Source organism: Sediminibacillus halophilus (assembly GCF_900103695.1).
In the GTDB taxonomy this organism is placed as follows: Bacteria; Bacillota; Bacilli; order Bacillales; family Amphibacillaceae; genus Sediminibacillus; species Sediminibacillus halophilus.
The window spans coordinates 403,244-633,929 of sequence record NZ_FNHF01000001.1 but is presented as its reverse complement, the minus strand read 5'-3'; the positions used below and the strand labels follow the sequence as shown (position 1 = coordinate 633,929).

General features: G+C 42.1%; 239 protein-coding genes, 1 pseudogene and 1 other annotated feature (1 of these 241 only partly in view). Of the genes and pseudogenes, 199 read left to right on the top strand and 41 right to left on the bottom strand.

Translation table 11 applies throughout. The annotated features are described in order from the left end of the window. Window positions 1-65 precede the first annotated feature (65 nt). Window positions 66-1,493, top strand: a complete 1,428-nt coding sequence (locus BLR82_RS03265) for a hypothetical protein (RefSeq protein WP_074597558.1) — start codon at window positions 66-68, stop codon at window positions 1,491-1,493. Between the two features lie 142 nt (window positions 1,494-1,635). Further along, window positions 1,636-2,616 (top strand): zinc-binding dehydrogenase, encoded by a 981-nt coding sequence (locus BLR82_RS03260; protein ID WP_074597557.1) that lies wholly within the window; start codon window positions 1,636-1,638, stop codon window positions 2,614-2,616. A 97-nt stretch (window positions 2,617-2,713) separates the two neighbouring features. Here BLR82_RS03260 and spoVAE read toward each other — a convergent pair whose 3' ends face one another. From spoVAE to BLR82_RS03235, 5 genes are all read right to left on the bottom strand, one after another. Beyond that, window positions 2,714-3,064, bottom strand: coding sequence for a stage V sporulation protein AE (gene spoVAE / locus BLR82_RS03255; protein ID WP_074597556.1), 351 nt, complete (start codon window positions 3,062-3,064; stop codon window positions 2,714-2,716). Beyond that, complete coding sequence (gene spoVAD / locus BLR82_RS03250) at window positions 3,061-4,080, bottom strand: stage V sporulation protein AD (protein WP_074597555.1); 1,020 nt, start codon at window positions 4,078-4,080, stop codon at window positions 3,061-3,063. The genes spoVAE and spoVAD overlap by 4 nt, the downstream gene beginning before the upstream one ends. Further along, entirely contained in the window at window positions 4,080-4,544 is a 465-nt protein-coding gene (spoVAC, locus tag BLR82_RS03245) for a stage V sporulation protein AC (protein WP_175486740.1), read from the bottom strand. Before spoVAC ends, spoVAD begins: the two co-directional genes overlap by 1 nt. Window positions 4,545-4,560: 16 nt before the next feature. After that, window positions 4,561-5,034 carry a YhcN/YlaJ family sporulation lipoprotein gene (locus tag BLR82_RS03240; RefSeq protein WP_074597553.1) on the bottom strand — a complete coding sequence of 158 codons (474 nt, stop codon included), beginning with the start codon at window positions 5,032-5,034 and terminating at the stop codon, window positions 4,561-4,563. A gap of 244 nt (window positions 5,035-5,278) precedes the next feature. Continuing rightward, window positions 5,279-6,283, bottom strand: coding sequence for an aldo/keto reductase (locus BLR82_RS03235; RefSeq protein ID WP_074597552.1), 1,005 nt, complete (start codon window positions 6,281-6,283; stop codon window positions 5,279-5,281). A 173-nt stretch (window positions 6,284-6,456) separates the two neighbouring features. On the opposite strand from BLR82_RS03235, the gene BLR82_RS03230 reads away from it, so the two are divergent. Continuing rightward, complete coding sequence (locus BLR82_RS03230) at window positions 6,457-6,903, top strand: hypothetical protein (protein WP_074597551.1); 447 nt, start codon at window positions 6,457-6,459, stop codon at window positions 6,901-6,903. A 24-nt stretch (window positions 6,904-6,927) separates the two neighbouring features. Here the strand turns inward: BLR82_RS03230 and BLR82_RS03225 are convergent, their stop codons facing one another. After that, window positions 6,928-7,683 (bottom strand): hypothetical protein, encoded by a 756-nt coding sequence (locus tag BLR82_RS03225; protein WP_074597550.1) that lies wholly within the window; start codon window positions 7,681-7,683, stop codon window positions 6,928-6,930. A 270-nt stretch (window positions 7,684-7,953) separates the two neighbouring features. Here BLR82_RS03225 and BLR82_RS03220 point away from each other — a divergent pair, with 270 nt between their 5' ends. Next, window positions 7,954-8,313, top strand: a complete 360-nt coding sequence (locus tag BLR82_RS03220) for a hypothetical protein (protein ID WP_074597549.1) — start codon at window positions 7,954-7,956, stop codon at window positions 8,311-8,313. Between the two features lie 44 nt (window positions 8,314-8,357). Here the strand turns inward: BLR82_RS03220 and BLR82_RS03215 are convergent, their stop codons facing one another. After that, window positions 8,358-8,540 carry a hypothetical protein gene (locus BLR82_RS03215; RefSeq protein ID WP_074597548.1) on the bottom strand — a complete coding sequence of 61 codons (183 nt, stop codon included), beginning with the start codon at window positions 8,538-8,540 and terminating at the stop codon, window positions 8,358-8,360. A gap of 167 nt (window positions 8,541-8,707) precedes the next feature. Here BLR82_RS03215 and BLR82_RS03210 point away from each other — a divergent pair, with 167 nt between their 5' ends. From BLR82_RS03210 to BLR82_RS03195, 4 genes are all read left to right on the top strand, one after another. Then, window positions 8,708-9,286, top strand: a complete 579-nt coding sequence (locus tag BLR82_RS03210; protein WP_074597547.1) for a class I SAM-dependent methyltransferase — start codon at window positions 8,708-8,710, stop codon at window positions 9,284-9,286. Window positions 9,287-9,930: 644 nt separating this feature from the next. Then, window positions 9,931-10,470 carry a TRAP transporter small permease gene (locus BLR82_RS03205; RefSeq protein ID WP_074597546.1) on the top strand — a complete coding sequence of 180 codons (540 nt, stop codon included), beginning with the start codon at window positions 9,931-9,933 and terminating at the stop codon, window positions 10,468-10,470. Beyond that, complete coding sequence (locus BLR82_RS03200; protein ID WP_074597545.1) at window positions 10,467-11,747, top strand: TRAP transporter large permease; 1,281 nt, start codon at window positions 10,467-10,469, stop codon at window positions 11,745-11,747. The genes BLR82_RS03205 and BLR82_RS03200 overlap by 4 nt, the downstream gene beginning before the upstream one ends. Window positions 11,748-11,762: 15 nt before the next feature. Further along, entirely contained in the window at window positions 11,763-12,812 is a 1,050-nt protein-coding gene (locus BLR82_RS03195) for a DctP family TRAP transporter solute-binding subunit (RefSeq protein WP_074597544.1), read from the top strand. Between the two features lie 160 nt (window positions 12,813-12,972). On the opposite strand, the gene BLR82_RS03190 is transcribed toward BLR82_RS03195, so the two are convergent. Further along, entirely contained in the window at window positions 12,973-13,302 is a 330-nt protein-coding gene (locus tag BLR82_RS03190) for a hypothetical protein (RefSeq protein WP_139186877.1), read from the bottom strand. Window positions 13,303-13,608: 306 nt separating this feature from the next. On the opposite strand from BLR82_RS03190, the gene BLR82_RS03185 reads away from it, so the two are divergent. Together BLR82_RS03185 and BLR82_RS03175 are read left to right on the top strand one after the other, a co-directional pair. Then, window positions 13,609-14,019, top strand: coding sequence for a YwpF-like family protein (locus tag BLR82_RS03185; protein ID WP_074597542.1), 411 nt, complete (start codon window positions 13,609-13,611; stop codon window positions 14,017-14,019). Between the two features lie 236 nt (window positions 14,020-14,255). Next, window positions 14,256-15,551, top strand: a complete 1,296-nt coding sequence (locus BLR82_RS03175; protein ID WP_074597540.1) for a putative bifunctional diguanylate cyclase/phosphodiesterase — start codon at window positions 14,256-14,258, stop codon at window positions 15,549-15,551. A 70-nt stretch (window positions 15,552-15,621) separates the two neighbouring features. Here BLR82_RS03175 and BLR82_RS21585 read toward each other — a convergent pair. From BLR82_RS21585 to BLR82_RS03155, 4 genes and pseudogenes are all read right to left on the bottom strand, one after another. After that, a pseudogene (locus BLR82_RS21585) lies at window positions 15,622-15,702 on the bottom strand (YjcZ family sporulation protein); the annotation flags it as partial. A 370-nt stretch (window positions 15,703-16,072) separates the two neighbouring features. Continuing rightward, entirely contained in the window at window positions 16,073-17,242 is a 1,170-nt protein-coding gene (locus BLR82_RS03165; protein ID WP_074597538.1) for a S1C family serine protease, read from the bottom strand. 27 nt (window positions 17,243-17,269) lie between these two features. Continuing rightward, window positions 17,270-18,427 carry a zinc-ribbon domain-containing protein gene (locus BLR82_RS03160; RefSeq protein WP_074597537.1) on the bottom strand — a complete coding sequence of 386 codons (1,158 nt, stop codon included), beginning with the start codon at window positions 18,425-18,427 and terminating at the stop codon, window positions 17,270-17,272. A 361-nt stretch (window positions 18,428-18,788) separates the two neighbouring features. Beyond that, a complete protein-coding gene (locus BLR82_RS03155; RefSeq protein ID WP_074597536.1) occupies window positions 18,789-19,145 on the bottom strand; it encodes a PilZ domain-containing protein in 357 nt (118 codons plus the stop codon). Between the two features lie 201 nt (window positions 19,146-19,346). On the opposite strand from BLR82_RS03155, the gene BLR82_RS21230 reads away from it, so the two are divergent. Together BLR82_RS21230 and BLR82_RS03145 are read left to right on the top strand one after the other, a co-directional pair. Next, a complete protein-coding gene (locus BLR82_RS21230) occupies window positions 19,347-19,538 on the top strand; it encodes an aspartyl-phosphate phosphatase Spo0E family protein (RefSeq protein WP_074597535.1) in 192 nt (63 codons plus the stop codon). A gap of 90 nt (window positions 19,539-19,628) precedes the next feature. Beyond that, window positions 19,629-19,856 carry an aspartyl-phosphate phosphatase Spo0E family protein gene (locus tag BLR82_RS03145; protein ID WP_074597534.1) on the top strand — a complete coding sequence of 76 codons (228 nt, stop codon included), beginning with the start codon at window positions 19,629-19,631 and terminating at the stop codon, window positions 19,854-19,856. Window positions 19,857-20,420: 564 nt separating this feature from the next. On the opposite strand, the gene BLR82_RS03140 is transcribed toward BLR82_RS03145, so the two are convergent. After that, window positions 20,421-21,578 (bottom strand): aminotransferase A, encoded by a 1,158-nt coding sequence (locus BLR82_RS03140; protein WP_074597533.1) that lies wholly within the window; start codon window positions 21,576-21,578, stop codon window positions 20,421-20,423. Between the two features lie 104 nt (window positions 21,579-21,682). Between BLR82_RS03140 and BLR82_RS20700 the strand changes: the two genes are divergently transcribed. From BLR82_RS20700 to BLR82_RS03120, 4 genes are all read left to right on the top strand, one after another. Further along, window positions 21,683-21,820, top strand: a complete 138-nt coding sequence (locus BLR82_RS20700; protein ID WP_281242154.1) for an FbpB family small basic protein — start codon at window positions 21,683-21,685, stop codon at window positions 21,818-21,820. A gap of 478 nt (window positions 21,821-22,298) precedes the next feature. Then, complete coding sequence (locus tag BLR82_RS03130; protein WP_342721068.1) at window positions 22,299-23,183, top strand: patatin-like phospholipase family protein; 885 nt, start codon at window positions 22,299-22,301, stop codon at window positions 23,181-23,183. Between the two features lie 53 nt (window positions 23,184-23,236). After that, entirely contained in the window at window positions 23,237-23,614 is a 378-nt protein-coding gene (locus BLR82_RS03125) for a hypothetical protein (RefSeq protein WP_074597532.1), read from the top strand. A gap of 119 nt (window positions 23,615-23,733) precedes the next feature. After that, window positions 23,734-23,925 carry a hypothetical protein gene (locus BLR82_RS03120; protein ID WP_074597531.1) on the top strand — a complete coding sequence of 64 codons (192 nt, stop codon included), beginning with the start codon at window positions 23,734-23,736 and terminating at the stop codon, window positions 23,923-23,925. Between the two features lie 8 nt (window positions 23,926-23,933). On the opposite strand, the gene BLR82_RS03115 is transcribed toward BLR82_RS03120, so the two are convergent. The 4 genes from BLR82_RS03115 to BLR82_RS03100 all read right to left on the bottom strand — a co-directional run bounded on the left by BLR82_RS03115 (window position 23,934) and on the right by BLR82_RS03100 (window position 26,486). Next, window positions 23,934-24,146 carry a hypothetical protein gene (locus BLR82_RS03115; RefSeq protein WP_074597530.1) on the bottom strand — a complete coding sequence of 71 codons (213 nt, stop codon included), beginning with the start codon at window positions 24,144-24,146 and terminating at the stop codon, window positions 23,934-23,936. Window positions 24,147-24,386: 240 nt separating this feature from the next. Next, window positions 24,387-24,860 (bottom strand): YkyB family protein, encoded by a 474-nt coding sequence (locus BLR82_RS03110; RefSeq protein WP_074597529.1) that lies wholly within the window; start codon window positions 24,858-24,860, stop codon window positions 24,387-24,389. A gap of 97 nt (window positions 24,861-24,957) precedes the next feature. Continuing rightward, window positions 24,958-25,536, bottom strand: a complete 579-nt coding sequence (locus tag BLR82_RS03105; RefSeq protein ID WP_074597528.1) for an SCO family protein — start codon at window positions 25,534-25,536, stop codon at window positions 24,958-24,960. An 89-nt stretch (window positions 25,537-25,625) separates the two neighbouring features. After that, entirely contained in the window at window positions 25,626-26,486 is an 861-nt protein-coding gene (locus BLR82_RS03100; RefSeq protein WP_074597527.1) for a metallophosphoesterase, read from the bottom strand. Between the two features lie 142 nt (window positions 26,487-26,628). Between BLR82_RS03100 and fadH the strand changes: the two genes are divergently transcribed. Beyond that, complete coding sequence (gene fadH, locus BLR82_RS03095; RefSeq protein WP_074597526.1) at window positions 26,629-27,396, top strand: 2,4-dienoyl-CoA reductase; 768 nt, start codon at window positions 26,629-26,631, stop codon at window positions 27,394-27,396. Window positions 27,397-27,452: 56 nt separating this feature from the next. Here fadH and trhA read toward each other — a convergent pair whose 3' ends face one another. After that, window positions 27,453-28,091, bottom strand: a complete 639-nt coding sequence (gene trhA, locus BLR82_RS03090) for a PAQR family membrane homeostasis protein TrhA (protein WP_074597525.1) — start codon at window positions 28,089-28,091, stop codon at window positions 27,453-27,455. 263 nt (window positions 28,092-28,354) lie between these two features. Here trhA and cbpB point away from each other — a divergent pair, with 263 nt between their 5' ends. The 4 genes from cbpB to BLR82_RS03070 all read left to right on the top strand — a co-directional run bounded on the left by cbpB (window position 28,355) and on the right by BLR82_RS03070 (window position 31,471). Further along, window positions 28,355-28,831 (top strand): cyclic-di-AMP-binding protein CbpB, encoded by a 477-nt coding sequence (gene cbpB / locus BLR82_RS03085; RefSeq protein ID WP_074597524.1) that lies wholly within the window; start codon window positions 28,355-28,357, stop codon window positions 28,829-28,831. A gap of 186 nt (window positions 28,832-29,017) precedes the next feature. Next, window positions 29,018-29,737, top strand: coding sequence for a 2,3,4,5-tetrahydropyridine-2,6-dicarboxylate N-acetyltransferase (gene dapD, locus BLR82_RS03080; RefSeq protein ID WP_074597523.1), 720 nt, complete (start codon window positions 29,018-29,020; stop codon window positions 29,735-29,737). A 145-nt stretch (window positions 29,738-29,882) separates the two neighbouring features. Then, window positions 29,883-30,998: an N-acetyldiaminopimelate deacetylase gene (locus tag BLR82_RS03075; RefSeq protein WP_083334681.1), complete on the top strand. Its 1,116-nt coding sequence runs from the start codon at window positions 29,883-29,885 to the stop codon at window positions 30,996-30,998. Between the two features lie 230 nt (window positions 30,999-31,228). Next, entirely contained in the window at window positions 31,229-31,471 is a 243-nt protein-coding gene (locus BLR82_RS03070; protein ID WP_074597521.1) for a YkuS family protein, read from the top strand. Between the two features lie 52 nt (window positions 31,472-31,523). Here the strand turns inward: BLR82_RS03070 and BLR82_RS03065 are convergent, their stop codons facing one another. Continuing rightward, window positions 31,524-32,369: a mechanosensitive ion channel family protein gene (locus tag BLR82_RS03065; RefSeq protein WP_074597520.1), complete on the bottom strand. Its 846-nt coding sequence runs from the start codon at window positions 32,367-32,369 to the stop codon at window positions 31,524-31,526. A 228-nt stretch (window positions 32,370-32,597) separates the two neighbouring features. Between BLR82_RS03065 and BLR82_RS03060 the strand changes: the two genes are divergently transcribed. The 7 genes from BLR82_RS03060 (at window position 32,598) to BLR82_RS03030 (ending at window position 41,130) form a co-directional block, all read left to right on the top strand. Further along, on the top strand, window positions 32,598-33,140 hold the full coding sequence (locus BLR82_RS03060) for a peroxiredoxin (protein ID WP_074597519.1): 543 nt from the start codon (window positions 32,598-32,600) through the stop codon (window positions 33,138-33,140). A 94-nt stretch (window positions 33,141-33,234) separates the two neighbouring features. Continuing rightward, window positions 33,235-33,687 (top strand): redoxin domain-containing protein, encoded by a 453-nt coding sequence (locus BLR82_RS03055; RefSeq protein WP_074597518.1) that lies wholly within the window; start codon window positions 33,235-33,237, stop codon window positions 33,685-33,687. Between the two features lie 514 nt (window positions 33,688-34,201). Beyond that, window positions 34,202-35,953: an ABC transporter ATP-binding protein gene (locus BLR82_RS03050; protein ID WP_074597517.1), complete on the top strand. Its 1,752-nt coding sequence runs from the start codon at window positions 34,202-34,204 to the stop codon at window positions 35,951-35,953. Between the two features lie 14 nt (window positions 35,954-35,967). After that, window positions 35,968-37,812: an ABC transporter ATP-binding protein gene (locus BLR82_RS03045; RefSeq protein WP_074597516.1), complete on the top strand. Its 1,845-nt coding sequence runs from the start codon at window positions 35,968-35,970 to the stop codon at window positions 37,810-37,812. Window positions 37,813-38,048: 236 nt separating this feature from the next. After that, window positions 38,049-39,380 carry a cytochrome ubiquinol oxidase subunit I gene (locus BLR82_RS03040; RefSeq protein ID WP_074598250.1) on the top strand — a complete coding sequence of 444 codons (1,332 nt, stop codon included), beginning with the start codon at window positions 38,049-38,051 and terminating at the stop codon, window positions 39,378-39,380. Beyond that, the gene (locus BLR82_RS03035; protein ID WP_074597515.1) at window positions 39,377-40,390 is read left to right on the top strand and encodes a cytochrome d ubiquinol oxidase subunit II; all 1,014 of its coding nucleotides are present in this window, start codon (window positions 39,377-39,379) and stop codon (window positions 40,388-40,390) included. The genes BLR82_RS03040 and BLR82_RS03035 overlap by 4 nt, the downstream gene beginning before the upstream one ends. Before the next feature lie 71 nt (window positions 40,391-40,461). After that, on the top strand, window positions 40,462-41,130 hold the full coding sequence (locus tag BLR82_RS03030; RefSeq protein WP_074597514.1) for a potassium channel family protein: 669 nt from the start codon (window positions 40,462-40,464) through the stop codon (window positions 41,128-41,130). A gap of 240 nt (window positions 41,131-41,370) precedes the next feature. Here BLR82_RS03030 and rnjA read toward each other — a convergent pair whose 3' ends face one another. Together rnjA and BLR82_RS03020 are read right to left on the bottom strand one after the other, a co-directional pair. Further along, window positions 41,371-43,038, bottom strand: coding sequence for a ribonuclease J1 (gene rnjA, locus BLR82_RS03025; protein ID WP_074597513.1), 1,668 nt, complete (start codon window positions 43,036-43,038; stop codon window positions 41,371-41,373). Between the two features lie 3 nt (window positions 43,039-43,041). Further along, complete coding sequence (locus BLR82_RS03020) at window positions 43,042-43,251, bottom strand: DNA-dependent RNA polymerase subunit epsilon (RefSeq protein WP_074597512.1); 210 nt, start codon at window positions 43,249-43,251, stop codon at window positions 43,042-43,044. Between the two features lie 514 nt (window positions 43,252-43,765). Here BLR82_RS03020 and BLR82_RS03015 point away from each other — a divergent pair. Beyond that, window positions 43,766-44,539: a Cof-type HAD-IIB family hydrolase gene (locus BLR82_RS03015; RefSeq protein WP_074597511.1), complete on the top strand. Its 774-nt coding sequence runs from the start codon at window positions 43,766-43,768 to the stop codon at window positions 44,537-44,539. Window positions 44,540-44,690: 151 nt separating this feature from the next. Here the strand turns inward: BLR82_RS03015 and def are convergent, their stop codons facing one another. Beyond that, window positions 44,691-45,242 (bottom strand): peptide deformylase, encoded by a 552-nt coding sequence (gene def, locus BLR82_RS03010; RefSeq protein WP_074597510.1) that lies wholly within the window; start codon window positions 45,240-45,242, stop codon window positions 44,691-44,693. A gap of 239 nt (window positions 45,243-45,481) precedes the next feature. Between def and BLR82_RS03005 the strand changes: the two genes are divergently transcribed. The 5 genes from BLR82_RS03005 to lpdA all read left to right on the top strand — a co-directional run bounded on the left by BLR82_RS03005 (window position 45,482) and on the right by lpdA (window position 51,803). Next, window positions 45,482-46,225, top strand: a complete 744-nt coding sequence (locus tag BLR82_RS03005) for a YkyA family protein (protein WP_245693632.1) — start codon at window positions 45,482-45,484, stop codon at window positions 46,223-46,225. A gap of 777 nt (window positions 46,226-47,002) precedes the next feature. Next, a complete protein-coding gene (pdhA, locus tag BLR82_RS02995; RefSeq protein WP_074597508.1) occupies window positions 47,003-48,085 on the top strand; it encodes a pyruvate dehydrogenase (acetyl-transferring) E1 component subunit alpha in 1,083 nt (360 codons plus the stop codon). Between the two features lie 3 nt (window positions 48,086-48,088). Beyond that, window positions 48,089-49,066, top strand: coding sequence for an alpha-ketoacid dehydrogenase subunit beta (locus tag BLR82_RS02990; protein WP_074597507.1), 978 nt, complete (start codon window positions 48,089-48,091; stop codon window positions 49,064-49,066). 28 nt (window positions 49,067-49,094) lie between these two features. Then, window positions 49,095-50,390 (top strand): dihydrolipoamide acetyltransferase family protein, encoded by a 1,296-nt coding sequence (locus tag BLR82_RS02985; protein WP_074597506.1) that lies wholly within the window; start codon window positions 49,095-49,097, stop codon window positions 50,388-50,390. Between the two features lie 3 nt (window positions 50,391-50,393). Beyond that, complete coding sequence (lpdA, locus tag BLR82_RS02980; RefSeq protein ID WP_074597505.1) at window positions 50,394-51,803, top strand: dihydrolipoyl dehydrogenase; 1,410 nt, start codon at window positions 50,394-50,396, stop codon at window positions 51,801-51,803. A 687-nt stretch (window positions 51,804-52,490) separates the two neighbouring features. Here lpdA and BLR82_RS02975 read toward each other — a convergent pair. Next, window positions 52,491-52,871 (bottom strand): hypothetical protein, encoded by a 381-nt coding sequence (locus BLR82_RS02975; protein WP_074597504.1) that lies wholly within the window; start codon window positions 52,869-52,871, stop codon window positions 52,491-52,493. 368 nt (window positions 52,872-53,239) lie between these two features. Next, window positions 53,240-54,781 carry a glycine betaine uptake BCCT transporter gene (locus tag BLR82_RS02970; RefSeq protein ID WP_074597503.1) on the bottom strand — a complete coding sequence of 514 codons (1,542 nt, stop codon included), beginning with the start codon at window positions 54,779-54,781 and terminating at the stop codon, window positions 53,240-53,242. Window positions 54,782-55,156: 375 nt separating this feature from the next. On the opposite strand from BLR82_RS02970, the gene BLR82_RS02965 reads away from it, so the two are divergent. After that, window positions 55,157-56,041, top strand: coding sequence for a polysaccharide deacetylase family protein (locus BLR82_RS02965; protein ID WP_074597502.1), 885 nt, complete (start codon window positions 55,157-55,159; stop codon window positions 56,039-56,041). Between the two features lie 87 nt (window positions 56,042-56,128). Here the strand turns inward: BLR82_RS02965 and BLR82_RS02960 are convergent, their stop codons facing one another. Further along, window positions 56,129-57,601, bottom strand: coding sequence for an aminotransferase class I/II-fold pyridoxal phosphate-dependent enzyme (locus BLR82_RS02960; protein WP_139186906.1), 1,473 nt, complete (start codon window positions 57,599-57,601; stop codon window positions 56,129-56,131). Between the two features lie 184 nt (window positions 57,602-57,785). Between BLR82_RS02960 and BLR82_RS02955 the strand changes: the two genes are divergently transcribed. Both BLR82_RS02955 and BLR82_RS02950 read left to right on the top strand, forming a co-directional pair. Further along, entirely contained in the window at window positions 57,786-58,763 is a 978-nt protein-coding gene (locus BLR82_RS02955; protein WP_074597500.1) for an NAD(P)H-dependent flavin oxidoreductase, read from the top strand. Then, window positions 58,760-59,029, top strand: a complete 270-nt coding sequence (locus BLR82_RS02950) for a UPF0223 family protein (protein WP_074597499.1) — start codon at window positions 58,760-58,762, stop codon at window positions 59,027-59,029. Before BLR82_RS02955 ends, BLR82_RS02950 begins: the two co-directional genes overlap by 4 nt. Before the next feature lie 447 nt (window positions 59,030-59,476). Here the strand turns inward: BLR82_RS02950 and BLR82_RS02940 are convergent, their stop codons facing one another. After that, window positions 59,477-60,103, bottom strand: coding sequence for a YktB family protein (locus BLR82_RS02940; protein ID WP_074597497.1), 627 nt, complete (start codon window positions 60,101-60,103; stop codon window positions 59,477-59,479). A 178-nt stretch (window positions 60,104-60,281) separates the two neighbouring features. Here BLR82_RS02940 and BLR82_RS02935 point away from each other — a divergent pair, with 178 nt between their 5' ends. Both BLR82_RS02935 and BLR82_RS02930 read left to right on the top strand, forming a co-directional pair. Next, window positions 60,282-60,467, top strand: a complete 186-nt coding sequence (locus BLR82_RS02935) for a hypothetical protein (protein WP_074597496.1) — start codon at window positions 60,282-60,284, stop codon at window positions 60,465-60,467. A gap of 380 nt (window positions 60,468-60,847) precedes the next feature. Next, window positions 60,848-61,651, top strand: a complete 804-nt coding sequence (locus BLR82_RS02930; RefSeq protein ID WP_074597495.1) for an inositol monophosphatase family protein — start codon at window positions 60,848-60,850, stop codon at window positions 61,649-61,651. A 333-nt stretch (window positions 61,652-61,984) separates the two neighbouring features. Here the strand turns inward: BLR82_RS02930 and BLR82_RS02925 are convergent, their stop codons facing one another. Further along, the gene (locus BLR82_RS02925; RefSeq protein WP_074597494.1) at window positions 61,985-62,164 is read right to left on the bottom strand and encodes a DUF5325 family protein; all 180 of its coding nucleotides are present in this window, start codon (window positions 62,162-62,164) and stop codon (window positions 61,985-61,987) included. A 139-nt stretch (window positions 62,165-62,303) separates the two neighbouring features. On the opposite strand from BLR82_RS02925, the gene BLR82_RS02920 reads away from it, so the two are divergent. Further along, window positions 62,304-62,654, top strand: coding sequence for a YlaH-like family protein (locus tag BLR82_RS02920; RefSeq protein ID WP_245693631.1), 351 nt, complete (start codon window positions 62,304-62,306; stop codon window positions 62,652-62,654). 55 nt (window positions 62,655-62,709) lie between these two features. Here the strand turns inward: BLR82_RS02920 and BLR82_RS02915 are convergent, their stop codons facing one another. The 3 genes from BLR82_RS02915 to BLR82_RS02905 all read right to left on the bottom strand — a co-directional run bounded on the left by BLR82_RS02915 (window position 62,710) and on the right by BLR82_RS02905 (window position 64,597). After that, entirely contained in the window at window positions 62,710-62,913 is a 204-nt protein-coding gene (locus BLR82_RS02915; protein WP_074597493.1) for a YlaI family protein, read from the bottom strand. A gap of 162 nt (window positions 62,914-63,075) precedes the next feature. Further along, complete coding sequence (locus BLR82_RS02910; RefSeq protein ID WP_074597492.1) at window positions 63,076-63,681, bottom strand: YhcN/YlaJ family sporulation lipoprotein; 606 nt, start codon at window positions 63,679-63,681, stop codon at window positions 63,076-63,078. Between the two features lie 421 nt (window positions 63,682-64,102). Further along, complete coding sequence (locus tag BLR82_RS02905) at window positions 64,103-64,597, bottom strand: hypothetical protein (protein WP_074598247.1); 495 nt, start codon at window positions 64,595-64,597, stop codon at window positions 64,103-64,105. A gap of 200 nt (window positions 64,598-64,797) precedes the next feature. Here BLR82_RS02905 and BLR82_RS02900 point away from each other — a divergent pair, with 200 nt between their 5' ends. Both BLR82_RS02900 and ftsW read left to right on the top strand, forming a co-directional pair. Next, a complete protein-coding gene (locus BLR82_RS02900; RefSeq protein ID WP_074597491.1) occupies window positions 64,798-65,079 on the top strand; it encodes an Fpa/YlaN family protein in 282 nt (93 codons plus the stop codon). Between the two features lie 189 nt (window positions 65,080-65,268). Next, window positions 65,269-66,471 (top strand): putative lipid II flippase FtsW, encoded by a 1,203-nt coding sequence (gene ftsW, locus BLR82_RS02895; RefSeq protein ID WP_074597490.1) that lies wholly within the window; start codon window positions 65,269-65,271, stop codon window positions 66,469-66,471. 97 nt (window positions 66,472-66,568) lie between these two features. Here the strand turns inward: ftsW and BLR82_RS02890 are convergent, their stop codons facing one another. Next, the gene (locus BLR82_RS02890) at window positions 66,569-67,465 is read right to left on the bottom strand and encodes a COX15/CtaA family protein (protein ID WP_139186874.1); all 897 of its coding nucleotides are present in this window, start codon (window positions 67,463-67,465) and stop codon (window positions 66,569-66,571) included. Between the two features lie 518 nt (window positions 67,466-67,983). Between BLR82_RS02890 and cyoE the strand changes: the two genes are divergently transcribed. The 8 genes from cyoE to BLR82_RS02850 all read left to right on the top strand — a co-directional run bounded on the left by cyoE (window position 67,984) and on the right by BLR82_RS02850 (window position 75,610). Continuing rightward, window positions 67,984-68,919 (top strand): heme o synthase, encoded by a 936-nt coding sequence (gene cyoE / locus BLR82_RS02885; protein WP_074597489.1) that lies wholly within the window; start codon window positions 67,984-67,986, stop codon window positions 68,917-68,919. Window positions 68,920-69,099: 180 nt separating this feature from the next. Then, entirely contained in the window at window positions 69,100-70,158 is a 1,059-nt protein-coding gene (gene coxB, locus BLR82_RS02880) for a cytochrome c oxidase subunit II (RefSeq protein ID WP_074597488.1), read from the top strand. Between the two features lie 37 nt (window positions 70,159-70,195). Continuing rightward, entirely contained in the window at window positions 70,196-72,055 is a 1,860-nt protein-coding gene (gene ctaD, locus BLR82_RS02875; protein ID WP_074597487.1) for a cytochrome c oxidase subunit I, read from the top strand. Next, the gene (locus tag BLR82_RS02870; protein WP_074597486.1) at window positions 72,055-72,672 is read left to right on the top strand and encodes a cytochrome (ubi)quinol oxidase subunit III; all 618 of its coding nucleotides are present in this window, start codon (window positions 72,055-72,057) and stop codon (window positions 72,670-72,672) included. The genes ctaD and BLR82_RS02870 overlap by 1 nt, the downstream gene beginning before the upstream one ends. Before the next feature lie 3 nt (window positions 72,673-72,675). Next, complete coding sequence (gene ctaF, locus BLR82_RS02865) at window positions 72,676-72,990, top strand: cytochrome c oxidase subunit IVB (RefSeq protein ID WP_074597485.1); 315 nt, start codon at window positions 72,676-72,678, stop codon at window positions 72,988-72,990. Between the two features lie 483 nt (window positions 72,991-73,473). Then, window positions 73,474-74,376: a cytochrome c oxidase assembly factor CtaG gene (gene ctaG / locus BLR82_RS02860; RefSeq protein WP_074597484.1), complete on the top strand. Its 903-nt coding sequence runs from the start codon at window positions 73,474-73,476 to the stop codon at window positions 74,374-74,376. A 37-nt stretch (window positions 74,377-74,413) separates the two neighbouring features. Next, window positions 74,414-74,869: a DUF420 domain-containing protein gene (locus tag BLR82_RS02855; RefSeq protein WP_074597483.1), complete on the top strand. Its 456-nt coding sequence runs from the start codon at window positions 74,414-74,416 to the stop codon at window positions 74,867-74,869. Between the two features lie 204 nt (window positions 74,870-75,073). Continuing rightward, window positions 75,074-75,610 carry a GNAT family N-acetyltransferase gene (locus BLR82_RS02850; protein ID WP_074597482.1) on the top strand — a complete coding sequence of 179 codons (537 nt, stop codon included), beginning with the start codon at window positions 75,074-75,076 and terminating at the stop codon, window positions 75,608-75,610. Between the two features lie 52 nt (window positions 75,611-75,662). On the opposite strand, the gene ytvI is transcribed toward BLR82_RS02850, so the two are convergent. Together ytvI and BLR82_RS02840 are read right to left on the bottom strand one after the other, a co-directional pair. Further along, entirely contained in the window at window positions 75,663-76,721 is a 1,059-nt protein-coding gene (gene ytvI, locus BLR82_RS02845) for a sporulation integral membrane protein YtvI (protein WP_074597481.1), read from the bottom strand. Between the two features lie 281 nt (window positions 76,722-77,002). Next, the gene (locus BLR82_RS02840; protein ID WP_074597480.1) at window positions 77,003-77,368 is read right to left on the bottom strand and encodes a YugN family protein; all 366 of its coding nucleotides are present in this window, start codon (window positions 77,366-77,368) and stop codon (window positions 77,003-77,005) included. 212 nt (window positions 77,369-77,580) lie between these two features. Here BLR82_RS02840 and BLR82_RS02835 point away from each other — a divergent pair, with 212 nt between their 5' ends. The 6 genes from BLR82_RS02835 (at window position 77,581) to BLR82_RS02810 (ending at window position 81,821) form a co-directional block, all read left to right on the top strand. After that, window positions 77,581-78,009, top strand: coding sequence for a CBS domain-containing protein (locus BLR82_RS02835; RefSeq protein WP_074597479.1), 429 nt, complete (start codon window positions 77,581-77,583; stop codon window positions 78,007-78,009). A gap of 275 nt (window positions 78,010-78,284) precedes the next feature. Then, on the top strand, window positions 78,285-79,352 hold the full coding sequence (locus tag BLR82_RS02830) for a CAP domain-containing protein (RefSeq protein ID WP_074597478.1): 1,068 nt from the start codon (window positions 78,285-78,287) through the stop codon (window positions 79,350-79,352). A gap of 269 nt (window positions 79,353-79,621) precedes the next feature. Beyond that, window positions 79,622-80,035, top strand: coding sequence for a spore coat protein YlbD (gene ylbD, locus BLR82_RS02825; protein ID WP_074597477.1), 414 nt, complete (start codon window positions 79,622-79,624; stop codon window positions 80,033-80,035). 12 nt (window positions 80,036-80,047) lie between these two features. Continuing rightward, window positions 80,048-80,281, top strand: coding sequence for a YlbE-like family protein (locus BLR82_RS02820; RefSeq protein WP_074597476.1), 234 nt, complete (start codon window positions 80,048-80,050; stop codon window positions 80,279-80,281). Between the two features lie 690 nt (window positions 80,282-80,971). Beyond that, window positions 80,972-81,412 (top strand): YlbF/YmcA family competence regulator, encoded by a 441-nt coding sequence (locus BLR82_RS02815; RefSeq protein ID WP_074597475.1) that lies wholly within the window; start codon window positions 80,972-80,974, stop codon window positions 81,410-81,412. Window positions 81,413-81,545: 133 nt separating this feature from the next. Continuing rightward, window positions 81,546-81,821, top strand: coding sequence for a YlbG family protein (locus BLR82_RS02810; protein WP_074597474.1), 276 nt, complete (start codon window positions 81,546-81,548; stop codon window positions 81,819-81,821). 69 nt (window positions 81,822-81,890) lie between these two features. Here BLR82_RS02810 and BLR82_RS02805 read toward each other — a convergent pair whose 3' ends face one another. Next, window positions 81,891-82,277, bottom strand: coding sequence for a DUF7147 family protein (locus BLR82_RS02805; RefSeq protein ID WP_074597473.1), 387 nt, complete (start codon window positions 82,275-82,277; stop codon window positions 81,891-81,893). Between the two features lie 361 nt (window positions 82,278-82,638). On the opposite strand from BLR82_RS02805, the gene rsmD reads away from it, so the two are divergent. Further along, complete coding sequence (rsmD, locus tag BLR82_RS02800) at window positions 82,639-83,199, top strand: 16S rRNA (guanine(966)-N(2))-methyltransferase RsmD (RefSeq protein WP_074597472.1); 561 nt, start codon at window positions 82,639-82,641, stop codon at window positions 83,197-83,199. A gap of 2 nt (window positions 83,200-83,201) precedes the next feature. Then, a complete protein-coding gene (coaD, locus tag BLR82_RS02795; protein ID WP_074597471.1) occupies window positions 83,202-83,681 on the top strand; it encodes a pantetheine-phosphate adenylyltransferase in 480 nt (159 codons plus the stop codon). Window positions 83,682-83,762: 81 nt separating this feature from the next. Here coaD and ylbJ read toward each other — a convergent pair whose 3' ends face one another. Continuing rightward, complete coding sequence (gene ylbJ / locus BLR82_RS02790; RefSeq protein WP_074597470.1) at window positions 83,763-84,968, bottom strand: sporulation integral membrane protein YlbJ; 1,206 nt, start codon at window positions 84,966-84,968, stop codon at window positions 83,763-83,765. Window positions 84,969-85,144: 176 nt separating this feature from the next. On the opposite strand from ylbJ, the gene BLR82_RS02785 reads away from it, so the two are divergent. Further along, entirely contained in the window at window positions 85,145-85,930 is a 786-nt protein-coding gene (locus BLR82_RS02785) for a patatin-like phospholipase family protein (protein ID WP_074597469.1), read from the top strand. Beyond that, complete coding sequence (locus tag BLR82_RS02780; RefSeq protein ID WP_074597468.1) at window positions 85,927-86,943, top strand: SepM family pheromone-processing serine protease; 1,017 nt, start codon at window positions 85,927-85,929, stop codon at window positions 86,941-86,943. Before BLR82_RS02785 ends, BLR82_RS02780 begins: the two co-directional genes overlap by 4 nt. Window positions 86,944-87,154: 211 nt before the next feature. Here BLR82_RS02780 and BLR82_RS02775 read toward each other — a convergent pair whose 3' ends face one another. Continuing rightward, window positions 87,155-88,366, bottom strand: a complete 1,212-nt coding sequence (locus BLR82_RS02775; RefSeq protein ID WP_074597467.1) for a nucleotidyltransferase — start codon at window positions 88,364-88,366, stop codon at window positions 87,155-87,157. A 216-nt stretch (window positions 88,367-88,582) separates the two neighbouring features. On the opposite strand from BLR82_RS02775, the gene BLR82_RS02770 reads away from it, so the two are divergent. The 3 genes from BLR82_RS02770 (at window position 88,583) to BLR82_RS02760 (ending at window position 90,396) form a co-directional block, all read left to right on the top strand. After that, window positions 88,583-89,113 carry a YceD family protein gene (locus BLR82_RS02770; protein ID WP_074597466.1) on the top strand — a complete coding sequence of 177 codons (531 nt, stop codon included), beginning with the start codon at window positions 88,583-88,585 and terminating at the stop codon, window positions 89,111-89,113. 114 nt (window positions 89,114-89,227) lie between these two features. Next, a complete protein-coding gene (rpmF, locus tag BLR82_RS02765; RefSeq protein WP_026570466.1) occupies window positions 89,228-89,401 on the top strand; it encodes a 50S ribosomal protein L32 in 174 nt (57 codons plus the stop codon). 509 nt (window positions 89,402-89,910) lie between these two features. Beyond that, the gene (locus BLR82_RS02760; protein ID WP_074597465.1) at window positions 89,911-90,396 is read left to right on the top strand and encodes an RsfA family transcriptional regulator; all 486 of its coding nucleotides are present in this window, start codon (window positions 89,911-89,913) and stop codon (window positions 90,394-90,396) included. 102 nt (window positions 90,397-90,498) lie between these two features. Here the strand turns inward: BLR82_RS02760 and BLR82_RS02755 are convergent, their stop codons facing one another. Then, window positions 90,499-90,978, bottom strand: a complete 480-nt coding sequence (locus BLR82_RS02755; protein WP_074597464.1) for an N-acetyltransferase — start codon at window positions 90,976-90,978, stop codon at window positions 90,499-90,501. Between the two features lie 232 nt (window positions 90,979-91,210). Between BLR82_RS02755 and BLR82_RS02750 the strand changes: the two genes are divergently transcribed. The 43 genes from BLR82_RS02750 (at window position 91,211) to BLR82_RS02540 (ending at window position 137,606) form a co-directional block, all read left to right on the top strand. Continuing rightward, window positions 91,211-92,101 (top strand): 2-dehydropantoate 2-reductase, encoded by an 891-nt coding sequence (locus BLR82_RS02750; RefSeq protein WP_074597463.1) that lies wholly within the window; start codon window positions 91,211-91,213, stop codon window positions 92,099-92,101. Beyond that, complete coding sequence (locus tag BLR82_RS02745) at window positions 92,094-92,477, top strand: DUF3397 family protein (RefSeq protein ID WP_074597462.1); 384 nt, start codon at window positions 92,094-92,096, stop codon at window positions 92,475-92,477. The genes BLR82_RS02750 and BLR82_RS02745 overlap by 8 nt, the downstream gene beginning before the upstream one ends. Before the next feature lie 74 nt (window positions 92,478-92,551). Beyond that, window positions 92,552-94,183, top strand: coding sequence for a bacillithiol biosynthesis cysteine-adding enzyme BshC (gene bshC, locus BLR82_RS02740; protein WP_074597461.1), 1,632 nt, complete (start codon window positions 92,552-92,554; stop codon window positions 94,181-94,183). 307 nt (window positions 94,184-94,490) lie between these two features. Next, the gene (gene mraZ / locus BLR82_RS02735; RefSeq protein ID WP_074597460.1) at window positions 94,491-94,922 is read left to right on the top strand and encodes a division/cell wall cluster transcriptional repressor MraZ; all 432 of its coding nucleotides are present in this window, start codon (window positions 94,491-94,493) and stop codon (window positions 94,920-94,922) included. Between the two features lie 34 nt (window positions 94,923-94,956). Continuing rightward, window positions 94,957-95,937 carry a 16S rRNA (cytosine(1402)-N(4))-methyltransferase RsmH gene (gene rsmH / locus BLR82_RS02730; protein WP_074597459.1) on the top strand — a complete coding sequence of 327 codons (981 nt, stop codon included), beginning with the start codon at window positions 94,957-94,959 and terminating at the stop codon, window positions 95,935-95,937. Further along, on the top strand, window positions 95,934-96,320 hold the full coding sequence (ftsL, locus tag BLR82_RS02725; protein ID WP_083334677.1) for a cell division protein FtsL: 387 nt from the start codon (window positions 95,934-95,936) through the stop codon (window positions 96,318-96,320). Before rsmH ends, ftsL begins: the two co-directional genes overlap by 4 nt. A gap of 19 nt (window positions 96,321-96,339) precedes the next feature. Then, window positions 96,340-98,553 (top strand): penicillin-binding protein, encoded by a 2,214-nt coding sequence (locus BLR82_RS02720; RefSeq protein WP_074597458.1) that lies wholly within the window; start codon window positions 96,340-96,342, stop codon window positions 98,551-98,553. Window positions 98,554-98,632: 79 nt separating this feature from the next. Further along, window positions 98,633-100,573 carry a stage V sporulation protein D gene (locus tag BLR82_RS02715; RefSeq protein ID WP_074597457.1) on the top strand — a complete coding sequence of 647 codons (1,941 nt, stop codon included), beginning with the start codon at window positions 98,633-98,635 and terminating at the stop codon, window positions 100,571-100,573. A 199-nt stretch (window positions 100,574-100,772) separates the two neighbouring features. Beyond that, complete coding sequence (locus tag BLR82_RS02710; protein ID WP_074597456.1) at window positions 100,773-102,251, top strand: UDP-N-acetylmuramoyl-L-alanyl-D-glutamate--2,6-diaminopimelate ligase; 1,479 nt, start codon at window positions 100,773-100,775, stop codon at window positions 102,249-102,251. Between the two features lie 3 nt (window positions 102,252-102,254). Then, complete coding sequence (locus BLR82_RS02705) at window positions 102,255-103,613, top strand: UDP-N-acetylmuramoyl-tripeptide--D-alanyl-D-alanine ligase (protein WP_074597455.1); 1,359 nt, start codon at window positions 102,255-102,257, stop codon at window positions 103,611-103,613. A gap of 70 nt (window positions 103,614-103,683) precedes the next feature. Beyond that, a complete protein-coding gene (gene mraY / locus BLR82_RS02700) occupies window positions 103,684-104,649 on the top strand; it encodes a phospho-N-acetylmuramoyl-pentapeptide-transferase (RefSeq protein ID WP_425440889.1) in 966 nt (321 codons plus the stop codon). Further along, on the top strand, window positions 104,646-105,995 hold the full coding sequence (gene murD / locus BLR82_RS02695) for a UDP-N-acetylmuramoyl-L-alanine--D-glutamate ligase (RefSeq protein WP_074597453.1): 1,350 nt from the start codon (window positions 104,646-104,648) through the stop codon (window positions 105,993-105,995). Before mraY ends, murD begins: the two co-directional genes overlap by 4 nt. A 73-nt stretch (window positions 105,996-106,068) precedes the next feature. After that, window positions 106,069-107,169, top strand: a complete 1,101-nt coding sequence (gene spoVE, locus BLR82_RS02690; protein ID WP_074598244.1) for a stage V sporulation protein E — start codon at window positions 106,069-106,071, stop codon at window positions 107,167-107,169. Between the two features lie 709 nt (window positions 107,170-107,878). Then, complete coding sequence (locus tag BLR82_RS02685; RefSeq protein ID WP_074597452.1) at window positions 107,879-108,685, top strand: cell division protein FtsQ/DivIB; 807 nt, start codon at window positions 107,879-107,881, stop codon at window positions 108,683-108,685. Beyond that, on the top strand, window positions 108,669-109,373 hold the full coding sequence (locus BLR82_RS02680; RefSeq protein ID WP_074597451.1) for a DUF881 domain-containing protein: 705 nt from the start codon (window positions 108,669-108,671) through the stop codon (window positions 109,371-109,373). The genes BLR82_RS02685 and BLR82_RS02680 overlap by 17 nt, the downstream gene beginning before the upstream one ends. 2 nt (window positions 109,374-109,375) lie before the next feature. Then, complete coding sequence (locus BLR82_RS02675; protein WP_083334676.1) at window positions 109,376-110,089, top strand: DUF881 domain-containing protein; 714 nt, start codon at window positions 109,376-109,378, stop codon at window positions 110,087-110,089. Further along, window positions 110,089-110,457, top strand: a complete 369-nt coding sequence (locus tag BLR82_RS02670; RefSeq protein WP_074597450.1) for a small basic family protein — start codon at window positions 110,089-110,091, stop codon at window positions 110,455-110,457. Before BLR82_RS02675 ends, BLR82_RS02670 begins: the two co-directional genes overlap by 1 nt. Before the next feature lie 298 nt (window positions 110,458-110,755). Next, the gene (gene ftsA, locus BLR82_RS02665; RefSeq protein ID WP_074597449.1) at window positions 110,756-112,039 is read left to right on the top strand and encodes a cell division protein FtsA; all 1,284 of its coding nucleotides are present in this window, start codon (window positions 110,756-110,758) and stop codon (window positions 112,037-112,039) included. A gap of 69 nt (window positions 112,040-112,108) precedes the next feature. Then, window positions 112,109-113,245: a cell division protein FtsZ gene (ftsZ, locus tag BLR82_RS02660; RefSeq protein ID WP_074597448.1), complete on the top strand. Its 1,137-nt coding sequence runs from the start codon at window positions 112,109-112,111 to the stop codon at window positions 113,243-113,245. A gap of 224 nt (window positions 113,246-113,469) precedes the next feature. Then, a complete protein-coding gene (gene spoIIGA, locus BLR82_RS02655; RefSeq protein ID WP_074597447.1) occupies window positions 113,470-114,390 on the top strand; it encodes a sigma-E processing peptidase SpoIIGA in 921 nt (306 codons plus the stop codon). A 25-nt stretch (window positions 114,391-114,415) separates the two neighbouring features. Next, window positions 114,416-115,135, top strand: coding sequence for an RNA polymerase sporulation sigma factor SigE (sigE, locus tag BLR82_RS02650; protein ID WP_074597446.1), 720 nt, complete (start codon window positions 114,416-114,418; stop codon window positions 115,133-115,135). Window positions 115,136-115,259: 124 nt separating this feature from the next. Then, complete coding sequence (gene sigG, locus BLR82_RS02645; RefSeq protein WP_026771388.1) at window positions 115,260-116,039, top strand: RNA polymerase sporulation sigma factor SigG; 780 nt, start codon at window positions 115,260-115,262, stop codon at window positions 116,037-116,039. Window positions 116,040-116,356: 317 nt separating this feature from the next. Further along, window positions 116,357-116,623, top strand: a complete 267-nt coding sequence (locus BLR82_RS02640; RefSeq protein ID WP_074597445.1) for a YlmC/YmxH family sporulation protein — start codon at window positions 116,357-116,359, stop codon at window positions 116,621-116,623. A 65-nt stretch (window positions 116,624-116,688) separates the two neighbouring features. Then, the gene (pgeF, locus tag BLR82_RS02635) at window positions 116,689-117,495 is read left to right on the top strand and encodes a peptidoglycan editing factor PgeF (RefSeq protein WP_074597444.1); all 807 of its coding nucleotides are present in this window, start codon (window positions 116,689-116,691) and stop codon (window positions 117,493-117,495) included. A 20-nt stretch (window positions 117,496-117,515) separates the two neighbouring features. After that, on the top strand, window positions 117,516-118,190 hold the full coding sequence (locus BLR82_RS02630; RefSeq protein ID WP_074597443.1) for a YggS family pyridoxal phosphate-dependent enzyme: 675 nt from the start codon (window positions 117,516-117,518) through the stop codon (window positions 118,188-118,190). A 16-nt stretch (window positions 118,191-118,206) separates the two neighbouring features. Further along, on the top strand, window positions 118,207-118,632 hold the full coding sequence (locus tag BLR82_RS02625; protein WP_026570438.1) for a cell division protein SepF: 426 nt from the start codon (window positions 118,207-118,209) through the stop codon (window positions 118,630-118,632). A gap of 5 nt (window positions 118,633-118,637) precedes the next feature. Beyond that, window positions 118,638-118,904 carry a YggT family protein gene (locus tag BLR82_RS02620; protein WP_074597442.1) on the top strand — a complete coding sequence of 89 codons (267 nt, stop codon included), beginning with the start codon at window positions 118,638-118,640 and terminating at the stop codon, window positions 118,902-118,904. Window positions 118,905-118,942: 38 nt separating this feature from the next. Next, complete coding sequence (locus tag BLR82_RS02615) at window positions 118,943-119,716, top strand: YlmH family RNA-binding protein (RefSeq protein ID WP_074597441.1); 774 nt, start codon at window positions 118,943-118,945, stop codon at window positions 119,714-119,716. A gap of 106 nt (window positions 119,717-119,822) precedes the next feature. After that, the gene (locus BLR82_RS02610; RefSeq protein ID WP_074597440.1) at window positions 119,823-120,338 is read left to right on the top strand and encodes a DivIVA domain-containing protein; all 516 of its coding nucleotides are present in this window, start codon (window positions 119,823-119,825) and stop codon (window positions 120,336-120,338) included. Between the two features lie 73 nt (window positions 120,339-120,411). Continuing rightward, window positions 120,412-120,631: a binding site (T-box leader), on the top strand. 92 nt (window positions 120,632-120,723) lie between these two features. Continuing rightward, on the top strand, window positions 120,724-123,483 hold the full coding sequence (gene ileS, locus BLR82_RS02605) for an isoleucine--tRNA ligase (protein WP_074597439.1): 2,760 nt from the start codon (window positions 120,724-120,726) through the stop codon (window positions 123,481-123,483). Window positions 123,484-123,801: 318 nt separating this feature from the next. Next, window positions 123,802-124,269: a signal peptidase II gene (gene lspA, locus BLR82_RS02600; RefSeq protein WP_074597438.1), complete on the top strand. Its 468-nt coding sequence runs from the start codon at window positions 123,802-123,804 to the stop codon at window positions 124,267-124,269. Next, window positions 124,266-125,171, top strand: a complete 906-nt coding sequence (locus tag BLR82_RS02595; protein ID WP_074597437.1) for an RluA family pseudouridine synthase — start codon at window positions 124,266-124,268, stop codon at window positions 125,169-125,171. The genes lspA and BLR82_RS02595 overlap by 4 nt, the downstream gene beginning before the upstream one ends. Before the next feature lie 221 nt (window positions 125,172-125,392). Further along, window positions 125,393-125,935: a bifunctional pyr operon transcriptional regulator/uracil phosphoribosyltransferase PyrR gene (pyrR, locus tag BLR82_RS02590; RefSeq protein WP_074598242.1), complete on the top strand. Its 543-nt coding sequence runs from the start codon at window positions 125,393-125,395 to the stop codon at window positions 125,933-125,935. A 168-nt stretch (window positions 125,936-126,103) separates the two neighbouring features. After that, window positions 126,104-127,492, top strand: a complete 1,389-nt coding sequence (locus tag BLR82_RS02585) for a solute carrier family 23 protein (protein WP_074597436.1) — start codon at window positions 126,104-126,106, stop codon at window positions 127,490-127,492. Between the two features lie 81 nt (window positions 127,493-127,573). Continuing rightward, on the top strand, window positions 127,574-128,506 hold the full coding sequence (locus BLR82_RS02580; protein WP_074597435.1) for an aspartate carbamoyltransferase catalytic subunit: 933 nt from the start codon (window positions 127,574-127,576) through the stop codon (window positions 128,504-128,506). Next, a complete protein-coding gene (locus BLR82_RS02575; RefSeq protein ID WP_074597434.1) occupies window positions 128,463-129,767 on the top strand; it encodes a dihydroorotase in 1,305 nt (434 codons plus the stop codon). Before BLR82_RS02580 ends, BLR82_RS02575 begins: the two co-directional genes overlap by 44 nt. Beyond that, on the top strand, window positions 129,742-130,860 hold the full coding sequence (locus BLR82_RS02570; RefSeq protein WP_074597433.1) for a carbamoyl phosphate synthase small subunit: 1,119 nt from the start codon (window positions 129,742-129,744) through the stop codon (window positions 130,858-130,860). Before BLR82_RS02575 ends, BLR82_RS02570 begins: the two co-directional genes overlap by 26 nt. Continuing rightward, a complete protein-coding gene (carB, locus tag BLR82_RS02565; protein WP_074597432.1) occupies window positions 130,839-134,042 on the top strand; it encodes a carbamoyl-phosphate synthase large subunit in 3,204 nt (1,067 codons plus the stop codon). Before BLR82_RS02570 ends, carB begins: the two co-directional genes overlap by 22 nt. Then, window positions 134,039-134,815, top strand: a complete 777-nt coding sequence (locus BLR82_RS02560) for a dihydroorotate dehydrogenase electron transfer subunit (RefSeq protein ID WP_074597431.1) — start codon at window positions 134,039-134,041, stop codon at window positions 134,813-134,815. Before carB ends, BLR82_RS02560 begins: the two co-directional genes overlap by 4 nt. Continuing rightward, window positions 134,815-135,747: a dihydroorotate dehydrogenase gene (locus BLR82_RS02555; RefSeq protein WP_281242161.1), complete on the top strand. Its 933-nt coding sequence runs from the start codon at window positions 134,815-134,817 to the stop codon at window positions 135,745-135,747. The genes BLR82_RS02560 and BLR82_RS02555 overlap by 1 nt, the downstream gene beginning before the upstream one ends. Beyond that, a complete protein-coding gene (pyrF, locus tag BLR82_RS02550; protein WP_074597429.1) occupies window positions 135,722-136,432 on the top strand; it encodes an orotidine-5'-phosphate decarboxylase in 711 nt (236 codons plus the stop codon). Before BLR82_RS02555 ends, pyrF begins: the two co-directional genes overlap by 26 nt. Next, window positions 136,416-137,051, top strand: coding sequence for an orotate phosphoribosyltransferase (gene pyrE / locus BLR82_RS02545; RefSeq protein ID WP_083334675.1), 636 nt, complete (start codon window positions 136,416-136,418; stop codon window positions 137,049-137,051). The genes pyrF and pyrE overlap by 17 nt, the downstream gene beginning before the upstream one ends. A 132-nt stretch (window positions 137,052-137,183) precedes the next feature. Continuing rightward, on the top strand, window positions 137,184-137,606 hold the full coding sequence (locus BLR82_RS02540; protein ID WP_074597427.1) for a hypothetical protein: 423 nt from the start codon (window positions 137,184-137,186) through the stop codon (window positions 137,604-137,606). 149 nt (window positions 137,607-137,755) lie between these two features. Here BLR82_RS02540 and BLR82_RS02535 read toward each other — a convergent pair whose 3' ends face one another. Both BLR82_RS02535 and BLR82_RS02530 read right to left on the bottom strand, forming a co-directional pair. After that, the gene (locus tag BLR82_RS02535; RefSeq protein ID WP_074597426.1) at window positions 137,756-139,468 is read right to left on the bottom strand and encodes a DNA-binding protein; all 1,713 of its coding nucleotides are present in this window, start codon (window positions 139,466-139,468) and stop codon (window positions 137,756-137,758) included. Between the two features lie 506 nt (window positions 139,469-139,974). Next, window positions 139,975-141,690, bottom strand: coding sequence for an Rqc2 family fibronectin-binding protein (locus tag BLR82_RS02530; RefSeq protein WP_074597425.1), 1,716 nt, complete (start codon window positions 141,688-141,690; stop codon window positions 139,975-139,977). A gap of 88 nt (window positions 141,691-141,778) precedes the next feature. Here BLR82_RS02530 and BLR82_RS02525 point away from each other — a divergent pair, with 88 nt between their 5' ends. The 15 genes from BLR82_RS02525 to spoVM all read left to right on the top strand — a co-directional run bounded on the left by BLR82_RS02525 (window position 141,779) and on the right by spoVM (window position 158,514). After that, window positions 141,779-144,424 (top strand): cation-translocating P-type ATPase, encoded by a 2,646-nt coding sequence (locus BLR82_RS02525; RefSeq protein WP_074597424.1) that lies wholly within the window; start codon window positions 141,779-141,781, stop codon window positions 144,422-144,424. A gap of 370 nt (window positions 144,425-144,794) precedes the next feature. Continuing rightward, entirely contained in the window at window positions 144,795-145,673 is an 879-nt protein-coding gene (locus tag BLR82_RS02520; protein ID WP_074597423.1) for a YicC/YloC family endoribonuclease, read from the top strand. Between the two features lie 83 nt (window positions 145,674-145,756). Then, the gene (gene remA, locus BLR82_RS02515) at window positions 145,757-146,017 is read left to right on the top strand and encodes an extracellular matrix/biofilm regulator RemA (RefSeq protein ID WP_026570417.1); all 261 of its coding nucleotides are present in this window, start codon (window positions 145,757-145,759) and stop codon (window positions 146,015-146,017) included. Window positions 146,018-146,032: 15 nt separating this feature from the next. After that, window positions 146,033-146,653, top strand: a complete 621-nt coding sequence (gene gmk / locus BLR82_RS02510) for a guanylate kinase (RefSeq protein WP_074597422.1) — start codon at window positions 146,033-146,035, stop codon at window positions 146,651-146,653. After that, window positions 146,650-146,853, top strand: coding sequence for a DNA-directed RNA polymerase subunit omega (gene rpoZ / locus BLR82_RS02505; RefSeq protein ID WP_074597421.1), 204 nt, complete (start codon window positions 146,650-146,652; stop codon window positions 146,851-146,853). Before gmk ends, rpoZ begins: the two co-directional genes overlap by 4 nt. A 271-nt stretch (window positions 146,854-147,124) precedes the next feature. Then, complete coding sequence (gene coaBC / locus BLR82_RS02500; RefSeq protein ID WP_074597420.1) at window positions 147,125-148,339, top strand: bifunctional phosphopantothenoylcysteine decarboxylase/phosphopantothenate--cysteine ligase CoaBC; 1,215 nt, start codon at window positions 147,125-147,127, stop codon at window positions 148,337-148,339. After that, complete coding sequence (gene priA / locus BLR82_RS02495; RefSeq protein ID WP_074597419.1) at window positions 148,336-150,744, top strand: primosomal protein N'; 2,409 nt, start codon at window positions 148,336-148,338, stop codon at window positions 150,742-150,744. Before coaBC ends, priA begins: the two co-directional genes overlap by 4 nt. A gap of 13 nt (window positions 150,745-150,757) precedes the next feature. Beyond that, a complete protein-coding gene (fmt, locus tag BLR82_RS02490) occupies window positions 150,758-151,705 on the top strand; it encodes a methionyl-tRNA formyltransferase (protein WP_074597418.1) in 948 nt (315 codons plus the stop codon). Beyond that, window positions 151,698-153,044 carry a 16S rRNA (cytosine(967)-C(5))-methyltransferase RsmB gene (gene rsmB / locus BLR82_RS02485; RefSeq protein ID WP_074597417.1) on the top strand — a complete coding sequence of 449 codons (1,347 nt, stop codon included), beginning with the start codon at window positions 151,698-151,700 and terminating at the stop codon, window positions 153,042-153,044. Before fmt ends, rsmB begins: the two co-directional genes overlap by 8 nt. Window positions 153,045-153,113: 69 nt before the next feature. Beyond that, window positions 153,114-153,866, top strand: a complete 753-nt coding sequence (locus tag BLR82_RS02480) for a Stp1/IreP family PP2C-type Ser/Thr phosphatase (RefSeq protein WP_074597416.1) — start codon at window positions 153,114-153,116, stop codon at window positions 153,864-153,866. Next, complete coding sequence (gene pknB, locus BLR82_RS02475) at window positions 153,866-155,860, top strand: Stk1 family PASTA domain-containing Ser/Thr kinase (protein WP_074597415.1); 1,995 nt, start codon at window positions 153,866-153,868, stop codon at window positions 155,858-155,860. Before BLR82_RS02480 ends, pknB begins: the two co-directional genes overlap by 1 nt. Further along, on the top strand, window positions 155,861-156,745 hold the full coding sequence (rsgA, locus tag BLR82_RS02470; protein WP_074597414.1) for a ribosome small subunit-dependent GTPase A: 885 nt from the start codon (window positions 155,861-155,863) through the stop codon (window positions 156,743-156,745). A gap of 3 nt (window positions 156,746-156,748) precedes the next feature. Further along, entirely contained in the window at window positions 156,749-157,402 is a 654-nt protein-coding gene (gene rpe, locus BLR82_RS02465; protein WP_074597413.1) for a ribulose-phosphate 3-epimerase, read from the top strand. A 320-nt stretch (window positions 157,403-157,722) separates the two neighbouring features. Next, window positions 157,723-158,376, top strand: coding sequence for a thiamine diphosphokinase (locus BLR82_RS02460; RefSeq protein WP_074597412.1), 654 nt, complete (start codon window positions 157,723-157,725; stop codon window positions 158,374-158,376). Between the two features lie 57 nt (window positions 158,377-158,433). Then, a complete protein-coding gene (gene spoVM, locus BLR82_RS02455) occupies window positions 158,434-158,514 on the top strand; it encodes a stage V sporulation protein SpoVM (protein WP_035426727.1) in 81 nt (26 codons plus the stop codon). A gap of 137 nt (window positions 158,515-158,651) precedes the next feature. Here spoVM and rpmB read toward each other — a convergent pair whose 3' ends face one another. Beyond that, window positions 158,652-158,840 carry a 50S ribosomal protein L28 gene (gene rpmB, locus BLR82_RS02450; protein ID WP_026570405.1) on the bottom strand — a complete coding sequence of 63 codons (189 nt, stop codon included), beginning with the start codon at window positions 158,838-158,840 and terminating at the stop codon, window positions 158,652-158,654. 228 nt (window positions 158,841-159,068) lie between these two features. On the opposite strand from rpmB, the gene BLR82_RS02445 reads away from it, so the two are divergent. From BLR82_RS02445 to rnc, 11 genes are all read left to right on the top strand, one after another. Then, on the top strand, window positions 159,069-159,431 hold the full coding sequence (locus tag BLR82_RS02445; RefSeq protein WP_074597411.1) for an Asp23/Gls24 family envelope stress response protein: 363 nt from the start codon (window positions 159,069-159,071) through the stop codon (window positions 159,429-159,431). A gap of 115 nt (window positions 159,432-159,546) precedes the next feature. Further along, window positions 159,547-161,211, top strand: a complete 1,665-nt coding sequence (locus BLR82_RS02440) for a DAK2 domain-containing protein (protein ID WP_074597410.1) — start codon at window positions 159,547-159,549, stop codon at window positions 161,209-161,211. A 163-nt stretch (window positions 161,212-161,374) separates the two neighbouring features. Beyond that, entirely contained in the window at window positions 161,375-162,037 is a 663-nt protein-coding gene (sdaAB, locus tag BLR82_RS02435) for an L-serine ammonia-lyase, iron-sulfur-dependent subunit beta (protein WP_074597409.1), read from the top strand. A gap of 64 nt (window positions 162,038-162,101) precedes the next feature. Continuing rightward, window positions 162,102-162,986, top strand: coding sequence for an L-serine ammonia-lyase, iron-sulfur-dependent, subunit alpha (gene sdaAA / locus BLR82_RS02430; protein WP_026570401.1), 885 nt, complete (start codon window positions 162,102-162,104; stop codon window positions 162,984-162,986). Between the two features lie 5 nt (window positions 162,987-162,991). Then, entirely contained in the window at window positions 162,992-165,028 is a 2,037-nt protein-coding gene (gene recG / locus BLR82_RS02425; protein WP_074597408.1) for an ATP-dependent DNA helicase RecG, read from the top strand. Window positions 165,029-165,118: 90 nt separating this feature from the next. Continuing rightward, a complete protein-coding gene (fapR, locus tag BLR82_RS02420) occupies window positions 165,119-165,712 on the top strand; it encodes a transcription factor FapR (protein WP_074597407.1) in 594 nt (197 codons plus the stop codon). Next, window positions 165,696-166,697, top strand: a complete 1,002-nt coding sequence (gene plsX, locus BLR82_RS02415) for a phosphate acyltransferase PlsX (RefSeq protein ID WP_074597406.1) — start codon at window positions 165,696-165,698, stop codon at window positions 166,695-166,697. Before fapR ends, plsX begins: the two co-directional genes overlap by 17 nt. A 1-nt stretch (window position 166,698) precedes the next feature. Further along, complete coding sequence (fabD, locus tag BLR82_RS02410) at window positions 166,699-167,646, top strand: ACP S-malonyltransferase (RefSeq protein WP_074597405.1); 948 nt, start codon at window positions 166,699-166,701, stop codon at window positions 167,644-167,646. A gap of 2 nt (window positions 167,647-167,648) precedes the next feature. Then, window positions 167,649-168,389 (top strand): 3-oxoacyl-[acyl-carrier-protein] reductase, encoded by a 741-nt coding sequence (gene fabG, locus BLR82_RS02405; protein WP_074597404.1) that lies wholly within the window; start codon window positions 167,649-167,651, stop codon window positions 168,387-168,389. Window positions 168,390-168,424: 35 nt separating this feature from the next. Continuing rightward, on the top strand, window positions 168,425-168,658 hold the full coding sequence (gene acpP / locus BLR82_RS02400) for an acyl carrier protein (protein WP_074597403.1): 234 nt from the start codon (window positions 168,425-168,427) through the stop codon (window positions 168,656-168,658). Between the two features lie 119 nt (window positions 168,659-168,777). Next, the gene (gene rnc / locus BLR82_RS02395; protein ID WP_074597402.1) at window positions 168,778-169,464 is read left to right on the top strand and encodes a ribonuclease III; all 687 of its coding nucleotides are present in this window, start codon (window positions 168,778-168,780) and stop codon (window positions 169,462-169,464) included. A 57-nt stretch (window positions 169,465-169,521) separates the two neighbouring features. Here rnc and BLR82_RS02390 read toward each other — a convergent pair whose 3' ends face one another. Further along, the gene (locus BLR82_RS02390) at window positions 169,522-169,743 is read right to left on the bottom strand and encodes a DUF1128 domain-containing protein (protein WP_074597401.1); all 222 of its coding nucleotides are present in this window, start codon (window positions 169,741-169,743) and stop codon (window positions 169,522-169,524) included. A 171-nt stretch (window positions 169,744-169,914) separates the two neighbouring features. Between BLR82_RS02390 and smc the strand changes: the two genes are divergently transcribed. The 67 genes from smc to BLR82_RS02055 form a co-directional block, all read left to right on the top strand. Next, on the top strand, window positions 169,915-173,481 hold the full coding sequence (gene smc / locus BLR82_RS02385; RefSeq protein WP_074597400.1) for a chromosome segregation protein SMC: 3,567 nt from the start codon (window positions 169,915-169,917) through the stop codon (window positions 173,479-173,481). A 22-nt stretch (window positions 173,482-173,503) separates the two neighbouring features. Beyond that, window positions 173,504-174,508: a signal recognition particle-docking protein FtsY gene (gene ftsY / locus BLR82_RS02380; protein WP_074597399.1), complete on the top strand. Its 1,005-nt coding sequence runs from the start codon at window positions 173,504-173,506 to the stop codon at window positions 174,506-174,508. Window positions 174,509-174,574: 66 nt separating this feature from the next. Continuing rightward, window positions 174,575-174,901: a putative DNA-binding protein gene (locus BLR82_RS02375; RefSeq protein WP_074597398.1), complete on the top strand. Its 327-nt coding sequence runs from the start codon at window positions 174,575-174,577 to the stop codon at window positions 174,899-174,901. A gap of 13 nt (window positions 174,902-174,914) precedes the next feature. Beyond that, on the top strand, window positions 174,915-176,258 hold the full coding sequence (gene ffh, locus BLR82_RS02370; RefSeq protein WP_074597397.1) for a signal recognition particle protein: 1,344 nt from the start codon (window positions 174,915-174,917) through the stop codon (window positions 176,256-176,258). Window positions 176,259-176,340: 82 nt separating this feature from the next. Continuing rightward, a complete protein-coding gene (gene rpsP, locus BLR82_RS02365; protein ID WP_074597396.1) occupies window positions 176,341-176,613 on the top strand; it encodes a 30S ribosomal protein S16 in 273 nt (90 codons plus the stop codon). A gap of 14 nt (window positions 176,614-176,627) precedes the next feature. Further along, window positions 176,628-176,855 (top strand): KH domain-containing protein, encoded by a 228-nt coding sequence (locus BLR82_RS02360; RefSeq protein WP_074597395.1) that lies wholly within the window; start codon window positions 176,628-176,630, stop codon window positions 176,853-176,855. A 188-nt stretch (window positions 176,856-177,043) separates the two neighbouring features. After that, complete coding sequence (locus tag BLR82_RS02355; RefSeq protein ID WP_074598241.1) at window positions 177,044-177,430, top strand: YlqD family protein; 387 nt, start codon at window positions 177,044-177,046, stop codon at window positions 177,428-177,430. 11 nt (window positions 177,431-177,441) lie between these two features. Beyond that, window positions 177,442-177,960 (top strand): ribosome maturation factor RimM, encoded by a 519-nt coding sequence (gene rimM, locus BLR82_RS02350; protein ID WP_074597394.1) that lies wholly within the window; start codon window positions 177,442-177,444, stop codon window positions 177,958-177,960. Further along, entirely contained in the window at window positions 177,957-178,697 is a 741-nt protein-coding gene (gene trmD / locus BLR82_RS02345; RefSeq protein WP_074597393.1) for a tRNA (guanosine(37)-N1)-methyltransferase TrmD, read from the top strand. The genes rimM and trmD overlap by 4 nt, the downstream gene beginning before the upstream one ends. Before the next feature lie 189 nt (window positions 178,698-178,886). Next, entirely contained in the window at window positions 178,887-179,231 is a 345-nt protein-coding gene (rplS, locus tag BLR82_RS02340; protein ID WP_074597392.1) for a 50S ribosomal protein L19, read from the top strand. Between the two features lie 196 nt (window positions 179,232-179,427). After that, complete coding sequence (gene lepB / locus BLR82_RS02335; protein WP_074597391.1) at window positions 179,428-179,985, top strand: signal peptidase I; 558 nt, start codon at window positions 179,428-179,430, stop codon at window positions 179,983-179,985. 78 nt (window positions 179,986-180,063) lie between these two features. Continuing rightward, window positions 180,064-180,906 (top strand): ribosome biogenesis GTPase YlqF, encoded by an 843-nt coding sequence (gene ylqF / locus BLR82_RS02330; protein ID WP_074597390.1) that lies wholly within the window; start codon window positions 180,064-180,066, stop codon window positions 180,904-180,906. 128 nt (window positions 180,907-181,034) lie between these two features. Next, window positions 181,035-181,808: a ribonuclease HII gene (locus BLR82_RS02325; protein WP_245693630.1), complete on the top strand. Its 774-nt coding sequence runs from the start codon at window positions 181,035-181,037 to the stop codon at window positions 181,806-181,808. Window positions 181,809-181,820: 12 nt separating this feature from the next. Next, window positions 181,821-183,662, top strand: a complete 1,842-nt coding sequence (locus BLR82_RS02320) for a hypothetical protein (RefSeq protein WP_074597389.1) — start codon at window positions 181,821-181,823, stop codon at window positions 183,660-183,662. Continuing rightward, window positions 183,659-183,928, top strand: a complete 270-nt coding sequence (locus tag BLR82_RS02315) for an EscU/YscU/HrcU family type III secretion system export apparatus switch protein (protein WP_074597388.1) — start codon at window positions 183,659-183,661, stop codon at window positions 183,926-183,928. Before BLR82_RS02320 ends, BLR82_RS02315 begins: the two co-directional genes overlap by 4 nt. Before the next feature lie 107 nt (window positions 183,929-184,035). Then, the gene (sucC, locus tag BLR82_RS02310) at window positions 184,036-185,196 is read left to right on the top strand and encodes an ADP-forming succinate--CoA ligase subunit beta (RefSeq protein WP_074597387.1); all 1,161 of its coding nucleotides are present in this window, start codon (window positions 184,036-184,038) and stop codon (window positions 185,194-185,196) included. 93 nt (window positions 185,197-185,289) lie between these two features. Further along, window positions 185,290-186,192 (top strand): succinate--CoA ligase subunit alpha, encoded by a 903-nt coding sequence (gene sucD / locus BLR82_RS02305; RefSeq protein ID WP_074597386.1) that lies wholly within the window; start codon window positions 185,290-185,292, stop codon window positions 186,190-186,192. Between the two features lie 58 nt (window positions 186,193-186,250). Then, window positions 186,251-187,120, top strand: coding sequence for a DNA-processing protein DprA (gene dprA / locus BLR82_RS02300; protein ID WP_074597385.1), 870 nt, complete (start codon window positions 186,251-186,253; stop codon window positions 187,118-187,120). 226 nt (window positions 187,121-187,346) lie between these two features. Next, window positions 187,347-189,422 carry a type I DNA topoisomerase gene (topA, locus tag BLR82_RS02295; protein ID WP_074597384.1) on the top strand — a complete coding sequence of 692 codons (2,076 nt, stop codon included), beginning with the start codon at window positions 187,347-187,349 and terminating at the stop codon, window positions 189,420-189,422. A gap of 166 nt (window positions 189,423-189,588) precedes the next feature. Next, a complete protein-coding gene (locus BLR82_RS02290) occupies window positions 189,589-189,957 on the top strand; it encodes a hypothetical protein (RefSeq protein ID WP_074597383.1) in 369 nt (122 codons plus the stop codon). Window positions 189,958-190,200: 243 nt separating this feature from the next. Next, window positions 190,201-191,118, top strand: coding sequence for a tyrosine recombinase XerC (gene xerC / locus BLR82_RS02285; protein ID WP_074597382.1), 918 nt, complete (start codon window positions 190,201-190,203; stop codon window positions 191,116-191,118). Between the two features lie 18 nt (window positions 191,119-191,136). Then, the gene (gene hslV / locus BLR82_RS02280) at window positions 191,137-191,685 is read left to right on the top strand and encodes an ATP-dependent protease subunit HslV (protein WP_074597381.1); all 549 of its coding nucleotides are present in this window, start codon (window positions 191,137-191,139) and stop codon (window positions 191,683-191,685) included. Window positions 191,686-191,704: 19 nt separating this feature from the next. Further along, complete coding sequence (hslU, locus tag BLR82_RS02275) at window positions 191,705-193,099, top strand: ATP-dependent protease ATPase subunit HslU (RefSeq protein ID WP_074597380.1); 1,395 nt, start codon at window positions 191,705-191,707, stop codon at window positions 193,097-193,099. A gap of 21 nt (window positions 193,100-193,120) precedes the next feature. Continuing rightward, window positions 193,121-193,900, top strand: coding sequence for a GTP-sensing pleiotropic transcriptional regulator CodY (gene codY, locus BLR82_RS02270; protein ID WP_074597379.1), 780 nt, complete (start codon window positions 193,121-193,123; stop codon window positions 193,898-193,900). Window positions 193,901-194,806: 906 nt separating this feature from the next. After that, window positions 194,807-195,205 carry a flagellar basal body rod protein FlgB gene (gene flgB / locus BLR82_RS02265; RefSeq protein ID WP_074597378.1) on the top strand — a complete coding sequence of 133 codons (399 nt, stop codon included), beginning with the start codon at window positions 194,807-194,809 and terminating at the stop codon, window positions 195,203-195,205. Window positions 195,206-195,208: 3 nt separating this feature from the next. After that, window positions 195,209-195,664 (top strand): flagellar basal body rod protein FlgC, encoded by a 456-nt coding sequence (flgC, locus tag BLR82_RS02260; RefSeq protein ID WP_074597377.1) that lies wholly within the window; start codon window positions 195,209-195,211, stop codon window positions 195,662-195,664. 27 nt (window positions 195,665-195,691) lie between these two features. Continuing rightward, window positions 195,692-196,006, top strand: a complete 315-nt coding sequence (gene fliE / locus BLR82_RS02255) for a flagellar hook-basal body complex protein FliE (RefSeq protein WP_425440884.1) — start codon at window positions 195,692-195,694, stop codon at window positions 196,004-196,006. Between the two features lie 85 nt (window positions 196,007-196,091). Then, entirely contained in the window at window positions 196,092-197,699 is a 1,608-nt protein-coding gene (gene fliF / locus BLR82_RS02250) for a flagellar basal-body MS-ring/collar protein FliF (RefSeq protein WP_074597375.1), read from the top strand. Window positions 197,700-197,711: 12 nt separating this feature from the next. After that, on the top strand, window positions 197,712-198,722 hold the full coding sequence (fliG, locus tag BLR82_RS02245) for a flagellar motor switch protein FliG (protein WP_026570365.1): 1,011 nt from the start codon (window positions 197,712-197,714) through the stop codon (window positions 198,720-198,722). Beyond that, on the top strand, window positions 198,715-199,473 hold the full coding sequence (gene fliH / locus BLR82_RS02240; RefSeq protein ID WP_074597374.1) for a flagellar assembly protein FliH: 759 nt from the start codon (window positions 198,715-198,717) through the stop codon (window positions 199,471-199,473). Before fliG ends, fliH begins: the two co-directional genes overlap by 8 nt. Further along, window positions 199,463-200,782 (top strand): flagellar protein export ATPase FliI, encoded by a 1,320-nt coding sequence (fliI, locus tag BLR82_RS02235; RefSeq protein ID WP_074597373.1) that lies wholly within the window; start codon window positions 199,463-199,465, stop codon window positions 200,780-200,782. Before fliH ends, fliI begins: the two co-directional genes overlap by 11 nt. Then, entirely contained in the window at window positions 200,782-201,231 is a 450-nt protein-coding gene (gene fliJ / locus BLR82_RS02230) for a flagellar export protein FliJ (protein WP_074597372.1), read from the top strand. Before fliI ends, fliJ begins: the two co-directional genes overlap by 1 nt. A 3-nt stretch (window positions 201,232-201,234) precedes the next feature. Further along, complete coding sequence (locus tag BLR82_RS02225) at window positions 201,235-201,819, top strand: MotE family protein (RefSeq protein ID WP_074597371.1); 585 nt, start codon at window positions 201,235-201,237, stop codon at window positions 201,817-201,819. A 20-nt stretch (window positions 201,820-201,839) separates the two neighbouring features. After that, window positions 201,840-203,243 (top strand): flagellar hook-length control protein FliK, encoded by a 1,404-nt coding sequence (locus tag BLR82_RS02220; RefSeq protein WP_074597370.1) that lies wholly within the window; start codon window positions 201,840-201,842, stop codon window positions 203,241-203,243. Continuing rightward, the gene (gene flgD, locus BLR82_RS02215) at window positions 203,244-203,693 is read left to right on the top strand and encodes a flagellar hook assembly protein FlgD (RefSeq protein WP_425440883.1); all 450 of its coding nucleotides are present in this window, start codon (window positions 203,244-203,246) and stop codon (window positions 203,691-203,693) included. Window positions 203,694-203,705: 12 nt separating this feature from the next. Next, complete coding sequence (locus tag BLR82_RS02210) at window positions 203,706-204,074, top strand: TIGR02530 family flagellar biosynthesis protein (protein WP_074597369.1); 369 nt, start codon at window positions 203,706-203,708, stop codon at window positions 204,072-204,074. 83 nt (window positions 204,075-204,157) lie between these two features. After that, a complete protein-coding gene (gene flgG / locus BLR82_RS02205) occupies window positions 204,158-205,039 on the top strand; it encodes a flagellar basal body rod protein FlgG (RefSeq protein ID WP_074597368.1) in 882 nt (293 codons plus the stop codon). A 43-nt stretch (window positions 205,040-205,082) separates the two neighbouring features. Further along, window positions 205,083-205,304, top strand: a complete 222-nt coding sequence (locus BLR82_RS02200) for a flagellar FlbD family protein (protein WP_074597367.1) — start codon at window positions 205,083-205,085, stop codon at window positions 205,302-205,304. After that, entirely contained in the window at window positions 205,294-205,716 is a 423-nt protein-coding gene (fliL, locus tag BLR82_RS02195) for a flagellar basal body-associated protein FliL (RefSeq protein WP_074597366.1), read from the top strand. The genes BLR82_RS02200 and fliL overlap by 11 nt, the downstream gene beginning before the upstream one ends. 32 nt (window positions 205,717-205,748) lie before the next feature. Next, window positions 205,749-206,747, top strand: coding sequence for a flagellar motor switch protein FliM (gene fliM, locus BLR82_RS02190; RefSeq protein ID WP_074597365.1), 999 nt, complete (start codon window positions 205,749-205,751; stop codon window positions 206,745-206,747). Beyond that, window positions 206,737-207,945, top strand: coding sequence for a flagellar motor switch phosphatase FliY (fliY, locus tag BLR82_RS02185; protein WP_074597364.1), 1,209 nt, complete (start codon window positions 206,737-206,739; stop codon window positions 207,943-207,945). The genes fliM and fliY overlap by 11 nt, the downstream gene beginning before the upstream one ends. 21 nt (window positions 207,946-207,966) lie before the next feature. Then, window positions 207,967-208,329: a response regulator gene (locus tag BLR82_RS02180; protein ID WP_074597363.1), complete on the top strand. Its 363-nt coding sequence runs from the start codon at window positions 207,967-207,969 to the stop codon at window positions 208,327-208,329. A 16-nt stretch (window positions 208,330-208,345) separates the two neighbouring features. After that, on the top strand, window positions 208,346-209,023 hold the full coding sequence (locus BLR82_RS02175; protein WP_074597362.1) for a flagellar biosynthetic protein FliO: 678 nt from the start codon (window positions 208,346-208,348) through the stop codon (window positions 209,021-209,023). Beyond that, entirely contained in the window at window positions 209,016-209,681 is a 666-nt protein-coding gene (fliP, locus tag BLR82_RS02170) for a flagellar type III secretion system pore protein FliP (protein ID WP_074597361.1), read from the top strand. The genes BLR82_RS02175 and fliP overlap by 8 nt, the downstream gene beginning before the upstream one ends. 21 nt (window positions 209,682-209,702) lie before the next feature. Then, window positions 209,703-209,972: a flagellar biosynthesis protein FliQ gene (gene fliQ / locus BLR82_RS02165; protein ID WP_026570352.1), complete on the top strand. Its 270-nt coding sequence runs from the start codon at window positions 209,703-209,705 to the stop codon at window positions 209,970-209,972. 5 nt (window positions 209,973-209,977) lie between these two features. Continuing rightward, entirely contained in the window at window positions 209,978-210,757 is a 780-nt protein-coding gene (gene fliR, locus BLR82_RS02160) for a flagellar biosynthetic protein FliR (protein WP_074597360.1), read from the top strand. Between the two features lies 1 nt (window position 210,758). Next, complete coding sequence (gene flhB / locus BLR82_RS02155; RefSeq protein WP_074598238.1) at window positions 210,759-211,847, top strand: flagellar biosynthesis protein FlhB; 1,089 nt, start codon at window positions 210,759-210,761, stop codon at window positions 211,845-211,847. 17 nt (window positions 211,848-211,864) lie between these two features. Next, on the top strand, window positions 211,865-213,898 hold the full coding sequence (flhA, locus tag BLR82_RS02150; protein WP_074597359.1) for a flagellar biosynthesis protein FlhA: 2,034 nt from the start codon (window positions 211,865-211,867) through the stop codon (window positions 213,896-213,898). Then, window positions 213,895-215,022 (top strand): flagellar biosynthesis GTPase FlhF, encoded by a 1,128-nt coding sequence (gene flhF, locus BLR82_RS02145; RefSeq protein WP_074597358.1) that lies wholly within the window; start codon window positions 213,895-213,897, stop codon window positions 215,020-215,022. The genes flhA and flhF overlap by 4 nt, the downstream gene beginning before the upstream one ends. Continuing rightward, complete coding sequence (locus tag BLR82_RS02140) at window positions 215,003-215,878, top strand: MinD/ParA family protein (RefSeq protein ID WP_245693629.1); 876 nt, start codon at window positions 215,003-215,005, stop codon at window positions 215,876-215,878. The genes flhF and BLR82_RS02140 overlap by 20 nt, the downstream gene beginning before the upstream one ends. Before the next feature lie 5 nt (window positions 215,879-215,883). Continuing rightward, a complete protein-coding gene (locus tag BLR82_RS02135; protein WP_074597356.1) occupies window positions 215,884-216,936 on the top strand; it encodes a protein-glutamate methylesterase/protein-glutamine glutaminase in 1,053 nt (350 codons plus the stop codon). A gap of 18 nt (window positions 216,937-216,954) precedes the next feature. Continuing rightward, on the top strand, window positions 216,955-218,997 hold the full coding sequence (locus BLR82_RS02130) for a chemotaxis protein CheA (protein ID WP_074597355.1): 2,043 nt from the start codon (window positions 216,955-216,957) through the stop codon (window positions 218,995-218,997). Between the two features lie 65 nt (window positions 218,998-219,062). After that, window positions 219,063-219,533: a chemotaxis protein CheW gene (locus BLR82_RS02125; protein ID WP_074597354.1), complete on the top strand. Its 471-nt coding sequence runs from the start codon at window positions 219,063-219,065 to the stop codon at window positions 219,531-219,533. A 6-nt stretch (window positions 219,534-219,539) separates the two neighbouring features. After that, on the top strand, window positions 219,540-220,175 hold the full coding sequence (locus BLR82_RS02120; RefSeq protein ID WP_074597353.1) for a chemotaxis protein CheC: 636 nt from the start codon (window positions 219,540-219,542) through the stop codon (window positions 220,173-220,175). Next, on the top strand, window positions 220,172-220,669 hold the full coding sequence (locus BLR82_RS02115) for a chemotaxis protein CheD (RefSeq protein WP_074597352.1): 498 nt from the start codon (window positions 220,172-220,174) through the stop codon (window positions 220,667-220,669). The genes BLR82_RS02120 and BLR82_RS02115 overlap by 4 nt, the downstream gene beginning before the upstream one ends. A 55-nt stretch (window positions 220,670-220,724) precedes the next feature. After that, entirely contained in the window at window positions 220,725-221,498 is a 774-nt protein-coding gene (locus tag BLR82_RS02110) for a FliA/WhiG family RNA polymerase sigma factor (protein ID WP_074597351.1), read from the top strand. Between the two features lie 212 nt (window positions 221,499-221,710). Next, complete coding sequence (locus BLR82_RS02105; RefSeq protein WP_074597350.1) at window positions 221,711-222,016, top strand: hypothetical protein; 306 nt, start codon at window positions 221,711-221,713, stop codon at window positions 222,014-222,016. 9 nt (window positions 222,017-222,025) lie between these two features. Further along, window positions 222,026-222,538 carry a DUF6115 domain-containing protein gene (locus BLR82_RS02100; protein WP_074597349.1) on the top strand — a complete coding sequence of 171 codons (513 nt, stop codon included), beginning with the start codon at window positions 222,026-222,028 and terminating at the stop codon, window positions 222,536-222,538. Window positions 222,539-222,695: 157 nt separating this feature from the next. Next, entirely contained in the window at window positions 222,696-223,442 is a 747-nt protein-coding gene (gene rpsB / locus BLR82_RS02095; RefSeq protein ID WP_074597348.1) for a 30S ribosomal protein S2, read from the top strand. Between the two features lie 111 nt (window positions 223,443-223,553). After that, window positions 223,554-224,438, top strand: coding sequence for a translation elongation factor Ts (gene tsf, locus BLR82_RS02090; protein ID WP_074597347.1), 885 nt, complete (start codon window positions 223,554-223,556; stop codon window positions 224,436-224,438). A gap of 146 nt (window positions 224,439-224,584) precedes the next feature. Beyond that, a complete protein-coding gene (pyrH, locus tag BLR82_RS02085) occupies window positions 224,585-225,307 on the top strand; it encodes a UMP kinase (RefSeq protein ID WP_074597346.1) in 723 nt (240 codons plus the stop codon). Window position 225,308: 1 nt separating this feature from the next. Continuing rightward, a complete protein-coding gene (gene frr, locus BLR82_RS02080) occupies window positions 225,309-225,866 on the top strand; it encodes a ribosome recycling factor (protein WP_074597345.1) in 558 nt (185 codons plus the stop codon). Window positions 225,867-226,014: 148 nt separating this feature from the next. Continuing rightward, the gene (locus BLR82_RS02075; protein WP_074597344.1) at window positions 226,015-226,785 is read left to right on the top strand and encodes an undecaprenyl pyrophosphate synthase; all 771 of its coding nucleotides are present in this window, start codon (window positions 226,015-226,017) and stop codon (window positions 226,783-226,785) included. Window positions 226,786-226,800: 15 nt separating this feature from the next. Then, window positions 226,801-227,592 (top strand): phosphatidate cytidylyltransferase, encoded by a 792-nt coding sequence (locus tag BLR82_RS20695; RefSeq protein ID WP_074597343.1) that lies wholly within the window; start codon window positions 226,801-226,803, stop codon window positions 227,590-227,592. Between the two features lie 27 nt (window positions 227,593-227,619). Continuing rightward, window positions 227,620-228,765 carry a 1-deoxy-D-xylulose-5-phosphate reductoisomerase gene (gene dxr, locus BLR82_RS20690; protein WP_074597342.1) on the top strand — a complete coding sequence of 382 codons (1,146 nt, stop codon included), beginning with the start codon at window positions 227,620-227,622 and terminating at the stop codon, window positions 228,763-228,765. Between the two features lie 15 nt (window positions 228,766-228,780). Next, window positions 228,781-230,037, top strand: coding sequence for an RIP metalloprotease RseP (rseP, locus tag BLR82_RS02060; RefSeq protein ID WP_074597341.1), 1,257 nt, complete (start codon window positions 228,781-228,783; stop codon window positions 230,035-230,037). 448 nt (window positions 230,038-230,485) lie between these two features. Continuing rightward, a protein-coding gene (locus tag BLR82_RS02055; protein ID WP_074597340.1) for a proline--tRNA ligase crosses the window boundary here: on the top strand, window positions 230,486-230,686 show its start. 1,497 nt of this gene lie beyond the right edge of the window; 201 of the gene's 1,698 nt are visible here — the first part of the coding sequence; the start codon lies at window positions 230,486-230,488; its stop codon lies beyond the right edge, outside the window.

Below are 230,686 nucleotides of genomic sequence, written 5' to 3'. Positions count from 1 at the left end.
CAAGATCTTCGATTGCATAGGCTATAGCACACATAAGCAGTACCAATCGAAGGGGGCTCCTTGCTATGGAATTGACTATTTCCCATTGGTTATATGGTTTTTTTACGTTTCTCATTATCCTAACCATGATTTTTCGTAAAGGCGTGGTATTGCCAACGCTTCTGGGTACCTTTCTGGTCGCCTGGGTTTTCAAAGGCAGCGTCATCGGTGGATTTACAGCCATTTTTAACGCCAATCTTGTAGCTGCTAAAGAACTGTTTAACATCTTTTTGATTATCACGTTTATGGTTGCGCTGCTTCATTCCTTAAAGGACTTGGATGCAGATAGACGAATGATTCAGCCGATCCAAAGGGTTATGGTCAATGGGCATTTAGCTTTTTTTGTATTAGTTGGTGTTACTTATGTTATTTCTCTGTTCTTTTGGCCCACCCCAGCTGTACCGCTTATTTGCGCTCTTCTCGTTCCAGCCGCCATACGGGCGGGGCTGCCTGCAGCTGTGGCAGCGGTTGCTGTAGCTCTAGCCGGGCAAGGCATGGCTTTGTCATCTGATTATGTCATTCAAGTGGCGCCCGGCCTATCTGCAGCATCTGCCGGAGTGGAAACGGCAGCCGTATTGGAGAAAGGACTTGTATTATCAGTAATAACTGGTGTAATCGCTATTTCCGTTGCTTACTTTTTCAACCGCCGGCATATTCGTTCGCAAAATGATCCCAGAAATGACGATGAATTAAGCAAGATGCGGGGGATAGACAATCAAGATCAACCGTTAAATGATAAGCAGAATGTCCCGCTTTGGGGTAAATTTTTTGCTGTAGTTGTCCCATTATCTATGTTGGGCGTCATGATATACATGGTATCAACAAAGCTTACATCCGGAAGAATGGGAGGATTCGAGGGAGGGGACGGTGCTGCCTTTATCGGTGGTGTCGCAGTGGTATTGCTTTTATTATCGACCGTGGCATTTGGCAAGCATCGAGCATTGGATTATATCAGCGAACATATTACCAATGGGTTTGTCTTTGCTTTTAAAGCGATGGGCCCTGTGATTCCGATTGCTGGATTTTTCTTTCTCGGAAGCGCTGACTTTGCCGGTTCCATTCTTTCCGTCGAGGCAGACAAGACCCCTGGGCTGCTGTTTGATTTAGTGCAGTCTTTACAAGCATATCTTCCAGAGAGCTCAGTATTGGCAGCGTTTAGCATTTTGATTATTGGGATGGTTACAGGACTTGATGGCTCTGGATTTTCTGGCTTGCCGTTGACGGGAGCATTGTCTGGTGCTCTTGCGGACGGAACAATTGATCCGTCCGTACTTGCAGCCATCGGTCAAATGGGATCGATTTGGACTGGGGGAGGAACAATTATCGCCTGGTCTTCATTGGTTGCCATTGCAGGATTTTGCGGTGTACCGGTCATGGAACTGGTACGAAAAAACTTTCTGCCTGTAATGAGCGGATTATTTATATCAACCGTACTGGCACTATTTATATTCTGACACCAACTAACAGAGGGGCAGTCCCGGTAAAGGGGAGGGACTGTCCCTCTGTTTACCAGTGAACGAAATGTTTCGAGTTGGGGGAAGACGTATGGTACCATAAAAAAAACTCTACATAATTTTATTAAGAAAGGATGATTGGATGAAAGCTTTTGTCCATCAAGGTGATACACTTGCTTATGAAGAAATAAAGGAACCTGTGGCTGGCAAAGGAATGGTCAAAATCAAGCTGAAAACGGCTGGTCTGAATCATCGGGACCTAAATATACCAAAACGAAGAGGCAGCCAGCCTGAACCATTAGTGTTGGGATCAGATGGCGCAGGGACGGTTGTCGAAACCGGAGAAGGTGTTACCCGAATAAAGGAAGGGGACGAAGTGATTCTCAATCCGGGCTTGGGTTGGTACCATAACAGTGATGCACCACCGTCAGGTTTTGAAATCCTGGGAATGCCGGATAATGGCACGTTTGCTGAATATATCGTGATAGCAGCTGAGCATGTTGAAAAAAAGCCGCCTTTTTTGACATGGGAGGAAGCAGGAGTACTCGCTTTGTCTGGTTTGACAGGTTACCGGGCCTTGTTTACTAAAGGAAGCATCCAATCAGGGCAAACCTTATTCATTCCCGGGGCAGGCAGTGGGGTTGCAACTTTTTTGATCCAATTTGCGAAAGCTAAGGGCGTCCGTGTTATTGTTTCTTCCAGAAGTGAAAAAAAGCGGGAAAAAGCACGCGATTTAGGTGCTGACAGGGCAATCGATACTAACGGCGATTGGCAGGAAGCTTTAGCAGAAGAAAAAATCGACCTCGTGATTGACAGTGTCGGACGGGCTACTTTCAACCGGTCACTGGATGTTTTAAAAAAAGGCGGCAGACTAGTCAGTTTTGGAGCAACAACCGAAGACGATATTACGATAAATATCCGAAAATTTTTTTATGGACAATATCAATTGCTTGGCTCCACAATGGGGAGCAGAGAAGAATTGCGTGATATGCTTCGCTTCATGGAGGAACATAAGATCCGTCCAGTAGTAGGAGCAACCTTCGATTTAAAAGAAGCAAAAGCAGCGTTTGATTATTTGCAGGAGGCAAAGCAGTTTGGCAAGGTGGCGATCCGGATAAACTGATTACGAGTTTATTGTACAAAACGAGATCCCGTTCCTTAAAAGGTTATCTTTTTAGGAATGGGATCTTTCTATTTTACCAACCATCATTTTTGCTGAATCACCCTTTTGGCTTAAATAAAATAGCGCCGATCATGCCAAAAATTATTGCTGCAGTGATACCCGAACTTGTCATTTCGAACATACCAGTGACAACTCCGATTAAACCATGCTGTTCAGCTTCCTGCATGGCACCATGAACCAATGAGTTGCCAAAACTGGTAATAGGAACGGTAGCACCAGCACCCGCAAAGTCGATAAGTGGTTCGTAAAGACCAAAACCGTCAAGCAAAGCTCCAACTACTACCAGAATACTGAGTGTGTGGCCGGGAGTCAGCTTGAGAATGTCGAACATCAACTGTCCGATTACGCAAATAAGTCCCCCCACTACGAATGCCCAAAAAAACATCATTTCGTTGTTTCACCTCCGGATTCGATTGCTACAGCATGGGCAATACAGGGTATCGACTCTTTCTGCTGGGTAGTAAGCGGTGACAATAAGGCTCCGGTGGCGACAACCAATATACGGTTCAATTCCCCTCTGTTCATGCGATTAAGGAAGTGGCCGTAAGTAACGACAGCGGAACATCCGGCCCCGCTTGCCCCTGCGTTGACATGCTGATCTTTGCTGTAAATAGTCAAGCCGCAATCTACATAGTTTTCATCGTGAATATTCGTTCCATTCTTTTTAAAAAGATCCAAAGAGATTTGGCGTCCAATATTCCCTAAATCACCAGTAATTATTAAGTCATAGTGGGAAGGCTCAAGGTTTAAATCGTTAAGGTGTGCTTCAATGGTATCCACTGCAGCGGGCGCCATAGCTCCACCCATATTAAATGGATCATTCAAGCCCATATCGATTACTTTGCCGATAGTAGCGGAAGTGACAACAGGTCCTTGTCCAGAATTGCTTAGCAAGGCGGTTCCTGCCCCTGTCACTGTCCATTGGGCAGTTGGAGGTTTTTGTCCGCCGTACTCGGTGGGATATCGGAATTGTTTTTCAACGGCTGCATTGTGACTGGAAGCCCCGGTTAATACATAGTTCGCGCCACTGGCATTTACTAAGAACGCACTAAGTGCAAGTCCTGCCATCGAAGTGGAACATGCTCCAAAAAGTCCCAAATAAGGTGTCCCCAATGTTTTGGCCGAAAAGCTTGTCGGGGTAATTTGGTTGATTAAATCGCCGGCGAGAAAAAATTGAATTTGATCTTTTGTTATCCCTGCTTTGTCAATTGCTTGTTGAGCTGCTTTTTCGAGCAATACTTTATGTGCCTTTTCAAAAGAATCCTGTTCCATATACAGGTCGGGATGGAGCAAGTCAAAGTCTTCTGCTATGTTCCCTTCAGCCTCGAAGGGTCCGCCAACAGTGCCTGTCGAAATGATTACCGGCTTATTGGCGAATGTCCAAGTTCGTTGGCCAGTTAGCATCATATTACCCCCCACTGAATAAGTAGTGTTTTTATCAATGCAATGACAAATGCAGAAAACACGCCAAAGAGAATGACAGAACCAGCTAGCTTAAACATGTTGCCGCCAACACCGAGGACGAATCCTTCCGTTCGATGTTCAATTGCTGCCGCTATAACTGCATTGCCGAATCCAGTTACCGGCACAGCAGAGCCAGCTCCCGCAAATTGTGCAAGTTTATCATAGGCGCCGAACCCTGTTAGCAACATGGTAATAAATATAAGTGTAGCCACAGTGGGATTGCCTACATTTTGCTCGGTGAAATGGAAAAAATGAATATAGAAAGTAGATATCAATTGACCAAAAGCACATATCAGGCCACCGATAAGAAACGCTCGAATACAATTTTTAAATACCGGCCGCTTTGTTTCCCGTTGCTTGGCGAATTGTTGATAATCTTGGTTCGTTTGTTTGTTGGAAGTCATTGTCATCCCTCGTTCTTTATGCTTGATCTGAAATCAATTTCTTAATCCTGTTGGTTTCCTGGTCTAACTTTTTCTTCGATAAATCCTCTGTTTGCAATTGACTTTCAAGCTCGTCCAGCTCTAAGTAAATTTTTTTATCGGTAGACACAGTCACTTTTTTTTCCTTAAACTTATTTTCCAAGTCGGAAGTGATTCTTTTTTCTAATTTTTTCAGGTTAAAGCGATCCATCTGTCGGACTTCTATTGCGACAAGAATTTGTTCAGAAGTGTTGACTCCGCGTGCTCCAATAACTTCTTCATTTTTCAAAACGCTTCTTTTGGCTTGGTTAGCTATTTCCTGGCTGACTTCTGCTTTGTTGCTGACTTGCGTTAAGTCGTAGTCCGGTTCACTGCTTGCACTGCGTCCGTCCTCGTTATCTGTACAGCCTGCCACTGAAAGGAAAAACACTAGCAAAGCTGGCAGAGAAGCTTTTTTCCATATTCGTTTCATTTGCATCACCTGTATTAGTAAGTATGAAAAGCCACAGCAGGAACTGGCAGTAAATTTCCTGCTGTCTTAGCATGAACCTGTTGCAGGTAAATATACTTTCTATTAATTACCTTTGATAATTAGTTCAGCAGTATGCCAATCAGGAGAAAAGGGAGGGGATGGGATTGGTTAAAGTAGGCGCACATAAAAAATTGCAGAGAAGCCAGAGGCCTCTCTACAAGCTGTTAAGTCAATATTTTGTCCCTTATAATTGTTGTTTATTAGGTGGAGCCATAAATTCGACGCCTATAGGGGATTTCACTGTCCGCATCAGGATTTCGTCTATATCCCTCATCGTTTCGTCATCGATAGAGAAATCCCAAAGATCATCTAATGGTGCCAATTGATCGGGATGCCGGGCGCCCCATAACGATAAAGTAGAACCGGGTTGTTGTAAGTTCCAACGCAAAGCTAACTCCAGCACATTTTTTTGAAATCTGTCCTGGGCTAGTTCATCTAATTCTTTGACTGCCCTCAAATATTGCTCAAATCGAGGGGATTGAAATTTTGGATCCGTATCACGACGGATATCTCCTTCAGGAAAACGGCTTTCTTTGGTCATCTTTCCCGATAAGAGCCCTCTGGCCAGCGAACTGTAAAGAAACGCTGTCAATTCTTTTTCCTCCGCATAGGGAAGGAGTTCATTCTCACTATTTCTTTCGAACAAATTATGTGGTACCTGGATTGCATGGATGGGTGCTGCTTCCCGAAAAATATCCATTTGCTCGGTAGTGAAATTACTAAGACCGATTGCTCGTATTTTTCCTTCTTTATAAAGATAATTCAATGCTTCCGCTGTTTCATAAAAAGGAGTCAGTGTATCTGGCCAATGGATATGGTACACATCGATATAGTCGGTTTGAAGGTGGTGCAGGGTTCGTTCGATATCCTTGTGAATAAAGGATTTGCTGGAATCCCGGAACACTCCGTCCTTTTCGTTCCAATTAAGCCCTGTTTTAGATGAAAGGATAACTTCGGAACGATCGAGGGAGGAGGTTTGCAGCGCCTTGCCAATTAATTTTTCTGCTTTTCCAAGTCCGTAACCAGGAGCTGTATCAAGCAGTCTTATCCCTTTGTCAAAGGCAGCATGTATGGTTCTTTCCGCTTCCTGTTCATCCGTGCCTCCCCACTGGAAGCCTCCGATTGCCCATGTTCCCAGTCCAATTTTACTCGTTTCTATATTAGTTTGTTTCATTGTCATATTTTCCATGATTTCCACCTCCATAAATAATGGGCACTGATAAAGCAATTCCCGATATTACTGTCATTCAATCTTAAAAAAATTGTCGGCAATATGAAACTTTTTCCATAGGTCCATCGTCTATAATATAGGATGATGGTAATACATAGAAGGTGGTTAAAGTAAAACAGAGGGGGAGAAAGATGGTAAAGAAATTGCTGATGATTTGTACTGCATTAGCTGTTATTGGGGGAGCGGCAGCATATTGGTTTGTAGAAACATCCAGTGCAAAGCTGGCGGAACCTGTACAGGTTAGCGAGCAAATGGAGGATTTTATTATGCATGTTCAAGTTGAAAAAAACGAAGAGGGATTTCAAGTTTTAAGATCACTTGAATATATAGGAGATGAGCCGATTGTTTTATCTCATCGTACTCCATTGATATCTCTCCGTGTCAATCACGACACGAAGAACTTCACAGGCAGTCCGGTCACCAAGGAACTGAACCCCGGAGATGTCTATCATCCCCAGGAAGCAAAAGTATTCAACCCCTTAAAAAAGGGTAGTCACACTTTGTATATGGATTGTGAATTTTATATTGACGGAGAGCGCAAAAACATTAAAGCACATAAGGAAATGGTTTTTCAATGATAACAAAAAAGTCCGAATTTTCAATCATTCCACAGTCAATTCTATCGTTTTTGTCGGTTGGTCGGATTGATACCAGGTTTTAAGCGATTCTTCGGTATCCGATATGGCTGGTACCGTCACGGTTAAAACCTGGTTGTTTTTCCAGGATGCGGACAGAATCGGCCAATGATATTCATTTTTGAACGGTTCTCCGTTATCCATCAGCGTCCTTTGCCTGCTCATTTGTTCCAAGTCGATAATCACCATCTTGTCCTTGGAAATTTCTGGTTTCAAGCCAGTATCTTTTCTGTTGAACAATAATAATAAAAGGTCGTTTTCAGGTGAAATAGAGGCGGATTTAAACATCGCTAAATCTGCTGCAAGGTAAGAACCGCCTTCTTCCTGCTGATTCAGAAGTAGGTAAGAGCAACTATCCTCCCTACAGGAAAACTCCAAAAGGTAAATTGTATCCTTATCTGGTATATCAACTCTTGTTAATGCCATATCCTCAATTTCCGCGTCTCTGTCTGCAACCGCAGATAAGTAATGCTTCAAAATCGTGACTTGATTTAAATCAATGACAACCTGTTCGTTCGGTAAGGTGAATTCAAGCAGCATCTCTTCTTGCCCTGAATCCTCATCCTTTTCTTCCGTCTCTTTTTCTACTAAGACAGGTTTTTTTTCTGTTGCATCCGCTTGTTCTTCTGATTTGACCATCACTGGCTGTGTATCATCATCTGAACAGGCAGCAACCACCATAACGAATAATAACCCGATCAAAAGCAGCAAACCTGCACGCATCCGTGTCAACTCCCGCACCTCATTTTATTTGCTTTGTTATCATTATACAGAAAAATTCATGAAAAGATTAGAAATACGTTCTCCGGTTATTCAGGATAAGTTCGGCAACCCTTTCGATGTAACCTTTACATGTGATAAGAGAGTGTAGCCTGTCATCTATACCTGTCTGAAAGGAAAGAGTTTCTAATTTTTCAAAAGTGGTAAAAGTATTTTAGAGTGATTATTGATAGAATGAATAAAACATCTTTAATGGCAGGGAAGGTGCTGACAATGGGGAACTTAATTGATTTTGACCAAAAAAGAACGAAGAAAAGAATGAAAGAACTTGCGCAATCGAAAGGCATCGTTTATGAAATTTATTTAATTGTGGTAAAGTATGTTTATAAATATGCTGATAAAGAACGAGTTGACGCCAGTGATTTCTTGACTACAGAAGCAAGTTTATCCTACTTGTTTGCTGGAGACAGGAACAAATTCAGACAGGCTTATGATGAGTTAATGCGCTATTGGGACTTGACCAACGTTTATAATCGGGATGTCATGGAAGGAAAAGAATTCCAGCAGTTTAATACGATTGGAGATTTATGTTTTTATATTGAAGAAAAAGTAAACAAACAAAAAGGGTTGTAGCAACCACCAATGAGGGGCACCAAAGGGTGCCCCTCATTTTGTCTTCAAAGTTTTTCCGCCTCATCCGTCTCGTGTTCGGCGCCACGTTTGATGTAATCTTCATTAAATGCTTCCAGTTCTTCTGTAGTCATATCTGTATCGCTGTTTTTCCTTTTTCCAGTTGTTTTAAAATACACAATGACACCGATAACAAAGGCAAGAATGATAAGAATAAAAATCCAAGTCATACAGTATTCCCTCCTCTTGACTGGTCTTTACTATATTTTCCCTATATTGCTGTTTCCTAATCGACAGGTTTCAGAGTTTTTCAAGAACCTTCTAAAAAGTGGAGGGAGTTTGAAGGATGAAATAAAAGGCTACATATCAGTATACTTATCAGGGAAAGGGGATAAACATGGCAGGAGAATTATTTTCCTATCAAAAAGCAGATCAATTATTGAATCCCGAAAGAGAGGAATTAGTTCCGATTGATCAAGTTATCGACCTGTTGAATTTGCAGGGAAATGAAAAAGTGATTGATCTAGGGGCGGGTAATGGTTATTTGACTATACCTATAGCCAAAAAAACCGATGACCGAGTGGTCGCTGTGGATATCCAACAGGAAATGCTCGAAGAGCTTGCCGATCGAGCTGTCGAGCAAGGACTCGAGAATATAGACAGAATGCCAAGTGGAATCGATTATTTGAATTTTCCCGATAATTCATTCCAGAGAGGCGTTGCTGCATTTGTCTTTTATGAAGTGAATGAGCTGGAGCAAGCCTTGCAGGAAATCCATCGGGTAATCAGTGAAGAGGGGAGGCTGCTTATCATAGAATGGGAAAAGTCAAACCATGAAGAAGGGCCCCCGTTGGACGTACGGCTTCCCAAAGAAGCATTGCAGGAAAAACTGGAGTCTGTTGGTTTTTCCGTGTCCAATGGTAATTTAAACAGCAATATTTATTACATGGTAGTGGAAAAAGTAAAACACTTATAAAAAAGATGTGGACTTGTTCTGAAAGACGGAGACGCGTTCGGCCAAAAGTCTGAGAATTAATCCATCCGAATAGCGTTTTGAAAAAATCCCCGGCTTTTTATAATGAAGTTACCTTATAAGAAGCGGGGGAACAAATGTGAATATTTATGAAATGGAAGTCGAATTGGAACGACGAAAACCAAAACAATTTAATAATGGATAAAGATGGCGGAACAAAAGCATGGTCGTCAAACCAAAAACCGAACGAATAGTAAATACTAACTGAATTCGTTCGGTTTATTTGTGTGTCCTTTTTTTATTCTGTTATTTTTGTATGCAGAGTATCGCTACAGCAAGATATTCCGCGTTTGCCAAGTTAGCTGATGGCATGCCCGCGGAAAGCGAATTGCCTTATCGGAGTGGAACGTAAAAGGGAAAAAATACAAGTTAGAGGTTCTCTTAAGTTTTTAGGGGAAGCAAGGCACCCGGGGCTCTTTTTTTGCGAGATAGAGAAAGGTGCCAACATTTCTTTTTTAACCTTCAAAACGGTCAGCGAGCAAGCGAGCGTGACCATTTTCCCGCTTTCCTGGTAAATCGGAAGTTTACTTATTTCCTCCAACAGGTATTTATTAGTACCGGGCCTAAAGAATGAAAGGATGATCAGGATGAATGTATTTAGAAGAATAGATAAAATTCAGGCTGGGATTGAAAAATGGACGATCATAACAGCAATATTCGGGATGACCATTATATTGTTGGCCAATGTCTTTGCTCGAACATTAGGCAACAGCCTGACCTTCGCTGAAGAGGTTGGACAATTTTTCATCATCATTGTGACCTTTATCGGGCTTAGTTATTGCGCCAGAAGGGGCAGGCATTTGAAAATGACCGCTATAGTAGAATTTCTGCCTTTTAAAGTCCGCAAAATACTTGTGCTGATCATTACATTCACAACTTCCCTATTGCTCTTTTATTTATGTTACATCTCTTTGGACTATACCATTACATTATATCAATTGGGAAGAGTGACGGCGGCACTACGTTTTCCGGTATATTTGATTACATTGTTTATTCCTATCGGATTTCTGTTCAGTGGACTCCAGTATTTAAGGGAGTGCTGGCTAAATTACAAGTATAAGGACGAAATGATTGACGGTACGGAAGACCCTGACTGGAAGAGAGAGGAGGCAGATGAGACGACATGATATGGATATTATTAGGAATTATGTTTTTACTTTTGTTCCTTGGTTACCCGATAATGGTTCCACTAATTGTGGCTCCGCTGGCAGTAGCCTTGCTATTTTTCCCTGAATTAAATCCGATGGTTCTGATTCAGCAGTTTTCCATTGGAATCCAGACGTTTGTCCTCCTGGCGGTTCCCATGTTCATCTTTGCGGCGGACATTATGTCTTCAGGCAAAACGTCTACAAGGCTTCTTGATCTAGTAGGAAGTTTTATCGGACATATCCGTGGAGGCTATGCAATCACGACTGCTGCTGCCTGTGCCTTGTTCGGTTCGATCTCTGGTTCCACCCAGGCAACAGTCGTTGCGGTCGGCAAACCGACAAGGGAAAGACTGAAAGAAATCGGTTATAAAGATAAACAAGCAATCCCGCTGATTATCAATGCGAGTGATCTTGCTCTCATGATACCGCCAAGTATAGCCATGATTGTCTACGGAGTGGTTACCGGAACTTCTGTCGGTGAACTATTTATTGCAGGCATTGTACCAGGGTTAATAATTTTTCTGTTCTTTGCTCTTTACAGTTATTTTTTAGCGACAGCTAAAAAACTGGGGAATGAAAAAAAGGCGACTTGGAAAGAGCGAGGAAGAGCTTTTAAAAAAGCAATATTACCGTTGGGCTTTCCGATCGTCATTATTGGGGGAATTTACTTAGGGGTCTTTAGTCCCACTGAAGCTGCGGCTGTATCTGTGTTATATGCTTTCTTATTGGAAGTGGTTATCTATCGCGATGTTAAACTAAGCGACTTGCCTAAAATAGCTGAATCTACTGCCATCGTTACTGCTGCAGTATTCATTTTGGTGGCGGCAGGAACTGCGTTAAGTTGGATTTTGTCCTATGCAAAACTGCCCCAGGAAATAACGGAGGCTGTACTGGGAAGTGATCCTTCCGCGACATATGTGCTGTTTATTGTTGCGATTTTCTTCTTTGTCGGCTGTATGTTTGTCGATCCACTGGTCGTCATCTTGATTTTGACCCCGATTTTCTATCCTGTAGCGATGGATGCCGGAGTTGATCCAATAGCTCTTGGGATTATCGTTACCTTGCAAGCCGCCATCGGATCGGCTACGCCACCGTTCGGAGTTGACATCTTTACAGCTATAGCAGTATTTCAGCAGCCATATAAAGAGATAATTAAAGGAATCTGGCCATATATACTAATTTTAATGGCGGCTTCTGCTTTATTTATATTATTTCCGGAAATCATTACATCTTACCAATACTTTTATTCGGATTAGGGAGAAGGTGATAGGATGAAAAAATCAGTATTAATATTGTTTAGCATGTTACTTCTCTTGACTGCATGTGGATCAGGAGGGACAGAAACGACAAGGGGAAAAAATACTCCAGAGTATGTGTTCCGTTTCGCCCATGAAGAATCACCGGATTCTGTTCAGAATACCTATGCAGAGGAGTTCAAAAAAATTATCGAAGAAAAATCAGACGGAAATATAAAAATAGAAATTTATCCGGTAGGACAGCTCGGTAATGCTACCACCCAAGCTGAACTGCTGCAAATAGGTGCAATTGATTTTGCCATTATTTCACCAGGTAACATCGGTACAATTGTTCCTGAATCACAGGTGTTGCTATTGCACTTTCTATTCTCGGATGATATGGAAATAAACAAACAAATCATGAACAATAGTGAAGCGCTATATGGTCCATTGGCAGAAAAATTCGCTGAAAAGAAAATAAAAGTTTTATCCTACTGGACAGAAGGATTCAATCATTGGACGACTCAGTCTAAAATTGAACAGCCGGAGGACTTTTCAGGAGTAAAGTTTCGAACTATGCCATCTCCGTTAATTGTTTCTTCTTATGAGCAATACGGGGCGAATCCGACTCCTGTACCTTATGAGCAGGTGTACAGTGGGTTACAGTTAAATATGATAGAAGGGCAGACCAACCCGATGTTTGCCATAGAACAAATGAAATTTTATGAAGTACAAAAGTATTTGACCCTGTCTAAACATTCTTTATATACGACTACCACAGCGGTTAATCCGGATTTATACGAAAAAGTACCAGAGGAAGTAAGACAGATGATTGATGAAACGATTAATGAGATGAAGGAGAAGGCCTTTGCAATTCAAGAAGAAACCAATCAGCAGGCTTTAGAACAAATTAAGAAGAATAGTAACATAGAAATCACCGAATTGAGCGATGAGCAAAGGCAAGCTTTTCGTGATGCGAGTGAGCCGGTCAGACAGCAGTATATCGATCAAGTAGGTGGAGCTGCTGAGGAAATTGTTAAAAAGTTGGAAGAAGAGATAGAGGAAGCAGAGAAAAACAGCAATTAACAGATGACCAGACTGGAGCCGAAAAAGGCATCGCCGGTCTGGTTTTTCTAACCCATTAAAAAAGACAAAATCCGCTTCATGCGGATTTTGTCGAGTAAAGATGGAGAAAAGGATGATTATATATGATAAACTTCTTAATAAGAAGTTACCAGCGAATTATTTAAATGACAAAAGAGATGTCATTATCTACTTCTACTTTATGTCGGTTTCTGATCTTAGCCTGTTTTACGTTTTTATTTAACAGTTGTTTGATATGTCGATAACCTTCGTCCGGTTTTTCACCATCAATGACAATCACCAATGGCTTTTTGCTTGTAGCTATAAGAAAAAAAGAAAGCATTTTTGGAAAATTTCCTGCGTCGGCCACCTGCCCGTTTTGGTATAAATATACATCGTACTCACTTTTTGAAACATAATGGTACAGCTTCATCATTTCATGCGTAGTTAATTGATAAGTTAAATCTACTTGATAGGATGTTATTTCTTTCAAGGTCATCACCTCTCCAATTTTTGTTGTCTAATCTGTCTATCTAATTGCGCAGAACTTATAAGTAATAAAGTAAACCAGCTAGCCGATCAATAAGTTTTTCATGTTGGTATATAGATACCCCTTGGTTGCAAGGATAAAACACGAAGATCAATAAATATTCAGGCATGTAAACAACTGTTACAGTAGTTACTTAGGTAGAGAATCATGATGGATTTTTGGTACAATTGAATTAGTAATAGACGGACAGAAAGAAACACCCTGCTTCCGATTTCATTGCAGGTCGGTAAATATTGTTAGGAGGAAATCATGAAAACATTTAAATTAATTTCTCTTGACGTGTTGGAAGATCAGAATGAGGAAATCCGTCCTCGTAGTATCCCCTTGCTTGATGGATTGATCATCAACAGGGAAGATGACCAAAATCGCTGGCTGCTAGAAGCCTATTTGGACAAGTCTTATGAGACGTATTTTCAAGCATTAAAGGAAGAAAATGAACAAGTCATGTTACAGGGGAAGATTACTAAAGAGAGTAATCAGCCTGCCACTTTCATGGCTTCTATCACGAATATCAATACAATTGGAGACCATATCAATGTTCTTTTTTTAAGCACTCTAGTCGATCGGAAAAAAGGAGAGATAGAGCGTACGCTAAAAAATTTAATTGAAGAGGGCTACCAAGGAGACGAATTGCTTGATGAGTTTAAAGACAGAGTGTGAAACTAATCAGGAAGTGCCGGCTGTTGATTGGAATGGCCGGTGCACTTTATATCGCTTCTTTCGGAAGAGAGACACTAGCATTTTTCGGAATTTTTTAAATTTTTATTGGATGGCTGTCTTCCATAGGATTATCAGTCCAAAAGCGTTCTTGTTACTAGCGATACACAGTAAAGCATTTCTTTTGTGGAGACAGAAGTAAACCGGAATGAATCATGGACTTGAGGAGGCCAGTGAATATGGCAAACAAACCAAACAATATAGAGAAATTAAGTAAACATCAAAAATTTCCTTCCAAACACCGATTTTTGCACCAGGTTGCCAAGGGGTTGGAGGAATGTAAAACCGCTAAAAGGTCACTAACTGTTCTATTTATTGGTTTGGATTCTTTAAGACAGATTTTTCATACATATAATGTAAAGGATGAAAAGGCTTTTCTCAGGCAATGCGCAGACAGGATTCAGATTTCTTATTCAGAAATCGGGGTGGCAGAAGGAGGCGAAGGCCTGCTACTCCTTATTGATGGTCTCTATAATATGGAGGTGACTGAACGGGCAGCCTGCGATGTTATCGAAGCATTTTCGGAACCGCTTGTGATGAATGGAACAGAAATATTCTTGTCTGTAAGTTTGGGTATTTGCCAGGATTTCGATCGAACAAAATCTCCGAATGAGTTAATCAGAGGAGCAGAAATGGCATCGACGTTAATAAGAGAAAAACCGGGAAGTAATTTTCACTTTTTTAGTCCAGATATTCTCACCACCTGGAAAAATACATTCAACATGGAATTTTCTTTGAGAAAAGCATTAAAAGGAAACCAATTCGAACTTCATTATCAACCACAGAAAGATATAAAATCGGGAAATATCGTTGGATGTGAAGCTTTATTAAGATGGAAGCATCCGGATAAAGGCTATATACCACCAGACCGCTTCATTCCATTGGCTGAAAAAAATGGGATGATGATTGAATTAGGGGAGTGGGTCTTACGGGAAGCCTGCAGACAGAATAAAAAATGGCATAGTACGGGAACATACCGTGGACTTATAGGCGTCAATTTATCAGCAAGGCAGTTACATCAACCGGAGTTGGCGGAAAAAATAAAAAATATATTAGAGGAAACAGGACTTTCTGCTGAGTACTTGGAGTTGGAAATCACAGAGAGTGCAGCAATTTCCCAAAATAATGAGGTGCTGAACAGTCTAAAACAGCTAAGGGAGCTAGGTGTTCACGTTTCCATCGACGACTTTGGGACAGGTTATTCCTCCTTGAAATATTTGAGTATATTTCCAATCAGTAAATTAAAAATTGATAAATTGTTCATGAAACAAGAAGTACAGAACAATCAGGCGATTGTAAAATCAATTATTACTATGTCACATTCTATGGAGATGAAAGTAATAGCAGAAGGGGTGGAAACCGAGGAACAGCTTGTTTTTTTAGAAAAAGAAAATTGTGATGAGGTGCAAGGATATTATTTTTATAAACCACTTCCGCTCCAAGAAGCAAGCGAGTTATTTTTGCAAGCACAATAAAGTAAATAAAAATCAACAAACCCCCGTGGTTGGGGGTTTGTTTTAAGTTTGATGGTTGAATGAGGTTCTATTAGCAGTAGAAAGCAGCACCAACGATGATGAGTAAAATGAAGAGAACCACGATCAAAGCGAAGGAGTTACCGTAACCGCCGCCATAATAGCCGCCGACGTTACCTCCGCCGCAGTAACCTCCACCATAAGGATAACCAAAGGACATACATACTCACCTCCTGAATGTTTACAATTTACTATATGGAAAGTGCGGAAGGTTTGTATGGACGTATGCCTATGCGAATAAAAGTTAAGCAAGAATTGGGCAAGGTATTCAGCTGAGAGAAGGGAGAGGATCTTAAAGGAATAAATATATCCCTCTCTAACATCATACATTAGTTACCTTTATCCTCTAACATATAAAGCCTCCCAGGGGACTTTCCCATACACTTTTAATCGCTATGGAAGCAGCCCTTATCAACCGGACATAAACTTATAACTAGTCTTACCATTGCAAGTGAATTGTCTTTTCATGACTCCTTGCTCTTTTCTTTCTCACTGATTAGCTCGCGCTTTCCTTTCAGCAGCCGGACTTGATCATTTTCATAGCCTACATCAAAGCGATAGCGATAAACTCTTTTATAAACTTTTTCGGGGCTGCTGCGCTCTTCATGTTCAACTTCCATTGTAACTTTTGCAAGGTTGTTTTCTTCGTCGAATTGAACATTCATTTCTGCTGTGTTCGTATCAACGATATAGATATAATCCTCTCGAAATTGCTGGTAGCTCGTTTCTGTCTGCCAGTCACTCCCAAGGAGGGTATAAGCATTGATAAAGTCACGGATGGAAATACTTTCAAAAAAGTAATTGATCATGTATTTAGCGTCTTCTTTTAACTTATCCGGGTCTGATTCTTGAGCATTGGCAATAGCGCTTTCGTAATCCAAGTTCTCATCATCTGCTTGGTCTGACCATTGTTCCGCTTTATCGATCACCTGCTGCATCGGAATACTGAAGCCCATACTTCCATCATCTATTCCTGCAGAGTTGACCGCTATAACTTTTCCGGAAGCCCGGTTTATAAGGGGACCTCCGCTATTCCCATGATTGATTTGTGCAGAGATTTGATAGGCATCCTCATAATCGAAATCATCTATTTCAAAGGATCGATTTAGCCCGGAAATTATCCCCAAAGTTACGGAATTTTGAAATCCTAACGGACTACCGACAGCAAGGATTTCATCTCCCAGCTCGGCCTCATAGCTAGTGTCCAGAAGCGCTGGAGATTGATTTGCGAGTTGGGGGACCCGAATGACAGCAATGTCCAATTTGTCACCTTTACCAACCAATGCGGCTGTATATGTTTGGGCATTTGCTGTTTTCACATAAATCGTTTCTGCATTCTCCACTACATGCGCATTGGTGATGATATCACCTTTGTCATTATATAAAAATCCTGAACCGATTGTTTCATTCCATTTATCCAACGCTTCTACCTGTACAACGTTTTTCTGCGATTGATGAATAATTGATTTTAAGTTCACTTTGTCCTGCTGTTCTTCAACTTGATGAGCCAGCGTATTTTTCAGTTCCAGTGAATGATCATCCCAGTTTTGATAGATAAGGAACACAGCTGTTGCGCCAACTGATAGAAACAAAACGGTTAAGAGAACCGGAAATATAAATTGTTTGTTTTTCATTATCTCACTCCGTCTTCCTGTAAGTCATTAGTCGAGGAACCATTTTATTTTTTCAATTTCAACCTTGGATGTATCCTGGGCTTCGGTATCAAAGTGAGTGAACTCAAACTTGCCTTCCTCTCCTGGATAGAGGGTATCAGGATATACATATACCTCATTTGTCAACAATTCATCGTTCTCAGGGTCAAGTATCTTATAATCGACAGATATCGAGTAAACCGGAACCGTGGCGATGCTCTTCAGTTTACCACTGACCACTGCTTTTCCCTGATCATCCTTGGAAATGGACACATCAATCATTTCCACTGCATCATTCTTGTTTTGGTTCTGTTCTTTTTCTGCAGCAGTAACTGCTTGCTCTATTCTGTTTTGTTGTTCTGTTTCAAAGGCAGTTTTTTCTTTTTCAATAGTTGTTTGCAAACTTTGCAATTTATCTGAATCCGGAATATAATTCAGCCCTTCTTCCACAACATCACGTGCATCAGTAAATTGTTTTTGGGATAGCTGTTCGTTAGCCGTTGAGAAAATATAAGAAATGATTTGCTCCTCAATGGTCCCGGTGATGGTTTCCGCTTTTTCACTGTTTATCGCCTTTGCCTGCCATAGTAGAGTTTTTAACTTTTCTATCGAGGGGTCGTTTTCCATTGCTTCTTTTAATTGACTCAGCTGCACTTCACTTCGTTTGGTAACTACTTCGTCTATAATGACATCGACTGCTTCCCCATCGTAAACTTTTAGATTGTTTTCCGCTTCATCTATTTTTTCCAACGATTTTTGATAGTTTTCTTCTCCTGCGTAATCCTCCGCTTGTTTTAAGTCTAACTTAGAACGAAGGGCAACCTCCATAAATGATTTATTTTCGCGGGCAGCAGGAAAATTATCTTTTTCTTGAAGAGCAGTTTTGAACTGGACGAGCGCCTCATCATAAGCACCATCCAGGGCTTTTGCTTCACCGGCCTGAAATGCTTCCTTTGCCTGTTGAGTCTGATGCTGTAAATAAAAGTAAGCAGAACCAATAGCTAATATACTGATAATGAAGGAGGCAGCTGGTAAATACCAAATCCGCTTACTGACCGTCGGTTCTGCAACTCGGTCGTAGCGATCCTCCGGTAATTTTTTTCCGCATTGAATACAAAACACTTCGTCATCATTTGTTTTGCTTCCACAATATGGGCAATAAAGCATGAATACACCCGCTTTCTTTTCTGTGAAACTAGTTTGCTGTTTAGAGTCTCAAAGAATAGTTTACCACAATCCTGCTTCCATCCGTACCCATTATTTGTTAATAAACTTTTTGGCATATGTGGAGAATCTAAAACCGAAAGAAGGGGAAAACAGTTAATTTATTTGGAGATGTTGCTGGAATAGGATCAATTGATTACAATGGAAATGGAGGTGTAGAGAATGATAAATACCGCTTTAGCAGTCGTTTCAGTAGGAATTATTATTTTGAATATCGGATACTGCATATTTGATAACAGTTAAATGAAGCGATAACCGATAACGGCGAAAACCTCCCGGGTTTATGAACGGGAGGTTTTACATGTCAATCATGTGCCACTGCAGATTTGACCATCTCTTTCAGTAAACCTGTAATATGCCTCTGGTACGCTTCTTCAGCATTTAGTTTTATACCGAAAATATGATAATTGTAATGGCGCTTTCCCCATACGACGGTTCCCACAGCCTGACAATCTGTTTTCATTAACTGGTAAGTAACTTGTACAATATCTCCTGTTTTTAATGAATAGGCTGCATCCTGTTTAATCCTGATCCCATTCAGGCTGACATCGAGAATGGAAGTAGAATAGATAGTTTCTTCGTCTTCATTTACGAGTTTTATCTTCCCGTCTATAGGAGTGGCAAAAGTATACCGATAGGCCTCGTTTCGTTTATAGTGCATCTGTATTCCTCCCAGGGTAATAGTACCTAAAATCCCTTTCCTGCGATGATGTATCTAAGATAATGTTGTCGAAATATCTGCCTATTTTTTTATTTTATCACAAATTGTTATAAAATTTTGTCTAATTTTGCGATTCCCTTTACTTATCCTAGTTCCTCTGACATAATCATGAAGGTTAAAAAAAAGAAAAAGTGAAAGGTCTTGGGTAAGTTGAAGGGGAATATAGCAGGAAGAGAGATTAATTATTTGCAGGAATCGATTGCCGAAAAACGAAGACAAATGATCCAGGCGGCAAACCAAAATGGCCTGTCCAGTATTATTACTTTGAAAATCAGTCAAGAACTCGATGGATTGCTTAATCAGTACACACAAATTCGACAGGCGATCAAATGAGAAATCGGAGAACAAGAAGCTAGATACATCCAGAAAAGCAAATCAAGGGAAAAAAATCAGTAAGCTGTTAGGAGGGTAACCAGGCATAAGATGGAAGATTCCCAGTCGCTTTTGGAAAAAATTGAATACCTACGCAACAAAATGACCAAAGTAGCCCTCCGAAAAGGCTTCACAAGTAGTGAATCAATTTCACTAAGCCAGGAATTGGATCACCTACTAAACACTTACGAAAAAAGTAAACCTACCAAAAATAGATTACAGAAAAATGAGAGAGCCTTATCTAGTAACAAAAAAAGCGGAATTCGCCGGAGAAGATAAAAGGAACAGGATGTGCCTAGAGGAACGATGTCAACATTGGCGAAGGCTTTAATAGCAACCAGGACTCTGGTTTTATCAGTCGACAAGTATCCTTTTATGTACGGAAGGAGAGAAGGGAGGTTACAAGTTTTCTATGGTTAGCTAATTACATAAAGAACGTGTCGATTTTTTGTTACCACCTATAGAAAACAGGAAGTGATGGAAAAAAGATGCTCCTCCTTTTAGGCAAACGTCAGTCCTTCTTCAAGAGAGTTGTTCAATCGTCGTTCTCCAGTATATTTGCTTTCCATGGGTTGTGCCTCAGCCTTCCCTAAAAAAGTAAATTGATTTACTTCAAGATATTGTTCACTGCCGAAACTTCCATGACCTGCGGGATTGCACGTGACCGAAGAGCCGGAAGAGGTTTACACTCGTTGTGGGCGGGCTGTACCCCCTGGAAAGCGTATTGTGTACCGTAATCTAAAAGAGACGGGATAGGACTTATCGTCATACACCTTTCCCTGTTTTTCGGGATGTGAATATCACGCGAAAAGGAAAATCAGGGCTGATCATTCCCGGTTTTTATTACTTGTTATTCGCCAGAAACTTCTCGAGCCTGTTAAGTCCTTCCTCCAATGTGTTCAAATCATAGGCATAAGAAAGACGCAGAAACCCCTGACCCCCTTCTGAAAAAGCATCTCCTGGAACAAGGGCCAATTTTGCCTCCTCAACTAATCTTAGTGCTAAATCAAACGAAGATATCCCATTTAGTTCGATATCGAAGAAGAAATAGAATGCTCCGTCAGGCTTGATGACGTTCAAACCCATCTTCAAAAGCCGTTCATAGACATAATCTCGCCGTTTCTGATACTGATGTCGCATTTCTATCGGATCCTGACCACCGTCTTTCAATGCAGCTACCGCTGCATGCTGACTGATGGAAGTTGCGCAGGATACATTATATTGATGAACTTTCAGTATATGTTGACAAAGCCATTCGGGACACAGCAAGTAACCGATACGCCAACCGGTCATGGAATGCGATTTTGACACGCCGTTGATGACGATGGTTTTCTCTCTTATTTGAGGGAATGTACCAAGTGATACATGGTTATGCTCGTACACCAGTTCACTGTAAATTTCATCCGCCAGTATAAAAATATCTTTATCAGCCAACAGATCGGCAATCTCCTGAAGTTCTTGCCTGTTAAATGTCATTCCTGTGGGATTGGAGGGATACGGAAGAATGATGCACTTTGTTTTAGTTGTGATATGTGACTCGATCAAATCCTTTGTTAATTTAAAATGGTTTTTTCGGGTATCTACATGGACGGGCGTTCCACCAGCCAGGCGAATTAAAGGTTCATAACCTGGGTAAACAGGGGAGGGGAGGATTACTTCATCCCCGGTTTGGATAATTGTCCTCAAGGTAATATCAATTGCCTGAGAAGCCCCTACTGTAACGATTACTTCATTGACCGGATTGTAGGTTAAATGGTATTTATCCTTTGCGAACTCAGTGATTGCTTGACGTAAAGGGAGTAAACCAGCATTATGCGTGTATGTTGTCTGATTCTGATCGATCGCTTGTTTACCAGCGTTTTTCACATGCTCAGGAGTAGGAAAATCAGGCTGTCCGATTGTCAGCGAGATGATGTCCTGTTTATCACTTACCATGTTGAAAAACTTTCTGATTCCTGATATTTGCAATGCTTTTACTTGATCATTAAGAAGATGTTCCACATTTCCGACCTCCTGAAAAGTTCTCTAATTGTTCACACAATTAAGATAAATAAAGGGTTTAATTTTAGTATAATGAGATAGAGAATCAATCAAGTATATAAGGGGTGATCGTTTTGCGAAATCGTCCTTCCACTTTTACTGAACTGGTGCAGAGAAATAAAGAGGAGTTGCTCAAAAATCCTCAAGAGATGGCTAAAATGGAAAAGAAACTCGATGCAAAACAAATACTAAGAACCAAATAACCTGACTGGTAAACTGATGATATCATACTACAGATCATTCTAAAACCAGAAGGATCAAGGCAAATGGCGTTGGCTGGGACAAAAGTATAGTGCCCAAAGCGATAACCGAACGACGATTCGAATTTTCTACTATTCGAACACGTTCGGTTTTTCTTTGTTCTTTGAGAAGGTAGCACCTTAGAGGCTTCTTTTATTCTGTTGTTTGATGTTGGTCCACCCAAATGCTAAACCAAGGCTTTCAATGGATTTTTCAGTTCGTATTTTTCCTCCGGCGGAACACCACTTCTTGCCTATGCTAAGTTACATTATTTAGTTTTTAGAAAGGCTTGTATTTCTTAAGGTGAAATTGTTCGGTCTTAATAACTTGATTCCACTTCTTTTGTTTTTTATTTGCTTGATAGCTCTATGTTCGATATAATATTCCTATTTTGAACCTAGTAATTTCCAATTTAGCAAATCTATCAAAGGATGTGTCTATATGATGCAGGATGTCGGTTTGGTTCTTGAAGGAGGCGGCATGAGAGGTGCCTATACAGCTGGAGTGCTGGATGCTTTCCATGACAGTGGGATTACTTTCCCTTTTGTGACAGGTGCTTCAGCTGGCGCTTGTAATGCCACTTCTTATGTTGCGGGACAACGTGGAAGGAACTATAAAGTGTTGGTTGAATATGGAAGCCATCCAGAGTACATCTCACTGAAAAGAGCTGTTATGAAGAAAGAGCTTTTTGGAATGGATTTTATTTTTGATGTTCTGCCGAATCAGCTTGTTCCCTTTGATTTTGCTTCTTTTTTCAACAGTAATATTCGCTTTGTAGTGAGCACTACTGATATCGATACAGGAGAACCAGTGTACCATGATACATTTCGTTCGAATCAAGAATTACTTACTATCATTCGTGCTTCCAGCTCTCTTCCCTTTGTAGCACCAAGTATCTCGGTAGATGGCAGAAATTTAATGGATGGGGGCATAGTGGATCCGATTCCTTTGCAGCCATCGATTGATGCGGGGAATCGTAAGCATGTAGTGGTACTTACTCGAAACAAGGACTATATGAAAAAACCTATGAGACTCGCTTGGTTGCTGAAACGTTCTTTGAAATCACATCCGGCGCTTGTCTCTGCCATGCAAAATCGACATCGACGATACAATGATATGGTCAAGCGCCTGGAGAGGATGGAAAGAAATAATCAAGTATTTATTATTCGACCGAAACAGCCATTGGAAGTAGGTAGAATCGAACGTAACAGATCAAAACTAGATGCACTTTATCAGCAAGGGTACCAGGAGGCGAAACAGCAAAAAGAAGCAGTTGTTCACTTTACCAGTCCTGTGGAAGAGCCTGTCCTGTCCGGCGAAGTATAAACTCTATTACAGGTGGTTAGGCTGAAGTTAAAAGGGACTTTTGAGGTGAGCCTATGAACGCTTGGAATGATAGACTGGTTTTCGATTTAACTTCCATTGTGAATAAAAACCAATTGCATACGCTAGGTATATCAGATAATTATTTGTATATTTTGTTGGGCTTCATTAGTATTTTGATCTGTTTTTGGCTAATCAGGCCACTGGTAAGGTTTTTGGTTCTTTTGAATTGGGAAGATTTATTAACCTACCTGATTGGTGGGATATTGCTGTTCTCCTCTTTATTACTAATTGTTCACCCAGATAGAGATGGAGGGATAGGTCAAGGAAGTCAACTTTCGTATCTTGTGCTTGGCTTTGTGTTGTTTGGAGGGTGTTTGTGCACGCTGAAAGTCATTAAAACAATGGCTGAGAATATGAAAAAAAACATGTGATGTAAACGATAAAATAAAGCAAAAATCCCTTCTTCGATTGATTTGGAATGAAGGGATTTTTTGGCTTGATGAATCTATTTCCCTTTGTAAAACGTATAGTTATTACAGGAGGGAAAAACATGGGAGCTATGTTGCTTATATTTTTGTTTGCAGCAGGTTTGTTGTTCTTGAATATTTTCACTAGTATTTGGGCCTACAAAGATGCTGTTGCTAAGGGAAGGACCAGTGTTTTTGCAGTGATCGTTTTATTCGGTACGCTATTCTTTCCAATTTTAGGGTTAATCGTATATGTGTTTATACGGAATGAATAAACGTCAGCTTATTCATCTCCCGTAATGCCCATTTCTTTTTGCATGGCGTCTAGCCATTTAGTCGCGTTTTCTGCTAATTCATCAGGTGGAGTCTGGGTTGGAGATTGTGATAAAACTAATTGCTTTTCAGTGTCTGTCAGTCTATTATAGGCGTCTTTAAGAATGGATGACTGATCCATATATTTATTCAGCTCATATAAAAAATCCTGCAATTCGAGCATACAATAACCTCCTTTTACAAAACCATTTCCGATTATGAACCGATATAAACCAATACATCACTATCAGTTAAAATGAAACGAATAAACAATTGTAAGAAACAGCTGAGGGCTGATCATTTCCTGTTTGAAGAAAATGTCTATATCATGTGGGAGGACGGGAATGAGGTAATAGAAAAAGTGAAGAGGATTGCAGAGAAACCACTGGCTTCTCTGCAATCCTCTTGAGTTGAGGTATCAGAATTAGTACTTTTTTTGTTTTCTTCGCGGCTTTCTTTCCCACTGGCCGAGAGAAGAGGGGGTATAATAAGAAGAAGGTTGTTTACGGTCGGTTTCTTTTTTTTCGGGAAAGGACCATCCCAGATAACTGGATAGTATTTTTTTTGCCTGCGTCAGACTCATTTGCGGTTTAGGATTTCTAAAATTTTTGTCAGTCGCACCCAAGTGTTTCACTTCTTGGAAATCTTGTTTGGCAGGTGGAATATGAAAGTAAAAGTCGCTCACTTTGACAAGTAACGTGGAGTGTTGGCGGCTTAGTTTCGGGCGGTCAGAAAAATGCAAACCGACTTTTTCAGCATGGTTTTCCCGAAGCAATTTGTTAATGGCCTGCTTCTTCATGTCATATAATGGTCGGGGATTTGGGGCAGTCTTTGCATGTCGATTCACAATGAAAAGTGCTTTGGCTATATCATTCAAATTGTTTGTTTTGTTACTCATGTACCTGTCCTCCTTTTCGAACGAGCTAGAGGTGAAATGAGAATCACATATTCTGGGCCAGGTAGGAAAATCCCGGCCCCTGATGGAAGGTGATCGTTTAGTTGCTCATCTTTTTAATATCTTCTACTATTTTGTCCATTTGTGCAGCTTTCGTACCATCGTAAGCTTTAATAGCATTTCCTTCAGGGGAAACCAAATAGAAGCTTGTGGCATGTAAGTATTGGTCGGAATCATCCAATTCTTCGACTAATGCTTTAAAGGAATTAATGGAAAACTCCTTTATTTCGGAAAATTCATATCCCGTAAGTAAGTCCCAATTATCAAATTCGCCCCCGCGTTCTTCACTATACTTTTTTAAATCTTCAGGAGAATCATGTTCCGGATCGATACTGAAAGAAATAAGATGCACATCCAGGTTTTCTTGTTTCAATTTATCCTGGAGACGAGCCATGTTAGCTGTCATTGGAGGGCATACTGTTTCACAGTTGGTGAATATCATATCAGCCACCCAAAACTTACCATCCAATTCTTCCTTCGAAACTGTTTCGCCATCTTGATTTTTATAGGAAAAAGGCTCGACCTTATAAGAAAAGTCCCCTTCATATTTTGGTCCGCAGGCTGCTAAGAAAAGCAGGGAAACTAACCCTGCGGCCAGTGTTATCCTTTTTATACTCATGCAAGAACCTCCGTGAATCCTTATCTGTTTGTCCATCATTTTAGCATGACCGGTTAAAAAATACTATGTCCGTTCTGTGACGTATTTTCCTAAGCATTGTGCTCCTGTTCCGAATGTAATTGGAAAAGAGTAATTTCAGGAGCGCATAAAAAGCGATAGGGTAGCCGGGTCGTTCCTATTCCTCTGCTGACAAATAACTGCAAATCTCCGATTAGGTAGTTACCTTCTACATATTTTTCTGCATAGGCAGGGGTGTATATATGGCCGACCAACGGAATTTGCACTTGTCCTCCATGGCTGTGACCGGAAAACTGAACATCTATCGGATACTGCTTCGCTTTGTCAGCATAGTCTGGTTCGTGTATCATGACCATCGTGTACGCACTTGGATCGATTCCTTCCAGTGCCTTATCCAAGTCAGGTTGACCGAGCATCACGTCGTCAATTCCGGCCAAGGTAATGAAATCATTTCCTTTCTTAAGGGTGGTGTGATTATTTTGTAAAAGTTTGAAACCGCCGGCATCCATGGCCTCTTTGACTGTTTCCGTACCATATCCTCCATGATCGTGGTTTCCATAAATCCAGAACTTCCCCTCCGGACCGTGAATGTTTTTCAAAATATCTGAAATCCTGTGATCCCACATAAACTGATTCGGCTCGTCCACTAAATCTCCTGTGAATAGGACGATGTCCGGGTTATGGCTGTTTATTTCCGTTGATAGTTGGTCCAATTGCTCTAAGGTGTATTGAAAACCGACATGTGTATCTGAAAATTGTAGTATTTTTAAACCATCAAACGATTTCGGGATTTTTGTGGAAGTAAGTGTTTCTTTATGAATTTTCAACATGCCAGGTTCTATTTCTCTGGCATAATAGTAGGTTCCGCCTCCTACACCAAATAGTGCAAGGACAGAAGCTGCCAATTTTTTCAGGAATGATCTGCGGTTCATCTATGTCCAAACCCTTCTTCTGCTAGTTTAATCTAGTAGCATTATAGCACGGAATGAAAACTTTGCGGGCTCATAAAAAAAATGCCCAGGATGGAAGGGTTTCCATCGTTTATATGGAAATGTTAGGGGAGGGGGGATACGAATGGAAAATGAAACAGTCATCATCACAGGCGGCTCGAGCGGGATGGGAAAGCAAATGGCCAAACGTCTGGTCGAAGGCGGAGCAAACGTAATGATTACAGGGAGAACGGAAGAAACTTTAGCTAAAACAGTTAGAGAATTAGAGCATCAAGGCAATGGCAAACCTGCCTATACAGTAATGGATGTCAGAGAGCCTGACGAGATAACAGCTTTGCTGGATAAAACGCTCAATAAATTTGGAGGGGTAGATCATTTAATTAATAATGCTGCTGGAAACTTCGTCTGTCCAGCTGAAAAATTGTCCATTAACGGATGGAATGCAGTGGTGGATATCGTTCTCAATGGAAGCTTTTATTGCAGCCGAGAAATCGGTAACTACTGGATCGATAAGAAGCAGAAAGGAAATATCATCAACATGGTGGCCACTTATGCCTGGAATGCGGGAGCAGGTGTCATCCATTCAGCAGCTGCAAAGGCAGGAGTGCTTTCTATGACTCGAACCCTAGCAGTGGAATGGGGAAGTAAATATGGAATCAGAGTGAATGCGATCGCTCCCGGCCCTATTGAGCGGACAGGAGGAGTCGAGAAATTGTTCGAATCAGAGAGTGCAGCACAAAGAACGGTGGAATCCGTGCCGCTTCAACGGCTGGGTAAACCGGAAGAGATAGCGGAGCTCGCCTACTTCCTCTGTTCAAAGCATGCGGCCTATATCAATGGAGAAGTAATAACCATGGATGGGGGTCAGTGGTTGAATAAACATCCTTTTTGAAGCAGCATAAACAAAAGAACAAGGCAGCAGTCGTAAACTGCTGCCTTGTTCTTTTGTTAAATTAAATAAAGAATAACCGAGAAAAAATGGAGAGCTGTTCCGGCTAAAACAAATAAATGCCAGATTGCATGGTGGAATTTAAATCCTCTCCACACATAAAAAATCGAACCGATCGTATACAGGATACCGCCGATTACAAGTAAGAGAAGTCCGTTAAACTGCATGTTCTCTACAAGGGTTTTCCAAGCGAAAACAATTTGCCAGCCGACAACGATATAACCGATTGTAGAGACAAACAAAAAACGTTTGACAAAAAAACATTTAAAAATCGTGCCGGCGATTGCAATCCCCCATACTACTCCAAATAAAGTCCAGCCTAACCAACCTTGCACTGCCACAAATAAAAAAGGAGTATAGGAGCCGGCGATAAAAAAGTATATCGAAGCATGATCCAGTATTTCAAAGACATCTTTTCCCCGTCCTTTTGGCAAAGCATGCACAAAAGTCGACGAAATATATAGCAGAACCATCGTAGCGCCAAAGAGAGTGAAGCTTACTACATGCCAAACTGTTCCGTGTTGAGTTGCATAAACGATTAAGGTCACCAAAGCAGCGATGCTGAAAATAGCACCGACAGCATGGGTAATTGCGTTGGCAATTTCCTCGTTTTTAGAAAAAGTGTGAGTGTTAGCCAAATTGACCGTCCTTCCGAGGGGAATAAGTCCCCAACTTCATTTTTATATTCTTATTATACACGGATTGACTGATATTATAAAGAACGTAGGTTTTAAAAGGTGAACAGATGTGGAATGTTTTAGATGGTAGTTGTCGATTCCAGTCGTAATTTCCTGGTGATCAATCGGTGTTATGGAATGGTTTTCATAACCCGGATATGGTACAATTACAACGGATAGGAAGCGTGAGAACTCCTTCAACTGCTAAAAAGGAGTGTCAGCAAATGAGCAGTACGAAAAGCAAAGAAATTACAGAAATGGTAGTAGAAGATTTAATGATCCCTGCAGAGAAAGTAGCACATGTTCAAGTGGGAAATCCATTGGAACACGCATTGTTGGTTCTGGTGAAATCGGGTTATTCCGCAGTGCCCGTGCTTGATGCTTCGTTCAAATTGCAGGGAACAATCGGCAAAACAATAATTTTAAATGATATCCTCGGACTCGAACGATTTGAAATGGAAAAACTATCGGATACGACAGTTCGAGAAGTGATGAATACCGATATACCGTGTCTATCGAAAGAGGATGATTTTTTGAAGGCATTAAAAGCGGTGATTGATTATCCTTTCATTTGTGTCGCTGATTCACAAGGTTATTTCGACGGGATTGTGACTAGAAGGGCAATGTTAAAGCAGTTGAACAAAAATCTTCACGCAAACAAATATTCGCCGGTCACAGAGATGGTCACCGGAAAAAATTAAAAATTCTTGCCAGAGTGGGTTCTTGGTCCGCCAAGATCCCTTTTTCTATGCAAAGATGCTGCATACTATCCTGAAGAAACGGAAAAAGTGAACAGGAAACATTTTATGACAGGATAAAATTCTTGTACCATTGTTAGAAATTTTGATAAAGTGTAATACAGAGTATGAAAAATGGAGGGAACAGTTATGAAAATGATGGATGCAAATGAAATAATTTCTTTCATTTCTAATAGCAAAAAATCGACCCCTGTCAAAGTATACTTAAAAGGCTCTGAATTGAATACAATCGATTTTGGTGAGCTGATTCAAGATTTTGTCGGTGAAAAGACAGGCGTTTTATTTGGTGAATGGAAAGATATAGCAGCCGTACTGGATACATACAAAGCTCAAATTGAAGATTATGCGATCGAAAATGATCGGAGAAACTCTGCTATTCCGTTACTGGATTTAAAAGAAGTGAATGCCCGGATTGAACCTGGGGCTATCATTCGTGACCAGGTTGTAATCGGAGATGGTTGCGTCATTATGATGGGGGCTATGATAAATATCGGATCTGTTGTGGGAGAAGGCACAATGATCGATATGAACGTCACACTGGGAGGAAGAGCTACCGTCGGTAAAAATTGCCATATAGGAGCCGGCGCTGTACTTGCCGGTGTAATCGAGCCACCTTCGGCCAAACCTGTTGTTATTGAAGATGGGGTAGTTGTCGGTGCAAATGCTGTTATTCTGGAAGGAGTCACAGTTGGTGAGGGCGCAGTGGTTGCGGCTGGAGCAATTGTAACTAAAGATGTACCAGCCAACACTCTCGTTGCTGGTACTCCTGCAAGGGTATTAAAGGAAATAGACGACCAGACGAAGTCTAAAACCGAAATAAAAGCAGAACTTAGAAAATTGGACCAATAATAATCAAGTCACTTTTCATTAGCAAATAAAAGCAGGAGATTTTTCTCCTGCTTTTTGCAATTCACGCTTAGATTGCATGCTTCCATAGTACTTAATACAAGGCTAGCATCTAACAGGCAGAAGGGACGTAAAGGAGGATTTGCTATTGAATCACCAGGAATTAGTGAAAATAAGAAGAGATTTGCACCAAATACCGGAATTAGGTTTCCAAGAATTTAAGACCCAGAGATACCTACAGGGAGTAATTGCCCGCTTACCGCAAAAACATCTTACTATTAAACAATGGAGAACCGGATTGCTGGTAAAAGTATCTGGATCTAACCCTTCACGGTTAATAGGTTACCGCACAGACATTGATGGATTACCTATAACAGAAGAAACGGACTATTCATTTTCTTCTAAGCATGAAGGGAACATGCACGCCTGCGGACATGATTTTCATATGACCATAGCTTTAGGTGCACTGCAGCGTTTGGCGGAACAACCAATGGACGATGATGTACTGTTTATCTTCCAACCGGCGGAGGAGGGACCTGGCGGTGCTTTGCCAATGCTGCAGACAGCATTGTTAGGCGAATGGAGACCAGATGTCGTATTTGCCCTTCATGTAGCTCCTGAGCTTCCTGCCGGCATGGTTTCGACCAGGGAGGGTTTATTGTTTGCCAATACAAGCGAATTGTTTATCGACTTCAAGGGTAAGGGAGGGCATGCCGCTTATCCACATCTGACACATGACATGGTGGCCGCTGCCAGCAGTTTCGTTACCCAGTTGCAACAAATTGTGGCCAGGCGAATTGATCCATTGCAAAGCGCTGTGGTAACCATAGGAAAAATCACTGGAGGTTCCGTACAAAATGTTATCGCAGAAAGGGCCCGACTGGAAGGTACAATTCGGACTCTTGATCCTGAAGCAATCGGCTATGTGAAACAGCACATTGAACAAATCGCTAAAGGTCATGAAATAAGTTTTGACTGTACAATAGACATTGATTATGGAGCTAATTACTATCAAGTTTATAACTCAACAGCGTACATTGACCGTTTTAAGCGGATTGTTTCTCAGGAACAGCTAACGTGGCAAGAAGCGAAAGCTGCTATGACAGGTGAAGATTTTGGATACATGTTGAAAGAGATTCCTGGTTTTATGTTTTGGCTCGGGGTTGATTCCCCTTATGGATTGCACCACGGCAAATTACGTCCTTCGGAAGATGCTCTTTCGACTGGTGTCCATATTGTAGAGAAGACGATAAGGAATTTGTAAGATGCGATAAAGAAAGGATATTAACGGAGGCTGTCATGATTTAGTGACCGTCTCCGTTCTTTTTTGGCAAAAGGAAAGCCGAACCAATAGCGAAGAAAATACCATTCATTAAGATGACGCTGCAGACACAGCCTTAAAGTTCCCGGCTGCTGTCGATTCTGTATATGCTCTACGTTTTAGGGAAGTCTATTAGGGATTATTTAATCCATTTGTACAGAGGAGGTATTTGGATGCCGCGTATAGGTATAGAAGGAACACTTTCAGACGTAAAAGGAGCACTGCAGGAACGAGGGTATGAATTGGTGGATTTAAGACAGGAATCAGATGTGCAAAACTGTGATTGTTGTGTCATCTCTGGGCAAGACAAAAACGTGATGGGGATGGCAACAGCGAGTACACAGGCCCCTGTTATCAATGCTAACGGAATGACCGCTGACGAGGTTTGCCATCAGGTTGACAGTCGCTTTCAATAACGGGAAAGAGGCTGGCTTCTTTCTAAACAGAAGCCAGCCTCTTATCGTTTCCTCATTTAGGTTGTTTGTCTACGTTAACCTGGTGGGGATATGGAATATCAATGCCAGCTGCATCGAATTCTTCTTTAATCCGTTTTCTTAAATCGCGTTCTACTTCCCATTGCATCATGTTTTCCGTTTGGCCGAGAACCCGGAGAACGATATCAGAGGATCCAATGCTTTGCACACCTAAAACGTCCGGCCCTTCTGCAAAACGGGCATCATTCTCCCGGAAATCATCACAAATCCGTTGAAGTACACCCATAGCTTCGTCAATACTGTCTTCGTAACTGATTCCAATATCAACTAGTGCTCGCATGGTGCCGCGGGAATGGTTGCTGACACTGGAGATTTCCCTATTGGGAACGAAGTTCAACGTCCCATCGAAGCTGCGTATTTTGGTTGTCCTTAATCCGATTTCCTCGACGATTCCATCGAAACCGCCCAAGGTAACATACTCATCCACTTCCACCTGCTTTTCCAGCAACAGAAAAAATCCTGTTACGACATCGCTGACAAGTCCTTGCGCACCAAAACCGATTGCAAGACCCAGAACACCAGCGCCAGCAAGCAAAGGGCCGATCGGGATTTCGAAAACACCGAACAGCATAACGATGAATAAAAAGATAAGCACATACGAGTAAACATTGATCAGAAGCTTTTCCAATGTTTTTATCCGGCCTTCAGAAACTTTTTCCCTTCTTCCCGCTCCGGAAAGAGTTTTCGTAATGATTTTTTTTCCGAGTGGTGCGGCAATCATGAACCCGATGATCAACAGGATGATTTGTAATCCGTAGCCGATAATCAGTTCGAGGAGTTTTCCGAAATCCAATGATAAGCCTTCTTCAAAAATGTCCATATTATGTCTCCTTCCTATGTAAGATAGATTAAAAGAAAAAATGGCTGTTTGCAACTGAACAAGCAGCCTTCTCCCTTATTTTTAATATCTTCGGGCTTTTTAAGGATTTTTTGACAATAAAAACGAAATGAATAAATTTTTGACTGAAAAACGTTCCTCCTTTATAATGTTTTTTGTGAATCAACACGTAACGTTGAAATATAGAAAAGCAATGTGGAGGGATTACATATGGCAGAACGTATGGTTGGAAAACAGGCTCCTAGGTTTGAGATGGATGCCGTACTATCTAATAAGGAATTTGGAAAGGTATCTTTAGAAGAAAACATGAAAAACGATAAGTGGACAGTGCTTTTCTTCTATCCAATGGATTTTACTTTTGTTTGTCCGACAGAAATCACCGCGGTTTCGGACCGTTTCGACGAATTTGAGGATTTGGATGCAGAAGTTGTCGGTGTTTCCACTGATACGATCCATACGCATTTAGCTTGGATCAATACCCCGAGAGAGGATAACGGTCTTGGTGACCTGGAATACGCGTTAGCCGCTGATACCAATCATCAGGTTGCTCGTGAATACGGCGTACTGATCGAAGAAGAAGGGGTAGCGCTTCGCGGATTGTTCATCATCAGCCCTGAAGGGGAATTGCAGTATCAAGTAGTTAATCACAATAACATTGGCCGCGACGTCGATGAAACACTTCGTGTCTTGCAGGCCTTGCAAACTGGCGGTCTTTGCCCGGCAAACTGGAAACCTGGTCAAGAAACATTGTAATTTGGTTCCGTGAAGACTTAGCGGGTCTAACACTTCGTGTTAGACCTTTTTCACGACATAATCGCTTTTTGGGCAGAAGAAGGAGGAAGATGGAATGAAACTGAGAACACCGATGCCTGAATTAGAAGGCGCTACGGAATGGCTTAATGGAGAAGTAACGAAACAGGACTTGGTTGGGGAAAAGCCGACTTTAATCCATTTTTGGTCTGTAAGCTGTGGTCTATGTAAAGAGGCTATGCCGAATGTTAACGAGTTTCGTGATGAATACAAGGACGATTTAAACGTCATTGCTGTTCACATGCCACGTTCCGAGAAAGATTTGGATTTGGAACAGATAAAAGAGGTGGCCGAAGAACACGGAATTTCCCAACCAATTTTTGTTGATAACAAACATGCCTTGACCGATGCTTTTGAAAATCAATATGTTCCTGCATATTATGTATTCGATGCAGAAGGGAACCTGAGGCATTTTCAAGCCGGTGGTGGCGGTATGAAAATGTTGCGCAAGCGTGTCAATCGTGTTTTGGGTCAAAATGAGAAGAAATAATACGGAATGTCTAACAGCAGGAGGATGGGAGCAATAGCTCTATTCTCCTGCTTTCTTTGTTTTCTGCACTTAAGCAATGCTGATACGGATATGGGATGCTTTTGAATTTTTCTTAAGAGACTTATCCTCTATTAAAGCTTTGTGTCTAAATAGTAAACACTCTTCTTCCCAACTTACACGGAAACAATCGCTAGTCCTTCTTATAGGTAAAGCAAAAAGGCATGAAAGCATGCAGGTAACGGTTGAAAATGCAAGTCCCTTTTCCAGAGAAGCCCTGCTTCTTTTGCAACTTAATTGTTTATGGATCTTTCAGCTCTAACAGAGTGATCGTATATATTTTACGATGTTAAAACAGTGATAAAATGGCTCTGCTTCATTGAGAGGAGGAGAAGAATTTCGGCAATTAGCAGCCGATTAAAAATTTTAAAAAAATTGAGTCAAATGGGTGGAAAAATATTTCGTTACCCGATATATTTATACATACGTGAAAAAATCATCAGGAGGAGGGATAGTCTTGGATACTTTTAAAAAGTTAAAACAATATTATTGGCCATTTAAAAGATTGTTTTTTGCTTCCTTGTTTTTCGTCATGCTGGTTACGGCAATAACAGTCATTTACCCGGTGGTATTGCAATTGACCATCGACAATGTCGTATTACAGGGCCAATACTCGTTGATTCCGTATTTATCAGTGGGATTTATACTGATAATGGCCGTAAAAGGAGTAGCAAATTTTTCTCAGCAGTACTTAGGAGAATTGTTCGGTGTTAAATCTGTTTACACATTAAGGGATAGTTTATATCAAAAATTGCAAAGGCTTTCGTTTACTTATTATGACAACGCTAGAACAGGGGATCTAATGTCCCGTTTGACAATGGACGTGGAAGGTTTCAAATTTTTCCTTGCTGCTGGTTGTAAGGAATTGATCAAAGTAGTTTTGTTGATGGTTCTGAGTCTGAGTGTCATGTTTTACTACTCCGTTCCTTTGGCTCTTGTAACAATGGCTGCTATGCCGTTTCTGGCAATTGTTGTTTATAAATTTGATCGGCGTGTTCATCCTTCCTTCCGGAAAATCAGAAAATCGATGGGAAGGCTTAATACAAGAATCCAGGAAAATGTCAGCGGAATGAATACGGTCAAGTCGCTTTCGAAAGAGGATTTTGAAATTTATCGTTTTACCGATAAGAATGATAATTACAAAGATAATTATATTGCCACCTCTCATATTTGGGCTCGTTACTTCCCGCTCATGGAATTTATCGGGAATATCTGCATGGTTGCATTGCTCGCTTACGGTGGTTATTTGGTCATCAGCGGGTCCCTTAGTATGGGCGCTCTCGTGGCTTTTTTCAGCCTTGTCAATTATATACTGGGCCCATTGATGCAGCTTGGATTTATCGTTAATATGTTCTCGCAGGCGAAAGCTTCCGGGGAACGGTTATTGGAAATCCTTGAGGCCGAAGAAGACATTCAGAACATCGAAAATCCCGCAGAAGTTCAGCGATTGCAAGGCCATGTTACGTTTAACCATGTGACACTTACCTATTCAGAGGATGATGACTCTGCTCTAAAAAATATATCTTTCGACGCACCTCCAGGAACCGTGGTTGGTTTAATCGGAGCGACAGGTGCAGGTAAAACGAGTATTACTCAGTTGATTACACGCTTCTATGAACCGGAAGCGGGGGAAGTACTGGTGGACGGAAGAAAAGTGGAGGAATATGATTTTAAATCACTGCGCCGCAATATCGGTTTTGTCTTGCAGGAGTCTTTTTTATTTTCCACTTCTATAAAAGAAAACATTGCATACGGCAATCCTAATGCCAGCATGGATGAAATTGTGGATGCGGCCAAGCGTGCACAGGCACACGATTTTATCATGGAAATGCCTGCTGGCTATGAAACCATGCTTGGCGAAAGAGGAATGGGACTCTCCGGAGGACAGAAGCAACGGATTGCAATTGCCAGGGCCATCTTGATTGACCCGAGCATTCTAGTATTAGATGATGCCACCTCGGCAGTCGATATGGAAACAGAGTTTAAAATCCAGAAGGCGTTGAAAGAAGTGATGAAAGATCGAACTACTTTCATCATCGCCCATCGAATTTCTTCTTTAAAACATGCAGACGAGGTGTTGGTCCTAGAGGATGGGGAAATTGTTGAACGCGGCCGACATGAAGAACTGTTGACGAACGGAGGACCGTATCAGCGGATCTACGATATTCAATACCAAGATAAACAAGAAATCATGAGTGCTACAAAATAAAAGGGGGGAATAGTATGGCAAAAACAATGGCTAATCAGCCCAAGCAAAGCAGGCACCTTAACCGTTTCTATTATCCGTTGGACCAGGCAGTGGAGAAACCTTTTAACTGGAAACAAATGCTTCGCCTATTGGGATATGTAAAACCATACACCGGAAAACTGGTTCCAGGCGCGATTATCGCCATGTTTATTTCCACGCTGATCAGAATGGCCGTGCCTGTTCTGATAGGGAAAGTGGCGATTGATATAGCGATAAAAGATAAGGATACCGGCTTCTTGACTTACCTTGTCATTGGTATATCGATTTTGTATTTAGTGAGTTATCTTGCAAACACTTTTCGGATAAAATGGGTTAACATACTTGGGCAGAATGTGATTTACGATTTGCGAAGGAATCTCTTCTCTCATGTTCAGCATTTGTCCCATAATTTTTTCGATAAACGTTCTGCCGGTTCGATTCTTGTCCGGATTTTGAACGATGTAAACTCGCTACAAGAGTTATTTACAAATGGAATCATCAACCTGTTGATGGATGTCGTCATGCTAATCGGTATCGTAGTCATCTTATTTGTGCTCAGCCCTCCGCTTGCGTTGGCAGTCATGGTCGTATTACCAATCATGTTTTACATCTCAACAAAGCTGCGGCGTAATATTCGACGTGCGTGGCAGGATGTCCGGATTCAGAAATCGAGGCTGAATTCCCATTTGAATGAAAGCATGCAGGGAATCCGGATTACGCAGTCTTTCTCGCAGGAAGAAGAAAATACCGAGTTTTTTAATGGTGTAAATACGGATAACTTTGAAAGTGAACGACTGGCTACGAAAAAAAGTGCTTACTTCGGTCCATTTGTCGAAATGAGTAACGCGATTGGTACCGTTATTCTCATCTCCTATGGATCGCATTTATTATTGCTGGGGGAAGCAAACGGCGGAATCGAAATCGGTACGTTTGTTTCGTTTGCCTTTTTCCTCGGTATGTTTTGGGAGCCGATTTCACGTCTTGGACAGATTTATAATCAATTACTGGTTGCAATGGCATCTTCGGAAAGAATCTTTGAATTTCTCGACGAACAACCGAACGTTGAAGAGAAACCGGATGCGAAGACGATTGACAAGATGAAAGGTCATATCGAATTTGATAAAGTACAGTTTTCTTACGATGAAGACCGGATTGCTTTACACGAAATTTCTTTAGAAATGAAACCCGGCCAGACCGTTGCACTAGTAGGGCATACCGGATCCGGGAAATCGACGATAGCAAACCTGATCAGTAGATTTTACGATCCTACCAAAGGTGCTGTGAAAATAGATGGAAACGACTTGCGTGATTTAAAACTTGATAGTCTGCGAAAGAATATCAGTGTCGTGCTTCAGGATACCTTTATATTTTCAGGTACCATCATGGAGAATATCCGGTTCGGTAGACCGGATGCTTCAGACGAAGAGGTATTTGAAGCGGCAAAAGTAGTCGGTGCGGATGAGTTTATCCGCCGGCTGGCCGATGGATATCAAACGGAGGTCGAAGAAAGAGGAAACATTTTATCAGCTGGTGAACGACAATTACTGTCTTTTGCTCGGGCATTGTTGGCGGATCCGCGAATACTGATTTTGGATGAAGCGACGGCAAGCATTGATACGGAGACAGAAATGAAAATTCAACAGGCTTTACGCAAGTTGTTGAAAGGACGTACGGCCATCATGATTGCGCACCGTCTCTCCACAATAAGAGAAGCGGACCAGATCATTGTCTTGCAACACGGGAAGATCTTAGAAAAAGGCAACCATCAGGAATTAATGCAACGACGCGGAGAATACTTCGACTTGGTTAAATCACAATTTCAAATGTTGAATACACTATGATACAAAAGCTGCCCACGAACGAGTGGGCAGCTTTTGTATTATTGGCAAAGCAGATGCATATAGTGGGAAAAGTCGTCTGATTTCATATTCACAAATCGTTCAGCATGGAAACGGGTGTGATTTTCCTGTTTATCCCTGTCCTGTAAAGGAAAATAAAATTAGATAGAGTTATATCTGTCAGGAATTATGGAAGAAACAGAAAGGGAGGATGCGGTTTGTTTGCTGATAGTGTAGCGATGAGCAGAGCGTTGACATCGATGACGCTGGGCTTTCATATAATATTTGCTACCATAGGGGTCGGGGTCCCGTTGATGGTATCGATTGCAGAATTTATCGGGATAAAAAAGGGGGATGCGCATTACATCCTGCTGGCTAGAAGGTGGACACGAGGTTTTGTAATCACCGTCGCAATCGGAGTGGTGACAGGTACTGCAATCGGCCTTCAGTTGTCTTTATTATGGCCAAGCTTTATGCAAATAGCCGGCAACGTCATCAGTCTTCCGCTATTCATGGAAACTTTTGCATTCTTTTTTGAAGCTATATTTCTGGGGGCATACTTATATACTTGGGATCGTTTCAAAAACCCATTTTATCATTGGATATTATCCATACCTGTCATCATCGGTTCGACTATGTCAGCCGTATTTATTACGACGGTAAATGCGTTTATGAACGCACCGCAAGGTTTTGAATTAAACGGACGAACCATTACGTCCATTGATCCAATTGCTGCTATTTTGAATCCGGCGACACCTGCCAAAGTTTTTCATGTGGTAACCTCCGCTTATTTGGCATCTGCCGCTATACTGGCTGCCATTACTGCGTTTAACATATTGAAGAAAAGAACCAATCCGTACTATAAAAAAGCGTTGAAGCTTACGATGATATCCACTTTGGTTTTTGCACTCGCCACTGCTATTGCAGGGGATGTATCCGCCAAATATTTAGCAGAACACCAGCCAGAAAAACTTGCGACTTATGAATGGCATTTCGATACGGAAAGAGGTGCCGATTTATTATTGTTTGGAACGCTAAATGAGGAAAATGAAGTAGAGCATGCCATTCGTCTGCCAAACTTTTTAAGCTTTCTTTCTTTTGGTGATTTCAATAGTGAAGTGACAGGATTGGAGGAATTCGATGAAGAATTGGTACCTCCATTATGGATCCATTATTTGTTTGACGGAATGGTAACGCTCGGCATGTTTGCCTTGGGAATCGCCATGCTTTATTTGATTTCACTGCGAATCCGCCGCTGGAACGAAGAGCATCCGCTGCTTTTATGGCTGATTATTATTAATGGTCCGCTCGCCATGCTTGCAATTGAATTTGGCTGGATTCTTGCTGAAGTGGGTCGCCAGCCATGGATTTTGAGAGGTTATATGAAGGTGGCAGAGGCCGCGACGACCTCTCCACACGTTGGCTGGATGTTTTTACTGTTTTTAGGATTATATATCATTTTGGGGGTCATCGGTGTCCGAGTTTTGAGAAAGCTTTTCAAAAACAACCCGGTGGAATTAGAACTTGAGCAGCGATTTCCTCACATTGCAAAAAAGGATGATGGCCAATGAGTTATGAAATGATAGGAATTATCGTCCTGTGGCTGTTTCTTTATGGCTATTTGATTGTGGCATCGGTTGATTTTGGTGCAGGATTCTATGCGTTTTATGCGAAACTGACCAACAAAGACCATATTATCAACCAGTTGATATCCAGATACCTTTCACCCGTATGGGAAGTGACCAACGTTTTCTTTGTCTTTTTCTTCGTTGGTCTTGTCGGATTTTTTCCTGATACTGCTTATTATTACGGTCAGACCTTGCTGATACCTGGCAGCATTGCTATTGTATTACTGGCTGTAAGGGGCTCCTTTTATGCATTTGAGAATTATGGGTCGAAGAAAAGCAATCTCTATATGTTTCTGTATGGCGCCACCGGACTTCTTATTCCTGCATCTTTGTCGACAGCGATGACTATCTCGGAAGGTGGTTTCATACAAGAAACGGGAGAAGGGGTTGTTTTGCTTACCAGAGAATTAATTACAAGTCCCTATTCCTGGAGTGTTGTGTTCTTGGCGATTGTTTCTGTGCTTTATATCAGTTCGGCGTTTCTTAGTTTTTATGCAAACCGGGCGAATGACCGAAAGGCATTGGAACTTGTCAGGAAATATGCTCTGTTTTGGAGCTTTCCAACCATTATCGCTTCTTTGACTACATTTATCGCACTCAGCCAGCATAACATCGAACACTATCAAAATATGATTGATTTATGGTGGATGTTCGGATTGTCACTCGCTTTCTTTTCTGCTGCAATGTGGTTCATATACCGGGGCATTTACTATGGATGCGCATTTATTTGCGTGATGCTGCAATTTTTCTTTGCCTTCTTTGGATACGGAGCAGGTCACCTTCCATATTTGTTATATCCATATGTGACCGTGGAGCAGGGGGCCACCCATGAGGCGATGGGGCTTGCACTGGTGATTGCATTTATATTAGGCTTGCTATTATTGATCCCTTCCCTGTATATGCTGATGCGCATGTTTTTATTTGATGCAGATTATGTAAAAGGGAAAAAGTAGCTTTCCCCTGCCTCTTCGTCAGGAAATATGGTAAAATGATGAAAGCAGTGATTAGATATGGAGGAAGAGTCATGGGTAGAGAATTCGCAGTCATCGGACTTGGCCGCTTTGGAGGAAGTATTTGTCGCGAACTTAGTAAAGAAGGAATGCATGTATTGGCAATCGATTTGGCTGAAGATAAGGTCAATGAGTTTAAAAATATTGCTTCACATGCAGTTATTGCTGATACGACAGATGAAAAGGTGTTAAAAGAATTGGGAATAAGGAATTTTGATCACGTGATTGTCGCAATTGGTGACAATATTCAATCCAGTATTTTGACGACCTTGATGCTGAAGGAATTAGGAATTAGTAAAATAACGGTCAAGGCCCAAAACGATTACCATGAAAAAGTATTAAATAAGATTGGTGCAGACCATGTTGTCCATCCAGAAAGGGATATGGGGAAAAGGATAGCCCACAGCATGATTTCCAACAATATTCTTGACCACTTGGAATTATCAGATGAATATAGCATAGCGGAAGTGAAGGCTGGCAGGAAGATGAGTGGAAAAACGTTGATTGATTTGGATATTCGTGCAAATTATGGCTGCAACGTCGTAGCCATTAAACAGGCTAAAGATATTAATGTATCACCAATGCCGGACGAAGTGATTGATCATGATGATGTATTGATTGTCATTGGAGCAGATAAGGATATAAGCAGGTTTGAAAAACACTTGGTTGTAGATGAGGACTAAAAAGGAAAACGCCATTAAGTTAATAGTGCCAAAGTAAACAACAACGAACGGTGATTCGAAGTTTAAGCATTCGAATCCGTTCGTTGTTTTACTTATATAGAATCTGTTAACTTCGGCTTTCTGTCTAATGTCGTGGTATGAGCAGGATGTAGTGTAACATAATGCTTTTCTAAATTCATATAAGTAAAAACGGAGACTGACCAGCAGTTGAAATAAATGCGGTCAGTCTCCGTTTTCTAATTAAACTTCCATAATGATTGGTAAGACCATAGGCTTCCGTTTCGTTTTTTCGTATAGGAAAGGGGCAATTGTATCGGTAATCTCATTTTTGATTTCCGACCATTGTGTTGTCCGTCTCTCCATTACTTTGTTTAAATGTGCTGAAACGAGTTTTTGGGCCTCTTTGATAAGATCTTCTGATTCCCTCATGTACACGAAACCACGGGAAATAATGTCAGGACCTGAGGCGATTTTGAACTCTTTCATATTGATACTAACGACTACCATGACTAAGCCTTCTTCTGAAAGAATACGACGGTCACGGAGAACAATATTTCCGATATCCCCGATACCACTGCCGTCAACATATACGGATCCGGAAGGGATTTTACCGGCTACCGCAGCATTATCTTTGCCAAGCGCCAGTACATCACCATTATCCATGACAAAACAATTTCCTGGATCAATATCACATGCGTTGGCCAGTTTTGTATGTTCTTTCAGCATTCTGTATTCTCCGTGTATCGCCATAAAATACTTAGGCCTGATAAGGCGCAGCATCAGCATTTGTTCCTGTTGGCTGCCGTGTCCCGAAGTATGAATGTCATTTAATGGTCCGTGGATGACATCCGCACCGGCCCGATAGAGCATGTTGATCGTTCTGCTGACGCTTACGGTGTTTCCAGGGATTGGAGAGGAAGAAAATACAACCGTATCGCCAGGGATGATTTGAATTTGCCGGTGCGTTCCATTGGCTACTCGGGAAAGGGCGGCCATTGGTTCGCCTTGGGATCCTGTGCAAAGAATCGTCACTTCATTTGCCGGAAGTCTGTTAAGCTGATGAGCATCGATAAAGGTATCCTTAGGAGCTTTAATATATCCAAGCTCCTGACCAATATTGATGGACGCTTCCATGCTTCTGCCGAAAACAGCCACTTTGCGGTTGTGCCGCACGGCTGATTCGACTACCTGCTGGAGCCGGTGGATGTTGGAAGCAAAGGTGGCGAAAATCAATCTGCCGCTAGTTCTTGCGAAAATATCGCTGATGCTTTCCCCTACTACGCGCTCGGACTTGGTAAAACCAGGTACCTCACTGTTTGTACTGTCTGATAATAAACAGAGAACACCTTCTTTGCCGATTTCGGCCATCTTTGCCAGGTTTGCTGGTTCTCCTACCGGTGTGAAATCAAATTTGAAGTCTCCGGTATGAACGATGTTTCCTGGGGGTGTCTTGATTACGATTCCATAGGAATCAGGGATGCTATGAGTGGTTCTGAAAAAGGTAACTGATGTTTTACGAAATTTAATGACGTCGTCTTCTTGAAATGCATTTAACTTCGCATTTCGCAAAAGACCATGCTCGTCCAGTTTGTTTTTGATTAATCCAATCGCAAGTTTTCCAGCATATATTGGGACATTGATTTGCTTCAGCAGATATGGAATCCCGCCGATATGGTCCTCGTGTCCGTGGGTAATGAATACCCCTTTGATTTTATCTTGGTTTTGCACTAGGTAGGTATAGTCAGGAATGACATAATCAATGCCCAGCAATTCATCTTCGGGAAATTTTATACCCGAATCCACGATGATAATCTCATCCTGGAATTGAATTCCATACATATTTTTGCCGATTTCTCCAAGCCCGCCAAGTGCAAATACGGCTGTCTGATCATTCTTTACGAACTTCATTGACTAAACCGACTCCACTTTGTAATCAGGGGATTGTTTTTCATATTCCAAATGTGTTTCATCAAGTTGCTGGATAAACTCGATATTAATGTTGCGACTGGCTAGTTCTTTTCTAACTTGTCTTTCTGATTCAGCTTCAAAGTATAAGCTTTTCGTGCGCTCCCGCACTGGTACTTCTTCCGGTAACTCCTGGTAAAGTACTTTATATACCATAAAATATATCTCTCCTTAATGATGTATTACCAGTTATATCCTTTTTCATAGCGTGTTTATTTTCAGTAACAAAAAGTAATCAAACGCAGCAGGGTTTTCACTTAGCGGCAATCATTTTCAAATGTACTAGGTACGCCTTTGCGACCGCGTCCTAACAGACCTTTCCATTGTTTTTTCAACTTTTCCCTCAAACGTTTTAACATTATTACATACAGCTCCTTTCCTTATACACAAAGAAAAGCAACAGAAAAACGTTTACCGATCCAATCCCTATTAATTTATAGTATAGTATGAAATGGCAAATATTGAAATAGAAACGCGCTTCTAAATTTATTTTTTTCTGTTTCAGCCGAATTTTCTTGAGTTTTTTGCTGCCTCGTGTAATGATATTTTTTACTGAACGAGTCAACTTATACTAGCTTAAAGCAGAAATGCTTATTTATTGTGAATCCAATGATAAGCGGAGCGCCGCATCAATCGGCAGCTGTTCAATATGGATCTAGGGGGAAGAAAAATGGTTGATAAAATTGTGTTTCTCGATATAGACGGAACCATCGTAGATCATGAAAAAAAGATACCGGCAGAAACCAAACAAGCAGTGAAGTCGCTAAAGGAACAAGGGGTTTATGTTGCAATTGCGACAGGAAGAGCTCCTTTTATGATTGAAGATATTCGCAGAGAATTGGATATCCATTCATACGTCTGCTTTAACGGCCAATACGTCGTTTTCGAAGGCGAAACTGTTTACGAGCATACGTTGACGGTAGAGCAGTTGAACGCTCTCTCTAAAAAAGCAGAACAGTCTGGACATGCCATGGTGTTCATGAACCATGAAGGGATGCGGGCATCCGTTAAGGAGGACCGATTCATTGCGGATAGTCTGTCCAGCTTAAAGTATGCATACCCGGAAGTGGATCCGGACTACTTTTATAAAAAGCAAATATATCAGGCATTGTTGTTTTGTGAAGATCAAGAAGAAAAATTGTATCTGGACAACGATGATTCTTTTACACTCATCCGATGGCATGACTACTCCTGTGATATTTTGCCTGGAGGAGGATCTAAGGCTGTCGGTGTGGAAAAGCTGATCGAGGCGAGTGGACTTAGTCGTGCAGAAGCATATGCATTTGGTGACGGTCTCAACGATATTGAAATGATAAAACACGTTGGAACAGGGGTTGCAATGGGGAACGCAGTACCAGAATTGAAAGCTGTGGCAGACCATGTTATCGGAAATGTTGATGAGGCAGGTCTCGCAAAAGGGCTGATGCAAATCGGCTTGTTGTAGCTTTTTAAAGAGTGATCTGATCTTCTATTTGTGCTGCATCACCGTTGCTATGCGTATGGTAAGAGCTTTCCAAAAGTGTAAAGAGCCGTCGAATGTAAAAGGCTGTCCTACAGGTCATATCAACCTGCCGGACAGCCTTTTTTGTTTATGTTTATTCTATTGGTTTGGAATTTTCCGGTGCTTCGAATGGATTAACTGGATTAATATAATCGTAAAACATAATGCCGTTTAAATGATCGATTTCGTGTTGGAAAACAATGGCTGCATATCCCTTTAGTCGAAGTTTAACTGGATTTCCTTCCAGGTCAGTTGCCTTTACAGTAATTCTTGCATATCGAGGGACATAACCTGGGACTTCTCGGTCAACGGACAAACAACCTTCTCCTGTGGAAAGATACGCTTTCTCAACAGAATGACTGACTATTCGCGGATTGAATAGCCCATAGCTGTATTGTTTGCCATCGAAATCCTCTAAATGGACAGCGATCATTCGCTTTGAAATTCCTATTTGTGGAGCAGCGAGCCCTACCCCTGCACGCAAATTATATTGTTCGGCAATTTTTTCATCCTGACTGTTTTTTAGAAATTGCAACATTTCCTTAAGTGTCTCTGTTTCCTCTTCTGTTGCAGGCAGAGAAACTTCTTCAGCAGTTTTTGTTAAAATCGGATTGCCTTCCCGGACAATATCATCCATTGTTATCATATCTTTCACTCCTAAGCTGCAAACTATGGTGATTTTTAGTTTAACACATTACCGAGAAAAGCGGGAATTGAAATACTTTTCCGGACAAACAAGAATGTTTGAAGGCTGTGCTCATAAACTAAAACTAGGGACATTGCGGTAGGAAAAACCGCTTTATAAACCGTGGAATTTATTATATGATTGAAAACGTAATTGAAACTACATAAAAGATATTCAACTGGAAGATAGGAGGAGAATCATTGCCAAGGAATCGTATTATAATCCTTTTAGGGATGTTATTAGTAGTGCTGGCTGCCTGTAATAGTCAGTCCACGGAAGAAAAAATGTACGAGCATTTAGAGGAGGCAGTTTCACAGGAAGATGGGTTTGCGGAACAACAGCAACCTTTAGTGGAACTCGAGCAGCAGGAAAAAGAGTTATATAATGAAATCATCTCCTTAGGGATGGAAGAATTCGATCAAGTGAAAGAATTGTCAGAGGAAGCTTTGGGGCTGATAGATAAACGGGAAGAGCGACTGAACGCGGAAAAAGAAAGCATTGAATCTGCAAAAAAAGAATTCGATAACGTTAAACCCTTGGTAGATGAATTGGAAGATGACAACGTTCAAACTACTGCCAAAGAGATGATCAGTGTCATGGATGAAAGGGAGCAGGCATACCAAGCATTGAATGAGGCTTACCATTCAGCCTTGGAGCAGGATCGAAAGTTGTATCAAATGTTGCAGCAGGAAGATTTGAAAGAGGATGATCTAAGGTCGCAAATCGATAGGATCAATGAAAATTATGACAACGTAATTGCTGCTAATGAAACATTCAATGAAAAAACGGAAGCCTATAATCAATTGAAGCAAGATTTTTATGAACAGGCAGAACTCAATGTCGAATATGAGAAGCAATCGGAAAGTGAATCGAACAAACAAAGCGAATCGGAAAACGATACTCAAGAAGCCGATCAGGATCAAGAAAGCACAAAGGATGAATAATTAGTTGAACCCTCCACACTGAAACTGGGGGGTTTTTGATTGTCTAAGACTGTTGGTTACCTGAAAATTGTAACAAACGAAACTTCTATTAGTACCTTCATTTCTATCAGGATTCCTAGCACAAATCCCTATATTGATATAGCGATCAATTATCTAACGAAAAAACAAGCAAATTATGTACTAATCTTTAAAAGCAACAAAGGAGAGAAGAAGTCCCATTTAAATATATAGAAAGACCGTGCATGCATGCTTTTTGATCGGCAATCTTTCTTTATCGGGAGGAGGAATTATGTCGGGTGTGTCTCCACTCCATTATGAATTTGCTAAAACCTATTGATACAGTAAGCTAAAAAACTTGAAACAGCTTTAAGATATAATGGAAGGCTGTCGTATTGGCTGATATCACGCCAGGAATTTGCTCTTAGAAAAAAATACAATCCACAAAGGTAAAGTGTTTGACCATCCCATACGAATGAGCTAAAATTAAACCAGAGTGAAAATTGTACCAGTCAATTTAAAGATAAACTATGTAACAGTTTGTTGATTGCTTTTTCAAACGATTAAGTAATTGTAATAAAGGGTATTGTATTTTTATCATAATTGGTACAGATTTTTTAAACTTTGGGGAAGGCTAGAACCATAAAGGAATATTGCCTTTGTGCGTGCTTTCTGTTCAAGTTGCCGAAAAAAGTTGTTTCGGCCCACTCAGTAGTATTACTTACCCCGTATGGGCGGGGACAAATCTAATGGATAAGAGAAAGGAAGAGGTGAGTCGATTTGAAACGTACTCTTGAAAACATCGAAAGCCAATTTGAAACGTTTCGAATTCTGAATGAAGATGGCGAGATCATCAATGAAGATGCCATGCCTGATCTTTCGGATGATGAATTGAAAGAACTTATGCACAGAATGGTCTATACCCGTATCCTGGATCAACGCTCTATTGCGCTGAATAGACAGGGGCGACTAGGATTCTACGCTCCGACTGCCGGGCAGGAAGCTTCTCAATTGGGAACACATTATGCGTTGGAGAAGGAAGACTTTATTCTTCCGGCTTACCGTGATGTACCACAATTGATCTGGCATGGTCTGCCGTTGTATCAAGCATTCTTGTTCTCTCGTGGTCACTTCCATGGCAACCAAATGCCTGAAGGCGTAAATGCACTAAGTCCTCAAATCATTATCGGGGCTCAATACACCCAAGCTGCCGGCGTAGCACTTGGAATGAAGCGCCGCGGTAAAAAATCCGTTGCGATTACTTATACTGGTGACGGCGGTACTTCACAAGGTGACTTCTACGAAGGAATCAACTTTGCGGGTGCTTATCAAGCTCCGGCAATTTTTGTGGTGCAAAACAACCAATTTGCTATTTCTGTACCTGTTGAGCAGCAAACTGCAGCTACGACATTGGCTCAAAAAGCGGTTGCTGCAGGAATTGAAGGAATCCAAGTAGATGGTATGGATGTTTTGGCTGTATATGCAGCAACGAAAGAAGCGCGTGAACGTGCCATTAACGGGGAAGGTCCTACTTTGATTGAAACATTGACTTATCGTTATGGACCACACACGATGGCAGGTGACGACCCGACTCGTTATCGTACAGAAAACATGGATAACGAATGGGAAAAACGTGATCCGCTTGTACGTTTCCGAAGCTTCCTTGAGAAGAAAGGCCTATGGTCGGAAGAGGAAGAAAATAAAGTAATTGAACAGGCAAAAGAAGAAATTAAAGCGGCAATTAAAAAAGCCGACGAACAGCCAAAACAAAAGGTAACAGACCTTATCAAGAATATGTATGAAGAACTTCCTTCCCATCTGGAAGAACAGTTGGAAGAATACACAGAAAAGGAGTCGAAGTAAATCATGGCTCAAATGACAATGATCCAAGCAATTACAGATGCCTTGCGCACAGAGTTGAAAAATGATGAAAATGTGCTGGTTTACGGGGAAGACGTCGGTAAAAACGGTGGTGTTTTCCGTGCCACTGAAGGGCTGCAAGATGAATTCGGAGAAGACCGCGTATTCGACACCCCGCTTGCTGAATCAGGCATCGGCGGTATTTCCATCGGTCTTGCTTTGCAAGGATTCCGTCCAGTACCTGAAATTCAATTCTTTGGCTTCGTTTATGAAGCGATGGATGCTATCAATGGTCAAATGGCCCGTATGCGTTATCGTTCCGGCGGTACAAAGGCGCAGCCTGTTACAATCCGTTCACCATTCGGCGGTGGCGTTCACACTCCAGAATTGCATGCCGATTCTTTGGAAGGATTAATTGCCCAACAGCCTGGTATGAAAGTTGTCATTCCTTCTTCTCCTTATGATGCAAAAGGTTTGTTGATTTCATCCATCCGCGACAATGATCCGGTCGTTTTTCTTGAGCACATGAAGCTTTACCGTTCTTTCCGAGAGGAAGTGCCGGAAGAAGAATATACGATTGATCTTGGAAAAGCCGAGGTGAAACGTGAAGGTGCGGATGTTACTCTTGTAGCTTATGGTGCAATGGTCCATTCTTCTTTGAAAGCTGCTGAAGAGCTTGAAAAGAACGGTGTAAGCGCGGAAGTAATCGACTTAAGAACCGTAATGCCAATCGATATGGATACAATCTTGGAATCTGTGAAGAAAACCAATCGTGTAGTAGTGGTTCAGGAAGCACAACGCCAGGCTGGTATGGCAGCGCATATTATTGCTGAAATTCAAGAACGTGCGATTCTTCATCTGGAAGCACCTGTATTGCGAGTTACTGCTCCTGATACAGTATATGCGTTCTCTCAAGCAGAAGAAGTTTGGCTTCCAAACTATAACGACATAATTGAAAGAGTCAACCAAGTAGTTAATTTCTAAAGAGAACCTGAGATAGGAGGCAATATAAATGGCTTTTGAATTCAAGCTTCCGGATATCGGTGAAGGTATCCATGAAGGTGAAATAGTAAAATGGTTCGTAAAAGAAGGCGACCAGGTCAATGAAGATGACGTGCTTTGCGAAGTGCAAAACGACAAGGCCGTTGTTGAAATCCCATCTCCAGTAGAGGGGACAGTCAAAGATGTGAAGGTGGAAGAAGGAACGGTTGCCGTTGTAGGTGACGTCATTATCACTCTTGACGCAGAAGGTTATGAATCAGAAGACAGTGGAGAAGAAGAAGCTCCTGCAAAAGAAGAAGCGTCTGAGTCAGAAGAAAAACCTGCTGCTGACCAAGAACAGCCTGCTGCAAGTGCAGAGGACAGTGATGAAGATTCTGACAAACGTGTCATTGCTATGCCTTCTGTGCGCAAATATGCTCGTGACAACAATGTAAAAATCGCGAAGGTACAGGGCACAGGCAAAAACGGTCGAGTCACCAAAGAAGATGTGGACAGTTACTTGAACGGAGGACAGAAGCCAGCTGCCGATCAAGCAGAAGAACAACAGCCGGCTGAGGACAAATCTGCTGCTCCAGCTGCTTCTCAAACAGTACCAGAAGGCGAATTCCCTGAAACTCGCGAGAAGATGAGCGGCATCCGTAAATCTATTGCTAAAGCGATGGTTAATTCGAAAACAAAAGCTCCTCACGTAACACTTCATGATGAAGTGGATGTTACTGAGCTGGTAGCACACAGAAAGAAATTCAAAGCAGTTGCTGCCGAACAAGAAATCAAGCTGACCTATCTACCATACGTAGTAAAAGCTTTGGTTTCATCCCTGAGAAAATATCCGATTTTAAATGCATCGATTGATGAAAACACCGACGAAATCGTTCAAAAACATTATTACAATATCGGTATTGCTGCTGATACAGATAAAGGATTGCTAGTACCAGTTGTGAAAAATGCTGATGCTAAATCCATCTTTGCCATTTCTCAAGAAATCAATGAATTGGCAGTCAAGGCAAGAGATGGTAAACTAAGTCCGAATGAAATGAAAGGTGCTTCAAGCACTATTTCTAATATCGGTTCTGCAGGCGGACAGTGGTTCACACCTGTGCTTAACTACCCAGAAGCAGCTATCCTAGGAATTGGACGTATTGCCGAAAAACCTGTTGTACGCGACGGTGAAATTGTGGTAGCTCCAGTATTGACACTATCCCTAAGCTTTGATCACCGTATCGTAGACGGCGCTACAGCCCAATTGGCACTAAATCAAATCAAGCGTCTGTTGAACGATCCACAATTAATTATGATGGAGGCGTAAATTATGGTAGTAGGAGATTTCCCAATCGAATTAGATACACTAGTAGTTGGCGCTGGACCAGGCGGCTATGTAGCCGCCATCCGGGCTGCCCAAACCGGTCAGAAGGTCACCATTGTCGATAAAGGCAATTTGGGAGGCGTTTGCTTAAATGTCGGTTGTATTCCTTCCAAGGCTTTGATTCAAGCTGGTCATCGTGTCGAACAGGCACATGGCGAAGATGAACTTGGAATTAAAGCGGAAAACGTTAGTGTTGATTTCTCAAAAGTTCAAGAATGGAAAGGTACTGTGGTCAATAAATTGACCAGCGGCGTGGAAGGACTTTTAAAAGCGAATAAAGTGGACATTGTTAAAGGGGAAGTTTACTTCGTCGATAAAAATACAGTGAAAGTAATGGACGATAAAAATTCTCAAACGTACACATTTAACAACTGTATTATTGCAACGGGCTCAAGTCCGATTGAACTTCCGACTTTCAAATTCTCCGATCGGGTTCTGGATTCCACTGGAGCGCTTAACCTAGAGGAAATTCCTGAGAAATTGGTAGTGATCGGCGGAGGTTATGTCGGCACAGAGTTAGGAACTGCTTATGCTAACTTCGGAACCCAAGTGACGATTTTAGAAGGAACAAAAGATATCCTTGGCGGTTTCGAAAAGCAAATGACTTCTCTTGTGAAACGCCGTCTGAAGTCTAAAGGTGTAGAAATTGTAACCAACGCAATGGCTAAAGGCGTCGAAGAGACGGATAATGGCGTTAAAGTAACTTATGAGGTAAAAGATAATCAAGAGGTTATCGAAGCTGATTATGTTCTTGTAACAGTCGGCCGTCGTCCGAACACTGCAGAGATTGGTCTTGAACAGGTCGGTATCGAGTTGGACGACAGAGGATTGATTAAAATAGACAAGCAGTGCCGCACAAACGTAGATAATATCTTTGCCATTGGTGATATTGTTTCAGGCCCACCGCTTGCTCATAAAGCGTCCTATGAAGGAAAAGTAGCTGCCGAAGTAATCGGTGGAGAAAAATCCGAGATTGATTACAATGGTATCCCTGCTGTTGTATTCTCCGAGCCAGAATTGGCTACAGTTGGATATGATGAGCAAAGTGCCAAGGATGATGGGTATGAAGTAAAAGCTTCCAAATTCCCATTTGCAGCGAACGGCCGTGCATTATCTCTTAATGATAGTGATGGCTTTGTAAAACTTATCACTAGAAAAGATGATGGGTTGGTCATCGGAGCACAGATTGCCGGTCCAAATGCCAGCGACATGATTGCTGAACTTGGCTTGGCGATTGAAGCAGGAATGACTGCTGAAGATCTTGCACTTACTATTCATGCTCATCCGACACTTGGTGAAATTACCATGGAGGCAGCAGAAGTTGCTCTTGGTTCACCGATTCATATTGCTAAATAATTTTAAATGAAAAAAACTCCAGAAGATCAATCTTCTGGAGTTTTTTTAATGATAAAAGTGTGAGTGCCTCCGGCCCAATATTGGATTTTGGGAGTCCTCTCTGAGGGGCTCGAGCAGTTTAGGGAGCATAAATAAACAAGTAGATCTACCAATCGATTACTCCAAATATTTTTGTTATCAACTGCTAAAAACAAGGCAGATTCTTCTCTATCTTAATTGGAAGCCTGCTTCAAACATTAGAGGAATATCGTCGTATTTAAAATACAATCGAGAGATCTTACAGTCGCTTATATGTCGATTTTACAGGAATTTATCGAGGGAATAACAGTAAGATAAAGGATTTCTTCGGTGTTAAAAATGTTGAGTGTTGAAGGCATGATAATTCATGGCAGCAAGCGGTTAGAGAGACTCTCCAGAGGCGAAACAGCCTAGCAGAGGAATATGAGGAGAGCCCTGCGGAAAAACGGTTGGCTAAGATCCCGCAGTGCGCTTTGCGAGGATGCCCGGGCAGGGAAAGTGAATATATTTCCTTGCGGCATAGGTAAGCTTACTATTTATATTAGGATAAGTCAGTAATAAAGAGAAGGGAGAGTGACAATCACACCACCACATATAAATAGAACCAAAAAAACCACCACCGACTAAAGATTTTAACTTGTCGGAGGCGGGGAAAGACGAGCGTTATTCTTAATTAATTGTTTTTAGCAAATGCTGTAATACTTCTGATTTTTTAGTATCTCCACTTAAAGTTGAAATTGTTTCTCCATTTTTAACAATAACAAGTGATGGATATTCTCCAATTTCTTTTCTTTTAGCGGCTTCTTTTGTTGTTTCTTTCCGCTCTATATTATCCATTTGTTCAGGATATTTGTGTTTTAAATCCAAAATAGCTGTTAAATATTCGTTTTCTATTTTTGGATATGAATTGGTTGAATAAAAAAAGACCTGGTAATCACTCGGTGCGAAACTTATTTCTTCGATTGGATGCTTCGCGTTACAACTAGTTGAAATTAAAATTAAGCCCACAAAAATAAAGGTAAGCCATCTTTGCTTAGTGATATGCCGCACCTTCCTTTTGTTTGATGTCGTATAGCTACATCATAACAAAAAAATCGTCAGTATTAGCTTCTATAACCTAATTGTTAACAAAATGAAACAGGAGTACGGTTTGTGTAACAATATGAAATAAAAACAGCTGTATTGTTGAGAGTGCCATGTTCTTCTGATACAGTGTAGTTTATTTGGCAAGTACATTCACGGGTTATATGAAAAGCGAGAGCAGAAAAAATTGCCGATGGATCAGCTTTCATGCTATGACAGGGAGATATAATTACACTAGAATAAAAACAAAAACCGAACGTTGATTCGAAATAAAGACTCGAACTCGTTCGGTTTTTTTGTTGGCCGAGATCTTTTGGATCCAGCTACTTAACGCTTTATCTATTTTCTTTTTTAGGTCGGCGTAAATCCACTGACGCTGCTTCCTCACGGAAGGACTTGACCAATGAAAACACGACCAGAATCATAATGATTGCAAACGGAAAAGCAGCAATGATAGAAGCCGTTTGCAATGTTTCCAAACCACCTCGCCACAAAAGAATAGCTGCTGCAGCAGACTGGATAATCCCCCAAACAAACTTAACACGGTTTTGCGGATTCAACCCACCGCCTGTTGTCTGCATTCCTAACACAAATGTGGCTGAGTCAGCTGATGTGATAAAGAATGTACTGATTAGCAATACAGCTAGAATCGACATGATTAAACCGAGTGGATAGGACTCCAAAACTGCAAATAAGGCAATTTCTGATCCCATATCATTGACGTAATGAATGATGTCCTGGCCGCCATAGAATTCAAGGTTTATTGCAGAACCGCCGAATACAGAGAACCATAATGCACCAAAAATAGTAGGTACCAGAAGGACGCCTAACACGAATTCTCTGATTGTTCTTCCTTTTGATACTCTGGCTATAAACGTACCGACAAACGGAGCCCATGCGATCCACCAAGCCCAGTAGAATATCGTCCAGCCTTGAATCCAAGTATTATCCTGATCAAAAGGTGTAAGCCGGAAGCTCATATTGACAATATTGGCTGCATAATTCCCGAGAGAAGTCGTGAATAAGTCCATGATGAAATTAGTCGGTCCGGCAAATAGTAAAAACAGCATAAGCAGAATGGCCAATACGATATTTGTATTACTTAAATACTTTATGCCTTTGTTAAGTCCTGTCATTGCCGACAATAAATATAACACTGTTACAATGGCAATTATGATTAATTGCACCGTAATTGTACGGTCTATGCCTGGAAAGATGAAAGCAAGTCCACCGCTTATTTGGATAGCTCCGAGACCGAGTGAAGTGGCCACACCGAAGATGGTCGCAAACACTACGATAAAATCGACAAGGGTGCCCCAGCCGCCTCTTACTTTTTCGCCGAATAATGGCTCAAGAATGGAACTTACCAATCCAGGAGCACCTTTCCTGAACTTAAAGTAGGCAAGGGCCAGTGCGATGACGGCATAGATCCCCCATGGATGCAATCCCCAATGGAAGAAGCTGTAACGCATTGCTGTCCGGGCTGCTTCCGCAGAACCCTCATCAATATTTCCATCTGGCGGTGTATGAAAGTGGGATAGCGGTTCCGCAGCTCCCCAAAACACTAAACCGATGCCCATGCCGGCGCTGAATAGCATAGCAAACCAGGTCAGGTAGTTATATTCTGGGCGATCCTCTGGCTTTCCAAGACGAATATTTCCGTATTTAGAAAAAATCAAGAAAATCGCAAAAACCAGGAATCCGGTTGCTGATAATAAGTAAAACCAGCCGAACTTTTCAACAATGAATCCTTGTACAATACTGGTCACGTTGTCCAGGTTGCCATTAGGCATGGCACTTTCCGGTATGAGACCCCAGACGATAAAAATGATAGCCACAGCAAGAGAAATATAAAAAACTCTAGTTATTTTATTCATTTTCCCTCGTTCCTTTCCTTTATTATTTTGTTAACGTACACCTAGTTGTTAATAAAACCACAATTATGTATTAAAACATAAAATGACCATCTTTCAAAATGGTTTGCAGTTTACCTGGTGATCAGGGAACGGTCTTAATATGTCCATGTTTTTGGAGGAAATTCTTTCATGAATAGGGAAGGGAGGAATGAATTGCTTCGCCAAAACTCGACAGAAATTAACACATAGAATATGATTACCCCTCCTTGGAAGCCACTAAACACTTTAAAAATCCTTCTTTCTCACTAGAAAAATATTGCTTCTAATGGTTCCCAACTTTTAGTGGATTAATTATAATGAGGAGACAGGAAACGACAAACAGCAGGAGGTAATTTTTTGAAGAAGCACAAGATTTTATGGATTGGGATCATCGGCATACTCTTTCTAGCCGGCTGTAGCCACTTATCTACTTCGGCAGGTCCTGACAACAAAGAAAATCAACAAACTGAAAACAAAGAGGATACTCAGGAAAAAACAGATGAGGATAACATAACTGAAGAACAAGAAGAACAGAAGGACCCAGGCAACAGTGAAGAACATGATAAAGAAACAGCATCTCCTGAAAGCGGACCGGATGATAGAGCGATAGAGCCCCAATATGAGCTGACAGATAATTGGTCAATCAAACCGATTAAGGACGAAGCGGAAGAGAATGTGGTCCTCTTGACTATTGACGATGCTCCGGACAAGCACGCTCTCGAAATGGCCAAAACATTGAAAGATTTAGATGCCAAGGCAATTTTTTTCGTCAATGGACACTTTTTAGAAAATGAAGAAAAGAAGAAGGTATTAAAAAAAATACATGAGATGGGATTTTTAATCGGGAACCATACTTACCATCATCAGGCTTTAGTCGATGCCACGGAAGAAGAACAAAAAAATGAAATTGTCCGTTTAAATGATTTGATTGAGGACATCATCGGTGAAAGACCGAAATTTTTCCGCGCTCCAAATGGCCAGAACACCGATTATTCAAAGCAGGTTGCGAAAGAGGAAGGGATGCTTCTCATGAATTGGTCGTACGGTTATGATTGGAATGAGGAATACATGGATGAAGAAGCCCTCGCTGATATAATGGTCAATACGGAATTATTGGGAAATGGAGCCAACCTGCTGATGCATGACCGGGAATGGACTGCTGATGCGCTAGAAGAAATTGTATCTGGTTTACGGGAAAAAGGATATGAAATTGTGGATCCGGGCTTGATAAAAACGAAATAAATAGCAAAGCATCCATCATGTCATTCCTGACCAAATAAAAACCTCACGGGCAGTTATTAAAATCTCCGTGAGGTTTTTTGTGTATCGTTACCTGAATGCTTTATGTTCTTTTATCACTCGGATGGATTGTAACGTTTCGTCCTCCAGTCCTTGAACGGGCAGACCAGTTTTTAAGTTTTCCTGGATATATTGGATGTTTTCTGCGGTAATAATTTCACCAGGAATAAAAATTGGAATACCCGGCGGATAAACCATGATCGATTCAGCGCTAATCCGCCCGGATGCTTCCTGGAACGGAATAACTTCAGTATCTGCGTAAAAAGCGTCTCTGGGCGACATGGATAAAAGAGGTATTTCGGGTATCTTGACGGGTACACTTTTCTGGATGGCATAACTGCTGCGTTCCCATGCCAGTTTATCCAATGCTTCGACAAGAATATCTGTTTCTTCTTCCTTGTCTCCCGGAGTAATAATACAGAGAATGTTATACATATCTGATAATTCCACTTCGATACGATAATGCTTTCTCAACCACAATTCAACATCGTAACCAGTAAGACCGAGGTTTTTAACAGAGATGATCAATTTGGTCGGATCGTAATCAAATGTCGCTTCACTGCCAATTATTTCACTGCCGACACAGTAAAGGTTCGGAATTCGGTTAATGGCGTCTCTTGTTTTGTTTGCTAGATGAATGGTCTCATCGATGAATCCTTGTCCGTTTACTGCCAAGTGCTTCCGGGCAGCGTCAATTGAAGCTAGAAGCAGATAGGAAGTAGATGTGGTCGTAAGCATCGACAGGACGCTCTGAACCCTTTCATGGGAGACCAAGCCTTCTCTCAGGTTGAGTACCGAGCTTTGGGTGAGCGATCCCCCTAGTTTATGAACACTGGTGGCAGCCAAGTCTGCGCCTGCTTCCATTGCAGACACAGGAAGAGCTTTATGAAAATGAATGTGGACGCCATGTGCTTCATCAACTAAGACGGGCACCTCAAAGGAGTGTGCTATCTTGACTATTCTTTTCAAATCGGCAGCAATTCCAAAATAGGTTGGATTGATTACCAGCACTCCTTTGGCGTCCGGATTTGCGCTTAATGCCTTTTCTACTGCTTCAGGCGTAATACCGTGGGAAATACCGAGTTCATTGTCCACTTCCGGATGTATAAATACCGGGGTTGCACCGGAAAAAATAATCGCGGTCGTCACCGATTTATGGATGTTTCGCGGGACGATAATTTTGTCGCCAGGTCCACAAACGCTTAAAACCATAGTCATAATAGCGCCGCTGGTCCCTTGGACTGAAAAAAAAGTATAGTCAGCAGAAAAAGCTTCGGCAGCAAGCTCTTGGGCTTGCTTGATCATACCTTGCGGGTGATGAAGATCGTCAAGGGGTTCAATGTTGATTAAATCGATGCCGAGTGCGTTATCTCCAATAAATGCCCGGAAATCGGGATTCATTCCTGCGCCTTTTTTATGACCGGGAATATGGAACTGAATTGGTTTTCTGTTCATATGATTCACCAATCCAGTAAATAACGGAGTTTGTTCCTGTGAAGTCATCATTCAAAACACACCTCTTTATAGCACATTAATAAGTAGCTAAAATCTATTTTAATCGAAAGTTTTCCATACACTCCACAGAGTGCGCAGTGTATGAGAAATTATAGCAAAACAAACGAAGAATCGCTACTTTTAGAAAAAGAGGGAACGACATGATAGGATAAAGAGAAAGAGGGGGGATAGAATGAAATGGAATACCCGGGTAACGGAGTTATTAGGAATTGATTATCCGATCATTCAGGGAGGGCTTGCCTATTTGGCCTATGCAGACCTGGCCGTGGCTGTATCCGAGGCAGGTGGCCTAGGGCAAATAACGGCAATGAGCCTAACAACTGAAAAACAATTGCAGCAGGAAATAGTAAAAGTGAGGGAAAAGACAGGCAAACCATTTGGTGTCAATTTTTCCATTGGACAGCAGCGCCGTCCCTTTCAAGGGATGGTACAAACAGCAATCAATGAGAAGGTTCCTGTTATAACAGTAACAGGAGGGAATCCTGAACCAGTCCTAATGATGACAAGGGGAACAGGGATTAAAACAGTGGTGCTTGTAGCCGCCAAACGGCAAGCACAAAAAGCAGAGCAGTTAGGAGCCGATGCTGTCATTGTGGTAGGGCAGGAAGGTGGAGGACATATCGGAAGGCAAGACACAGGTACGTTTGTTTTGACGCCCCAAGTAGTAGAAGCTGTATCCATTCCAGTAATTGCTTCTGGCGGTATCGGTGACGGAAAAGGGATGATGGCTGCTCTGGCTTTGGGCGCAGAAGCGGTGGAAATGGGGACAAGATTTATCGCCACCAAGGAATGTATTCATGCCCATCCCGCGTATAAACAGGCCCTTTTAGACGCAGAAGATCGTGATACTTTGGTAATCAAGCGATCACTTGGTGCTCCCGCTAGAGCACTGCGCAATAAATGGACCGAAAAAATAATAGAATTGGAGCAAGATGGACCCGGGTATGAAGTTTTACAGCCTTATATAAGCGGGGAAGCAAACAAACGCTTCATTTACGAAGGAGAGATTTCAAACGGATTTGGATGGGGTGGCCAAATTTCGGCAAGAATAAGCGATATTCCCAGCGTGGAAGAATTAATCAATAGAACGATCAGTGAGGCGGCCGATATCCGAAGAGCTTGGAGTGCAGGAAAGGAGGAAAGTCTGTGAACTATAGCTACCCGATTGAAGAGACCTGGACAAAGCAGGAAATCATCGATGTGGTGAATTTTTATTCCTTGGTGGAGCAGGCTTATGAGAGCGGTGTGAAACGTGATGATTTGATGTTGGCATATACTCGGTTTAAACAAATTGTTCCTTCGAAAAGCGAAGAAAAACAGCTTTGCGGAAAATTCGAAAAGGAATCTGGTTACTCTTGCTACCGGACCGTTAAAAAAGCGAAAGAAGTCAGCACTGGAGAAAAGATAAAAATGTAAATTACATAAATGTATAAACAAAGTGGCCGGGACAAAAGTTTGGCCACCAAACTAAAAATCGTACGAATTCAAAATGCCAATCCAATTCGCTTTGTTCTTATGATTTGTAAATTCCATTTCTTTAGCATGTGGAAATCAGACCTTGAAAATGTAGCGAAGGCAAGATACGGAGACTTATACAGATGTAAACTCCGCAAGAAAGTGGTTGGTACTTTCTGAGGAAGTCGAAGCCGTGCCGGGGGAAAACGAAGTTTCTTGCAGGAGTAGAACGTCGCATGATTCAAATAAGAAGGGTAGAACGGTTTACTTTTGTCTAATCAAAAAAACCGAACGAATTGGAATCGTTCGGTTTTTATCTTGGTTACGATGCTTTTGTCGTCCCAGTTTCTTTGTTTTCTCTTTTGTAACTCACCATAGATAACTATCATTACGTAAAACGCCCTTTGCTCACTCTATTTCGGATGATGAAATAGCAACCCTATAAAAAGGCAAGAGGGTTTCGCAGGTCTGTTTTACTTCATTCATGAATTCATCCCCATCTTTAGCTGTTGAACTGGCAGGATTTATATGTTTCCCAACTAGAAATTCAGCCTTTTTCACATCCCTGAATCTAATGAGATTTTCCTCACTTAGATCGGAAATCGGCATTGCCGACTTCTTGGTGTGGTCAAGAGAGACTACAAAATCTTCTGGGAGCTGTTTCAAAGCATCGTAGTTGCTCAGGAGTCTTTTGGCTATCGCCTGTTTTTCTGGAAGCTCATAAATAAGTGCCAACCATATAAACACATGATCATCAAACAACCCAACTTGAAAATGCGGGTGTTTCTTATATCCTCTTTTGTTAGCGGCTACAGCCAGCCAGGTATCTGCTGGTGGATTGACAGATCTTCGGGCATGTTGCGCTATATGTAAGAACATTTCGTTCCCTAGTTGTGCGGCGAGATGCTCAGTCAACTCATTTCCGATAAGTTGAAACTTTGGTTGGATGCGTTCTCTTATCGCTTCCATTCTGGCATCCAATCCTTCGATATCAAAAGTAGCAAAATCCTCATTCGTAAAACCGTTAAAATCCATGTTTAGCTCTTCCTTCCATTATATTGCTATATTTATTTTACCATAGGAATCAGGCAGAACAAACGGAACAGCCTGTGTTTAACGGGATGGTCAGAGGGGTAATAAAAAATTAACAAAACGTAAAAGATGAATAGCAGGATAAAAAACGACCATAAATAATCAAAGGGAAGGGGATAAAATGAAATACGTAATGGAAGCAATTAAAAAGCGAGAGGCTGAAGAAAAGCTCCCGGTAATAAAATTGGAAATCGATTATGAACTAATTACCTTGTACGACGCGATGAAAGATAATGACCAGAGAGCAATGGAAATTTCCAAACAACGATTGAATGAATTACGCCGGGAAATGCTGGCGCTGTCTTAAAAGGAATGAGCTTATGCTCGTTCTTTTTTATAGGGATTTTTTAGATTGTTTTTTGTCCATCAAGATACCCTGAGATAAATTTTTGCTTTTCAAGCAGGAAATCAGTTTGGTTTTCCTCTTGTTTTATTCCGGTAAAAGATAAAGGAACGGATGCTTAGGAGGTGTGGTAGACTTTTATCTTTTAGAATAAATGGTGGGAAGCTATACCCTTAGGAAAGCGTAAAATAGATTGAAGCATTCGCTTGTTTGGAGGTCGAGAAAGACAGTGGATTACTCTGGCAATTCGGTGTTTTTTTCTTTAGAATAAAGGAATATATACGGTGTGGACATCCCCGGCCCTTAGGCAGCATAGGGTAAATATGAAAAAAGGTGTGTTAGTTATGAAGCAAGAAGATAGACAAAAGTTATTTGACACGGCAAAACAGTGGGTACTTGAAGCAGGAGAAAAGATACGGACAGCGATAGATGAACCGTTAAGGATTGATACGAAATCCAATTCAAATGATTTAGTAACACATATGGACCAGGAGACGGAGCGTTTTTTCACAGAGAAAATCAGAAGGGAATTCCCTGGTCATTCTATACTTAGCGAGGAAGGTTTTGGAGACAATCTAGATAGTGATAAAGGGGTCATCTGGATAATCGATCCTATTGATGGAACAATGAATTTTGTCCATCAAAAAAGGAATTTTGCCATTTCCATTGGAATTTACCAAGACGGGATTGGAGAAATCGGCTTGATTTACAATGTAATGGATGATGTGCTTTATGCCGCACAGCGAGGAGAAGGGGCATACAGGAATGAAAAAAAACTTCCACAGTTAAAGCGTGAACTTCCACTAGAAGAAGCGATTATAATTCTTAATAATTTTTGGACATGCCCTAATCATAAAATAGAAGAAACCAAAATACAGTCGCTCGTTAAAAAAGTCAGAGGAACGAGGTCTTATGGTTCCGCAGCACTGGAACTTGCCTATGTGGCCGAAGGGATAGCTGACTGTTACTTGACCATGAAACTAGCGCCATGGGATATTGCCGGTGGAATGGTTTTAGTCAATGAAGTTGGCGGGCTGACAACAAGAGCTGATGGTAGTCCAATCAATATACTGGAACAAAACACCCTTCTATCCTGCAATACGGACATCCAACAGAAATTAGTGGAGGAATATATCGAGCTAAAATGACCTCGTGGGCTGCTCCTACGTGAATAAGCTTAAGCTGTCCTTAGATTAAGGAGACGAAGAATATTTTCATTACGCATACTCTACTCACTCTACAGGAGCATCCGCTTTACCACTTATGCAGAAGTTCTACTGCATTAAGAACCGGGACCCTGTTAATCAAGGAAATCGAACGACATATTATTACTCCTTTGCTCTTGAAAATTTTTGTAAGGTAAGTTTTTTCTATGAAACGTTCCCAAAAGCATAAAAAATCATCAGCAATCTACCATATGCTGATGATTTCTTTTTATCCGTTCCTAACGGAATTTTCCTCTTTGAGTATGGTTACTTGAGTCAGGAAAACGTCTGCCTGCTCCGTTTTCTCGCCAGCCCGAGTCCCATCAACAGAAAGCCTGCCAGAATAAACAAAACCATCCACAAATAGTTTCGGAACCCGATAGCAACCCCCGCTGCTACGAAACTTGCTATAACCAACACAGCCAACAGCAGCATCGGTAACTGTATCTTTTTCATGACTTTCACCCCTAATCTTCTACTATTCAGTATAACGGAATTTCCTGTAATTGAAAATAATCTTTTCTTGTGCTAGCACAGCGAATGATGTTCTAGTATGATAGATAACGAATTGATTCGGAAAGAAGGAGTGAAAAAGGTGGAGGAAACAAATGAAGCAATCGATATAGGAAATAACTTGCCTATTGTCGATTTTCTGTTTAACACAGCGGCAAATGGCGATCTCCTTGTTGGTTTTCTTTTGTTGTATTTGACGATTGGCATCCTGCTGGCGATATGTTATAAATTGGGATTTGCAAGAAAACTTCCATTGCTCAAATCCTTGATTGTCTATATCTTTTTATTTATCGGAGCTTTTATCATTGCGATGCTCGGTCTTAAACTTCCGATGGCAGAGTGTCTGGTCATTATAGCATTGGTACTTGGGATTTATCGTTTCCGGCTGGCTCAAGACCGAAAACGAAGGAATAATCAAATGGAAAACAATTAAAAAAAGAAGGGACGAACCTGCTGCCATTGGAGCGGTTCTTCCCTTCTTTTTTGTATTATATCAGGCTGTTTTTTTTCTTCTTCTCTTTGTATAACTTGAAATTTCCCGTGGCATGTCGCTTATTTGTGTTCTTTTCCACTCTGTCGTAGCAAGTTTTACAAATATACATATGAATTCGGCGGTTGCGCAACCTTTTTGCCTGCAAACAGTTGCTGTCTATATTTTCAATGATGTCACATAAGACACATTTTACTTTCATACTATTATCACCTCACGGTAATTCTTTCTCCCATTGTAACATAGGCGAGGGACATACATCTAATCCTTTTTCCGAATAAACTGGCTAAACAGAAAAAGACGTGCGCGTAAAAAAGAGGTTTATCCTCCAGATGCTAGATGATAAACCTCGTTTCGATAATCATTATTGATTTTTTTGTTGATTAGACTGGTCATTCTCGATATCGTCTAATTCCTGCTGGTCATTTTCTGGTATTACTTCTTTGTTTTGATCAGGTTCTTCAGGCTGATCATCATTGATAGGGATTTCTGGCATATACCTGCCGACTACTGCGGAGAGCTCATCGACAAAACCTTGGACAGGATGGCCCTGTTGAATTTTGTCAGCCATGTGCCTGATTCGTTCCATTCCATCGGCATCTGCTATGACAACTGCTGTTTTTCCGTATGGATCGTGATGGAGCGCTTCTGCCACGGAGTATTTAATGGTACTAACACGCGAACGATCTAAATCCTTGTCTACATCTATTCCGACTACTGCATAGGGACCAGCTACTACTGAGGATGCATCATTTACGTTTGGGACATCAGCAGCCAATCTTGCTAAGTGATCTGCTATTTCTTGATTCGTGTAGTTTTTTTGCTGTCCGTCTCCGGGATCAGAGTTTTCCACTTGAATGGTCGGATCCTGGTTCTGTTGATCAGGCAAGCTTTCTTCCTGTTGACAGCCAATCAAAAACAGTCCCAACGATAAAACACTTGCACACAGGAAAATAACTCGTGTAAACATAAGGGCACTCCTCCTTTTACTCCTATCATTTCAATTCTTGCTCAGTTTATGCACGGGAAGGAGGAAAAGCGGCATGATTTGGAACCTTATAAGGTTCAACTGTTTTCTGAAAAATAAGGGAGTTCATTCCAGATACTTTATCAAAGCTTAAGAGGAATTGCAGAAGTAAACCGGTTGAAGACAAAAAAAGTTAGTAAGGAAGAATACAAGCGCAAGAGAATCCCCCGTGAGGAAGGAGTAGGGAGACTTTTCAGAACAAGATTCCGTTAAGGCTCACCTACCGTCCGCGGAAGGAGTGCTACATCATCCATGGTGGATAAGCTCTCGTCATTTTAACGAAGGTTGTTGCGAGGCAATTCTTACAACTGATCGATATAAAAAGCCAGCGTGAAACGAAATTCTTTTGTTTCATTTCGATCGCTCATTCGATAATTATCTTGGTTACTCCTTTAATTGGTTCATCACGATTAGAGCCATCACCAAAATAAACATGAACCGGACCATTCTCTTTAACCGGTTTTCCGTTTTCGGCAAATAAAAATAATGAATCTTTTAAAAGCGGTAAAGAAATAATTTCCTCCTTGCTGTCTAAAACGAGTCTAGCCTGGCTTGCATCTGATTCTATTTCTGCCGTTTTGAGAAAATCTTTGATGGGCATGAGATACGTTCCCTTCAAAATTTGTTCTTTCTCGAATCGATTGATGCTTCTATTTACTGGCGGCTTACTGCTTTGCTGGGTGACTTCGCGCTCCCAGCGAGTTGAAGCCCGCTTCAATGCCTCTTCTGAGTCTTCCTCAAGTAAGCCCGTCGAATCGATAAAGGCATTTTCCATTTCTATTTTTCGATCGTCAAAAATCCACACAGTGGGATCCAAAGTGATTTGATAATGTACTTTTCCCGTAAGCTGGACAATCATTTGTACCAGTCCCTTTCTATCTCTAAAATAGTATTCGTTTACAAGAATAGCAGACTTGGTGTTGAATTTCATCTATTCCGGAGGTTGTACCCCTAGTTAAATTAATTTCGAAAAAGAAGATATTTCTGTTCTTACCTTGCATTTTTTTCGGACAACAGCTAATATAAATAGAAGAGAGTCTGTTAAACGGAGGGGATTTTGTGATACCTGAAGTGGCTGTTAGCAATCGTGATAAAGCCTATGCCCTTCTAGAGGCTGATGCAAATAAAATATTGAAATTGATTAAAGTACAAATGGATAACCTGACGATGCCTCAGTGTCCTTTATATGAAGAGGTTTTAGATACGCAAATGTTTGGTTTGTCGCGTGAAATTGATTTTGCAGTCCGGTTGAAACTGGTCAGCGAGGAAGACGGCAAAGCATTGCTGGAAAATCTCGAAAGACAATTGAACGTGTTGCATGAAGCAGCTCAAAAATCGTAGAGAAGGACAGCCGAATTCTGTCCCTTTGAGAAAACCTTTGCCAAAATCCGGCAGGGTTTTTTTGTTACTCGTACAAAACTATGCAGCTGTACCTATATATAATCATTCTACCCTATGGTATATTTTATATAACTGTGAAACTAGGATATAAGGGATTTGATTATCAATACATAGTTAGGAGTCATCACATTGAAACAGAAATGGAAAGATTTAGATTTCACGCTTTTTATAACCCCGTTGCTATTGACTGCATTCGGTATTGTGATGATTTACAGTGCCAGTATGGTAATTGCAGTTATTAAAAATGACGTACCAAGCAATTATTTCATGGTTCGGCAGCTGATGTGGTTCGGACTTGGCTTTGTTTTTTATCTGTTTTGCAGCATGTTTGCATACCGGCATTACCAAAAGCTTATCAAGCCGATGATTATTATGATATTTCTGTTGTTGGTGGCTGTGCTTTTTTTTGGTGATGAAGTAAACAATGCTAAGTCATGGCTGGTTTTGGGGCCGTTCAGACTTCAGCCTGCTGAATTGGCAAAGCTTGGACTAATCATTTACCTGGCGTCGGCATATTCTAAAAAACAGCAGTATATAGACGATTTTTTCAAAGCAGTACTACCGCCTCTAGTCATGACAGGAATGATATTGGTGTTGATTATCAAACAGCCGGATATTGGTACTGCGGCAATTATTCTAATGATAGCTGCCACAGTAATATTCAGCTCGGGTATAAAATTCCGCCATCTTTTCCTTTTGGGTGGCGCTGTTATCGTCATTGTCGGATTGGCAGCAACCAAAATGGTTACTCCTGAACGAATTTCCCGATTTACTGGAGCTTATCAGCCGTTTGATGATCCTGATTTGAATGGCTTCCATCTTATTCAGTCCTATTTAGCGATTGGAACAGGGGGAATAACGGGGCAGGGGCTTGGGCAAGGTATCCAAAAGCTCGGGTATCTTCCCGAACCCCACACGGATTTCATCATGGCAGTGATTGCTGAGGAATTAGGCTTCCTTGGCGTGATTGTTGTCCTTGGAATGCTTGCAGCAATTGTCCTTCGCGGATTGTACATCGCGAATCAATGCAGGGATAGTTTTGGTTCTCTATTGGCTATCGGTATTTCTTCCATGATTGGTATCCAGGCATTTATTAATCTCGGTGCTATTAGCGGGCTCTTACCGATAACCGGAGTGACATTGCCGTTTGTCAGTTACGGAGGTTCCTCCTTGCTGATCCTGTTGATTTCCACAGGAATACTCAACAATATCGCAAAATCTGTTCGGGCAAATGAACAACGGATGACAAAAGAAACGATACCGGATGAAATAGAATCCGAAAAAAACAAAAGAGCACTAAGACAGCGCAGGTCTTGGTCTCAATTGCAGTAAGCAGTATCCTATACATGTTGTAAACATACATGACTAATCGAAAAAGCACCCTTTTCTATTCAAGAAAGGGTGCTTTTCGTGTTTTGCCATATTGCGTTCAACTTTCGAATTTAGCGCTCCGGGAAGAGAGCAGGATAAAATAGCTGAGAACGCCAAAATAAATAGAAATGATTAATGCGTGAAATAGTGCAGCAGTCAAATTGACCATACTGAAAATCACGATTGCTCCCAGTGCAACCTGGGTGATCATCAGGAGAGATGCTGTAACCCATCCCCAGAGCATAACTCGATTATGTTTATAACGGCGGTAAATCTTAACCATTAAGTATAATGTCCAAACAAATGCCAAACCTGCAGCCAATCTGTGCCCCATTTGAATCCATTGGGTAAAGTGAAATTCAAGGGCGAGAGGTGTACGATTATCACAAAATGGCCAGCTCGGGCATGCCAGGCTTGCATGAGCGTGCCGCACCAGTGCTCCCGTATAAACCACTAACAAAATATAAATGAATAATCCGTAGAAGTGTCGGCGAATTCCTTTTTCGATGATCAGAGAACGTGCATCGAACTTCTGATCAATTTCAAAAATCAGCAAAGTAAGTAAAAACACTGCCGCAAAGGAAATCAACGAAATCCCGAAATGCATGGCAAGGACGAAATCGGACTGGGACCACAATACAGCAGCCGCACCGATCAAACCTTGTAGTACTAAAAAGAAAATGGAAACAAAAGATAGAAACTTCACTTCTCTGATATGGCCGACAAATTTCCAGGAGAGAACCGATAACAGCAGTACTATGATTCCGGCTGCTCCAGAGACAAGACGATGACTTAATTCAATGATCAATTCTGCGGAAAGCTCGCCTTCGCAAATGGGCCAGTTTGCTCCACAGCCCATCCCTGAACCAGTTTTGGTTACCAGTGCACCTCCAAGCAGAACAAGTATCATGGTAATCGTAGCTATGATAGATAAACTTTTAAGGAACTTAACCAAGGTTCCACCTCACAATCTTAGTGGAAAAGTTTTTTTAGGCTGTCAATCAGCCGAACAGATAACACGTCCAAACATACAAAGGTTATACTACCATGTTTGACGGCTATTTTCACTATAAAAAAATCAAAAAAAGCCTTGCATTGTTGATATTTGTTTGCTAGAAATAAATATGAGGATTTGATGGTCTTATTTATCGACGCCGTAAGAGTTGATTCGACCGCAGTTTCGGCTCTTCCATATTAATTAAAGGCTTCTGTGCCTTTAATTTTATTTTGTCCTTTCGTTCACAAAATTGTCATTCTTTCTTTTGGCAAAAAGCCGGTTTTACGGCGTTTAGTTAAATAGATGGAAAATCAAATCCGTGATACAATATGGATATAACCTGCGTAGTTGTTAAAAATAGGTTATACTAACAACATTGACGATCAACCACATTTTTAAAGAGATGAAAGCTTCTGAAAGCTTTTTATCCAGGCGTTTGATTGTAAAGGGAGCTGGAAGGAGGGTTGTAGGCTAGAATGAATAAAGTAGAAGCAACTTCTTCTCATGTAATAGGGAAGACAGACAGCGAAGATAAGTCTGCTCTCTGGGCGGATATAATGGCTCTCATTAAAGTAGGTATCATAAATTCCAATTTGATCACTGCTTTTGCCGGATTCTGGCTGGCGCTGTATTTTACTGGAGGTATTCTGTCGGATTATTGGGGTAAATTGATATTAATGGTGGCTGGGACGGCTTTGTTGATTGCCGGAGGCTGCATACTAAATAATTATTACGACCGAGATATCGATCCAATCATGAAACGGACGAAAAATCGTCCAACTGTTACTGGAAGCATCCCTTTGAAAGTAATTCTTGCAATGGGGATTTTAACTTCATTGGCCGGCGCTGTGCTCTTGTCGTTCACGACTATGGAAGCTGCCTTGATTGGAGCATTTGGGTGGTTTGCCTATGTTGTTCTGTACACGATGTGGACAAAAAGAAGGTACACAATCAACACCGCTGTCGGCAGTTTGTCAGGTGCGGTGCCGCCGGTGATCGGGTGGGCAGCAGTTGATCCAAGCCCGCATGCTGCGGCTTTTATTTTGTTTTTGATCATGTTTCTATGGCAGACGCCGCATTTTCTGGCGTTGGCCATAAAAAAATGTAAAGAATATAAAGCGGCAGGCATACCGATGCTTCCGGCCGTTCACGGGTTTGCCATTACCAGAAGACAAATGGTTATCTACGTAGCTTGTTTATTACCATTGCCTTTTTACTTATTCTCATTGGGCAAGGTATTTCTGATCATTGCCGGGTTGTTGAATGCAGGCTGGCTGATTTTGGGCATAAGCGGCTTTTTTATGAAGAATAGCAGGAAATGGGCAAACCTCATGTTTGTTTATTCTTTGAATTATTTGATGATACTATTTGTAACCATGGTATTAGTAACGCTTCCGGGTGTTGTTAATTAATTTAGAATACGTTTGAAAAGTTCAGATAAATGGCAGGTTGATTCGGCTTGTTCGTACCTTGGCTTCAAATGTGTTACGGTAGATTTAACAAGCCGTCCTGCTTACATACTAACGAACTTATACCTGTGTATTCTAATTATTTAAATAAAAGGACACAAGAGAAAGAGAGGTATCATTCGAATGAAAGGTTGGATGGGAAAGTTCCGGGCACTCGGTATATTCGGTTTCTTGATGCTTGTACTTACAGGCTGTGGAAAAGAAAATCTAAGTGCCTTAACACCTAAAGGTTATGGATCCAAAGCTGCCTTGAACCTTATCAATATTTCTTTAGGCGTCATGATATTTGTGTTTATCGTCGTAATGGTGATTTATGCAATTGTCATTGTTCGATTTAGAAAGAAAAAAGGAAGAGAGGATTACATTCCACCGCAAACAGAGGGGAACAAAGCGTTGGAAGTGATTTGGACCGTTATCCCTATTATTTTACTTGTCATCATTGCGATTCCTACTGTTGCTATTACGTTTGACTTGGCAGACGAAAGCGCTGCAGATGAATCTTTGAACGTAAATGTAACTGGTAACCAGTTCTGGTGGCATTTTAATTATGAAGGGCAAGAAATTCAAACAAGCCAGGACTTATATATCCCTACTGGTGAAAAAGTGTATTTGAATATGAAAACCAGTGATGTACTTCACTCTTTCTGGGTGCCAGCACTCTCCGGTAAAATGGATTTGCATCCGGAAAACGAAAACACCATGTATATTCAGGCAGATGAAGAAGGAGTATACGATGGAAAATGTGCGGAGTTTTGTGGTACATCCCATTCATTGATGGACTTTAAAGTAATCGCTGTAAGTCCTGAAGAATTCGACCAATGGGTGGAAGATATGCAAAATGTGGATCCGGAAGCACAACCGGAAACAGCTGACGCTCAAGAAGGTCAACAATTGTTCCAGGATAACAGCTGTATCGGCTGTCATGCGATTGGCGCATCTCCAGCTGCCACTGGGCCGAACCTGACGAACTTTGGTGACCGTACAACCTTGGCGGGTGTGAATGAACACACCAAAGATAACATTGTTGATTGGATCATGGATCCAGAAAGCATGAAACCAGGCAACAAAATGGCAGATGCCAATTATGATGTCAGCCGGGAAGAAGCAGAAAAAATCGCTGACTATTTACTACAATTACAACCATCGGATATTACTCCTGAAAGTGCAGAGACAAACGAGTAAAAAAAGGGATGGAAGAGGTTAAGGGAGGTTTAAAAGCGTGAGTACTGCAGTTGCGCAAAAAAAAGGCTTCGGCGCATTTATCTGGGATTACTTAACCACTGTCGACCATAAAAAAATTGCCCATTTATATTTAGTGGCTGGTGGTTTGTTTTTCCTGGTAGGTGGACTGGAAGCATTAATGATCCGTATTCAGCTAATAAAACCAGATAATGATTTTGTTAGCGCTGGCTTTTATAATGAGTTATTGACAATGCACGGAACGACCATGATATTTCTGGCAGCAATGCCGTTAATATTCGCTATCTTGAATGCTGTTGTTCCATTACAAATAGGAGCCAGGGACGTGGCATTCCCGTTTTTGAATTCATTGGGTTTTTGGCTGTTTTTGTTTGGCGGCCTTATTCTTAACTGCGGCTGGTTCCTCGGAGGAGCTCCCGACGCAGGATGGACTGCCTATGCACCACTGTCAGCTGTGTCGCCAGGGCACGGTGTGGACTTTTACGTATTAGGCTTGCAAATATCCGGTGCAGGGACATTGATTGGCGGCATTAACTTCCTTGTCACCATCATCAATATGCGTGCACCAGGAATGACTTACATGCGGATGCCGCTATTCACTTGGACAGCACTTGTAACAAGCACATTGATTTTGTTTGCATTTCCGGCATTGACAGTCGGCTTGTTTCTGTTAATGTTCGATCGTTTATTCGGTGCAGGATTCTTCAATGCTTCGATGGGCGGTAACTCGGTCATTTGGGAGCACTTATTCTGGATATTCGGACATCCGGAAGTGTACATTTTGATACTCCCTGCATTCGGGGTATTTAGTGATGTACTATCGACGTTCTCGAAAAAACGATTGTTCGGTTATACAGCAATGGTGTTTGCGACCACACTGATTGGTTTTCTAGGATTCATGGTTTGGGCGCATCATATGTTTGCAACCGGTCTAGGACCTGCTGCCAACTCTATTTTTGCGATTGCAACAATGGCTATTGCCGTTCCAACAGGTATCAAAATCTTTAACTGGTTGTTCACCTTATGGGGGGGAACCATAACCATCAATTCTGCCATGTTATGGGCGTTAGGGTTTATTCCTTCGTTTACCATTGGCGGGACGACAGGTGTCATGTTGGCGGCCGCAGCAGCAGACTATCAGTACCATGATACGTATTTCGTTGTTGCCCACTTCCATTATGTCATTGTCGGCGGGGTAGTGTTTGGCCTGTTCGCTGCCATGCATTACTGGTGGCCGAAAATGTTTGGTAAAATTCTTAATGAAACATTGGGACAAATTACATTCTGGACATTCTTTGCCGGTTTCCATTTAACATTCTTTATTCAGCACTTCCTCGGTCTGATGGGAATGCCTCGTCGTTACTGGACATTCTTGCCGGGGCAGCACTTAGATACAGGAAACCTGGTGAGCAGTATCGGTGCGTTTTTTATGGCGTTCGGTGCTATCGTGTTTGTCATCAATGTCATTTATACGTCTGTGAAAGCACCGAAAGTAAGTGGGGATCCATGGGACGGACGAACGCTGGAATGGTCGATTCCATCGCCACCGCCTCATTACAACTTTAAACAGACCCCATTGGTACGTGGACTTGATCCTTTATGGATTGAAAAAATGGAGGGACGAAAAGGCATCACTCCAGCAGAGCCGCTGGATGACATTCATATGCCGAATCCATCTATTCTGCCATTTATTATGTCGCTTGGATTGTTCATCGCCGGATTTGGATTTATTTATCAAGTCGACAATTTGTCCTACCTATGGTTAGTCATTCTTGGCATGGGTATTACACTTGGATGCATGTTGACCAGATCGGTGAAAGACGACCTTGGACACCATATCCATAAAGAAGATTTAGAAGAAGAGGGGGCTGAACAATAATGAGTGATCAAACATTGAATCCGGAAACTATGCCGGAACAGCCCGAAAGAGCTACCCTGGAAGGAAAGAACAAATTTCTAGGGTTCTGGTTTTTCCTAGGTGGAGAAACTGTTTTGTTCGCAAGTTTGTTTGGTACTTACTTAGCATTGAGAAATTCGACTAATGATGGACCAGGTTCCGAGGAACTATTTGGTCTGGAATTAGTATTTGTTATGACCATGCTACTTCTAACCAGCTCACTTACCAGTGTTTATGCAATGTACCATATGAAAAATAACAGTTTCGGCAAGATGCAATTATGGCTTGGAGTCACTGTTCTTCTGGGACTTGGTTTCCTGGGCTGTGAGCTTTTCGAGTTTTATCACTACATCCATGGTGAAGGTTTTACTCTTCGTTCCTCTGCATTCGGTTCGGCTTTCTACACACTGGTCGGATTCCATGGAGGACACGTGACGTTCGGTTTATTATGGATCATAGCCTTGATGGTCCGGAATGCAAAACGAGGACTGAACTTATACAATGCACCAAAATTCTATATTGCCAGCCTGTATTGGCACTTTATCGATGTTGTATGGGTGTTTATCTTCACAGTTGTTTATCTGATGGGGGTGATCTAAGCCATGGCCGAGAACACCAATATTCATGAAAATTACAAACGGAAAAAAAACAAGGAAGAAATGAAACAACAGGTTATCACCTTTGCATTGATGATCGTATTTACGCTCATCGCATTCGGAATGGTGAAGGCGGATCTGAGCAAGTTGTTTGTGATACCGATTTTGTTGGTACTGGCTGCAGTTCAAGTGGGATTCCAGCTATACTATTTCATGCATATGAGCCACAAGGGTCACGAAATGCCTGCTCTTATGATATATGCAGGAGCGTTTGTTGCATTTATGACTGTCTTGACACTATCTGTATTGATATGGTGGTAAAATATAAAGGGTCCGGGGAACTTATTCCCGGACCCTTTTTTGGCTCGATTCAAAACCCATTCAAACATGCGATATAGCTTGAATGCGTCTTCCATCCCTCTATATCGTTGTGTATTAGTTCGACGCTGCGGAAACACTCTCCGCTTTTCACGGGCGGCTGGCGAGCTTCCTCGAGCCAGCCTCTGCAGGGCTGAGGCGGTAGCCATGGAAAGCGCATTGTTATACTGCAGCGACGTTTTGCATTTATTTATCAACAGAATAAAAGATGTTTTTTCCTATATTATATCTATCGGAAACTTATCGTTAAATAAGCCTAAGTGTTTATGGAAAGTTGTTCGGTTGATTTCAAAAAACAGGTTAAACGCGATATAATATAGGAATGTAATGGTCAATCTGTTTTTAAATTGTCACAATACATGCTCAATAAGGTTACGGGATGCGTTATAATAGAAGAAGCAATTTTTTAGATGGAGTGAGGTTGTTATGTGGCTGGAACTACAAATTTTTGGTTTTCGCGCTCTATGGAGTCCTTACTATCTGCTGTTTGTTATCGCCCTTGGCTTGTTATATTATTTGATCACTATTACTTTCAGGGAGAGGTTCACTGATAAGGCCAGGCCAACTTCAAAGCAGCTGATTTATTTTTACACTGGATTAGTAATTCTTTATCTTATTAAAGGTTCACCAATCGATTTACTTTCCCATATCATGTTTACTTCACACATGGTACAAATGTCACTGTATTATTTAGTTTTTCCGATTTTGATTATCAAAGGCATTCCAGAGTGGATATGGAGAAGCGTTTTTTCGGTGCCGGGCTTAAAACAGGTGCTACACCTTTTGACAAAACCATTGATCGCTTTACTATTGTTCAACGGGCTATTTTCTATGTATCATATGCCAGTCATATTCGATTTCGCCAAAGCAAATGTAATTGCCCATGCTGTCATTACCACTGTGATACTGGCAGCGGCATTTTTGGTTTGGTGGCCGATATTTACGCCTATCAAAGAAATGGACAAACTATCGCCCCTTATGAAAATCGGTTATATATTTGCTAATGGGGTATTGATTACACCTGCTTGCGGTTTAATCATTTTTTCCGGGCATTCGCTATATGCCACTTACAGTGAAACAAGTGGTTGGATTCAAGCAATGTCGCTTTGCGTTCCTCAATCCGTTTTAAACGGGCTGCCATTGACAGGACCGGAAATGTTTTCTCCAATACCCGTTTTAGAGGATCAGCAGCTAGGCGGAATTTTGATGAAAATCATGCAGGAAATTGTTTATGGGTTCGTTTTAGCCCGGATTTTCTTTGGCTGGTTCAATAAAAGTGTAGACAAGGTCGATCCAATGCCATCAACAAACACAACTACAGAAGCATAAATAGAACTATTCAAAACAGGGAGAGGTTAAAAGTCTTATGCCTATATTGCCAACGATCAGCACGTTTTTTATCGTATTGAGTGCAGTACTTATTGCCATCGGCTGGTATCTAGTTGCAAATAATAAGTTCGCTGCTCATAAACGTACGATGATAGCGGCTGCGATTAGCGCTTTGCTGTTTTTTATCATTTATATGTCGCGGACCATTTTTATTGGTAATACCAGTTTCGGTGGTCCTGATAATATTAAACTTTACTACACGATTTTCTTGATTTTTCACATTATCCTTGCAACAGTAGGGGCTGTTTTTGGAATTGTGACTCTGACATTGGCTTTTAAAAGAAAAATCAGAAAACACCGTAAGATCGGTCCGGTTACGAGCATTATTTGGTTTTTTACTGCTATAACTGGTGTAGCAGTTTATCTGCTGTTGTATATCTTTTTTGAAGGCGGGGAAACTACAAGTATGATCAAAGCAATTCTCGGCCTATAAATGGAGTCACCTGATAAGGCTGTCCCAATTGTCATAATAGATGATTGGGACAGCCCTTTTTAAATAAAAGTTTTTTTCTTCACCAGGGGTTACCATTGTGAATATATCAATTTCTTTTCCCACTTTTAAAGAGCTCGTACGTTTATTTCTTCGAATCCAATGGTATATAGGCTATATAAACATGTACGAAAGGATCGGTTTATAATGGATATAGAAAGCGCAAGGTTGGTTATAGAACCTATAACATTAAAAGAAGGCCAAATGCTTATCAAAAATCCGATGGAGTATTATTTTGAGAAACATATCCCATATGATGTAGAATGGCCCCATTATTCATTAAAAGCTTTGCTTCCATATTATTTGGAGGACTTGGAGAAGAAAAAAGTATCGCTTGGCATGGGACCGTGGATTATCCGTGGAAAACGAAAGGGCTGGATAATTGGTGAAGCGGGATTCAGAGCTTATGACGAACAGAAAAAGACGGCTGAAATCGGGTATCGAATTCTGCAAAAGAAGCAAAATCAAGGTTATGCAACGGAGGCAGTAAGTTCCTTGTGCCAATGGGCTTTTTACCAGCAAATAAAAAAGATCAGAGCTTGTTGTGATAAGGAAAACCTTGCTTCTCAACGTGTACTTAAGAAGAATGGTTTTAAAAAAGTTGCCAACGAAAAAGGTATATTGGTATATGAAAAAAGAAGAGCGGTCCAAAAAAAGAGCATCCAGGGAACCAATTCCTTGTAAAAAAACAGCCTATCCACGGAAATGGATAGGCTGTTTTTGCCGACCTATACAACTAAACTTTAAAGTTCCATTTAATAATACCAGCTTCTTTCGCTGAATTAAAAGCTATAACCAGCAAAGGACCCAGGATAAAGCCGATAATTCCTATCAACTGGAGACCAAGGTACATGGCAATTAGTGTTGCTAAAGGCGAAAGCCCAATATGTCGACCCATTACTTTCGGTTCCACAGTTCTTCTAATTGCCAACAGGATAATAGCCAATACAGCAAGCTGAATACCCATAACTGTATCACCGGCTAAAAGCATGTACAAGGCCCATGGACCTAGTATGACAATGGAGCCGATAATTGGGATGAAATCGACCAGCCATATGATAATCGACATAATAATGGCGACTTCCGGTGTGATATAAAGAAGTCCGATGAGCGATACGACAAATATAATGATGCTTACCAGAAACTGTGCTTTCAAAAATCCAAGGACGACATAGGACAGGCGGGCATTCATAAACTTTACTTTTTCAGCTGTTTCCTCTGTGAGGTGATTGTAAGACATTGCTTTCAGTCGGGGCAACTCAAGCATGAATAAAAATAATGCGATTAAGTAAACGAGCAGGCTGACAAGGTATTCGGGTACTTTAGCCGCTGCCGAAGCAATCTTATCTAATTCAAAGTATTGTTTGACTTTTGTATTCAGTAATTCAATATTACGCTTAAAGCCGTCTTTTACCTCTGCTACAAAATCGGCAGGGAGATTTTCGGTGAAACGATCCATATCAGTTTCCCATTCCGTAAATTTGGTATTAAGCTGGTTCACATAAGACGGCGCGTTTTCGGCAAAGTTAACGACATGGGTAATGGCTCTTGTTACAAAATAAGTTCCGACAAGACTAATAATGAGCAAAAAAATCAAAAATATGACCGTTACCGATATTTTACGGTTCAATTTAAAACGGTATTGGAGCCATCGAATGGCCGGGTTCAAAAACATGGCGGTCAGAAGAGCCAAGATTAAGGGTACGGACACCGGCAAAATGAAATATCCAGCAATAAGAATAAGAATCGCTGCAATAATTAATATCCATTGGCGTTTTGACAAGTAACGGAACAATTGGGTATGTATCTCCTTTCCTGTATGTGAACAAAATAGATATACGGCTGCGTCGAACTTATTTACGTAGTGGTGTATACAAAGAAAACTGCCCCTGGGCAGTAGTTCTGAGAGTAACGTGCTTTAAGCAGGCGAACAACAGCATTCTCTAAGATTAATGATAACATGTTTTTTTGAAAGTTTGTTGAAAAAACAATTAACTTCTTGTGAACAATCTCAGTGCCATTCAGCTATACGACAGGAGAAAAAACTGCCGGCGCGTAGCCGGCAGCAGTAAAACATTATTTCGCGAAATTGTCTAATTCGTTCTTTGCCTTTGCCAACAAACTTTTCGTTCGGTCGACGACACTTTCCGGGAAATCTTCCCCTTCTCCATACTCGACTCCGTGCGGATAATAATGTTTCCCCAATAATGGAGTTGTAAGTTTGATGACTGCGTCTCCCCGGTCTACTTCACCCTCAACAGCGTAGCCCTGGATTCTTATGTAATAAGTAATATTTTTCTCTGCAGACCCGATTTTATAATCGTATGTGACCCTTTCATAGTCCCACTGTCCGGCACGAACAAAAGCGATTTCATCCATTAGATGGTCCAACGGTTTTAAATCCATGATCATTCCTTCGATTCTTGTTCCTTCTATTCTCATTACTTCCACCTCGCAAAAATTGTGTATCTAATCTAATAATAGTATTTATTGCAATAAGTTGCAATTATTATTGTACGGATCATTTCACTAACGAAACCATCATCATTGATGAGAAGTTTTTATATAGGAAGTGCGATTTATATGATGGTTTTAGGGGAAGAATACCTACAGAGTGGGGAGTACCATTCATAATACAACTAGGAGGTACTGCAATGAAAAAATTAAGAGAGGTTATGACAACTGATCTTTCTGTTTGCTCAGCAGACGACACGTTGACTGAAGCGGCAAAAATCATGACAGACCACAATGTCGGTGCTGTCCCAGTTTGCGGATCCAATCGAGAATTACTTGGGATGATTACGGACAGAGACTTGGTTGTACGCGGTCTGGCGAGGGAAAAAAGTCCTTCATCAAAAGTTAGTGATGTAATGAGTGGGAAACTTTACTCTGTAGCTCCCGATACTTCCGTTCAAGAAGCTAGCAGCTTAATGGCTGAAAAGCAAATTCGACGTCTGCCGGTTGTAGAAAATGGTAAGTTGGCGGGAATTGTTTCGCTTGGAGACTTGGCGTTGGAGGAAAAATCGAATTTAGCTGCAGGTCATGCTTTAGAGGAAATTTCCGAACGACCAGAACTTCACTAAGTTTGTAACAGTTTAACGGAACAGACTGTCCCCGATATATAATGGGGACGGTCTTTTTTAGAACTTGTTATACGAAGAGATAAAAAGTGGTCGTTAAGCATTATTTTTATCCTTTGTTCTTATCAAAGAAATGCCATGCAGCGATTGTTTTAGTTTGACGGAACAGAGCACTTTTTTTACATGGTGTAATGTATGGATTACTTCAATTTCTTTTCATAAAGTTGGTTTTCGATTATTATAATTACTTAACAGGTGAAAAAGGAGTTTAAAGGGCTATGAGAGGAATCGGAAGGTTGATCGTGCTGCTACTGATTGGGGCGGGGGTTTTTTATTTAGTTAAAATAGGGGATTTTAACCCGGATGAAGCGGTACAGAAAGTAGAACAAAAATTAAAGACAAAAGAAACAGAGATGGAAAGCAAACCAACCCCGGATCATTTTACTTCTAATATTGACTTGGAAGGAAATTTGTACAGCAGAATCGGGGAAACATCGGATGAATTGCTAAAAGAGCTGGGAAAACCAGTCCGCAAAGATAAAAGTTCATATGGGTACGACTGGTGGGTCTACACAAATGAAGAAAATCAATATATGCAATTCGGTGTGGAGGATGGACAAGTTGTCACTATCTTCGCAACAGGTGAAGACTTATCAATTGATCCTGTGAGCATCGGACAATCTTACGATGAAGCAGCTGCACATTTTGAGTTTGCCAAAGAAGTATCTATATCGGAAGGGATTACTTCTTACAGGTTCCAATTGACAGACGATGAATTAAAAGTACGCCCATTAGTAAAGCTGGACAAGCAAACTTATATGCAGTTATATTTTGATACATTCACGGATAAATTATCCTCTGTCCGGGTAGTTACCAAAGATATTTTATTGAAGCAACGTCCATATGAAATATACTACCGCGGTAAACTTCCTGAGAAACCGGAGTTAACCGATGCAGAATGGGAAGAAGTACAAAAGGGTATGGAGCAGCAAATATTTGACATCACCAATGTCATAAGAAAACGGCACGACAAAGGCTCGCTCAGTTGGGATGATCCAATAGCGGAGGTCGCCTTTTCACACAGTAAGGATATGTCGGACAATAATTACTTTTCCCATTATTCTCAGAATGGCGAAGGGTTAAAGGAACGACTTAGTGAACATGACATTTATTACTTGTCTGCTGGTGAAAATATAGCGGCTCAATATACGGATGGACCTGCTGCTGTGGAAGGATGGCTGAATAGCGAGGGGCATCGTGAGGCACTTTTAAAGGATGGTTATACTCATTTAGGTGTCGGTGTTTATCGGTATTACTATACGCAAAATTTTATGCAAAAACCTTAGAATCACAAAAGTGACAGGGAAAAAAGTATAATGGAAAAAGCAAAAACTGAACGATGATTCGAATTCGTTCGGTTTTTGCTTTTTTGTGCTATCAGACTATAATAACTTCAGCTGTTATGATGTCCAGCTACAGCGACTACCCCCTCGGGGTCCATTGAAATGCCGTTGGTTATCTTATTCACAGTTACTTGTCTTTGGAAGTTATTTCACACCTTCTCTAAGCGTTCATATAATAAATGAAAAAGGATACGGGGAGCAGGTGATTGTCAATGAGCGATTTACACCCTTCTGTAAAAGAATTTAAGGCGTTCGTCAAAAAGCATCCTGGGCTGGTAAAGGAAGTTAATCAAAAGGGAAACTCCTGGCAGGATTTCTATGAAATGTGGGTGCTGCTTGGGGAAGAAGATGAAAAATGGAAGGAATACCAACCGGGAAACCTCAAGGGAGCACAGAATGGAGAGAAGTCGGCATCAGAAGATTCTCAAGGTAAGCAGCAACAACTTGCAAGTCAATTCATGCAAATGATTGAGAAAGTAGATTTAAATAAAGTGCAGGGGCATATGCATCAATTAAACGGAGCGATAAACAATATCCAGACGTTAATTGGCCAATTTCAAGAGTTTAAAAAGCATTCTCCGGCAAAACAATCTAAAATGCATCAGACGCCTTGGAGTAAAGATTAGGGGGAATACAGATTGCAGCCTGCCATTTATCAGCAACTGACGAACCGGCCAGACTTGAAGCACTTTATCAGGATGAACCCTGAATGGTACCGGAAATTGACTCGAAATCCAGAAGAATTTTCAGAAATGGAAAAAGCAGCAAAAGTTTTTTATGGCAAAACAATTCCGCAGCGGATTGAGCGTTTGAGTGGTCAAATGCAAATGATTTCGATGCTTATCCAGATGGCCGGATCCATGAAGGATTAAAAAGGAAAACTTTATTTTGATGGGCTCTTTTCATTTGCCTATTCAAAAAGTGTGTTAACCACCGCTTTGATAGCATACTTGCTTTTCGCGGGCACGGCTTCAGCTAACTTGGTAAAGAAAACCGCTTCCCAAGTGGTTCTTCAGCTCGCGCTTTTCCCGGAGGAGTCCGCGTTTGCTCCCTGCGCTAAGCAGCATGTTGATTAGCGCTAGCGTAGAACCTTTTTTCCTTGATCCCTATAAGACCTTTTAAAAACGGGTTTCAGGAAACGCGTGCTTTTCTTTTTAGAAACAGTTAGGATTCCGTCTTTTCTCCTTCCCTTGGACTTTTTGCTCGTTTTTCTCGCTACATGCAGTCCCAAGTAATTCCAAAAAAAGTTTAGTACAGTTTATAAACAGGGATCTGTTCCTAGCGGAGGAAATACCTGTAGACTCCTGCGGAAAGCTTAAGGTATTTCCGTAGCGCTGGACTACACCACTACTATAAAAGGCCCAAGGACTACAAAGGATATTTTATTTTATAATAATCCGTCTTGTAACCCATCAAAAACTTGTGACATCCTATAATTGTTGGACCTTTATCCTTGCAAGTCATATTAATGGTCCCTAATCCGGTTCTACATTACAAATACGTGATTCCACTTTTCATTTCAGTCCATTGTTGGTATTATATAGGATATGGAGGTGGATACAGTGTTTGCCACTTTAGAGTTAGTAGATATTTTAGATAAGTCTGAAGCACTTGGTCAAATGATTCTTCAATCCGAAGTCATGGAAGAATATCATCAACAGAAAAGACAGCTGGAAGAGGATGATGAAGCGCAAAAACTGATTGCTTCCTTCAATCGGATGAAAGAACAGTACGAGGATGTTCAGCGATTCGGCAGGTATCATCCGGATTATAATCAAATTATGAAGGATGTCCGTGCTTCGAAAAGGGAAATGGACATGAACGAAAAAGTTGCTTCGTTTAAAATAGCTGAACGCAATTTGCAGCAATTTCTTGATGAAATCAGTGATTTGGTTGCCCATAGCGCCAGCGAGCAGGTGAAAGTGCCTAAGGATGGAGCAGCACTTCAGGACAGCGGATGTGGCTGTGGAAGTGGAGGAAGCTGCGGCTGCCAGGCTTCATAATCACTATATATACATGAGCGGCTGGACCTCATATTGAATGATTGGTCCAGCCTTTCTGTTTTTTCAGGTTATTGATGGGGACGAAATATTCTGATAAAATGGACAAAAATCAGTGAATAAGCGAGGATCCTAAATGAGAACAAAACGTCAGGGATTAATAGTTTGGTTCCAACACATGAAAAATATAAAACAAATCAAACGATTCGGTCATTTAATATATGTATCAAAGCAGCGGAAATACGCGGTGGTCTATGTAGATCAAGTTGAAGCCGATGAAACGGCGGATAAATTGAACCATTTACCGTTTATATCTAAAGTGGATTTTTCATACAAACCTTTCGTTAACACAGAATTTGAAAACGCAAAAATGGATAAGGCGAAAGAATATGATTATAAAATGGGTATTTAAAAACATCCTTGCCGGCTCTCGGCAGGATGTTTTTTGTTGTTACTGTCCAGGAGGATTTGTCATTACTGGTTAATGAATTTTTATCAAGCGGTTCATTTGAAAAATTCCGATTAGATATTGAAAATATAACGTCTTTTCATGAAATTCGGCAGACGATTTGACTATTAACGACTTGATCTCATGCTCCTGTTCGGAAGCTATCTTCTTAAACAACTCATATCTCTTGCTTTCACCCGATTCCGGGTCTGGTACACCTTCCATACAAATATAAATTGGCTGAAAATTGCCTTGTGTGGAAGGACTCATGATAATAGCCGGCGAAGTTACCTTTCTGCCATTTTTCTCAGTCCGGAGTGATACAAAGTGAATAACCCTTTCAGGCATTTTTTTTGCAAGTTCACAGAGTTCATATATATCGGCATATCCATCGCCGAGTTCAATTAATCGCTGAATCATTTGCTCACCTCTCTCCCCCTAATACTTTAGCATGGGATTAAGCCATTGCAAATATCAGGGAGGGAGAAATCCATAAAAAAAAGCCTGCAGATAAATCTGCAGGCCCTTTTTGTTCTCTGATTAGAAAACAAAAAGGCAAAGGGAGAGGAGAAACCGGAAGAAGAACTTATGGGGAAACGTAAGCCTTCTCCGTGTTCTGAAGCAGCCGTCAGGATAGCCAGCTGCTTCACTACGTTAGTATGGACGGATTGAGAAAATATATACCCTACCAAGGAACAATAATTTAAAGAATGGAATATTTCCGCTAAAAACCGTTTTATGGTAGGATGAAGGTCGAATATAAAGCGAGAGGTGGACACTGATGAGAGTTATTTCCGGCAAATATAAAGGAAGACAATTAGATCCAGTGCCAAACCGGCTGACTAGGCCAACCACAGATAAGGTAAAAGAAGCGTTGTTTCAAATTATCGGGCCGTTTTTCAAGGGAGGAAGTTGTTTAGATTTGTTTGCTGGTTCAGGTGGACTCGGAATTGAAGCATTAAGCCGGGGAATGGAAAAAGCAGTGTTTGTCGATAAACAACCAAAAGCTATCCGTACTATTCATGATAATCTTCGCACCCTGGAACTTGAAGACTCCGCAGAAGTATTTCGTACTGATGCTTTTATGGCCATAAAGGCAGCGGGCAAACGCGGTCTGCATTTTGATGTCATATTTTTAGATCCACCATATGGCAAAGTTTCCTATGAGAAATTATTGGAAGCAATCGATACATATCACTTGTCGACAGACAAAGGGCTGATAGTATGCGAACATGAAAACAGAGAAAGACTGGTCGATGAATATGCCGGTTTTTCACGAAGGCAGACAGAAGTTTACGGAGGTACTACCAGTATTACTATTTACGAGCGAAAGGAGCAATAAGAATGGAAAGACTTGCTATATGTCCAGGAAGTTTTGATCCGGTAACCTATGGCCATTTGGACATTATTCAGCGGGGAGCAAAAGTGTTTGATAGGATTATTGTAACTGTTTTTAACAATCAATCGAAGTCTCCGCTATTTTCTGTTGACGAAAGAATCGAATTATTAGAGAACGTTACTAGTGATATGGAAAATGTAGAAGTAGATTCGAGTAGTCAGCTGTTGATGGAATATGCCAAACAGAAGAAAGCTTCGGCAATCATAAGAGGACTGCGTGCAGTCAGCGACTTCGAGTACGAAATGCAAATAACATCAATGAATCGCAAGTTGAATGAGAACATAGAAACGTTTTTTATGATGACAAACAACGATTATTCTTTTTTAAGTTCAAGTATGGTAAAGGAAGTTGCCAAATATCAGGCTAATGTAGCTGATTTAGTTCCGAAAGCAGTTGAACTGGCCCTCCAGCAAAAATTCAACTAATCGAAGAGGCTGCGCCACATCTAAACAGTTAGTATGAACAGTTTAGATGAATGGTTCAGCCTATAATCCTCCACTCCATTGTCAACGACGTAATCGTCGAAGCAAAATCAGGGCTCCACAGGCAAGGGAAAACAGCGTGATCAACGGTCCGAACCGCTGAAGCATTTCAAAGGAATGGAGCCAGTCTTGACCACCTGTAGGTGCGAATACAGGAATGTTGGTTCCCGTCGTGGAGGAGCCTAGTTTGTCTTGGTAAAGTGGCTTAAATAATAAAATGGCTAGAGTACTGGCAAATATGCCGTGCAGAATTCTTGCAAAGAAATATGGAGTGAAGCGTATGTCACTTTCTGCAAGGATGCTAGCCACTTGTGCCTGAACTGAAAACCCGTTGAATGCAAGAATAAAACTAACTACAATGACTTCTGGCAGCATGTTTGGCAAATTTGTACCTGAAATCATTTGAGCACCCAGTGTGATTTCGAACAGTCCTGAAAAAAAGGGTAGCGCCAATTCTCCCGGAATGCCAGCCATTGTGAAAAGCAAAGAAATACCGGCAGCTAGAATTTTGGATATGCCGATCAGAAAAATCAGTTTATTGAACACGGAAAACATGATGATAAAGCCGCCTATCATCAATAGTGTTTGAATGGATTGGATGACGGCATCGCCAAATATTTTCCCGAATGGGCGAGAGTCTTGAAGTCTTGTCCGGTGAAGTGCCTGTAAAGCATGATATAGTGAAACGCGTTGTTTTTCTTCTCCGCGTTCTTTTCTGTCTCTGCCGTAAAAACGCATGCAGAGTCCGACAAGTGTGTTCCCCCCGTAATGACAAACTGCAAGCAAAATCCCCAACTGTGCATCATGAAAAAAACCGACAGAGACCGCGCCAAAGATAAACAAAGGATTTGAAGCATTTGTAAAGGAGACGAGGCGCTCTGCTTCGGTCTTTGTCAATTGTTTTTCCTGGCGGAGTCGTGTGGTAAGTTTAGCTCCCGACGGATAACCGCTCGCCATTCCCATTGCCCAGACAAAGCTTCCGGCTCCTGGTACGTTGAATAGCGGGCGCATGATGGGCTCACATAAAACACCTATGAACCGGACCACCCCAAACCCGATTAATAACTCTGCAGTGATAAAGAACGGTAGCAGAGATGGAAATACAATTTCCCACCACATATTCAAGCCACGTATACTTGCTTCTAGTGTTTGATCTGGAAATGTAATCAGTGCAGCTGCCAGAAATAACGCTGTTCCGGCAAACAAAATCGACTTTATTTTAGATTTCAATACTCCGGCCTCCCAGTTGGTGAGCTTAACACATTTCTGTACTTCTATAAGGGGAAATAGTAGAATATGAATAGCTCCTATAGTACAAGCAATCCTTTAACAATATACGCTCATAGTTCTTGGTTTTATGCCATAATATAGGTAAAAAAACATTGAGGCTAAAGGGGCGTTCCAGGGTGAATCCATCTATAGGATTGGCATTAGGTTCAGGAGGGGCGAGGGGGTTTGCCCACTTAGGCGTTTTAAAAGCATTAACCGATAAAGGGATAGTCATTGATTGTATAGCAGGAAGCAGTATGGGGGCACTGGTCGGTGCATTGTATGCATCTGGTCAGGGACTGGACAGCTTGTATCAACTTGCCCGAACGTTCAAGCGAAAGTATTTTTTGGATTTCACCCTTCCAAATATGGGGTTTCTTCAAGGAGAGCGAATTAAGGAATATATCCGCTTGTTTACCTTTAATAAAAATCTGGAACAATTTGATATACCAATCGGTGTAACAGCAACCAATTTATTTGATGGAAGTAAAAAAGTTTTTACAGAAGGAAATGCAGCAGATGCTGTCCGGGCGAGTATATCGATACCGGGTATATTTATTCCGGTAAGTATCGATGGACAGTTATTTGTTGACGGGGGAGTAGTTGATCGTGTTCCGGTCTCGGTTGCCAAAGAACTGGGGGCGGATTTCGTGATTGGCGTTGATTGTGCCCATTTTACGATTAATACCGATGTCGATTCCATCTATGATGTGATTATTCAAAGTATCGATATCATGCAGGATGAGCTGGTCAACGCAACGGGACCACAAGCAGATATTCTATTGAAACCTAACGTATCTGCGTTTAGTTCCCGTGCATTCAAGGACATAGAAGCGATAGTCGATGAAGGAGAGCGGGAGACATTGCGCAAAATGCCGGAGATTTTTCGCAGCATCGAGGATTGGAAGGAGAAAAAGAGATGAAATTTAATAAAAAAACGCTCATTCCCGCAATCATTGTAATTGTCATTGCGGCTTTTTTGGTTAGCTATCGGTTACCGTATTATATTTACAAACCAGGCGGTGCCGATGCATTGAACCCAATCGTAGAAGTAACTGATGGGTTTGAAAGTGAAGGAGATATGCACTTGGTAACCATCCGGGGTGGACAAGCAACCCCGTTACAGTACTTATGGGCATCCATGCGCCCCCATCAAGATATCGAGCCAATCGAAGAAGTGTTTCCGGAAGGGATTTCTCAGGATGAGTACTTTCAGGCTCAGTTACAGATGATGGAAAGCTCACAGGAAGCTTCTACAGTCGTAGCTTATCAGGCGGCTGGTAAACAAATAGACATTGAATACGAGGGTGTCTATGTCGTAACAGTGATTGAAGGAATGCCAGCAGAAGGAAAGCTAAAGGCTGGAGATAAAATTGTTGAAATAGACGGGCGCGAACTTGACACATCAGATGATTTGATTAACTATGTATCGAGTAAAGAAGCGGGTGACCAAATAGAGGTAACCGTGGAAAGAGAAGAAGAAACCGTCAATAAAACAATTGAATTGGAGGAGTTTCCTGGACAGGATAAAATAGGAATAGGCATCCAATTAGTTACCAACCGCAATGTAGAAGTAGAACCGGAGCTAAAGTTCGCAAGCGGCAATATTGGTGGTCCAAGTGCCGGTCTGATGTTCAGTTTGGAAATTTACGACCAACTAACAGAAACGGATTTGACGAAGGGTCATCAAATTGCAGGTACAGGGGAAATTAATTACGAAGGGGAAGTAGGCCGTATTGGCGGCATCGATAAAAAAGTCATAGCTGCAGACAAGGAAGGCTGTGAAGTGTTTTTTGCTCCAAACGAAGGGGGAGCAGACGACTCCAATTATAAAGTAGCTGTAAAAACGGCAGAGGAGATTGGAACGGACATGGAGATTGTGCCTGTCGATACGTTTGATGATGCGTTGACCTACCTTCAGGAAATGGATAACTAAGAGGTTCGGGAAAGTCATCTAAGGACTCTCAAGGTAATTGATACGGAAATAACAGACCAAACCGCTATACAAAGCGATTTGGTCTGTTTAATAATGGGAAGCATTTATAAGAAGAAGCGTAATCCGTAACAGTCATCGCTTTATAAATCCCGGTTTCCAGTGGTTGTTTTCCCAGACAAACAATTAACATAGATTCGATATTGGACTTTTTTCAGCCCATATAAGGGAAGGTCAACTCTTGGCGGCGCAGCTTACTTCTTTTATCATGATTAGTGACACTATAGTAAGCGTTTGAAGCTTTTTCATCTATCAAAGCAAGTGGGCTTTTTTGCTTTTTTAACTGCGAAACCAATGGAACCCCGATTACTTTTCGTTTATGGTTTACGTAAGCTCGCCCAGTTTTATTCATTGCTAAAATTCTCAGATGAGGCATGTGGTCTTTGTTTAATAAAGGCTGAATGGTTTGTTTTTGGTTATTAAGCAATAGGTGAACAAAGATTCGCTGCAATCTTGTCCAAGTGTACCGTTTCGTTTTTAGTGCTGTCATCCAATTGATAAAGCTGTCTGCTTTGGCGGCAGTTTCTTTCAATCGATATTCCAAACCCTCCTCAACACCATGGATTTCTCGTATTTCTTCAACCTGCATGGTAAGTATTCGGTATTGAAGAAGGTCAAAATAGTCCTGCCAATTATGCCACAAACCGGCTTCCTGTTTATATTCCATCAATATTTGCTGAACAGGATCTGGAAGAGTTTCTTTGGCGATATCCGTGATGTGTTCATGCTTATGCAGTTCGTTGCGTATGCTGGTTGCACTTGCAATAGAATGGTTGATCTCTGGCTCATGATAATCGTTATGCACTCGTTTAATCGACAGTGCTTTCATGGATAAACCGTATTCTTTGATTGCTTTCACATAACTGTAACCAAGTATATTGTTCGGTTTGGATAAGTCAACCGACCCTGAATTCAAACCGATTGCTTGGTAAGCAGACCTGCTTGCTTCAGGAAAGGAATAGCCCTCTGTTAATGATCGTTTCAGTATCTGATCATATTTCTCGCGGTGTTGGGTGAAACGATTATATGCCTGTAAAAAAGTATCAATTTCACCGTGTTCACTTCCAAAGCAAACGGAATCAACCTTCAATTCCTCCAAAGTAAGCAAGGCTCCTTTTGCAAATAAATCACTGTTTTGAACGGCGAACACTGAAGGTAGCTCGATGACAAGGTCGACGCCGCATAGTATAGCTGCTTTTGCCCTTTGAAATTTATCAATAATCGCCGGTTCACCACGCTGCAAAAAGTTACCACTCATAACTGCTACCACACAGTCGGCTGCAGATTTTTTTCGTGATTGTTGCAAATGATAGAGATGCCCAAAGTGAAATGGATTGTATTCCACTATTAGTCCACAAGCGTTCATGCGATCCAACTCCTGTTTATGGTTTGATTTTATTTTACCAAATCAATTGGCTATCTGCATTTTAATTTGGTTGTCAAAGAAGAATGTGTTAGTATACGAGAATATGTATTTCATGCATGTAATTGAAAAGGAATAAAAAGAAGCCTGTAAAGAAAAAATATTGACAAATGCCGGAAAACCTTTTAAAATATTTTTTGTTGCCTTGAGGTGATATTAATGAAATTTGCTCTTCAAAAGTTAAAGATGGCCGGAACGGAAGGCTATTCATTTGAGGACCATGTAGATATTTCTGAAATAGAAGAAATGAACAATGATATTCGGAAAATTGATCCTGTTTTGGTCAAGGGTCGAGCAACCACACAAGGGAATGAAATTACCTTTCATTTTTCGATTGATGGAGAAATGATTCTTCCTTGTGCCAGGACATTAGTGGATGTTCCTTATCCATTTCACATTGATGCTTTGGAAGTTTTTTCTGCATCACCATATTACCAAGAAGAGGATGAATCAGAAATTCATCCGGTTGATGGAGAAATGCTTGACTTAACCCCTTATATAAAGGAAAATGTTTTATTGGAAGTACCGTTTCGGGTATTTTCTGATGATCCGAAGGTGCAGGAAAATGCTCTGACAGAAGGGGAAGGCTGGGAATTGCAAACCGAAGGTAAAACGGAGGAAAAGGTCGACCCTCGTCTGGAAAAACTGCAATCATTGCTGAACAAAAAAGATCAAGAAGAAAATCGCTGAGGATAGCTTTTCAGCTTCATCTTTACCTTATTACAACGAGTGGAATTATAGTTTTTCTATTTTTTCTTCTAGATAAGGTATGATTTTCGTTATTAGTTGAAGGAGGTGTAAGACATGGCAGTACCTAAAAGAAGAACTTCTAAAAAAGTCAAAAACCAACGCCGTACGCATAAAAAGCTACACGTACCAGGTATGATTGAGTGCTCTAACTGTGGTGAGTACACAAAACCGCACCATGTTTGCAAAAATTGCGGGCATTATGACGGAAAACAAGTGGTTGAGCAATAATATCATCAATAGGCGTCATTATAAGGAAATCACCTTTTGAACTTGCTATACGAGCGGTTTGAAAGGTGATTTTTTTAGTGTTTTCTGATAGATCGATGCTTTTGCGTAAAAGAATAGACTGGAACCTAATTTGTGGATGAATTTTAATCATTCTTCATATGAGGAGTGCTGGTACTTGCTTCGAGATGCTTTTCACGGACTGCTGGTGATTCTTCTTGGGCTCTAGTTTAATACCTTTCCTTCTGTAGGTAACACAAGGAAGTGAAGGACATAAAGAAGGATGCTGGACTAGGCATTTATCGATTATAGGATAGTGGACAACCAATATTCGATTGTTCGGTTGAAACTGAACGAGAGGTTAACGGTTGAGCTTCTTTGTGGGATTCCGCCAAGCATGTTGATGTAATAAAAGCGTTTTACAATCAATGAAAAAATAGAACAGATAATTTTATTCTATCATTCCTATCTTTTGCATACATTGATAGCAAACCGTATACAGGAGGGATGATATGAACAATACGAGGCAGGACGCTTGGAGCCAGGATGAAGATGTCCTGCTTGCTGAGACTGTTCTTCGTTATATTAGAGAAGGGAAAACCCAACTCGAAGCTTTCAAGGAAGTCGCCAATCGCTTATCCAGAACCCCGGCTGCTTGCGGATTCCGCTGGAATGCTTCCATAAGAAAACAGTATCAGCAGGCCATTCAGCTTGCAAAACAGGAGAGAAAGCAGGCGGACCATTATCCTGTCTATCATGCAGAAGTGAAAAACAACGGGAAAGATGCTGGGTTTGAAGCAGCCATTTCCATGCTGGAAAAGCTTCGTCATAATTATGAATCAGCAAACAAGCAATCAGTAGATGCAGAAATACAGAGGCTGAAAACAGAAAATGATCAATTGAAAGAGCGATTGAAAAGATACCGGGATGCCTGGAACGAAATTGGGGATGTGTGGAAGCGGGCGGAAAGCCCGGAGGAAGAACGTCAGTCCAAATAGATATAACCATTCCTTGTAGTGGAAAAGGGCCGTCTTCAAGAGCCTGCCATCAAAGGCAGAACTCATGCAGGACGGCTTTGACGTTGAAGCCTCAGATGTGCATTAGGATACACTTTGTTCGGCTACACCCTCTGGAGTCCAAATTAAAGGATTTTCTCCTAAATCTCTTTCCATATTATATTTTGCTTTCTTGAAGCCCATCTTTTCCCAAAAACCATGAGAGTTGATTCGCGGATTCGTTTTGATCGGCAAATTATATTCTTTGGCGAATTCAACGAGTCGGCTGCCATAACCCCTTCCTTGATAATCGGGCAATACTTCCAGCTTCCATAATTCGAGATAATCCTGTGGAGGAGTGAAGTATTGATCATATTTTGCATCTACTCTATAAAGACTCATCCTGGCAACTAAAGCGTTTCCATAATAAATGCCGAAAAAAGGAGACTCACTGTCATTTTCAATAATGTTGCTCTCTAAATCCTCCAGCATGGAAAGTTCCTGGTTTCCATACTCTTTAAATCGCTTAAATTTCTCGAGTGTTTTGTAGTTGACCAACAGCCTTTCTACCTTCACTTGCTGCATAATCATTTCCCCTTTCCTGCTATCGAACTGGCTGCCGCCAGTTCCTTAATCGAAGCTTTCCGATAAGTAAGGAAGCTTTTTTGGTTTCAAACGCTTTCCAATTTCATTATAGTATAAAAATTTTCAGAATGAAATGAATTGCAGTTATTTACTGGCTAACGAAAAAGTTTTGCAGATATTTTCAGCATTCTTTGCTACAATCCTAATAGTTGCATTTATTGGGGGTAAAAAAATGAAGGTTGGTATTATTGGCGGCGGCGCAGTCGGGCTCCTGACTGCTGTCAATTTAACAAAAGGAGGCCACCAGGTCACCGTATATGTAAGAAGGGAAGAGCAAAAACACGAGATCAATAAAGGTGGCGTTTCTTTGGTTCCGGATTACAAGAACTTTCCGGTTAGGGCTCTGCTGTTAGAAGAGTTAAGAAAAGAGGATATAATAATGATTGCAGTTAAACAATATCACCTTTCTGATATCCTGCCCCGACTACAATCCTATCTCAACATTCCGTTGATTTTTTTGCAAAACGGAATGGGGCATCTTGAACTGCTTAGCCCGTTGAAGGATAGTCATCAGATGCTGCTAGGGGTGCTGGAGTATGGCGCTTTGAAGCATGACGATTATACCGTTGAACAAACCGGGAAAGGAATTTGTAGAATAGCTTCATTAAGCGAATTGTCTGCAACAAGCAATCAAACCATCCATAAGCTGGCGACCTCCTCTTATCCGATAAACCTGGAAGAAGACTGGTACCATATGTTAGCTCAAAAACTGGTAGTGAATGCAGTCATCAATCCGCTTACCGCATTATTTCAAGTCAAGAATGAAAGCCTGCTTGAAAACGAGCATCTTTTATGGCTAGCTGAAAAACTGTGCCAGGAAGCTTGCGAAGTCCTCGGATTAAGCAGCGGTAAGTCGTGGGAAATAGTGAAGAGGATAGTTTATCAAACGAAGGAGAATTATTCATCCATGTGCAAGGATATAGAAGCAGGAAGAAGGACCGAGATAGAAGCAATATCTGGTTACATACTCAAAAAGACGCAGTGTGACCTTGTTTATACGTCTTTTGCCTATCGCAGCATAAAAGCTTTGGAGATGAATGCGGGAGGCTTGAAGGATGATTGATTTAATGGTCTGGTTGCTCGCTTTTTGTTTGACGATGCCAATAGTAATTTCCTGGTTGGTGTATATCATTGCAAAAAAAGTAAGCAACAATCGCTTGAAGGCACTGCATGTTTCTGTTAATTACACAACGCTATTATATATTCTATCAGTGGGAGCAATCTTCCATCAATTATATGGAACTACTTATTATGGGTACATTTTCATTTTCCTGATCGTGCTTTTGAGTTTTTTTATCATTATGCAGTATAAAGTTAAGGGAGAAGTATTGTTTTTAACTGCTTGGAGGCGGTTTTGGAGACTTAGCTTCCTTCTGTTCATCCTGCTTTATTTTCTGCTCGTCATATATGGTATAACTGCAGGGATTCTTGCCGTGTAAACATAATAAGTGAATTTGCCAATTGTTTTATGTAAAATACGAATAGGCAAATTCAAATAAAGGAGCAGGTAATAGTGCGGATTGATCCAATTGAAACAAACATACAAACGAAGCTGATCGCTGGATACAGATCTGGAGACGAAGCGATTCAGAATAAATTCGATTATCAGCCTTTTCAACAGGAAACATATGTGCAAAGAGCTCGGGATATCAGCGACAAGCAATTCAACCGTGAGGGACTGTCCGCTGTCTTAACTGAATTAAATGCAGGATGGGGCGGAACCCAGGCAACCATGCATAATATAGAACGGCTGAAAGACGAAAACAGTATGGTGATTGTCGGTGGCCAGCAGGCTGGACTGTTAACCGGCCCTCTATATACAATACATAAAATCATCTCGATTATTAATTTTGCCAAAGAACAGGAGCATCAATTGGAAAAACCAGTGATACCCGTTTTTTGGATTGCCGGTGAGGACCATGATTTCGATGAAATCGATCATATTATGATGCCGCAGGGTGATCGGATGAAAAAGAACAAAGTCGGACAGCGACCGGATCAAAAATGTTCCGTCTCCGACTTGCCAATAAACCATGCGGAAGCGGAAAAGTGGTTGAAAAAGATTTTTTCTCAGATTCAAGAAACGGACAATACAAGGAACCTATATTCATGCTGTCAAGATTTACTGCAAAGCTCAGGTACTTATGTAGATTTCTTTGCCAAAATTATATTGCGCCTATTTGGAGAAGATGGGATAGTTTTGGTAGATTCAGGGAATCCGTTGGTAAGGAAGTTGGAGAGTGATAACTTCTTGGCGATGATAGAAAATCAGTCTGCAATCAGCCGGGGTGTGTACCAGGAAATCCAAAAAAACAGAAATGAAGGATATCCAATCGAGCTTGATGCCGAACCGGAGAGCGGACACCTTTTTTATCATCTGGAAGGAGAAAGAGAAAGAGTTCTGCTGTTTAAGCAAGAAGGTGATAAATGGGCTGGAAAGCAAAACGAATGTAGCTTTACGACAGCAGAGCTTCGGCAAATCGCATTGGAGCACCCTGAAAAATTAAGCAATAACGTAGTTACCCGTCCATTGATGCAGGAATTGTTATTTCCTACACTTGCCTTTTTTGGCGGGCCTGGAGAGGTTGCTTACTGGTCGGTTTTAAAGCCTGCTTTTCATGCGCTGCAAATCAAGATGCCGCCTGTACTTCCGCGATTGTCTTTTACATTAGTAGATAAGAACACGGAAAAAATAGTCCGCAATCTTTCTTTAACCGTGGAAGAAGTGTTAGAGCGCGGAGTGAATGCTGAAAAAACAAATTGGCTTGCCGCCCAAACCAACCCACCGATAGAAATGTTGGCTGCACAGGTGAAAAAGTCTATCGAGGAAGCTCATCGGCCATTACGTAAAGCTGCCGGTTCAATCCGAACGGATCTGAAAGATATTGCGGATAAAAACTTGGAGTATTTATACAGAGATATCGATTTTATAGAAGAAAGAATCAACAAGACCTTGCAAGATATGCACCGTAAGACGTTGGAAGATTATGATTCGGTGAATCTTTGCTTATACCCGGAAAGGGGATTACAAGAGAGAGCCTGGAATGCGCTCCCTTGGATCAATCATCATGGTAAAGATTTTATCAGGCAGCTTACGGCATCATCCTTTGATTACAGTAAGGCACACTATATCGTTTATTTGTGAAGATGGTCAAGAACTCCTCCACTTTCCACCACTAGAAAATAAAAATCGTTAAATGGGATAATAAAAATCATATGGAGTAATAGAGCGTCCTGCATTTTGCAGGGCGCTTTCTTTTTGCTTATCAATGAATTCGGAATTTCTGATGAAAATCCTCATTTGCTTATTAAAAGCCTATAACCATGAAGAACCCTAGGTTAGAAGAGGGATTATTACAGGTTGTTTACTTGTAAATAAGTTTTAATAAAAAATAAGTGGTGAATAGTGGGGGAATGTGGTACCATTAATTTAGAAAGTGGGGGCGGTCTCTATGTTCATGGGTGAGTTTCAACATAATATTGACACAAAAGGCCGGATAATCGTCCCTGCAAAATTCAGGGAAGGACTAGGGGAAACCTTTGTCCTTACCCGTGGTCTAGATCAATGTTTATTTGCTTATCCAATGGATGAATGGTCGCTTTTAGAAGAAAAACTAAAAAAACTGCCACTCACCAAAAAAGACGCCAGGGCGTTCACCAGGTTTTTCTTTTCTGGCGCCGTGGAATGTGAAGTGGATAAACAGGGGAGAATAAATATACCAGCACCTTTGCGGAAGTACGCAGGGCTGGAAAAAGGATGTGTGGTTATCGGTGTCTCGAACAGAATAGAATTCTGGTCTGACAGTGAATGGGAAACCTATTTTGAAGCATCCGAGGATTCTTTTGCAGAAATTGCAGAAAACATGATGGATTTTGATATTTGATTTACCAATAGACAAAGCGTAAGCGGGTGAAGGTATGTTTGAACATTTTAGTGTGCTGAAACAAGAGGCAGTGGAAGGGTTGAATGTAAAACCAAATGGTACATACATAGATTGTACGCTCGGTGGAGGCGGTCATTCCGAGATGATAGCAAGCAAGCTTGGTATGGGCGGGATGCTGATCGCTTTCGACCAGGACGAACAGGCACTTCAAGCCGCTCGAGAACGACTTGCGCCTTATCAAGGGAAAGTGCTGTTCATCCATTCGAATTTCCGGAATTTGAAGACGGAATTAGAAAATAACGGAGTAGATGAAGTCGACGGAGTGTTATTTGATTTAGGAGTTTCCTCCCCTCAGCTTGACGATGCAGAGAGAGGATTCAGCTATCAACATGATGCAAGCCTGGATATGCGGATGGATCAGACCCAGGACTTTACTGCTTATCAGGTTATTAATCAATGGCCATATGAGCAACTCGTGAAAATATTTTTCCGGTATGGGGAAGAGAAATTCTCCAAACAAATTGCCCGGAAAATTGAAGATCGTAGAAAAGAAAAGTCTATCGATACCACATTTGAACTAGTCGATATTATTAAGGATGCGATACCTGCTCCAGCCAGAAGAAAGGGAGGGCATCCGGCAAAAAGAATCTTTCAGGCTGTCAGGATAGCTGTAAATGATGAACTAAATGCCTTTGATGAAGCGTTGCACCAGGCAGCAGAGGTTATTGCTGTTAACGGGCGGCTATCTGTCATCACTTTCCACTCATTGGAAGACAGGCTCTGTAAGCAGGCTTTTAAAAAGTGGAGCACAACACCGCAGCTTCCAAGAAATATTCCGGTGATTCCGGAAGAAAGCAAGCCGCCGTTCAAACAAATCAACCGTAAACCAATTCTTCCAGAAGATGAAGAACTGGATGCCAACCGACGCTCACGCTCAGCGAAGCTGAGAATATTAGAGAAAGTAAAACCTTGGAACGACGAATTCAGTTATCAAGAAGGGTGGAATAAACGATGAGCACATCTCCATTAAAGAATTGGCAGGATTCCTGGCAAGAAACTGGCCGGCATACGATACCAGATACAAAAAAACAGGTCAAAGTAAAAGTTCAAAAGAAAAAATGGATTACAACCGGAGAGAAATTCATTTATACTGTATTCAGTGCTGTGCTAGTGGGGGCGTTGTATTTTTCTGTCTCATTAAGTAATTCTACGGATGCATTGAACAGAGAGGTACAGCAACTGGAACAGCAAGTAGAAAGTCAGCAGGAACTAAATCAGAATTTGGAATACAAAGCAAAAGAATTAAGTAATCCAGATCGTATTTTGAGAATCGCCAAGGAAAACGGTTTGAAGATCCAAAATACGCAAGTAAAGCAGGCAACCCAAATATCTGAATAAGTAAGGATGGAGATATGGCGTGCGAAAGAATAAAACGACTCATGTCATGTCATCGGTGTTTATGTTGTTGTTTATCGTCTTATTCCTCGTTTTATCTGGACGCTTTTTATACATACAGGGAACAGGAGAAGTAGATGGAGTATCCTTGCAGGAGTGGGCCGATAAAAAACGGACCAACTCTTACGTGATTGAAGCAGAAAGAGGGCAGATATTGGACCGTAACGGGATGCCTCTTGCATATGACCGTGCAGTTTATCAAATTTCTGCTATTGTCGATGAAAGCTATTCCGAAGGATTGGAAGAGCCGAAGCACGTCGACAATATCGATAAGGCGGCTGACCAATTGGCACCACTGCTAAATATGGATGCAGCAAAAATAGCCGAAATCATGAAAAAGGGGCAGGAAGAAGGCAGATTCCAAGTAGAGTTCGGTGTCCATGGGAAAAATATTACCCAGGAGACAAAGGAAAAAATAGAAGACTTGGATATCCCGGGGATCAACTTCGAAAAAGATTCCATCCGCTATTACCCAAATGGCACTTTTGCTTCCCAAGTGATTGGCATTGCGCAACAGCAGGAAGATAAGTTGATTGGCAGAAATGGGATAGAAGCAGAAATGGATGATGTGCTAAGCGGGAAGAATGGATCTATTTCCTATAAAAGGGACAACTTTAACACAAAACTGCTTGATCCGGATGAAGTGATCAAACAGGCCGATGACGGAGAAGACGTCTACCTGACTATTGATCAAAAAATCCAGACACTATTAGAGGATGCAATGAGCCAGGTTGAGAAGGACTACAAACCAGAGCGGATGACAGCAGTGGTAATGAACCCTAAGACAGGAGAAGTCGTGGCCATGAGCAACAGGCCAAGTTATAATCCGAATGAACTTGGGGAAGTGAGCAACTGGTATAACGACGTTGTATCCAATCCGTTTGAACCAGGCTCCACAATGAAAATTTTCACGCTTGCTGCAGCAATAGAAGAAGGTGTTTTTAATCCGGATGAGTACTATGAATCAGGCTCTTATCAAAATGACAAAATGAACACCCCGATACATGATTGGCGAGGGAACTGGGGAACCATTACTTATAAAGAAGGTATACAGCGATCTTCCAACGTGGCAGCTGCCAAGCTCGTATGGGAAAAGCTGGGGCCCGATAAATTTCTTGATTATTTAAAGGCTTTTCACTTTGATCAAAAAACAGGCATCGATTTGCCGAATGAACAACCAGGCCATATTCTTTATGACTGGCCAATCGAAAAAGTGACTACGTCTTACGGACAGGGGACGACTGTCACGCCTATACAGTTGATGATGGCTGCATCTGCCATTGCCAATGACGGGAAAATGATGAAACCCTATGTCATTTCCAAGATTGTCAATTCAGAAACTGGACAGGTGATGAAAGAGAATGAGCCAAAGCAATCGGGCCAGCCGGTTTCCGGCCAAACGGCAGAGGAAGTGAAAGATATCCTGGAGACGGTTATCACTTCTGAGCATGGTACGGGTCATAATATATACAACTTAAATGATTACTCCGTCGCAGGTAAAACAGGTACGGCTCAGATTCCGGACTCAGAGACTGGGCGTTATATGACAGGAGAGGAGAATTACTTGTTTTCGTTTCTTGGAATGGCGCCTAAAGAAGATCCTGAGCTAATGATGTATGTATCGGTAAAACAACCGGACTTAGAAGAAAATGAATCCGGCTCTGCACCAGTATCATATATATTTAAAAATGTAATGGAAAACAGTCTGCATTATTTAAATATTGAACCTGATCAGAAAAACGAGCAGAAGGTGAAAACCGTCAGCATGCCGGATATAGACGGATTGTCCATTAATAAAGCAAAAGAGAAGCTAGAATCAAAAGGTTTGAAGCCTGTAATAATTGGGAGCGGAAAAAAAGTGGAGGCTTTCAGCAGTCGGTCTGGAGAACAACTTTTGGCGAATGAAAAGGTCTTTATTCTGACTGAAAAACCGGAAATGCCTGACGTAAACGGATGGTCGATGCGTGATGTGCTCAAATTCGGTGATCTGACAGGTATCGAGATAGAAACCATGGGTAACGGATTTGCAGTTAAACAAAGCATTAAGAAGGGAACTGCACTAAAAAAAGACGATTACTTGGTAGTTGAGTTCTCCCCACCGAATCACGATGAAGATAGCAAAGTTAAAGAGGAAGAAAACCCGGAAGCTTCCGATGAGGGCTCGGGGGAACAATGACAAGGAAAACAGCAGTGTTCTATTCGTTTTCAGCCATTCATATATTGGATACAAGCATACCTTTGTAAGGAGATGTCCTATGAAACGAGTATCCAATGTAACAATGCGAAAACGTTTAGTCACTGTTTTTCTTTTGGGAATTTTAGTTTTTGGAATCATCGATATCCGGCTTGGCTACGTACAGTTTGTCCTTGGAGACTGGCTTACAGGGGAAGCAAAAGAACTTTGGAGCCGTGATATCATTTTTGAACCGGAGCGCGGCGAGATTTTGGACAAGAATGGCGAGGTTTTGGCCGAAAATGTGTCTGCGCCCACTGTCATGCTGGTTCCTCGTCAGATCAAAGATCCGGAAGATACCGCAGACTCCCTGGCTAAAATTCTTAACATGGACAAGGAAAAGGCTTACCAAGAGGTAACGAAAAACGAAAATATTGTGAGAGTTCATCCGGAAGGGCGAAAAATTTCGGAAGAAAAGGCTGATGCAATCCGGGCATTGGGAATGGAAGGAGTTTATATAGCGGAGGATTCCAAACGCCACTATCCAAAGGGCTCTTATTTATCTCATGTGCTTGGGTTCAGCGGAATCGACAACCAGGGGTTAATGGGACTGGAACAGTATTATAATGAACAGTTGAGTGGTGAAAAAGGCAGTCTCTCCTATTTTTCCGATGCCAAAGGACAACGAATGGCTGACTTGGCAGATGTATATAATCCACCTGTAGATGGGAATTCCTTGAAACTAACAATCGATTCCAGGGTACAGACAATAATGGAGCGTGAACTGGACCTTGCTGTCTCCAAATATAATCCTGATGGGGCTATTGCGATTGCTGTGGATCCAAATACAGGTGGTGTGCTTGGCATGTCTTCCAGACCAACCTTCGATCCAGAACATTACCAGGATTATGATTCAAGTGTATATAACAAAAACCTTCCGATTTGGAGTACGTATGAACCAGGATCCACCTTTAAAATAATCACGCTTGCAGCTGCACTGGAGGAAAATGCTGTAGATTTATATGAAGAAGAATTCCATGATGACGGATCAATCGAGGTAGGTGGAGCCACTTTGCATTGTTGGAAGAGCGGCGGGCATGGTCATCAGACATTTCTGGAAGTCGTACAAAATTCCTGCAACCCGGGATTTGTGACGCTCGGTGAACGTTTGGGAAAGGAGAAGCTGTTTTCCTATATTGATGACTTCGGATTTGGAAAGAAGACCGGTATCGACCTACAAGGAGAAGGAACGGGAATACTGTTCAAACCGGAAAATATCGGGCCAGTCGAATTAGCGACTACCGCTTTTGGTCAGGGCGTTTCGGTTACCCCGATCCAGCAAGTAATGGCTGTTGCAGCTGCTGTAAATGGTGGATATTTGTATGAACCATATATCGCCCAAGAATGGCTTGACCCAAAAACAAATAAAGTTATTGAAAAAACGGAGCCCACCCTTCGAAACAGAGTGATTTCCAACGAAACTTCTAAAGAAATCAGGGACGCATTAGAAAGCGTCGTGGCCAAAGGTACTGGAAGAGGTGCTTATGTCGAAGGGTATCGAGTAGGAGGGAAAACAGGAACTGCTCAAAAGGTAGGAAAAGATGGAAAATATATGAGCAATAACCATATCGTTTCCTTTATGGGTTTTGCCCCGGCTGACGACCCTGAAATTGTCGTCTATGTTGCTATCGATAATCCAAAAGATACGGTCCAATTCGGAGGTGTCGTAGCAGCTCCGATCGTCGGGAGCATTATCGGAGACAGTTTGAGAGCCCTTGGTGTTAAAAAGCGCGCCGATGGGCTGGATAAGGAATATCAGTGGCCAGATCAGCCGTTAGTAGAGGTTCCAGACTTGATTGGTTTAAGTAAAAGTGAATTGATGGAGTACATGGTAAACCTATCTGTCGAAACAAGTGGTACAGGCGAATATATCATTGATCAGGCACCTAAGCCTGGCACCAAGCTAGAACAGGGAAAAGAAGTAAGAATATACCTTTCCGAAAAAAAACCGGATGAAAATTAACAACCCATCCGGCCAAGAGGGAAAACTTCTGTTATAATAAAGTGATGTAAATAATTAAAATGATAATCGTTCAATCGTCTACAGGAGTCTTGTGCTTGTGGCGATTGGGCGATTAACAGTGAGCTAAAAAGGGAATTCAGTCAAAATGTGCATGGAAGATTTTAAGAAACTGGTTTTTAGAAGGTTAGGATGTGGAATGATGAAACTTACGGAGATTGTAGATGTTTTGCATTTTTATCGACAGTCGAAAGATATAGAAAACTTATCAATTAAAGGATTAGAAATAGATTCTAGAAATGTCGAACAAGGTGACTTGTTTATTTGTATCAAAGGGTTCACAGTCGATGGTCACCTGTATGCCCAGCAAGCCGAGAAACAAGGTGCTGTGGCTGTTATCGCCGAGAAACCTGTGGATGTTTCCATCCCCGTCATTCTCGTGAATGACACAACAAAAGCAGTGGCCCTTTTAGCTAACAAATTTTATGACTATCCGACCGAGAAGCTCAACGTAATCGGTGTTACAGGAACGAATGGCAAGACATCTGTTACCTATTTGCTTGAAGCAATATTCAAGGAGCAACGGAAAAAGACCGGTTTAATCGGGACCATACAGATGAAAATGGAAGACGACTGTTTTGATGTCAAGAATACAACACCGGATTCTTTGTTCTTGCAAAGAAGTTTTCAACAAATGGTAAATAGAAAAATCGATACTGTCTTTATGGAGGTATCATCCCATGCGCTGGACTTAGGAAGGGTTTATGGTTGTGATTTTGATATTGCTGTATTTACCAACCTTTCTCAAGATCACTTGGATTATCATGAGAGCATGGAAGATTATTTGCATGCGAAAAGCTTGTTGTTTTCTCAACTGGGGAACAGGTATGATGAAAAAAAACCAAAGTTTGCAGTCGTCAACAAAGATGACCCTCATTCCAAAATGCTGATAAAAAGTACTTCTCAACCTGTCATCACATATGGAATAGAAAAGCAGGCAGACATTCAAGCTATTGACGTCAAGCTTGATGCCAATGGGTCCACTTTCTTGTTAAAAACGTTTGATGAAGAAGTACGCATCACTAGTAAGTTGATGGGGAACTTCAGCGTATATAACATGCTTGCGGCGGCTTCTGCTGCTCTTTGTACCGGGATTCCGTTACATACGATAAAAAGGGCACTGGAATCTACTACAGGTGTTAGTGGACGGTTCGAACCTGTGAATCTTGGTCAACCGTTCGGAGTGATTGTGGATTACGCCCACACCCCTGATTCTCTTGAAAACGTCTTGGAAACAATCCGCTCTTTTGTGAAGAGGAAAGTATATGTCGTTGTTGGTTGCGGTGGAGACAGAGACAAATCGAAACGGCCGTTGATGGCCGGTGCAGCTGTTAAGTATGCAGATTTGGCTATTTTCACCTCCGACAACCCGCGTACAGAAGATCCACAGGCTATCTTAAACGATATGGTGGCTGGTCTCCAAGGGAATAATTTTCAGGTAATCGAGAATCGCCAGCAGGCAATTGATGAAGCAATACGGCTGGCAGAAAAAGATGACATTGTACTGATTGCCGGAAAAGGCCATGAAACCTATCAGCTGGTTAAGGGAGAGGTTCATGATTTTGATGATAGACTGGTAGCAGCAAATGCCATCAAGTTTAACTGGAATAAGGAGAATTGAATCATGTTGTTTACCACAGAATTTTTGGCGGATGTGTTTGATGATTGCAAAGGTGCTGTTCAGGATGGCATCGAAATAAATGAGGTAATCACAGACAGCCGCAGACAAAGCCATAAATCGTTATTCATCCCCTTGGTCGGGGAGTCCTTCGATGGACATGATTTTTTAAAGGGAGCCTTTGATAATGGGGCTGTTGCAATTTTATGGGCAAAAGACAGAGAACTACCTGAATTCCTGCCTGCCGGTTTCCCGGTATTTTATGTGGATGATACGCTGGAAGGACTGCAACTGCTTGCCCGCGAATATCGTAAACGAATCAATCCGACCGTTATCGGAATTACCGGTTCTAACGGAAAAACGACAACCAAGGATCTTGTTGGAACAGTAACAGGCTCCTACTATCGGACACATCGGACAAAGGGAAACCTTAATAACCATATAGGTGTACCATTAACGATATTGTCGATGCCGCCACAAACAGAGGTGCTCGTTTTGGAGATGGGCATGAGCGGATTTGGCGAAATTGAATTGTTGTCTAAAATAGCGGAACCGGATTATGCGGTGATTACCAATATCGGAGAATCCCATATTGAATATTTAGGTTCAAGGGAAGGAATCGCTCAGGCTAAATCGGAAATTTTAGCCGGATTAAAATCGGATGGCCGCCTATTTATTGACGGAGATGAAGCGCTGCTGTCTCCTTTGAAACAAAGGGAGGATGTCATCGGGTGTGGTTTTCAACCACACAACCAGATAACAGCCGACCACATTCGAATGTATTCGGATAAAACCACTTTTCAGTTTAATGGGCAAATCGCATATGAATTAAATATGCTTGGAGAACATAATGTTAAGAATGCATTATTCGCGATAGCAATCGCTAATCAATTAGGTATACCGGAACAATACATCAAGTCTTCGTTGTCGGATCTGGAATTGACTGGTATGCGATTTGAATTTATGAGCGGAAGGAACCATTCGACGATCATCAATGATGCATATAATGCTTCTCCTACCTCAATGAAAGCTTCAATCAATGTCGTTCAGCAATTAGCTGGCTATCAAAGGAAAGTGCTTGTACTAGGAGATATCTTTGAGCTGGGAGAGCAGGCTTCTGCTCTCCACCGGCAAGTTGCTGCAGCCATTAATCAGGAAATCGATGTATTGTTTACAGTAGGCAGCAATGCGCGTGAAATTTCGGATGCGAAACAGAATGAACTTCGTCTGGTTCAGCACTTCGATTCGCTTGATGATTTGACAACTGCTCTCCTGCCACTACTAGAGGATGGCACCCTTGTCCTACTAAAAGCATCCAGAGGAATGAAGCTGGAAACGATGCTTAAAGACATTGCTAAGCAATAACTAGAAAGAACAAAATGGGCGGGTTTTTGCAATAAAGGAGGAAATACCTGTGAATGAATATGTTTTACTAATGACCATGGCAATATCTTTTCTGATAACCGTCCTGATTTCTCCAGTATTTATCCCATTCTTACGTAGATTAAAGTTTGGACAAAGTATTAGAGAAGAAGGTCCGAAATCCCATATGAAAAAGACTGGAACACCGACAATGGGGGGGCTTATGATTCTCCTCAGTGTAGCAATCACGACACTGGTGATGATTGGGAAATTTAATCCGCACCCATTCGGCTTCCAAATTGTATTACTGTTAATCGTTTTACTAGGTTTTGGCCTGCTCGGTTTTCTGGATGATTTTATCAAGGTAGCAATGAAAAGGAATCTTGGATTGACTTCCAAGCAGAAGATGGCTGGACAGATTGTTATTTCTTTGGTTTTCTACTTTATTTTAAAAGCGAACGATTTCCCTACCTATATTCAAATTCCAGGTACAAATATTCAATGGGAATTGGGCTGGGCTTATGCAATCTTAATTATTGTCATACTGGTTGGATCTTCCAACGCCGTAAATTTAACTGACGGGCTCGACGGCTTGCTGGCGGGAACAGCGGCTATAGCTTTCGGTGCTTTTGGCATTCTTGCATGGTATGGGTTTACGCAATTCGAAGTAACCATATTTTCTTTGGCAGTAGTCGGAGCCTTACTCGGTTTTTTGGTCTTCAATGCACATCCTGCGAAAGTGTTCATGGGCGATACCGGTTCGCTAGCTCTCGGGGGAGCTATTGGAGCGATAGCCATTCTTACAAAGATGGAAATTCTGCTGATAGTCATTGGCGGTGTTTTTGTCATCGAAACACTCTCTGTCATTATTCAAGTTATATCTTTTAAAACAACAGGCAAACGGGTGTTCAAAATGAGCCCTTTACACCATCATTATGAGTTGATGGGATGGTCTGAGTGGCGTGTAGTAACGACGTTTTGGCTGGTGGGACTTGTATTTGCAGCACTCGGGATTTATATCGAGGTGTGGTCATTTTGAAAACATTGATTGACTTTCCATATGAAAAAGTCCTTGTACTCGGACTTGCGAAAAGCGGCACTGCTGCAGCTAAATTGCTCCATGACAGTGGGAAGGAAGTACGGGTAAATGATTTGAAAGCTGATCAGGACAGTGATCAGGTGCAAGAATTAACGGGTTTAGGAATCGAAGTAGTAACTGGAGGACATCCGCTTTCTGTATTGGAAGGTGTTGAGTTGTTAGTGAAAAATCCGGGAATTCCTTACGAAAATCCCGTGGTCCGGGAAGCGGAAAACAGGAAGATTCCGATTATTACGGAAGTGGAATTGGCAGGAAGACTCGTAAATGATTCCATTATAGGGATCACTGGTTCCAATGGAAAAACAACAACAACAACACTGATTTATGAAATGCTCAACCAAAGTGGCTGTAAAACTCAACTTGCTGGGAACATCGGTAATGTTTCTTGTGAAGTTGCCCGGAACATGGCCGAGGATGAATGGATGGTTATTGAATTATCATCTTTTCAATTACTGGGGATAGATCAGTTCAAACCGAAGATTTCGGTGTTGCTCAATCTGTTTGAAGCCCACTTGGATTACCATAAGTCGTTCGAGAATTACAAGCAAGCGAAAGCTGGCATTATGAAGAATCAAACCGAAGATGATTTTATCGTATATAATGCAGATGATAACGAAATTTCGGATATCGCAGCTCAATCCGCTGCAGTGAAAGTACCTTTTTCCAAAACTCAAAGAATACCGGGTGGCGCCTGGTGTGATGACAAGTATTTGTATTTTAAACAAGAACCGGTCATCTCTTTGGGGGATATCGTACTTGTCGGCAGCCACAATTTGGAAAATATCATGGCTGCTGTCAGTGCGGCCAAATTAAGCGGAGCTGATAATGATGGAATCAGGCAAGTACTGAATACTTTTACTGGCGTTAAACACCGTCTTCAGTTTGTCAGCAATGTAAATGGACGTTTATTTTACAATGATTCCAAGGCTACCAATATACTGGCAACCAGCAAAGCGTTGTCTTCCTTCAGTCAGCCAACTATCTTATTGGCAGGCGGCCTGGACCGGGGCGGTTCTTTTGCTGACTTAATCCCTTCATTGGAATGTGTCAAGGCGGTCATCGTTTTTGGAGAGACTGCAGATAAAATAGCAGAAACAGCGAGCAATGCAGGAATCAAAACAATTGAATATGCAAAAAACGTAGAAGAAGCTGCCCGCAAAGCTTATCAGCTTTCCTTGGAGGAAGATGTGATTTTGTTATCACCCGCTTGTGCAAGCTGGGATCAATACCGCACTTTCGAGGAAAGAGGAGACATGTTTATGAAAGCTGTGCATACATTAGAGTAGGGGGCTTGGACTACTCACCCCCAATACCGATTTACGAAAGGGAATTGGGGGTGTTTTTTTGGCAAAGAAATGGGTGAATGATGCAAAAGATTCTCCAGACTATCTGCTGGTAATAACAATTTTAACCCTACTCACAATTGGCGTGGTCATGGTTTACAGCGCTTCTGCAATCTGGGGAGAATATAAATTTGATGATGGATTTTTCTTTGTGAAACGGCAGCTGTTATTTGCTGGAGCAGGTATTGCAGCTATGTTGGTAGTCATGAACGTACCTTATTCTGCTTGGCAGAAATATGCCAAACCATTGCTTTTTATCTGTTTTATTTTGTTGTTGGCTGTGTTGATTCCTGGTGTTGGTTTAGTTAGGGGAGGAGCTAGAAGCTGGATCGGGGTTGGAGCCTTCAGCATTCAGCCTTCAGAATTTATGAAACTTGGGTTAATTATATTCTTGTCGACTTATTTGGCAAGCAATCAAAAATACATCACTTCTTTCAAAAAAGGCTTTCTCCCTGCATTATTGCTGATATTTACTGCTTTCGGGCTCATCATGTTGCAGCCAGACTTAGGGACTGGTGTTGTCCTTGTACTGACCTGCTTTGTCATGTTGTTTGTAGCAGGAGCGAAAATCACGCATTTTTTAGGGCTGGGAATACTCGGAATTGCAGGGTTTCTCGGTTTGATTTTGTCGGCTCCCTATCGGATTAACCGGATTACAGCTTTTTTAAATCCGTGGGAGGATCCTTTAGGGAATGGCTTTCAAATCATTCAATCTTTATATGCGATTGGTCCTGGCGGGTTGATGGGGTTAGGGCTTGGGCAAAGTCTGCAAAAGTTTTTTTATCTACCCGAACCACATAACGATTTTATTTTTGCCATTCTCGCAGAAGAACTTGGTTTTATCGGTGGGACATTTCTAATCATGCTTTTCGGCTTGTTTTTATGGCGGGGAATCCGCGTTTCGTTGGCAGCGCCTGACACATTTGGGAGTTTGCTTGGGTTAGGAATTGTCGGGATGGTTACCCTGCAAATTATGATAAATGTCAGTGTTGTAATCGGCCTGATTCCAGTCACAGGTATTACGCTTCCTTTCCTGAGTTACGGAGGTTCCTCTCTCACGTTGACGTTATGTTCTATGGGGATTTTATTAAATATCAGCCGGTATGCAAAGTATTGATTTTTTCGTCAGGTCAACTTGCAAGGCAAGAGGTCGAATCCTATGTGATTTGGCCTCTTATTATTTTATGAAAATACCGCCCAGCAAACAGTGTCCTTGTTTATTTTTACCAGTTAATTGTAACGGAAAGTTCTATTGCCTATTCAAAAAGAGTGTTAATCACCGCTTCGGCAGCTTACTCTAGAAGCTGGCCCAGTGGAGGAAAAACCCGGAGACTCCTCGAAAATACAAAAAGCTTTTCTTCGTGCGATGGATCGCTGCCACAGTCTTCCTTGGGACCGCGGTTACTCGCCCCGCCCGAGATACCTGCACTGCGGGAGGAAAGGCCCCGGTGAAATCCCGCAGAGCGTTAGCTCGAAGAAAGCTCACCAGCTGCCTGCGGAAAGCGCAGGGTATTTCCGCAGCGCCAACCCCCATCTCAATAAATGCAGGTAGTTAGGAAGACGCCTTCAAACTATGTCGCAGTTTTTTATCAACTTCTTTCCTTAAACTGCAAATTGAATTGAGATTAAGCGTGTATTGGGTGAAGTAGCAGATTTGTGACGAAAGTATCACCTTAAAACATAACGAAGCATTCGGAAAATATGATATAATTTTAGCAGAAACAACCATCACGGCATCCTAAATGTCGTTTGTTTATGTTTCAGTTTTAAAACCCCATTTATGTTGTTTCGTCAACGCATCTTTAATTTGTAAAGGAAGATAAAAAATGAGTCGAAAAAAAGTAGTGTCCATAGAAGACCGAATACCGAAGCTGAAACAAGCACGTAAGAAAAAAGCGAACCGCCGATTGATTTTTTATCTTTCTATTTTCTTTGTTTTAATTTCCATCGTAGTCTATTTGCAATCACCATTAAGCCAAGTTCGTCATGTTCTCATAAATGGAAACCAGTACATAGACAGCCAAGAAGTAAAAACGTTGAGTGGGTTGTCGACCAAAGACAACTTTTGGAATGTGGACAAACAAGCTGTAAGCGACAAGATTCAAGAACATCCGGTCATTAGAAAAGCGGAAGTGGAAAGGAGATTTCCGACAACTATCCAAATAGAAATAAAGGAATATAATAGGGTAGGATACGTAATGGAAGACGGTGCCTATTATCCGGTTTTGGAGAATGGAAAAAGTCTCAAGCAGGAAAAAATGAAAATAGCAAAAGGAGATGCTCCTCTACTGTCCGGCTTCACGAAGGAAACGTATTTGCAGGAAATGACGAAAGAACTCCAGCGTCTGCCCACGAGCATTGTTAGGCTGATTTCGGAAATCAATTGGGAACCGACAGAGGAAAATCCTTATAAAATCACTCTTTTTATGAATGACGGCTATGAAGTCGAAGGAACGATTCGTAACTTTTCTGCGAAAATGAAAGCTTATCCTTCCATCGTGGCACAATTGGAGCCTGGAAGTGAAGGAATCATCCATATAGGAGTGGGAGCTTACTTTGAATCCTATCAACAAGAGGAAGATCAAGAAGATCAGGTAACAGAAGAAGGTGATCAGGATGAAGCTGAGGGGTAGGCATGTCATTCTGTCGTTGGTTCTACTCGTTTCCGGTTTCTTAGTAGCCATTAGTTACGAACATACCAAGCAGGATTCGAAAGTAGTACAGCTCAATGATCAGGAGTGGGAAAAGGATTATTACTATCGACAACAGCTGATTAATCTGGAAGAAAAAAATCGGGAATTGAAACAGGATTTGGAAAACAAACGAAAAGAGATACAAAATCTTGAAGAAGAGTTGGGTGGGCAAACCGAAACAATCGACAATTATGTCGATCGTAAATTGGAATTGCAAATGATTACCGGAGAGTTACCTGTTACCGGAAGAGGAGTCCGGATAACCTTAAGTGATTCCGACTATGTACCTTCGGAAGAAAACGCCAATCAATATATTGTTCATGAACGCCACATTCATCGGGTAGTAAACGAATTACTTAGTGCGGGGGCAGAAGCGGTTTCTATAAATGGCCAACGCGTATTTCGGGACAGTTTTATAAATTGTGTTGGTCCGGTTATTTCTGTAGATGGGGTTACCCATCCTGCTCCTTTTACCATTTCGGCAATTGGGGACCAGGAAGTCATGTACTCAAGCATTAATTTAACCGATGGCCTTGTAGATGAATTGATCAGTGACAATATTGAAGTGGAAATGGAAAAAATGGAAAACATCCAGATGAGTGCAAGAGTCGACCAGGAAAGGGGATAACAGTGAGATTCAAACACAAATTAATTATTTCCCTTGTTTTTGGCCTGATCGGCCTAATGGTTGCCATTCAATTCCAAACAAATCGGGAACCCGACGAGCGGGATACAAGAGATTTATGGGAAGTTAGGTCGCAGCTGCAAGAAGAGCAGAAGTTTCAGCAGAATCTTTATCAGCAAATAAGAGATGCAGAACAGACAATTGATCAGTACGAGGCAAACTCTGAATCTGAAAAGGTTCAAACGTTAAAGAATTCATTGGAAAATTTGAGGAGCGAAGCGGGTTTGACGGATTTAAAAGAACCAGGAATCATTATTGACATTTCGCCAATCTTTGTTGAAAAAGAGGGTGGGCAGCCATACCCTGCCATCGCTCCGGATTTGCTCAACCGCCTGATCAACGAGCTGAATACATACGGCGCGACAGATATTCAGGTAGCAAATGAGCGGATTGTCGATGTAACACCGGTACGCTCGGTTAACGGAGAAACGTATGTCAATAACCATCCATTGCCTTCTGTTCCACTGGAAATAAAAGTGTTGGCGGCAAATCCTGAAAAGCTAAAGGATTATATGGAAGTTAGCCATTCCAAGGACGACTTTGCCATAGAAAATCTCGATATGGAAATAAGATATGAAGAACAGGTCCACTTAACTGGTTATCAGGAACCTTTCCAAATCGAATCCATGCGAGTGTTGGAAGAAACGGGTGATGAGTAATGTGGCTTCCTATATTATTTTTGATTATCGGTATAGGATTGGGCTTGCTTACAGATATCCGCATTCCTGAAATGTACGCGGATTATTTGTCTATTGCCGTATTGGCAGCATTTGATACACTGTTCGGTGGAATAAGGGCTTACTTAGAGGAGAAATTCGATGAAAAAGTTTTTTTGAGTGGTTTCTTCTTTAATATTTTGCTCGCGGCACTTCTTGCGTTTATAGGTGTCCAGTTGGGGATCGATTTATATTTAGCCGCAGTTTTTGCATTCGGTGTACGGTTGTTTCAAAATATCGCGGCAATCAGACGATTTGTCATCGATAAAAAATATATCTCAAAGAAATTGGCAAAGTGGCGAAGAAAATAACAGGAATTCGCTGCTATCTGTAGAATATGGTAGTAGTTAAACGAGTTTATCTTCGTAGTAGAATGGGAATATAAGCTAAGTTGGCTATTTAGATGGTTGCCGCCACCTTTAGATGCTGATTTTTATTTTATTGATAATTTTTATTGATAACAGTCCCCAGATAGCTTAAAATTTCCATATACTTTACTGTCAAGAAATGTTTTACTTAATAAGAGAGCTTATTTTCTTTGTAAAAAATAAAATTGTTCGATAAGATGTGAATTATTCAAAATGTTTTAGACTGGGAGGTGCCTTTCTTTTGAACAACAGCGAAATATTAGTCAGCTTGGATATAGGTACATCGAAAATTAAAGTGATAATTGGGGAAGTGCTTAACGATTCCTTGAATATAATAGGCGTCGGTACAGCAGCATCCAATGGAATGAAAAAAGGTGCCATCGTCGATATAGATCAAACGGTGCAATCGATAAAAACGGCTGTTGAGCAAGCAGAACGAATGGTAGATATGCATATTGACCGGGTCGTTGTCGGCATTAATGGCAACCATATTCAATTGCAGCCATGCCATGGAGTAGTCGCAGTTTCAAGTGAAAATAGGGAAATAGGCAATGAAGACATCGGCAGAGTAATTGACGCAGCACAAGTAATTTCGATTCCTCCTGAGAGAGAGATCATTGATGTAGTACCGAAACAGTTCATTGTAGATGGCCTGGATGAAATAAATGATCCACGGGGAATGATAGGTGTTAGGCTGGAAATGGAAGGAACGATCATTACTTGCTCAAGGACTTTGTTACATAATATTTTGAAATGTGTGGAAAGAGCCAACCTCGAAGTGCTTGATATTTGTCTACAACCGTTGGCTGCCGGTTCGATTGCACTTTCCAAAGACGAAAAGAATCTGGGAGTGGCATTGATTGATGTAGGCGGCGGAAGCACAACGGTTTCTGTATTTGAAAATGACCATCTAGTAGCCACGAGTGTCATTGCATTGGGCGGAGACAATATAACCAAGGACTTGTCCATTGGACTCCGTACTTCATCTGAGGAAGCTGAACAAATTAAATTGAATTATGGACATGCTTTTTTTGATGACGCACGAGAAGAGGAAACGTTTGATGCAACAATTATCGGCAGCAATCAAAAACAAACATTTAATCAACTGCAGATATCTGATATGATTGAAGCTAGATTAGAAGAAATTTATGCATATGCTGAAAGAGAAATCAGAAAAAGGGGATACAGAGAGCTAGCAGGCGGATATGTCCTAACCGGTGGAACAATCAGCGTCCCAGGTGCATTGGAGCTTGCCCAGGATGTATACCAATCCAACGTTCGTATTGCTATACCAGACTACATAGGTGTAAGAGAATCGCAATTCACCTGTGGCGTTGGTATCTTGAAGTTTGCATACAACAATGCGAAAATACAAGGAAAAGAGATTTCTGCTTCGGTTCAGCCAGCTGAGCATGATGTACCTAAGCAGACGAAACAGAAACGGGCAGTAAAGCAAAAGGATACATCGTCTAACAATAAAAAAGAATCCGGAATCGCTAATTTGTTTAAATACTTCTTTGATTAAACAAGCGTTCCCTTACAGAATCTATAACTTCGATGAATCTTGTAATCTTGCAAAATAGGAGGAACGAAAATGTTAGAGTTTGATACAAATATGGACCAGCTTGCAACGATCAAAGTAATCGGTGTAGGCGGAGGCGGAAGCAACGCGGTCAACCGTATGATTGAGCATGGAGTGGAAGGTGTAGAATTCATCGCTGTCAATACGGATGCCCAGGCGTTGAATTTATCAAAAGCAGAAGTAAAGATGCAGATAGGATCAAAATTGACTCGCGGGCTGGGAGCTGGTGCCAATCCGGAAGTAGGAAGAAAAGCAGCAGAAGAAAGTAAGGAACAGTTAGAAGAAGTCCTTCAAGGTGCTGACATGGTGTTTGTTACTGCTGGTATGGGCGGTGGAACTGGGACAGGCGCAGCTCCGGTTATTGCACAGGTAGCTAAGGAAATCGGTGCACTGACTGTCGGTGTTGTGACGCGGCCTTTCAGTTTTGAGGGCCGAAGACGTTCTACGCAGGCAGTTAGTGGGATCGATGCATTGAAAAGTAATGTCGATACATTAATTGTGATTCCAAACGATCGTCTATTGGAAATTGTCGACAAGAATACGCCGATGTTGGAAGCATTCAGAGAGGCAGATAATGTTCTTCGCCAAGGTGTTCAAGGCATTTCCGACTTAATTGCCAAACCAGGGTTGATCAATGTTGACTTTGCCGATGTTAAAACAATCATGTATGACAAAGGGTCTGCATTAATGGGAATCGGTGTGGCAACAGGTGAAAATAGAGCGACTGAAGCTGCAAAGAAGGCCATATCTTCTCCGCTGCTTGAAACATCTATTGATGGCGCGCATGGAGTACTAATGAATATTACCGGTGGAGCTAATTTAAGCCTGTATGAAGTACAAGAGGCAGCAGATTTGGTTACTTCTGCTGCGGATCAGGAAGTAAACGTTATTTTTGGTTCTGTAATTAATGAGGAGTTAAAGGATGAAATCGTTGTGACCGTTATTGCAACCGGGTTTGACGAATCGCAGTTGAAAGCCAATCAACCAAAACAACGTCCTGCGGTCAACAATCAGACTCAGCCTGCCGGCGGTGAAAATCGAAAAGAGGAACCTCGCCGTGAAACCCCTGTGCAAGGCCAGCAGGTAAAACAGGAAGAAGATACGTTGGATATTCCTACATTTTTACGGAATAGAAATCGTAGAAGATAAGTATTACCAAAACCCTTCAAGTATGAAATGCTTGAAGGGTTTTTTATGTTTTAAACACAAGTTTCAAATCATCTTGGCTATTTTTAAAGAAATCATTTTGACAAAATCACTGATAAATTCTGAAAATAAGTTGTTATTATGGTTCAAGAAATGACAGACTTCTATTTTCCAGTTCGTTATACTTGCTACAAGTCCTGATTGGTAGATTGAAAGGAAGAGAAAAGGTGACAATCTATTTAGATGCCGTATGGCTTTTGAATTTTATGTTGGATTGGATGATTTTATTACTAACCCACTATGTAGCCAAAAAACCACATAATCGTTTACGGCTCATTCTAGGGGCTTTTGTAGCCTCCATTCTAGTCCCGCTTACTATATATTACCCGGATTCTTTTCTTTCTGCCTGGTGGGGGAAAGGTCTTTATTCCCTGTTGATCGTCTGGACAGCATTTGGCTGGTATAATGCCAGTTCGTTTCGAAATTGTTTGGTATGGTTCTACTTCGTTTCGTTTATTCTTGGAGGTAGTTTGATTGCTCTCCACTTTTTGATTGGGCAACAAGTACTTGCATCCTCCAGCGGATTGCTGACATTTAAGACTGGATTTGGAGACCAGGTAAGCTGGCTTTTTGTATTAATCGGCTTTCCTTGTGTCTGGTGGTTTACAAAGAACCGTATGGACAAGCACGCATTTGAGAAACTTCAGTTGGATCATATTTTCTCTATTTCTTTAACGTTCCGTGGTAAAAGAATATCAGCTAAGGGTTACATGGATAGTGGAAATTCACTCGTTGATCCAGTAACAAAGGAGCCTGTCATCATTTGCGAACAATCTCTGCTACTTCATTGGTTCAGTGAAGAAGAACTTGCTGCTTTTCAAGAGGTGCAGGAAAACCTGCAGTTAGAGAAGCTTCCACAGGCTTGGGAGGACAAAATACGCTTGGTCCCATACCAGGGTGTCGGTGGAAGGAGTACATTCATGCTTGTCTTCAGGCCGGACTTAATCGAAACCTATTATGAAAATAAACAAATTGTCACAAGCAGGATACTTATTGGCATGCAGTTTGGAAGCCTTGCGACAGATGGCAGTTATCACTGTCTCCTGCATCCAGGCATTCTTAAATATTCAACAGCAACATCTGCTTAAATATCGTAAAAAGGAGAGGATAAAGATGGGGAACTGGAAGTTGAAGCTGCAATTATGGTGGTATAAACTACTTATCAAACTTCGAGTAAAATCAAAAGAAGTTTACTATATTGGTGGTAATGAGGCGTTACCGCCGCCGCTCAGCAAGGAAGAAGAACACGAATTATTAAAGCGGCTGCCTGTTGGAGATAAAGCAGCAAGGGCAATGCTAATTGAACGAAACCTACGACTTGTCGTTTATATTGCAAGAAAGTTCGAAAATACCGGTATCAATATTGAAGACTTGATCAGTATTGGGACCATCGGCCTTATTAAAGCTGTCAACACATTCAATCCGGAAAAAAAGATAAAACTTGCTACATACGCTTCCCGTTGTATTGAAAATGAAATACTCATGTATTTGCGCAGGAACAACAAATTAAAAACAGAAATTTCTTTTGATGAACCGCTTAACATTGACTGGGATGGCAATGAACTTTTGTTATCCGATGTTCTTGGGACGGATGAGGATATCACTACTAAAGACCTTGATGCCAATGTAGACAAGAATTTACTTCGAAGCGCCCTGGAACAACTGAATGAACGTGAGAAACAAATCATGGAATTGAGGTTTGGTCTTATAGGCGAAGAAGAAAAAACACAAAAGGATGTGGCCGATATGCTCGGAATATCCCAATCGTATATTTCTCGTTTGGAAAAGAAAATTATTAGCAGGTTGAAGAAAGAATTTAATAAAATGGTCTGAAGCTTTGGGAGCGTTGTACTAAAACGCTATCAGGCGCTGTTGGCCACTGAGCTGACTGCATAAAAATCCTCTCTGGGGAGATACTGTTCCATGAATAGCATCTCCAACAGGGAGGATAAGGCATATGACAAGACATAAAGTAGAAATTTGCGGAGTAGACACATCAACATTACCTGTTCTGAAAAATGATGAAATGCGGATTCTTTTCAAGAAAATGCAGGCAGGAGACCTTGCTGCTAGAGAGGAATTGGTCAATGGCAATTTACGGCTGGTCTTAAGCGTCATTCAACGGTTTAATAACCGTGGTGAATATGGAGATGATTTATTTCAAGTGGGCTGTATCGGCTTGATGAAATCCATTGATAATTTTGACCTTGGCCAAAATGTAAAATTTTCAACTTATGCAGTACCGATGATTATCGGCGAAATCAGAAGATACTTAAGAGATAACAACCCGATTCGGGTATCAAGGTCTTTGCGCGATATAGCTTATAAAGCGCTACAAGTAAGAGAAAAATTGATCAGCAAGACTTCCAAAGAGCCTACACCTATGGAAATCGCAGAAGAAATGGGGATCTCTCATTCTGAAATTGTTTTTGCCATGGATGCCATCCAGGATCCCGTCTCTTTGTTCGAACCGATTTATAATGATGGCGGTGATCCAATCTTTGTGATGGATCAATTAAGCGATAATAAAGATAAGGACAGCACCTGGCTGGATAACCTTTCGTTGAAAGAGGGCATGCAGCGACTGAATGAAAGAGAAAAGATGATTCTAAACAAACGTTTTTTTCAAGGGAAAACACAAATGGAGGTAGCAGAGGAAATTGGTATTTCGCAAGCGCAGGTTTCCCGCCTCGAGAAAGCTGCCATTCAGGAAATGAACAAAGAAATGTTTGAATGAGTATGTCGGCTTTGTTGTGTACAAGCTATAATCTATACTTGAATCAGGATCTTTCTTCACTGACAAAAATATTAAGAAAATCATCAGCAAAAATCAAAATTGCTGATGATTTTTTGTTTGAAATTTTTTTCAAGCGCTTTGTTGTTGTCTACATAAACGGTAAGCAATACTCTCACGGCTTCCTTCTATCCTCAACTAGAAGTAGTGGTATAGTGCGCTGCTATATATTGAAAAAGAGGAGATAAGACAAACAGCCAATTTTTCCGAAAAACATGCCCTATTCTTGCATATAGTAGATAGAAAAGGCAGGTGTAAGCATGATCACACTTTCAGAACTGCAGATCAAAGATGTGATTGTTGTAGATGACGGTAAAAGGCTTGGCAACATTACCGATCTGGAAATCGATGTGGATCGCGGCAAGATCACGTTTCTCGTAATTGGATTAAAAGGAAAAATGATGGGGCTTTTCGGTAAGGAAGAAGAAGTAGTGATACCATGGGAAAGTATTGTGACGATTGGATCAGATGTTATTCTCGTCAAAAAGCAGAAAGAACCGACTTTATACACTGAAAAAAATGAATAATGTCAAACATCAGCAAAAAATCTTGCAAATATGATAAAATGAATGAAAAAATAAGGAGGAGAATGATGAAAGACCCCTTTCAACTCTCAGAGGAATCGGTACTTTCAATTGGGGACTGGCATGCACAAGCGCCAGGATTGAAAGCAGGATTCACTACAAGGCAAGGCGGGGAGAGCTTCCCTCCTTACGACACTTTTAATTTAGGATTACATGTGAAAGATAATCCGGATGCCGTCATAGCTAATAGACAAAAATTAGCTGATAAAACAGGTTTTCCTTTGAATGACTGGGTTGCTGCCCAGCAAATTCATGGAACAGAAGTTGCAATCATTACAGAAGCAGATAAAGGTAAAGGATCTCAGGCCCAAGCTGATGCTATCATAAATGTAGACGGTTTAGTTACGAAACAAAAGGGTATTCTTTGTACAGCTTTCTTTGCAGATTGTGTACCACTTTATTTTTTTGATCCTTCGACTAGTTGGATTGGAATTGCCCACGCAGGTTGGAGGGGAACGGTCAACGGGATGGCTGAGAAAATGGTTTCTGTTTTGAAGGGAAACGGTGTTCAACCAGATACGCTTTTGGCAGCAATCGGACCGTCTATCAACGTTGCAGCTTATCAAGTGGACGATAAGGTGATCAATTTGGTACCAAACGGCTTGAAGGATGAGGTAGTACACAAGGAAGAGTCAGGAACTTTTTTGGACTTGCAGCGATTAAATGAATTGCTTCTGCAGCGGGCCGGATTGCCTCCTGAAAATATCAAAAGGAGCAGGCTTTGTACCTTTGAAGAAAGCGAGTTATTTTTTTCACACCGAAGAGAAGAGGGGAAAACTGGCAGGATGCTGGGTTTCATCGGTTGGCAAGATTAAGCGGGAAAGGAGTTATTTTTTTGGATGTAGCAACGAATTTAGAGCAAATTCAGCAAAACATTGGTGAAGCTTGCCGGAAGGCTGGTCGTAAAGAAGAGGAAATCACACTCATCGGAGTGACGAAATATGTTACAATTGAGCGGACGGAAGAAGCCTTGGCAGCGGGGGTCCGTCATTTAGGGGAAAACAGGCTGGAAGGTTTTTCTGAAAAATATAATGCAATCGGTAAGAGGGCCAAGTGGCATTTCATTGGATCATTGCAATCCCGTAAAGTAAAGGATATGATTAATAAGATAGACATGCTGCATTCTCTTGACAGAAATTCTTTGGCAAAAGAAATAAATAAACGAGCTGAAAGAACTGTACCTTGTTTTGTTCAAATCAATACAAGTGGTGAAGCATCGAAACATGGAATCGAACCGGAGCAAGCTCTGGGATTTATCGAGGGACTTGCGCAATATGACAAAATTCAAGTTGTCGGTTTGATGACGATGGCCCCATTTGTAGAAGACGAAACGATCATCAGGCAAACCTTCCGCACGTTGAAGATGCTGCGCGACGAAGTAAAGCAAAAAGATTATCAGCACGCACCTTGTCGTTACCTATCCATGGGAATGAGCAACGATTACCAGTTGGCCATAGAAGAAGGCGCGACCCACATTAGAATTGGTTCTAAGCTTGTCGGCCAAAAATAGCTCGAGGTGAAAAAGAATGAGTTTTAAAAACAAATTAAAAACGTTTTTTACATTGGATGATGAATACGAATATATCGAGGAAGAGGAAGAATTGGAGGTTCCGGAGGCTGCTTCCCAGCAAAAAGGGCAGGGACAGAATGTCGTGAGCTTGAAAAGTGTACAGCCTGCATCCAAGGTAGTACTCTTGGAACCACGTACATACAGTGAAGCGCAGGAAATCGCTGATAATATTGTCAATCGCAGAGCAGTGGTGATTAACCTGCAGCGTGTCGACCATAATCAGGCAAAGCGGATTGTCGACTTTTTGAGCGGTACCGTTTATGCTGTGTCCGGAGACATCCAAAAACTAGGCAGTCATACATTCCTCTGTACGCCGGATAATGTCGATGTCTCCGGTACGATTTCAGATATGTTTGAAGAAGATTTAGACAAAAGGTGGTAGTCCCAGTGTATCAATTATATACAATACTTTTTTATGCAATTGAAATTTACAGTTTTGCTTTGATTGCCTACATTTTGATGTCATGGTTTCCCGGTGCAAGGGAATCCTCTTTCGGAAGCTTTCTTGCCAAAATATGCGAACCTTATTTGGAGCCGTTCCGGAAAATCATCCCGCCGCTAGGCATGATTGATATTTCACCAATTGTTGCAATCCTGGTACTTAATTTCGCAACAAGAGGGTTGGCAGTATTGTTCGGCTTTGGCGGTTTCTAATCCGCAATAACCACTATTGTAAACAGTTAGGTGACTAAATGGATATTTATCAACACTTTCGGAAGGAAGAACAACCTTTTATTGATCAAGTACTTTCCTGGCAGGAGGAAGTGGAACGCAGTTATCAGCGAAAGGTGACAGATTTTCTCGATCCGCGCGAACAGAAAATTTTCGGTTCTTTGATTGGCGGTAAAGAAGATTTTCGTTGGCATCTATTTGGAGGCAAGCCTTCTGCTGAAAGAAAAAGAGCCATACTTGCCCCTTATTATGAGGAGATAGCACGGCATAATTTCGAGTTAGTACTGCTTGAAGCTGATTATCCAGTTAAATTTGTCAGCCTGGCACATCGTGATGTGATGGGCGCATTTCTTTCCATGGGAATCAAGCGGAAAAAACTCGGTGATCTAATTGTCAAGGATGGGCTTATCCAAATTATAACGGCAGCTGAAATAGCGCCGTATGTCAAAATGAATTTGACCAACATAAAAAATGCCGGTGTCCGTTTTGAAGATGTATCATTTGACCGTTTGATGGAGAAAGAGGAGCAATGGCAGGAAAAAAATATGACGGTAGCTTCTCTGCGTCTGGATGTACTGGTAAAAGAAATTTATCAAGTTTCACGGCAAACAGCTGTGCAGTTCATCGAAAAAGGATTAGTGAAAGTCAACTTCCGTGTCGTTGACACCCCGGCTTTTATGTTGGAACAGGGCGACTTGTTGTCCCTGAGAGGTAAAGGCAGAAGTCATGTAAAGGAAATTCATGGACGTAGTAAAAAAGAGAAATGGAAAATCACAGCGGAAATCTTGAAATAAGCAAAAAACATGCAGGATTTCCCTCGATTTTGTCGAATTTCTCAATTACAGTATTGCGCACTTTTTTGTTTTCTTAAATTATTCTAACAGACAGGAGGTGGCCGATGTGCCATTGACACCGCTAGACATTCATAACAAGGAATTCACTCGAAAATTCAAAGGATATGATGAAGATGAAGTGAATGAATTTCTTGACCAGGTTATCAAGGATTATGAAACGGTCATTCGGGAGAAAAAGGATTTGAAAGAAAGGTTAGACCAGTTAAATGAGCGATTGGGCCATTTTACCAATATTGAGGAAACATTGAACAAATCGATTCTCGTAGCACAGGAAACCGCCGAGGAAGTGAAGGGAAATGCCACAAAAGAATCCAAACTGATCATCAAAGAGGCAGAAAAAAATGCTGATCGGATTATCAATGAGGCATTGCATAAATCCCGTCGTATTGCAATGGAAGTAGAAGAGCTGAAAAAGCAGGCAAAGGTTTTCAGAACCCGGTTAAAAATGCTTGTAGAAGCCCAGCTTGATATGATAGAAAATGATGATTGGGACGGATTGCTGACCACAGAAGTTGATCCGGAAACGGAGTTTGAAAAAGAGGCAGTCGAAAATAATTATTAAACCTTGACGTTTTCATGAATTTTACATATAATTCATAACCATAATGCTACTATTTCTGTAAAATAAATGATTGATAAATACGAAGACAGGGACAGTACAGGAAGATGACTGCTGTATTAGCGATCCGGGGTCGGTGTAAGCCTGGAACAGAGCCTTTCTGGAATATCACCCTTAAGTATCCGCGTTGAAAAAGAGTAGGTGCGGACGTCTTGTTCACGTTACGAATTTTGAGTGGAAGGTTCTTTTAAAGTCCTTCTATAAGGGTGGTACCGCGAGTCCTTCTCGTCCCTTCGGGATGAGAGGGGCTTTTTTGTTTTCCTGCCATTCGTGGATTGTCTAGATTATTGCAGATGGATTTGCACAGCTAACAAGGAGGAAAGAGAATATGGATTATAAACAGACGCTACTCATGCCAAAGACAGCTTTTCCGATGCGGGGCAACCTGCCGAACAAAGAGCCGAAGATGCAGGAAGAATGGGAGCAGGACAAGATATACGAAAAAGTCCAGCAGCGTACGGAAGGAAGACCGCTATTTGTCCTTCATGATGGCCCTCCATACGCTAATGGAGACCTGCATATGGGTCACGCCTTGAATAAGATACTGAAAGATTTTATTGTGAAGTATAAGTCAATGGCAGGCTTTCATGCTCCATATGTTCCCGGTTGGGATACCCATGGATTGCCGATTGAACAGGCTTTGGCAAAAAAGAAAGTCAACCGCAAAAAAATGACGGTCGCTGAATTTAGACAAAAGTGTGCGGAATATGCCTTAAAGCAAGTCGATAACCAGCGGACGCAGTTTAAACAGCTGGGAGTTCGTGGTGATTGGGAAAATCCTTATATTACCTTGAACAAGGATTATGAAGCTGCCCAAATCAAGGTTTTCGGTGAGATGGCGAGAAAGGGATATATATATAAAGGACTTAAGCCGGTTTATTGGTCCCCTTCTTCTGAGTCGGCCCTTGCCGAGGCGGAAATTGAATACCAGGATAAGCGGTCGGCTTCCATTTATGTTGCGTTTGATGTGAAAGACGGAAAAGATCTCCTAAATGGTGATGAGCAATTCATCATTTGGACGACAACTCCATGGACGATCCCTGCAAACCTGGCGATCAGTCTCCATCCCGACTTGGACTATGCGGTAGTGAAAGTAGATGATAACAAGTATGTAATTGCCTATGACATGCTGGAAACTGTTACTCAAGTGCTTGAATGGAACGAACCGGAAGTAGTTCAGACGTTTAAAGGCCGGGATGCGGAGCGCATCGTCACAAAGCATCCATTTTACGACCGTGACTCTCTGGTAGTGCTTGGGGAACATGTCACAACAGAAAGTGGTACAGGGTGTGTACACACTGCACCTGGACACGGAGAAGACGACTTTTATGTAGGCAACAAATATGGTCTTGAAGTGCTTTGTCCAGTTGACGAAAAAGGAAACTTCACCGATGAAGCACCCGGTTTTGAAGGACAATTTTACGATTCTGCCAATAAAGAGATCACGCAAAAGCTGGAGGAAGTGGGTGCCTTATTAAAGCTCGAATTTATTACGCACTCTTATCCACATGACTGGAGAACAAAAAAACCGACTATTTTCCGTGCAACAAATCAATGGTTTGCTTCCATCAAAGATTTTCGCGAAGATATCCTGAGTGAAATTCAACGAATCGACTGGTACCCTGGCTGGGGTGAAACGAGATTGTTCAACATGGTCCGAGATCGGGAAGATTGGTGTATCTCGCGTCAAAGAGCATGGGGGGTTCCCATTCCGGTGTTTTACGGAGAGGACCGCACACCAATCATTACCGAGGAAACGATTGATCATGTCTCCAAATTGTTCCGTCAGCATGGATCGAACATTTGGTTTGAATGGGAGGCTAAAGATCTGCTTCCGGAAGGTTACACTTCCGATCACAGTCCTAACGGAAAGTTCACAAAAGAAACAGATATCATGGATGTATGGTTCGATTCCGGTTCTTCCCATGAAGCTGTATTGAAAGGTCGCCCGGAACTTCAACGTCCTGCAGATGTTTATTTGGAGGGCTCAGACCAATATCGGGGCTGGTTTAATTCCTCCATTTCCACGGCAGTGGCAGTAACTGGAAAGGCGCCATATGAAGCGATTATCAGCCATGGTTTTGCACTGGATGGTCAAGGAAGAAAAATGAGTAAGTCAGTAGGAAATGTAGTCGTTCCTTCTAAAATCATGAAACAGTATGGTGCTGATATTTTAAGATTATGGGTTGCTTCTGTTGATTATCAGGCAGATGTGAGAATTTCAGATGAAATCATCAAGCAAACTTCTGAAGGGTATCGAAAGATTCGTAATACCTTCCGTTTTATGCTTGGAAATCTACAGGATTTTGACCCATCCAATGATAAGGTTTCGTATGCGGACTTAGAAGAAGTTGACCGTTACATGCTGGTTCAATTACAGGAATTGATCGAAAAGGTACGACATGCATATGACCATTATGAATTTTCGACCATCTATAACAATATTCATAATTTCTGCTCGATTTCTTTAAGTTCTTTCTATCTCGATTTTGCCAAAGATGTGCTGTATATTGAATCGGAAAATAACCATAGAAGAAGAAGTATTCAGACCGTCTACCATCAAATTCTGACGGCTTTGGTCAAACTGTTGTCACCGATTATTTCCCATACAGCAGACGAGGTTTGGCAGTATATTCCGGGCACAGTAGCGGAAAGTGTACAATTGACCGATATGCCGCAGCCTGAGCAATTCGAGGGTCAGGAAGAGTTGAAGCAGAAATGGGATCGTTTTATGGACATTCGGGATGATATCCTAAAAGCGTTGGAAGAAGCACGTGCGGAAAAAGTCATCGGGAAATCATTAGAGGCTAACATCCAAGTGGTGCCAAACGACGCTGAAACAAAAGAATTGCTGAATAGTATTGAACACCTACAGCAATTGTTGATTGTTTCCGGTTTGGAAATCCAGGAGAGCAATCCGGAAGCAAAACAATACGACCACGTTTCTGTTCGGGTAGAAAAACATCCAGGGGAGAAATGTGAACGCTGCTGGGTATCTTCTGAGACAGTAGGAGAAGATGAGAAGCATCCTGAGCTTTGTTCCCGCTGTGCAGAGGTTGTAAAAGAGCATTACGCTGATCTCGTTTAATGGAAACATGCGCTAGCATGAACTAGAAAAAGGCAGCTGATATTCGGCTGCCTTTTATTTTGGCTCTTTTTAAACGTAGTGATAGTTTATAATACGGAGAGGAGTATATAAAGCATGGAATATTTTTGACATGACTTCCTTCCATATTTACGGAAGCGTGTTAATCTATTGCTGTGAAAATATTCAACGTTTCTCGTGGGCACATTAGTCGAAGAGGTAAAGATGAAAAGGTAAACAGTAAGCTTATTTTTATACCATCTTGTTTTGTGGTAAACTTTAGTGTGTGTAAAAGACAGCGATAAGAACGGGGGAAGCAGTGTGCAATATTACATACTGGCAGTAATCATTGTCCTGATAGATCAACTTTCAAAATGGTGGATTATCAAGAACATGGAAATAGGCGAGCAATTTCCTGTTATAGAGAATTTTTTCTATATAACCTCCCATCGTAATACCGGTGCCGCATGGGGCATGTTGGAAGGCCAGATGTGGTTCTTTTATATTGTCACAGCCATTGTGGTCTTGTTCGTTATTTATTATATCAGAAAGTTTGCAAGGACTAGCAAATGGATGGGATTGGCATTGGGATTAATTCTTGGTGGGGCGGTCGGTAATTTTATTGACCGCTTGTTCAGGAAAGAGGTTGTCGACTTTTTCGATGTATATTTAGGCAGCTATGACTATCCAATATTCAATGTTGCTGATTCGGCTCTTGTTTGCGGAGTTATTATTGTTTTGATTATGACCTTTGTTGATGAGAAGAAGAAAGGAAGAACTGCAAAATGACGAGTTCCAGTCATACAGTACAAGCTGATCAGATCGGTTTGAGAATTGACAAACTGTTAGCGGATGTTAACGAAGATGCTTCCAGATCACAAGTTCAGGAATGGATAAAAGAAGGACTTGTCTATGTAGATGGAAGCCAGGTTAAAAGCAATCATAAATGCTTGGAAGGAGAAAAAATCTCCTGGGAAGTGCCGGAACCGGGAGAACTGGAAATAACAGCAGAGGATATACCATTGTCCATTGTGTATGAAGACTCGAGTCTCTTAGTGGTAAATAAACCGAAGGGCATGGTTGTTCATCCCTCTGCGGGTCACCACACTGGAACCATGGTGAATGCACTGCTATACCATTGCAATGATTTATCCGGGATCAATGGGGTAATCCGGCCGGGAATCGTGCATCGAATCGATAAGGACACGACCGGACTGCTTGTAGTGGCTAAGAATGACCAGGCTCATTTGTCATTAGCTGAACAATTGAAAGATAAAACCATGTCCCGGAAATACCAGGCGATCGTTCACGGAGATATACAGCATGAATATGGCACGATCGATGCACCGTTGGGAAGAGATCCGAAAGACAGGCAAAAACAAGCTGTAGTAAGGGATGGAAGGTCTGCAGTTACCCATTTTCAAGTTATCGACCGGTTTGGGTCTTTCACTCACGTAGAATGCGTTCTTGAAACCGGACGTACCCATCAAATCAGGGTGCACATGAAATATATCGGTCATCCCCTGGCAGGTGACCCGAAATATGGACCGAGAAAAACACTTGATATCGAGGGGCAGGCCTTGCATGCCGGATTGCTGGGTTTCAGCCATCCGCAAACCGGTGAATGGATGGAGTTTGAGGCTCCATTGCCTGATGAATTACAAACAATTTTAGCGAAGTTAAGAAAATGAGGTTGACAGTGGACGGTTCTTCTGGAATAATCGTTAATAGAAATCAGAGCAGTACAGAATTTTTTACAGCATTCTAAAAGAATAACATCCTTTAAAACAGTCCCGTGAGGCTGGAAAGGAATGGATTAATGATAATGGTTGAAGTATGTCCAAATCCCTTCTTTCCTCTCGTGGAAGAAGGGATTTTTTATGCAATACGATTTTGGCTGGGGGGTTACAAAATGGAAAAAAAAGCTACAGTCTTGGACGATGCAGCAATAGGCAGATCGCTGACAAGAATTGCTCATGAAATATTAGAAAAAAACAAAGGGGTTCAGGGCTTGATTCTTGTCGGAATTAAAACGCGTGGTATCCCGCTGGCAAAGCGTCTTCAGAAAAAAATTGCTCAAATAGAAGGTGTCGAAGTACCAATCGGCGAATTGGATATAACACTTTACCGAGACGATCTTACAAGTGTCGAAGAAAATCGCGAACCTCGTTTAAATGAAACTAAGATTGACGGGGATATTTCCGGAAAAACACTGGTGCTGGTCGATGACGTTCTGTTTACTGGAAGGACCGTCCGGGCAGCGATGGATGCCATAGTCGATCAAGGCAGACCAGAACAAATACAACTGGCTGTGTTGGTTGATAGAGGGCATAGGGAGCTTCCAATCCGAGCTGATTTTATAGGGAAGAACATCCCTACTTCCAAAGAAGAAATAATTGTTGTTGAACTGGATGAAACAGATAGCCAGGATGAAGTAAGTATCTATGAAAAATAATCAATAATAAAATCCAGACCTTTAAATCGAGTCCCGTGAGGCTTGCAAGGTTGCCAAAGGATACGTGTATATTTTCAGCACGTTTACCTCCTTGCGACCAAGCAAGGAGGTTTTTTTACGGAAAAATGGTGAGAAAACAACCAAGGAAACATCAGAGGAGGAAACAAAATGAGCAGCAAACACATCGTCATGGATGTACAAGACATTCCTAAAATTCATAAGTGGTTTACTTTGAGTTTACAGCATTTATTCGCAATGTTTGGTTCTACCATTCTCGTGCCTTTTCTAACAGGGCTGTCACCAGCAATCGCGCTTGTTTCCAGTGGGGTGGGAACATTGGCATACCTGTTGATCACTAAAGGAAAAGTACCAGCGTACTTAGGTTCAAGCTTTGCGTTTATCTATCCGTTAACGGTAGTAAGCGAGTCCAGCGGCATCCCCGGTGCCATGGTTGGAAGCTTTTTAGCGGGTTTGGTATATGGACTGGTTGCCCTGCTTATACGCACTTCAGGGTTGAATTGGCTTATGCGGATTCTCCCGCCAATCGTAGTAGGTCCAGTCATCATCGTCATCGGTTTAAGTCTTGCATCGACAGCGATTGATATGGCGATGTATGTACCGGGACTGGATGAGCAAGTGTACAGTGGAACACATTTATCGGTGGCGTTGGTAACACTGGCTATCACCATCATAGCCACTATGTTCTTTAAAGGATTCTTCGGTCTCATTCCAATATTGACTGGTATCGTTGGCGGGTATATCTTTGCTTTGTTTCAAGGTATTGTCGACACAAGCGAAATTGCTGCGGAGTGGGCCTCCTTGACATCAGCAGGTTCTGTTGGAGAGTTTTTCACCGCTTTATTTCAAAATCCAGGTTTTGTCTTGCCTTTCCTGGATTATTCTCCAATGGAGGTTATCAGCTGGCAAATCGCTTTCGCCATGGTTCCGGTTGCTCTTGTGACAATCACAGAGCATACAGGTGATCAAATGGTCCTGTCCAAGGTTGTAGGGAGGAATTTCATCAAGCAGCCTGGTCTGCACCGTTCCATCCTTGGTGATGGTACAGCTACAATCATCGCATCTTTGCTTGGCGGTCCACCTAACACTACTTATGGAGAGAATATAGGAGTTTTGGCAATCACCAGAGTGTTTAGTGTATTCGTTATTGGGGGTGCAGCGTGCCTTGCTGTCCTGTTCGGATTTATCGGAATCATTACAGCTGTTATTGGTGCTATACCGTCTGCAGTGATGGGTGGAGTATCGATTCTATTATTTGGAATTATCGCTTCCAGCGGGTTACGTATGCTGGTTGACAATCAAGTAGATTTAGGGGATAAGCGAAATTTGATCATCTCTTCCGTGATTTTGGTAATCGGAATCGGCGGGGCATTCGTTCAGGTGACGGATGATCTGCAAATAGCAGGCATGGCACTGTCGGCTATCATTGGGGTTTTGCTAAACCTGGTTCTGCCCGGGAAAGAGAAGGGATATGGAAATGGAAATATGTTCAGTGATACCGAGCCGGATCCGGAAATACAAGGAGACGGCAAGGCTTGATCTGACTATCAATGGAGGGACTGTATGCTTCTCGTAAAACGGGAGGGACAGTCCCTCGTTATAAAGGAGGAGAAGACGAGGATGGAGCACTTTTTATCGATGAAAGATCTTTCCGAACATGAAATTTTACGGTTGTTGAAGGAAGCGGAGGCAATCAAAGCTGGTGGGCAAAAACCTTTTGAAAAGCAATTGTTTGCCGGGAACCTGTTTTTTGAACCAAGTACCCGGACGAAAATGAGCTTTACAATTGCCGAACGAAGGCTTGGTTTGGAAAGTCTTGATTTCACTGGCGAATCTTCCAGTCTGGTGAAAGGGGAAAGTATCTATGATACAGCACGAACCTTTGAAGCAATTGGTGCATCTTTACTGGTAATCAGGCATCCTGAAGAAAATATGGCTGAACGATTGGCGGCTGATATTTCCATTCCAGTCATCAACGCAGGGGATGGGACAGGAGAGCATCCAACCCAGTCACTTCTCGACCTCATGACCATCTATCAGGAATTCAACCGATTTTCAGGTCTCCGGATAGTGATAGCTGGTGATATCAAACATAGCAGGGTGGCTAGATCGAATGCGTTGGCTTTAAAAACGCTGGGTGCAGAAGTCTACTTATCTTGCAAGCCGGAGTGGGAGGACCCTTCACTTCCTTATCCCTATATATCAATCGATGAAGCAGCAGAAATAGGAGATGTGGTGATGCTGTTGAGAATTCAGCACGAAAGGCATGGAGAAACCAATGGCGTAAACCCTGCGGACTATCTTCGACACTTTGGCTTGACGATAGAAAGGGAACGTGCGATGCAGCCGCACGCAGTCATCCTTCACCCTGCGCCGGTTAATCGAGGGATCGAAATTGAAGATGAATTAGTAGAATGTCCGAGATCCAGAATATTCAAACAAATGGAAAATGGTGTGTTTGCAAGAATGGCAGTAATTAAGCACTTACTAACAGACAGGGGGATTATCGATGACCTTAACATTGATCAACGGGATGCAATTATCAGCAGGTAACCAATTGAAGCAGTGTGAATTAATTGTACAGGACGGTCATATTCTGGAAATCGCTGAAAAGATCGAGGAGTCGGCAGGAAAGGTGATCGATTGTCGGGGCCGGCTGATAACACCAGGATTCATCGATGTGCATGTCCATCTCAGAGAGCCTGGAGGCGAAGCAAAAGAGACCATCGAAACAGGGACCATGGCAGCAGCCCGTGGCGGTTACACGACGGTATGCGCCATGCCAAATACCAAACCGGTACCAGACAACATCGATACGTTGAAGCAAATACAGGAAGCGATTGATGAAAGAGCTCACATTAGGGTATTGCCCTATGCTTCTATTACAGAGCGGCTGCTTGGGAGTAAGCTGACTGATATGGAAGAATTACAGAAAGCGGGAGCATTCGCTTTCACTGATGACGGAGTCGGGGTGCAATCGGCCGATCAGATGCTCCAGGCAATGCATCAGTCGGCTGCTAGCGGTAAACCAATTGTTGCTCATTGCGAAGATAACAGTTTAATACATAAAGGTGTTGTCCATGAAGGACTGGTCAGCCGAAAACTTGGTGTTCCGGGGATTCCTTCCGTATGCGAATCAGTCCAGATTGCAAGAGACGTCCTTTTAGCAGAGACTGCTGGCTGTCATTACCATGTCTGTCATGTCAGTACAAAAGAATCCGTCCGGGTTATCCGCGAGGCAAAACGCGCAGGGATTCAAGTGACAGCAGAAGTGACCCCACACCATCTACTGCTCAATGAGGAAGACATCAGTAAAGATGATGCAAACTACAAAATGAATCCGCCACTGCGTTCACGGAGAGATCAGCAGGCACTGCTTGAAGGATTGCTGGATGGAACAATCGACTTTATTGCAACAGATCACGCACCGCATACGGGAGACGAAAAAAGCCTGGGCTTGTTGGCTGCGCCCTTTGGTATCGTAGGATTGGAAACGGCCTTTGCTCTTCTTTACAAGAAACTAGTGGAGCCAGGAACTATTACGTTAAAGCAGCTAATAGACTGGCTTACTGTAAAACCAGCAGATGTGTTCGATTTACCTTATGGAAGAATGGAAATCGGAGCGGTAGCTGATCTCACCATCTTAGACATAGAAGAAGAATGGACAATCGATACTAATGAATTTTCTTCCAAAGGGAAAAACACTCCTTTTTCCGGTTGGAAGGTAACAGGGAAACCAAAGTTGACTATTTTTGGTGGAGAAATTGTTTATGAGGAGGAAGAAAAATATGCAAACACGACAGCTCGTTCTTGAGGACGGCACTCGTTTTCTGGGAACTGGTTTCGGAAGTAACCGGGAAATTAGTGGCGAGGTTGTTTTCAATACTGGAATGACTGGTTATCAAGAAATTTTGTCCGATCCGTCCTATTGTGGCCAAATCGTAACAATGACCTACCCATTAATCGGAAATTATGGGATTAATCGAGACGATTTTGAAACAATCACGCCTTCTATTCATGGATTGGTTGTGAAAGAGGCTTGCGATTTACCATCCAACTATCGATCAGAAGAAACGTTGGACCGTTTTTTAAAGGCAAATGATATTCCGGGACTTGCCGGAATTGACACAAGAAAGCTGACTAGATTGATTCGGAACCATGGAACCATGAGAGGATTGTTTACCTCTGCTGCCTATTCCATTGAGCAAGCTTTACAAATCCTTGACCAGCAAACCACGATAACCAACCACGTCGAACGGGTTTCCACGGTGAAACCATATGTGGTGCCAGGGCGCGGTAGACGAATCGTTCTTGTCGATTTCGGGATGAAACATGGAATTTTAAGGGAGCTGACCAAACGAAACTGTCACATAACGGTTGTTCCCTATCATTATTCAGCCGAGAAAATTAGAAGGCTGAAACCGGAAGGGGTCATGCTTTCTAATGGACCCGGCGATCCAAAACAAGTCCGAAGTGCTATTCGGATGATCGCAGACATCATTTCAGATATTCCTGTCTTCGGCATATGTCTCGGTCATCAATTAATTGCCTTGGCTTGCGGGGGAGATACCGAGAAGCTTCGTTTCGGACACCGAGGGTCCAACCATCCTGTCAAAGATTTGAAAACAGGCAAAACCGTAATGACTTCTCAGAATCATGGCTATACCGTGACGGAAGAATCCCTTGCAGGTACAGATTTAGAACTGACCCAAATAGCATTGAACGACGGAACAGTCGAAGGATTGGCGCATAAACGTTATCCGGCTTTTTCGGTTCAATATCATCCGGAGAGTTCGCCGGGACCGGAAGATACCTATCATCTATTTGATCGATTTCTCGCTAACATAAACATCCATCAGTCTAAAGGAAATAAGGAGGAAGAATCATGCCAAAGCGTACAGATATAAACAAAATATTAGTGATTGGGTCGGGACCAATCGTTATCGGCCAGGCCGCTGAGTTTGATTATTCGGGCACACAGGCATGTCAATCGCTGAAAGAAGAAGGCTATCAGGTGATCTTGGCTAACTCTAATCCAGCGACCATTATGACAGATGATTCAGTGGCTGACATAGTATATATGGAGCCGTTGACCACCGATTTTTTAATTAAAATAATCCGGAAAGAGCAGCCAGATGCTATTTTGCCTACACTGGGAGGACAGACCGGTCTTAATATGGCCATGGCTTTAGAACAGACCGGGATCCTTGCGGAGTATAATGTCGAATTACTCGGAACTTCCCTTTCTGCCATACGGAAGGCTGAAGATAGGGAGGTTTTCCGCAGTCTGATGCACGAACTTGGTGAACCTGTAGCAGAAAGCCAAATCGTTCATTCTGTCGAGCAAGCTCTGGATTTTGCGGATGAAATCGGTTTTCCCCTGATTGTCCGTCCAGCATACACCTTGGGTGGAACTGGAGGAGGCATGTGTTACGACAAGGAAGAATTAAAGGAGATTACTAGAAACGGGCTGGCTTTATCCCCTGTTACACAGTGTTTGATTGAAAAAAACATCTCCGGTTTTAAAGAAATAGAATATGAAGTAATGCGAGATAAACAGGACCAGGCGATTGTTGTTTGTAATATGGAAAATGTAGATCCGGTAGGTGTGCACACGGGGGATTCCATTGTAACGGCTCCTTCACAAACTCTCAGTGATCGAGAATATCAAATGTTGCGCAATGCGTCTTTGAAAATTATCCGGGCATTAGAAATAGAAGGGGGATGTAATGTCCAACTAGCATTGGACCCCTCCAGTTTTCAATACTACATTATTGAAGTGAATCCGCGTGTCAGTCGTTCATCAGCATTGGCTTCAAAGGCAACAGGATACCCGATAGCAAAGCTTGCAGCGAAAATTGCGCTTGGGTTAACGCTTGATGAAATAATTAATCCAATAACCGGAACAACATATGCCTGCTATGAACCGGCGCTTGACTATGTGGTCACTAAATTGCCGCGCTTTCCTTTCGATAAATTTGTCAGCGGCAATCGCAGTCTAGGAACCCAAATGAAAGCAACTGGCGAAGTGATGGCTGTGGGCAGGAGTTTTGAAGAATCCTTACTAAAGGGTATCCGTTCCCTTGATATTGGGACAGAGGAACTATGGATGGAGAAATGGACGCATAAGACCTTGGATCAACTATTCGCATGCTTGAAAAAGCCTGATGATGAACGAATATTTGTAGTTGCGGAAGCATTCCGGCGTGGTTGTACGGTAACGGAGTTGTTTGAGACAACGAAAATTGATCCGTTCTTTTTAACAAAAATACAGAGATTAATAGAGTTGGAAAAGAGCGTGTCAGCACATAAAAATGACATAGAAGTATTAAAGAAAGCGAAAAAGGCTGGATTCTCAGACTCCCAAATTTCACGGCTTTGGAAAACGGACGTCGATTCTGTTTATAACTTGCGCAAGCAATGCGGCATGTTACCAGTCTATAAAATGGTTGATACGTGTGCAGCAGAATTTGAATCAAAAACCCCTTATTTCTATAGCACGTTTGAGGAAGAAAATGAATCGATTGTTTCCGGGCGCGAAAAAGTGCTGGTTATCGGATCAGGTCCGATTCGGATAGGACAAGGAATCGAGTTTGATTATGCAACCGTTCATTCTGTGCTTGCTTTGAAACAGGCTGGTTACGAGGCGATCATCATGAACAGCAATCCGGAGACTGTTTCTACTGATTTCAGTGTTTCTGACAAACTGTACTTCGAGCCGCTGACGTTGGAGGACGTTATGCATGTGATTGATTTGGAAAAACCAAAAGGTGTTATTGTCCAGTTCGGTGGTCAGACAGCAATCAATCTGGCAGAAGGGTTGAAGAGAAGAGGCGTGGAAATCCTCGGAACCGACCTGGAAGCGATTGACGCAGCGGAGGACCGGGATAAATTTGAGCATCTTTTGAATGAACTTGATATATCGCAGCCACAGGGGAAAAGCGTCCGGCAACTTGATCAGGCGGTTGAAGCCGCTGAGCAAATTGGTTATCCAGTGTTGGTCCGTCCTTCTTACGTAATTGGTGGAAGCCAGATGGAGATTGTCTACAATAAAGAGGAATTGGCTGCTTATCTTAAAAAAAGCAACCATATCAAGCATACTCATCCGATTTTGATTGATAAGTATTTGACCGGGATCGAACTGGAGGTGGATGCTGTAAGCGATGGAGAAAACATCCTCATACCGGGGATGATGGAGCACATTGAACGGGCAGGAGTACATTCTGGTGATTCGATTGCTGTCTATCCTCCCCAGCGAATCTCAGGTACTGCCAAGCAGGAATGTGTGGATATAACTATGAAATTAGCAAGAAGACTTAATGTGAAGGGCCTGATCAACATCCAATTTGTCGTTCACGAAGGCCAGGTCTATGTTTTAGAAGTAAATCCACGGGCAAGCAGGACCATTCCCTTTTTAAGCAAAATAACAGGCGTGCCGATGGCTGCCTTGGCTACACGGTGTATTTTAGGAGAAAGTCTTCCTGATGCGGGATATTCGAATGGATTGCTTCCAGAACAGCCCCAGGTTTCAGTGAAAGTTCCGGTCTTTTCTTTTGCGAAGCTGCGGAGTGTCGATACGATGTTGGGACCGGAAATGAAATCAACTGGAGAAGCAATTGGAAGGGACAAAACACTGGAAAAGGCTCTTTATAAAGGATTGATTGCCTCTGGACTTTCCATTCCTCAAGAGGGAGCAGTGCTGTTGACCGTAGCTGATAAAGACAAACAGGAAATGATCGAAATAGCAAGGCGGTTCCATATGCTCGGTTTTAAGCTTTATGCGACTGAAGGGACCAGTGCGTTCACAGCCAGTGCAGGAATCCCTGTCCAAAAAGTCGGCAAAGTAGGAACTGCTGGTGAAACCGTTTTGTCCATAATCGAAGAAGGCAAGGTACAGGTTGTCATCAATACGTTGACTTCTGGTAAACAGCCCCGTTCAGATGGATTCAGGATCAGAAGGGAAGCAGTAGAACACGGTATTGCTTGTCTGACGAGTCTGGATACTGCTATGGCCATCTTAAATGTTATTGATTCCACTACCTTTACTGCAAGTCCAGTGTCTGAAAGAAGGGCGGCAGTCGTAAAATGATGCAGACAGAGCTAACCGTTTTGGAAAATAATAAAATAGCAGAAGAAACGGTCGAGATGAAGCTTGGTATCAATAACGCCAACCCGGCTACAGATATAGGAAATTTTACTCCAGGACAGTTTCTTCATGTAAAGGTAGGAGAATCAGATACGGCGTTGCTTAGAAGGCCGATTTCTATCGCCGATATCGATGGAAATGGAAATATAACCATCATATTCAAAATTTCCGGCCGAGGTACAGACATGCTGAGTAAACGGACTTCCGGGAGCCGGGTCAATGCTTTGCTGCCATGCGGCACAGGTTATCCAGTTGATAATTTGAAACTGGATACAGCCCTGCTAGTTGGTGGGGGGATAGGCGTACCTCCCCTCTATTACCTGGGCAAAACATTGGCCGGCAGTGGTACTCGTATTATTTCCATCCTTGGATTCCAGAAGGCCGAGCATGTGTTTTATAAGGAAAAATTTGCGGAGCTTGGTGAATCCATTATTGTTACAGATGATGGAAGTTATGGTGAAAAAGGATTGGTTACGGATTGCTTGTCAAAAATGGACATTGACTTTGATTGTTTTTTTTCATGCGGACCGACACCAATGCTGCGAGCTGTGACAAACAAGCTTTCCGGCCGGCCGGGCTATATTTCGGTTGAGCAGCGGATGGGATGCGGAATCGGTGCCTGCTATGCCTGTGTAGTACCGGTTAAGGGTGAAACTGGTTTTAAAAAAATCTGTAAAGATGGACCGGTATTTGCAGCAAATGAGGTGAGTTTATGATTTCATTGGAAACGAAACTTCCAGGTTTGCATCTAAAGAATCCAATCATGCCAGCTTCCGGCTGTTTTGGTTTTGGGCGGGAATTCAGTGAATTGTATGATTTGAATAAGCTTGGGGCTGTGGTTATCAAAGCTGCTACACAAGACCCAAGATACGGTAATCAGACACCGCGTGTGGCCGAGACCGCTGCGGGCATGCTTAATGCAATCGGATTGCAGAACCCTGGAGTGGAAACGATTTGTACAGATGAACTACCGTTTTTGTCTCAATTCAAGACGCCGGTGATAGCTAATGTAGCCGGTAGTACGATAGAAGAGTATGCTTCAGTAGCAAAAAGACTGGACGAAAGCGGTCTGATCCAGGCACTGGAACTGAATATATCTTGTCCTAATGTCAAAGAAGGGGGGATTCAGTTCGGCAAGGATCCGGTTCTGGCGGCCGAGGTGACAGCACAGGTGAAAAGGACAGTTGCTGTGCCGGTTTATGTTAAATTATCACCAAATACAGCTGATATAGTACAAATGGCAAAAGCAGTAGAAGGTGCGGGAGCGGATGGATTATCAATGATCAATACGCTGACAGGCATGCAAATCGATTTATCTTCCAAAAAACCTCTATTGGCTAATCAAACTGGTGGATTGTCCGGTCCCGCTATCAAACCGATCGCTATCCGAATGATTTATGAAGTCAGGCAGCATAGTGGACTTCCGATCATCGGCATGGGCGGCATATCTACAGCTGAGGATGTGCTTGAGTTCCTCCTGGCTGGAGCGAATGCAGTAGCGGTGGGAACCGCGAACATCCATGACCCGTTTGCTTGTGTGAACATAATTAACAGACTTCCCCAATTGTTAGAAAAGTATGGGTTCCAAAATATGGAGGAAGCAGTGGGGGGAGGAATTAGAAATGAAGCCAATATATCTGGCTCTTGATTTTCCTGATTGGCAGGAAACGGAAGGGTTTATCCGCAGGAATAAGCTTCAAGGGGTACCTGTAAAAGTGGGGATGGAACTGTTTTACCGCCAAGGACCACAGCTTATTGAGAAATTGAAGGTCGACGGCCACCCCATATTTTTAGATTTAAAGTTACACGATATTCCATATACGGTTTATAAAGCGATGAAAAATTTGGCGAAATTGGGAGTGGATTTAGTCAACGTCCACGCCTGGGGTGGAAGCGAAATGATTCGAGCTGCCAAACAAGGATTTATGGAAGGAAACCCTGGAAAAAATAGTAGATTAATCGCAGTTACGGTGTTAACTTCCATGGACAATCGCACACTATCAGAGGAACTCCATATTCCAGTTAAAGCAGAGGAGTCGGTTCTTAACCTAGCGATGATGGCAAAAGAAAGTGGAGCCGACGGAGTCGTTTGTTCGCCGTGGGAAGTACCTTCAATTAAAAGGAATTGCGGGTCTTCCTTCTATACAGTAACTCCGGGTATTCGCTTGAAAACGGATCAGCATCAGGATCAGCAAAGGATTGCAAGTCCAACAGAAGCAAGGAATAACGGAGCTGATGCAATTGTCATAGGACGCAGTGTAACAGCATCTTCCGACCCGAAAAGCAAGTATCAGCAAGTTATAAAGGAGTGGAATGATGATAACGAAAGATGAAATAGCGAAAGATTTACTGCAAATTGGTGCTGTGAAAATCAGTCCAGATCATCCCTTTACATGGACTTCCGGATTAACGTCACCAATTTATTGTGATAACCGGTTAACAATGTCTTATCCGGAAGTAAGAAAAAAGCTTACGATGGCCTTTGCCGACATGATAAAACAGATGGAAAGCGGTCCTGATGTGATCGCTGGATGTGCTACAGCAGGGATTCCACATGCAGCCTGGTTGGCAGATTATCTGGGGTTGCCGATGGTTTATGTTCGTTCAAAGCCAAAAGAGCACGGGAAAGGCAATCAAATCGAAGGAAACATTAAAAAAGGACAACGAGTGATTTTAATAGAAGATTTGGTTTCGACAGGAGGATCTGCACTAAATGCTGTCCGGGCACTACAAGAGGAAGGCGTAGAAGTGACAGCGGTGTTCGCTATCTTTACATATGGAATTCCAGATACGGCTGAAGCATTCCTGGAACAAGGGGTAACATTGTCCACCATCACCGATTTTGATTCATTAATAGCCATTTTGGAGAAAAAAGAAGGATTTTCACAGAAGGAAAGCGAGCAGTTATTTGCTTGGCGGGAAACATTTTTAAAAAATGCTTTTGGTTCCTAGAGAGAGCTGATTTGTAAGTCAGGAAGTCATTCAATCTGCTGGCAAGATTGTTTAGTTTGGGTAGACAAGTGGTAAAGAAAGAAATGAAACGGAATAAAAAGTCCACCAAAGTCTAATAAAGGAGTGACAAACATGCAAACCCAACAACAAAACGGTAGTAAACTGATTGTAGGCATGGCTGCCGGTGCCTTAGCTGGAGCGGCCCTTGCAATGCTTAATTCAAATACTCGTTCTAATGTGAAACAGAATGTGAGTGGGATGAAAGAATCGGTGACCAGCATGGCAAGCGATGTTAAAGAAAACCCCCGCGAAACAAAGGATCAGCTTATGGACAGGGTGAAAGCAGCTTCTGATGTATTAAAAGATGCTGCTAACAATGTTCAGGAGCTTTATAACAAAGTCAATGGTGACTTCAAGGATGAATTAAAGGACGTGCAAAATGATACGCAAGAGGCCGTATCAACTGCGAAAGATGTAGGAAGCAAAGTCAAGGATGCAAAAGAACAACTTGTAAACGGTTCTTCAGATTCAAGCCAATATAACCAGCCCCATTAATTGATTCATTTGGTGATTTAAAAGAATTGAGGCTGGGACATATCGATTAAAAAAACCGAACGATTCCAAACATCGTTCGGTTTTTTGTATTTTCATTAACATGTGAATTAACGTAGCAAAAGTAAACAGTTGATTGAATAGAACTTTTTTTACTTTTTTTCAAGGGAAGCGATGGAAATTTGTTCAACCGTTCCGACGTCATTATCGCGAATTTTCACTTCCATTTCGACAACGTCCCCCTGCTGCAGGAAGATAGCCAGCGGTGCTTTACTGGCGTTTACGGTATAAATGGTCGTGTCATCTTTCAATATAAATTGAACGGACTGGCCTGATGCCGTGGAGGTAACCAATGAGCGGTTGACTTCGCCGCTGATTGTTTCCAATTCCACATCTTCACTGGCCTCTGGGTTACCAGGATCCTGTGCCAGCTGCATACGGTAGGCTGCAAGGGTCTCCTCGGCAGTCTCCCCGAATACGACAAAATCAGAATCATTTGCTTTGATATATGCATATTGCTTGAATAGGCCATTTGGATCCAGCACGTTCACCACCCATGTCGGATTTCCGTCAATATTGTACAAGATGGGCATGGATCCTTCCCAATTCTTTTCAGGAAATTCTTTGTTTACGATTTGTTTTGCTCCCTTACTATCCATGATACCGCTATTGTTTTTGCCGCTATAATAGGTCAATTCAGCAGTCCTGGCATTGATTAGTGTATAACCTAAAGCAGAGTCGATATTTTCTTTAGGGGATGCCATATCTGTAAAGTAGTACATTTCTCCATTACTGTCGAAAATCGGTGTGACGGTATTTTCTGTACCGGATTCATTTGGTATTTTCACATCTTTTTTGCCGAACAAAGCATTCAACCAGCCATGTACATATTTTCCGAAGTAATTGTTCTGTTTACCTGCCATTTCTGAACTGACCGGACTATCTATGAATGAAGGTGCTTCGCTTGGATTGTAAAGTTGCAAATCTCCACTTACCGGGTCTACTACTGCTACTTTTAAATGATCCATATCCGGTTTGTTGGTAAGCTTGATTGGTTTATACAAAGTTTGAATATACCAGGGCTTTCCGTCGTCATCCACTTCAATTTGTGCTTCGCCGCTTTGCACATAATGGGGATATTCGTTATAAATGGTCCGTTGAACGTTATGGTTGAAATAGCTTGAGTTGGTAAACAACATATTACTTTGAACAAATTGAGGCTGTGCGTTGATATCGGTAGCAGGAATGGTAAAAAAGCCCTCTGTTTCTTTTCCTCGTAAATATTTCCATAAACCGGTGAATTCTACAGGTGCCACGTACATAATTTCGTTATCGACTTTTTGCACTTGCAGCTTTCCTAAATCATAGAACTGTGTGTTCGGAACCACGCTCATTGCTTTTTGTACTTTGTTACGGGCGAATTCTGGTGAAACAGTTATCGGCGTATCATCTTCATTGAATGGTTCCGCTTCTCCTGTTTCTTGCTTGGCGATTGAGTGATAAGCGTTATCTAGCGCCGATAAACCAATAAACAAGCTGACTGGCAGTGCTACTATCAATAGAATAATTAGAATTCCAGATATCGATCGGTGAGGTCTTTTATATGAAAATGGAATCCCGGTTTTGTAATAGAGAAGTGGGACAAGGACCAAACAAACGATGAAATTCTCGACTAAAAGATTTGGTACGGTTAATGCCGGCAATGCGAGATAATTGAACAGGCCGCAAAGTACAAAGCCTGTAATGAAAATTATAATCCAGTTGCGGATACTTTTGGATGATTTCTTTTTTCTTATCATGGCTAACAGACTGAATAAGAAAAATAAAGGGAAGGATAAAATAGTTGTCAGTAGTATTCCCATCATGTGAGCTCTCTCCTAACTATAAATCTGTATATGATTGCTGCAGCTTATCTATCTGTACGGATGAAAGGGAGATTATGTTTCATTTTTTAAGAAAATAGAAGGGAAATAAACTTCTTTCTGCATCGGTTGATTGCACACTGGAAGAAAAAACGACTGATCAGCGAATGCTAGGTGCGGTGGCGATTTTCACGGCAAACGTAAAACGAATTGTTAAACCTCTGGAGAAACAGAGGGAAAAACCCTCTAAAATTTCAGAGGAAAAATTCTTCCTATTCTAGTACTTCAGTTTTTCATTGGTCTCCCTGTAAGGTGCATCGTTTTTCTGCCCGAGGATAGCGAAGTATCTTTCTGTAGCGTACTGAAGCACACGACAACAGGATGAAAGGGAATTTATCTACGAAGTTTGCATTATAAGCGGATTGAGCAAAAAAACCGGACGAGTTCGAGTTTATGAATTCGTCCGGTTTTTGCTTTGGTTAGGATGTTTTTGTCAGAGCCACATTCATTTACTCCGGCTTCTTCTTTAATTTTTCTACTAAACCAGCTTCGGGAGTTACAAACAAGGTTTTTTGATTGTCATAGGTTACAAATCCCGGTTTTGCGCCATTTGGTTTTTTTACATGGCGGATCAACGTGTAATCGACTGGAACAGAGGAAGAATTCTTTGATTTGCTGAAATTGGCCGCCAGTTGGGCCGCTTCATACAATGTTTCCTCACTCGGATTTCGATCCCTGATGACCACATGGGAACCAGGGATGTCCTTCGTGTGAAGCCAAATATCATCTCGTGCTGCCAAACGGTTGGTCAAGTATTCGTTTTGTTTGTTGTTTTTCCCGACAAGTAACAATGTGCCATCGCTTGCATAGAATTGTTCCGGTTCGGGTTTAGCCGGTTTGTTGTTTTTTTTCCTTTGGGTCGGTTTGGACTTTAAGTAACCTTCTTCGCGAAGTTCCTGTCGTATTTCTTCAATATCTTGTTCTCGTGCCCCAGCAATTTGTTGTAGCAGGTCATCGAGATAGTTTATTTCCTGTTCCGCTTTAGAAATTTCTTCCAGGACGACTTGTCTGGATTTTTTCAATTTCTGATAAGTTTTAAAGAGACTTTGCGCGTTTTCACTCGGCGTTTTATTTGCGTTCAGTTCAATAGTGATTTTCTTTTGTTCCGGATCATAATAATCCGTTACTACAACCTTTTTATCGCCTGATTTAACTTGATGCATATTGGCAGTCAGCAACTCACCAAGCCGTTGATAGTTATCTGCTTGTTCAGCTTTTTTCAACGTTTGCTCGTGTTTTTTGATTTTACGGATATTTTTATCCCGCTCATTTTTAAGAAAGCGCGACAAGTCTCCAGATTGTTGTTTAACACGATCTCGTTCTGCTTTTCCGGAATAAAAATCATCCAGCATTTGACTGACTGAGTCACAGTGAATAGGTTCGCCACCTTTAGTTTCCAGCGGCAAAACATAGAAATCCTCTTTGCTTTCACGATAAATTATCGGTTGATAATGGTGTTTTGTCAGCTTGTCCTGTAAAGCTTTAAAAACCTGCAAAAAAGCATCGCTTCCACCGAGTCCGGCCCGGTGGACGATTTCTTTGGCGATTACCGGTGAAAAACCCGTAAATTGATTAACTATTTGTTGATCCAGCCTGCCGGAATTAAAGTCCAACTTGCGGACAAATGTTTCCGGATCCAACTCAAGTGGGTTGACTTTCCCCTGGTCTGGAGGAAGCTTATATACACTTCCTGGCATGATCGTCCTATAGCGGTTTTGAGCGGGTGGAACATGTTTAATACTGTCTTGGATAACTTGTTTCTCTTTGTCGATCAGCAATATATTACTGTGCTTTCCCATTACTTCGATGATCAGTGTTTTCTCTGTTTCGTCACCGATTTCGTTTTTTCCTCTAAAGTGAAGCATGACAATTCTTTCATTTTCGTATTGAACGATTTCCTGCAGAAAACCTCCTGATAAATGTTTTCTTAACAGCATGCAAAACATCGGCGGAGTTTTAGGGTTCTCGTATATATCATTCGTCAAATGAAATCTGGCATAACTAGGATGGGCGGACAGCAGCAATGATTTATTGCTTCCGTTGCTTCTAATTGTAAGAATCAGTTCTGTTTCGGTTGGTTGATAAATTTTTAGTAGCCGCCCTGCTGCCAATTGATTGTGTAATTCATGTACGGCAGCTCGAGTGACTATTCCATCAAAAGCCATGGAATCACCTCGTTTGTAATTATAGCATTTTTTTGGACGAGTCTGAATACATATACAACAGACAGACTAGGACATGGAGGAATGCGATGTGAAATGGTACCAATTAAAAACGGAAGAAACAGCGCAAAAACTAGGTGTCGATCTAGAAAAAGGGCTTACAAATCAGGAAGCTGAAAATAGAAGAAGAAAAATGGGAGCAAATGTACTTGAAGATGAAAAGCAGACGTCCTTATTGCTGGTTTTTCTTAAACAGTTTCAGGATTTCATGGTGCTGGTATTATTAGCCGCTACCCTCGTATCCGGGCTGCTGGGAGAATATATTGATGCCATAGCCATCATGATCATCGTATTGATCAATGGGTTCATCGGATTTTTCCAAGAACAGCGTGCTGAAAAATCACTTGCCAAGCTTAAGGAGCTGTCTGCGCCGCTTGCTCATGTAAAAAGAGATGGGGAATGGGTGAAAATCCCTTCAAAAGATGTTGTCGTCGGTGATCTAATCAAAATAGCTAGTGGAGATCGGGTGCCGGCGGATGTTCGCCTGACTAAAGCGGGCAGTCTGGAGCTGGAGGAATCCGCCTTGACCGGTGAATCACTTCCGGTAGCCAAAATGGTAGCTCCACTCGACCAGGGACAATTAGAGCCGCAGGATCAGCATAACATGCTGTTTATGGGGACACTTGCCAGTAGAGGGAGCGGTGAAGGGGTTGTTGTCGGCACTGGTATGAATACTGCCATGGGGCAGATAGCATCCTTGTTAGTTAAAACCGAACAAATGACGACCCCATTGGAGAAAAAGCTAGCTGAGCTAGGTAAATTGCTTATAGTCATTGCCTTGCTCCTAACGTTATTTGTTGTGCTGATTGGGGTTTACCAGGGCCACCCGTTATACCAAATGTTTCTAGCAGGAGTATCTTTGGCAGTGGCAGCGATTCCGGAAGGACTACCAGCGATTGTGACGGTGGCATTGTCACTGGGAGTTCAGCGCATGATTAAACGGAAAGCAATCGTCCGGAAACTTTCGGCTGTCGAAACTTTAGGAAGCGCATCGGTCATCTGTTCTGATAAAACCGGAACGATGACGGAAAATCAGATGACAGTAAAAGAGATATTCACCCCGGGAAATTGGTATCATGTTACTGGAGAAGGATATGACACGAACGGGGCTTTCTACGAAGACAACAGAGAAGTGCTTCCTGACCAACTGCGTTCGCTGCTGCTTTATGGTACGTTATGTAACCATGCATCTTTGATAAAAAAGAAAGGTAAATTGGGAGTGGACGGAGATCCGACAGAGGGGGCTATCCTTGTGGCTGCCCGCAAAGCTGGCATTACGGACGAAACGGTCGCATCCTTCAAAATCATTAAGGAAGTTCCATTCGATTCGGACAGGAAGCGTATGACTGTTCTCATTGAAGACGATAAGGGGAATAGGTTTTCCATTACCAAAGGAGCTCCTGATGTTTTACTGGCCCGCACGGCTTTTATAGTAGATGGTCAACGCAGGGCAATGAAGTCGGCTGATCAGATGAAAATCGAGCAGGCTGTTGCCAGGATGGCAGGAAAAGCATTGAGGACGATTGCAATCGGTGTGAAATCGGTGCCTTCCGGTCAAACGCCGGATGATTTCAGTCTGGAAAAGGATTTAACTTTACTGGGTGTCACTGGGATGATTGATCCCCCGCGCAAGGAAGTAAGAGGAGCAATAGCAGAATGTCAACAAGCAGGAATAAAAACAGTAATGATTACTGGTGATCATGCCCTCACTGCCAGAGCGATAGCACAGGATCTGAGGCTCCTTCCCGCTAATGGCCAGGTGTTGGAAGGCAGCCAGCTAAGCAATATGACAGAGGAGCAGCTGAGTGATGTCATTGAAAATGTATATGTGTTTGCCCGAGTAACTCCTGAGCATAAACTGAAGATAGTGAAGGCTTTCCAGAAAAAAGGACATGTTGTAGCCATGACTGGCGATGGAGTAAACGATGCTCCAGCAATCAAAGCGAGCGATATCGGTATTAGTATGGGAAACAGTGGAACAGATGTAGCGAAGGAAGCATCCTCACTCGTATTGCTGGATGACAATTTTGCCACCATAAAGTCTGCGATCAAGGAAGGACGGAATATTTACGAAAACATCCGGAAGTTCATCCGTTATTTGCTTGCTTCCAATGTAGGGGAGATTCTCGTTATGTTATTTGCCATGCTTCTTGCTTTGCCGCTCCCGCTTATTCCTGTTCAAATTCTATGGGTCAACTTGGTGACTGACGGTCTGCCAGCAATGGCCCTAGGCCTCGATCAGCCAGAGCAAGATGTCATGCGCAGAAAACCTCGAAGTCCAAAGGAAGGAATTTTTTCAAGAGGACTTGGTTTTAAAATCATCAGCCGGGGGCTACTAATCGGACTGGTAACGCTTGTTGCCTTTATGACCGCCTATCAGGACAATCCTGACAACCTGCGTTATGCTCAAACAATGGCTTTTGCTACACTTGTGATGGCTCAGTTGATACATGTGTTTGATTGCCGTTCGGATCGATCTGTCTTTTCCCGGAATCCATTACAAAACCTTTATCTTGTAGGTGCTGTAGCATCCTCGATGTTGCTGCTGCTAGTCGTTTTATACTTTGATCCACTGCAGGAAGTTTTCCATACAATGGACTTGTCTTTGAAAGATTGGCTACTTATCACAGCCCTTTCAGCCATACCGACGGTAATGTTCGGTTTTTCAAAAAAATAGAACATGACCAAGACCCGACTGTTTTGCTCGGGTCTTGGTTTGTTATTTCCGGCTGTTTGCGTAAAAATAAACCATAAACACTTCAGTCAGAGTACTACATGATTCAGCTTCATTGATCCGTTTTTTTACTTGTGCCAGTAATGGCAGCTCCAAGTGAGAAAGGCAGTATCCCTCGTTAAAGGAAATAAAGACAGTTACCAATGCAAGGCAGTTTCCGCAAGATCAAATTTACCGGGAAAGGGCTTGTCGGTGTAGGGGAAAAGCGGGTTAGTTGATAGGCAGAATGATGAAAGTTTGTTATGATGAACAAGGATTGATTTCGGTTATATGAGTGATACGGCTAGAGTATTAGTAAAAAGGCGGGATGTCGATGGTCTGGAGTATGACCGGCTATGGGAGAGAGGTATGTACCAAGGATCGAACGGGTATTACTGTAGAAATAAGAAGTGTCAATCATCGTTTTTTAGATATTTCACCAAAGCTTCCCCAGACAATATTGTTCTTGGAAGAAGAAATAAAAAAAGTTGTCAAGGATTATTTTAGTCGGGGGCGCGTCGAAGTGCATATCCATCTCGACGATGACGCTTTGATAAAAAGGAATCTAACCGTTGATTGGGAATTGATGGATCAATACATAGATCATTTACGCGAGATAAAAGCCAAGTATCATTTGTCCGGTGACATTCCATTGGAATTGGCAGCCAGCCACTCTGATCTGTTCCGAATTGTAGAAAATGAAAAGGAGCAAGGCGGTCTGTCTGAGGCCATCATCGAAACGGTTGAAAGAGCCTGCCGGCTGGTGTACAAGATGAGAGATAACGAAGGCAGCCAATTGGCAGAAGACATGCTCTCACGTATAGAAAACATTAAAAAACTGGCAAAATGGTTGGGAGAACGTCGAGATATTGTTATAATGGAGTATCGAGACAGAATAATCAATCGGATTCAGGATTATTTAGACGAGGAAGTCAAGGATAATGCGAGGATTACTCAAGAAGCTGCCTTGATTGCGGAGAAGGGGGATATCACAGAAGAGGTGACCAGGCTCTTGAGCCATGTTGACCAATTCAGACAAACGATTCTTCAGCAGGAAGCAGTTGGCAGGAAACTCGATTTTATCCTCCAGGAAATGCTCCGGGAAACGAATACGATCGGTTCTAAGTCAAACGATGTACAAATTAGCGAAAGGATAGTCGATTTAAAAAGCGAAATAGAAAAAGTGAAAGAACAAACGCAAAACATTGAATGATCCTTTGGTAGTTTGGATATCGGACTGATAATCGAAAATTATGTTAGGCTGGGCGTAGAGCCTGGAATAAGGGGGAACACATGGTGAGCTTACGGTTGATAAATATAGGGTTTGGCAATGTAGTTTCGGCGAATCGGATTATTTCGATTGTATCGCCTGAATCTGCACCAATCAAAAGAATCATAACAGTAGCACGAGATAACAATAAATTAGTGGACGCCACGTATGGACGTCGTACAAGAGCGGTTATCATTACGGACAGTGACCATGTTGTATTATCTGCCGTACAGCCCGAAACGGTTGGGCAGCGGGTAATCAGTAACGATGAGATTTCGGATGAATAGGTAGGAGGAAGCGTTTTGATTAAAGAGAAAGGGATATTATTTATTTTGTCAGGTCCTTCCGGTGTAGGAAAAGGAACAGTTAGAAAGGCTTTGTTCGATCGTGATACGGAGTTGAAGTATTCTATCTCCATGACTACTCGCGGGAAACGTGAAGGCGAAGTCGAAGGAATCGACTACTTTTACAAGTCAAGAGATGAGTTTGAGGAATTGATTAATGGAAACAGACTGTTGGAATACGCAGAATACGTCGGCAATTATTACGGAACCCCTCGGGATTATGTAGAGGAGACGCTGGAATCGGGAAAAGATGTATTTTTGGAAATCGAAGTCCAGGGAGCACTTCAAGTAAAAGAAAATTTTCCGCAAGGTGTGTTTATCTTTTTGTTTCCACCAAGCCTTGAAGAATTGGCAAATAGAATCATTAATAGAGGAACAGAAACAGAAGATATTGTAAAGAACAGATTAACAGAAGCAAAAAAAGAAATCGAAATGATGGATGCTTACGATTATGTGGTGGTAAACGACCAAATAGAGACCGCTGTCGATAAAATACAGGCTATTGTGAAGAGTGAGCATTGCAAACGCAATCGGGTCGCGAAACAATATAAAAAAGTACTGGAGGCTGAACTGGGATGATGTTAGAACCGTCTATTGACGCACTTCAAGAGAAAATTAATTCGAAATATACGTTGGTGACACTTTCCGCAAGGCGGGCACGGCAAATGCAGGAAACAAAAAGTTACTTGGTAGATAGGCCGAAGTCAAATAAGTATGTAGGCATCGCCTTGGAAGAGATTCAGAATGAAAAACTTACTTTCAGCCGGGATGAGGAATAGTCAGCAATCAATCTCGGTGTGCTAACCTTTTTTCTTCCGGTCAGGAGGAAATCATAACCGGCCCTTGTTGCGTTCCAGCTGCAAGGGCCTCCTTTTGTTTGTTATTAGATAGTTGAGTTTAATAAGATAAGCGAAAAGGTTCACTAGAATATATCCATGCTGTATCACCGATACATTGGTCCCAGGAAAACAAAGGAAAAGGCGTGGATACCAATAAATAGACGACTTAAAAGGATCAGCATTCGCTGCTGCGCGAAAGGGGATAACCATTATGGTAAAGGGAAAGAAAATCGTCTTGGGAGTTACAGGAGGTATTGCTGCGTATAAGGCATGTACACTGACGAGCAGACTGACACAAGCAGGTGCTGATGTGAAGGTGATTATGACAGCTAGTGCTGGCAATTTTGTCTCGCCATTGACCTTTCAGGCACTTTCGCGAAATCCTGTCTTTACGGATACTTTTGATGAAAAGGATCCGGCTAAAATCGCGCACATAGATCTGGCCGACTGGGCAGATCTAGTATTGATAGCACCTGCTACTGCCAACATAATCGGAAAAGTGGCAAATGGACTGGCAGATGACATGCTATCCACGATGCTGCTGGCTACTCAAGCTCCTGTTTATATCGCTCCTGCCATGAATGTCCACATGTATGCCCATCCAGCAGTGATTGACAATATGAAATCGTTGGAAGGTTGGGGATATCGGTTTATTGAACCGGGGGATGGTTTGCTTGCATGCGGTTATGTGGGGAAAGGGCGTCTTGAGGAACCAGAGGCGATTGTCGAAGTGCTAAAGAGTGATTTAGAACGACAAACCAAAGAACCAATTTTGAAAGGCAGGCGGGTGTTGGTATCCGCGGGGCCGACAAAAGAAAAAATTGATCCAGTTCGTTATTTCACCAATCATTCAACAGGAAAAATGGGCTTTGCCCTAGCTGCTGAGGCAGCGAAAATGGGCGCGGAAGTAACGCTGGTATCCGGTCCGGTGAGCCTGGCAACCCCTCCAGGTGTAACGAGGATCGATGTGGAAACAGCCGAGCAAATGTACAGGGCCATGATGGACCAATTTGATGGAAAAGATGTCGTCATTAAAGCGGCAGCTGTTGCTGACTATCGTCCGGCCTCAACATACGAGGAAAAAATGAAAAAACAACCAGGTGACTGGACTGTAGAAATGGAAAGAACCAAAGATATTCTGCAAGAATTAGGAAAGAGAAAACAGCAGCAATACTTGGTGGGATTTGCTGCAGAAACAATTCATCCATTGCAGTACGGCAGAAAAAAACTTGAAACAAAAAATTTGGATGCAATTGTCATTAACAATATCAAAACAAAAGGTGCTGGTTTTGGGACAGATAAAAATGAAGTTACCTATATAAATAACCAAGGGTTGGAAAAGACAATAGAACTTGCCGAAAAAACCGAAGTGGCCGGTCACATACTCGAATTAATCTCTATAGCATTAAAGGATGAGAGCCGGTGAACATTGCCAAAGTAGTAGTAGATGTACCCGCTAGTCAAACCAATCGTTTATTCGACTATCTTATTCCGGAGTATTTAATTGGTACGGTCCGACCCGGTATGCGTGTGGTTGTACCGTTTGGTCCCAGGAAAATTATGGGTTTCGTCTTAGAATTGACAGATCAATCGGATTTTGACAAGCTGAAAAAAATTAGTGAGGTAATGGACGTCATCCCCGTGTTGACTCCAGAATTGCTGGAACTTGGAAAATGGATATCGGAGAAGACGCTAAGTTTTTATATTTCTGCCTATCAGGCTATGCTGCCGCAAGTACTGAAAGCAAAATACAAGAAAGAATTGCTGCGTTTGACGAAAGAGGAATTACCGGATCTTTTGGAGGAAATCTTTGCTCATCGAGACACCTTGGCTTACGAAGAATTTGTAGAAAGGCAGGGAAGTCTGGCAGCGTTACAAAAAGCAATGCAGGAAGGACTGATTGAAGTCCGTTATTTGGTTAAAACCAGGGAAACCAAAAAAACAGAAACCATGATCAAAGCGAACCGTAACTTCATGGACCTAGAAGCTGCCATAGCAGAACTTCCTCCACAGGCTTCCAAACAAAAAGAAATCCTTTCCTATATGGCAGATAATTCAGAACCGGTAAGTCAGAAAAAACTGTGTTCCATACTAGGAACAACAAGGGCAACCATCAAACAGCTAATCGAAAAAGGCTTGCTCACTGAGTATCATCAGGAAATATATCGTAATCCTTATGAGGATGAAGATTACGAGCGGACTTTTCCATTGGAATTGACAGAAGAACAAGCCGACGCCATTGCCCCGATTCAAGAAGATATTGCTGCGGAAAAGCACGATGTATTTTTATTGCATGGGGTTACCGGGAGTGGAAAAACAGAGGTATATCTTCAATCAATTCAAAAAGTGATCGAGAAAGGAAAAGAAGCAATCGTTCTTGTTCCAGAAATCGCCCTTACTCCTCAGACAGTACAACGGTTTAAGGGAAGGTTTGGTTCTAACGTGGCTGTTCTTCACAGTGCGCTTTCTGCCGGTGAGAAGTTCGACGAGTGGCGTAAGATTCAACGAAAAGAAGTACAAGTTGTCGTCGGAGCGCGCTCTGCTGTGTTTGCTCCCTTCGAAAACCTTGGGATAATTATCATTGACGAGGAACATGAAACAAGTTATAAGCAGGAAGATCATCCTCGGTACCACGCTAGAGATGTCGCTATCTTCCGAGGGGACCATCATAACTGTCCGGTAGTTCTTGGAAGTGCGACCCCGCTTCTGGAAACATATGCCCGTGCCCAAAAGGGAGTTTATCAGTTACTGTCTTTGACCAAGCGGATGAACAATGCAAGCATGCCAACCGTAGACTTAGTGGACATGCGACAAGAACTCCATGCGGGAAATCGGTCGATGTTTTCTTGGAAGCTGAAAGAAGCGATAGAAGACAGGTTGGCGAAAAAAGAGCAGACCGTACTTTTCTTAAACAGGCGCGGCTATTCGACCTTTGTGATGTGTCGGGACTGCGGACATGTTGTCGAGTGCCCTCACTGCGATATAGCCCTTACTTATCACCGTAACAATGAAAGACTGAAATGTCATTATTGTTCTCACGAAGAACCGATGCCCGTTCAGTGTCCATCCTGTCAAAGCGAGACGATCCGTTATTTTGGTACGGGAACCCAAAAGGTAGAGGAATCACTGACCAAACTTATTCCGAACGCACGGATTATCCGAATGGATGTAGATACGACCCGTAAGAAGGGGGCGCACGAAAAGCTATTGAACCAGTTTGGGAACGGGGAAGCCGATATTTTACTCGGAACGCAAATGATTGCAAAAGGACTCGACTTTCCCAATGTCACACTTGTAGGTGTGCTGGCTGCTGATTCGCTGCTTCATCTGCCGGATTTTCGTGCTGCCGAGAAAACATTTCAGCTTTTAACTCAGGTCAGCGGCAGGGCTGGTAGACACACCTTACCTGGAGAAGTGGTCGTACAGACTTATACACCGGAACACTACAGTGTTGAGCTGGCAAGTCAGTATGATTATCCGAGTTTCTATCGTAAAGAAATGGAGATGCGGAGAGCTTTTCATTATCCGCCCTATTTTTTCTTGACGTTGATCACCGTTTCGCATCAGAATCAGGTGAAGGCAATCGAAGTCACCAAGAAAATCACATTGCTGCTGAATAATGAGTTGTCTCCACAGGCATCATTGCTCGGGCCCACTCCTTCGCCATTGACAAGGATCAAAGATAGATATCGTTATCAATGCATGATAAAATACAGAAATGAACCAGGACTAAGTAAGTCAATCCGAAAAATTTTAGCAATGTTCGAAGAAGAAATCAGACAGAATGATTTATTGATAAACGTAGATATGCAACCCTATCAATTAATGTAGAGAGGAGACTTACATGAAACGAATAATTTTCATGGGCACTCCGGATTTTGCTGTACCTGTCTTAAGACAACTTGTCGATGACGGCTACCAAGTCGTTCTGGCTGTAACACAACCGGACCGCCCGAAAGGAAGAAAGAAAGTAATGACACCTCCGCCAGTAAAAGTGGAGGCGGAAAAATTAGGAATACCCGTCTATCAACCGGAAAAAATAAAAAACGAGTATCAATATGTGCTTGATCAGCGGCCTGATTTGATTGTGACGGCAGCTTTTGGACAAATTTTGCCGAAGGCCCTCTTGGATTATCCGGCTTATGGTTGCATTAATGTCCACGCCTCTTTACTGCCTGAACTGCGGGGAGGGGCGCCAATTCAATATGCGATATTGCAGGGTAAAACAGAGACAGGTATTACGATTATGTATATGGTAGAAAAGTTGGATGCCGGTGCTATATTGACACAAAGAAAAGTGCCGATCGACAGGGATGATCACGTAGGAACGCTTCATGACAAGCTTTCGGAAGCTGGAGCATGGTTGTTAAGCGACACACTGCCCAAACTGTTGGCAGGAGAATTGCAAGCAATTGAACAGGATGAAACGAAGGCAACCTTTGCTCCGAATATCAAACGGGACGATGAAAAAATCGACTGGACCAGACCGATGTTGGAGATTTACAACCAAATACGAGGATTACATCCATGGCCAGTTGCCTTCACTACGTATAAGGAAAAAATCATGAAGATTTGGTGGGCAGAACCGATTGACAGGTCTTTTGATGGCGAGCCGGGTGAAATTGTCGATTTTACGGAAGACGGCATGTTTGTGGTGTGTGGAGACATGAAAGCTGTAAAGGTGACCAGCTTGCAGCCAGCCGGAAAAAAACGTATGGAAACAGGAGACTTTCTTAGGGGAATCGGAAGCAATATCAACTCCGGTGAAAAGTTAGGAGAAGAAAATGGCTAAATATCAATTGCGAAAAACCGCCCTCGAAATTTTGGTGAGAGTGGGAGAGAATGGCGGGTTCAGCCATTTACTGATCGATCAAGCAATACGAAAGCAAGGATTTGATCAGAGGGATGAGGCCCTGCTTACAGAAATTGTTTATGGGACGATACAGCGTAAACTAACTTTGGCTTACTTTTTGGATCATTTTCTGAACAGCAGAAAAAAAATCGATGGCTGGGTAAGATGGTTATTATATATGTCGATGTATCAGATGAACTATTTAAGCAAGGTTCCGGATCATGCCATCATTCATGAATCTGTCGAAATAGCCAAACAAAAAGGGCATCAAGGCATTTCCTCTTTTGTCAATGGTATCCTGCGTACTGTGCAGCGGAATGGTTTTCCTGATATTTCTAAAATAGAAGATCAGGCAAAAAAGCTTTCCATTGAGACGAGCCATCCACTGTGGCTTGTCGAACGTTGGCTCAATATGTACGGGACTGATACAACAGTAAAAATGTGTCGTTCCAATTTACAGCATAAACCGATCAGTGTCCGTGTACAGCCGATGAAGATTACACGGGAAGAAGCATTGCAGCGTTTGGAGGAAGAAGGGTATCAAGTAGAATCATCGATCTTCTCCCCTCAAGGTATCAATGTAATATCAGGGAATGTACTGAAAAGCAGCTTGTTCCGTACAGGAAAACTTACTATTCAAGACCAGACCTCCATGCTCGCAGCGGAAATTCTCTCTGCAGGGCCTGAAATGACTGTACTCGATGCATGCAGTGCACCAGGAGGGAAAACCACCCATATTGCTGAAAAAATGAACAATCGTGGAGAAGTCCATGCTTACGATCTTCATAGCAAAAAAGCAAAGCTCGTATCTAAACGGGCAGTAGAATTAGATTTGACCATTATTGAAGCAAAACAGGCTGATTCGAGAAAATTGGCAGAACTATATGAACCGGAACATTTTGACCGGATTCTGCTGGATGCGCCTTGCTCCGGTTTTGGGGTATTGCGCGGCAAGCCGGACATCAAGTACCATAAAAACGTAAAAGATATTGAAACATTGTCCGTCATTCAGCGTGAATTGTTGGAAAATGTGGCCTCTTTATTAAAAAAAGGTGGTAAACTGGTATATAGCACGTGTACGGTTGATAAAGCTGAAAATGAAACAGTTGTAAAAGAGTTTTTAGCTGGTCACGAAGATTTTCAAGTTGATAGGCAATTTGTTGAAGAGTTGCCTGAGGTCTTACAAAAAGGGGACGGTATCAGTGATTGGGGGCTTCAAATTTTCCCTTACGAGTTTGATACAGACGGATTCTTTTTAACGAGACTGACAAAGAATTAATCATACAAACTAATTACACGTTAGCTAATCGAGCAAACGAAGTTATGCTTGAGGAGAGAAGGTGAGTAAATGAACGGTTATTATTCGACCGATCAAGGGAAAGTCAGGGCGCACAACGAAGATGCCGGAGGCTACTTCAAAAATGCAGACGACCAAGTGCTTGCGGTGATAGCTGATGGCATGGGTGGCCATAAGGCTGGCGATGTAGCAAGTCAAATGGCGACTTCTTTGCTAAGCGATATATGGAGAGAAACAGCTGAGCTTACTTCTCCGGAAACGGCCGAGTCATGGTTGACTGATACGTTGATGCGGGTTAATCAATCTATACTAGATTATTCCCGTAGCCACGAAGAATGTGAGGGAATGGGAACGACCATCGTGTCTGTTATCTGTTCCAAGGATTTCATAACGATAGCCCATGTAGGAGATAGTAGATGTTACCTGATAAACGAACAGGGATTTAAGCAGATTACCGAAGACCACTCATTGGTAAACGAATTGGTCCGTTCCGGCCAAATTTCGAAGGATGATGCTGAACATCATCCAAGGAAAAATGTTTTATTGAAAGCTCTTGGAACAGAAGAGAACATTCAGGCTGACATTCAGTCGATTGGTTGGGACAAAGGGGATAAATTGCTCCTTTGCTCAGATGGTTTGACCAATAAATTGAGCGACGAAGAAATAGAAGAAGTGTTAAGTAGTTCCGTGACGTTGCAAGATTCTGCCCGGCAATTAATCGATATGGCCAATGAACGAGGCGGGGAGGATAATATTTCCGTGGTGTTAGTGGATTATGATTCAGCGGGAGAAGGTGAATCATAGTGCTAAACGGCAGAATCTTGAATGAAAGGTACAAAATAAAGCAAACAATCGGCGGCGGAGGAATGGCAAATGTCTATCTTGCCAGGGACATTATCCTAGAGCGGGATGTAGCCATTAAAGTACTCCGGCTTGAGTATGCCAACGATGACGAATTTATTGCAAGGTTCCATCGAGAGGCGCATTCGGCAACCAGCCTTTCCCATCCAAACATAGTCAATATTTACGATGTAGGGGAAGAAGAAGGCATTTATTATATGGTAATGGAATATGTGGATGGGATGACTCTGAAAAAATACATACAAACGTATGGCCCTATTGCTGTCGATGAATCTATCACGATAATGAAGCAAGTCACTTCTGCGATTACCCACGCTCATGCCAACGATATTGTCCATCGTGATATCAAGCCGCAGAATATCCTGATCGACAGTTATGGCAATGTGAAAGTGACTGACTTCGGTATTGCTGTAGCGTTAAGTGCTACCTCATTGACACAGACCAATTCCGTACTTGGATCGGTTCATTATTTATCACCGGAACAGGCACGGGGAGGAATGGCAAACAAAAAGTCAGATATATACTCCCTGGGAATCGTCCTGTTTGAACTTTTGACCGGTCGATTGCCGTTTTCTGGTCAATCGGCGGTTTCCATCGCATTGAAGCATTTGCAGAGCGAGACTCCCTCTGTGAAAAGATGGGAACCGGACATACCACAAAGCGTCGAGAACATTGTGTTGAAATCAACTACAAAGGACCCCTTTTATCGGTATGAAACGGTACATGAAATGGAAGAAGATTTGGAAACAGCTCTTGACCCGGAAAGACTGGACGAGGAAAAATTTCAGACGCCAGATGAAAATGGGGAAGAAACGAAAGCGATCCCTATCATTACAGAAGACACATTTCAAACAAAGTCGACTGAAGAAACCATCGTGCATGATAATACAAAAAACAATGGCGTAAAGGACAAAAAAAGTAAAAAGCGAAAACGGAACAAGACACTCATATGGGTTGCGATTAGCATATTTGTCCTTTTGGGTGGTGTTATCGCAGCTTTATTTTTCATCCCAGGTCTTTTGCAGCCTAAGGATGTCGAATTAATCGACGTAAGCGGAATGGAATATGAAGAAGCGCTAAGCAAGTTGGATGATTTGAACTTAGAAGTGGAACGGGAAACCATGTTTTCGGATGAAGTCCCAGAAGGAAATGTCATCAGCACCGACCCGGAAGCAGGGACGACGGTGAAAGAAGGGTCCACGGTAACCGTTTTTACAAGTGATGGAAAGGAAAAGGTCACTTTTGACGATTATATCGGCAGGGATTTCAGTCAGGTAGAGAGTCTGCTGGAACAGTCTGGTTACAAAAATATCAATGCGTATGAAAAGTTCTCGGATAGACCGGTTGGTGAGATAATCACACAAATACAACCACAACCAGATGCAGAAGTTGTCCCGGATGAAACCAATGTTATTTTTGAAATTAGTAAAGGTCCTGAAACTGTTACATTGCCATCCTATCAGGGGATGACAGAATCAGAGGCCCGGAAGGCGATTGAAGACGAGGGCTTACGTGTAGCCGTTACAGAAGAGCATTCCGAAGACGTGAAAGAAGGAAATGTCATCCGTCAGAAACCAGAACCATACAGTGATGTCACACTCGAATCAGAAGTAGAAATTTTTATTTCCACTGGTCCAAAAGAACAGCCACCGGTTAACCATTCAGTTACTTTCACAGTGCCTTATACGGGGGATGAGTCAAATGCAGACGACGAGCAGCAGGAAGAACAGCCACCTGAACAGGAAGTGAGAATCTATGTTGGTGATTTGGACAGAGATATAACAGAGCTGTTTAAAGAGGAAACAATCACTGAAGATACAGAGTTCACCATCAAATTGACGATACCTCCCGGAGAGGATGCGGAATACCGTGTCATGCGAGAGGATGAAGTAATAATCGAAAAAACAGTGCCATACGAGGACGGGGAAGGTGACTAAATGACTACGGGCAAGATCATAAAAGCATTGAGCGGCTTTTACTATGTGAAAGCGGAAAATGGCGACGTATTCCAATGCCGGGGCAGAGGGGTTTTTCGAAAAAATAAAATCAATCCTCTGGTAGGAGATATGGTGGAATTTGAAGAAAGTAACCCGGGAGAAGGGTATGTCGTGGATATCAAACCGAGAAAAAATGAACTGGTAAGGCCGCCGGTAGCTAATATTGATCAAGCAATCATTGTGGTTTCTGCGGTTAAACCCGACTTTAGTACACTTCTGCTGGACCGTTTTCTTGTATTGATAGAGTCTAAACATATCGAGCCGGTCATTCTTATATCCAAGATGGATATGCTTGATCAACAACAAGCTGCAGATATTGAACGCTACCAGGAGGATTACCAAAAAATAGGTTACCTGGTGCAGCCGGTTTCCTCGAAACTGGAGGAAGGATTGACCGATGTGGAAAAGACGATAAAAGGCAAAATATCTGTGATTGCAGGTCAGTCCGGTGTAGGGAAGTCTTCATTACTAAATGCCGTCAATCCGCGTCTTAATTTGGAAACAAATGAAATTTCCGAAAGTCTCGGCCGGGGGAAGCACACCACAAGACATGTTGAATTGGTAGAAATAAATGACGGGCTTGTAGCAGATACACCTGGTTTCAGTTCGCTGGATTTCGCGGAAGTCGAATTGGAGGATCTCTCCGATTGTTTCCCCGAAATGAGAATAAGACAGGCAGACTGTAAATTCCGGGGATGCATGCACTTTAAAGAGCCCAAATGTGCCGTGAAAGCTGCAGTGGATGTTGGGGAGATACCGGAATACAGGTATCAGCATTATTTGCAGTTTTTTGATGAAATACAGAATAGAAAGCCGAGGTACTAACTGATGAACACAAAAATAGCACCGTCGATCTTATCTGCAGACTTCGCGAGATTAAAAGAAGAAATTGAAGAAGTGGAAGCTGCTGGAGCTGACTACATCCATGTGGACGTGATGGATGGACATTATGTTCCGAACATAACGATCGGTCCTCTGGTAGTGGAGGCAATCAGGCCCGTAACAAACCTTCCGCTTGACGTCCATTTGATGATCGAGCAACCTGAACAGTATATAAAGCCGTTCGCGGACGCAGGGGCGGATATTCTTACTGTACATCAAGAGGCATGCACTCATTTGCATCGCACGCTGCAACTGATAAAAAATGCCGGGGTGAAAGCAGGGGTTGTCATCAATCCAGCCACACCGGCAGAGTTTATTAAACCAGTCTTACAACAGGTTGATCTCGTATTATTGATGACAGTGAATCCAGGTTTTGGAGGGCAAAGTTTTATATCCGAAGTTTTGGAGAAAGTGAAGACGATCTCAGAATGGCGAAATGAAATGAATCTGGATTTTGAGATTGAAGTGGATGGAGGAGTAAATGCTGAAACAGCGGCGGCCTGTGTAAACGCTGGAGCGAATGTGCTCGTAGCAGGAAGTGCCATTTTCTCAAAAGAAGATCGGCAACAAGCTATTCAGGAAATACGTAATGCATACTGAACAATGCTACTTCTCCTTGTTATAAACCCGACAACCTTCATGCCTCGATGTGGTATTATTTTTCCGCACAGCGGCAGGGCTTATCAATTACGGGGAGAGAGTGCAGGAGCTTTGCGGCATTAGGTAAGAGGTTGAGATTTGAACAAAAGCATATAGGGGCCAAAACATAACCGAACGATGATTCGAAATCCTAGACCTTCGAACTCGTTCGATTTCTTTTTGATTCTAAGAAAGATGATCCTTCCATGAATGCCGTGCTGGAAGGCTGGGGTGGTGGAGTGAAAAATACCGATATTAACTGAAAAGGAGCATAGCATAATATGGCAATTGGAATCGTAGGAGGGGGTCCTGAAGACTATGTCCCCGACTTACATGCATATCCGAATATCACATGCTGGATTGGAGCCGATAAAGGGGCTGTAACGCTCATTCAACAAGGACTGAAGCCTGATTTGGCTCTAGGGGATTTTGATTCCGTAACAAAGAAAGAAATGGAAAAAATTCGTGTCCATGCCCGCGAAGTAAAAACATTTCCGCCGGAAAAGGATGAAACCGATTTGGAGTTGGCGGTAATGGAGGCGCAGGAACGGAAGTCTTCATCCATTTATTTCTTTGGTGTGACCGGTGGACGATTGGACCACAGCTTGGCCAACGTTCAGCAATTATACAGATTGGAGAAACAAGGAATCAAAGGAACCATCATCGATAAAGGGAACCAAATTTCCCTTGCTTTTCCCGGGACTATTCAAATAAGGAAAGATGATATGTACCCTTATATTTCTTTTCTGCCCTTTACAACGAACGTAAGCGAGTTAACATTGCAACATTTCTATTATCCATTGCAAAATGGGTACCTGGAGTGGGGGTCCACTTTATGCATGTCTAACCAGCTTCTTTCAGAAAAAGGTACTTTTTCTTTCAGTGAAGGCATATTAATGGTTATAAAGAGCCGTGATGTACTTATAGATGAATAAAGTCATATACGAAACAAAGTGACTGCGCAGCCATCCGGAAAAGAGGAGGGGGATTTCATGAAGTTTTATACCTTTAAACTCCCGAGGTTCATAGGAGGATTCGTCCGAGCACTCATTGGTACCATTAAAAAAGATTGACCAGCAGTTGAACAGAAACACACGACTTTTATTATGAAAAAAGCAAAAAAGCACCCTGTTTGGGTGCTTTTTTGCTGTCAATCATTTTTAATAACGCATGGGTACTGCGGGAGCCCCAGCACGATTGAATGTCAACCTTATACGCGTTCTACTTTACCAGATTTCAAAGCACGAGCAGAAACATATACACGTTTCGGCTTGCCGTCTACCATAATGCGCACTTTTTGAACATTCGCTTTCCAATTACGTTTATTTGCGTTCATGGCATGAGAACGGGTATTACCTGAACGAGTTGTACGACCTGTAACAACACATTTACGTCCCATGTTTATCCCTCCTAAAACCGTAAATATCTTCACATACTTATACAATTTATCACATGACATCGAATAATGCAATTATAGTTTTCTGGGCGATATCAAGAAAATCAGCTTGACAGATAGTATGTTTTCGTCCATTGTATAAAGGGGTTTGCATATTGTGAAACTGCTTTCATTTTGACTTATGTTATAATAAAATTACTTTAGACTTTCTAGAAACAAGGAGGAGTCATGATGTCCATTGAACTCACTACAAAGGATGGTCACGTAACGATAACCAATGATGTTGTTTCCACCATTGCTGGGGGAGCGGCAATTGAATGCTATGGCATTGTAGGAATGGCCTCTAAAAATCAACTTAGAGATGGATTGGCAGAAATTCTTCGAAAAGAAAACTTTTCCCGGGGTGTTGTAGTAAGACAGGATGGGGAAAATCTTCATATAGATATGTACATTATTGTCAGCTATGGAACAAAAATTTCCGAAGTGGCCCATAATGTCCAATCACAGGTGAAATACACACTCGACAAGACATTGGGACTGTCTATCAGCTCAGTAAACATTTATATCCAGGGCGTTAGGGTAACGATTGATTAAAAAGAATGATGCTGTGAAAAATTCACGGCTTATAAAAAGAAAGACAGGAAACCAGCCGTTTACTTGAAAAAGGTTGGACAGCTGTCCAGTTTGTGGATAGAAGGAGGAAGTTTTAGTGACGGTACGGACAATAGATGGTGCTGCTTTTGCCCAGATGGTATTGGCAGGATCTCAGCACCTGACGAATAATGCGAAAATGATTGATTCTCTCAATGTATTTCCAGTACCAGACGGAGATACAGGGACCAATATGAATTTATCGATGACATCTGGGGCAAATGAGGTTAAAAACACCGATTCAGATCAGGCTGGTGAAATTGCTCAAGCTTTGTCTAAAGGGTTATTGATGGGGGCAAGGGGTAACTCAGGAGTTATTCTTTCTCAACTTTTCCGAGGGTTCGCCAAAGGCATAGAAGGAAAAGTTTTGTTGGATGCCGCTGCATTTGCTGAAGGCTTCGACACGGGTGTTAAAACGGCCTATAAAGCAGTTATGAAACCGGTTGAAGGAACCATTTTAACAGTTGCCAAAGATGCAGCAGCTAAGGCGGCGGAGGCTGCACCGGTAACAGAAGACCTGACGAAATTTTTGGAAGAGGTGCTGGAGGAAGCGAAGGCATCATTGAAGCGGACGCCTGAATTGCTTCCTGTATTGAAAGAAGTCGGAGTAGTGGACAGCGGCGGCCAGGGATTGGTTACAATTTATGAAGGAATGCTGGCTTCCCTAAAAGGAGAAGAACTCCCTGAATCAACTGGTTCTACCGTTGATTTAGATGACTTGGTGAATGCCGAGCATCACAAAATGGCACAAGATTTCATGGATACAGAGGATATTACCTTTGGATATTGTACAGAGTTCATGGTCAAACTGGAAGAAGAAAAAATGAAGGACCACCCGTTCGAAGAAGAGACTTTCCGCAATGAACTGGGAGAACACGGGGATTCCCTTTTGGTTGTGTCTGACGATGAGATCGTCAAAGTTCACATCCACGCTGAATACCCTGGAGAAGTTTTAACGCTTGGTCAACGGTTTGGCAGCTTGATAAATTTGAAAATTGAAAACATGAGGGAACAGCATACCTCGATTGTCGGCGAGAAAAAGAAACAAAAGGCTTCCGAGGATCCAGCTGAATATGGGATTGTTACAGTTGCCATGGGAGACGGACTCAAAACATTGCTGGAAAGTCTGGGAGCGACGGTTGTCATCCAAGGCGGTCAAACAATGAATCCAAGTACACAAGATATTGCGGATGCGATCAAACAAGCTAATGCCCGTAATGTGATTGTGCTTCCAAATAACAAAAATATTGTCATGGCAGCAGAACAGGCTGCCGATCTTGCAGAAGAAAATGTAGCTGTCGTTGCCACGAAAACCATCCCGCAAGGTATGAGTTCTTTGCTGGCTTTTCATCCGGATGCTACAATCGAAGAGAATCAGACAAATATGTTGGAAGCGAGCAAACATGTGAAAACCGGCCAAGTGACCTACGCTGTAAGAGATACTCAAATCGACGGTCTTGCTATCGAAAACGGCAGTTTCATGGGTCTTGCGGATGGGAAAATCAAATCCACCAATAAGGACAAGCTTACAACTGTAAAGGATTTGCTCCAGGAAATGGTAGAGGAAGAAGATGAAATTGTAACCATTTTACAGGGCGAAGACGCTACACAGGAAGAAGTGGAAGCCCTTGAATCCTTTTTAGAAGAGAACTATGAAGACTTGGAAGTAGAAATACATGAAGGCGGTCAGCCGATATATGCATTTATCTTAGCGATCGAATAAAACCAAGGCCCTCCTCTCGTCCGGGATGAGGGCTTTTTTTGCCCGTTTCCAGCTAGTAAATAAGGAATTCCGGATAGCCGTCCATTAATGAAATTTATTGTGTATAATTGGCTGGTATTCATGTCCGGAAGCCTTTACAATAAAAGGGGAAGGAGATGGAAGTATGAAATACAAATCTGTGTTTGATATCATCGGTCCGGTAATGGTTGGTCCTTCCAGCTCGCATACTGCAGGTGCCGCCAGAATCGGAAGAGCTGCAAGGAATTTGTTCGGAAGGGAACCCGCATGGGCGGAAATCCATCTTTATGGATCGTTCGCCAAGACATATAAAGGGCATGGAACGGATGTTGCTATTGTCGGTGGTTTATTGGACTATGATACGGACGATCAGCGGATGGGCAAGTCGATTCAAACGGCTGAGAAAAAAGGGATGAAAGTCTCCTTTCATGAAGATGAAGCTGCAACAGAACATCCTAATACTGCCCGGGTTAAAATTGGTGACGCTGAGGGCGACCTAGAACTTGTCGGTATTTCTATTGGTGGAGGAAAGGCGGAAATTACAGAATTGAATGGATTCGAGCTGCACTTATCCGGCAACCATCCTGCTATTCTTGTAATGCATAATGATCGACATGGCGCAATTGCTTCTGTTACCCAAATACTTGCCAAGCATGAAATCAACATCGGCCGGATGGAAGTTTCGCGGAAGGATATTGGAAAAGAGGCGCTCATGGTTATTGAAGTAGACCAAAACGTAGAAGATAAAGTAATGCAAGAACTGGAAAATGCTTCCCATATTCTACAATTGTCAAAAATCGTAGATTGATAGAGTAGACATCAGGAAACGCGCAACTGTCAAGCGCTATTATCAACGGAGAGGAGTTTTACATGTGTTCCGAAATGCTGCTGAATTAGTTGAAATTGCAGAAAATGAAAACATTAAAATCTCAGAAGTGATGATTCGTCAGGAAATGGATGTAAAAGATAAAACACGAGAAGAAGTTTTCGCCCAAATGGAAACCAACTTATCGGTAATGGAAAAAGCAGTAGAAGAAGGACTGCAAGGAGTTAAATCTCATTCTGGCCTAACTGGCGGTGATGCCGTTCTCTTGCAAAAGTATCTACAGGAGAAACAACCGTTGTCAGGAGAGCTTCTATTGGATGCAGTAAGTAAGGCTGTTGCTACGAACGAAGTGAATGCAGCCATGGGAACGATATGCGCCACCCCTACTGCCGGAAGTGCCGGCTGTGTTCCGGGTACCCTGTTCGCAGTTAAAAACCGTCTTCACCCGACAAGGGAAGAAATGATCCGTTATCTATTTACTGCCGGCGCATTCGGTTTTGTCGTCGCCAACAATGCTTCTATTTCAGGAGCGGCCGGTGGATGTCAAGCTGAAGTAGGCTCTGCAGCTGCGATGGCGGCGGCAGCAATCGTGGAAATGGCCGGAGGTACGCCACAGCAAAGCGCGGATGCTTTTGCCATCACGTTGAAAAACATGCTTGGTCTTGTTTGTGACCCGGTTGCTGGACTTGTAGAGGTTCCCTGTGTAAAACGAAATGCTGCGGGTGCTTCCAATGCTATTGTTTCAGCGGATATGGCGCTGGCCGGAGTTACAAGTCGTATCCCTTGTGACGAAGTGATTGGTGCCATGTACCGGATAGGGAGAGCGATGCCCTCGGCTCATAGAGAAACGGCTGAAGGCGGATTGGCTGCTACACCTACGGGAAGGGCTCTAGAAGCCAAGATATATGGAATTCCTATGAAGAAAGAGTGAATACCTTGTTGAATGACCCGGTAATAAATGTGAAAGGAATCGGAGAAAAGTTAGAGCAGGGGTTGAATAGCTTAGGAATTCATACGGTAGAAGACTTGCTGTTTTATTTTCCTGCTCGTTATGATGTGTATGAAATCAAACCATTAAGTGAACTATTGCACAATGATAAGGTAACTATCGAGGGAGAGGTGATCAGTGAACCTTCCCTTGCTTTTTATGGAAAAAAAAAGTCGCGTCTTTCTTTTAACTTGCAAGTGGAATATGTGACAGTCAAAGCTGTTATGTTCAATCGTTCTTTTGCAAAAAAACAATTGCAGATCGGAGATATCGTGACGGTTACAGGCAAGTGGGATCAACATCGCTTACAGATCACGGTCAGTAATTACAAGAAGGGCAGAGCAAAAAGCGATGCGAAAATACAACCAGTCTATGCTCTAAAGAGCGATGTTACCAACCTTCAGATTAAAAAAGCTGTCAGCACAGCATTATCTCAATTTCAGGATAGTCTTCAGGAAATTTTACCACAGGAGTATTTATCGGCATATAAATTGCCGGGTCGTTTGGAAGCTGCCAAGCAAATGCATTTTCCTGATAACCATCAGATGTTGAAACATGCTCGAAGACGGTTTACTTATGAAGAATTTCTGCTGTTTCAGTTAAAAATGCAGTTGCTCAGAAAGCGTAAGCGAGAATCTACTCATGGGAATAGTCTGGAGTATGAAAAACAAGCTGTGGATGAATTTGTTGAAAAACTTCCTTTTCGGCTCACTGCTGCACAATTGCGCTCGTTAAAAGAAATTTTGACAGACCTGCATTCCCCTTACCGAATGAATCGGTTGTTACAGGGTGATGTGGGTTCGGGAAAAACGGCTGTTGCTGCCATTGCCTTGTATGCTGCAATTACGGCCCGGAAGCAGGGAGCATTAATGGTGCCAACAGAAATTCTGGCTGAGCAGCATTTTCAGTCATTGACAGAACTGTTTGCCGATCATGCTACTGTAGTGTTGCTGACTGGCTCTGTCAAAGGGAAAAGAAGAAAGCAAATCCTGCAGGAAATTGCTGAAAAAGAGGCAGATATCATTATCGGTACGCATGCTTTGATCCAAGACGAAGTTCTCTTTCAGGACCTTGGGCTTGTGATTGTCGATGAACAACACCGTTTTGGAGTGGAACAAAGGCGTGTGTTGAGGGATAAAGGGCTTCATCCGGATGTTTTGTTTATGACCGCTACACCTATACCTCGGACTTTAGCAATAACAGCTTTTGGTGACATGGATGTATCCGTTATCGACGAGATGCCTTCGGGAAGAAAGCAAGTTGAAACTTATTGGGTAAAAGAAAACATGCTGGACAGGGTCTTGCAGTTTATCCAAAAAGAAGTGGACAATGGCCACCAGGCATATGTCATTTGTCCATTGATAGAAGAGTCCGACAAACTGGACATTCAAAATGCCGTTGAGCTTTATGAGCAGTTAAAAGAATTCTACGCTCCCAAAACTAGTGTCGGATTGATGCATGGAAGGCTTTCTTCCGATGAAAAGGAAGAGGTTATGCGGGATTTTGCTGCCAATGATATACAAGTATTGGTCTCCACGACGGTAGTAGAAGTAGGAGTCAATGTGCCTAACGCGAGTGTAATGGTCATTTATGATGCCGAAAGGTTTGGGCTTTCCCAGCTTCACCAGTTAAGGGGGCGTGTTGGCAGGGGGGAAGCCCAGAGCTATTGTATTTTAGTGGCCGATCCAAAAGGAGAGGTTGGGAAAGAGCGAATGAAAATCATGACCGAAACAGCAAACGGCTTTGAATTGTCTGAAGAGGATCTGAAGCTACGTGGTCCTGGTGACTTCTTTGGCAAAAAGCAAAGTGGAATGCCTGAATTCAGAGTCGCTGATATGGTTCATGACTACCGGGCTTTAGAAACAGCAAGAATGGATGCGCAGCACATTCTGGAGGCAGGATCACTCGATAAAGATCCGCAATTTAAACAACTTGCCATGCATGTTTATCACGATAATATCGTGATGGGAGAAACGCTCGACTAACCTATTTATCCACATGATTTATGCTTGCATATTCATATTTGGTATTATATATTACTATTAGTACCTAGTCTTAATTTGGACGGTGGAGAGATGAAGCGAACGAAGAAGGAAAGGCAACAGCTGTTGAAACATACAATAGAAGACACGCCTTTCATAACGGATGAAGAACTGGCAAAAAAATTTGCAGTCAGTATCCAAACCATCCGACTCGACAGGATGGAAATGTCGATACCTGAACTACGTGAAAGGATTAAAACGGTCGCTTCCACTCAATGGAATGAAACCGTGAAGGCTCTGCCTCTTGACGAGGTGATCGGAGAAGTCATCGATTTGGAGCTGGATGAGCGGGCAATTTCGATAATGGATATCGGAAGCGAACATGTTTTTTCCAGAAACCGGATTGCCAGGGGGCATCATTTGTTTGCGCAGGCAAATTCCCTGGCGGTCGCTGTAATTAATGATGAATTGGCCCTTACAGCGAAAGCGGAAATCAAATTTACCAGACAGGTGAAGCAGGGAGAACGGGTGATTTCCAAAGCAACTGTGAGTGGAAGTGATGCCAAAGGGAGAACAGTAGTGAAGGTCAACAGTTTTGTTGAAAACGAAAAAGTGTTTTCTGGAGAATTCCTGATGTTCCGTTCCCATCATCATAAAGGAGAGTCAAGCAATGAAAATAGCAATTGATGCAATGGGGGGCGACCATGCCCCGGATGAAATTGTTGCCGGAGCAATCGAGGCTGTAAAAGAGTGGCAGGATATGGAAGTGACTTTGATAGGTGATGAGGCAAAAATATCCCCCCTCCTAAAAGACATACAAAGAATCAATGTGATACATACAACGGACATGATTACCGGAGAAGATGAACCTGTCCGGGCAGTAAGGCGTAAGAAAAATTCCTCTATGGTATTAATGGCGGAGGAAGTAAAACAACGAAGAGCAGATGCTTGTATATCAGCAGGGAATACAGGAGCGTTGATGAGTGCCGGTTTATTTGTGGTAGGGCGGATGGAAGGAATCGATCGTCCAGCCTTAAGTCCGACATTGCCTACGAAGGATGGCAGTGGTTTTTTATTGCTTGACGTCGGAGCGAATGTCGATGCAAAACCTCATCATCTAGTCCAATACGCGATCATGGGAGCTGTTTATACCGAAAAAGTTCGAAAGGTGGACAACCCCCGTGTCGGTCTTCTGAATGTCGGGACAGAGGATGGAAAAGGAAATGACTTGACGAAACGGGCTTTTGCGGAACTAACAAAAGCGCCGATTCATTTTGTAGGGAATGTAGAAGCTAGGGATTTACTCGAAGGTGCTGCGGATGTCGTGGTAACGGACGGGTTTAATGGGAACATCGCATTAAAAACGATTGAAGGTACTGCGCTGACCATGTTTTCCATGCTGAAACAAACATTTATGTCAAACTGGAAGTCCAAATTGGCAGCCGGTTTGGTGAAACAGGAATTGAGAGAATTGAAGGATAAGCTGGATTATTCGGAATATGGGGGTGCAGGCTTATTTGGATTGGCTGCCCCGGTCATCAAGGCCCATGGTTCTTCCAACAAGAGGGCTATCTATAATGCTGTAAAACAGGCGCGCAATATGGTTGAGTTAAATGTTACCGAGACGATTGAAAAAACGATAAAAGAAATGCATTTGGAAGAGGAGGAATAACATGAAACGCGTTGCTTTTGTTTTTCCTGGACAAGGTTCGCAGGAAGTCGGAATGGGAAAAGATCTGTTCGATAATTTTGATACGGTAAGACAACTTTTCCGACATGCAGACCAACAACTGGATGGCGATTTGACTTCGCTTATGTTCGATGGCCCCCAGGAAACATTGACCAACACGGAAAACGCACAACCGGCTCTACTGTTGACGAGTGCAGCCACTGCAGCCGTTTTAAAGGAAAAGGGTGTGGAACCGGTGATGACAGCCGGCCACAGTTTGGGAGAATACAGTGCACTTGTATCAGCAGGGGCGATTAGCTTGGAAGAAGCGCTGCCGCTTGTCCGGTTACGCGGAAGGCTGATGGAAAAGGCTTATCCTGCTGGGAAAGGGGCCATGGCAGCCGTGCTAGGCGGTGAAATGGAGACAATCCAGACCGTGCTGGATTCTGTTAATGAGGAAACAGGAGAAGTAGTAGATGCTGCCAATTTCAACTGTCCTGGTCAATTGGTAATATCCGGTACGAAACAGGGGATTGAAGCAGCAGGAGAAAAACTGAAAGAGAATGGGGGCAAAAGGGTCCTCCCGCTTAATGTCAGCGGTCCCTTTCATTCTCGTTTGATGAAGCCTGCGGCAGAAAAGTTTGCTGAAGAATTACAAAAAACTAATCTAACTGACACCAAACTACCTGTCTATGCCAATGTAACGGCAGCACCGGTGACGGAACGTGAACAGATTTCAGAATTGTTGGTCCGGCAATTGTATTCGCCGGTAAGGTTTCAGGAAATCATTGAAGCGATGCTGGATAAAGAGCTTGATGCCATTGTCGAGGTAGGGAATGGCAAAGTATTGACTGGACTCATAAAAAAAATTCACAGACGCATGAAAACTTTTTCCGTGCAGGATACGGAATCGCTTCAGGCATTTGTTGAATGGTATAAGGAGGAATCTTAAACATGCTGAGAGGGAAAACTGCATTAGTGACAGGTGCTTCCAGAGGAATAGGTAAGGCTATTGCGTTGGAACTTGCGAGTCAAGGAGCAAAAGTTGCTGTTAATTTTGCAGGAAACGAAGCGAAAGCCCAAGAAGTAGTAAAGGAAATCGAGTCGCTTGGGGGGGAAGCTATCAAGGTAAAGGCTAATGTTGCAGATGAAACGGATGTTAAGCAAATGATCAAACACGTGATCGATTCCTTTGGCAGTCTAGATATCCTTGTGAATAACGCTGGCATTACGAGAGATAATCTATTGATGAGAATGAAAGAAGAGGAATTCGATCAGGTAATTGACACAAATTTGAAAGGGGTCTTCCTTTGCACAAAAGGCGTCACCCGCCAGATGATGAAGCAAAAGAGTGGTCGGATTATCAATATTGCTTCTGTTGTTGGAGTAAGCGGCAATCCAGGTCAAGCGAATTACGTGGCAGCGAAGGCTGGAGTCATCGGAATGACAAAATCCACTGCTAAGGAACTTGCTTCCAGAAACATATTGGTAAATGCGATTGCGCCCGGTTTTATTGAAACGGATATGACTGATCAATTGACAGATGAACAAAGACAAGGGATGCAAGAACTTATTCCGCTGGCTAAATTGGGGAAAGGAGAAGACGTAGCGAAAGTTGTACGTTTTCTTGCTTCTCAAGATGCCAATTATATTACCGGTCAAACTATCCATGTGGATGGCGGTATGGTGATGTAATACTTTATTGTTTACTTTGAAAGGGGGTGAATGAAATGGCAGAAACATTCGAGCGTGTTAAGAAAATCGTAGTAGATCGTCTGGATGTGGAAGAATCAAAAGTAACAATGGAAGCTTCCTTTAAAGATGATTTGGAAGCTGATTCATTAGATGTTGTTGAATTGGTAATGGAATTAGAAGACGAATTCGACATGGAGATTTCTGATGAAGAAGCAGAAAAAATTGAAACAGTAGGTGATGCTGTTAATTACATAAACAGCATTCAATAATAAATAGTACTTATTTATTTAGCTAGACAGCAATATGTTGTTTATGGAAATGGCAGCACAGAAAGTCCCGCGCATTAGCGGGGCTTTCTCCATATTTATCCCGAAGGGGAGGTGTCGACATGGATTTTTCGAAGCTGCAGAAACAGCTTGATATCAATTTTAATGATGAAAAGCTTTTACAACAAGCATTTACCCATTCATCTTATGTGAATGAGCATCGAAAAAAAGACTACCGGGATAATGAGCGATTAGAGTTTTTAGGAGACGCGGTGTTAGAACTCGGTGTGTCTCAATATTTGTATCGCGAGTACCCGGAAATGGAAGAAGGAGAACTCACAAAATTCAGGGCGTCTATCGTTTGTGAGCCCTCGTTGGTAAGCTTTGCGAATGATTTGAATTTTTCCCCATATGTATTGCTTGGAAAAGGGGAAGAAATGACCGGTGGCCGTAACAGACCGGCACTACTGGCAGACGTTTTTGAAGCTTTTATTGGCGCATTGTATCTTGACCAGGGATTTGACGTTTCCATCAACTTTCTGGAAAAGTATGTCTATCCGAAGATTACAAAAGGTGCTTTTTCGCATGCGATGGATTATAAGAGTCAGCTGCAGGAATTGGTTCAACGAAGTAAGAATGGAAGCATCGACTATGCCATCACGGAGGAGCGCGGGCCGGCTCATAACCGTGAATTCGTTGCCGAGGTATGCATACAGGGAACAGTAGCTGGAACAGGTATCGGCAGGACAAAAAAAGAAGCTGAACAACGTGCTGCAAAAAAAGCGCTTGACAGCTATGAGGCAGGCTAAATAAAAGGAGGCATGCGCTTGATTATTGAACAAGCACAGCCTCCTTTTGTTTTATGGTTACTTACGATGGTCGGCCAATTCTTGAATAAATGCCTGGGTCTCTGCTACGCTTAACTGACCTTTCTGTTCCAGCATATCATGTAATGATTTCAACTCTTGGTATTTTTCTATATCATAATCTTCCGGATTCATGATCGATCGGTTCACCACCTGTAGCTTTCTCGCCATGTTATCGATAATAATTGCCAAGTTTTCCCTCGACGGTTCCTGCAAACTCACATTAACACTCCTCAATATTTTATGATTCCTTCTATGACTCTACTCTTTATGATAAAATAAATAAGTTGAAATGCAAACTTATCTTGAATTATTTACATAATTTTTTGCAGGCTGAGCTGTCTGCAAAATTTCGATAAAGAAACAGTTAATCAGCGAATTAGGAGAATGAATATGTTTCTAAAACGATTAGATACAGTAGGATTTAAATCTTTCGCCGAACGGGTTTCCGTTGATTTTGTACCAGGTGTAACAGCGGTTGTCGGCCCTAACGGCAGTGGGAAAAGTAATATTACAGATGCGATTCGATGGGTGCTTGGTGAACAGTCTGCCAAGTCCCTGCGTGGTTCAAAGATGGAAGATATCATCTTTCAGGGGAGCGATTCACGGAAAGCATTGAATATAGCTGAAGTAACCCTGACATTAGATAACAGTGACCAGGCGTTGCCGCTTGATTACCAGGAAGTCAGTGTTACCAGAAGGGTTTACCGTTCTGGAGAAAGTGAATTTTTAATCAATAAACAGACTTGTCGATTAAAGGATATCATTGACCTATTTATGGATTCAGGGCTTGGAAGAGAAGCTTTTTCGATTATAAGCCAGGGAAAAGTCGAAGAGATTCTCAGTTCGAAACCTGAAGAAAGAAGATCGATTTTTGAAGAGGCTGCAGGTGTACTTAAGTATAAGCAAAGAAAGAAAAAGGCCGAATACAAGCTGGCTGAAACCCAGGAAAACCTTAACCGTATTGAAGATATCATTTATGAAATCGATGGTCAGCTTGAACCATTGAAAGAACAAGCGGCGGTTGCGAAAGATTACTTGCAAAAGAAAGACGACTTGAAAAAAGTCGAGATCGCCCTTTTGATTGCTGAGATTGAAGAGATGCATGGAAAATGGAAAGCCATATTGGCGGAAATAGAAGAGCAAAAAGAGAAAGAGGTCGCACTTCAAACAAGTATTCAACAGAAACAGGCTGATTTGGAAGAAGGACGCAGCCAAATTCAGGCGCTGGATGAGTCTATTGAAGGGTTGCAGGAATCCCTGTTGGATTTGACAAAACAGCTTGAAAATTTACAGGGTAAAAAAGAATTGAGTAATGAGCGCTTCAAGCACTTTGAGGATAACAAATCGAAATTAGAGGAAGAAAATGACCAGCTGCAAACACGGATGGCCAAGCTGGAAAACGGTTTGGCGGAGGAACAGGAGAAGTTATCCCGGCTGGAAGTCGAAAGACGTGAAACTAACAAAAGTCTGAAGCAGACTGCAGAATTGCTGACCACCTCGAAGCAGAACATAGAGGAACAAATCGAAGAATTAAAAAGTGACTATATTGAAAAATTGAATGAACAGGCAGCAAAACGAAATGAACGTCAGTCCATCGCAAGGCAGTTGGAGCAACTCAACCTGAAAAAGGACAATCAACAGGATAAATTCAAGGGCCTGATCAATGAAAGAGAAAAGCTGGAGAATAAGTTAGCTGATTTGCAGGTGGAACTGGAAGAGAGGACTGAAAACCGTCTGGCGGCTGAACAGACTTACGAAAAACAGAGAAAAACCTTGGAGGCGGACAATGCAGCATATCAGGAATTACAGACAAAACTTTATCAAGGATATCAATACATTGAAAAGTTAAAGTCAAAAAAAGAAATGCTCGAAGATATGAAGGAAGGATATCAAGGTTTTTTTCATGGAGTTAAAGAAGTACTGAAGGCTAGAGAAGATAAAGAGTTGACGGGAATCGACGGAGCGGTGATTGAGTTGATCGATGTTCCAGCCAAGTTGATTCCGGCAGTCGAAACAGCGCTTGGAGGTCAAGCTCAGCATATTGTTATGGAAGATGAATCCAAAGCGAGAGCTGCGATTAACTGGCTAAAAAAGCATAACAAAGGCCGTGCGACCTTTTTGCCGATAACAGCCATTAAATCGAAATACATTCCCAGCGATTTGTTAGCGGGAGTGAAAGATCACCAAGGTTTTGTTGGTGTAGGGGCGGAGCTCGTTTCTTTCCAGCAAAGACACAAGGGAATAGCGGAAAGTCTATTGGGAAATGTTGTGATTGCTGACAACTTGAAGGCTGCAAACGAAATCGCTGTACGTTTGCATCGGAAGTTCCGAGTCGTGACGTTGGAGGGAGACATTATTAACCCTGGTGGGTCGATGACTGGCGGAGCGAAGAAAAAATCGGGTCAATCCTTGTTTTCCCGTGAAAAAGATCTGCAGGAAGTGACAGAGAAACTAAGCGAATTTCAGCAAAAAGCACTGGAATTTGAACAGAAGGTCAGGTCAAGGAAACAAGCAAACGAAGAGTTGGAACAAGCAATGGAAAAACAGCGTGAGGCAATAAGAGCTGCACAGCAACTAGAACAAGAAACACGAACCGCCATGAAAGAAACGGAAGTAAATGTTGCTCATTATAATGAAAACTTAAAATTATACGATCAAGATACTAATCAATATGAAACAGATCTTTTCGACTTGAAGCAGCGGAATGCGAAATTGGAAGAGGAATTGAACGAGTTAGAAAAAACATTGAAGGATATCCAAGGTGAAATCGATGACTGTAATCGTAGGCAATCCGATTATCAGGAAAACCAGGAGAAATTGCAAGAGAGACATCAACGACTGCAAATATCCATGGCTGAACAGGATGCCAATGTGAACAGTCAAAAAGAAAAATGCGAGACACTAAAACAGCAACTCGAAGAGACAAAACAGGCTTACCGAGAAAATAAGCAACAATTGGAGCAAATGTTCGATTTTCAAAACAACCGTGAAACAGAAGAGGAAATTGACGCGCAGCTTGAAGAGAAACAAAAACAAAAGGATAAAGTTGCTGAATTAATTCAAGTACGGCGTCAGGAACGTCTAAGAAGAACGGAAAAGGCTGGTGATCAAGAACGGGAAATAAAAGAGAAAAATCGGATCCATCAGTCGCTTGCTCAGGACTTGCAGGATAAAGAGCTAAAAGCAGCCAGGTTCGATGTTGAATTGGAAAACCGGCTGAACCATCTGCAAAATGAGTACGCACTTAGTTATGAAAAAGCGGCTCAAGATTATGAAAAGGCAGAGGATATCGATCAGGCAAAACAGTCGGTGAAGTTAATAAAACGTTCTATCGAAGAACTTGGTACTGTCAATCTTGGTGCAATTGATGAATATGAGCGGATCAGCGAACGATATGAATTTCTCACAGAACAGCAGATGGATTTGGTGCAGGCGAAGGATACGCTTTTCGGCGTCATTTCCGAGATGGATGGGGAGATGGTCAGGAGATTTGAAACAACATTCACGCAAATCAAGGAAGAATTTTCTATTGTGTTTTCTGCCTTGTTCGGAGGCGGAAGTGCAGAATTGAAATTAACGAATCCCGAAAACATGCTGGAAACAGGTGTCGATATCATCGCAAGGCCACCAGGTAAGAAATTACAGCACTTAGGATTGCTTTCAGGAGGAGAACGAGCTTTGACAGCGATCGCGCTGTTATTCGCCATTTTGCGTGTCCGTCCGGTTCCGTTCTGTGTACTGGATGAAGTGGAGGCTGCTCTGGATGATGCCAATGTCAGCAGGTTTGCCAGGTATTTAAAGGAGTTTAGCGAAAAAACACAATTTATTGTGATTACCCACAGAAAGGGTACAATGGAGGAAGCGGACGTATTATATGGGGTAACCATGCAGGAGTCGGGAGTTTCCCGTCTTGTATCGGTTCGGCTGGAAGATGCGCCTGCATTAGTAAAAGCATAAATGCACCAGAAAGGAAGGTATTATGAGCTTTTTTAAAAAATTGAAAGAAAAATTCAGCGGTGATACTGCTGATCAACAAGAGGCACAGCCTGAAACGTATAAAGAAGGGCTTTCCAAGACGAGAGGCTCTTTTTCCAGCAAAATAAATGACTTAGTTGCCCGTTATCGTAAGGTGGATGAGGACTTTTTTGAGGACCTGGAAGAAATCTTGATATCGGCAGATGTCGGCGTAACAGCTGTAATGGATCTTATCGATGAATTGAAAATGGAAGTGAAACGAAAAAACATTAAAGATAGTCGAGAAATGAAGGAAGTCATATCCGAAAAGCTGGTCGAAATCTATTATGGGGAGAAGGACGGAGACACGGCAAAACTGCAATTGAATGAAGAAGGATTGTCTGTCATATTATTTGTCGGGGTCAATGGTGTCGGAAAAACAACGACCATAGGAAAAATGGCTCACCAGTTGAAGCAGGAAGGGAAAAAGGTAATCATGGCAGCCGGTGATACCTTCCGTGCAGGAGCGATTGAGCAGTTGGAAGTCTGGGGGGAAAGAGCTGGTGTTGATGTTATCAAGCATAACGCTGGCAGTGACCCGGCTGCAGTAGTTTACGATGGCATCCAGGCAGCGAGATCCAGAGGGGCAGATGTTTTATTGTGTGATACGGCTGGACGTTTGCAGAACAAAGTCAATTTGATGAATGAACTTGCCAAAGTGAAAAAAGTCATTTCCCGGGAGGTTCCAGACGGCCCGCAAGAGGTACTGCTTGTCCTCGACGCAACCACAGGTCAGAATGCCATGAGCCAGGCAAAAACCTTTTCCGAAGCGACGGATGTGTCAGGAATCGTATTGACCAAGTTGGATGGTACGGCAAAAGGTGGCATTGTACTCGCTATTCGAAATGAATTACAGATACCAGTAAAGTATGTCGGCTTAGGAGAGAAAGTCACTGATTTACAGACCTTCGATGCACATGCCTTTGTTTATGGATTGTTTGCAGATATGCTGGAAGAGGAAACATCTTGACACGACCTAAGAATGTTAGGTAGTATTTCATTGTAAAGGCATTTCACTTAACAAGGAGTGCTCGCTTTGCTGGAAAAAACGACCAGAGTTAATTTTCTATTTGACTTTTATCAGGAATTGCTGACACCGAAACAGCGAAACTACATGGAACTGTACTATTTGGAGGATTATTCACTCGGTGAGATTTCCGAAACGTTCGATGTTTCACGACAAGCCGTCTACGATAATATCCGACGTACGGAATCGATGCTGGAAGCTTATGAGGATAAGCTCCATTTGTATAAGAAATTCACAGAGCGCACACAGTTGCTGGAGCAGCTGGAACAAGCGCTGAAAGGAAATCAGTTAACTACTTTAAGAGAATTGGTTACTTCACTTAAAGAATTAGATTAAGGGGGCTCCTTCTATGGCATTTGAAGGCTTGGCCGAACGCCTGCAAGGGACAATCCAGCGTATTAAGGGAAAAGGGAAAGTCACCGAGCAGGATGTAAAGGAAATGACAAGAGAAGTACGGCTTGCTTTATTGGAAGCAGACGTCAACTTCAAAGTCGTGAAAGACTTTGTCAAACGTATTAAAGAACGTGCAGTCGGGCAAGAAGTCATGGAAAGTCTGACGCCCGGCCAGCAGGTGATTAAAGTAGTCAGAGATGAACTGACGGAGCTGATGGGCGGCGAGCAAAGTAAAATAGCAGTAGCCGACCGTCCGCCAACTGTGATTATGATGGTTGGTCTTCAGGGTGCAGGTAAAACGACTACCACTGGGAAGCTTGCGAACTTACTTCGTAAAAAATATAATCGGAATCCACTTTTGGTGGCAGCAGACGTTTATCGACCGGCTGCGATTGACCAGTTGGAAACATTGGGTAAGCAATTGAGCATGCCGGTGTTCTCCTTGGGCACAGATGCAAATCCAGTCGATATTGCCAATCAGGCTATCGAGCAAGCAAAAGCGGAACATCAGGATTACGTTATCATTGATACGGCAGGCCGTTTGCATGTTGATAATGAACTAATGGATGAATTGGATCAAATCAAGTCCAACGTAAAACCGGATGAAATCTTCTTGGTTGTTGACGCGATGACAGGACAAGATGCTGTCAATGTTGCAGAAAGCTTCAATGAGCAGCTTGATGTTACTGGTGTAGTATTGACGAAGTTGGATGGCGACACACGAGGCGGTGCTGCGTTATCGATCAAAGCCGTTACGGACAAACCGATTAAATTTGCCGGGATGGGAGAAAAACTGGATGAGTTGGAAGCATTTCATCCTGAACGGATGGCTTCTAGAATCCTGGGTATGGGCGACGTTCTTTCGCTGATAGAAAAAGCACAAGACACAGTGGATGAGAACAAAGCCAAGGAATTGGAAGAAAAAATGCGGTCTGCATCCTTTACATTTGATGACTTCCTGGAGCAAATGGGACAGGTCCGAAATATGGGACCATTGGAAGACTTAATCGGTATGCTTCCCGGGGCGAATAAAATGAAGGGTTTAAAGAATGTTCAATTCGATGAAAAACAACTTGCCCATGTCGAAGCGATCATCCAATCCATGACAAAACAGGAACGGCAGGATCCTGGGGTAATGAACGCCAGCCGAAAGAAGCGGATTGCAAAAGGTGCCGGAAGATCGGTCTCGGAAGTCAACCGTCTGCTCAAACAATTTGAAGAAATGAAGAAAATGATGAAGCAGATGACCAATATGCAAAAAGGGAAAAAAGGAAAAGGAATGAAATTTCCGTTCATGTAATGGAAAAACACTTTACAGACAAATGAACATCTGATAGAATCTAAACTTGTGATAAGCAATATAAATGATGGAGGTGCAAGACATGGCTGTTAAAATTCGTTTAAAGCGTATGGGTTCAAAAAGAAATCCATTTTATCGTGTAGTAGTAGCTGATTCACGTTCTCCTCGTGACGGACGTTTTATTGAACAAATTGGCACTTACAATCCGGTAGCCAACCCGGTTGAAGTAAAACTAGATGAAGATAAGGCGCTTGACTGGATGACTAAAGGTGCTAAGCCTAGTGATACAGTACGTAACCTTTTCTCAAAAGAAGGCATCATGACGAAATTCCACGATACGAAAAACCAAAAGTAAAGTAGAGTGATATCATGAAAGCCTTAATCGAAACGATGGTGGCTCCGTTGGTCGATTATCCGGAAGATGTCCAGGTGACAGTCAAAGAAGACGATGAGAGATTGACTTACCATTTAACTGTCAATCAGGATGATGTCGGAAAAGTAATCGGGAAAAACGGACGAATCGCAAAAGCCGTTCGAACGGTCGTTTATGCTGCCGGATCGGATGAAACAAAGCGAATCTATTTGGATATCATGTGAAAAGGGGAAGGGGGAACCTTTCCCTTTTTTCCAAATTCATAAAAGTTGTCATCCTTTTTACCTGCCTCTCTAGAATCAGCCTGGTCTCGGGGACAGCTTTTAATTGGTCTTTCAACAGGTACGACCAGTAATCCTTTTCGAACCAGAAATATGACTTGGGAAGTATGGAGGAAAGGCAGGGGCTGTTATTGAAAATAATTCGGAAAATTCCTGTCAAGCAGGTAATCACGGAGAGAAGCAAGGAAAGCCTGGTGGAACAGTTTAACCAAAATAAACAGCAGCTTGAACAAGAGTGTCAACAACTGCAATTTGAACAGAGGAAACTACAAAATAAAAAAGGAGTTTCCAAACATGAAGTAGCCAAACGGTTCCAACAGGAAATAAAAAAGCGCAAAGACAAAATCAAGTGGATAGAATTTCAATTGGAACAGTTGGACATACTGCCTATTGGCAGTGAAATAACAGAAGAAGAAGTTGAAACTCTTGTTGAAGTTGAAGAAGGATTTAACTGGAATGACATCTCCGATAACAAAGCAATTATCGTGAAAGATGGCATCGTGATTCAAATTACATAGCAGGTGAATATATGAGCGAAGAAATGTACAATGTTGGAAAAATTGTAAACACCCATGGAATCAAGGGAGAGGTAAAGGTAGTGCGGATTACCGATTTTGATGAACGATTTGAAACCGGTAGCAGGTTATACTGGTCTGATGGTCAAGGAAGCCCGATAGCCCTTACTGTTGATGGTCACCGCAGGCATAAGAACTTTGATTTATTGCACTTTTCCGGTTATGATACCCTTAACGATGCGGAGGATTTAAAAAATGGCGTGCTTCAAGTAAGGGGAGAACAGTTGGCTCCCTTGGAAGAAGGCGAATTTTATTACCACGAAATCATTGGCTGTGAAGTTTATACGACGAATGGAGAATTCCTGGGAAAGATCAAAGAGATATTATCACCAGGTGCCAATGATGTATGGGTAACAAGTAGAAAAGGCGAAAAGGATTTATTGATTCCCTACATAGAGGAAATTGTTAAAACCATTGAGGTCGATCAAAAGCGGGTAACCATAGAGCCGATGGAGGGACTGCTTGACCAATGAAAATAGATATACTGACGCTGTTCCCCGAGATGTTTGACGGGGTTATGAACCATTCGATCTTAAAAAAAGCGCAGGACACCGGAGCATTTCAATATCGATTGGTTAATTTCCGTGAATATTCGCAAAATAAGCATAAAAAGGTGGATGACTATCCATACGGGGGTGGTGCCGGAATGGTTCTCACCCCTCAACCCGTGTTCGATGCTGTGGAAGACTTGTCAGCAGATTGTTCAGAAAAAAAAGCGAAACCACGTATTGTACTGATGTGCCCTCAGGGGGAGCCTTACAATCAGTCAAAAGCGATGGAACTCGCAAACGAGGAACACCTGATTTTTATTTGCGGGCATTATGAGGGTTATGACGAAAGGATCCGTGAACATATCGCAACCGATGAAATATCGATAGGTGATTACGTCTTGACAGGTGGAGAATTGGGTGCGATGGTGGTTATTGACAGTGTGGTCCGATTGCTTCCTGGTGTTCTCGGTAATGAATCGTCTGCACCGGAGGATTCATTTTCCACCGGCTTACTCGAGCATCCTCATTATACCAGACCGCTTGATTTTCGAGGAATGCGAGTGCCGGATGTACTAGTATCGGGAAACCACGGCAAGATTGAGGAATGGAGGCGTCTGCAATCGTTGAAACGGACTTATCAACGGCGCAGGGATTTGCTCGATGATTTTCCATTGACAGACAAAGAACGACAATGGCTGGAAGACTTGAATGACGAATAATTGAGCTAATATATACGGAATAGTTGATTGTTAAATCTATTTCCGGGAATCATTAATAAATAGTTGAAGTAGACGGTCTAATATGGTATATTATTTGTTGTGCTTAAACGAAAGTTTAAGCAGGAGAAACAATGTTCCGCTGTCTTTATTCTTAAGTTAAGAACGTTGGTTTGGAAGGAGTGTAACAGGATGCAAAATATTTTAGAAGAAGTGACAAGAGAACAGCTTCGCACTGATCATCCTGATTTTCGCCCTGGTGATACGGTAAAAGTCCACGTTAAAGTCGTGGAAGGAAACCGTGAACGTATCCAGGTTTTCGAAGGCGTTGTTATTAAGCGTCAAAACGGCGGAATCAGCGAAACTTTCACTGTTCGTAAGATTTCTTACGGCGTAGGCGTTGAACGTACTTTTCCAGTACATTCTCCGCGCATTGATAAGATTGAAGTGAGCCGCCGCGGTAAAGTACGTCGTGCGAAACTTTACTATCTACGCAACCTGCGTGGTAAAGCTGCACGTATTAAAGAAATCCGCTAATTTGAATGCAGGAAAGGAGCTTGAAAAGTCAAGCTCCTTTTTTCTACTTAAAATAGGTAATTAGACTGGTTTGCTGAAAAGTAATCGGACATTGAAAAATAGGCGATCGGGTAATGTAAGACACTTGTCGACCGATTACTGCTTTAAGCCGGATTAAAAAAATTCTGGAATGAAGCTGTTTTATGGAGGGAAGATAATGGCCAAAAAAAAGAATGAATGGCTGGATTGGATTAAGGCACTTTTGATTGCCGGACTACTGGCGGTTATTGTGCGGATGTTTCTATTTGCTCCTATAGTAGTAGATGGACCTTCCATGCTGCCGACACTGCATAATGGAGATCATATGATTGTAAACAAATTAAATTATCTGGTAGGCGATCCGGATAGATTCGATATCGTTGTATTCCATGCTACAGCCCAGAAAGACTATATAAAACGGGTGATTGGCATACCGGGTGACCATGTAGAGGTAAAAAATGACACCCTTTATATAAATGGAGAAGCAGTGGAAGAACCATATTTAAAGTCTGCAAAGCAAATGATGGAGGGCAACCAGAATTATACCGTCGATTTCAGTCTCGAAGAATTGCCGGGCGGCTATGAAGAAGTGCCAGAAAATCATTTATTAGTACTTGGGGACAACCGGGGCAATTCAACGGACAGTCGTTTGTTAGGATTGATTTCTTATGATCAACTGGTAGGAGAAGTCCAGTTATTATATTGGCCGTTTGACCGCTTCCGTTTATACACGTGAAAACAATGTTAATGATATATCGAACGTTACCGTCTTTGCTGTTTCTTGTTAAAGACGGTAAGGAATAGGTGGGATACTATGACGATTCAATGGTTTCCAGGACATATGGCAAAGGCCAAACGAGAAGTGCAGGAAAAATTGAAGTTAGTGGATTTTGTTATCGAATTGGTTGATGCCCGGGTGCCGGATTCTTCACAAAATCCTATGCTGCAAGAGGTGCTGCAAAATAAGCCGCGCATGCGCGTACTGATGAAAAAGGATTTAGCTGATCAGGCAATTACACGTCTGTGGATGGATCAATTCGAGGCTGAAGGAATCAAATCTGTGGCAGTGGATGTACAGAACAAACAAGATGTGCAACTAGTCATTGCTGCTGCAAAAGAAATGGGCAAAGAAAAGCAGGAAAAGCTCATGAAAAAGGGTGTCAGACCACGGGCGTCCAGAGCGATGATTCTAGGTATTCCGAATGTTGGTAAATCAACTTTAATTAACCGGCTGGTAAACAGAAAAATAGCTAAGACGGGAGATCGGCCTGGTGTGACCACCAGTCAACAGTGGATAAAGGTAAAGAAGGATTTCGAACTTTTGGATACACCGGGAATTTTGTGGCCAAAATTCGAAGATGAACTGGTAGGCTTTCGTCTAGCCGCTATTGGAACGATTAAAGACCAGTTGCTGCCGAAAGAAGATATCGCTGCTTTTATTATCGACTTTTTAAAAGATGCTTACCCGACACTGCTTCTGGAGCGATATGGATTAGAAGCGGAGAATGACATGGGAATCATCTTTGAAAAAATCGGCGGTTCCAGAGGCTGTTTGGAAAGTGGAGGACGGGTGAATTTTGAGAAAACTGCAGAAGTAATCATCCGGGATCTGCGTTCTGGCCGGTTGGGCAGGTTGACTTTAGAAGGGCCTGCATAAGAGACGTTGAACCACAAAGCGTACCACTCAAATTAACTGTTTTGCAAAAGGCATCCGTCATTGTGGATGCCTTTCGTGCTTCACTACCAGAAAATATAGTCGATATAAAGGATATGGGGGAATGGAAATTGGTATCGGATATGAGAATTCCTGAGATCAGGGAGCTCTTGGACACGGATCAAGTATCTGATTCGTTTCTTGAAGAGTTGAAGAAAGATAATCGTAAGGGAGTACATAAATTAATAGCGGGATATCAAAGAAGAAAACAAAAGCAATCTATCCAACAAGAGCTTTTTGTACAAATGAGTGTGTATGAAAAAAAACATTATCAGCTCGGTAATAAGGTAGCAGGCATAGATGAAGCTGGCAGGGGACCCTTGGCAGGCCCTGTTGTTGCAGCGGCGGTGATTTTGGGAGAATCTTTCTACCTGCCTGGCTTAAACGACTCCAAACAATTAAGCGAACAGACCCGGGAGGAATATTACCACTATATCATCCAACACGCAGAGGCTTATGGTATTGGTATCGTTGAAAGCGGAGAAATCGACCAGCTCAATATTTATCGAGCTTCCAAGCACGCTATGCGCAAAGCAGTGGATGAGCTTGCTTTTCAACCAGATCACATTCTCGTTGATGCTGTTCAACTTGATGGTGTATCAAGTACAGTCGAAGCTATTATAAAAGGGGACCAAAAAAGTATTTCGATTGCTGCAGCAAGTATTCTTGCCAAGGTAACCAGAGATTGGATGATGGAATCGTTGGATGAGCGATACCCGATGTATCATTTCAAATCTAATAAAGGGTATGGCACGAAGGCGCACTTGGAAGCGTTAAAAGCATACGGCGCTGCGCCCTGCCATAGAAAGAGTTTTTCACCTGTTCGTGAGCAAATCATAGAGTGAGGGGGAAAGGTTATGCCTTCGTTGAATCAAGCCGCTGCTAAATTGTTTAGTGCGTTACATAGTCAGAAAACATTTCAGACAGCTGCCAAGGTAAAGCCAGGCCAAATACTTGCAGGCAAAGTAGTAAAACTGTATCCAGATCAAAAGGCATCCATTCAGTTTGGCGGTAAGCAAATAATAGCGCAGCTTGAAGTCCCTTTGACCGTGAATGGAAAGTATTGGTTCCAAGTTGCCACGGTTGGCGAGGTGATTCGCCTTAAGATTCTTTCCAATAAAGTGACCTCCGATCAATCGGGTCAGGGGATTTCCGCTTTAATGGAAGAATTGGGAATAAAAAGCACAAAAGACAGGTCAGCGCTGCTAAGTCAACTGTTAAGTAACAAGATACCTTTTCAAAAGGAGACTATCCTACAGGCATTCCAACTGATGGAAGGGCAGGCGAACAAGCTTGAAGCACGTTCTCTTATTGTCGAAATGATTTCCCGTAAACTTCCGCTGACCAGTTCTGCTCTACAAGCGATACAGGCAAAGAAGGATCAGCAGTTCGGCGCCTTACTGGCCGATACCCAAGACCTACTTGACAAGTCGGCGGTTGCTCCGGCAACACGAGAGGCGCTGACAAACCGGTTGAATGGTTTTACCTATCAAAGGAACGCACCGCTGATGGAGCTTTTGCAAACGGCAGTAAAGGAAGAATGGGAAAGGGGCGATACCAATCTGTTTCAGATTTTGAAAAAAGCAGGAGTGATAACTGATTCCACTTCCTATACTGATTGGCAAAACACGTGGAAACTGTCACAGTCACCATCGGGTCAGATGAATGCATCCCCGGCTATACAAGAAGAGTCCCATCAGTTGATAAAGGAGCTTCATCAACTGCAACAAATGCAATTAACGCTTTCAAAATCCTTTCAAGAGCTTTTGGTATCATTGACAGACTTGGCAGAAAACCAAGTAAAAGGAGAATTGCCGCCATTAGAGAAACAAAAAATGGCTTCATTGCAGACACAGCTTTTAAAAAGTGACTTTTTGTCCAGCATTCCTACACACTTGCCGCAAAAATATGTGGACGCTATTCGTCAACTTATCGTCAATGAGGTGCCTAATCGCGAAAATATAGATGCTGTCAGGCAGGTCATCGATCGGCAGCTTCCAACGCCCTCAGCAAATGTGCTGCTACAATTACTGTCCGATTCTATAGAGGGACAGACTTTACTGCTTTCAGATCCGAAGCAGTACTTTCTGAGAAAATTGGGACAGGTCTTCCATTTTTCAGGGATAAACCATGAGCACAATCTGTTGAAAGATCAGATTGCTGAAACGTCGATAAAAGAACAAACATTGAAATCGATTCTGCTCCAATCCTTCTCCGACAGCGGAAGTAAGCTTACTGAAAAGGTTGATGGATTGCTTCATTACTTAAACGGTCTACAATTAACCCATCACCAAGAAACAGTTAACACTGTTCAAGTTAATTTAATGCTTCCCGGCGACCATATCGGAATAAAAAATGATATTCAAATCGATTTTGAAGGAAACAAGGATGAAACAGGGAAAATAAACCCTGATTTTTGTCATATTGTTTTTTATTTAGAGTTGGAAAAATTGAAGGAAACGGTTATCGATATGCAAGTTCAAAAACGAATGGTCCGTATCACTGTATTTAACGAGCATCAGCAGTTGGAAACCCTTTTCCCTTTATTGAAGCCTGAACTACAGGAAGGACTGGAGAAATTGGATTATCATCTAACTTCTGTCCAATGGAAGGCTTTTGAAGAATCAGATACCAGCAGTCCAGTTCAAGCTGCACAAACTGAATTGGATCGAACACAAGGAGTGGATTTCCGTATATGAATCGTCAGTCACCAAAAAGAAAAGCTGCAGCGTTAAGGTACGAGGGCGACAAAGCTGTCGCACCAAAAGTGACAGCTTCTGGAAAAGGGTATGTTGCGGACAATATTATTGCCAAAGCTGAAGCAGCCAATGTACCTATTCAAGAAGATTCGACATTGGTAGAGCTGCTGGCGGAGTTGAATATCAACGAAACGATACCTGAAGAATTGTATCAGGCGGTTGCGGAAGTTTTTGCTTTTGTATACCGGGCAGACCGGAAACTATGAAGCTGATATGAAAGCAATCTATCGATAAGTAATGGTAATGTGTAGACAATTTGTGACGTTTTTTTATACAATAGATTTGCAGTGAAATTTTGATGGGAGGATGGAAGATGAACATTCACGAGTATCAAGGCAAAGAAATATTGCGAAAATACGGCGTGGCAGTGCCCGATGGCCGTGTTGCTTATACGGTAGATGAAGCAGTTGAAGCCGCAAAGGCACTTGGCAGCAATGTGTCCGTGGTAAAAGCCCAAATCCATGCAGGCGGAAGAGGGAAAGCAGGCGGTGTCAAGGTTGCAAAAAACCTGGATGAAGTCCGTACATATGCCGAAGAGATTCTCGGTAAGACTTTGGTTACCCACCAGACAGGCCCTGAAGGCAAAGAAGTTAAGCGGTTACTAATTGAAGAAGGCTGCGATATTAAAAAAGAATACTATGTCGGTTTGGTTCTGGACCGTGCAACTTCCCGCGTAACTATGATGGCTTCAGAAGAGGGTGGTACTGAAATCGAGGAAGTAGCAGCTGAGACTCCTGAAAAAATCTTTAAAGAAGTTATTGATCCGGTAGTCGGTTTGACTCCATTCCAGGCAAGACGGCTTGCGTTCAACATTAACATTCCGAAAGAATATTTATCAAAAGCGGTTAAATTTATGCTTGGACTTTATACTGTTTTTGAAGAAAAAGATTGCTCGATTGCAGAAATCAATCCACTCGTAACGACTGGCGATGGAGATGTTCTCGCATTGGATGCTAAACTGAACTTCGATGATAACGCTGTATTCCGCCAGAAGGATGTGGCTGAGTACCGTGATTTGGATGAAGAAGATGAAAAGGAGATCGAAGCTTCCAAACATGATCTTAGCTATATTGCGCTTGATGGAAACATAGGCTGTATGGTTAACGGAGCTGGATTGGCTATGGCTACGATGGATATCATCAAGCATTATGGCGGCGATCCGGCGAACTTCCTTGATGTAGGGGGCGGCGCAACAGCCGAAAAAGTAACAGAAGCTTTTAAAATCATTTTATCTGATTCGAACGTTAAAGGTATTCTGGTCAATATCTTCGGAGGTATTATGAAATGTGATGTCATCGCAGAAGGTGTTGTAGAAGCAACCAAGCAAGTAGGGCTGGAAATTCCACTTGTAGTTCGATTGGAAGGAACCAACGTAGATTTAGGAAAGCAAATTCTCGCTGATTCCGGACTGAACATCACTGCTGCAGAATCGATGGCTGACGGAGCAGAGAAAATCGTCTCATTAGTTAAATAATGTGCTAGAGGACAGTTCCGAAGCTATCAACAATTTATTGTCTAAGTTGAAGGTTTGGAACAAGTTAGTAAATATCAGAAAGGACGGACGAAGATGAGTGTATTTGTTAACAAAGATACCAAAGTAATCGTGCAGGGTATTACAGGCTCAACAGCACTTTTCCATACAAAACAAATGCTGGATTACGGCACTAAAATCGTCGGCGGAGTGACTCCTAAAAAAGGCGGAACGGAAGTCGAGGGAGTACCGGTTTTCGATACAGTACAAGAAGCCGTTGAAAAAACAGGTGCCAATGCTTCGGTCATTTATGTACCTGCTCCGTTTGCTGCAGATGCTATTATGGAAGCGGTTGACGCTGAGTTAGATCTTGCTATTTGCATTACCGAGCACATTCCTGTAATGGATATGGTAAAGGTAAAACGTTATATGGAAGGAAAGAATACGAGACTAGTAGGCCCGAATTGCCCGGGAGTTATTACACCGGAAGAATGCAAAATCGGTATCATGCCTGGTTATATCCATAAGAAAGGGCATATCGGTGTCGTTTCCCGTTCTGGCACATTAACATATGAAGCTGTTCATCAATTATCGGAGCAAGGGTTCGGACAATCGACTGCTGTCGGTATTGGCGGTGACCCTGTAAATGGAACAGACTTTATCGATGTGCTCAAAGCTTTTAATGAAGACCCGGATACTGAAGCAGTCATGATGATTGGGGAAATCGGAGGAACTGCGGAAGAAGAAGCTGCTGAATGGGTAAAGGCTAACATGTCTAAGCCTGTAGTTGGCTTTATTGGCGGTGCTACCGCGCCTCCAGGAAAAAGAATGGGCCACGCTGGAGCAATCATCTCCGGCGGAAAAGGAACGGCAGATGAAAAAATCAAAGTGATGAACGACTGCGGAATTCAGGTTGCTGAAACGCCTGCAGTCATGGGAGAAACGCTGATTAGCGTTCTAAAGGAAAAAGGATTGCATGATAAATGTAAAACCCATTAATAAATATGCATGCTCAAGCTTTGCGCTTGAGCATGCTTTTTAAAAAGAGGTGGTTTTCGTGAAAGAAACCAGGATGAAATTACTCCATTTACACCGATGTCGGGGAGTCACAAGGCCATTGATCCGAAAGGTGCTTCATGATGATCCTCCACTCGATAATTTGTATAAATATTCAATAGATGATTTCCGCAAGCTTTTTTCCCTTCCAGACAAGCGTACGGCTATGATTTATCAAGACCTCCATTCCTCTCGCGTCTTCTCACAATTACGAAGAGACTTGAATACTTTCCATACCGTCACTATCCTCGATAACACATATCCCGCTTTATTACGAAACATTCCGGATTGTCCCATCGTATTATACTTATGCGGCGATTCCGATTTGCTTTCTCATGCCCCTTCATTAAGTGTAGTCGGAACCAGGAATCCTACAAGCGATGCTTACTCCAAAATGAATAATATTCTAACACCCTTAATCAAAGAAGGATGGGTGATTGTCAGTGGGATGGCAATGGGAATAGATGCAATGGCCCATCGTCTGGCACTGTGCTCCAGAGGAAAGACGATTGCTATACTCGGGGGAGGATTTCGACATATTTACCCTAAATCTAATATAAGCATGTTCCGCGCATTAACTGAAACACAGCTTGTTGTCTCAGAATACCCACCGGGCATTCCACCGCGCCGTCACCATTTTCCTGAAAGAAACCGGATTATTAGTGGTTTGACGTTTGGCACGCTTGTGGTAGAAGCAAAGGAAAGAAGCGGAAGTCTGATAACGGTGAATCAAGCACTGGAACAGGGAAGAGAAGTCTTTGCCATGCCGGGTTCACCGACACAGCCTGAAACAGACGGTTGCAATAAAATGATACAAGATGGAGCTAAATTAGTTCGAAAGACCTATGATATATTGGAGGAATGGCAGTGAAAAAGTAGCAAATCAGGTCGAATTATGTCAAAATTATAAGAAATCGCTTTCGGTTTTTCGAAAGAAAACTAGTTGTATGTTTGACAAATCATAAAAAAGTATTTAATAATAGGGAAGATTTATCAAAGAAATCATTTGCAGTTTTTGACAATGTCGCATAACAACACACGATAAATGATAATAACTACTGAATATAGAGACAGAATACCTCTTGGGAGGAACAAACATGGCAGATTATCTTGTAATTGTAGAATCTCCTGCAAAAGCCAAAACCATTGAACGTTACTTGGGGAAAAAGTATCAAGTAAAAGCTTCAATGGGGCATGTGCGGGATTTACCAAAAAGTCAAATGGGAGTAGATGTAGAAAAAGCATTTGAACCCAAATATATAACCATACGCGGCAAAGGCCCGGTGTTGAAAGAACTGAAGAGTGCCGCCAAGAAAGCCAAAAAAGTTTACTTGGCAGCCGACCCTGACAGAGAAGGGGAAGCAATTGCCTGGCACCTTGCTCATAGTTTGGATATAGATGAAAATTCAGACTGTCGGGTCGTTTTTAATGAAATTACCAAGGATGCAATCAAGGAGTCTTTTAAGCATCCGCGCTCGATCGATATGGATTTGGTAGACGCGCAACAGGCCAGAAGGATTTTGGATAGATTGGTCGGTTACAATATTAGTCCACTTTTATGGAAGAAAGTAAAAAAAGGACTGAGTGCCGGACGAGTCCAATCGGTTGCCGTCAAGATGATCATTGAGCGAGAAAGAGAGATCGAGAATTTCAAACCGGAAGAATACTGGTCAATCGAGGCTGACTTCTTGAAGGATAAAGATACTTTTGAGGGGGCCTTTTATGGGATTGACGGGAAAAAACAGGAGCTCGGGACCAAAGAAGAAGTGGATCGTGTTCTCGCAACTTTAAAAGGGAAAGAGTTCAACGTAGATAAAGTAAATAAGCGGGAACGGAAGCGGAACCCGGCCCAACCCTTTACAACATCTTCCCTTCAACAGGAAGCAGCACGAAAGCTGAATTTCCGTGCCAGAAAAACCATGATGGTTGCTCAACAATTATATGAAGGAATAGACTTGGGTAAGAAACAAGGCATTACAGGTTTGATTACCTACATGAGAACCGACTCTACACGGATATCAGAAACAGCGAAGAAAGAATCCGCTTCCTATATTGAAGAAAATTATGGAAAAGAGTATCTAGGTTCTAATAAAAAAAACAAAAATGCTGAAGGAGCTCAGGATGCTCACGAGGCAATCCGTCCAACATCTATAACTAGGGATCCAAAATCGCTGAAAAGTATTCTCTCCAGAGACCAGTACCGACTTTACAAATTAATTTGGGATCGTTTTACTGCCAGTCAAATGGCACCGGCTGTAATGGACACCATGACCGTTCACCTTGTCAATCAAGGGGTTGAATTCCGAGCTACTGGTTCCAAAGTGAAATTCAAAGGATTCATGAAAGTATATATTGAGGGCCGGGATGATAATAAAAAAGAAGAGGATAAGCTACTCCCTGATTTAGAAGAAGGGATGTCAATAAAAGCGGAAGAAATTCGTCCCAATCAGCACTTTACCCAACCACCTCCCAGATATACAGAAGCGCGTCTTGTCAGAACAATGGAGGAACAAGGCTTGGGCAGACCGTCAACCTACGCACCGACACTGGATACCATACAGCGCCGGGGCTATGTAACGCTCGATAATAAAAGATTCGTTCCAACCGAACTTGGGGAAATTGTTATCGATTTATTGAAAGAGTTTTTTCCTGAAATAATCGATGTGGACTTTACTGTCAAGATGGAAAGTGACCTTGATGCAGTAGAGGACGGTAAGACAGAATGGATTAACATTATCGATGACTTCTATAAAGGCTTTGACAAACGTCTTGAAAAAGCGGAAGAGGAAATGGAAAAGGTTGAGATCAAAGATGAACCGGCTGGTATCGATTGTGAAAACTGCGGTCATGAAATGGTCTATAAAATGGGAAGATACGGCAAGTTCTTAGCTTGTTCTAACTTTCCGGAATGTAGAAATACGAAACCTATTCTCAAGGAAATTGGCGTTAAATGTCCGAAATGTAAAGAAGGAAACGTTGTCGAAAGAAAATCGAAGAAACGCCGTACATTCTATGGATGCGATCGGTACCCGGAGTGTGACTTTATATCCTGGGATAAGCCGATTGCACGTCCTTGTCCGAAATGCGATTCCTTATTGGTAGAGAAGAAATCGAAAAAAGGTGTACAAATACAATGTACCAATTGTGACTATAAGGAAGAAACACAAAATTGATGACGAAAAAAGTATCAGGCTACTGCTTGATGCTTTTTTTAAATGATAAGAAAGTTACTAACAACATATTATGCAAAAGAGCATTTGTTATTTGAACCAACTAAAAAAGTTCATAGTTAGATTTCTCTGCGAACAGGGTATGAGAATTGTGTATAGGAGGGATAATATGTCTGAAAACAAAAAGTATTATGTAAAGGTAGACACAGGTGAAGTTCTATCATCCCCAACGTATGATAATAGTGTCGAATATGAAATCGAAGGCAATTACGAAGATAAACTTAGCCTGGAAAATTTATTTCATGAACAACATTTAGCAGGAAGCCGTTCAGCGGAATTACATTTTGAGGCTCCGTTTCAGGAAGTAAAAGCAGATCAAGAGAGAAAAAAATATGATGATGAAATGTTAAATATTTATCAACGAATCTATGAGTTAGGCACGCCCGATACGAAAGAAAAAATAGAAGAAATCGGTATTCTGGAAGAAAAGAGACAAGCATTCCCTTCCCAAAAGAACAGACCTGAGGATTTGAGTTGACACCCGATTGTTTAACAGATATAATTACCGTTCTGTAAGAAGCTTTACTTGACAGAGGAAATTTGAGGCTGTTGATGCGAAGGTTGTCGAATTTTCGCTTATAATCAACAGCCGGCCATTTTTTTCAAATAACGGATTGATAACAGAAAGCACAATTCAGAATTTTGTTACAATTTAGTAAAATTCATTGCATGGACATGGATAGTTGTGTTACTATTTATACGCCTTGAGCGAGGTGGGAAAATGCTAAACTGGTTTGAAGCGAAGAAAGCCTTTACAGAGTATTTGCAAATTGAAAAGAACGCTTCCCAATACACAATAGATTACTATCAAAGTGATATAGATAATTTCTTTGGTTTTCTGAAACGGGAATCCATCGGTCAATTGGAGCAAGTCGATTATCATGTTGTACGAACTTACTTGACAACTCTATATGAAAAGAAGTTATCAAGGAGAAGCGTCTCTAGAAAAATTTCGAGTCTGCGCAGTTTTTACAAGTTTCTGGATCGGGAAAAACATGTAGCAGCGAACCCTTTCTCTCAAGTAGTGCTTCCAAAGACTAATCAGGCTGTTCCGGGTTTTTTGTATGTGGAAGAACTGGAACGATTATTTGATGTAAGTGATTCCACGACACCCCTTGGTCAACGAAACCAGGCAATTCTCGAGTTGATTTATGCAACTGGAATTCGTGTGAGTGAATGCACAGGTTTGAAACTTGATGATATGGACTTCGACATTGGAACCATGCTGGTAAGGGGAAAAGGAAAGAAAGAAAGATACTTGCCGTTCGGTCGTTTTGCAGAAGCCGCGATGCAAAACTACATAAACCATGGTAGAAAGGAACTGTTACAGAAAACGGCGAAGCCATCTTCTGCCGTTTTTTTAAACGCTAGAGGAAATCCCTTAACCCCTCGTGGATTAAGATTGATTTTGGAAAAGATGGTAAAAGACGCTGCTTTGACGATCCATCTTCATCCTCACAAGTTGAGGCACACATTTGCAACACATATGTTGAACGAGGGAGCGGATTTAAGGGTGGTTCAGGAGCTTCTGGGCCACGAACATTTATCTTCGACCCAGATTTATACACACGTCACCAAGGACAGACTTCGCCATGTTTACATGAACAGTCATCCAAGGGCGAAGCAGAGGAATGATTAGTAGAGGAGGTTGAGGTTGATGGAATCACAACAATTTCATGCCACCACCATATTTGCTGTGCGGCATAATGGACAAAGTGCAATGAGCGGTGATGGGCAAGTCACATTAGGAAATGCGGTCGTTATGAAGCACAAAGCCAAAAAAGTCCGCAGATTGTATAGAGGGAAAGTTTTGGCTGGATTTGCTGGATCGGTAGCCGATGCTTTCACTTTATTTGAAAAATTTGAAGGGAAATTGGAAGCTTACAATGGTAATCTGTCAAGAGCAGCAGTTGAGTTAGCGAAAGAGTGGCGCAGCGACAAGGTGCTAAGGAAACTCGAGGCCATGCTGATTGTTATGGACAAAGAAGAAATGCTGCTGGTTTCCGGAACAGGAGAAGTGATTGAACCAGATGATGGTTTGCTGGCAATCGGTTCAGGTGGAAATTATGCTTTGAGTGCTGGCCGGGCGTTGACACGCCACTCGAAAGGCCTGTCTGCAAGGGAAATTGCTCAGGCTGCTATGGAAGTGGCTGGGGAAATATGTGTGTACACCAATGATCATATAACTCTCGAGGTATTGGATTAAAAAAGGAGGGTTTACTGCAATGGCGTTAAATAAGACTCCAAAACAAATTGTCGAACAACTCGATCAGTACATAATTGGTCAAACAAATGCGAAAAAGTCTGTTGCAATCGCACTTCGCAATCGCTTTAGAAGGATGCAGCTTGATGATAAATTACGTGACGAAATCGTACCTAAAAACATTTTGATGATCGGGCCGACTGGCGTTGGGAAGACAGAAGTCGCCAGGCGTTTGGCAAAGCTTGTAGGTGCTCCGTTTGTAAAAGTTGAAGCCACCAAATTTACGGAAGTTGGCTATGTAGGCCGCGATGTAGAATCAATGGTCCGTGATTTGGTAGAAATGGCTGTCCGCATGGTCAAACAAGAAAAAATGGAAACAGTGATGGATAAAGCGGAAGAACAAGCGAACAAACGTCTCGTCAAAATACTGGTTCCGGAAGAGAAAAAGCAGAACAATTTTAAAAACCCGCTCGAAATGTTTTTCCCGCAGCAAGGCGCAGAAAATCAAGAACAGGATCAGGAAAGCGACCATCAAGAAATCGAAAGCAGACGGAAACGTATCCGCCACCAGCTCGCACTTGGTGAATTAGAGGACAGGATGGTTACAATCGAAGTGGATGAGCAGACGCCCTCGATGTTTGATATGTTACAAGGATCGGGCATGGAACAAATGGGGATGAATATGCAGGATGCGCTTGGGCAGTTCATGCCAAAGAAGAAAAAGAAACGTCGCTTGTCCGTTTCCGAAGCAAGGAAGGTATTGACTCAACAGGAGGCTCAAAAACTCATCGATATGGATGAAGTGGCTCAGGATGCAGTCGATAAAGTCGAGCAGTCAGGCATGATTTTTATTGATGAAATCGATAAAGTAGCTGGCAAGAGCGACCAATCGGCAAATGTATCCCGAGAAGGTGTACAGCGGGATATCCTGCCTATTGTAGAAGGATCCACTGTCGTGACAAAGCACGGTCCTGTCCAGACGGATCATATTTTGTTCATTGCAGCAGGGGCTTTTCATATGGCAAAGCCGTCAGATTTGATTCCCGAGCTACAGGGTCGCTTCCCGATCCGTGTAGAGTTTGACAAATTGTCGATTGAAGATTTCCGCAATATATTAACGGAACCATCGAACGCATTATTGAAACAATACCAGGCTCTTCTAGCTACTGAAGGTATAAAAGTCGAATTTACGGACGATGCTGTGACTAGAATTGCCGAAGTGGCCTTTAATGTCAACCAGGAGACAGACAACATTGGAGCGCGAAGGCTTCATACTATTTTGGAGAAGCTGTTGGAAGAATTATCATTCGAAGCTCCGGATATCAACATGGAAAAGGTAGAAATAACTCCTCAATATGTTGATGAAAAACTAAGCAGTATTGCGAAAAATAAGGATTTAAGCCAGTATATATTGTAAATACCAGATTGGAGGATAACAATGGATTTATTAAATCGTGCCAGAAAAATCAATTCAATGTTACAAAAAACAACAGGGAAGTCAGTGAATTTTAATGATATGTCTGCTACTTTAAGAGATATCATAACGGCAAATATATTTGTGGTCAGCCGCAGAGGTAAACTATTAGGTTTTGCTATCAATCAGCAAATTGAAAACGAAAGAATGAAATCTATGTTGGAAGAGAGACAATTTCCAAAAGAATATACCGATAGTCTTTTCAATATTCAGGAAACCACTTCGAATATTGATATTGACAGTCCTTACACAGCCTTTCCGGTTGAAAATAAGGAATTGTTCCAGAAGGGTCTTACCACAATTGTGCCGATTATTGGAGGCGGAGAACGATTGGGTACGTTGATTTTGAGCAGACTGACTCAAAGCTTTAGCGAGGATGACCTTTTACTAGCTGAATACGGCGCAACGGTTGTTGGAATGGAAATCCTTCATGAAAAAACAGAAGAAATCGAAATGGAGGCTAGAAGCAAAGCAGTTGTGCAAATGGCGATTAGTTCGCTATCTTATAGCGAACTGGAAGCGATTGAGCATATTTTCGATGAACTGGATGGAAATGAAGGGCTGCTGGTAGCAAGTAAAATAGCGGACCGAGTAGGCATCACGCGATCGGTTATCGTCAATGCGCTGAGGAAGCTGGAGAGTGCGGGAGTCATCGAATCCCGTTCCCTTGGCATGAAAGGAACATATATTAAAGTCCTGAATAATAAATTCCTTGTTGAATTAGAAAAAATCAAATCCAACTAATGAAATCCATTTGCAAAACCTTCTTGTCACGGTCAAACGGCAAGAAGGTTTTTTGTGTTCCCGTATCTTTGCTGTTAGCAGAAGAAACACTAAATAGGCATTCCAAATGACACCATCTTTTGGAAAGGAGTACCAAAAACATTACTGCGCCAAGATATTTGCGCACCTCTTTCCCAAGGCGCCCTTTATGATGTGGTTTCCCTTGAATTTCCCCCTCAGAACTGTCTCGCACACTGCAACGCTTTGCTATCAATATCGAGTGAAACGTTCCTATCCAGCTAGTCGGAGATGTCGACAAGGGGAAAACATAGAATCACTTTTGCCTTACGACATTAACTTCGAACCAGCTGAATGTCCTCTTTACCAGAAGGGAGCTGATCCATGGGTGGCGGAAAGTGATTTTTACTTAGCCAGCAGTCTATATTTTTCGAAAAACCACACTCTTTTTTAATGAAAAACAGCCTTTAAAGCTACGTATCTTCGCCTTCAAAGGGGCAATCGGCAGGTTTTATGAAGAGGAGATACATGGTACCTATTCAATTTTTTATGCCTATTTACCTAGGTAAATGGGAGGGTATTCGATATAAATATGTGTCCGATTTTAGAATTCTTTTTCTTTTTTGCCAACCGATATTTTCATTTATGCAAGAGTGTGTAATAATAAAAGCAAAGGAAAAAAGACATGGTTCGACATAATTGCCACTGAGGGAATTGGGTATTATAGGATGCGATCTGAGACTAAAGTAATAAGGGTAGGTGATTTTTTACAGACCTAAAGTAAGATTATCAGTAAATTGCATAGACATAGAATTAGAATTAAATTACAATATTCGATATTGATAGCCAATTTTTGACGGTTTATGAAAAAAACGTTTTAAGACAAATTGAATATAGGGGGAAGAGAAAGTGTCTTTCTTTGGAAGTACCATTAGCAATTTAGAGAAATCATTGGATTATGCCTCTTTAAAGAACCAAACCATTTCAAACAATATTGCTAACGCAGATACACCGGGTTATAAAGCGCAACAAGTCGCATTTAAAGATGTTTTAAACAGTGAAATGAACAGCGGCTTTCAGACTAAACGCACAGATGCAAGACATATTGACTTCGGTTCCAACACTGCACAGCAATCCTTCCGTATCGTTTCCAATACAAATACTACATACAACCATAACGGAAACAACGTTGACATTGACAAGGAAATGAGTGAGCTGGCTAAAAACCAAATCTATTATCAAGGATTGGTAGATCGATTGAATGGGAAGTTTTCAAGCCTGCAGACAGTAATAAAAGGAGGAAGTTAATAAATGAGCATTTTTAATGCGCTCAATACTAGCGCAAGTGCACTCACAGCTCAGAGACTGAGAATGGACACTGTTTCCTCCAATATTGCCAATGCCGATACGACCAGGGCGACAGTCAACGAAAATGGAGAATATGAACCTTATCGAAGGAAATTGGTCTCTCTGGAAGCAAAGACACCCAGCTTTCAATCTTTTCTTCAAAAGGCATCTGGAAAATCTTCGAGCCCCGGTCAAGGTGTCAGGGTGAGTGAAATATCAGAGGATGAGGAGCCATTCAAACTTGTTTATAACCCAAATCATCCGGATGCGGACCAAAATGGTTATGTGCAACTACCGAATGTCGATCCGCTTGAAGAAATGGTAGATTTGATGAGTGCAACAAGATCATATGAAGCGAACGTCACTTCTGTAAACGCGACAAAGAGCATGCTGCTTAAAGCACTGGAAATAGGAAAATAATGATGAATCAGAAATGGGGGATACCTTTTGGTTTCAATTAATAACATTGGAAGTTTACAGTCACCATCATCTGTTTCTTTACAGCAGGATAACGGGAAACTGTCCACGCCAGGAGAAGCACAGGGGCAATTTGCGAATAGCTTAAAAAATGCAATTGATACGTTGAACAATTATCAGGTTGAATCAGACAAAAAGACGCAGGCGTTGGCCAATGGAGAAATCGATGATTTACATGATGTCATGATTACGGCACAAAAGGCAAGTATCACACTGAACACTGCTGTCGAAATGCAACGCAAAGCCATTGATGCTTACAATGAAGTAATGAGGATGCAAGTGTAAATTACATAGGCAAATAGAGTATACCGTCCTTTTCCTTATTGGTGGCTCCAGGTAAGGGAAAGTGCGTTTTTTTTGGGGGAAGAGAATGAAACAGAAAATTGACATCTATAAAGAAAAATTGACGAAATTCTGGAGTTCCAAGTCTTCCAGACAAAAAGGAGTCATGATTGGTTCTCTCCTGTTGGTTCTTTTTGTGATTATTGGTGGAACATTGCTTGCAAGTAAAAGTAGTATGGTTCCCTTGTATAATAATTTGTCTATACAGGAAGTAGGACAGATTAAAACAGAACTGGACGCTAAAGGAGTCCAGTATGAACTTCAGGATGCAGGTAAAACGATTTTGGTTCCAGAACAGGACGCTGACACATTGTTGGTTGATCTTGCTGCACAAGGACTGCCAGACAGTGGAAATGTTGATTATTCGTTTTTCAGTGACAATACATCATGGGGAATGACAGACAATGAGTTTGACGTCATCCAACTAGATGCTATGCAGTCTGAAATCGCCAATCTTATAAAAAGTATTGATGGTATACAGGATGCCAACGTAATGATCAACAAACCAGAAGAGCCGTTGTTTGTCAGTGAGCAGCCACTTGAGGCTTCGGCATCTATCGTTCTGAATACACAGCCAGGGTATCAGTTGGAACCAAGCCAGATTAAATCACTATATCATTTGGTATCCAAAACGGTGCCGAACCTCCCTACAGATAATATCGTCATCATGAATCAAAATTTTGAGTATTTTGACTTAAATGATTCAGCTACTGCCGGAAATGCTGACACGTACACATATCAGCAGAATGTGAAGGAAGATATTGAACGGGATATTCAAAGACGGGTGCAACAAATGATTGGCATGATGGTTGGAAACAACAAGGTAATTGCTTCCGTTACTGCTGATGTGGATTTCACACAGGAAAACAGGGTTGAAGAATTGGTTACTCCCGTAGATGAAGATAATATGGAAGGTTTACCGGTAAGTGTGGAAACCATCAAAGAAACTTACACAGGAGGCACTCCTGAAGGTGGTGTCGCAGGCACGGGGGAAGAGGAAGTAGTCAACTATCCAGCTGGTGAAGAAGGGCAGGATGGCGATTACGAAATGGTCAAGGAATCGATTAACAATGAGTTTAATCGAATTAAGAAAGAGATTGTTGAAAGCCCCTATAAAATTAGAGACCTTGGTATACAGGTTGCGGTAGATAATACAAAATCGGTTGACAATGAAACAGGGGAAGTAGAATATTTATCGGCTGCTGAAGAAGCAACGGTGGAAGACGGCATTTCATCAATCCTTGATTCGATCATTACCACTTCGATCGACGAGGAGTATGGCGAAGTGAACCCGGAAGAGAAGGTTTCGATCGTCTTACAAGAATTCAACGGAAGTAAGGGTTCTTCCGCTCAGCCGCAAGCTACCATTCCAACTTGGATGTATATCGTCGGCGGGGTTTTAATCGCCATTATCCTTGCTTTGATTTGGATGCTTTGGAGAAGAAGGAATACAGAAGAAGAGGAAGAGTACGAATATACCGAAGAATCTTACGTCCCTGCCCCCGTCACTATCCCGGATATTGAAGAAAGTCCGGAAACGGAAGCAGGAGTTCGTACCAAGCAACTAGAGAAACTCGCAAAAGATAAACCGGAAGAATTTGCGAAACTGCTTCGCAGTTGGATTGCGGAAGATTAGGGGGCAACCTTTATGGCAAGATACAAGGAATTAACAGGAAAGCAAAAGGCTGCAATATTACTGATTTCTCTCGGGCCTGATGTGTCTGCGCAAGTATATAAACACTTGACTGAAGAGGAAATCGAAAAATTAACATTGGAGATTTCTTCAGTGAAGAAGGTTGAAGCGGAGCAGAAAGAGCAAATTCTCGATCAGTTTCATCAGATAGCATTGGCGCAAGACTATATTTCCCAAGGAGGAATTGGTTACGCTAAAACGGTTTTGGAAAAGGCGTTGGGCCAATCTGAAGCAGATAGTATCATTAATCGGCTGACGTCTTCGTTGCAGGTGAAACCCTTTGATTTTGCTCGGAAAGCAGAACCGTCACAAGTGCTTAACTTTATCCAAAATGAGCATCCGCAAACAATTGCGCTTGTCTTATCCTATTTGGATCCGGAACAGGCGAGTCAAATTCTATCCGAGCTTCCGCAGGAAATGCAGGCTGATATTGCAAAACGGATTGCAGTCATGGATTCTACATCCCCTGAAATTATAACGGAAGTGGAACAGATCTTGGAGCGGAAGCTATCGGCGACTGTCACGCAGGATTATACTCAGACAGGCGGAATTCAGGCGGTTGTGGAAGTACTGAACGGTGTGGATCGGAGCACAGAGCGGACCATTCTTGATGCTTTAGAAATTCAAGACCCTGAACTTGCAGAGGAAATCAAAAAGCGTATGTTCGTATTTGAAGATATCGTCACGTTGGATAACCGTGCTATTCAGCGTGTGATTAGAGAAGTGGAGAATGATGATTTACGTTTGTCCTTGAAAGTTGCAAGTGAAGAGGTCAAAAATATCGTCTTTAATAATATGTCGACACGAATGGCTGATACCTTTAAAGAAGAAATGGAATTTATGGGGCCGGTCAGATTGCGTGATGTAGAAGAGTCTCAATCAAGAATTGTTTCGGTTATTCGCCGGTTGGAAGAACTAGGTGAAATTGTCATAGCCCGTGGTGGAGGAGATGATGTAATTGTCTGACAGCCATCCGAGTTTTTCTGGTACCGATAGAAAGATAATTGAGATAAAACCTGTTACTTTACGAGAAAAAGACGAGCAACATCAAAAATCAGGTATAGAGCTTAATCAAGCGGAATTAAAATTGAAACAGGTACAAGAAGACTTGGCAAAAGCAAGGAATGAAGCGGAATTCATAACAAAAGAAGCAGAGCGGCAAATAGCAAATGAAAGAAACGATTGGGAATCTGAAAAAAAGCGATTATATGAAGAAGTAAAACAGTCGGCCTATGAGTCGGGTTTTGAGACAGGGCGTTCCGATGCTCAAAAGCAATATGAAGAACTTGTAGAAAAAGCACGTGAGCTTGCGGACCTTGCACAACAAGATTACCAGACCATCGTCGATAAAAGTGAAGATACGATTTTGACCCTGAGTATAAAGGCTGCTTCCAAAATTGTTCACCATGAGTTGGAAACCACAGATGCTTTTCTGGGAATTGTAAAAAGTGTGCTGAAGGAAGCCAAACAACAGGAAAACATTGCGGTTTACATTCATCCGGATGAGTATCAGCTCGTGATCAGCCAGCAGGATGAACTGCGAAATATAGTGGTTGGAGAAGCGCAGCTACAATTTTATCCTGATATAGAGTTAGCAAGAGGTAGCTGTATCGTAGAAACGTCATTCGGCAGAATTGATGCAAGTGTGGATACTCGGTTGATGGAACTCAGAGAAAAACTATTTGAAGCGTTAAGGGAGAACTCAGATGAAGCTTGATAAGTACCTTGATGTGATCGACCGGTTCGAAAATTACAAACGCTATGGGAAAATCCACCGTGTGGTTGGTCTAATGATTGAATCTCAGGGACCAGAAGCAAGCATTGGCGATGTTTGTTACATTCACGCCAGCATAAATCATAATGAAACCATTTTGGCAGAGGTTGTCGGTTTCCATAATGAGAAAGTTTTACTCATGCCTTATTCACAGCTGAAAAATATAGGACCTGGTTGCATGGTCGAAGCAACTGGTCAGCCTTTATCGATAAAAGTGGGAAGAGGACTGATTGGCAAGGTAGTCGATTCGTTGGGAAACCCTCTGGATAACTCGAAAATGCCGAAGGGTCTGGCTTCTTATCCTTCTGAGCAGTCACCGCCGAATCCTATGCTGCGCCCGCCGATTCACGAGCCCATCCAAGTAGGGGTGAAAGCAATCGATACCATGCTTTCCGTCGGAAAAGGGCAGAGGGTAGGTATATTTGCTGGAAGCGGAGTCGGAAAAAGTACACTCCTTGGAATGATTGCCAGAAACAGCGGGGCAGATATAAATGTGATCGCTTTGATTGGCGAACGTGGAAGAGAAGTCCGTGAGTTTATCGAAAACGATTTAGGTGATGAGGGGCTCCAAAAGTCTATAGTCGTGGTTGCCACTTCTGATCAGCCGGCATTAATGCGGATAAAAGGAGCGTACACTGCTACCGCCATCAGTGAATATTTTCGTGATCAAGGATATAACGTCAACCTGATGATGGACTCGGTAACAAGAGTGGCCATGGCTCAAAGAGAAGTTGGACTTGCGACAGGAGAGCCGCCAACGACAAAAGGATATACACCATCTGTGTTTGCAATATTGCCAAAATTGCTGGAAAGAGCCGGTACTAGTGAAGCAGGTACCATTACGGCGTTTTATACAGTGCTGGTAGATGGAGATGACATGAATGAACCAATTGCCGATACGGTCAGAGGTATATTGGACGGTCATTTTATTCTCGATCGCAAACTTGCCGAACAAGGGAGGTTTCCGGCAATAAATGTTCTAAAATCAGTAAGCCGGGTTATGCCGCAAGTAATATCACCTGAACAATACCAAGTTGCGGCTAAGATCAGGTCATTGCTTGCTACCTATGAAGAAAATCACGAATTGATTCAGATAGGTGCATATAAACGTGGAACGAGCAAGGAAATAGATGAAGCAATTCAGTTTCAGCCGAAACTGGTCCATTTTTTGAAACAAGTAACAGACGAAAAGTTCTCCAGTAAAGAAGCATTGCTGCAAGCTTCTAATCTAGTAGCAGGTGGTAAGGCGTAATGGCAGATTCGAAAACACTTGAAAAATTATTGGATTTAAGAGATAGAGACAAGCAAACCGCTCAAAAAGACTACAAGTTATCGGTCGAGCGTTTTGAAGACGTCGCTTCGGAGATGTACACCCTGTTGAAGAAAAAAGAAGATGCGGAGGCTGCCTATCAACGTGAAATCGGCGAAGCCCCGGCATTTGTAGGAAGTTTAACTTCACATTCCGAATATATCGCTAAATTGAAGACGAAAATCGCCCGCTTGCAAACAGCGGTTGGCAATGCACGCAAGGATATGGAAACGAAACAGGATAAACTTACTGCTGCTTATGTCGAAACAAAGAAGTTCGAACGGATAATTGAACGAAAAAAAGAAAAACACCAGGCAGTCGTAAAAGCAGAAGAATCTAAGCAGATGGATGAAATATCCACTTTGCAGTTTAACAAAAACAGGGATTGGTGAATTATGGCTAGCAAATCCGAGTATGAAAAAAAGAAACCAGGAGTCCTTCAATGGATATTATTTATTTTAATACCTTTGATTCTGGCAGCCACAATTGCATTGATTATCATGGTTGCTGCCGGAATAGATGTAGGAGGATTTGCCAAAAAGTATGCAAATCAAGTGCCAGGTGTTTCTTCATTGGTTTCTGATGAAGAAAAAGAAAGTGGAGATGTAGAGCAAAAGCGATTGACTGCTGCTATCGAAAGCAAGGATGAACAAATCGAGCAATTGGAATCGGAATTGGAAGCAAGAGAAGCGGATTTGGAAGATTTGAACGAACAAATCAACACGCTCAACCAACAACTGGAAACAAAGGAAGAAGAAACCGAGGAAACTGCTTCCGACCCTATAAATGATATATCGACCTCTTTTCAAAACATGGAGGCAGAAAGAGCCGCGGGAATACTGGCTAATTTAGAGGATGATACAGCGTTGGCGGTCATGGAACAAATGTCCAAAAAGACCCTGGGTGAAATCCTTGGCGAAATGGATGCAGATGAAGCGGCCAGACTGACAAACGCATACGCAGCTGAGGAAGCTCAGTAACACTGAAAGGAGGTGAAAAAGTGAATAGTATCGGATTATTTAACGTCCAGCCGAATACGTCTTTGACTCCTTTATCTTCTTCAGAAGAGGGGATTGGCTTGACAGGGTTAACCACTGCCTTTAAAGAGTTAATGATGCAAAATTCTTCCGAAAGTGATGAGGAAAAAACCGACGCTCAAGGCAGTGTGCTTAACGGGCTTCTTTCTACTTTGAAATCGCTTGGCATTGAGTTATCGGATGAAGATTTAGCAAAACTTGATGCATTATCACCACAAGTACAAGAAGTGATTTCTGAAATGCTTCAGAATGAAACAACGATGGAAAAGCTTAGCGAAGATCATCCGAAAATGGGACCAACAGAGTTGATTGCCGTTTTGATACAAAACGTTAAAAATGTAGTGGGTAAGGAGAAGCTTACAGATGGTCCTCTTACAGGTAAAACAACTGTTGCTTTACCAACAACTTCTGAACAAGCGGTAGCCATGCTTCAAAATCAACAAGCTGTCTTGATTCAACCTGTTGCGAGTACGGTTGACCATGAAAGCAAACAATCTTTCCAGATGATTTGGGAGCAGGCAAAAATAGTTCTCGGCAAAATTGATGCAGGCAATCCTACTAAAGAGCAGGAAGCATCCTTGAAACAATTACTACAACAATGGGTAAACCAGGAGAAAGTGGCTGGTAAAACGAATATGGCAGTTGGATCCAACAATGAAAACAGTTTTAAAGGGGAAACGAAACTGCAAAATGTTTGGCAACAGCTTGTCAAGACTTTTCGCAGCCGTGACAACCTTTCTGCACAAAACCGTTATCCAGGTAATTCTTCTGTAACCTCTGCTGACATTGGCAAGTGGATTAAGCAGGCGTTAGCCAGGCAGTCAGATGAAGGCCCATCAAATCAAGCAGTTGCCTCACAGCAACAGGTGAACAGCATGCCGATTTCGAAAGTTGAGCAATATGTAGTGCATCTTAACCAAACCGGAAGTCAGGAAGCTAACCAGAAACAACTGACAGAAACATTGCAAAAAGCCATTCAAGAAAGCAATTTTTTGAAAAGCAATGGTACCAGAGAGCTTTCGATCAAACTGCGTCCAGCCCAACTGGGGGATGTAATGGTGAAGATGACCCAGCTCAATGGGGAAATGACCGTCAAAATAACGGTGACGAGCCAAGCAGCCAAGGACATGCTTGAAGGAAATCTTCATCAGCTTAAGCATATGTTCTCCCCGCAGCAAGTAGTTGTCGAGAAACAGGATGCTCAATTGTTGCAACAAGATAATCGGAACAATGGTCAGCAAAGCAACAGCAACATGGATCAGTCAGAACAAGAAAACGACTACCCGCAGGATGAATCCAGGGAGTCTTCAGAAGAAGACTCGGAAGGTAAAAGCTTCTCTGATTTTCTGATGAATGAGAAAGTGTAGGTGACAAAAGTGACAAAAATAGATAATTCCTTTTATCTGAGTCAGCAGCCACGTGGCACGACTGGTTCGAATTTAGGAAAAGACGAATTTTTAAAAATTTTGATGGCCCAGCTGCAAAACCAGGACCCGCTGAATCCAATGGAAGACAAGGAATTCGTATCTCAGATGGCCAGTTTTTCTTCCTTGGAACAAATGACGAACATGTCTAGTTCCATGGATCGATTAGTTAATTCACAAACCATTTCTCCGGTTCTTCAATATAGCCATTTAATCGGCAAAGAAGTTTCTTATAACCGGTATGATGAAGAGACAGGCCAAGTAATCGAAACACCGACAAGTGAGGTGACCGCAGTCAGTCAGTCAGACGGAAAAGCCATATTGGAATTGAGCAATGGTGAAAAGATATATGCGGATTCGGTATTAAAGGTGAGCAGCCCATCATCTGACTAAAGGATGATAAACATGGAGCACCGAATACAATCTTTACAACACCCAATAACCTTATTACCCAAATCAACGAAAACCAAAACATCTAAACAAACAAATTTTAAAGATGCATTGTTAAATGTACAGAGTTTAAAGGTTAGCAAACATGCAAAACAGCGAATGAACGAACGGAATATAGCGATCGACCAGGAGCAGTGGCAGAAAATAACGGCAAAAGTAGGAGAAGCAAAACAAAAGGGAATAACGGATTCTTTGGTATTGACAGACAATGCAGCTTTGCTGATAAGTACGAAAAACAATACCGTCGTGACAGCCATGGATCGCTCAGAAGCCGGGAGCAGGATATTCACCAATATCAACGGAACCATTGTAATGGATAATTAGGCTGGACCCGAAAGGGAGGCCGAAATTTGCTGAGTGAATGAGGCAAATGGAATAAAAAAAATTGAAAAAGGATGTTGTGCAAAATGTTACGTTCAATGTATGCAGGTATATCAGGAATGAACGGTTTTCAAACCAAATTAGATGTTATCGGAAATAATATTGCCAACGTAAACACTTCCGGTTATAAAAAAGGCCGGGTTACTTTTCAAGATATGATGAGCCAATCTCTATCAGGAGCAGAAGGTCCGGTCATGCAAGGAGGGAATGCAATCCGTGGAGGCGTGAACCCTTCCCAAGTAGGCTTGGGTTCTCAAGTCGGTTCGATTGACAACATACATACCGTAGGGAACCGCCAGACAACCAATCGGGCATTAGACCTTGCTTTGGAAGGAGACGGCATGTTTGTTTTAGGAGAAGATGCCAATGCTGATGGAAACTTCACCTTTGGCGGAAACGAAATGACCTTTACCAGAGCAGGAAATTTCTATTTAGATGACGATGGCTATGTCGTCAATCCGGATGGTAAATATCTGCTGGGAGAAGTAGATGGCGGCGGATTAGGAAAAATCCAGATTCCGGAGGATGCTGAAAGCTTCAGCATACAGGGAACCGGAGAAGTGACTTATGTGGACCCGGAGGATGGCGCCACAACAGCCGGAACGATCCGACTTGCTAAATTTTCGAATCCGGGCGGCTTGCAAAAGCTGGGAGCTAATACTTACCAGCTGACTGCAAACGCAGGTGTCTATACGGATGATGGAAACTTTGACAGCATCGATGATTTGGTCATTCCTGGACAAGACGGTGGGGCGTCTGTCGTGTCTGGTGCCTTGGAAATGTCCAATGTCGACTTGGCAGAAGAGTTTACCGAGATGATTACAGCACAAAGAGGATTCCAGGCAAATACCAGAATCATCACGACGTCTGATGAGATTCTTCAGGAACTAGTCAACTTGAAACGTTAACCAAAAGGGGGAATGGGGGCGTTGAATCGCCCTCTCTAACTAAATGATTAAACTCACTCGATTAAATGGTGATACATTCAGTTTAAATGCGGTATATGTTGAACAGATACAATCCTTTCCTGATACGACCATTAGTCTTGTCACAGGAAAAAAAATAGTTGTAAGAGAAACGGAGAATGAAGTGAATATGTTGATTCAAAAGTATTATCAAACCATTGGTTTGCAGGGCTGTGTCATAGAAGCCGGTGATGTTCATGGGCAGTAAAATGCTTAAAGTACTGATCATCACCCTGCTTGTTCTAATCATTGGCGGTGCGGCTGGTATGGTTTATGTTCTGAATGCCGATGGAGAAGAAAAGGAGTCGGATGAGCAATCGTTGGATGAAATCGTTGAAAACTCTTTTCAAACGGAAGAAATGAGTACCGATTTAGAGGATGGCAGCTTCGTCCGTATCCAATTTCAAATTGTCGCAGACAGCGAAAAAGCGAAGGAAGAAGTAGAAAAACGTCAGTTTCAAGTACAAAATATCCTCATCAAAGAGTTGGCAAAGATGGATCGGGATGCATTTAAGACGGGCATAACCGATTTAGAGTCATTGATGAAAGATAAATTAAATGAAGTGATGCAAGAGGGTACTATCGTCAATGTTTACACCATCAAAAAAGTTTTACAATAAGTTAGAAAGTCTCCTGATAGGAGGTGGCGGATATGGCACAGGAAGTACTTTCCCAAAACGAAATAGATGACCTTCTATCTGCTCTGTCATCAGGAGAGATGGATGCGAGCACCTTAAAGCAAGAAGAACAAGAAAAAAAAGTTAGAGTATATGATTTTAAAAGAGCATTGCGCTTTTCAAAGGATCAAATTAGAAGTCTCTCAAGAATTCACGAGAATTTTGCCAGACTGTTGACCACTTACTTTTCTGCTCAGCTGAGGACTTACGTCCAAATCTCGGTGGCTTCAGTCGATCAGATACCTTACGAAGAATTTATTCGTTCGATTCCCAAAATGACGATTTTAAACATATACAGTATGGCTCCTTTGCAAGGAAGGATCATTTTTGAATTCAACCCGAATATCGCATATGCCATGCTTGATCGATTATTGGGCGGAAAGGGTAACAGCGTAAATAAAGTAGAAAACTTGACCGAAATTGAAACGACGTTAATGTCCCAATTATTTGAGAAAGCCTTGGAAAATTTGCAGGAGGCGTGGAGTTCAGTAATTGACATCGATCCTATGTTTGAAGAATTTGAAGTGAATCCTCAATTTCTTCAACTTGTATCACCCAACGAAACCGTGGTGGTTGTGTCATTGAACACAACCATTGGAGAAAGCAGCGGGATGATCAACATATGTATTCCTCACGTTGTACTGGAGCCGATTATCTCCAAGCTGTCTGTCCATTATTGGATGCAGACGAATACAAAGGAAAGCGATCCGAAGGAGTATGAGGATCTGGCCCATACAATCAGCAAGGCTAAAGTAGATGTTAAAGCAATATTGGGGGAATCGACCATTAATGTCAGTGATTTACTGAACTTGAAAAAAGATGATGTCATTCAGCTGGATCAGGCGATCGACCAGCCAATGACGCTTAAAGTAGATGAACAATCCAAGTTTTATGTTCAGCCTGGTAAACAAAAAAATAAAATGGCTGTCCAAGTCTTAGAAGAAATACAAGGGGGGAACGACAATGATGAATGATGATATGCTGTCCCAGGAAGAGATCGATGCTCTTTTGCGGAGTACGGATGATGAGGAACCTGAGCAAGAAACAAAGGAGAGCACAGTTCAGAATCCCCCGGTTGATGATTATTTAAATTCAGTCGAGCAAGATGCTCTGGGAGAGATCGGTAATATTTCTTTTGGCAGTTCTGCAACGACGCTTTCCACTTTGCTGAATCAGAAGGTGGAAATTACGACACCGACTATTTCAGTCATTCACAGAGAAAACCTGCAAGACGAATTTCCACAACCATATGTAGGGGTGGAAGTGGAGTACACAGAGGGCTTTTCAGGAGTCAACTTGTTTGTCATACAATCGAGGGATGCAGCGATCATTGCTGACTTGATGTTGGGTGGTGATGGACAGGCTCCGTCTGAGGAATTGAACGATATCCATTTGAGTGCAGTACAAGAAGCAATGAATCAAATGATGGGGACGGCAGCAACCAGTATGTCGACCGTCTTTACAAAACGAGTAGATATTTCACCGCCTGCTATCAGCGTTTTGGATGTGGAAGCAGATCAAGGGACGAAACCGATTGATTCAGAAAATAATCTAGTAAAAGTTTCTTTTCAATTACAAATTGGTGATTTAATAGATTCGAATATAATGCAATTGTTGCCTGTCAATTTTGCCAAAGATTTAGTGGATCAATTGTTGCATCCTTCCGATTCAGAGGAAAACAAGCAGGAAACAGAACCACCTCTGCAGGAACAAAATGTGGCTAAGCCGGAACAAGCACAGCAACCAACGGCCGAAAACGCAGATAGCAGAGCCAGAACCGAATATAATCGGGAACCTGCCAGCAAAAACCAGCAGCCTAACCATATCGGCGGCAAAGTGCCTAGCAAAGCAGCTGATGTCCAGCAAGCTGAATTTTCCAGTTTTGAGCAGGTAGATTTACCTGCCAAGGAACAGCGCAATCTTGATATTCTTATGGATATCCCGTTAAAAGTTACAGTGGAATTGGGAAGAACCAAGCGATCTGTACAGGAAATCCTGGAGCTTTCATCGGGGTCTATTATCGAGCTGGATAAACTGGCCGGAGAACCTGTTGATATTAACGTGAACGAAAAATTGATCGCAAAAGGCGAAGTTGTAGTCATCGATGAAAACTTTGGGGTTAGGGTTACAGATATCGTTAGCCCAAGAGATCGCATAAAAAAATTGAACTAGAATTCGAGAGGGGTAGTTTAAATGAGTAAGAGAGTATTAATAGTAGACGATGCAGCGTTCATGCGTATGATGATTAAAGATATTTTGAGTAAAAACGGCTTTGAAGTTGTAGGAGAAGCACCGGATGGCGCTCAGGCTGTCGAAAAATACAAGGAACTGACGCCAGATCTTGTGACAATGGATATTACCATGCCCGAGATGGATGGTATTGCTGCATTGAAGGAAATTAAACAAATTAATTCAGATGCAAAAGTTATTATGTGTTCTGCCATGGGGCAGCAGGCAATGGTTATCGATGCAATCCAGGCTGGTGCAAAAGACTTTATTGTTAAACCATTTCAGGCCGACCGTGTAATTGAAGCAATTCAAAAAGTATTAGACTGAGAACAAGTGGTGAAAAATGTTGAAAAAATTTAGTGTGCTGGCATTTATCCTTCTTTCACTTTGGTTTGTTCCGGCAACGTTTCAGGCGGCTCCAAGTGTAAAGGACTGCGTGGGAGCGCAAAGTGATGAATGCAAGTCAGATACTGGAACGACAAACGAAGATGATAGTGAAAGCGACGGGAAGCAGGATAACCAGATTGAACCAGCGGACAAGTCTTCTTCCGGATTATTCTTTTATTTTATCCGGTTATTACTAGCACTCGGCTTGGTTTTAGCATTAATCTATTTTCTGTTGAAATTTTTAAATCGCAAAAATAAAATGTACCAAAAAGTCAGGGCATTAGAAAACATTGGCGGAATCGCTCTGGGGCCACAAAAATCGCTGCAAATCGTCCGTATTGGCGGGAAATTATTCGTTGTTGGTGTAGGAGACAACGTGGAAATGTTGTCTGAAATAACCGATGAAGCCACCAAAGAAGAATTGATGAAGTCAGATGGCGAGGGAAGTGATCTCAACCCAGTCACTTTCCTGACATCAGTCATGGGAAAGGGAAAAAATACAGCAGACACTACTGGGGAAGAAAAGCAACAACATTTCTCGGCTTTATTCCAGTCAGAGCTAGATAAACTCAAACAGGGCAGAAAACGATTGATTGAACGCCGTCAGAATAAGGATGAAGATAGCAATGAATGAATTTATAGATGTGTTTTCCGGTTCAGACCCTGGCAGTATATCTACTTCTGTCCGATTGATCTTGCTGTTGACCGTTTTTTCATTGGCACCAAGTATATTAATTTTGATGACGTGTTTCACCAGAATCATTATTGTTCTTTCGTTTGTCAGAACTTCACTTGCTACACAGCAAATGCCGCCCAATCAAGTACTTATTGGTCTGGCACTGTTTTTGACATTTTTCATCATGGCGCCTACTTTTCAGGAGATTAACGAGGACGCACTGACGCCCTTAATGAATGAAGAGATTACGCTGGATGAGGCGTATGAAAATGCCAGTATGCCAATTAAAGAATTCATGGCCGGCCATACGAGACAAAAGGATTTGGCCCTGTTTATGAATTATGCTCAGATGGAACAGCCAGAAACAATTCAGGACATACCGCTTACAACGCTAGTACCTGCATTTGCTATCAGTGAATTAAAAACCGCATTCCAGATGGGATTTATGATTTTTGTTCCATTTCTTGTAATCGATATGGCGGTAGCAAGTGTTTTAATGTCCATGGGTATGATGATGCTTCCACCGGTAATGATTTCTTTACCATTTAAAATTCTGCTATTCGTCTTGGTGGATGGCTGGTACTTAATCACCCATTCATTACTGAGCGGATTTTAACGATGGAAAGGAGAAGGTTTTATGAGCGGTGATTTTGTCATCTCCCTGGCTCAGCAAGGGATATATACGATACTAATGGTGACTGGTCCGTTGCTGCTTTTAGCGCTTGTCGTTGGACTATTGGTTAGTATCTTTCAAGCCACCACCCAAATTCAAGAGCAAACACTTGCTTTTATCCCGAAAATTGTCGCAGTCCTTGTCGGGCTCGTGTTTTTCGGCCCTTGGATGTTGACGCGCATGGTGGAATTTGCAGCAAATATTTTCCAGAACTTAAACCAGTTTGTGGGTTGAAATAGATGTTAGACTTAATTAATTTATCCAGTGTTCCGGCTTTTTTATTGATACTAGTCCGGATAACCTCTTTTTTTGTCACGGTTCCTATTTTTTCTTATAAAAATATTCCGACGCATTTTAAAATAGGGAGCAGTTTCTTTTTGGCATGGATTATGTATTACACGATTTCTGTACCCGAGATAGCACTGGATGAAACCTTTATCCTATTAATTTTTAAAGAAGCACTAGTCGGACTACTTCTTGGTTTGATAGCTTATTTGATTCTTGCGGCTCTTCAAATTGCCGGAGGCTTTATCGATTTTCAGATGGGCTTTGCAATTGCGAATGTGATCGATCCTCAGACAGGCGCACAGAGTCCTTTGATCGGGCAGTACTTTTATACGATTGCTTTATTGTTTCTCCTTGCGGTCAACGGGCATCATTTGTTGATAGATGGCATCTTTTACAGTTACCAAACAGTACCGATAGATGCTTTCATTCCTTGGGGAAATGAAGCGATAACAGAACTTGTTACACAAACATTCAGCCGGATGTTTTTAATTGCTTTTCAAATGGCGATTCCGGTGGTCGGCTGTTTATTCCTTGTCGATGTCGCTCTAGGAATAATTGCTCGTACGGTTCCACAGTTAAACGTTTTTGTAGTGGGACTTCCATTGAAAATACTCGTCAGTTTTATTGTCCTTTTACCTTTTCTTGGTCTGTATGTAGGATTGGTGAAAAACTTGTTTGAAACCATGCTTCAAACCATGCAAAGTCTGTTACAGCTATTCGGAGGTGCTTAAACTGGAATTAAAGCTCGATTTGCAATTTTTTTCAGGTGAAAAAACAGAAAAAGCAACCCCGAAAAAGCGTCAAGATTCAAGAAAAAAAGGACAGGTTGCCAAGAGTCAGGATATAAATACAGCGATTTTATTGTTTTTCGTTTTTCTTCTATTTATCACTCTTGGCGGTTATTTGAAAAATATTATGATGGCAATGTATCAGCACTCCTTCACGGAATATATCAACTGGGAGGTTACAGAAACGACCACCCATAAAGTTTTTTTGGAAACGACAATAGAAATGAGCAAAGCAGTCGCACCAATCATGGGAATTGCCATCGTGGCAGGTCTTGCGTCCAATTTTATGCAAATAGGTTTCTTGTTCACGGGTGAGCCGCTAAAGCCGAAATTGAGTAAGATCAATCCGCTTCAAGGGGCAAAGAAAATATTTTCGGCGCGGGCATTGGTGGAATTAGTCAAATCACTATTGAAAATCTTTTTTATCGGAGTAATCACTTTTGCTGTCATTTGGATGCGTAAAGACGAGATGATGCAGCTTGCTGGTAAGGATGTGGACAGTTCACTGGCCTTTTTTGGTAACACCACTATTACCATGGGAATAGCAGCCTCGATTGCACTACTGGTGATTGCTGTAATTGATTATACGTACCAAAAATACGATTTTGAAAAAAGTATCCGGATGTCTAAAAATGACATCAAGGATGAACACAAAAATATTGAGGGTAATCCTTTAATCAAATCAAAAATAAAAGAAAAGCAGCGGCAGATGGCCATGCGGAGAATGATGAGCGAGATACCACAGGCAGATGTAGTCATCACGAATCCGACCCACTATGCTGTCGCGATCAAATATGATGAAACAAAAGCGGATGCTCCTTATGTGGTTGCGAAAGGGGTAGACTACGTTGCTTTTCGCATCAGAGATATAGCGAAGGCAAACGATGTAATGATGGTGGAAAATCGCCCGCTGGCACGTGGATTATACAAGGAAATCGAAATCGGCGACATTATCAGTGAAGAATTTTTTCAGTCAGTAGCTGAAGTGCTGGCTTACGTGTATAAAATGGGACACAACGCTTCAAGTAAGTGATTTAAGGAGAGAGTTACATGGCAATTAGAGATTTATCGGTTTTATTAGGTGTAATTTTAATTATTATTATGTTGGTCATCCCTTTGCCAGGATGGATATTAAGTATTTTCATACTATGCAATATTTCCTTAGCACTTATTGTCATACTAGTGTCCATGAATACGACAGAGGCATTGCAATTTTCGATTTTCCCGTCACTGTTACTATTGATGACTCTTTTTCGTCTTGGATTGAATGTTTCGACCACGCGTTCCATACTTTCAAAAGCGGATGCCGGGGGAGTAGTTGAAACGTTCGGAACCTTCGTCATTGGTGATAATCCTTTAGTAGGTTTTGTGGTATTTGCCATTTTGGTGATTATCCAGTTTCTTGTCATTACAAAGGGCGCCGAACGTGTTTCCGAAGTTGCTGCCAGGTTTACGCTGGATGCAATGCCTGGTAAACAGATGAGTATCGATGCTGACTTGAATGCGGGCATGATATCGGAGCAGCAGGCGAAGGAAAGGCGAGAAAAAATAGAGAACGAAGCTGATTTTTATGGTGCGATGGACGGTGCCAGTAAGTTCGTAAAAGGGGATGCAATTGCAGGAATCATCATCGTCCTCATTAATATTATATTCGGTTTGATCATTGGCATGGTCCAGATGGATATGAGCTTCCAGGAAGCAATCAGCACCTATATGCAGTTGACAGTAGGAGATGGCCTGGTAAGTCAAATTCCTGCGCTGTTGATTGCGACGGCTACCGGTATCGTGGTTACCCGTGTTGCTTCTGAGGGGAATCTTGGGACGGATGTCACCACCCAACTTTTTCGGTATCCAAAACTTTTATATATAGCAGCAGGTACCGTATTCTTCCTTGGTTTAACTCCTATAAACTTTTTGCTGACGACAATGATTGCCGGCATCTTGGTATTTGGAGCATACTGGCTCTCCAAGGAGTTGGAGCAGCCAGATTTGCCAACAGTCGAAGAAGAAGAGGAAGCAGATACGGATCATATGAAGTCTCCAGAAAATGTTGTCCAGCTGCTAAGCATGGATCCGATCGAGTTTGAGTTTGGTTATGCGCTGATTCCGTTAGCTGATACAAGTCAAGGAGGAGACTTGCTTGACCGGGTGGTAATGATCCGCAGGCAGTTAGCGATTGAACTGGGGGTCGTCATTCCGGTTGTCAGAATCAGGGATAACATTCAACTGAATCCGAATGAATATCGGTTAAAGGTAAAAGGAAATGAAGTGGCCACCGGTGAATTATTGCTCGACCATTATTTAGCAATGAGCCCAGGGATTGATGACGATACTATAGAAGGCATTGAAACACAGGAACCAGCCTTTGGACTTCCCGCAAAATGGATAAGTGAAGAATTAAAAGATGAGGCCGAATTGTCAGGTTATACGGTTGTCGATCCGCCATCAGTTGTATCCACCCATATAACGGAGGTTATCAAGCAGCATGCCCATTTATTACTCGGCAGACAAGAAACGAAACAGCTTATCGATCACTTGAAGGAAAGTTATCCGATTTTGGTTGAAGAGGTCACCCCAGAACCATTGTCTACCGGGGATATCCAAAAAGTTTTAGCCAAGCTGTTGCGTGAAAATGTTTCGATTAGAAATCTTCCGATTATTTTTGAAACGCTTGCTGACTTTGGCAAGATGACCAGTGATACAGAGTTGTTGGCTGAATATGCAAGACAGTCGCTTGCTTCTCAGATAACCAAACAGTATGTAGATGAGGGAGGAATGCTACGGGTGATAACCATTTCTAATGATGTAGAACAAGTTCTGGCGGAAAATGTGCAGCAAACAGAACATGGCAGCTATCTAGCGTTAGATCCGGAAACACAGCAGGTAATAATCCGATCTGTAACTGAGCAGGTAGAACAGGCATCGCTACGGGAAGAAACACCGATTATCTTATGCGCTCCTTCTATCAGAATGTATTTGAAACAATTGCTTGATCGTTATTTTCCGCAAGTTATTGTGCTTTCTTACAATGAACTGGAACCGAACCTTGAAGTGCAAAGCATAGGGGTGGTGAACGTCGCATGAAGGTGAAAAAGTTTACAGCACCGACAATGCCGGAAGTTATGCAGAAAGTACGCAAAGAGCTGGGGGCCGATGCGGTCATCCTGCATTCAAAGGCGATTCACACTGGTGGGTTTTTAGGCCTGTTTAAAAAAAGAAACATAGAAGTGGTTGCCGCATTAGATAAGGAACCAAAAAGACAAAAACAAGCCGAGCAGCAAGTAACAAAGCCGAGAGTCTCTGAAAAAGAGGTGAAATGGAAGGAACCGGCTGCGACCAAACCAGATCAGGGTATGTTACAGGAATTGAGAGATTTGAAAAGCTTGATTGAATTAAACAGCAACACAGGCAATCTACCGCAATACCCTGCTGCATACCGGTTGTTTTATGAACACTTACTTTCACAAGATATGGAAGAGGAAATGGCTGAAAGACTGGTATCGAGTATGTATGGTCACAATCCTGAAGCTGGAAGAGATTCTTTTGTGGAACTTCTGGCAGAAGAGTTGGCTGACAGATTCCCGGAAGGTGCATTTGAAGGGATTTCCTATGAGAAAAAATTTGTCCATTTTGTAGGCCCAACCGGTGTCGGCAAAACAACTACCATTGCGAAAATCGCGGCAAAAAGTGTATTGAAGGACAACAAAAGGGTGGCCTTTATTACGACGGACACCTATCGAATCGCAGCTATCGACCAGCTGAAAACATACTCGAAGATATTGGACGTGCCGATGGAAATAGCATATAACCTTGATGACTACCGCTCGGCAAGAGAGAAGTTTAAAGATTTTGATTTGGTGTTGGTAGACACGGCGGGAAGGAATTTCAGGGATGAAAAATACGTAAAAGAACTTGCTCAAATTATTGATTTGAACCAGGATATCGATACGTACCTTGTTTTATCCCTCGCTGCCAAAAGTGCTGATTTGATGGAGATTTACCGGCAATTTGAAAAGGTTCCGATAAAGCAATTGGTTTTCACAAAGAAGGACGAAACAGCGAGCTACGGAGCGATGGCTGGCTTATCCATGGCATCAGGTAAAGGGATTGCCTATATAACCACCGGCCAGGATGTTCCGGATGATATAGAATCAGTCGATGTTCAAAAACTTGCAAAGATGATTGTTGGTGAGTTTGCCGATGTATGACCAGGCCGCTAATTTACGTAAAAAAGTAGAGGCCAGGAGGGAACCAAAACAGGCAAAAACTATAGCAGTTGTAAGCGGAAAAGGCGGGGTAGGTAAATCCAATTTCGCTGTAAACTTCTGTTTGTCCCTTTCGAAGAAACAAAAGAAAGTGTTGTTGTTCGATTTGGATATCGGCATGGGAAATATTGATGTGTTACTGGGGAAAACCAGCAGGCTGTCTATCGTCGATATATTTGAGAGACAACTGCCGATCCAGGATGTTATCGAACAAATATCTGACTCTTTCGCATATATTTCAGCTGGTTCCGGCCTTTCGAATATTTTTGCGATGGGCAATGAACAATTTGATTACTTTATCGATCAATATGAACTGCTGACTGGTTTATTTGATTTTATTATTTTCGATATGGGTGCGGGGATAACAGAAGGCAGCGCTAATTTTTTAATGGCGGCAGATGAAGCAATCGTTGTAACCACTCCAGAGCCTACTTCGCTAACTGATGCCTATGCAATGATCAAACACATTACCAGGGAAGATCTGAATTTACCACTTTTTTTACTGATCAATCGGATTCCAAATCAGCGTATCGGCAAACAAACAGCAGCCCGTCTTCAGCGTGTTGCTGGTCAATTTCTTGGAAAAGAACTAGCCATTCTCGGGATGCTGCCTGAGGATAAAGCGGTGGTACAGGCAGTCATCAGTCAGACACCTTTTATCGAAAAAAGCCCGAAAACAGCTGCTGCCAAAGCTGTCAGAGAGATAACGGATATGTTTCTTGATGGTGATAGACCGGACTCCAGGAGAGCGTCTTCTTCCTTTATCAAAAAGCTAACACATTTCATCAAAGAGAGGTAGTTAACATGAAACCGATACGGGTACTGGTGGTAGATGATTCAGCATTCATGAGGAAAATGATATCGGACATACTGAATTCCGATCCGCGACTCCAGGTGACCGGGACAGCCCGTAACGGGCTGGATGCATTGGACAAACTGGAAGATATTGCTGTCGATGTCATTACCTTGGATATAGAGATGCCTATATTAGACGGCATTAGCACGTTGAAGAGGGTCATGGAGAAACAGCCTTTACCGGTGGTTATGCTTTCCAGTCTCACTACCCGGGGAGCGGACAGTACGTTAGAAGCAATGTCGCTTGGTGCAGTGGACTTTATCGCCAAGCCTTCAGGTTCTATTTCGTTGGATATCAACAATGTCAAAGATGAGATCATCGACAAGGTCTATCATGCAGCTGGGGTTAAGTTAAACGATAGGAAAAACAATGAATTTGCAGGACGCACTGTTACGCCACAGCCAATACAGTTACCTAAACAGCATCCGGTAAAAAAAATCGTTGCGATCGGAACTTCTACTGGAGGTCCAAAAGCGTTGCACGAAGTATTGACACGCTTGCCGGGAAACTTCCCGGCGCCGATTGTGATTGTCCAGCATATGCCGCCTAACTTTACCAAGTCGTTGGCTAACAGGCTTGATTCGTTAGCCCAATTGCATATTAAAGAAGCGGAAAACGGAGAAGTCTTGCAGAATGGCACGGCGTATATTGCACCAGGCGGTTACCATTTACGGGTAAGGCAAATCGGAAGAACATTGGCGGCACATGTAACGGAAGAAGTTCCGCTGAAAGGTCATCGGCCTTCTGTTGATATCCTGTTTGAATCTCTGGCCAAACAAACACTGTTCCAAACGATTTCAGTCGTGATGACTGGCATGGGTGCCGATGGTTCGGCTGGAATCGTCAAAATGAAAAAAGCTGCTGCCGATACGGTGGTGATCGCTGAATCCGAAACCAGCTCAGTCGTTTATGGTATGCCGCAAGCTGCTGTGAAAACTGGCTGTGTTGACATGGTAGAAGAGCTTCAGAATATCAGCAATGCTATAATAGACCAATTTTAGGCAATGGGGGAATAAACCATGGAAACAAATGAATATTTAGAGGTATTTATTGACGAAAGCAAGGAACATATCCAGTCTTTGAATGATCACTTATTGGAACTGGAAAAAAACCCTTCCGATTTGACGATGGTCAATGAGATTTTTCGATCCGCCCATACATTGAAAGGGATGTCGGCAACAATGGGGTACCAGGACTTGGCTGATTTAACCCATAAAATGGAAAATGTCCTGGATGCTGTACGAAACCAACAGTTAGTGGTGACTACGGCCATTCTGGATGTTGTTTTCGAGGCAGTGGATCAGCTAGAAGAAATGGTGATGGATATTGCTTCTGGAGGAGAGGGAAGAAAAGATGTCGTACATTTGGTTGAACAACTGAATGCGATAGAGAGAGGCGAGGCCCTTCCGGAAGAGAACAGCAATACGGCTGCACCTGTTTCAGAATCCGACCATCAACCACAATCGACTCTGGTTTCGACACTTGATGAATTTGAAATGACCGTATTAAGGGAATCGAATGACCAAGGATATCAAAACTTGGAATTACATATAACATTACGTGAGGATTGCCTGCTTAAGGCTGCAAGAGTGTTTATGGTATTCGAAATCCTCGAACAATCTGGCGAAGTCATCAAGTCGGCTCCTACTGTTCAGGATTTGGAAGAAGAAAAATTCGAACAATCCTTCACGGTTTTGTTGGTGACAAAAGATAAAGCGGAAGAAATAGAAAAGAAAGTAATGAAGGTTTCCGAAATAGAATCGGTCAAAGTACAAAACTTTTCGATCGAACAACGTTCTAGCCAATCAGGCAATTCTGAAGATACAAATAAACTATCAGAGGAAAAGGGTGCGACAGCAGTAGCAGAGGCACCTGTAAAGCAAGAAAAGGATACAGCGAAAAAAGCTCCGGTGAGCAACAAGACAATCAGAGTAAACATCGACCGTTTGGACGCTTTAATGAATTTATTCGAAGAGCTGGTCATTGACCGCGGTCGACTGGAACAAATTGCGGATAGTTTAAAGCATACAGAACTGCAAGAAACAGTCGAACGGATGACCAGAATATCTGGAGACTTGCAAAATATTATCCTGAATATGCGTATGGTTCCGATTGATCAAGTATTCAATCGATTTCCGCGTATGGTTCGGCAGCTTGCAAAGGATTTAGGAAAACAAATCAACCTTGAAATTGAAGGTGCTGAAACAGAACTGGATCGTACGGTGATAGATGAAATAGGTGACCCACTTGTTCATTTGATTCGAAATGCTCTCGATCATGGTGTTGAATTACCGGAAGTAAGAGAGCAAAAAGGCAAACCACGGGAAGGGTCTTTAAAGCTCAATGCCTATCACAGTGGCAACCATGTGTTTATTGAAATCAGTGACGATGGAGCCGGTATTAATCGCGAAAAAGTGATAAACAAAGCTGTCTCAAATGGTGTAGTAACCAATGATCAGGCAGAAAATTTAACAGAAAAGCAAGTATATCAATTGATCATGGAAAGCGGTTTTTCCACTGCAGACAAAATTTCGGATGTATCAGGCCGAGGAGTAGGATTGGATGTTGTCAAGAATACGATTGAATCTTTAGGAGGCAACATTACCATTGATTCAACGTTTGAAAAGGGATCCATATTCTCTATCCAGCTGCCGCTGACATTATCGATCATTTCGGTTATGCTCGTAGAAATAAAAGAGGAAAAATACGCAGTACCTTTGTCTTCGATCATCGAAACAGCCGTAATTAAGAAATCAAATATTATGTCAGCCCATAATAAAAAGGTTATTGATTTCCGTGGCAAGGTTGTACCGCTCATCGATTTGCAGGATGTTTTTGAAGTCCCCGGAGAAAAACACGATGATGAATATTGCTCCGTAATAATCATCAGAAAAGGGGATAAGATGGCAGGACTTATTGTCGATACGTTCATTGGCCAACAAGAGGTTGTATTAAAATCGCTCGGAAATTATTTGACCGATGTGTTTGCTATCTCCGGCGCAACCATTCTGGGAGATGGCCAAGTTGCATTGATTATCGATAGTAACTCGTTGATTGTATAAAAGGAAGAAGATAATAAACATACCATCAAGCAAAAATGAGGAATCAATAAAGGGAGGGCAATGGAATGCCACAAGATAATAAACAGGATATTAAAGCAATAATTTTTCAACTGAATGATGAGGAATTTGCAATTTCCGTACAGCAAGTTAGTGGAATTGAAAGAATGCAACACATCACCAGAGTTCCGCAAACTGCTTCTTTTGTGAAAGGTGTTATCAATTTGCGGGGCGTCGTTACGCCGATTATCGATTTACGTAAGCGGTTCGGGCTAGACGCGGCAGATTTTACGGACAGCACCCGGATGATTATTGTATATATGGATGAAATGGAAGTAGGATTAATCGTTGATGCAGCGTACGATGTCATCGATATTCCGGAGGAAGCGGTCGAACCGGCACCTGAGGTAGTAGGCGCCGTCGATGTGGATTATATCGAAGGGGTTGCTAAACTGGAAGACAGATTGTTGATATTATTGAATCTGAATAATGTTTTAACCGATGAAGAAGTCCGGGCGTTAAAAACCGTAGAAGGTTAAATCGCCATGTCATTTATCGAAAAACTTTCAACCTATCAACTTGATGCATTAAAGGAAGTCGGTAATATAGGAGCGGGTAACGCTGCCACGGCTTTGTCCAAGCTGCTTAACCGAAAAATTGACATGCAGACGCCAGCTGTCCGTATTGCCAGTTTCGATGAAACAATGGAATTGGTAGGAGGAGCGGAGAAAGTGATTGTATCTGTTTTCCTTCGGATAGAAGGAGAAGCACCCGGCAGCATGTTTTACCTGTTTTCACCAGAGCAGGCCGAACAATTTGTTCATCATATAACCGGGAATGATGAATTCTCGTTTACCAAACCACCATACCCGGAAATGGGATTATCGATTTTACATGAAATAGGGAATATTTTGTCCGGTTCTTATTTGACTGCTCTCTCGGATTTCACTCAAATTAATATGCAACCGTCGGTTCCCTCCTTGTCGATGGATATGGCCGGAGCGATTATCTCGGAAGGATTGATGGAGCTTTCCAGGGAAAGTGATTATGCGATCATAATCGATACAACAATACAGGAACCAGAGAGTGAAACCGAGGATATTGAAGGACATTTCTTTTTGCTTCCTGATCCGGAATCATTTGAGCGAATATTCACGGCTTTGGGAGTAAATGATCAATGAATGCAACCAATCAAATAGTAAAAGTAGGTATAGCGGATGTAAGGATTGCCAATGCCCCTGATACTTTGCGGACAACCGGGTTGGGTTCTTGTGTAGGCGTGGTTATCTACGATCTTTCTATAAAACTTGCGGGCATGGCTCATGTCATGTTGCCGGATTCCACCTTATCGAGGAACGGTGAGTTGAATGAAATGAAATTTGCTGACACAGCAATCGATTTGCTGATTAAGCAACTTTTGGACAAGGGTGCGCGCCGGTATGCCTTAAAATCGAAAATTGCGGGTGGCGCGCAAATGTTTACATTCAGTACTTCCAGCGACATGATGCGGGTCGGTAATCGAAATGCGGAGGCAGTTACTGATCGGTTGAAGTTTCATCGGGTACCGATAACTGCCATGGATATCGGCGGAAATAATGGAAGAACGATAGAATTTTCACCGGAAAGCGGTATTCTGAAAATCAGAACTGTCAATATGGGAGAATCAGAGATATAAGACACATTACTGTAAATCTTTTCAGGAATAGAATGATAATGTGAGGAGGATAACCATGTCCAAACAAACATCTCCTCTAGAAGAGCAATTGTGGGACACATGGATGAAAACAAAAAGTAGTGAAACGGCGGACGAACTTATAAAAAAATATATCTATTTAGTCAATTTCCATGTCAGCCGGATATCCACCCATCTACCTGGCAGCGTCAGTAAAGATGATTTGAAAAGTCTGGGAATGATGGGGTTGTTCGATGCTCTAAAAAAATTCGAACCTGAACGCGATTTGAAGTTCGATACTTATGCCTCGTTTAGGATCCGGGGGATGATACTGGACGGTTTGCGTAAAGAGGATTGGCTTCCGCGCTCCGTAAGGGATAAAGCAAAACAAGTCGAACAAGCTGCACAAACGCTGGAGCAATCCTATCAACGGCCGCCAAGTTCAACCGAGATCGCCGATTACTTAGGGATGTCAGCTTTGGAAGTGGAAGAGGCGGTCAAGGACTCTTTGTTTGCCAATGTACTATCGATGGAAGATAAACCAAAAGATGGCGCTGGTGATCATAAAGAAGGAATTGGCTATACATTGCCGGATAATCATGCCTCTACTCCGGAGCAGAGGCTTATTAAACAGGAAGACTACGTAGAATTGGAAGCCGGCATAAGACAATTGAACGAAAATGAACAAATGGTGGTCAGTTTGTTTTACAAGGAAGAATTGACCCTTACAGAGATCGGCCAGGTTCTTGGTCTGACGACTTCAAGAATTTCACAAATTCACCGCAAAGCGATTTTTAAATTAAGAAACTCCTTGAATAAACTTAGCCAGTGATTGTCTTTGTTGATCGAAGGAGTTTGACCTTCAGCCAGATACGCCAGCAGGAGATTTACTGTTGGAAGGAGAACTATTAGTCAAGGGCTTATAAATACAAATTGTTCCCATTCTTTGTTCGGAACGGGAGCCCTTAAAAAATAAGTGTCCTCTGAGTAGGCGTGTATCAAACATTCTGTGCTATCTTGGAGGAGTTCGAAGGGTGCGGGGGAATGAGCTGGAAATCGGTGGAAATGCAAGTGGCACTTCCGAGAGTCCAGGATGCAGCAAAGATGCAGGAACAGTTACAACAGAGGGGACAGCAAACGCAAGAATTGCTTGCGGCAGCACAACAGAACCTGGAAGAAGTCAAGCGGAAGCAAGTCAATCATTCCGAACATAAAACGGATGTACACAATAAAGAGAAGAAGGAAAAGCAATTTAACGCAAAGGATAGTCAACAAAAGAAAAAAGCCGACGAGGAAAAAACGGATAACAACCACCCTTACCTCGGGCGGAAAATCGATTTTAGTGGTTAGGGGATTTGCATGCTTACTTTTTTACTATTCATCAGTTTGCTATTACACATATTCACATTCATTGCGATTCGGCTATTGTTCCAAAAATTGCAGCAAAGTGGGAACGGAGGACAGGTTAAGACCGATTCTCTTCAACAATCGGAGGAAATGCTGAGTGCTTTTTTACATGAAATAAGAGAGGAAAATGATCGTCTGTTGAAAGAATTGGATGATCATTCGTCCAAAAATAAACAAACTGCTCAAAAAAACAGCAATGAGGGGGGTGGTTCTGCATTTGTAAAGGCAGAACAGACTCCACCATATAAACAGAGCTATAGAAAACATCATACGTCCGGCAAAGCAGAAGACTCGGAATATGTGCCGCCAATACCAGAGGTGCAACAGGATACGGTAGAAGAATCTGTCACGGCAAAGGTATATTCTTTATATGATCAAGGGTATACAGTTGATGAAATCGCCAAAAAGCTTGATAAAGGAAAAACAGAAGTCGAACTGATGGTAAAATTTCATCGAAAAAACTGATAATATGCTTGATTGCAGTAAACCCATGTGGTATATTTACTTTTGGTGTTAATACACACGCTTGTAGATTTGAACAGGAGGTGCTGACCTGTCGGTTAGTTCCTGCTCAAAGAGGACACAGGCGGAGGATAAAAAAACCAATTAGGAGGAATTTTTCATGGCAGTTATTTCAATGAAACAACTACTTGAAGCTGGTGTTCATTTCGGGCATCAGACACGCCGTTGGAATCCAAAGATGAAGAAATATATCTTCACAGAGCGTAACGGCATTTACATCATCGACCTGCAAAAAACCGTTAAAAAGGTTGATGAAGCTTATCAATACGTTAAAGATATTGCTGCAGACGGCGGCTCTGTCCTTTTCGTAGGAACCAAAAAACAAGCACAGGAATCAGTGCGTGACGAAGCTACTCGTTCTGGCATGTACTATATCAACCAGCGCTGGTTGGGCGGTACGCTTACTAACTTCCAAACAATCCGCAAACGGATTAAACGTCTGAAGGACATCGAGCGTATGGAAGAAGACGGAACTTTCGATGTACTACCTAAAAAAGAAGTAGTAGGATTGCTTAAAGAAAAAGAACGTCTCATCAAGTTCCTTGGCGGAATCAAAGAGATGAACAAACTTCCGGATGCATTGTTCATTATTGATCCTCGTAAAGAGCGGATTGCTGTTGCGGAGGCTCATAAATTGAACATTCCTATTATCGGAATTGTCGATACAAACTGTGATCCTGATGAAATTGACTATGTTATTCCGGCTAATGATGATGCTATCCGTGCTGTGAAACTTCTTACTTCTAAAATGGCAGATGCTATTTTAGAAGCTAAGCAGGGAGAAGCGGAAGAAGAAGCGGAAGTTGAAACAGAGGAAACTGCAACAGAAGAAGCAGTACAAGAGTAAGAAAAGGTTTTGTAGGGTGATAAGGGGGGGACCTTTTATCACCTTTTTTTAAGAGTTTGGATAATTACCAGGATTAGGATGTTCCTGGTCTATCATAAGGAGGAATTTTTAATGGCTGTAACTGCAAAAATGGTAAAAGAACTTCGTGAAAAAACAGGCGCAGGAATGATGGACTGCAAAAAAGCTTTGCAAGAAACCGACGGCGATCTTGACAAAGCGGTTGACTATCTTCGTGAAAAAGGAATTTCCAAAGCTGCCAAAAAAGCTGACCGTATTGCAGCTGAAGGCTCTGCTCATATTGAAGTGCAAGGCAACCAGGCAGTAATTCTGGAAATGAACTGTGAAACAGACTTTGTTACCAAAAATGACCAGTTTAAAAATTTGCTGTCCGAATTGGCAAAGCATTTATTGGAGCAAAAACCAGCATCTGTCGAGGAAGCTTTGGAGCAAAAGCTGCACGGTGAAGGTGAATCGGTTCAGGAATTCATCAATTCAAACATTGCTAAAATCGGTGAAAAACTATCACTACGTCGTTTTACTGTAGCTGAAAAAACCGATAATGACGCTTTCGGTGCCTATTTGCATATGGGTGGAAGTATCGGTGTGTTAGTCGTTGCTGAGGGAACCACTGATGAAGCTGTTGCGAAAGATGTGGCGATGCACATTGCCGCAGTAAATCCTCGTTATGTATCGAGAGATGAAGTTTCTGCTGAAGAAGTGGAAAAAGAACGCGAAGTACTAAAGACACAAGCGCTAAACGAAGGCAAGCCAGAGCATATTGTCGAAAAAATGGTAGAAGGTCGCCTTGGGAAGTTTTTCGAAGAAATCTGCCTGCTTGAACAAAGCTTTGTGAAGGATCCAGATCAAAAAGTGAAGAAATATGTGGAAGACAAAGGTGCATCTGTCAAAGGATTCATCCGTTATCAAGTTGGTGAAGGTATGGAAAAACGCGAGGATAACTTTGCCGAAGAGGTAATGAGCCAAGTGAAAAAATAATGATGGATAGGATGGGGGGACACATAGTGTTCCCTCTTTCCGCATCAGGTTGACAAGAAACCAGTCTGCAACTTGCCCTGGGTGCTTGTTGCTTGTTTTCAACAATCTTTCATCTTAAAATAAATACATATTACTGGAGGTAACCTATGACTACAGCTCGCTACCGTAGAATTGTTTTGAAATTAAGCGGAGAAGCTCTCAGCGGTGAACAGGGATACGGAATCGAACCAAAGATCATCCAATCGATAGCAGATCAAGTGAAGGAAGTTGCAGAACTTGGCGTAGAAGTAGCCGTTGTTGTCGGAGGTGGCAACATCTGGAGAGGAAAAGTTGGCAGCGAGATGGGGATGGACCGTGCTAATGCTGATTATATGGGAATGTTGGCAACGGTAATGAATTCTCTTGCGCTACAGGACAGTCTGGAAAATTTCGGGATTCCGACGCGTGTTCAAACTTCGATTGAGATGAGGCAAGTGGCTGAACCGTATATTCGCAGAAAGGCTATTCGCCATCTTGAGAAAAAACGGGTAGTCATTTTTGCAGCCGGTACGGGAAATCCATATTTTTCGACTGATACTACAGCTGCACTAAGAGCTGCCGAAGTCGAGGCAGATGTCATTTTGATGGCCAAAAACAATGTCGACGGTGTTTATACGGCCGATCCAAAGGTTGACCAAACCGCAAGCAAATACGATGAACTTACCTATCTTGAAATCTTGAATGAAGGTTTGGGAGTGATGGATTCAACAGCATCCACTTTGTGTATGGATAATAATATTCCGCTGCTGGTTTTTTCGATCATGGAAGAAGGAAACATCAAAAAAGCCGTGTTAGGTGAAAAAATCGGGACTATAATAAGGGGGAAATAACATGACTCAAGCAATTATTAAAGACACAAATGACAAGATGACACAAGCGGTTCAGGCATTTTCTAAAAACCTTGCAACGGTTCGTGCGGGGAGGGCAAATCCCTCTTTGTTAGACAGTGTCTATGTCGATTATTACGGAGCCAGTACACCTCTCAACCAGCTTGCAACTGTTTCGGCTCCTGAGGCTCGTCTGCTTGTCATAACGCCTTTTGACAAATCCGCTACAGCAAATATCGAAAAAGCAATTTTAAAAGCAGATTTAGGTCTTTCACCTTCCAGTGATGGAAATGTGATTCGCATTAATATCCCTGCTTTGACAGAAGAACGCAGGAAAGACCTGGTAAAGGTTGTCGGAAAGTATAGTGAAGAAGCAAAGGTTCAGGTCCGGAATATCCGTCGGGAATCCAACGATCAATTGAAAAAGGCAGAAAAGAATGGCGATTTAACAGAAGATGATCTACGAGACTTCCAAGATGATGTGCAAAAGGCTACTGACAAACATATTGCGGATATTGATTCACTTGCAAAGGAAAAAGAAAAAGAAATTATGGAAGTTTGACTGCATAACATGTAAAATAATAAGTAGAAAAGACCCTCTTTACTTAAGGGGGTTTTTGCACGTTAAGGAAAATACAGCTAATCCCTTATCGTCACTGCCCTGCCTGGTCAGAGCAAAAAGGAATGTAAGGCCATGATGGAGGATTACTATGCCAATCAAACTTCCCTTTATAGGTAAGACAAAAAAATATAATCAAAATGAACAAATTAGGTTGAACAAAAACACCATGCCCAAACATGTAGCGATCATTATGGACGGCAATGGACGTTGGGCGAAAAAAAGAGGCATGCCGAGAGTCGCTGGGCACAAGGAAGGCATGAGTAATGTTAAAAAAATCGTTTCTGCTGCTTCCAGCTATCAATTGGATGCATTGACCCTTTATGCTTTTTCGACAGAAAATTGGCGGCGCCCTAAAGCAGAGGTCGACTATTTAATGAAATTGCCGATGGAATTTTTAAATACATATTTACCAGAACTCGTTCAGAAAAACGTTAAGGTACAAACAATCGGCCGGTTTGACGGTCTACCCAAACATACAAGGGACGCAGTTCAAAAGGCAAAGGAACAAACAAAGGATAATACTGGATTAATCTTGAATATAGCATTAAACTATGGTAGTAGAAATGAAATCATGGAAGCAATGAAATGTTACCTGGATGATATCCAGGCAGGAAAAAAGTCGGTGGAAGACATGAATGAGGAATCTTTTTCCGAATACTTACACACGAAGAATCTGCCAGACCCTGACCTGCTGATTCGCACAAGCGGCGAACAAAGGCTCAGTAATTTTCTGTTGTGGCAGTCTGCTTACACGGAATTTTGGTTTACGGATGTCCTGTGGCCTGATTTTGACGAGCAGCTGTTTGACAAAGCATTGAGTGATTATCAAAAGAGAAAACGCCGCTATGGTGGGATATAAGGTGATGTGAGATAAATGAAGTTAAGAATAATAACTGCCGTGATTGCAATTGTATTGTTTTTTCCCATTGTTTTTTATGGAGGATGGGTATTTAAAGCACTCGTTTATTTAATTGCAACTATCGGCCTTCTGGAACTGCTGAAAATGAGAATGACTATTAATTATTTTATCCCTTTTGCGATTACCATTTTGCTGTTATGGGGACTGCTGATCCCTGTTACCGAGCAGGAGCTCATGGAGGTATTATCCATTACCAAGGCGGAAATCACGCTTATCGGTGTCCTGCTACTGTTGTCATATACCGTTTTGGTGAAAAATAAATTCACTTTCGAAGATGCGGGTTTTTTAGTACTATCGGCCATTTATATCGGTACAGGTTTTTATTACTTCATGAATGCCGGAGATGCTGGTGTTGTTTTTATCTTTTATGGCATTATTGTTGTGTTGGCTACCGATACGGGGGCGTATTTTTTTGGACGAGCTTTCGGAAGGAAAAAACTTTGGCCGCAAATTAGTCCCAATAAAACGGTCGAGGGTGCAATCGGGGGCGTTTTGCTTGCATGTGTAATCGCCGTTCTTTTCCACTGGTTGTTCCCCCTGCCACATTCTTTACCAATTATTATTGTGGTGACCATAATAGCATCGGCAGCAGGTCAGATTGGAGACTTGGTCGAATCAGCTTTTAAGAGGCATTACGATGTGAAGGATTCTGGCAAAATTCTCCCGGGTCACGGGGGCATACTCGACCGATTTGATAGCTGGCTGTTTATTTTTCCGTTGTTGCATTTCATTCATTTTATTTCCTAGCCCGGAATAGATATAGGAGCGTGTCACATGAAAAGTATATCACTATTAGGGGCAACTGGTTCCATTGGAATACAGACCTTAGATGTAATCAGAGAACATCCTGATACCTTTTCCTTGTTTGCGATGGGATTTGGTGAAAATATTGGTAAGGCTATACCGATTATTAAAGAGTTCAGTCCCAAAATTGTTGTAGTCGGGAATGACAATACTAAACGCGAATTGCAAGACTATTTCCCCCGGCTTGAGGTGATAGCCGGGAAAGAAGGATTAGTGACAATCAGCACGGCGGATGAAACGGATCTCGTTGTCAATGCCGTAATGGGAAGTGTAGGGTTACAGGCTACGTTGCAGGCAATCGAGCATCGTAAACAAGTAGCTTTAGCCAACAAAGAGACTCTGGTCACAGCAGGCCATCTTGTCATGGAGAAAGCCAAACAGCATGGGGTGCGGCTTCTTCCGGTGGACAGTGAACATTCGGCGATTTTTCAATGTTTGAACGGAGAGAACGAAAAGCAGTTGAACCGGCTTATCTTAACTGCATCCGGAGGGAGTTTCCGCGATAAGACGCGAGAAGATTTAATCGGCGTTACGAGGGAAGATGCACTAAAACATCCTAATTGGAATATGGGTGCAAAAATCACTATAGATTCGGCAACCATGATGAACAAAGGGTTGGAAGTCATTGAAGCACACTGGCTATTCGGAGTACCTTATGATCGAATCGATGTTATCATGCATAAAGAAAGTGTTATTCATTCGATGGTGGAATTTGACGACAATAGTGTCATCGCCCAATTAGGCACTCCAGACATGCGCGTTCCGATTCAGTATGCGTTGAATTATCCTGACAGACTTGAATTATCAGGGACAAAAAGGTTAGACTTAATTGAAATAGGCAAGCTGCATTTTTCTGAAATGGATCAGGAAAGGTTCCCCTGCTTGAGAATGGCTTATGAAGCCGGTAAAGAAGGAGGAACAATGACCACAGTACTGAATGCAGCAAACGAAGCTGCAGTGCAATTGTTTTTGCAAGGTCAGATATCTTTTTTACAAATAGAAGAGTTGATCAAAAAAGCACTGGATGCACATCAATCCATTAAACAGCCTGATTTGCAGACTATTTTAGAAGTGGATCGCCAGACAAGATCACAGGTGTTATCCTATTTAGATTAAAGGAAGGTGCATCAGTTGAATACCATTATTGCATTCATTCTAATGTTTGGCCTGCTTGTGTTTGTTCATGAGTTTGGACATTTTATTTTTGCCAAGCGAGCAGGAATGCTTGTGAGGGAATTTGCCATAGGCTTCGGACCGAAAATTTTTTCTAATAAAAAGAATGAAACTCTTTATACGATTCGGCTGCTGCCAATCGGCGGTTATGTCCGTGTCGCAGGTGAAGACCCGGAAATCATAGAATTGAAACCGGGGCAGCATATAGGGTTGGAGTTTAATCCAGATGGAGCGGTAAATAAAATTATCGTTAACAATAAATCCAAGCACCCAGAAGCAAGAGTGATTGAAGTGGAGCATGCGGATCTGGATCACCGGCTTCTCATTGAAGGTTATGAAATCGATGAAGAAGAAAAACTGTCCTTCTCAATCGATCCCAAAGCAGGATTCGTGATGGATGAAGTGGAAACACAAATTGCCCCATATGACAGACAATTCGCTTCAAAGACGAAGCTGCAACGGGCAATGCAATTATTTGCTGGTCCGATGATGAATTTTCTACTGGCTGCCGTTATCTTTTTCTTACTGGGAATGTTAAACGGTGTGCCTGCCGACAGGGCTATAATTGGTAATGTTGTTTCCGACAGCCCGGCTGAAGAAGCAGGCTTTCAGGATGGGGACGAGGTCATCCGGATCGGGGATACTTCCATATCTACTTGGGAAGAGTTCACAGAGATCGTGCGGGCTCATCCGGAAGAGGAATTGTCGATGACGGTTGAAAGAGACAATGAGCAAGTAGATGTCCAAGTAGTACCGAAGAGCAATGTAGCGCAGGATCAAGAAATTGGACAGATCGGTGTACAGGCAGCAACGGAAAAGTCTTTGTTGAAGGCAATTCCCTACAGTGTCAATCAGACATATGAGTGGATCAAACTAATCTTGGTTAACCTCAGCATGCTTGTAACAGGACAATTTTCTCTAGACATGCTGTCCGGGCCGGTGGGCATCTATGATGCTACAGACCAGGTAGTCCAGACAGGGGTGCTTAATTTACTGATGTGGACGTCGGCATTAAGTATCAACCTGGGTATTATTAATCTTTTGCCTTTACCCGCACTGGATGGGGGAAGGTTGTTGTTTGTCGGAATTGAGGCAGTTAGAGGTAAACCGATTGATCCGCAAAAAGAAGGTGTTGTCCACTTTATCGGCTTTGCATTGTTAATGTTGCTGATGATTGTGGTAACTTGGAACGATATTCAGCGATTGTTCTTGTAATAGCAAATTGAGTATTTTAAAGATGCTCTGTATTTAAATACCTTTGTACAAGACAATTAGAAAAGGTTTCCTTTTAGGAGGTTCGCTGCCTTCAAACAGGATTTAAATGGGTTAATTTGAAAGCTGTTTTCTGCGGGCAAGGCAATGAGTTATCGTCGTACGTTTCTTGACAAATGGAAGGAAACATCGGGGGTAACTGTGGGATTTCGCTAGCCGAAAGTACAGAAGACTTTACCTGTCCCCGCCGAAAACAGATTGTATTTCTGTAGAGAACAGTGGTTTTCGGCTTGTGCAGGTTGGGTGAAAGAAAAGAAATCATACGCAAAATTCAGTCGAATCCTATATCTTTTGAACGATTTTTAACCAGCCTTTCCATAAAGGCTGGTCATTACAAATTTGGAAAGCATGTATAGTGAAGGATGACAGGAGAAATTGAGGTGACTTACATATGAGACAAAGTAACATGCTGATACCGACACTTAAAGAGGTTCCAGCTGATGCGGAAATCAAGAGCCATCAATTATTGGTTCGGGGAGGCTTCATACGTCAAATAGCTTCTGGAGTTTATAGCTTTTTGCCAATGGGGCAACGAGTTCTCCGAAAGGTAGAAGCAATCATCAGAGAAGAAATGGATAACATTGGAGCTAAT

Excerpts from the sequence above, each read along its gene's own strand:
- BLR82_RS02180 (WP_074597363.1), top strand. The coding sequence starts at position 207,967 with ATGAGTAAGAGAGTATTAATAGTAGACGATGCAGCGTTCATGCGTATG.
- BLR82_RS03165 (WP_074597538.1), bottom strand. The coding sequence starts at position 17,242 with ATGAAAAACAAACAATTTATATTTCCGGTTCTCTTAACCGTTTTGTTT.
- rsmB (WP_074597417.1), top strand. The coding sequence starts at position 151,698 with ATGGCTAAATATCAATTGCGAAAAACCGCCCTCGAAATTTTGGTGAGA.
- pyrF (WP_074597429.1), top strand. The coding sequence starts at position 135,722 with ATGAAGCCAATATATCTGGCTCTTGATTTTCCTGATTGGCAGGAAACG.
- rimM (WP_074597394.1), top strand. The coding sequence starts at position 177,442 with ATGAGCGAAGAAATGTACAATGTTGGAAAAATTGTAAACACCCATGGA.
- BLR82_RS03055 (WP_074597518.1), top strand. The coding sequence starts at position 33,235 with ATGAAACTGAGAACACCGATGCCTGAATTAGAAGGCGCTACGGAATGG.
- BLR82_RS03155 (WP_074597536.1), bottom strand. The coding sequence starts at position 19,145 with ATGCACTATAAACGAAACGAGGCCTATCGGTATACTTTTGCCACTCCT.
- BLR82_RS02990 (WP_074597507.1), top strand. The coding sequence starts at position 48,089 with ATGGCTCAAATGACAATGATCCAAGCAATTACAGATGCCTTGCGCACA.
- BLR82_RS02100 (WP_074597349.1), top strand. The coding sequence starts at position 222,026 with ATGCTTACTTTTTTACTATTCATCAGTTTGCTATTACACATATTCACA.
- BLR82_RS02210 (WP_074597369.1), top strand. The coding sequence starts at position 203,706 with ATGGAGCACCGAATACAATCTTTACAACACCCAATAACCTTATTACCC.
- ileS (WP_074597439.1), top strand. The coding sequence starts at position 120,724 with ATGGATTATAAACAGACGCTACTCATGCCAAAGACAGCTTTTCCGATG.
- BLR82_RS02905 (WP_074598247.1), bottom strand. The coding sequence starts at position 64,597 with ATGATTGTCCAGCTTACGGGAAAAGTACATTATCAAATCACTTTGGAT.
- BLR82_RS02805 (WP_074597473.1), bottom strand. The coding sequence starts at position 82,277 with ATGATTCAGCGATTAATTGAACTCGGCGATGGATATGCCGATATATAT.
- BLR82_RS02680 (WP_074597451.1), top strand. The coding sequence starts at position 108,669 with ATGAAGCTGAGGGGTAGGCATGTCATTCTGTCGTTGGTTCTACTCGTT.
- BLR82_RS03185 (WP_074597542.1), top strand. The coding sequence starts at position 13,609 with ATGAAAACATTTAAATTAATTTCTCTTGACGTGTTGGAAGATCAGAAT.
- flhA (WP_074597359.1), top strand. The coding sequence starts at position 211,865 with ATGGCAATTAGAGATTTATCGGTTTTATTAGGTGTAATTTTAATTATT.
- BLR82_RS03100 (WP_074597527.1), bottom strand. The coding sequence starts at position 26,486 with ATGAACCGCAGATCATTCCTGAAAAAATTGGCAGCTTCTGTCCTTGCA.
- BLR82_RS02640 (WP_074597445.1), top strand. The coding sequence starts at position 116,357 with ATGATCACACTTTCAGAACTGCAGATCAAAGATGTGATTGTTGTAGAT.
- BLR82_RS02480 (WP_074597416.1), top strand. The coding sequence starts at position 153,114 with ATGAACGGTTATTATTCGACCGATCAAGGGAAAGTCAGGGCGCACAAC.
- BLR82_RS03220 (WP_074597549.1), top strand. The coding sequence starts at position 7,954 with ATGGGGAACTTAATTGATTTTGACCAAAAAAGAACGAAGAAAAGAATG.
- ftsY (WP_074597399.1), top strand. The coding sequence starts at position 173,504 with ATGAGCTTTTTTAAAAAATTGAAAGAAAAATTCAGCGGTGATACTGCT.
- spoVM (WP_035426727.1), top strand. The coding sequence starts at position 158,434 with ATGAAGTTTTATACCTTTAAACTCCCGAGGTTCATAGGAGGATTCGTC.
- acpP (WP_074597403.1), top strand. The coding sequence starts at position 168,425 with ATGGCAGAAACATTCGAGCGTGTTAAGAAAATCGTAGTAGATCGTCTG.
- rsgA (WP_074597414.1), top strand. The coding sequence starts at position 155,861 with ATGACTACGGGCAAGATCATAAAAGCATTGAGCGGCTTTTACTATGTG.
- BLR82_RS03015 (WP_074597511.1), top strand. The coding sequence starts at position 43,766 with ATGGTTGATAAAATTGTGTTTCTCGATATAGACGGAACCATCGTAGAT.
- BLR82_RS20695 (WP_074597343.1), top strand. The coding sequence starts at position 226,801 with ATGAAGTTAAGAATAATAACTGCCGTGATTGCAATTGTATTGTTTTTT.
- BLR82_RS02970 (WP_074597503.1), bottom strand. The coding sequence starts at position 54,781 with ATGAATAAAATAACTAGAGTTTTTTATATTTCTCTTGCTGTGGCTATC.
- BLR82_RS03110 (WP_074597529.1), bottom strand. The coding sequence starts at position 24,860 with ATGAGTAACAAAACAAACAATTTGAATGATATAGCCAAAGCACTTTTC.
- rpe (WP_074597413.1), top strand. The coding sequence starts at position 156,749 with ATGAACACAAAAATAGCACCGTCGATCTTATCTGCAGACTTCGCGAGA.
- BLR82_RS03195 (WP_074597544.1), top strand. The coding sequence starts at position 11,763 with ATGAAAAAATCAGTATTAATATTGTTTAGCATGTTACTTCTCTTGACT.
- BLR82_RS02115 (WP_074597352.1), top strand. The coding sequence starts at position 220,172 with ATGAATGCAACCAATCAAATAGTAAAAGTAGGTATAGCGGATGTAAGG.
- coxB (WP_074597488.1), top strand. The coding sequence starts at position 69,100 with ATGAAAGGTTGGATGGGAAAGTTCCGGGCACTCGGTATATTCGGTTTC.
- BLR82_RS02670 (WP_074597450.1), top strand. The coding sequence starts at position 110,089 with ATGTGGCTTCCTATATTATTTTTGATTATCGGTATAGGATTGGGCTTG.
- BLR82_RS02925 (WP_074597494.1), bottom strand. The coding sequence starts at position 62,164 with ATGAAAAAGATACAGTTACCGATGCTGCTGTTGGCTGTGTTGGTTATA.
- fliG (WP_026570365.1), top strand. The coding sequence starts at position 197,712 with ATGGCAAGATACAAGGAATTAACAGGAAAGCAAAAGGCTGCAATATTA.
- ctaF (WP_074597485.1), top strand. The coding sequence starts at position 72,676 with ATGGCCGAGAACACCAATATTCATGAAAATTACAAACGGAAAAAAAAC.
- BLR82_RS02570 (WP_074597433.1), top strand. The coding sequence starts at position 129,742 with ATGCAAACACGACAGCTCGTTCTTGAGGACGGCACTCGTTTTCTGGGA.
- BLR82_RS02130 (WP_074597355.1), top strand. The coding sequence starts at position 216,955 with ATGGAAACAAATGAATATTTAGAGGTATTTATTGACGAAAGCAAGGAA.
- BLR82_RS02835 (WP_074597479.1), top strand. The coding sequence starts at position 77,581 with ATGAAAAAATTAAGAGAGGTTATGACAACTGATCTTTCTGTTTGCTCA.
- hslU (WP_074597380.1), top strand. The coding sequence starts at position 191,705 with ATGGCGTTAAATAAGACTCCAAAACAAATTGTCGAACAACTCGATCAG.
- BLR82_RS02985 (WP_074597506.1), top strand. The coding sequence starts at position 49,095 with ATGGCTTTTGAATTCAAGCTTCCGGATATCGGTGAAGGTATCCATGAA.
- BLR82_RS02755 (WP_074597464.1), bottom strand. The coding sequence starts at position 90,978 with ATGCAGCAAGTGAAGGTAGAAAGGCTGTTGGTCAACTACAAAACACTC.
- BLR82_RS02685 (WP_074597452.1), top strand. The coding sequence starts at position 107,879 with ATGAGTCGAAAAAAAGTAGTGTCCATAGAAGACCGAATACCGAAGCTG.
- BLR82_RS02705 (WP_074597455.1), top strand. The coding sequence starts at position 102,255 with ATGTTGTTTACCACAGAATTTTTGGCGGATGTGTTTGATGATTGCAAA.
- cyoE (WP_074597489.1), top strand. The coding sequence starts at position 67,984 with ATGAATAAAGTAGAAGCAACTTCTTCTCATGTAATAGGGAAGACAGAC.
- BLR82_RS02710 (WP_074597456.1), top strand. The coding sequence starts at position 100,773 with ATGAAACTTACGGAGATTGTAGATGTTTTGCATTTTTATCGACAGTCG.
- fliP (WP_074597361.1), top strand. The coding sequence starts at position 209,016 with ATGAATGAATTTATAGATGTGTTTTCCGGTTCAGACCCTGGCAGTATA.
- rpmF (WP_026570466.1), top strand. The coding sequence starts at position 89,228 with ATGGCAGTACCTAAAAGAAGAACTTCTAAAAAAGTCAAAAACCAACGC.
- BLR82_RS02320 (WP_074597389.1), top strand. The coding sequence starts at position 181,821 with ATGCCTTCGTTGAATCAAGCCGCTGCTAAATTGTTTAGTGCGTTACAT.
- BLR82_RS03215 (WP_074597548.1), bottom strand. The coding sequence starts at position 8,540 with ATGACTTGGATTTTTATTCTTATCATTCTTGCCTTTGTTATCGGTGTC.
- BLR82_RS02750 (WP_074597463.1), top strand. The coding sequence starts at position 91,211 with ATGAAGGTTGGTATTATTGGCGGCGGCGCAGTCGGGCTCCTGACTGCT.
- spoVAE (WP_074597556.1), bottom strand. The coding sequence starts at position 3,064 with ATGATGTTTTTTTGGGCATTCGTAGTGGGGGGACTTATTTGCGTAATC.
- fmt (WP_074597418.1), top strand. The coding sequence starts at position 150,758 with ATGAAACGAATAATTTTCATGGGCACTCCGGATTTTGCTGTACCTGTC.
- BLR82_RS02175 (WP_074597362.1), top strand. The coding sequence starts at position 208,346 with ATGTTGAAAAAATTTAGTGTGCTGGCATTTATCCTTCTTTCACTTTGG.
- BLR82_RS02855 (WP_074597483.1), top strand. The coding sequence starts at position 74,414 with ATGCCTATATTGCCAACGATCAGCACGTTTTTTATCGTATTGAGTGCA.
- pyrE (WP_083334675.1), top strand. The coding sequence starts at position 136,416 with ATGATAACGAAAGATGAAATAGCGAAAGATTTACTGCAAATTGGTGCT.
- codY (WP_074597379.1), top strand. The coding sequence starts at position 193,121 with ATGGATTTATTAAATCGTGCCAGAAAAATCAATTCAATGTTACAAAAA.
- BLR82_RS02840 (WP_074597480.1), bottom strand. The coding sequence starts at position 77,368 with ATGAGAATAGAAGGAACAAGAATCGAAGGAATGATCATGGATTTAAAA.
- BLR82_RS02715 (WP_074597457.1), top strand. The coding sequence starts at position 98,633 with ATGAAACGAGTATCCAATGTAACAATGCGAAAACGTTTAGTCACTGTT.
- fapR (WP_074597407.1), top strand. The coding sequence starts at position 165,119 with ATGAAGCGAACGAAGAAGGAAAGGCAACAGCTGTTGAAACATACAATA.
- trmD (WP_074597393.1), top strand. The coding sequence starts at position 177,957 with ATGAAAATAGATATACTGACGCTGTTCCCCGAGATGTTTGACGGGGTT.
- BLR82_RS02595 (WP_074597437.1), top strand. The coding sequence starts at position 124,266 with ATGACGAGTTCCAGTCATACAGTACAAGCTGATCAGATCGGTTTGAGA.
- BLR82_RS03230 (WP_074597551.1), top strand. The coding sequence starts at position 6,457 with ATGGTAAAGAAATTGCTGATGATTTGTACTGCATTAGCTGTTATTGGG.
- BLR82_RS02760 (WP_074597465.1), top strand. The coding sequence starts at position 89,911 with ATGAACAATACGAGGCAGGACGCTTGGAGCCAGGATGAAGATGTCCTG.
- BLR82_RS02585 (WP_074597436.1), top strand. The coding sequence starts at position 126,104 with ATGAGCAGCAAACACATCGTCATGGATGTACAAGACATTCCTAAAATT.
- sdaAB (WP_074597409.1), top strand. The coding sequence starts at position 161,375 with ATGAAATACAAATCTGTGTTTGATATCATCGGTCCGGTAATGGTTGGT.
- BLR82_RS03145 (WP_074597534.1), top strand. The coding sequence starts at position 19,629 with ATGGAAGATTCCCAGTCGCTTTTGGAAAAAATTGAATACCTACGCAAC.
- BLR82_RS02580 (WP_074597435.1), top strand. The coding sequence starts at position 127,574 with ATGGAGCACTTTTTATCGATGAAAGATCTTTCCGAACATGAAATTTTA.
- sucC (WP_074597387.1), top strand. The coding sequence starts at position 184,036 with ATGAACATTCACGAGTATCAAGGCAAAGAAATATTGCGAAAATACGGC.
- BLR82_RS03115 (WP_074597530.1), bottom strand. The coding sequence starts at position 24,146 with ATGCTCGAATTGCAGGATTTTTTATATGAGCTGAATAAATATATGGAT.
- BLR82_RS02520 (WP_074597423.1), top strand. The coding sequence starts at position 144,795 with ATGGTCTGGAGTATGACCGGCTATGGGAGAGAGGTATGTACCAAGGAT.
- coaBC (WP_074597420.1), top strand. The coding sequence starts at position 147,125 with ATGGTAAAGGGAAAGAAAATCGTCTTGGGAGTTACAGGAGGTATTGCT.
- BLR82_RS02830 (WP_074597478.1), top strand. The coding sequence starts at position 78,285 with ATGAGAGGAATCGGAAGGTTGATCGTGCTGCTACTGATTGGGGCGGGG.
- flgC (WP_074597377.1), top strand. The coding sequence starts at position 195,209 with ATGAGCATTTTTAATGCGCTCAATACTAGCGCAAGTGCACTCACAGCT.
- rpmB (WP_026570405.1), bottom strand. The coding sequence starts at position 158,840 with ATGGGACGTAAATGTGTTGTTACAGGTCGTACAACTCGTTCAGGTAAT.
- BLR82_RS02460 (WP_074597412.1), top strand. The coding sequence starts at position 157,723 with ATGGCAATTGGAATCGTAGGAGGGGGTCCTGAAGACTATGTCCCCGAC.
- fliY (WP_074597364.1), top strand. The coding sequence starts at position 206,737 with ATGATGAATGATGATATGCTGTCCCAGGAAGAGATCGATGCTCTTTTG.
- cbpB (WP_074597524.1), top strand. The coding sequence starts at position 28,355 with ATGAGCAGTACGAAAAGCAAAGAAATTACAGAAATGGTAGTAGAAGAT.
- fabD (WP_074597405.1), top strand. The coding sequence starts at position 166,699 with ATGAAACGCGTTGCTTTTGTTTTTCCTGGACAAGGTTCGCAGGAAGTC.
- rsmH (WP_074597459.1), top strand. The coding sequence starts at position 94,957 with ATGTTTGAACATTTTAGTGTGCTGAAACAAGAGGCAGTGGAAGGGTTG.
- xerC (WP_074597382.1), top strand. The coding sequence starts at position 190,201 with ATGCTAAACTGGTTTGAAGCGAAGAAAGCCTTTACAGAGTATTTGCAA.
- BLR82_RS03105 (WP_074597528.1), bottom strand. The coding sequence starts at position 25,536 with ATGAGTATAAAAAGGATAACACTGGCCGCAGGGTTAGTTTCCCTGCTT.
- sigE (WP_074597446.1), top strand. The coding sequence starts at position 114,416 with ATGGGGAACTGGAAGTTGAAGCTGCAATTATGGTGGTATAAACTACTT.
- spoVAC (WP_175486740.1), bottom strand. The coding sequence starts at position 4,544 with ATGACTTCCAACAAACAAACGAACCAAGATTATCAACAATTCGCCAAG.
- flgG (WP_074597368.1), top strand. The coding sequence starts at position 204,158 with ATGTTACGTTCAATGTATGCAGGTATATCAGGAATGAACGGTTTTCAA.
- BLR82_RS02910 (WP_074597492.1), bottom strand. The coding sequence starts at position 63,681 with ATGTTTACACGAGTTATTTTCCTGTGTGCAAGTGTTTTATCGTTGGGA.
- hslV (WP_074597381.1), top strand. The coding sequence starts at position 191,137 with ATGGAATCACAACAATTTCATGCCACCACCATATTTGCTGTGCGGCAT.
- ffh (WP_074597397.1), top strand. The coding sequence starts at position 174,915 with ATGGCATTTGAAGGCTTGGCCGAACGCCTGCAAGGGACAATCCAGCGT.
- BLR82_RS02615 (WP_074597441.1), top strand. The coding sequence starts at position 118,943 with ATGGATATTTATCAACACTTTCGGAAGGAAGAACAACCTTTTATTGAT.
- BLR82_RS02850 (WP_074597482.1), top strand. The coding sequence starts at position 75,074 with ATGGATATAGAAAGCGCAAGGTTGGTTATAGAACCTATAACATTAAAA.
- lpdA (WP_074597505.1), top strand. The coding sequence starts at position 50,394 with ATGGTAGTAGGAGATTTCCCAATCGAATTAGATACACTAGTAGTTGGC.
- BLR82_RS02935 (WP_074597496.1), top strand. The coding sequence starts at position 60,282 with ATGAAATACGTAATGGAAGCAATTAAAAAGCGAGAGGCTGAAGAAAAG.
- lepB (WP_074597391.1), top strand. The coding sequence starts at position 179,428 with ATGGCCAAAAAAAAGAATGAATGGCTGGATTGGATTAAGGCACTTTTG.
- rsmD (WP_074597472.1), top strand. The coding sequence starts at position 82,639 with ATGAGAGTTATTTCCGGCAAATATAAAGGAAGACAATTAGATCCAGTG.
- BLR82_RS02625 (WP_026570438.1), top strand. The coding sequence starts at position 118,207 with ATGAGTTTTAAAAACAAATTAAAAACGTTTTTTACATTGGATGATGAA.
- BLR82_RS03040 (WP_074598250.1), top strand. The coding sequence starts at position 38,049 with ATGAGCAGAGCGTTGACATCGATGACGCTGGGCTTTCATATAATATTT.
- ylbD (WP_074597477.1), top strand. The coding sequence starts at position 79,622 with ATGAGCGATTTACACCCTTCTGTAAAAGAATTTAAGGCGTTCGTCAAA.
- BLR82_RS02290 (WP_074597383.1), top strand. The coding sequence starts at position 189,589 with ATGTCTGAAAACAAAAAGTATTATGTAAAGGTAGACACAGGTGAAGTT.
- plsX (WP_074597406.1), top strand. The coding sequence starts at position 165,696 with ATGAAAATAGCAATTGATGCAATGGGGGGCGACCATGCCCCGGATGAA.
- fliR (WP_074597360.1), top strand. The coding sequence starts at position 209,978 with ATGTTAGACTTAATTAATTTATCCAGTGTTCCGGCTTTTTTATTGATA.
- ftsL (WP_083334677.1), top strand. The coding sequence starts at position 95,934 with ATGAGCACATCTCCATTAAAGAATTGGCAGGATTCCTGGCAAGAAACT.
- BLR82_RS02110 (WP_074597351.1), top strand. The coding sequence starts at position 220,725 with ATGTCCAAACAAACATCTCCTCTAGAAGAGCAATTGTGGGACACATGG.
- smc (WP_074597400.1), top strand. The coding sequence starts at position 169,915 with ATGTTTCTAAAACGATTAGATACAGTAGGATTTAAATCTTTCGCCGAA.
- fliJ (WP_074597372.1), top strand. The coding sequence starts at position 200,782 with ATGGCAGATTCGAAAACACTTGAAAAATTATTGGATTTAAGAGATAGA.
- topA (WP_074597384.1), top strand. The coding sequence starts at position 187,347 with ATGGCAGATTATCTTGTAATTGTAGAATCTCCTGCAAAAGCCAAAACC.
- BLR82_RS02135 (WP_074597356.1), top strand. The coding sequence starts at position 215,884 with ATGAAACCGATACGGGTACTGGTGGTAGATGATTCAGCATTCATGAGG.
- fliL (WP_074597366.1), top strand. The coding sequence starts at position 205,294 with ATGGGCAGTAAAATGCTTAAAGTACTGATCATCACCCTGCTTGTTCTA.
- tsf (WP_074597347.1), top strand. The coding sequence starts at position 223,554 with ATGGCTGTAACTGCAAAAATGGTAAAAGAACTTCGTGAAAAAACAGGC.
- mraY (WP_425440889.1), top strand. The coding sequence starts at position 103,684 with ATGACCATGGCAATATCTTTTCTGATAACCGTCCTGATTTCTCCAGTA.
- BLR82_RS03225 (WP_074597550.1), bottom strand. The coding sequence starts at position 7,683 with ATGCGTGCAGGTTTGCTGCTTTTGATCGGGTTATTATTCGTTATGGTG.
- ylqF (WP_074597390.1), top strand. The coding sequence starts at position 180,064 with ATGACGATTCAATGGTTTCCAGGACATATGGCAAAGGCCAAACGAGAA.
- BLR82_RS03070 (WP_074597521.1), top strand. The coding sequence starts at position 31,229 with ATGCCGCGTATAGGTATAGAAGGAACACTTTCAGACGTAAAAGGAGCA.
- BLR82_RS03210 (WP_074597547.1), top strand. The coding sequence starts at position 8,708 with ATGGCAGGAGAATTATTTTCCTATCAAAAAGCAGATCAATTATTGAAT.
- sucD (WP_074597386.1), top strand. The coding sequence starts at position 185,290 with ATGAGTGTATTTGTTAACAAAGATACCAAAGTAATCGTGCAGGGTATT.
- BLR82_RS02930 (WP_074597495.1), top strand. The coding sequence starts at position 60,848 with ATGAAGCAAGAAGATAGACAAAAGTTATTTGACACGGCAAAACAGTGG.
- fadH (WP_074597526.1), top strand. The coding sequence starts at position 26,629 with ATGGAAAATGAAACAGTCATCATCACAGGCGGCTCGAGCGGGATGGGA.
- BLR82_RS02745 (WP_074597462.1), top strand. The coding sequence starts at position 92,094 with ATGATTGATTTAATGGTCTGGTTGCTCGCTTTTTGTTTGACGATGCCA.
- BLR82_RS03065 (WP_074597520.1), bottom strand. The coding sequence starts at position 32,369 with ATGGACATTTTTGAAGAAGGCTTATCATTGGATTTCGGAAAACTCCTC.
- BLR82_RS02940 (WP_074597497.1), bottom strand. The coding sequence starts at position 60,103 with ATGGATTTTAACGGTTTTACGAATGAGGATTTTGCTACTTTTGATATC.
- BLR82_RS03120 (WP_074597531.1), top strand. The coding sequence starts at position 23,734 with ATGGGAGCTATGTTGCTTATATTTTTGTTTGCAGCAGGTTTGTTGTTC.
- BLR82_RS02560 (WP_074597431.1), top strand. The coding sequence starts at position 134,039 with ATGATGCAGACAGAGCTAACCGTTTTGGAAAATAATAAAATAGCAGAA.
- BLR82_RS02105 (WP_074597350.1), top strand. The coding sequence starts at position 221,711 with ATGAGCTGGAAATCGGTGGAAATGCAAGTGGCACTTCCGAGAGTCCAG.
- fliM (WP_074597365.1), top strand. The coding sequence starts at position 205,749 with ATGGCACAGGAAGTACTTTCCCAAAACGAAATAGATGACCTTCTATCT.
- BLR82_RS02315 (WP_074597388.1), top strand. The coding sequence starts at position 183,659 with ATGAATCGTCAGTCACCAAAAAGAAAAGCTGCAGCGTTAAGGTACGAG.
- pgeF (WP_074597444.1), top strand. The coding sequence starts at position 116,689 with ATGAAAGACCCCTTTCAACTCTCAGAGGAATCGGTACTTTCAATTGGG.
- carB (WP_074597432.1), top strand. The coding sequence starts at position 130,839 with ATGCCAAAGCGTACAGATATAAACAAAATATTAGTGATTGGGTCGGGA.
- BLR82_RS02120 (WP_074597353.1), top strand. The coding sequence starts at position 219,540 with ATGTCATTTATCGAAAAACTTTCAACCTATCAACTTGATGCATTAAAG.
- BLR82_RS03035 (WP_074597515.1), top strand. The coding sequence starts at position 39,377 with ATGAGTTATGAAATGATAGGAATTATCGTCCTGTGGCTGTTTCTTTAT.
- BLR82_RS02125 (WP_074597354.1), top strand. The coding sequence starts at position 219,063 with ATGCCACAAGATAATAAACAGGATATTAAAGCAATAATTTTTCAACTG.
- frr (WP_074597345.1), top strand. The coding sequence starts at position 225,309 with ATGACTCAAGCAATTATTAAAGACACAAATGACAAGATGACACAAGCG.
- BLR82_RS02445 (WP_074597411.1), top strand. The coding sequence starts at position 159,069 with ATGTCCATTGAACTCACTACAAAGGATGGTCACGTAACGATAACCAAT.
- ctaG (WP_074597484.1), top strand. The coding sequence starts at position 73,474 with ATGTGGCTGGAACTACAAATTTTTGGTTTTCGCGCTCTATGGAGTCCT.
- rpoZ (WP_074597421.1), top strand. The coding sequence starts at position 146,650 with ATGATGTTAGAACCGTCTATTGACGCACTTCAAGAGAAAATTAATTCG.
- BLR82_RS03240 (WP_074597553.1), bottom strand. The coding sequence starts at position 5,034 with ATGAAACGAATATGGAAAAAAGCTTCTCTGCCAGCTTTGCTAGTGTTT.
- BLR82_RS02960 (WP_139186906.1), bottom strand. The coding sequence starts at position 57,601 with ATGACTTCACAGGAACAAACTCCGTTATTTACTGGATTGGTGAATCAT.
- BLR82_RS02075 (WP_074597344.1), top strand. The coding sequence starts at position 226,015 with ATGCCAATCAAACTTCCCTTTATAGGTAAGACAAAAAAATATAATCAA.
- BLR82_RS02870 (WP_074597486.1), top strand. The coding sequence starts at position 72,055 with ATGAGTGATCAAACATTGAATCCGGAAACTATGCCGGAACAGCCCGAA.
- BLR82_RS03020 (WP_074597512.1), bottom strand. The coding sequence starts at position 43,251 with ATGGTATATAAAGTACTTTACCAGGAGTTACCGGAAGAAGTACCAGTG.
- mraZ (WP_074597460.1), top strand. The coding sequence starts at position 94,491 with ATGTTCATGGGTGAGTTTCAACATAATATTGACACAAAAGGCCGGATA.
- BLR82_RS02770 (WP_074597466.1), top strand. The coding sequence starts at position 88,583 with ATGAAATTTGCTCTTCAAAAGTTAAAGATGGCCGGAACGGAAGGCTAT.
- BLR82_RS02535 (WP_074597426.1), bottom strand. The coding sequence starts at position 139,468 with ATGATGGGAATACTACTGACAACTATTTTATCCTTCCCTTTATTTTTC.
- BLR82_RS02915 (WP_074597493.1), bottom strand. The coding sequence starts at position 62,913 with ATGAAAGTAAAATGTGTCTTATGTGACATCATTGAAAATATAGACAGC.
- rnjA (WP_074597513.1), bottom strand. The coding sequence starts at position 43,038 with ATGAAGTTCGTAAAGAATGATCAGACAGCCGTATTTGCACTTGGCGGG.
- rplS (WP_074597392.1), top strand. The coding sequence starts at position 178,887 with ATGCAAAATATTTTAGAAGAAGTGACAAGAGAACAGCTTCGCACTGAT.
- BLR82_RS02540 (WP_074597427.1), top strand. The coding sequence starts at position 137,184 with ATGCAAACCCAACAACAAAACGGTAGTAAACTGATTGTAGGCATGGCT.
- sigG (WP_026771388.1), top strand. The coding sequence starts at position 115,260 with ATGACAAGACATAAAGTAGAAATTTGCGGAGTAGACACATCAACATTA.
- BLR82_RS03160 (WP_074597537.1), bottom strand. The coding sequence starts at position 18,427 with ATGCTTTATTGCCCATATTGTGGAAGCAAAACAAATGATGACGAAGTG.
- ftsZ (WP_074597448.1), top strand. The coding sequence starts at position 112,109 with ATGTTAGAGTTTGATACAAATATGGACCAGCTTGCAACGATCAAAGTA.
- BLR82_RS02780 (WP_074597468.1), top strand. The coding sequence starts at position 85,927 with ATGAAATTTAATAAAAAAACGCTCATTCCCGCAATCATTGTAATTGTC.
- def (WP_074597510.1), bottom strand. The coding sequence starts at position 45,242 with ATGATAACAATGGATGATATTGTCCGGGAAGGCAATCCGATTTTAACA.
- pyrH (WP_074597346.1), top strand. The coding sequence starts at position 224,585 with ATGACTACAGCTCGCTACCGTAGAATTGTTTTGAAATTAAGCGGAGAA.
- BLR82_RS02530 (WP_074597425.1), bottom strand. The coding sequence starts at position 141,690 with ATGGCTTTTGATGGAATAGTCACTCGAGCTGCCGTACATGAATTACAC.
- BLR82_RS02225 (WP_074597371.1), top strand. The coding sequence starts at position 201,235 with ATGGCTAGCAAATCCGAGTATGAAAAAAAGAAACCAGGAGTCCTTCAA.
- BLR82_RS02955 (WP_074597500.1), top strand. The coding sequence starts at position 57,786 with ATGAAATGGAATACCCGGGTAACGGAGTTATTAGGAATTGATTATCCG.
- BLR82_RS03265 (WP_074597558.1), top strand. The coding sequence starts at position 66 with ATGGAATTGACTATTTCCCATTGGTTATATGGTTTTTTTACGTTTCTC.
- flhF (WP_074597358.1), top strand. The coding sequence starts at position 213,895 with ATGAAGGTGAAAAAGTTTACAGCACCGACAATGCCGGAAGTTATGCAG.
- dxr (WP_074597342.1), top strand. The coding sequence starts at position 227,620 with ATGAAAAGTATATCACTATTAGGGGCAACTGGTTCCATTGGAATACAG.
- rpsB (WP_074597348.1), top strand. The coding sequence starts at position 222,696 with ATGGCAGTTATTTCAATGAAACAACTACTTGAAGCTGGTGTTCATTTC.
- BLR82_RS03030 (WP_074597514.1), top strand. The coding sequence starts at position 40,462 with ATGGGTAGAGAATTCGCAGTCATCGGACTTGGCCGCTTTGGAGGAAGT.
- coaD (WP_074597471.1), top strand. The coding sequence starts at position 83,202 with ATGGAAAGACTTGCTATATGTCCAGGAAGTTTTGATCCGGTAACCTAT.
- BLR82_RS03200 (WP_074597545.1), top strand. The coding sequence starts at position 10,467 with ATGATATGGATATTATTAGGAATTATGTTTTTACTTTTGTTCCTTGGT.
- BLR82_RS03130 (WP_342721068.1), top strand. The coding sequence starts at position 22,299 with ATGATGCAGGATGTCGGTTTGGTTCTTGAAGGAGGCGGCATGAGAGGT.
- BLR82_RS03045 (WP_074597516.1), top strand. The coding sequence starts at position 35,968 with ATGGCAAAAACAATGGCTAATCAGCCCAAGCAAAGCAGGCACCTTAAC.
- BLR82_RS03125 (WP_074597532.1), top strand. The coding sequence starts at position 23,237 with ATGAACGCTTGGAATGATAGACTGGTTTTCGATTTAACTTCCATTGTG.
- dapD (WP_074597523.1), top strand. The coding sequence starts at position 29,018 with ATGAAAATGATGGATGCAAATGAAATAATTTCTTTCATTTCTAATAGC.
- BLR82_RS03235 (WP_074597552.1), bottom strand. The coding sequence starts at position 6,283 with ATGGAAAATATGACAATGAAACAAACTAATATAGAAACGAGTAAAATT.
- BLR82_RS03205 (WP_074597546.1), top strand. The coding sequence starts at position 9,931 with ATGAATGTATTTAGAAGAATAGATAAAATTCAGGCTGGGATTGAAAAA.
- BLR82_RS03060 (WP_074597519.1), top strand. The coding sequence starts at position 32,598 with ATGGCAGAACGTATGGTTGGAAAACAGGCTCCTAGGTTTGAGATGGAT.
- rnc (WP_074597402.1), top strand. The coding sequence starts at position 168,778 with ATGGATTTTTCGAAGCTGCAGAAACAGCTTGATATCAATTTTAATGAT.
- BLR82_RS02360 (WP_074597395.1), top strand. The coding sequence starts at position 176,628 with ATGAAAGCCTTAATCGAAACGATGGTGGCTCCGTTGGTCGATTATCCG.
- BLR82_RS02810 (WP_074597474.1), top strand. The coding sequence starts at position 81,546 with ATGAGAACAAAACGTCAGGGATTAATAGTTTGGTTCCAACACATGAAA.
- fabG (WP_074597404.1), top strand. The coding sequence starts at position 167,649 with ATGCTGAGAGGGAAAACTGCATTAGTGACAGGTGCTTCCAGAGGAATA.
- spoVAD (WP_074597555.1), bottom strand. The coding sequence starts at position 4,080 with ATGCTAACTGGCCAACGAACTTGGACATTCGCCAATAAGCCGGTAATC.
- rpsP (WP_074597396.1), top strand. The coding sequence starts at position 176,341 with ATGGCTGTTAAAATTCGTTTAAAGCGTATGGGTTCAAAAAGAAATCCA.
- fliQ (WP_026570352.1), top strand. The coding sequence starts at position 209,703 with ATGAGCGGTGATTTTGTCATCTCCCTGGCTCAGCAAGGGATATATACG.
- BLR82_RS03175 (WP_074597540.1), top strand. The coding sequence starts at position 14,256 with ATGGCAAACAAACCAAACAATATAGAGAAATTAAGTAAACATCAAAAA.
- BLR82_RS02200 (WP_074597367.1), top strand. The coding sequence starts at position 205,083 with ATGATTAAACTCACTCGATTAAATGGTGATACATTCAGTTTAAATGCG.
- BLR82_RS03260 (WP_074597557.1), top strand. The coding sequence starts at position 1,636 with ATGAAAGCTTTTGTCCATCAAGGTGATACACTTGCTTATGAAGAAATA.
- BLR82_RS02775 (WP_074597467.1), bottom strand. The coding sequence starts at position 88,366 with ATGAACGCTTGTGGACTAATAGTGGAATACAATCCATTTCACTTTGGG.
- fliI (WP_074597373.1), top strand. The coding sequence starts at position 199,463 with ATGAAGCTTGATAAGTACCTTGATGTGATCGACCGGTTCGAAAATTAC.
- pyrR (WP_074598242.1), top strand. The coding sequence starts at position 125,393 with ATGGAAAAAAAAGCTACAGTCTTGGACGATGCAGCAATAGGCAGATCG.
- fliF (WP_074597375.1), top strand. The coding sequence starts at position 196,092 with ATGAAACAGAAAATTGACATCTATAAAGAAAAATTGACGAAATTCTGG.
- BLR82_RS02575 (WP_074597434.1), top strand. The coding sequence starts at position 128,463 with ATGACCTTAACATTGATCAACGGGATGCAATTATCAGCAGGTAACCAA.